A 230686-nucleotide genomic window follows, 5' to 3' on the forward strand; every position below is an offset into this window, starting at 1 on the left:
ACTGCGGATCGGTGGCCGCACCGTCCTCACCGACCCGGTGCTGGCGAACTCGGTCGGACCGTTGCGCCGTACCGCGCCGGCCGTCGACCCGGCGGGGCCCGCGGGGGTCGACCTGGTCCTGATCTCCCACCTGCACGCCGACCACCTGCACCTGGCCTCGTTGCGCCGGCTGCCGCGGTCGGTCGAGGTCGTGGTGCCCACGGGGGCGGGCGACTGGCTCCGCCGCCGCGGCGTCGCCCGGGTCTCCGAGCTCGCCGTCGGGCAGACCCGCGTCGTCGACGGGCTGCGCGTCACCGGCACCCCGGCCGACCACTCCGGGCACCGGTGGGGGCCACGGTTCACCCACGGCCCGCAGGCCGACGCGATGGGCCACCTGCTGGAGGGCGACGGGCTGCGCGTCTACGTCGCGGGGGACACCGGGCTGTTCCCCGGGCTCGACGACGTCGCCGCCCAGGGTCCGATCGACCTCGCCGCGCTGCCGGTGTGGGGCTGGGGCCCGAACCTGGGGCCGGGGCACCTCGACCCGGCCGGCGCCGCCGAGGCCGTCCGGCGGCTCGCACCGGCCGTCGCGCTGCCGGTGCACTGGGGGACCCTCGCCGTGGCCGGGCTGTGCTCGGTCCCGGGGCGGACCGGGTCCCGGATGCGGGAGCTGCTCGTGCGCCCGCCGCACGACTTCGCCGACGCCGTCGCCGCGGCCGGGCTGCCCACCCGCACCCTGGTGCTCCCGCCCGGTGCCGCCGTCGGGACGCCGGCGTGAGCGCGCTGCAGCTGCTGGCCGCACCGGCGCAGGACTGGCTCGAGGCCGAGGTCAGTCCGGACGCCGGGCGGATCGCCTACCTCGTCGTCGCCGGCGGAGTGCTGCTCGGATCGGTGCTGCCGGTGGTGCCGACCGGCGCGATCGTCGGTGCCGCCGCCGCGACGGCGATGACGAGTTCCGCGCTGTCGCTGCCGGTGGTGCTGCTGCTGGCCTTCGCCGCGGCCCTGCTGGGTGACCTCGTCACCTTCGCCGTCGCGCGGCTGGCCGGTGACCCGGTCCGTGCCGCGGTCGCGGGCGGGCGGCTCGGTGGTGCGCGCACCGCGGCCCGGATCGAACGCATGCGCGGCGCGTTCGCCGAGCGCGGCTGGCTGGTCGTGCTGGTCGGACGGGTCGCCCCGGCGGGGCGGGTGCCGACCCTGATCGCGGCCGCGGTGTCGGGGATGACCTGGGCGAAGCTGGTGCCCGCCGTCGCGGCCGGTGCGGTGCTGTGGACGCTGCTCTACGGCGTGCTCGGGGTGCTGACCGGCAACCTCACCGACTCCCCGGTGGTGGCGGCGCTGCTCGCGGTCGGGCTGGTGGCCGTCGTCGCCGGGGTCACGGCGCTGGCCGGACGGGTGCGGTCCCGGCTGCGGGCCCGCCACCGGGTCGGCTGAGACCGGACGGCCCACCGGCGCACAGGGAACCGGCCGGGCGCGAGGGGAGGGGGGTGTCGCGCCCGGCCGGAGTGGGTGCCCGGGGCGTGGCGTCGCCCCGGGGAGATCGCATCAGTTGCCGTCGCCGAAGGGGTTGATGCCGAACGGCAGCTCGCCGGAGGAGCCGTCCTGCGGCACGGTCCGCGCCCCGTTCTGGGCGGTCGCGGCGGCGGTGTCCTTCACGCTGCCCAGGGTCACCGGCACCTCGCGGGCACCGGAGCCGCTGCCGACGGTCAGCGTGACCTGCTGGCCGGGGGCGAAGTTGCCGACCCGGGCGATCAGGTCCGCGAAGCTCGACACCGGGTACTCGTTGACCTTGGTGACCACGTCGCCCGCCTTGATCCCCGCGGTCGCCGCGGGCGAGTTCGGCTCCACCGCCGCGATCTGTGCGCCCGCGGTCTCGCTCGGGGCGCTGCGGGAGGCCGACACCGCGCCCTGCACACCGAGCTGCGGCTTGGTCGCGACGCCGGAGTCCATCAGTTCCTGGGCGACCCGCTTGGCCGTGTCGACCGGGATCGCGAAGCCCAGTCCGATCGAGCCGGAGCTCTGGCCGGCGGTGGCGATCGCGGAGTTGATGCCGACGACCTGCCCGGCCAGGTTGACCAGCGGGCCGCCGGAGTTGCCCTCGTTGATCGGGGCGTCGGTCTGCAGGCCGTTGTAGACGACCAGGGGCTGGCCGTCGCCGCCCGCGGTGACGGTCCGGTTCAGCGCGGAGACGATGCCCGCGGTGACGGTGCCGGACAGGCCCTGCGGGGAGCCGTTCGCGACGACCTGCTCGCCGACCTGCACGCTCGAGGACTCCCCGAGGGTGGCGGGCTTGAGGTCCCGGGCGCCCTGCAGCTTGATGACGGCGAGGTCGTAGCTGGGGGAGGTGCCGACGACGGTCGCGGTGTACTGCCTGCCGTCGGAGGTGGACACGGTGATCCGGCCGCCGTCGGCGGCGTTCGCCACCACGTGGTTGTTGGTGAGGATCTGGCCGTCGGAGGTCAGGATGACCCCGGAGCCCTCCGCGAGACCCTGCGCGGTGCGGACCTGGATGTCCACCGTGCTCGGGGTGATCGCGGCCGCGGCGCCGGCGATCGAGCCGTCGGCGGGGGTGGCCGGGGTGCCGGGTGCGGAGGCGCTGGTCAGCGTGGCCTGCGAGGAGGGGCCGTCGAGCACGAGGTAGGCACCGCCGACCCCGGCCGCGCCGCCGACCAGGGCGGCCGTCAGCGCGACGGCGGCCAGGCCGGCGCCGAACCGGCGCGGCGGCTTCGGTGCCGGCCCCTGCTGGGGGAACGGCGGGTAGACCGAGGTGGGCGGGCTCCCCGCGCCGTACGCCGGGATCGTGGGGTTGCTCGTCGTCGCCCACGGCGGCGGGGTCTGGGGCCCCTGGCTGCCGCCCTGCTGCCGGTGGTCGGTGTCGGTCACGGTGGTCGCCTCCTGTGCGCGGGTGCCGTCGTCGCCGGTCGGGTGGGCGGGGGCCGCCCCCTCGTGACGCGGTGCGGGCCGGACGGGGTCGGTGGCGCCGCCTGCGGTGGAGGTCCGTCCGTCGGACGGCTCGCCCGTTCCCGGCCCGTTCTCGGTCATGGTGCAACTGTGCGCCGCGACCCTGAGACGACCCTGTGACCGTGCTGGGAATCGCTCGGGCATCGGGTGAGAGTGCCCGTCGCGGCCCCGTCGGTCGGTCGGGACGCCCTGGTCAGGAGAGGGCGCCGTCCCACGGTGAGGACCCGGCCCCGGCGCGGCGAGCGCGGCCCCGCCGAGGACCCCCACCCACAGCACGGGGCGGAACCTGGACGGTCTAGGCGACCAGCTCCACGATCGTCGCGTTGGCGGTTCCGCCGCCCTCGCACATGGTCTGCAGCCCGTAGCGGATCCCGCGGTCGCGCATGTGGTGCACCAGGCGGGTGAGCAGCACGGTGCCCGAGGCGCCCAGCGGGTGCCCGACGGCGATCGCCCCGCCGAGCGGGTTGAGCACGGCGTCGTCGGCGCCCAGTTCGGCCTGCCAGGCCAGCGGGACCGGCGCGAACGCCTCGTTGACCTCGCACGCGCCGATGTCACCGATCGACAGCCCGGAGCGCTTCAGCACCTTCTGCGTCGCCGGGATGGGGCCGGTCAGCATCCGCAGCGGGTCGGCGCCGGACACGGCCCCGGAGTGGTAGCGGACGATCGGGGTCAGGCCGAGCTCGCGGGCCTTCTCCGGGGTGGTGACCAGCACCGCCGACGCGCCGTCGGAGATCTGCGAGCTGTTCCCGGCGTGGATCACCCCGTCCGCGGAGAACGACGGCTTCAGCGCGGCCAGGGTGTCGGTGGTGGTCCCGCGGCGCAGGCCCTCGTCGGCGGCGAACCCGGGCGCCCCGGGTACCTCGACGAGCTGGTCGTCGAACGCGCCGGCGTCGATCGCGGCGGCGGCGAGCTCGTGGGACCGGGCGGCGTAGGTGTCGAGCCGGGTCCGCGACAGCGTCCAGTCCCGGGCGATCCGCTCGGCGCCGACACCCTGGTTGAAGTCGCCGTTCGGGAACTCCCCGGACTCCAGGTCGGCGCGGTAGCGCTCGCGCACCAGCGGTCCGTAAGGACGCCCCAGGTCGCGGCCCGCGCCCAGCGGGACCCGGGTCATGGATTCCACCCCACCGGCGACGACGACGTCGTACTGCCCGGCCAGCACCATCCCGGCCGCGAAGTCGAACGAGGACTGGCTCGACCCGCACGCCCGGTTCACCGTCACCCCGGGCACCGACTCCGGCCAGCCCGCGGCGAGCAGGGCGTAGCGGCCGATCTGCGCGGCCTGGTCGCCGACCTGGTTCACGCAGCCCCACACGACGTCGTCGACGACGGCGGGGTCGATCCCGGTCCGCTCGACCAGGGCGGTCAGCACGGCGGCGGACAGGTCGACCGGGTGGACCTCGGCCAGCGAACCCTTCCGCTTCCCGATCGGTGTGCGGACGGCGGCACAGACGACGGCCTCGGGCATGACGGGTCCTCCTCGGTCACCGGTGACACGACTCGTTCGCGACGCTAAGCCATCGCAGGGGGTCGGCGCTGAGAGGGCGGTCACACCATCGGATGCGCATCAGGTGTCGAGCCGCTCTGGATCGATGAGGTACCGTCTCCTCGTACGCGAAGGGGAGTAGCTCCCAACGCTGCGCTCGACATACTGGTCCGCCTCGTCCTGCGACGGCCGACCCGGGCGCAGCGGCCTGACCACCACCAGGCGAGCGAGACCTTCGATCCGGATACACCGGATCGAGGGCACCCATCCTCGGTCCGGTCGAGATCGAGGGATGGACATGGATGGATTCCTGATCGCGTTCGCGGTCAGCTTCGGCGTCATCTTCGTGGCCGAGCTGGGCGACAAGTCGCAGCTCATGGCCCTCACGTTCGCGACGCGCTTCAACGCGATCCCGGTCCTGATCGGGATCACGATCGCCACCTCGGTGACCCACCTCGTGTCGGTCGCCGTCGGCTACGGCCTGGGTGCGTCGATCCCGACCGGCTGGATCGCGCTGGTCGCCGCGGTCGCCTTCCTGGCGTTCGGCGCCTGGACGCTGCGCGGTGACAGCCTCTCCGAGGACGAGGAGGCCAAGGCCAGGCGGGCCGGCGGGTCCGCCGTCGTCGCCGCGTCGGTCGCGTTCTTCCTCGCCGAGCTCGGTGACAAGACGATGCTCGCGACGATCACCCTGGCCGCCCAGCACGGCACCCTCGCCGGGTCGATCGGCATCTGGGCCGGATCCACGGCCGGCATGGTCGCCGCGGACGCGCTGGCCATCGTCGTCGGGCGCCAGCTCGGCAAGCGGCTCCCGGAGCGGGCCATCTCGATCGGCGCCGCGGTGATGTTCTTCGTCTTCGGCGCCTGGCTGCTGTACGAGGCCGTCCCGCAGGTGTGGGGCGAGAACGCCTGGGCCCGCGTGTTCGACGTCGCCGGGCACCACGGGCTCGGGTGGGCCGCGCTGGTGTTGGGGGCGCTCGCCGTGGGCGTCGGGCTGTGGTTCCGCGGTCGCGCGCACCGTGCCCGCGGGGAGCGCAGGCTCGACGTCGCCCGGAACCCGGGCAGCCCGGCCTGGTGGGCCCGCACGCTGTTCGTGCTGGCCGCGGTCCTCGGCTTCGGGGCGCCGCTGCTGGTGGCCCTCGACGTGCTGCAGCCGATCTCGGTGCTGGCCCGGCCGGCGGTCGCCGTCGTCGGGGCGGGGCTGCTGCTGCTCGGGTTCGCCGTCGTCGCGGTCGCGATGCTGCAGCTCGGCACGGTGTGGCGCCGCTCGGCCGCCGAGGCCGGTGCGGCCGCGGCCGGGGACCCGGACGCCGCACGACGCCCGGTGCTCGCCACCGGCGGGATCTACCGCCGTGTCCGCAACCCCGCGCTGACCGGCCTGATCGTCGGGTGCGCCGGGATGCTGTTCATGGCCCCGACCCTGCTCGGAGTGCTCGCCGGGGTGCTGATCCTGGTCGCGGTGCAGATCCAGGCCCGCGCGGTCTACGAGCCCGGCCTGGGCAGTGCACTCGGCCCCGAGTACGCCGAGTACCGCGCCCGGACCGGGCGGTTCCTCCCGCGGGTCCGCACCGACCGCACCCCCGCGGGAGAGGGCGATCGCACGACCGTCGGCTGAGCGCCCCGCCGACGGCCCCGCCGACTCCACGGCCCCGCCGACTCCACGGCCCCGCTGACTCTCAGACACCGATGACTCCGCGGCACCGCCGCGCGACGACACCGCCCGCCCCAGTGCGACCGGGGCGGGCGGTGTCGTGTCCGGGGGATCCCGGGATCAGGTGTACCAGGTCGGCTCGGGCAGCTCGTCGCGCAGCACCCACGCCCCGACCTCGCGCCGCTTGTAGGCGACCGGGTCGTGCAGGGTGTGGGTGCGCACGTCGCGCCAGAAGCGGTCGAAGCCGAGCTCGGTCCGGGTCGCCCGCGCGCCGAGTCCCTCGAAGATCCCGCCGGTGATCTCCAGCGCGACCTCGGTGGCCCGCGCCTTCACCGCGGCGACGCGCACCTCGTGCTAGCCGCGCTGCTCGGCGGTCACGGCGTCGGCGTCGTCGTGCAGCCGCTGCTGCTCGGCCGCGACGGCGTCGGCCAGCGCCTCCACCGCCCAGAGCTTGGCCGTGTAGTCGCCGTAGAGGTCGAGCTGGTAGGGCTCGTCGACGGCCCGCTCGTGGCCGCCGTAGAGCCACGGCCGAGTCCGGGTGCGGGTGTACTCCGCGCCCGCCTCCAGGGCCCCGCGCGCGATCCCCAGGTAGAACGCGACGAACACCAGCTGGATCACCGGCACGTTGAAGGTGTTGTAGACGCGCGGGGCGAACACCTTGTCGGTGAACCCGGCGGCCGACGCCCACGGCACCCGCACACCCGAGACCGTGACGCTTCCCGACTCCGACAGGCGCAGGCCGATGTTGTCCCAGTCGTCGCCGTAGACGATGCCCTCCTGGGCGCTCGGCACGATGGCGAACACGTGGGTGTCGGTGTTCTCGATGACGCCCTCCAGCACGGTCACGTCGGAGACCCGGCTGCCGGTGGAGAAGCTCTTGCGGCCGTCGTAGACGAGCTCGTCGCCCTCGTCGCGGATGGTCAGGTCCTCGTCGCGGGGGTTGACCGCGCCGCCGAAGAACCAGCGTTCGCGGGTCGCCTGCTCCTCGACCGCCGCGATCTGCTCGGGCGTGCCGACCAGGCGCGCGGCCCAGAACCACAGCAGGTGGTAGCCGAGCAGCTGCCCGATCGAGCCGTCGCCGGCCGCGACCTCGCGGATCACCCGGTAGGCGACGGTCCAGTCCTGGCCCCCGCCCCCGTGCTCGACCGGGCCGAGCAGGGTGACCAGGCCGGAGGCCTTCAGCAGGGCGACCTCGGCGTGCGGGGTGGCGCCGGCGCGCTCGCGGGCGGCGGCGTCGCGGGCCAGGACGGCGCGGACCTCGCCGGCGCGGGCGATCCAGCCCGCGGCGTCGGTGGGTACGGGGTCCCAGGACTCGGTCACGGTCTCGGGACGGATCTCGGTGGTGGTCATGGGTGACTCCTCGTCGTGCAGGGAGCCGGGCACCTCGACGGCACGCCACGGGCGCCCGGGTGCGGGCGCGCCACGACGGTGCGCGGGGGAGGGGGCCCGGCTGCGGGAACGGTGCCGGGCGATCACCGGCGGGACGGACGCCCGCCGGCCGTCACACGCGGAGAGGTGCGACGGGGACGCCGGTCAGCGACAGAGCGAGGAGGTCACACGCGAGAGGTCGACGTGGCGTCGACGGGTGAGCTCGGTGTTCGGCACGGTCCCAGTGTTCGGGTAGGTCACCGCGGAAGTCAACGAGACGTTCCCGGAAATGGGACGCGGCGCGGGATGTCCGGTCAGGACGGTCCCCGGGGACGCGCACGGGCCCGGCGACGACGGTCGCCGGGCCCGTGCGGGCAGGTGTCGGTCGGACGCCGCCGGTCAGACGGCGGTCAGCTGCGGCTCGCGGGCGGCGAGCTCGGCCTCCTTCTCCCGGATGATCGGGAGCACCTTCGCGCCGAAGTACTCGACCTCCTCCTGGAAGTGCAGGAAGCCGAGCAGCAGCAGGTTCGCGCCGCGCCGCTTGTACTCGATCGCGCGGTCGGCGATCTGCTCCGGGGTGCCGATGAGCTGGGTCCGGAAACCGTCGTTGTACTGGACGAGGTCCTCGAAGGAGGAGTCGGCCCACATGCCGCGCTTGTCGCCGGTGGAGTTGCCGGCCTGCTGGACGGCGTCGCGGAAACCCTCGACGGCCGGCCGGTTCGCCTTCTCGATGATCTCGCGCAGGGTGTCCCGGGCCTCCTTCTCGTCGTCGCGGGCGATCATGAAGCCGTTGAGGCCGAACCGGACCGGCTGCAGACGCTCGGCGGTCTTCGCGTGGCCGAGGACCTCCTCGACCTGCTCGGAGAAGCCGTCGTAGTCCTTGCCGTTGGAGAAGTACCAGTCCGACACGGTGCCGCCGTTGTAGCGGGCCGCGGTGGAGTTGCCACCCTGGAAGATCTCCGGGTGCGGACGGCCCGGGACATCGAGCGGGCGCGGCTTGAGGTCGAAGTCGCGGATCCGGTAGAAGTCGCCGGCGAACTCGGCGCCACCGTCGGAGGTCCAGATCTCGCGCAGCACCCGGATGAACTCGTTGCTGCGGCGGTAGCGCTCGTCGTGCTCGAGCCACGGCTGGCCCATCGCGGTGAACTCGGCCTTCAGCCAGCCGGAGACGACGTTGACCGCGAGCCGGCCGTTCGTCAGGTGGTCGGCGGTGGCGACCCACTTGGCCAGCACCGAGGGCTCCCACAGGCCGGGGTGGACGGCGGCGATCACCGTGAGCCGCTCGGTGGCCAGCCCCAGCGCGAGGGAGAACGCGGTGGCCTCGTGCTGGTGGTCGGCGCCGTAGCTGGCCATGTAGCGGATCTGGGACAGCGCGTACTCGAAGCCGTTGTTCTCGGCGGTCTGCGCCAGCTTCTTGTTGTACTCGAAGCCCCAGTCGGTGCGCTGTTCGATGGTGCTGGTGACCAGCCCACCGGAGACGTTCGGGACCCAGTACGCGAACTTCAGCGGCTCCTGGATCCGGGTGTTGGGCGTGGTGTCGAGAGCATCGGACACGGGAGACTCCTCGGGGGTGTGCCGGGCACGGCAGACGGGCGCACGACGGCGCCGGAAAGAGAGGAAAGAGGGAGGAAACGGACCTGCGGTGACGCGATCAGCGACAGGCCTGGCTCACGACGACGAGGTTGTCGACGTGACGGCGTCGGGTCAGCAGGAAGCCGGTCACGGTCCCACCGAACCCGCAGAGCCGGTGGGTGTCAACCGGATGCCGGGGAGATCACCGCGGGGCCCCCACCGAGATCCGCGAGGACGTCGTCCGCGGGACCCACGCCGGCCACCACGGGCCGCCCTAACCGACGTGCACCACGGGGCGCCGGGCCACGTCGGGCTCGGCCTTCCGCAGGATCTCCCGGGTGATCGGCGCGACCTCGCCGACCCCGGTGAACAGGTACCGGCCGAAGTGGCGCACCGGGTTGCCCTCGGTCCAGTCGAAGTAGGCGTGCGGGGCGGTGCCGGTGACGTCGCGCAGGTGCAGCAGCAGCGCGGCGATCGCGTTCGGGACCGAGGGCGCCGACGTCGTCAGCACCCGGTAGGGGCCGCGCCGCTCGCCGCGCACGGTGATGCCCGACTCGAACTCCGACGGGTCGGTGACGGTGACCTCGACCAGCACCACCCGGTCGGGGTCGGGGATGTGGTGGTCCTCGGTCTCCTCGGCGAGCTTCTCCCGGTACTCCTCGTCGCGGGCGACGCTGTCCCGCTCACCGGGGCGAGGCTCGTGCGCGACCAGGCGCAGCGGCCGGCCGGAGCCGGAGCACTCGTCGAGGAACCCGCGGGCGGTGTCGTCGAGGGTGACGTCGGTGACGCGCAGCTCGAACGCGCGCAGGGTGCGCGACAGCAGCGACACCACCAGGATCCCGGCGATGAAGCAGGCGGCGATCTTCACCCCCTCCGGCCGTTCGACGACGTTCGCCACCGTCGTGTAGACGAACACGAGCGCGATCAGCACGAACGCGACGACGGCCGGGCGGCTCCCGGTGCGCCGCACCGACAAGGCGACGGCGACCGCCGCGGAGGTCATCAGCACCAGCACGCCCGTGGCGTAGGCCCCGCCCTGGGCGTCGACGTCGGCGTCGAACAGCACGGTCACCCCGAACGCGACGACCAGCACCACCAGGACCAGCGGCCGCGCGGCCCTGGCCCAGGACGGCGCCATGCCGTAGCGGGGCAGGAACCGGGGCACCAGGTTGAGCAGGCCCGCCATGGCCGAGGCCCCGGCGAACCACAGGATCGCGATCGTGGACAGGTCGTAGACGGTGCCGACGACGTTCCCCAGGTCGCGGTGGGCGAGGAACGCCAGCGCCCGGCCGTTCGCCTGCCCGCCGGGGGCGAAGTCCGCCTCGGGGATCAGCAGCACGGTCACGACGCTGGAGGTCACCAGGAAGGTGCTCATGATCAGCGCGGCGACGGTGAGCAGCCGCCGGGTGCCCGCGATCCGGCCCTCCGGGCGGTCCTCGGTGTCACCGTCGCGGCCCCGGACCAGCGGCATCACCGACACCCCGGTCTCGAACCCGGACAGGCCCAGCGCGAGCTTGGGGAACACGATCAGCGCGATCCCCACCATCAGCAGCGGGTCCGGGTAGCGGGACACGAGCAGCGCCGACCAGTCCGCGACGACGTGCGGCGCCGTGACGATCCGGACCAGCCCGTCGACCACGACGACGGCGTTGAGCACCAGGTAGACCGCGACCAGCGCGACCGCGATCCGGATGGCCTCGGAGAACCCGGCGAGGAACACCCCGCCGAGCAGCGCGAGCAGCAGCAGCGTGATCAGCACGTTCTGCCCCTGCAGCGCGGCGGGGGCCAGCGGGTTCTGCACCAGGTGCGCGGTGGCGTCGGCCGCGGACAGCGTCATCGTGATGAGGAAGTCGGTGGCCGCGAACCCGAGCAGGACCAGGACGAACACCTTGCCGCGCCACCCGGGCAGCAGCCGCTCCAGCATCGCGATGGAGCCCTCGCCGTGCGGGCTCTCCCGGGCGACGCGGCGGTAGACCGGCAGTGCGCCGAGCAGCGTCACCGCGACCAGGACCAGGGTGGCGACGGGGGAGAGCACGCCGGCGGCGAGCGCCGCGATCCCCGGTTGGTAGCCCAGCGTCGAGAAGTAGTCGACGCCGGTCAGGCACATGACTTTCCACCAGGGATGGCGCGGGTGCTCCGGCTCGGGCCGGGTGTGCGGCCCGTGCCGTTCGGGCCGGTGCGCGTCCTGCAGGAGCCAGGAGCCCACCCGGTCGCGGACCCGTCGCGGGGTCTTGGTGATCGCCACCGGCCCAGGATTGCGCCCCGACACGGTCGTCGCCAGCCATGACGTGATCCGCTGCGCGCGCGGTGATCCGTCGTGCGCGTGCGTCCGGATGCGCGCGGCGAACGGATCACCGCGCGCACCGTGGGCAGCGCTGTCGTGCCGACGACGCCCCGCGGCCGGTGCGGCCGCGGGACGTCGTCGGGGTCGCCGTCCGGGTCAGACCGTCTCGGACTCCCGGTCGCCGCGCTGGGCGCGGACCGCCCGGAGCACGACCGGGGCGACCAGCAGGATCGCGATCAGCGAGTACACCACCACCGCCAGCGGGGTGGAGACCAGCGTCGTGACGTCGCCATCGGCGATCTGCAGGGCGCGGCGCAGCTGCAGCTCCGCATCCGGGCCGAGGATGACCCCGATGATCGCCGGCAGCACCGGCAGCCCGAACCGGCGCATCAGGAACCCGATCCCGCCGATCGCGAGCAGCACCAGCAGGTCGACCGGCTGGCCGGACACGGCGTAGGCGCCGACGCAGGCGAAGAACAGGATCCCCGCGTACAGGTACGGCCGCGGGATCCGCAGCAGCTTCGCCCAGGCCGGGGCCAGCGGCAGGTTCAGCACCAGCAGCATGACCAGGCCGATGAACAGACTCGCGATGAGCGTCCAGACCAGGTCCGGCTCCTTCTGGAACAGCAGCGGGCCGGGCTGGATGCCGAACTGCTGGAACGCGGCGAGCATGACGGCGGCGATCGCCGTCGTCGGCAGGCCGAGGGTCAGCATCGTCGCCAGCGTCCCCGCCGACGACGCGCTGGCCGCCGACTCCGGCCCGGCGACGCCCTCGATGGCACCCTTCCCGAACTGCTCCGGGTGCTTCGACAGCTTCCGCTCCGTCACGTACGCCATGAACGTCGACATCTCGGCGCCGCCGGCCGGGATCGAGCCGAAGCCGAACCCGATGAACGGTCCGCGCAGCCACGGCTTCCAGGTGCGCCGCAGGTCCTCGCGGCCCAGCCACGGACGGCCGACCGGGATGACCTCCTGCGGGCGTCGTCGCAGGTGGGCGGCCACCCACAGCGCCTCGCCGATCGCGAACAACCCGACCGCGACGATGATGACGTCGATGCCGTCGGCCAGCTGCGGCACCCCGAAGGTGAGCCGCGGCTGCCCGGAGATCGGGTCGAGCCCGACCAGGCCGATCGTGAGGCCCAGCGCGAGCGCGGCGAACCCGCGGACCCGCGAGGCGCCCAGCACGCCGCTCACGGCGACGAAGGCCAGCACCATGATCGCGAAGTAGTCCGGGGCGCCGATGTCGACGGCCACCGAGGCGATCAGCGGGGCGACCAGGACCAGCCCGGTCACGCCGACGATGCCGCCGATGAAGTGCCCGATCGCGGCGGTGGCGAGCGCCTGGGCGCCGCGCCCGGACTTCGCCATCGGGTTGCCCTCGATGGCCGCCATCACCGACGCGGACTCGCCGGGGGTGTTGAGCAGGATCGACGTCGTCGAACCGCCGAACATGGCCCCGAAGTAGATGCCGGCGAACATGATGAACGCACCGGTCGGGTCGAAGGCGTAGGTCACCGGCAGCAGCAGCGCCACCGCCATCGCCGGGCCGATGCCCGGCAGCACGCCGATCGCGGTGCCGAGCAGCACCCCGAACGCGGCGAACAACAGGTTCTGCGGGGTCAGCGCGTGCGCGAACCCGTTCATGAGCAGGTCGAACGTGCCCATCAGCACTGCACCTCGGTCATCCCAGAACCCCCATCAGCGGGCCGCCGGGCAGGTCGACGCCGAGCACGGCGTCGAACAGCACCCAGGTCAGCAGTGAGACCCCGGCGGCGATGCCGAGGTCGCGGAGCACCGCGCGCGAGCCGAGCGCGTAGGTGGCGCCCGCGAACAGGACGGTCCCGGCGATCGGCCACCCGGCGAGCGGGATCAGCGCCGCCGTCGCGACGATCACCCCGGCCAGCATCCCGACCGTGCGCAGGTCCATCGGCACCTCGAGGTCGACGTCCTCGCCGCCCTCGGCCTCGCCGCGGCCGCCGCGCAGGACGTCGACGGTCAGCAGCGCGGCCAGCACCAGCAGCGCCGCGCCGAGCACGAACGCGACGGTGCGCGGCCCGAGCGGGTCGGACGCGGTGCCGCCGCCGCCCTCGGCGAGGGTGTCGCCGAGCACCAGCAGGCCGGTGAGGGCCAGCAGGACCGACACACCCAGCTCGGAGTGCTCCTTCCACCAGGAGCGGGCGGTCCCGGTGTTCCCGGTGTCCCCGATGGTCGTCACGTCAGCCCCAACCCGGTCAGCACCCGCTCGACGCGGGCGTCCTCGTCGGCCAGGAACCGGCCGAACTCCGGCCCCGGCAGGTAGGCGTCCTGCCAGCCGTTGCGTGCCAGCACCTCGCGCCACTCCGGCGTCGTGTGCAGCTCGGCGTAGGCGCGCTCCAGCTCCGCGACGCCCTCGGGGTCCAGCCCCGGCGGCGCCACGACGCCGCGCCAGTTGGTGAACTCGACGTCGATGCCGGACTCGCGCAGTGTCGGCGCATCGAGGCCGGGCACGCGTTCGCCCGCGGTCACCGCGAGCACCCGCAGGTCGCCCGAGGCGATCTGGTCGGCGAACTCGCCGAGCCCGGACACCCCGAACGCGACCTTGCCGCCGAGGACCGCGGCGAGCAGCTCGCCGCCGCCGTCGTAGGAGATGTAGTTGACCGCACGCGGGTCCACCCCGGCTCCCTCGGCCATCAGCATCGGGGCCAGGTGGTCCGGGCCGCCGGGGGAGGAACCGCCGCCCACCGGGGTCTTCCCGGGCGCCGCCCGCCAGGCGGCCAGCAGGTCGCCCACGTTCCGCAACGGCGAGTCACCGGGGACGACGACGATCTCGGTCTCCTCGGTCAGCCGCGCGATCGGCGTGGTCTGCTCCAGCGTGGCCGGCGAGTCGTTGGAGTACACGCTGCCGACCACACCCAGGCCCATGCTCATCACGAGCCGGTCGTCGCCGGCTTCGTTGACGGTCCGGCCGAGCCCGACCGTGCCGCCCGCACCGGGCAGGTTGAAGACCTCGACCGACCCGGTCAGCCCGGCGTCCTCCATGGCCTTGGCCGCGCTGCGGGCGGTGACGTCGTAGCCGCCGCCGGGGGCGTTGGGGACGAGCATCCGCAGTCCGCGGAGCTGGGTGCCGTCGCCACCGCCGCCGATCGCACCGACCGCGGGCGGGACGAGCAGCAGGGCGGCCAGGACGGCCAGGACCGTGCCGACGAGAGGTCCGACCCGGGGCCGCGGCACGGGCGGCGCGGGGTCGTCCGGCGTGGGCCGGTGGTGCGAGGGCGGTTCCTGCGACTGCGGAGGGGCCGTCGACTGGGGCATGTGCGTCCGATCTCACCGTTGCGAAGCGAACGCGCTGAAGTGTGCGGGGTCACCCGACCGGTGTCTCCGTAACGGCTACAACGGTCCTTGTGGTCGTTTCGGTCATCGCGGACACGGCGCCGCGTGCGGGCCCGAGCGGTCAGCGCGACCGCAGGCCCAGCCCGCCCAGGACGTGCTCCACCCGTTCGTTCTCGGTGGCGGTGAACCGGGCGAAGTCCGCGCCCGGGAGCCAGGCGTCGTGCCAGCCGTTCGCGGCCAGCACCTGCCGCCACTGCGGGGTGGCACGCATCGCGGCGACGGCGTCGGCCAGCGCGGCGCGGTCGGCTTCGGACAGCCCGGGCGGCGCGACCAGCCCGCGCCAGTTGCTGAACTCGACGTCCACCCCGGACTCGCGCAGTGTCGGCACGTCGAGGCCGGGCACGCGTTCGCCGGCGGTCACCGCGAGCACCCGCAGGTCACCGGTCCCGATCTGGTCGGCGAACTCGCCCACCCCGGACACCGCGAAGGCCACCTCGCCGCGCAGCACCGCCGCGAGCAGCGGACCGCCGCCGTCGTAGGACGCGTAGTGGACCCGGGCGGGCGCGATGCCGGCGCCCTCGGCCAGCAGCATCGTCGCGAGGTGGTCCGGCCCGCCGACGGTCGAGCCGCCGCCGACGGTGAGCCCGCCGGGAGCGGCGTGCCAGGCGTCGAGCAGGGCGCGGACGTCCCGGTAGGGCGAGTCCGCGGGCACGACCACGATCTCCGACTCCTCGGTCAGCCGCGCGATCGGAGTCGTGTCGGCGAGCGAGAGCGGGGTGTCGCGCGAGGCGGTCGCCCCGACCACCCCGAGCCCCATGCTCATCAGCAGCCTGCCGTTGCCGGCCTCGCCCTCGACCCGGCCGAGCCCGGCGATCCCGCCGGCACCGGACAGGTTGAACACCTCGACCGGACCGGTGATCCCGTTGTCGGACAACACCTTCGCCGCGCTGCGGGCGGTGACGTCGTAGCCGCCGCCCGGCGGGTTGGGCACGAGGATGCGCAGGTCGGACAGCGGCCGGGGCCCGCCGGTCAGCACGATCGGGACGACGACCGCGGCGAGGGCCAGCACGAGCACCGCGACCAGCGCGGCGAACGGGCCCCGGCGGGCGCGGCGGGCGGGCGGCGGCCCGCCGGGGCGCGCCACCGTCCCCACCATGCCCGCCCCCGTCGCCGTGTCGCTGCCGTGCCGTTGCAGCGCCGCTGTCGTGCCGCTGTCGTGCCGCTGCCTGCCGCCGCCGTCGGAGTCTGCGCGCCCGCGGCCGGGCCGGTCCACCGAGGGTGAGCCGCGCGACGCGTCGTCGTCCGCGGGCTCGGTCCCACGGTCCGCAGTCCCGCGGGCCGCGATCCATGGACCGTGCCCACGGATCGCAGTCCCACGGATCGCAGTCCCACGGATCGCGGTCCCACCGGTCGCGCGGTCGCCGCCGCGGGCACGCGCCCTACGCTGGGCGCATGCGACGGAGCGCCGGGGGGACCGGAGGGCCACTGGCCCGCCAGTTCCTCGTCTGGCAGCTGGTGGTCGTGGTCGTGCTGCTCGGCGCGGTCGCGGCGCTGGCCGCGGTGCAGTCGTCGGAGTCGTTCCGCGAGACCGAGGGGCGCCGGATGCTGTCGGTCGCCGAGGACGTCGCGTCCGTGCCGACCGTCCGCGAGGCGTTGCAGACCCGCCGCTACGACCTGCTGCCGTCGTTCGCCCGCAGCGCGGAGAACCTGTCCGGGGCCGACGAGATCGAGATCGTCGACGCCGGGCTGGTCGTGCGCACCTCACCCGACCCGTCCCGGGTCCGGCAGCGTTTCGATCCCGGCGCCAGCACCGCGCCGCGGGGCCGCGCCTGGGTCGGCAACTCCGACGGGCGCACCGTCGTCGCCCAGGTGCCGGTGATCGACGACCGGGGCGCCGTCGCCGGGCTGGTGTCGGCGGGGATCCGCGCGCCGTCGCTCTGGGAGTCCCTCGCCGGGGCCCGCGCCGAGACCGGCGCGCTGCTCGGACTGGCCCTGGGCCTCGGCGTCCTCGGGTCGCTGCTGCTCGCCCGCCGCGTCCGCCGCCAGACCCTCGGCCTGGAGCCGGACGAGATCGTCGAGCTGGTGCAGCGCCGGGAGGCGATGCTGCTCGGGATCAAGGAGGGCGTGGTCGGGCTGGACACCGCGAACCGGATCACCCTGCTCAACCCGGTCGCCCGCGAGCTGCTGCAGCTGCCCGGTGCCCGGGAGGGCGACGCCGTCGCCGACCTGGGGCTGGACGACCGGCTCCGCGAGGTCCTCACCGGCGCCGCCGACGGCGAGGACCAGCTCGTCCTGCTCGACACCCGGGCCCTGGTGCTCAACCGCCGCCCGGTCCGCGTCGACGGCCGCGACGTGGGCGCCGTGGTGACCCTGCGGGACCGCACCGAGCTCACCACCCTGCAGCACCGTCTCGACGCCTCGCACACCGTCACCGACACCCTGCGCGCGCAGGCCCACGAGTTCTCCAACCGGCTGCACACCATCGCCGGGCTCACCGAGCTCGGCGAGCACGACGAGGTGCGCCGGTTCGTCGCCGGGATCGTCGCCGCCTCGGAGGGCTGGCGACGCGAGGTCACCGCCAGCGTCGGCGACCCGGCGACGGCCGCGCTGCTCGTCGCGAAGAACAGCCAGGCCGCCGAGCGCGGCGTCGAGCTGGCCCTGGACCCGGAGTCCCGGCTCGACCCGACCGATCCCGACCACGACCCGGACCTGTCCGCCGACCTCGTGACCGTGCTCGGCAACCTGATCGACAACGCGATCGACGCGACCGCCGGGCACGAGGGCCCGCGCCGGATCGAGATCGGGCTCGCCGGCGGCGGCGACACCGACGGCGACGAGGTCTGGATCGAGGTCCGCGACTCCGGTCCCGGGATCGCCTCGGAGCTCGCCGAGGAGGTGTTCCGGGCCGGCTACTCCACCAAGGCCGCCGAGATCGGCGGCCGCGGGCTCGGCCTGGCCCTGGCCCGGCAGGCGTGCCTGCGCCGGGGTGGCACCATCGCGGTGCGGCCGGCGCCGGCCGGCAGGGCCGGTGCGGTCTTCGAGGCGGTGCTGCCGGTGGCGCCGACGGGGGTGCGGGTGTGAGGGTCCTGGTCGTCGACGACGACTTCATGGTCGCGAAGGTCCACTCCGGCTACGTGGAGCGGATCGAGGGCTGCACCGTGGTCGGCGTCGCGCACAACGGCGCCGACGCCCTCGACGCCGCCGCCCGGCTCCGCCCGGAGCTGGTGCTGCTCGACGTCTACCTCCCCGACATGTCCGGTCTGGAGGTGCTGACGCGGCTGCGCACCGGGGCCGCCGACGACCCGTTCGTGCTGGTCGTCACCGCCGCCGACGACTCCGACACGGTCGCCGCTGCGCTGCACGGCGGGGCGCTGCACTACCTGGTCAAGCCGTTCGACTCCGCCGCGCTCGCCGCCCAGGTGCACCGCGCGACGCGGATCCGGCGCGACCTGGACCGGGTCCGCGACCAGTCCGACATCGACCGGATCTTCGGCGGCACCGGTGCCGCCCCCGCCCGCACCCCCGGCGGCCCGGAACGCATGCCGAAGGGCCTCACCACCCCGACCGCCGAGCTCGTCGCGGGCACCCTGCGCGACCACTCGGGGACCGACGCGGAGGCCGACCTGTCGGCGACCGAGTGCGCCGAGGCCACCCGGCTGTCCCGGGTCAGCGCCCGCCGCTACCTGGAGCACTTCGTGTCGACCGGGCAGGTCACCGTACGGCTGCGCTACGGCGGCACCGGCCGCCCGGAGCGCCGCTACCGCTGGGTCGGCTGACCGGCCCCCGGCGGCGCCTGCTCCGCCTGCTGTGCTGCCGGGACGGCGTCCGCATCCGGTGTCGCCGGGTCGGCGTCCGCCTCCGGTGTCGCCGGGTCGGCGTCCGCCTCCTCGGCCTCGGCGGCGTGCTCCAGCAGCACCGCCGCGATCGGCTCGCACAGCAGGTCCGGCAGCGCGTGCCCCATCCCGTCGACGGTGACGAGCTGCGCCGCCGCCCCGATCCGCGCCGCCAGGTGGTCGGCGTGCGGCGGCGGGTGCACCGGGTCCTCCGGCGCCTCGACGACGAGAGTCGGCACCGTGACCGAGCCCAGCTCGCCGCCGCGGTCCAGCCCGTCGAGGTCGGCCTGGGCATGTGCGGTGCACGGCTCGACCCGCCCGGTGTGGTCCATGATCCGCCGCTCACGTGCGGCGAACTCGGCGCCGTCGAACGGCAGCACCCCGCCGGAGACCCGCCGCCAGTACTCGACCCGCCAGGCCAGCTCCCCGGCCTCGTCGCGCGGGTCGCCCAGCTCCTGCCACATCCGCCGGACGTCGCGGGTCGGGCCGGGCAGGTCGGCGTCGCCGGTGTCGAGCGCCGCGGAGCACGGCAGCGCCGCGGAACACAGCAGCGCCGCGCTGACCATGCGGTGCGGCGCGTCGAGCGCCAGCAGCTGGACCAGCGTCCCGCCCAGCCCCATCCCGACCAGGTGCGCCCGGCCGATCCCACAGCCGTCGAGCACCGCGAGCGCGTCGGTCGCGAGGTCGGTGACGGCGTAGGGCCGGTCCTCGAACGCGTGGGTGGAACGCCCGGTGTCACGGTGGTCGTAGCGGACCACCCGGTGCCGCTCGCGCAGGGCCTCGACCAGCGCGTCCGGCCAGCCGTACCCGGCCGAGCCCGCCCCGTTCACCAGCAGCACCGGCGCCGCCGGCGTCGGCCGGTGCGCGGGCAGGTCCTGCACCCAGAGGGTCACACCCGGCTCGGCCTCGACCGTACGCACGGTGCCCTGCGGCTCGACACCGGGCCGCTCCACACCGGGGCTGTTCACACCGGGCAGGCTGCCAGACCGGCACGGACGCCCCGCCGGGGCCCGGCCCGGAACGCGCGACGGCCCGGTCCGCACAGGGCGGGCCGGGCCGTCGCGAGGCGCTGGGGGAAGGTCAGCCGACCTTCTCGATCAGCGCGGCGCGCTGACGGTCGCCGAGGCCGGCGGCACGACGCGACACGTCGATGCCGGCCTCCTCCATCACCTTGGAGACCTTCGCCGGGCCCCAGCCCGGGACGCTCTTCAGCAGATCGGCGACCTTGGTCTTGCCGACGATCTGGTCGGTCTTCGCGCGACCCAGCACAGCGGGGATGGTCTCCTCGCCGCTGGCGATCTTGTCGCGGAGCTCCTTGCGGGCGGTACGGGCCGCAGCCGCCTTCTTGAGCGCCTCGGCGCGCTGCTCCGGGGTCAGGGTGGGCAGAGCCATCGCTGACAACTCCTCTCGGTTCACGCACCCCGCTCACCGGGGTGGACTGCTATCTCCGATCGCGGTACAGACTGGCAGAGACATCGCCACGACCTGCGGGAACCCCCTCTTCAGGGCGTGTCGGGCCTGGTCACGGCCTTCCGTGGCGCTGTTCACCGCACCCGGGCGACCGCCCGTCGCACATTCGACGAGTGGGGCTGTTGCCGCAGGTCAGCGCGATGATGCAGCGGAAGCGGTGACGACGGGCTCACCCGTCGAGCACGGAGCGCAGTCCCGCGAGATCCCAGAGGGTCCGGACCTCGTCGATCCGGCCCTGCCGGACCCGCACCAGCTGCACCGCCAGCACCTCCGCCGCGCGCCCGGTGGGGGCGAGCCCGGGCAGCAGCCACGGCAGCTCCCGGTCGTGGGTGAAGCCGACGCGGACCTCGTCGACGACCCGGCGGACGTCGACGGTGCGGGACAACCGGGTCCGGGTCAGCCCGGACGGCCGGGCACCGGCGACGGCGGCCAGGTGCGCGGCGACCGCGTCCCGGCCGTGGCCCCCGGCGCGGGTGGGCAGCTCGGTCCAGCGCACGTCGGCAGCCAGCGCGGCCGTCGCCGGGCCGGGGTCCCCGTCGTCGTAGAGCGCGCCGGCCGCGGTGTCCCAGAGCCGCGCGATGTCACGCATCAGGACCTGCATCGCCGGGGTCACCCGAGCACGGTGCCACGTCGCGACCCACCCCCGCACGCGACGACGCCCGGAGGCGCGTGCCCCCGGGCGTCGGTCGTGGTGCGTGGGCCCGTTCAGGCCGTGGCGGCCGGGCGCTCGTCGGGCGCCGGTGGCGAGCCGGGCGAGACCCGCGGGTCCAGCTCGGCGCGCTCGTCGGTCTCGGCGCCCAGCGGCTTCTCGGGGTCGACCGCCTTGTCGTAGGAGGCGGTGACGCTGATCAGCCGGTGCCCGCGGTAGCGGGCGTAACGCAGCGACCGCAGCCAGTTGTAGAGCGTGCCGAAGCGGTTGCCCCAGCCGATCAGGAACATCACGTGCACGTAGCACCAGATGAAGTACCCGATCCAGCCGGTGAGCTTGATGCCGCGCACGTCGGCGACGGCCTCGCGCGCGCCGATCGTGGCCATCGAGCCCTTGTCGAAGTAGCGGAACGGGGCCGGGGTGGTGTCGTCGCCCTTGGCCCGCGCCTTGATCAGCTTGCCGACGTAGGTGCCCTGCTGCATCGCGACCTGCGCGACACCGGGCAGCCGGTCGATGGTGGAGACCATGTCGCCGATGGCGAACACGTCGCTGCGGCCCGGCAGGCTGCAGTCCGGGTCGACCGCCAGGCGCCCGGCCCGGTCGACCTCGCCGCCGGAGGCCTTCGCGAGCAGCTCGGCCAGCGGGGACGCCTGCACACCGGCGGCCCACACCTTGGTGCGGGCGACGATGCGCTCCTCGCCGTTCGGGCCCTTGACCGTGATGGAGTCGGCGTCCATGTCGGTCGCCATGGTGTTCAGGCGGACCTCGATGCCCTTCTTCTCCAGGGTCTTGCGGGTGTAGTCCTGCAGCTTCTTCGCGAACGGCGGGAGCACCGCCGGCGCCGCGTCGAGCAGGATGATCCGCGCGGAACGGGTGTCGATCGACCGGTACTCGCGGGGCAGCACGTACTGCGCCAGCTCGGCCAGCTGACCGGCCAGCTCGACACCGGTGGGGCCGGCGCCGACGACCACGAAGGTCATCCACGCCTGCTTCTCCTCCTCGGTCGTCGCGACCTCGGCGAGCTCGTAGGCACCCAGGATGCGCGAGCGCAGCAGCCGGGCGTCCTCGATCGACTTCATGCCGGGGGCGTGCTCGGCCCACTCCGGGTGCCCGAAGTAGGCGTGCGTGGCGCCCGCGGCGACGACGAGGGTGTCGTAGGGCAGCGTGATCCGTTGTCCGTCCGGCGCGGCCGCGTGCACGACCTTGGCCTCGAGGTCGATGTCGCCGACCTCGGCGAGCAGGGTGCGCACGTTGCGCTGCTTCTTCAGCACCCGGCGCAGCGCCGGGGCGGTCAGGCCGGGGGACAGGATGCCCGTCGCCACCTGGTAGAGCAGCGGCTGGAACAGGTGGTGGTTCGTGCGGTCGACGATGGTCACGTCGACATCGGCGCCCTTGAGCGCCTTGGCGGCCTGCACACCGCCGAACCCTCCGCCGACGATCACGACCTTGTGCCGGCCCTGCCGCTCGTCGTGCTCTGCCGTGCTCACCTGAGTCCGCCCCTTGTCGGTCGGTCCTGGCGCGGCGTCACCGCGCACCTGCTCGATGGCCGGTGTCGGTCCCCGCCTCCGGACCCTGAGTCCTGGTGTCGGCGGTGGACGGCGGCCGTCCTGGCCGGTCTCCGACCGTACGAACCCTCGGCCGCCGGGGCAATTCGGATCGCTCCGGAAACGCCTTTCAGAGTCCGAACTCACACGGTGGGGGAACGGAAGCCGGATGCGGGCTCGCCGACCGTGCGACGATGGAGCCCATGTGCGGGATCGTGGCTGCGTTCGGTGGACCCACGGCATGGCCGGGCGGTGAGCCCGCCGACCCCGAGAAGTACGAGCGGATGCTCGCCAGGGTGGCGCACCGCGGACCCGACGACACCGGCGTGCAGGTCGTCGGGAACACCTGGCTGGGCCACCAGCGCCTGTCGATCATGGACGTCAGCGGCGGGCACCAGCCGATGTCCGACGCCGCGCGTACTGCCTGGATCGTCGGGAACGGCGAGATCTACAACCACGAGCGCATCGCCAAGGCGTTCCCGGACGGCACGGTGCGCACCAAGTCCGACACCGAGGCCGCGCTGCACGCGGTGATGTGGGACGGCCAGGCCGCGGTCGCCTCGCTCAACGGCATGTTCGCCGTCGCCATGGGGCGCACCGACGGTCCCGGGCTCGTCGCCCGGGACCCGTTCGGGGTCAAGCCGCTGTACTGGGTGCCGCCGGCAGAGTTCCGTGACGGCGGCGGTGCCGCCGGGATTGTCCCGTACACCGCGCCGGACCCGTCGGAGACGGTGCTGTTCGCCAGCGAGCTCCGTGCGTTCGACCCCGAGGACCGCCCGTACGTGCGCTCGTTCCCGCCCGGCTGCCTGTGGAGCCCGTCGTCGGGGCTGGTGCGGTTCGCCGACGCCGTGCCGGTCGAGGTCCGCCCGGCCCGCCGCGCGATCCGCCCCGGCTGGGACGACGCCGACCTGTCCCGGGTGCGCGAGGCCGTGGTGTCCGCGGTGCGCCGCCGGATGATGTCCGACGTCGGCGTCGGGGTGTTCCTGTCCGGTGGCCTCGACTCGGCGCTGGTCGCGGCCATCGCCGCGCAGGAGGCACGGGCTCGTGGCGAGCAGCTGCCCACCTTCGCCGTCGGGACCGCGGAGTCCGGCGACCTGATCGCGGCCCGCAAGGTCGCCGCGCACATCGGTTCGGACCACCACGAGGTCCTGGTGACGCCCGAGGACATCGCCGAGGCCCTCGACCACGCCGTCGAGGTCATCGAGCACTACGACCCGGCCCTGGTCCGCAGCGCCGTGCCCAACCTGATCCTCGCCCGCGAGGCGGCGAAGAAGGTCAAGGTCGTGCTGACCGGGGAGGGCGCCGACGAGCTGTTCGCCGGCTACTCCTACGTCCACGGTCCCGAGTACGCCGACCCGGACACCCTGCAGGCCGAGCTGGTCCGCTCGCTGGAGCAGCTGCACCACCTGAACCTGCAGCGCTGCGACCGGACCACCATGTACTTCGGGCTGGAGGCCCGCGAGCCGTTCCTCGACTCCGGCCTGGTCCGCGCCGCGCTGGCGCTGCCGCCGGAGTGGAAGCAGCGCCCCGGCGGCCGGCCGGAGAAGGCGATCCTGCGCGAGGCGTTCGAGGGCTGGCTGCCCGAGGACCTGCTGTGGCGCGGCAAGGAGCAGTTCGGCGACGGCTCCGGCGCCGGCACCGTGCTGGCCGAGCTGGCCGCCCGCAAGGCCGCCGCCGCGGCGGCCGCCGGGCTGACCGACGAGGTGCCCGAGCACCCGTCCGACTCCTGGCCGCTGCGCAGCGAGGAGGAGGTCCTCTACCACGGGATCTGGCGGTCCCACTTCGACGGGATCCGGCCGGACCACGTGCTCGGGGCCTTCGCGACGGCCTGAGCCCCGCTCACACCCGCGCGGCCGGTCCGACGGTGTCGGGATCCTCGGCGCGGCTCGCGCGGTCGGCCCGGGCGGCGTCGGCCAGCTCCTTCACCCCCGGGACGTCGTCGCCGTCCCAGCTGTCGGGGTCCCACAGCCCGGCGGCGGCGAGCGCCCGGCCGCAGTGCACGTAGGCGTCGTGCACGTCGACCAGCAGTGCGAGCGGCGGCGGCCGGTGCGCGGCCGGGCCCTGGCCCTCGGCGTCGGCCGGGCCCCACAGCGCCAGCACCGCGGGGTCGCGGGTCACCCGGGCGCGGCCGTGCACCCGCAGCACGTGCGTGGCGCGCGGCACGCAGAAGGTGAGTCCGATGCCGTCGTGCGCGAGCAGGTTGCGCATGCTGTCGACGCGCCGGTTGCCCGGCCGCTCCGGGACCGCGAGGCGCCGGCCGCCGTCGAGCACCCGGACCGAGCCGGGTGCGTCGCCGCGCGGGGTCACCGTGACCGTGCCGTCCGGCGCGGTGGTGCCCAGGAACACCAGCGGGGAGGCGGCGACGAACCGGGCGGCGACCTCGTCGACCCGGTCGGTGGACTTGCCCGCGACCATCGGGTGCGGCGCGGCGACCACCTCGCGCAGCTCGTCCTCGGTCCGCACCGCGTCCGGTTCGGGGGCCGGGGCGGCCGGCGTGGGAACCGGGTGGTGCCGTCCGACGGGCACGATCATCGGGGTGCCCGCGACCGGGTCGGGCACCACCCGCGACTCCATCCCGAAGACCCGGCGCACCAGGTCGGCGGTCATCGTCGTCGCGGGCGGGCCCTGCGCGACGATCGCACCGTCGGCCATCGCGATCAGGTGGTCGGCGTAGCGGCAGGCCAGGTTCAGGTCGTGCAGGACGACGACGACCGTGCTGCCCCGCTCCCGGTTCCGGTCGACGAGCAGGTCCAGCACCTCCACCGCGTGCGGCAGGTCCAGGAACGTCGTCGGCTCGTCGAGCAGCAGGGCCCCGGTGTCCTGGGCCAGCACCATCGCGATCCACACACGCTGGCGCTGACCGCCGGACAGCTCGTCGACCGGGCGGTCGGCCAGCTCCAGCACCCCGGTCGCGCGCATCGCCTCGGCGACGGCGGCGTCGTCGGCGTCGCCGCGGCCGCCGAACCAGCCCTGGTGCGGGGACCGGCCGCGTTCCACCAGGTCGGCGACGGTGATGCCGTCCGGGGCGGTCGGGGACTGCGGGAGCAGCCCGAGCCTGCGGGCCAGCTCGCGGCCGGACAGCGACCGGACGTCGGTGCCGTCGAGGCGCACGGTCCCGGCGGCCGGGGCGACGATCCGGCCCAGCCCGCGCAGCAGGGTGGACTTGCCGCAGGCGTTCGGGCCGACGATCACGGTGATCCGGCCGGGCGGGACGTGCACGGTCAGGCCGTCGACGACGACGCGCTCGTCGTAGCGCAGGACCAGGCCGTCGGCGTCCAGTGCGGGCCCGGCGGGCACGGTGGCGGGGGTGGTCACGGGGTTCCTCCGGTCCGGGAGCGGGCGAGCAGCCACAGCAGGTAGGGGGCGCCGATCGCACCGGTGACGACACCCGCGGGCAGGGCGACCTCGGCGATCAGCGTGCGGGCGACGACGTCGGCGAACAGCACCAGCGCGGCCCCGACACCGGCGGCGTGCGGCAGCGACGCCCGCCCGGGGCCGGCGAGCCGGGCGGCGAGCGGCCCGCTGACGAGCGCGACGAACGACACCGGCCCGGCCGCGGCGACCGCGGCCGCCACGAGCAGGACGGCCACCGCCAGCAGCGCGCCCCGGGCCCGGCCGACGGGCAGCCCGAGCGCGGTCGCGGTGTCGTCACCGAGCTCCAGGCGGGGCAGCGCACGGGCCAGCAGCAGCGCCGCGGGTACGAGCACCGCGCAGGCCGTCGCCAGCGGGACCGCGGTCGACCAGCCGGTCTCGGTGACGCTGCCGGTCAGCCAGACCAGTGTCTGCTGCGCCGTGGTCAGCGACGCGGTGATCATCAGGTAGGAGACGACGGCCATCGCGGCCGACCCGATCCCGACCCCGACCAGCACGAAGCGGGTACCGCCGAGGCCGTCGCGGCGGGCCAGGACGGCGACGAGCAGCGCCGCCGCGACGGCGCCCAGCACCGCACCGGCCGAGGTCCCGGTGGCGGACAGACCGAGCACGATCGAGGCGGTCACCGCACCGACGGCGGCGCCGGCACCCACACCGATCACGTCCGGGCTGGCCAGGGTGTTGCGCAGCACCCGCTGGAACAGCGCCCCGGCCAGGCCGAGGGCCGCGCCGACCAGGAGCGCGGTCAACGCGCGCGGCATCCGCAGCCGCAGCACCACCAGCTCGGTGCGCGGCGTGCCGAGCCCGGTCAGCGCGGCCAGCACGTCGCCGGGCCCGAGGCCCTGTGCACCCACCGAGAGGGAGGTGACGAACGCGGCGAGCACGGCGACGGTGACGGCGAGCCCGGCCGTCGTACGACGGCGCCGGGCCCGGGCCCGGATCCGGCGCAGCACCGCGGTGGGATCCCCGACGGGGACGGTCCCGGTGCTCATCGCAGGAACCTCCGCCGCCGGACCAGCGCGACGAACAGCGGGGCGCCGACGACGGCCGTCACCACCCCGGCCTGGACCTCGCCCGGCGGGGCGACGACCCGGCCGAGCACGTCCGCGGCCAGCAGCAGGACGGGTCCGGCGAGCGCCGCCAGCGGCAGCACCACCCGGTGGTCGGTCCCGGCGAGGCGGCGCACCAGGTGCGGCACGGCGAGCCCGAGGAAGGCGATCGGCCCCGCGGCTGCGGTCGCGGCCCCGGCCAGCACGACCAGGGCCACCCCGCACACGGCGCGGTCGGTCCCGACCGGGCGGCCGAAGGACCGGGCGACGTCGTCGCCGAGCGCCAGCGCGTTCAGCCGCGGACCGCAGGTCAGGGCCAGTGCGAGCCCGGCGACGACGAACGGGGCCGCCTGCGCTGCGATCCCGAGGTCCCGGCCGGCGACCGAGCCGACCTGCCAGAACCGGTAGTCGTCGAAGGCCTGGGGGTCGGTGAGCAGGAACAGGATGGTGATCGACTGCAGGCCCGCGGCGAGCGCGGCGCCCGCCAGGGCGAGTGTCGCGGGGGAGACGCTGCCGCGGCGGCCGATGCCGGCCACCCCGGCGACGACGACGGCCGCCACCGCCGCCCCGGCGAAGCCGAACCAGACGTAGCCGCTGAGGGTGTCGACGCCGAGCAGCGCGATCCCGAGCACGACGGCCAGGGCGGCGCCGGTGTTGAGCCCGAGGATGCCGGGCTCGGCGATCGGGTTGCGCGTCATGCCCTGGGCGAGCACTCCGGCCACACCGAGCGCGGCCCCGGCCAGGACCGCCAGCACCGTGCGCGGCAGCCGCACCTCGGTGACCACGAGCGCGTCCGGGGAGGTCCGGTCGACGGCCCCGGTCAACACGTCCAGCACGAACCCCGGCGCGAGCGGCCGGGCACCGACCAGCAGGCCGAGCGCGGCCACGGCCAGCAGGGCGACGGTCAGGCCGGCCACGGCGGGCCACCGCCGCCGCTGGACCGTCGCCGGCGCATCCGGAGGGGACGGGACGGTGGGCGTGGCCGTCGGGGCGGTCACCGCGCCTTCGCCGCTGCGTCCGCGAGCTGGCCCACGGTGCGGTCGAGGGCGTAGCGCCAGCCGTCGACCGAGGCGCTGGAGAAGGCCTGGGACACGTCGCGGTCCGACAGCAGCACACCGCGCCCCGCGGCGACCGACGGCACGGCCTTCCACAGCGGGTCGTTCGCGATGGCCGAGGTGTCCTTCGAGATCGCCTGCATGACGGTGACGTCGGCGTCGAGGAGGTTCATCCGCTCCCGCGAGATCGGGACCGAGAAGCCGTCGGTGCGCTGCGACTCGATCTGCGGGGCGTTGACCATGCCCAGCTCCTTCAGGAACGCCAGGCGCCCGGAGTCGCCGGTGTAGGCGGCGTACTCGCCGAGGGTGTTGCGGGCCCCGGACACGACGGTGGCGCCCTGCAGCTGCGGGTGCTGCGCGCGGGCGTCGGCGAAGCGCTGCTCCAGGTCGGCCTGCGCGCGCGCCGCCTCCTGCGGCTTGCCGACCGCGGCCCCGACCATGCGGAGCTGGTCGCGCCAGGTCGTCTTGTAGTTCTCGCCGCCGGCCGGGATGCCGATCACCGGCACGCCCAGCTGGGTCAGCCGGTCGTGGCGCTCCCGGTCGCCGGAGGAGCGGGTGTCGAGGATCAGGTCCGGGTCCAGGGCCGCGACGGCCTCCAGGTCGACCTCGAGCGTGCCGAGGATCTGCGGCGGGGTGGTGTAGCGGGCCTGCACCCACGGTCCGAGGCCGTCACCGCCGACGGCCAGCCAGTCCGCGGCCCCGACCGGCTCGACGCCCAGGTCCAGCGCGGTCTCGGCGTCGCTCCACCCGAGGGCGACGACCCGGCGGGGCTGCTCGGGGACGGTGACGTCGCCGAACGCGGTGGGGACCGTCACCGGGAACGCACCGTCCCCGGACGGGGTGGTCCCCGACGGTGTGGTCCCGGGCTCTGGTGAGCCGCATCCGGCCAGCAGCATCAGCACGATGAGCAGGCCGGAGAGCAGGGGGAGCGTTCGTCGCACGGAAGGGCCGCCTTTCCACTTCACAGGTGACCCTCACTTCATCATCTCGGTACGGCGGACGGAAGAGCGGACCGCAGCCGTGTGTGCCACAGATGCCGCCGGGCGGCCGCAGCGGGGCTCCGACGGCCTCGACCGTGACGGCTCGGCTGCGGCGGGCTCAGTTCTGGTCGGGGCGGAGACCGTCGACCTGCTCGGAGCCGGTCGCGGACGGCTCCTGCGAGTTCCCGGGCTCGGCCCCGGCGGGGACGTCGGCCGCGCCGGTCGCTGCGCAGGACTCCTCGACCGACTGCGGCCGGGCCGCGGCCGGGTCGGGGGTCGGCGACGCGCTCGACGAGGACGACCGGGACGACCGGGACGACTCCGAGCTCGTCGACGGCTGCGTCGTCGGGGCGGCGAGTGACGGTGCGGTCCCGGGCGCCGGCTCCGGGGGCGGGTCGGCGATGGCGTTGCGGACGACCTCGCGCATGTAGGGGACGTCCGGGTCGGCGGTGACGAAGTAGCCCGTCGAGGAGTTCGGGTCCGGCAGCGACGGGTCGAACGCGACGCTCTCCAGCCGGAACCCCTCGTCGGCCAGGACGGCCAGCGCGGGCAGCACCTGCTGGGGCATGTCGGTGGCCACGTTGTCCCGGGTCACCGCGGCGATGCTCTGGAACCGGGAGATCAGCTCGGTCGCGGTCGTCTGCGAGATGACGGCCTGGATCAGGCAGCGCTGGCGGCCCATTCGCTGGTAGTCGGTGCCGTCACGGCGGGAACGGGCGAACCACAGCGCGTCCTCGCCGCCCAGGGTCTGCACCCCGGGGCTGATGTAGCGGTCCGGGGTGACGTGCCGGCCGAACGCGGTGACGCCACCGACCGGGATCGGCTCGGGCCCGACGTTCACGGTGACCCCGCCGACGGCGTCGATCATGGAGGAGAACCCGGCCATGTTGACCTCGAGGTAGTAGTCCAGCGGCAGGCCGGTCATGTACGCGATCGAGGACTGGAGCAGGTTGATACCGGGCGAGGAGGTCGGTCCCGACGGGGCGATCTCCGGGTGCTGCTCGGCGTAGGCGTAGATGGCGTTGAGCAGGTAGTCGCCCGACAACGGCTGCGACGGGTCGTGGAAGCCGTTCGGGAACTTCTCCGCGGCCGGGCTGCCCGGCGGGAACTCGGCCCGCTGGATGTTGCGGGGCAGGCTGAACAGCGTCGTCCGGCCGGAGCGGGTGTCGATGCTGGCGACCATCATGGTGTCGGTACGGGTGCCGGTCCGGTCGTCGCCGGCGTCGCTGCCCAGCAGCAGCACGTTGAGCCGGGGCTTGCCCAGCGCCTCGGCCGCCGAGGTCCCGCCGCCCTGGAACAGCGAGTTCAGCAGCCCGCGCTGGGAGTTGACCAGCTCGACGCCGTAGCCGAACGGGACGGCGACGGCGAGGCACAGCAGGGCCGCTGTCCCGGTGCCGACGATCTTCTGGCCGAGCGGCATCCCGCGCGGCCGGGCCAGCGCGTAGGTCCGCGCGACCTGGGCGATCCAGGCGATGCCGGCGACCACCAGCGCGCCCGCGATGACGGTCAGCGTGGTCGTCGACAACAGGTTCTGCAGCAGCGTCGACCGCCGGGCCAGCAGCGCCACCGCCGCCAGCCCGACGACGATCGCGACCAGCGTGCCGAGGATCAGCCCGCCGGTACGACGACGGCGCAGCGCGAGATGGCCGCTGCCGGGCACCACGGTGGACGCCGCGGTGAGGCCGAGTGCGGCGGCGAGGGTGCGCCGCGCGGGGTCGGGCGCGGCCGGCGGGCCGGCGGGCGGGGCCAGCGCGGTCTCGCCGTCGCCGTAGTCGTCGTCGCCGTGGCCGTCGACGCTGCCGTCGTCGCGGCCGTCCCGGGCGGGCCGGTTCCAGGATGCCGCGGCGCCGGCCGCTGCGGAGCCTGCCGTGCCTGCTGTGCCTGCCGCGGCACCGGCGGCCAGGCCGGGGCGCGGCGGCCGCGGCGGGGCGGGACGTGCGGCGTCGCGCGCGGGTTCCGGTGTGGCGCCACCCGGACCGGCCGGGCGTGCGTCGGCAGGTCGCCCCTGCGGGCCGTCCGGCCGGCCGCCTTCGGGCCTGCCGCTGTCGGGCCGGCCGGGGACGGCGTCCGGGCGGACCGCGCCGGAGGACCGCGCACCGGATCCGGCGGGGGCACCGGGGGCACCGGGGGCACCGCCGGGCCGGCCGCCGGAACGCGGGTCGGGGCCGCCGGGGCCACCGGGACGGGCGTCACCGGGGTGCCGGGGCCCACCCGGCGGCACCGGCCCGGGTCCGGACCGCCCCGGGCCGCTCGGGGCCGAGGGTGCGCCGGGGCGCGACGGTGCGTCCGGGCGCGAACCACCGGACACGGCGCCACCGGACACGGCGCCACCGGGACGGTCGCCGGGCCGGCGCGGGACGATCGGCAGCTCGCCGCTCAGCCGGGCCGCGCGGTCGCGCTCCTGCGGCGGGGCGTCGGGCTCGGACGCGCGGTGCCGCCGGTGCTCGGCGGCGGTGTCCGGCCGGCCGGGGACCTTCACGGTCTCTCCGATGCCGCGGCGGGTCGCGCGGATGGACCGGATGTCGGTGGGCCTGCTGTCGCTGTGCCCACCACGGCCCGGGGCCTCCGACCGCGTCGACCGGGACGTCCAGGCGGCGGCCCGCCGGGCGGCGGCCCGGGCCTCGCGCTCGCGCCGGGGGAGCCAGGACTCGTCCTCGGCGGGACGCCCGGCTCCGTCCGGCCGGCCGGGACGCCCGCGGTCGGGACGCGCCGCGGGACCGGTTCCCGGGCGCTGGTCACCGGCGGGCGGACGCGGCGCACCGGTGGCGGGCGGCCCGGGACGTCGCGGGCCGCCCGACGGCTCCTGGGGCGGCCTGCCGGATCGGGGTGGTCTGCGGTCGCCGGGCCTACCGGACTGCGGGGCCGGGGCCCCGGCAGACCCGGGTGGGGGAGCGGCGCCGCCACGGGGGTGCGGCGGCGGGGTGTCGCGACGGTCGTGCGGCGGGACCTCGGCGCGGTCCCGGGGCGGCGGGCCGCCGTGCCGTGCCTCGTCCCGCAGGTGCGGACGGTCGTCGCGGCGGGCGTGATCGGGAGGGCCGGGTCGTCGTGGCCGGTCCGGACCGGTCGGGCGGGAGCCCTCCGGCGGTCGTTCGTCCACCCGGAGCACCCCCTTCACTGGTCGGCACGGGCAGGACGGCCGTGCCGCGCGGAGGAGCGGCACGTGCCTGCGCACCCGGCGGCGACGACGGCGCTCGGGTTCCGGTGAGAGTACTTGCCGTGATCACGATCTCGATGGGCGGCCACCCACCCGGGAGGGGCTTCCGGACAGGGGGGACACACCCGTCACTGGTAGGACACGAAGACCGGCGACTCGGGCCGGACGGCATAGGTCTCACGCGGGGTGAAGGTCGGCCGGTCCTCGTCGATGAAGTTCTTCCAGCCCCACCACAGACCCTGCGGGCGGGGCGCGGCGTGCAGCGCGTTCCAGGTCTCGGTCTTCTCCTGGCGGGTGCCGTAACCGTCGGCGTGCAGCACGGTCGCGAGCTCGCGGTGGGAGGTGACCACGGTCTGCCGGTCGGAGATCATGGAGACCCGGAACTGGTGGATCAGGAACACCTTCTGCGGCAGCCCCTTCTCGCGCACCAGCGCGGCCAGCCACTCCGAGGTCCGGTTGATCTCCGCTGCGGTCACGGACCCGATCTGCGCGCCGTGACGCTGGCCCGGCTCCAGCCGCCACTCGGGGTCGAGCGCGAGCCCGACGTGCGGCTGCGCGAGCAGCTCGGCGTAACGCTTCGCCTGGGTCGTGAAGTCGGTGGTGCCGGGCTGCAGGTCCAGCACCACGTAGACGCCGGCCTTCCCGGCCTGCTCGACCCACGGCCGCAGCTCGTCGACGCTCATCTCCGCGGAGTAGTCGCCGTCCGGGCCGGGGACGCGGTCGGCGACCGTCGTGATGATCTCGAACGCCGGCACGACGGGCTCGCGTACGAGCGGCTGGAAGTCGGCGGCGAGGTCCTTCGCGCGGGCGATCGAGCGCGGCAGGTCCTGCTCGCCGAGGACGCCCATCGACGGGGTGCCCGGGTGGCCGTAGAGCGCGGCCATCCGGCGGCCCGGGAAGACCTCGGTGCCGCCGCCGGGCAGCTCCGGCACCGCGGGCGCGGCGGAGGTCGGCGCCGGCTGCGCGGGGGCCGGCGGGGGCGGCGCGGCCGGGGCCGGGGCAGCGGCGGAGGAACAGCCCGCGACCACCGCGCAGGCCGTCAGCAGCGCCAGGAGCAGCACCGGCGGACGTGCGCGCCACCCGGGGCGACGACGGTTCGTGACGGACAGGACGTGCGAGGACTCACCCGAGATGGACACCGGTCACCAGGCTAGGCGACAGGATCACGCACGGCAGTCCGAACGGTCACCGGGCGTGTCGGTGATGCGACGGGCCGTGGCCCGCCGCGGTCATCCGCCCCGGGTCAGCGCGGGACGACGGGCCCGTCCGGGCCGTCCTCGGGCCCGCGCTGCGGCCGCGGCGGCCGGCCCCGCAGGATCCGCTTGAGGCCCGCGGTGTGCCGGCGGCTGACGGGCAGCTCGACCGCGCTGGGCCCGTTGCCGAGGCGGACGACGTACCCCGACCCGGACATGCGCAGCTCGGTGATCAGCGGCAGCGACACCAGGTAGGCACGGTGGATCCGGACGAACCCGGCCTCGCCCCAGCGCTCCTCCAGCACCGAGACCGGGATGCGGACCAGGTGGCTGCCCTCGTTGGTGTGCAGCCGGGCGTAGTCGCCCTGGGCCTCGACGAACCGGATCGAGGAGCGGGGGACCAGCTTCGTGGTGCCGGCCAGCTCCACCGGCACGACCTCGTCGTCGGTGGTCGCGGCCGGGGCGCCCCGGCGGGCGACCGGTGGCGCGGCCGCGCCACCCGGATCGGCGCCGTGGCGGGCGGGCGCCGCGGGCGGGCCGTTCTCGGCCCGCCGGGCCGCGCGCAGTGCCAGGGTGCGGTCCAGCGAGCCGGACAGCCGCTCGGTGCGCAGGGGCTTGAGCAGGTAGTCGACGGCACCGACCTCGTAGGCGTCGACGGCCCGGTCGTCGTGGGCGGTCACGAACACCACCGGCGGCGGGTCGGCCATCGCGTTCAGCACCCGGGCGAGCTCCAGGCCGTCGAGGCCGGGCATCCGGATGTCGAGGAACACGACGTCGACGGTCGGGGTGGTCGCGTCGGCCTGCGAGCCGTGCAGGATGCGCAGCGCCTCCGTGGCGTTCGGCGCGGTCAGCGCGGTCTCGACCCGCTGGTCCTCGCCGAGCAGGTGCGCCAGCTCGAGCAGGGCCGGTTCCTCGTCGTCGACGGCGAGGACGGTGAGCCGGGTCCCCGCCGGGGCGGCGGGGGACGGCTGCGGCGGCTCCGGGGCGCGGAGCTGACCCGGGACCCCGATGGGCCGGTGGTTGCTCGCGGCGCCGTACCCGGGCTGCAGCACATGGCCGACCGGGCCGGGCGTCGCGCCCGAAGCGTGCCCACCCCGCGCGTGGCTGTACACGGCTCCTCCTTGCCGCGGGCACACCGCCCGCTGACCGGTGACTGCGGGCACACCGTAGCGAGACCGCGGAGCGTCACCGACGGCCGGTCCCGCCTCGCGCCCCACACGATCCGGGGTGGGCCGTCGGAGGGGGCGTGACAGCGGAGCGTCACGAGTCGTGGCTGCCGGTCGTGTCAGCGGCGCCGTCCGGCCGGGGGGAGCGGACCGGGTCGGCGTCGTGGCTGGTCGGGCGGAGGGTCGTACCCTCGCCGATCGGACGGGCCGTGGGTGGGTGTCATTGTGGCACTCGGTGCCGAAACGCTACCGTGCGTGAGAACCGCCACGTGGGACCGTTTCGTATCCGGTCGGCGTGTCGGACCGGCCGTGACCGACGACGGCCGGGCGCACACCTCCGACTGCGAAGGGGCAGCCATGGCGAGCACGAAGGACTGGTTCGAGACGGTCGCGGAGGCGCAGCGACGGGCGCGCAGGCGCCTGCCGAAGTCGGTCTACTACGCGCTGGTCGCCGGCGCGGAGCAGGGGATCACGCTGGCGGACAACGTCGCCGCCTTCGACGAGCTCGGCTTTCGCCCGCACATCGCGGGGCTCCCGCCGCAGCGGGACCAGAAGACGACCGTGATGGGCCAGGAGATCGACCTCCCGGTCCTGATCTCGCCGACCGGCGTCCAGGCCGTCGACCCGGAGGGCGAGGTCGCCGTCGCGCGGGCCGCGCACAGCTCCAACATCCAGAACCCGCTGAACCCCGAGCAGACCGTGTCGACGGCCATGGGGCTGTCGTCGTTCGCGTCCCGCTCGGTCGAGGACGTCTGCGCCGTCCACGACAAGGTCTTCTTCCAGGTCTACTGGGCCGGGTCCAAGGAGGACATCCTCGAGCGCGCCCTGCGTGCGAGGCGGGCGGGCGCCAAGGGCCTCATCGTGACCCTCGACTGGACCTTCGCCACCCGCCGTGACTGGGGCAGCCCGCCCATCCCGGAGAAGGTCGACGTCAAGGCCGCGCTGCAGTTCGCGCCCGAGATGATCACCAAGCCGCGTTACCTGCTGGACTGGGCGAAGTCCGGGAGGATCCCGGACCTGAAGGCCCCGAACATGGCGCCCCCCGGCGGCGGTGAGGCCCCCACCTTCTTCGGCGCCTACGGCGTCTGGTGGACCACCCCGTTGCCGACCTGGGACGACATCGCCTGGCTCCGCGAGAAGTGGGGCGGCCCGTTCATGGTCAAGGGCATCATGCACCCCGACGACGCCCGCCGCGCCGTCGACGCGGGCGCCACCGCGATCTCGGTGTCCAACCACGGCGGCAACAACCTCGACGGCACCCCGGCCGCGATCCGGGCGCTGCCCGCGATCGTCGACGCCGTCGGGGACCAGGTCGAGGTCGTGATGGACGGCGGCATCCGCCGCGGCGGCGACGTCGTCAAGGCGCTCGCGCTCGGGGCCCGCGCGGTCCTCATCGGCCGCGCCTACCTGTGGGGCATGGCCGCGCAGGGCGAGCGCGGGGTCACCAACGTCCTGTCGGTCCTCTACAAGGGCATCGACGAGGCGCTGCTGGGCCTGGGGAAGAAGTCGATCCACGAGCTCTCCCGCGACGACCTGATCGTCCCGGAGAACTTCACCCGCGTCTCCAAGTTCTGAGCGTCCGGCTGGTGCGGGGCCCGGCGCGACCGGGCCCCGCACCACCGTCGGTTCAGAGCGGGAACGTGACCCGGGTCAGCTCCTCGGCGCGCTCCCAGAGCGCCCGCTGCATCCGCCGGTCGTGCGAGGCCGCGGTGGACCCGACCGGGCGCGGGTTGCCGCGCGTCTCGCCGATGCCGTCCGGTCCGATGTAGGCGCCGCCGGGCAGATCCGGGACGGTCGCGGCGAACAGCGTCGGCAGCGCCCCGGCCGCCGCGGACTGGGCGACCACCTTGTTGAGCACGCCCATCAGCGCGTCCTGGACGGACTCGGTGCGCGACTGCAGGTTGGTCGCCGCGTACCCGGGGTGTGCGGCCATCGAGCGCAGCCGCGACCCGGCCGCCACGAACCGGTGCTCCAGCTCGTAGGCGAACATCAGGCAGGCGAGCTTCGACTGGCCGTAGGCGGTCCAGCGCTCGTAGCGGCGACGCTCGAAGTTCAGGTCGTCGATGCCGATCCGGCCCATCCGGTGGACCACGCTGGACAGCGTCACGACGCGGTCGGTGATCCGGTCGGCCAGCAGACCGGTCAGCGCGAAGTGGCCGAGGAAGTTGACACCGAGCTGGGTCTCGAAGCCGTCCGCGGTGCGGGAGAACGGCACCGCCATCAGCCCGGCGTTGTTGACGAGCACGTCGGCGGTGCCCTCGAACCCGGCGGCGAACTCGCGGACCGAGGTGAGGTCGCCCAGGTCGAGCCGGCGCACCGAGACCGCACCACCCAGCTCGGAGGCGATCTCCTCGCCGCGCGTGGTGTTCCGCACGGCCAGCACGACGCGTGCACCGGCCTGCACCAGGGCCCGGGTGGTCTCCAGCCCGAGGCCGCTGGTGGCGCCGGTGACGATCACGGTCCTGCCCTGCTGGGGCGGGATGTCCGCCGTCGTCCAGGGGGCGGGTGAGGTCCGGAACACGGGGGGACTCCTTCACGGGGGACGGGTCCCCAGGTCTACCCGGTCGGCCCGGGTCCCGCCCGCCCACACCCCGGACGGGTCAGCCCGCCACTTCGGCGGCCCGCCGATCGCGCCGGGCCGAGACCAGGGCGTCGACGAGCAGGAACACGATCAGCGAGACCCCCAGCACCGGCAGGACCAGCCCGGCCGCCACCGCGGCGAACCCGACCAGCGCCACCGCGGCGGGGGAAGGCCGCTCCCGCGACCCGGGCGGTCCGGCGAGGCCACGCGAACCGTCAGGCCGGGTCGGTCTGCGCAGCCACCACATCCGGTAGCCCCACACGACCAGCACGACCACGGCGCAGGCGAGCGCGGCGAGCGCCACCAGGTTGACCGTGCCGAACAGCAGGCCCATGTGCGCGTCGATGCCCCAGCGGGCGAGCTTCGCCGCGACCGGCCAGTCCGCGAAGGCGAGCCGGTCGGTGACCGTCCCGGTCGCCGGGTCCACGGCCACGGAGTCCTGCTGCGACGGCCAGCTGCGCACCGTCTGCTGGACCTTCCAGGCCTCCCCGGGGTCGCCCGGGGTGAGCTCCACCGGCCCGGCGAGGCCGTCGGCGCGGGCGGCGTCGAGGACCCGCTGGGCGACGGCGGGGACCGCCTGCGGGGCGACCGCGCCCGTCGCGGAGCCCGCCACGGGCGCGGTCGCGTCGCCACCGGCGGCGGGCAGCGTGCTGCTGACCGACGGCGTCGTCCAGTCCAGGGCGGTGCGCAGCGCGCTCACGTTGGCCCCCGCGAACTGCGACCAGGTCAGGCCGGTCGCGGCGAGGAACAGGAACCCGACCGAGGCCCAGACGCCCACCGCGCCGTGCCAGGACCGCAGCCGCGACCGCGACGAGCCGCCGGTCCGCGGCAGCAGCCGCTCACGGCGTCGTCGTACCCGGCGGGTCACCTGCACAACGAGGCCGGACAGCGTGAGCACGGCCAGCCAGGACGCCGCGAGCTCGGTGTAGACCTGCCCGGGCGGGCCCAGCAGCAGCGAGCGGTGCAGGTTGTCGATCACCCCGCGGGCCGGGAGCCACTCGGCGTAGGTGTCGAGGGTGGCCCGCACCTGCGCGGTGTACGGGTCGACGAACACGGTACGGCTGTAGCTCTCGGGCAGGTCGGCGTCGAACGACACCCGGGTCGTCGCACCGGGCTCGCGCGCGGGCCGGATCTCGGTGACGGGCAGGCCCGGCTGGGTCGCGACGGCCGCCTCGACCTGCCGGGACAGCGGGAGCTCCGGGCCGCTGACCGGGGCGGTCAGCGCGTCGGCGTAGAGCCAGCGCTCGATCGGCGGCGACAGCGTGTAGAGCAGCCCGGTCAGGGCCGCGACGAGCAGGAACGGGCCGACGAACAGCCCGGCGTAGAAGTGGATCCGGGTGACGAGGCCCTTCAGGCCCCGGAACAGCGGCGGGCGCCCGGGCGGCGGGACGGGAGTCCCGGGCCGGGTGTCGAGGCCGGCGCTCACCAGCCCGCCACCATCGCCGCGAGCATGACGACCATGCCGAGGCTCATCGCCGCGTGGCAGGCGGCGTCGGAGCGCGCGCCCAGCCGGCGCGCCGGTGCCGTCGGGGCCTCGACCCGCTCGGCGACCGCGGTGGTCGTGCCCCCCGTGCCCGCTGTGCCCGTCGCCTCTGCCGTCCCACCGACCTCGGCCGGCGCCGTCCGCGCGGCACCGACCGCCGTGCCCCCGGCGGGGTCGGCGCAGTCGCAGGCGGCGGGGTCGGTCGCGTCGCCGGTCGCGCGGGCGTCGTCGGGGGTCAGCGGGTCCCCGGCGACGCGGTCGTGGCTCAGCGCGCGGGCACCCCAGTACCCGGCGGCGGCCAGCAGCACGGCGCACAGCGCCACGGTCACCGAGACCGCCCATCCGGCCGGGCCCGCCGCGTGGGCGGTCCCGGACATGTCCATGGCGTCGCCGCCGCCGTGGTGGGCGTGGGCACCGCCGCCGCCCGCGGCTTCCGCCGGCGAGGCCATGATCAGCGGCATCGCGGCCAGCATCCAGACCATCGCCGCGGCCATCAGCGCGTGCGCCGCGCCCGCGAGCCGTCCCGAGGGGCCGCAGGGAATCCCGCGGGAGGCGGTGACCAGGAAGAACACGCCCAGGACACCGAACAGGACGATCTGGGTCCACAGGCCGGCGCTGCCGTACCAGGTCCAGGTCATGACGACCATCGCCGCGCTCATCAGCAGGTGGGCGAGCTCCGCGGTGCGGTGCGCGGCGGAGCGGCGCTCCGAGACCGCGGTGGCCCAGCGGGCCAGGGCGTAGAACCCGGTCGCGGCGAACAACGCCGTCAGGGCCCAGGCCAGCGGCAACGACGAGATCACAGGTCCTCCTCGGGGGCGGGGGAGGTGCGGGGGCGCACGACGGGAGTGGTCGTCGGCGCGGCCCGTCCGGTTCCCGCCGGTACCCCTCCGGCGGGTGCGACGCCGGTCACCCCCGTCGTGGGGGGACGGCACGCGGCGGCGGTCCGGGTGGAGCGGTCGGGCAGAGCGGGCCGGGGTGGAGTGGGCCGGGGCGCGGCGCGGGCTCAGGTGCGGGCGGCGCGCCGGACACCGGAGGCGGGCGCCCCGGCGGTCCCGGTGCCGTCCTCGCCGAGGGCGCGCAGCAGGTCCTCGCGGGCCCGGGCGACCCGGGACCGGATCGTGCCGACCGGGCAGCCGCAGACCTGCGCGGCCTCGGCGTAGCCCAGGTCCAGGACCTGCGTCAGGACGAACGCCTCGCGACGCTCGTCGGGCAGCGCGTCGATCAGCGTCCGCAGCAGGACGGCCTCCTGCGCGCCCGTGCGGGGCACCGCGCGCTCCAGCACGTCCTGGGTGTCCTCGCCGAGGTCGCGCACCCGGGGCCGCCGGACCGCGGTGCGCACCGCGTCGACGGCGACCCGGCGGGCGACCGACAGCAGCCAGGTGCGGGCGGTGGAGCGGCCCGCGAACGAGGGCAGCGACCGCAGCGCCCGCAGGAACGTCTCCTGCGCGAGGTCCTCGGCGTCGTCGCGGCCGGCGAGGTGGACGAGGAAGCGGTGGACGTCGACCTGGGTCGCCCGCACGAACTCCGCGAGCGCGGCGGTGTCACCGGCCCCCGCGGCCAACGCCCACGCCGTCACGGTGGCGTCGTCGTGGCGTTCGGGCACGCTGGTCACGGTAGCCGTCGCCCGTTCGGGGACGAAGCCCGACCCGGTCACCGTCCGCTCCATGGGAACACGGTGCGTGACCGGGCCAATGCTGTCCGGACGCGACCGCCGCGGGGTGTCCGACATGTGGATCAGTGGTTCCGCGGCGTCGCCGGAGGTGGCCCGCCGGGGAGGAGGATCCCGCCGGCAGGGCGCGGGCGGCTTAGCCCGCGGTGCGGGAGGCGAGCAGTCGGAACGCCGGCGTCGGCAGCTCGGGAGCGAGGTCGACCACGCAGGTCCGGGCCAGGATCTCCAGCGTGCGCGGGCAGGCGCCGGGGCCGTGGTCGATCTCGGTGCCGTTCGCCGCGTACGGGTCGAACCCGGGGTGCAGCGGGTTGCGGGCCTGCAGCGAGCGCCAGTTCGTGTAGACGTGCCGCCCGGTGTCGATCAGCCGGTGCACGCCGCGGCGGGCACCGAACTCCGCGGCCGCCTCGGGGGTCGCGAAGGCCAGCGCCAGCCCGGCGGCGTTCGCCGGGTCGTGGTGCGGCACCGGCTGCAGGTCACGCCCGATCCGGTCCGACAGCGCCGAGAGCATGATGTCGCGGTGCCGCCTGCGCCGGGCGATCTGCGCACGCAGCCCGGCCAGCTGCGGCCGCAGCACCGCCGCGGACAGCTCGGGCATCCGCAGGTTGACCCCGACGATCAGGTCCGCGTCGGCCCCGGCGAACCCGGCGCGCTCGTAGCTGCCGACGTCGTGGTACATCGACGCCCGCTCGAACAGCTTCGGGTCCCGGGTGACCAGGGCGCCGCCCTCGCCGGAGCGGATGTTCTTGTGCTGGTTGAAGCTGAAGGCCCCGGCGTGGCCGATCGACCCGGCCGGGCGCCCCCGGTAGGTGACGCCGATGGCCTGGCAGGCGTCCTCGATCACGACGAGGTCGTGGGCGGCCGCGACGTCCATGATCGCGTCCATGTCGGCGACGTGGTTGAGCATGTGCACCGGCAGCACCGCCCGGCTGCGCGGGGTGATCCGGTCCTTGAGGTCGGCCGGGTCCATGGTGAGCGAGGCGTCGACCTCGACCAGGACCGGCACGGCGCCGACGGCGAGCGCCGCGGCGGCCGTCGACACCCAGGTGTAGGCGGGGACGAGCACCTCGTCGCCGGGGCCGATCCTGGCGCCGACCAGCGCCGCGACCAGGGCGCTGGTGCCGCTGTTGACGGCCAGTGCGTGCGGGGTCCCGAGGAACCCGGCGAGCTCGGACTCGAACCGTGCGACCTCCGAGCGGTCGCCGCCGGTGAAGCGGCCCAGCTCCCCGCGCCCGAGGACCCGGACCGTCGCGGCTATCCCCCGTGCGGTCGTCGCCATGGCGGCGAGTCCCATACCGTGCTCCTCCGGATACGAACCGTGTGAACCGGGCAACACGGTACCGGGCGGGGTCGGCACGACCGGGGGACGGGAGGGTAGGGGCAGCCACAGCGTCCTCACAGCGGAGCCGGGGCACCATCAACGGCAGTACCGCACCACGTTCGGAAGGAACCGCCCTCCATGCTCATCGACACCCGGCGCGCGCTCCCCGGCTCCATCTTCGAGGCCGAGGTCTGCGTGATCGGCAGCGGTCCGGCCGGGGCCGCGGCCGCGACCGAGCTGGCCGACCGCGGCCTGCGCGTCGTCGTCCTGGAGGGTGGCGGCCCGGGCCTGAGCCGTACGGCCCGCGACACCTACCGGGGGATCAGCGGGCGGGGCAAGCACGACCCGGTCGACGCCGTCCGGCAGAAGCGCCTCGGCGGCACCTCGCTGGTCTGGGGCGGCCGCTGCGCCCCGCTCGACGACATCGACTTCGCCGACCGCGAGTGGATGCCGGGCGCCGCGTGGCCGATCCCGCACGACGAGCTGCGCGCCTGGTACCCGGTCGCCCAGCGGCACCTCGACGCCGGTGCCTGCGAGTACTCGGCCGCCGAGTCGGGCTTCCCGGCGCCCCCGCCCGGGCTCCGCAGCGACACCCTGCGCTGGGACGACCTGTGGCGCTGGAGCCCGCCGACGTCGTTCGCGCCGACGGTGGAGAACATGGCGAAGGCCGGCCGGATCCGGCTGTTCCTGCACGCGACCGTGGCCCGCCTGGAGCGCGACCCGGTGTCGGGCACCGCGACCGAGGCCGTCGTCGTCCCGCGGCCGGGGTGCGACATCCGGATCCGGGCGCAGCACTTCGTCGTCGCGGCGGGTGGTCTGGAGTCGGTCCGGATCCTGCTCGCCTCCGACGGCTACGGCGGCACCGGGACCGGGGCCGGGATCGGCGACGAGTACGGCCAGGTCGGGCGGCACTACATGACCCACCCGGTGGGCGAGGTCGGACGGCTGCAGCTGACCACGGCCGGGCGCGCGTTGGGCCTGGGCTACCTGCCCACCGACGACGGCGTCTACGCCCGCCGGATGCTCTCGCTGTCCCCGCAGGCCCAGGCCGACCACCGGTTGGGCAACCTGAAGGCGGCGCTGTGGTTCGCCGACCCGAAGGACGCCGAGCACGGCGACGCGCTGCTGTCGACGTTCGCCCTGACCTACTGGGGCCTGGGCAAGCTCCGTGCCGGGTTCAAGGCCGCCGGGACACACGCCCAGTACAGCCACACCACCGACATCGGCCACCACATGCGCAACGTCGCCGCCGACCCGCTGCGGGTGGCGCGGTTCGCCCGCGGCTGGGCGCGGCCGCGGATCACCGGGGAACGGCGGCTGCCGTCGTTCATGCCGCTGGACTCCGCGCACTGCCGGCTGCGGTTCGACGCCGAGCAGACCCCCGACCCGGCGAACCGGGTCACGCTCGACCGCGAGCGCGACGCGCTGGGCCAGCACCGGCTGCGGGTCGACTACCGGGTCTCCGCCGGCGACCGGGAGGCGATCGCGACCTCGCTGTCGCTGATCGGCAAGGAGCTGGAGCGGACCGGGATCGCCCACGTCGACCTGTCCGACGTGGAGCGCGTGCACGACATGGACATGACCGACGGCACCCATCAGATGGGCCTGCTGCGCATGTCGGACTCGCCGCGCAGCGGGGTCGTGGACCCGGCGTGCCGGGTGCACGGCACGCCGAACGTGCACATCGCCTCCAGTGCGGTGTTCCCGTCGGCCGGGGCGGTCGGGCCGACGCTCGCGCTGGTCGCGCTGGCCTGCCGGACCGCAGAGCTGATCGCGGTCGACGTCCGGGGCTGAGCCCCGCGGTCGGCGTGACCGGGTGGTCGCCGCGGGAACCTCGCGTCGCCGCTAGGCGGGCGGAGCTGCGACCGGAGACGCGGGGCGACCCCGCAACAGGGCGGCGGCGAGTGCCGCGCCGACCGCGAGGAGCCCTGCCCCGATCGTCATGGCGACGGTGAACCCCGGCCCGAACGACGCCGGGTCGGCCGGGGCGTCCCCGCGGATCCCCGCGATGGCGGGCACGGCCGCCACCGCGAGCAGGCCGGCCGCCCGCGCGATCGCGTTGTTGACCCCCGACGCGACGCCGGCGTGCCGGTCCGCCGCCGCGTCGAGCACCGCGGTGGTCAGCGGCGCGACGGCCGCGGACAGCCCCAGCCCGACCAGCGCCGTCGCCGGGAGCACGTCGGTGAACCAGCCCGCTCCCGGCCCGATCCGTGACGCCAGCAGCATCCCGGCCGCGGCCAGTAGCAGCCCGCCGGTGACCAGCGGTGCCGGGCCGGTGCGCGTCGCGAGCCGCCCGGCGCGGGCCGACAGCAGCAGCATGAGCACGGTGACCGGCAGCGTCGCGGTCCCGGCCAGCAACGGGGAGAACCCGGCCACGATCTGCAGCTGCACGGCGAGCAGCACGAACAGCAGGCCCAGCGCCGCGTAGACGGCCACCGTCACCACGTTCGCGCCGGTGAACCGGCGCCCGTCCCCGGCGTCGCCGGTGCCGGTGAACAGCTCCGGCGGGACCAGCGGGGACCGGCTGCGCCGCTCGACCAGCGCGAACGCCACCAGCGCCGCCACCCCGGCGACGCCCGCGCCCCACACCTGCAGCCCGGGCGACGCACCGGAGCCGGCCGCCGTCCCGGCCCAGGTCAGCAACGCCAGCCCGGCGACGGCGAGCACGCTGCCCGGGACGTCGAGCCGGTGCGCGGCGTCGGGGTCACGCGACTCGGGCACGTGCCGCACCGCCACCGCGACGACGACCGCAGCGAGCGGCAGGTTGATCAGGAACACCGCCCGCCAGGACCACTCCACGAGCGTCCCGCCGACGAACGGGCCCAGCGCCCCCGCGACCCCGCCGAGCCCGGACCAGGCCCCGATCGCCGCCGCCCGGTCCGCACCGTGGAACGACGCCGAGATCAGCGCCAGGCTGCCCGGGGTCAGCAGCGCACCGCCGACCCCCTGCAACGCCCGGGCCGCGGCGAGCACCTCGACGCTCGGCGCCAGCCCGCACAGCAGTGAGGCCAGCGCGAACCACACCGCCCCGGTCACGAAGATCCGCCGCCTGCCGAACCGGTCACCCAGTGAGCCGCCGAGCAGGATCAGCCCGGCCAGGGTCAGGGTGTAGCCGTTGACCGTCCACTGCAGCCCCGCGAAACCGGCGCCGAGGTCCTCGGCGATGCGGGGCAGCGCGATCGTGACGACGGTGTTGTCGAGCATCGCCATGCCCGAGCCGAGCACGCAGGCCGTGATGACCCAGCGGCCGGCCGCGGTGCCGGTGCGCAGTCCGGTGTCCATGGTCGGCCGAACACCGCGGCGCCCGGGTCTCTTCCGCGGCCACGCCGATCGCCGAGGCCCCCGGCCGGGTCAGCCGGTCACGACTCCCGCCCGCCGCCCGGCCTCGGTGAGCCGCTCGGCCAGCAGCGCCGCGGCGGCCTCGTCCACCCGCCCCACCGACAGCCGCAGCATCTGCCGGTCGTCGGGCAGGAACGCGGTGCCCGGGATCGTCAGGGTGTCGTGGTCGAGCAGCAGTGTCCGGACGACGTCGAGGGTCGGGCGGTCCGGGAACGGGTGGCGCACCCAGGCGAAGAAGCCGCCGAGCGCGGCGATCTCGAACCCGCCCGGCCGGTCGGCGAGCGCGGACCCGACCCACTCCCGTCGCCGGGCGATCTCCGCGACCCGGTCGGCCCGCCACGCCCCGGCCCGGGTGAGCCCGGCCACCGCGGCCTCCTGTCCGGCCCGCGGTGCGCAGATGGCGACGCAGTCGAGCAGCTTGAGCACCTGGCGTCGCAGCTCGGGACCCGCGATCACCGACCCGACCCGGTACGCCGGGATGGCCAGGTCCTTGGAGTAGGAGTGCAGGCTGACCACGGTCGAGCGCCACGACGGGTCGGCGAACAGCGGGTGCGCGGGGGCGTGCGCGTCGGGCCGGAACGAGCGGTAGGTCTCGTCGACGACCAGCGCGAGATCGTGGCGGCGCGCCAGCTCGGCGAACGCGACGATCTCCTCCGGCGGCACCGTCACCCCGCTCGGGTTGCCGGGGCTGACCAGCACGATCGCCCGGGTCCGCGGGGTGATCAGGGCTGCGGCGTCGGCGGCCCGGGGAACCAGGTCCGCGTCCGGCTCCAGGTACACCGGGGTGACGCCACGCATGCGCAGCCACATGTCGTGGTTGAAGTAGTAGGGCAGCGGCGAGATCACCTCGTCGCCCGGCCCGGCGAGGGCGTCGGCGACCACGGCGAAAGCCTGGTTGCAGCCCGCCGTCACGACGACGTCGTCCGGCGTCACGTCCCCGGCGTAGTCGCGCGCCAGCTCCTCGGCGACCGCGCGGCGCAGCGGGGCGATGCCGGGCACCGGCGCGTAGCCGGACAGGGCAGGGTCCCGGGCCACCTCCACCACCCGTTCGACGACCTCCGGTGCCGGCGGGTACGGCGGCGCGGCCTGCGACAGGTCCAGCAGCGGGTGCGTCGCGTTCCGGGCCGGGTCCCGCTCACCGGCGAGCGCCAGCGCCGCGCCGATGGGGGAGTCGCTGCCGGCCGCCGTCGTGGGGTCGAGTCGCACCGTCGGGTGCCGCCTTCCGGGTCGTCGTCGGATCCTGTGGGAACCGATCGTCGCCGACGCCGTACCGGGCGGTCCAGTGGCCCTCCCGCGACCGTGATCCGAGCCCTCAGCCACCACCGAGAACGTCGGCGGCGCCGTCGGCACGCACGTCGCTCGCGGCATCGAGCACCCCGGCCCGCAGGCGTGCGACCTGCACGTGTCCCGCGTCGTCGTGCAGCTCGGGCACGGTGTCCACGTCGAGTGACAGCGCACGGGCCGCGGCGGACAGCCCTTCGGCGTCGGGGACGCCCGGCTCCAGGACGAGTGACGGCCGCTCCCGGCCGAGGTCGCGTGATCCGATCACCCAGCGCGGGCGTGCCAGGACCCCGGCCGGATCGGAGGTGCCGAGCACGTCCTCGGCGGTCTGGGCCAGGATCCACGCCTGCGCTCGGCCGCCCTGACAGCCGAGCGCGACGACGTCGTCGCCGCGCTCGGCGAGCACCGGGCACAGGGTGTGCGGGGGGCGGTGTCCGGGCCGGACCGCTCCGGGGTGCGCCGGGTCGAGGGCGAACGCCGATCCGCGGTTGTGCAGGACGACACCGGTCTCCGGTTCCAGGATGCCGGCGCCGAAGCTCTGGTAGACGCTCTGGATCAACGAGACCGCGGTACCCGTGTCGTCCACGGCCGTGATGGCGACGGTGTCCCCGGCCGGTCGGGGGCCGGGGGCGACCGGCGTCCCGGCCGGTTCCCGTTCCAGCAGCAGGCTGGCGACGTCGATCGGTCCGCCCCGTGGGTCACCGAGCAGCGTGTCGCGCGCCAGCTCCGCCCGGCGGGCGGTGGTGAGTCGGTCCCCGTCCGACCGGAGCATCGCGAGCAACGACGCCCCCTGGCTCGGCGGCGGTGCCACCGACCAGGTCGCGCCGAGCGCGTCGCGGCACAGGGCCGGGCCGTCCTCGGCGGCGTGGGCGGCCATGTCGTCGGTGGTAAGCGGGCAGCCGAGCTTGCGCAGGCCCGCGACCAGGCGGGCACCCACCGCGCCGGTGTAGAACGTGCGCCACCCGGCGCCGACGGCGGTCAGGGTGGCGGCGAGTGCCGGCTGCGTGATCGTCGTGCCGAGCCCCCGTGGCCGGCCGGCGTCGTCGAGCAGCAGCGCGGACAGGCCGGGATCGGCCTCGACGACGGCGCTGCGGCGGGAGATCGCCCTGGCGAGTCCCGCGCTCACGCCCACGCCGCGACGGGCGAGCTCGACCGCCGGTGCGACCAGCTCGGCGAGGTCGAGGCGAGCGCCGAGCCGGTGCACCGCGGCCCAGCCCGCGACGCAGCCCGGCACGGTCACCGACAGCGGGCCACCGGGTGGCATCCGTGGGCCGGCGGCCCGCAGCCCGCCGACGTCGAGCCCGGCCGGCGCCGCACCGACGGAGAGCACCGCGCGTGGGGCTCCGCCCGCCGGCCGCACCACCGCGACGAGATCCCCTCCGACGGAGCACTGGTGCGGATAGGCGACCGTCAGCGCTGCCGCGGCCGCGATCACCGCGTCGAGCGCGCCACCGCCGCGGCCGGTGACGGCCCGCGCCGCGTCGACCCCGGCGACGTGCGGTGCCGCGATCGCGACCCGGGTCGTCACACCCGATCCCGCTCGATCAGGATGGCGCGGGTGAACGAGCCGTCCGCGCCCGCGAGCTTCGCCGGGAGGCAGACCAGCTCGTAGCGGCCGGGCTCGACCGCGTCGAGATCGGCGTTCTCGAGGATCAGCACGCCGTTGCCGAGCAGTTCGTGGTGGACGTCCCAGCTGTCGGTCCGCGAGTGGCCCTCGATGGTCAGGTAGTCGATCGCGATCAGCTCGACGCCGTGCGCGACGAGCCACGTCGCGGCGTCCGGTGCCAGCCCGATCCAGCTGGGCGCCCGTTCGGTCTCCTTGAGGATGCCGGCCGAGTTGGACGTCTTGAGCAGGATCCGCCTCTCGCCCGCCACGCCGGCGGCCTCCAGGTCCGCGGCGGTGACGTCGGCGGTCAGACCGGTCATGTCGACCACCACGGCCTGCCCGACCAGCGAGTCGAGCGAGACCTGGTCGATCGGTGTCGCCCCGTCGACGAAGTGCGCCGGCGCGTCGACGTGGGTGCCGGTGTGGGCCCCGATCCGCCAGCGGGTCACGTTCGAGGCGTCACCGGCCGCGAGTGACTCGACGACCTCGACCTCGGGCTTGCGGCCCCAGTGCAGCATCTCGGGGTGGATGGGCAGGGTGATGTCGTAGATCTTCATGACGGTCTCTCCTCCGGGACGATCAGGGACGGTGCGACGGGTCCGGCCACGGCTCGCGCACGGCGGCCGACACCGCGGCCGCGGTGGTGCGCACGCAGCGGTCGAACTCGGCGCTGCCCTGCGCGGCGTTCGCCTCGGCCACGTCGCGGCCCCAGACGCCGGTGTCGCTGACCTGGTCCATCCGGTAGTCCCAGAACGAGTCGACGTCGCGGTGGGACACCGCGCGCTCCATCCGGACCAGGTCCGGGAACAGGTGCAGCATCACCGAGGTCTCGAAGAAGTTGGCGTGCATCAGGCCGCGGCCGTACGTGACGTGTCCGTCGACCTCGGGGCCGGGGTACATCGTCACGTAGCCCAGCGCCCGGACCCGGGCGTCACCGTGTCGGACCCGCAGCTTCTCGGCGGACACGTCGAGCGAACCGTTGTTCCAGATGTGGCCGTTGAGCAGCACGAACTGGCGGACCCCGGCGCGGTACAGCGAGTCGACCAGGTCCTCGACCAGGGCGATCATCGTCTCGGGGCGCACCGAGACGGTCCCGCCGAACCCGCCGTGCGAGCCGGACACCCCGTAGGTGAGGGTCGGCACGACCGGGACGCCGGTCAGCGCCGAGACCCCGTGCGCGACGGCCTCGCAGATCATCGAGTCGACGGCCAGCGGCAGGTGCGGCCCGTGCTGCTCGGTGGCTCCCACCGGGATGATCACCGAGTCGGCCCCGGTGACCGCCTGCTCGGCCTCGGGCCACGTCATGCGGTCCCAGAGCACCGGGGATCCGGTGCCACCGAGCTCGGCGGCGAGTCCGGCGACCTCGGGCCCCAGGGGTGGTGCAGTGATCACGGGAACGGTCCTCTCCTCGCCGGCGCTCACCAACGCCGGTCCGACTTCTCGGGCAACAGGTCCAGCGCTCGGCGGACGACGACGGCGTCGTCGTCCGGGCGGGTCAGCCACACCCGCGCGTCCGGTGCGTAATCGCTGATGAGCTCCCGGCACACCCCGCACGGGGCGATGATCCGGAACCGGTCCGCCGGCTTGACCTGCACCGACACCACGGCCTCGACGGTCGCGAGGGACACCCCGGCGGCCCGGGCGGCACCCAGCGCCACGCCCTCGGCGCAGACCGAGCTGCGCCGGCAGGAGCCCTCGACGTGCACTCCGGTGTGGACCGTGCCGTCACCGGCGCGCAGCGCGGAGGCGACCTCGTGCCGGCCGGGCACGACGACCCGGCCGAGCTGGGCCTGGGCCGTGTCGAGCAGCGCGGCATCGGCGGCGGTCATCTCGGCGGGCGGCGTGACCCGCAGCAGTGCGGCGGACGCGGCGGCGCTCATCGGCCGAGTCCGAGCAGGCGGGCGTAGTTCCCGCCCTCGACCAGGGCCCGGTCGTCGTCGTCGGGGATCGCCTTGGCGATCTTCATCCGCTCCAGGTCGAAGTCGGAGCCGGGCCACTCGCTGCCCATGAGGATCTTCTCCGGGCCCAGCCGGGAGTAGGCCCGCCTGACGTCGGAGACCAGGGTCGCCGAGGTCTCCAGGTACACGTGCGCACGCCGCTCCGCGACGATGATCGCCTCGGGGACGTTCCACACCGCCCCCATGTGCGCGATGATCGTCGGGACCCCGGGGTGGTCCTTGGCGATCTCCTCGATCGCCAGGGGCGCGCAGAACGCGTCGTCCAGGGCGTTGATCAGGATCGGCAGGCCGAGCCGCGCGCAGAGGTCGAACACCGGGTCGAGCAGCCCGTGGTCGGCGACGTGGTAGCCGTGCATGCTCGGATGCAGCTTCAGCCCCCGCAGCCCGGCCGCGGCGATCCGCTCGATCTCCTCCAGCGCGTCGTCGTCCTGCGGGCGGACCTGTCCGAACCCGATCAGCCGGTCCGGGTGCTTGCCGACCAGCTCGACGAGGAAGTCGTTCTCGATCCGCTGGGCGAGCGAGCAGACCATCGCCATGTCGACGCCGGCGGCGTCCATCCGGTCCAGGATCCGCTGCGGGTCGAACGGGGTGTACGGCGGCGGCGCCTGGCCGGGACGGGCGCCGGTCAGGTAGTCGGAGCGGCCCCGGACGTCCTGGGTGGTGTTGTAGGCGTCGATGATCACGGGTGGACGGGCCTCCTGGGGGCGGAGCCGGCCGGTGCGGCCGGGCCGGGGACGGGTGGGGTGAGGTCGAGCAGTGGCAGGTGGCAGCGGACCGAGCGGCCCTCGCCGATCGGCCGCAGGGCGGGTTCCTCGTCGGCGCAGCGCCGGACGGCGTGCCGGCAGCGGGTCCGGAAGCGGCACCCCGACGGCGGGGCGGCGGGGTCGGGCAGCTCGCCGGACAGCACGATCCGCTCCCGGGTCCGTTCCAGCACCGGTACCGCGGAGAGCAGCGCCTCGCCGTAGGGGTGCGCGGGTGCGGAGAAGAACGCCCCCCGCGGGGCCACCTCGATGATCTGCCCGAGGTACATGAGCGCGATCCGGTCGGCGATGTGGCGGACCACGCCCAGGTCGTGCGAGATGAACAGCAGGGTGAGGCCCTCGTCACGGGTCAGCCCGGTCAGCAGGTTGATCACCTGGGCCTGGATGGAGACGTCGAGCGCCGAGACCGGCTCGTCGGCCACGACGAATCGCGGCGACGGCGCGAGCGCCCTGGCGATGCCGATCCGCTGCCGCTGCCCACCGGAGAACTCGTGCGGGCGCCTGCTCCCGGCGGCCCGTCCCAGCCCGACCCGCTCCAGCAGCTCGCCGACGCGCTCGTGGGCCGCACCCCGGGACATGCCGCGGGCCCGCAGCAGCGGTTCGGCGACGATGTCGGCGACCGTGCGTCGCGGGTTCAACGAACCGAACGGGTCCTGGAACACCATCTGCATGTCCCCGCGCAGCGGCCGCATCCGGGTGCTGGTCAGGTCGGTGATGTCGCGCCCCCGGTAGTGGATGCGACCGCCCGAGGGATCGACCGCACGCAGCAGCGCCCGGCCCAGCGTCGACTTGCCGCAGCCGGACTCGCCGACCAGGCCCAGCGTCTCGCCCTCGAGGATGTCGAGATCCACCCCGGCGACGGCGCGCACCGGGCGGCCCCCGCCGTCGCGGTAGGAGACCTGCAGGTTCTCGGTACGCACGAGTGGCACGCTCACCGGGCACCCCCGTTCCCGGCGGTCGCCGGCTCGCGTACGCAGGCGTCGAGGTGTCCCGAGCCGGGCTCTCGGGGCCGTAGCGGCGGGCGGGTTCCGCACTCCTCGACGGCGTCCGCGCAGCGCGGTCGGAACGCGCACCCCTCCGGCCGGTCGACCCCGGTCAGCGGGGCGCCGGGGATCGCGAACAGGGACTCGGCCGGCGGGCCGTCGATCCGCGGGACCGATCGGAGCAGCCCGACGGTGTAGGGATGGCGGGGCCGGCGCAGCACCTCGTCGCGGGTGCCGTGCTCGACGACCCGGCCCGCGTACATCACCGCGACCCGGTCGGCGACCTCCGCGACCACGCCGAGATCGTGGGTGATCAGCACGATCGACGAGTCGTGCTCGGCGCGCAGCCGCCGCAGCAGCTCCAGGACCTGGGCCTGGATGGTGACGTCGAGCGCGGTGGTCGGCTCGTCGGCGATCAGCACGGCGGGCTCGTTGGCGAGCCCGGTCGCGATCATCACCCGCTGACGCATCCCGCCGGAGAGCTGGTGCGGGTAGGACCGGGCGGTGCGTGCGGGGTTGGCGATGCCGACGTCGTCGAGCAGCTCCTCGGCGCGCTCCCAGGCCGCTGCGCGGCGCAGCGGCTGGTGCAGCCGCAGCATCTCCGAGACCTGTGCGCCCGCCCGGTGCAGCGGGTTGAGCGCGGCCAGCGAGTCCTGGAAGACGACGGCGACGTCGCGGCCACGGACCTCGCGCAACTCGGCCTCGCTCGCCTCGACCAGGTTGCGGCCCCCGAACTCGACCTGCCCGCTCACGTGCGTGCGCGGGCCGCGGTTGAGCCCGACCAGGCTCATCGTCAACGCGGACTTGCCGGAGCCGGACTCCCCGACCAGGGCCAGGATCTCGCCGCGGCGCAGGTCGAGGTCGACACCGTCGACGGCGGGCAGTCGGCCGTCCGGGGTGTCGAAGCCGACGCGCAGGTCACGGATCCGCATGACGGTCTCCGGCGGCCCGGTCACGGTCCGCTCCGGACGCCGGTCAGCTCCGCGACGGCCGTCCCGATCACCGTGCACACCTCGTCGGCGTGCACCAGCGGGGAGAAGTGGCTGCCCGGGACCGAGCTGGTGGTGGCGCCGGCCCGCGCGGCCATGTCCCGCTGGGCGGCCGGGAGCAGGGTCGCATCGCCGTCGGCGACCTGGTACCAGCTCGGCAACACGCGCCAGGCCGGCTCACCGGTGGGCTCCTCGAAGATCTTCCTGTCGGCGACCCGGTTCTCCGCGATGCGGCCGGCGCGCAGCTCCGGGCCGAGGTCCCAGCCGATCTCGGCCCAGTAGGCCGCGCTGCGTTCGGAGCGCCACTCGCCGTCCGGCCCGCGCCGCATGTGCGCCGAGACCGGCGCGGGGTCGTAACGCTCCACGATCTGCTGCACGGTCTCGCCGGCGTCCGGGGCGAACGCGGCGATGTAGACGAGCCCGGCCACCCGCGGGTCCCGGCCGACGTTCGTGATCACCGCCCCGCCGTAGGAGTGGCCGACGAGCAGCACCGGTGCCTGCAGCGCGTCGAGGGCGGTGGTGGTGTGGGCGACGTCGTCGGTCAACGACGTCATCGGGTTGGTGACCGTCGTGACGTCGTGGCCGCGGCGCCGCAGCTCTGGCAGCACGGCGTCCCAGGTCGCCGGCGTACCGCCGGCGCCGTGCACGAGCAGGATCCGCACGGGTGACTCATCCCTTCCGCAGACGTGGGTCGAGAACCAGGTAGAAGAGATCGACGGCGAGGTTGACCAGCGTGTAGAGCAGGGCGATGGCCAGCGCGGCGCCCTGCACCACGGGGTAGTCGCGCTGCAGCACCCCGGCGACGACCATGCCGCCGACACCGGGATAGGCGAAGACCGTCTCGGTGATGACCGCGCCGCCCAGCAGCGAGCCGAACTGCAGCCCGAGCACGGTGACGATGGGCAGCGCCGAGTTGCGCAGTACGTGCCGGAGCAGGATCGCGTTCTCGGTCATGCCCTTCATCCGGGCGGTGCGCACGAAGTCCTCGCCGCGCACCTCCAGGACCGACGCCCGGACGATGCGGGTGATGAAGCCGGCCATCGAGAGGGCGAGCGTGGTGGCCGGCAGGATCAGATGGGCGATCCAGGGCAGGACGAGATCCGGGCGGTTCTGGAGGATCGCGTCGAGCAGCACGATGTTGGTCGTCGGCTCGTAGCCCAGCGAGTTCGGCAGCCGGCCCAGGACCGGGAGCCAGCCCAGCCACACCCCGAACACCACGACGGACAGCACACCGAGGGCGAACCAGGGCAACGAGAAGCTGACCGTGCCGACCGCCCGGATCAGGGTGTCGATCCAGGTCCCGCGGTACACCGCGGCGACCAGGCCGGTGACCCCGCCGATCAGGACGGCGATGCCCATCGCCGCGACGGTGAGTTCGAGCGTGGCCGGGAGCGCGGCGCCGAGCAGGCCGAGCACGTCGTTCCCGCCGAAGAACGAGCTGCCCAGGTCGAGCCGGACCAGGTCGCCGAGGTAGGTCAGGTACTGGGCCAGGAGCGGCCGGTCCAGCCCGAGCGACTCGGCGATCCGTTGCTGGTTCTGCGCGATCTGCTCCGAGGACAGCCCGTCGCCGGCGCCGCCGAGCGCGGTGGCCGCCGAGCCGGGGATGAGCCGCATCGCCAGGAAGACCAGGGTGGCCAGGACGAGCAGCACCACCGGTACGGCGAGCAGCCTGCGCACGATCAGCCGGGTCAGCCCGGAGCCTCCCGGCCGGACGGCGGGGCGCGCCCGTCGGGTCGTCGTCGTGGTCGGGGCGCTCACGGTGTCCCCTTCCGGTCGAGCGCGTCGCGGACGTCGTCGCCGACGAAGTTGCAGGCGACCACGAACACCAGGGTGGCCAGCGCCGGCAGCACGACCAGCGACGGCGCGGTGTAGAGGAACTCCTGACCGGACTGGACCATGTAGCCCCAGTCCGGGGTGGGGGGCTGGATGCCGAGCCCGAGATAGGACATGCCGGCCGCGAACCCGGCGGCCACCGACAGCGTGGTGAGCACCTGGACCAGCAGCGGTCCGACGGTTCCGGGAAGCACCTCGGTGAGTGCGATCCGCAGCCCGCCCGTCCCGGCCATCCGGGAGGCGAGCACGTGGTCGCGCGCAGACTCGCGCGCCGCGAGCGCCCGCATCAGCCGGGCGATCCCGGGGGCCAGCGCGATGCCGACGCCGACGACCAGGCTGGACGTGCCGGGCCCCGCCGCGGCGACCAGCAGGATGATCAGCAGGACGGACGGGAACGCCAGCGCGACGTCGGTCAGCCGCATCAGCAGCTGCTCGGCCCGGCCCCCGAGGTAGCCGGCGGCGAGCCCGATCGCGACACCGACGACGGTCGCCAGCGCGGTCGCGGCGAGGGCCACCATGAGCAGCGGCTGCGCACCGTGCACCAGCCGTACCAGCTGATCGCGGCCGAGGTCGTCGGTCCCGAGCAGGTGCCCCGGCGACCCCATCGGCAGCAACGCCGACGGCGACTGGCGCAGCGGGTCACCGGTCACCAGCAGCGGACCGGCCACCGCGAGCAGCACGTAGGCCAGGACCAGTGCCCAGGACACGACTGCGACCGGTGTGCGGGCGAACCGGCGCCGTGCCCCGCGCCGCACGGTGCCCGTGCCGCCGACGGCCGGCGCGGTCATGCGCCGCTCACGCTCGCGTCATCGAGGAAGCAGCGGTGGGTGCTGAGGGCGTTGACGTTCACACCGCTCACGCTCGCGCCGGTGACCACCAGGTTCGTGGAGTGCACCAGCATCGAGAGCACCATGAAGTCCTCCGCCCAGCGGCGCTGGATCGCCGAGTAGGCGGCGGTGCGTTCCGGCCCGATCGGCATGTTCCGGGCGGCGACGGTGTCCTCGGTGAATCGCGCGGTGCCGGGCAGGGTGTCGAAACCGGTGGCGCTCGATCCGTACACGCCCCGCGGGACGGCCATGTTCCCGACCGTGTTGTCCGGGTCGGGGACATAGGAGTTGCGCTCCCACACGATGATCTCGTGGTACGGGTCGTCGGTGTCCATGACGCGGCTGAAGAACGCGGCCGGGTCGACGGAGTCGGAGACCACCCTCAGGCCGATGTCGGTGAGGTTCTGGGCGATCACCTGGGCGGCCCGCGGGTGCCAGGTGTCGCTGGCCGCCATCAGCCGCACCTCGCGGCCGACCGCACCGGCCGCCTCGATCAGCCGGCGGGCCTCGGCGACGTCGGTCCGGCTCAGGTCCGCCAGCGACGGGTCGTGGCCCGGCATCGACGGCGGTACCGCATACCCCGCCGGCAGGGTGCCCACTCCGAAGAAGGCCTGGTCCAGGATGGCCTGCCGGTCGATCGCGAGGTTGATCGCCCGACGCACCCCGAGCTCGGCCAGTGCCGGTCGGCGGACGTCCATCAGCAGCATCGCGTCGTAGCAGTAGGGCGTGTCGTGCACGGTCACCGCGTCGTTCGCCCGCAGCTGCCCGACCGCGGAGTACGGGGTGAACTGGGTGACCGAGACGGCTCCGCTGATCAGCGAGCCGATCATCGTGGATGAGTCCTGGACCTGCTGCATGACCACCCGGTCGACCGGCGGCCGCCCGCCGGTGAAGCCGTCGAAGGCCTCGAGGGTGACCGACTGCCCGGCGGTCGCGGCGGTGAGGCGGAACGGGCCCGTACCGACCAGGTTCTTGCCGATGTCGGCGCCGTGCCGGTCGAGAGCCGCCTTCGAGATCACGCGCGCCCCGATGTCGGACAGCCGGGCGAGCAGCGTGCCGTCCGGGCCATGCAGGACGATGCGTACGGTCCGCTCGTCCGGGGCGTCGAGGGAGACGAGGTTGCGGCCCAGGCTCTGGAACGGGCGGGAGGCACCGTCGGGCAGGGTCGGGTCGTCCGCGTTCAGCTGACGGTTCAGGCTGGCCAGCACGTCGGCGGAGGTGAAGGTCGTCCCGTCGTGGAAGGTCACCCCCTGCCGCAGCGCGAACTCGTAGGTCAGCCCGTCCTCGGAGACGGTCCAGCTCTCGGCCAGCTCCGGTCGTGGCTCGGGATCGGTGAAGTCGCAGAAGGTCAGTCCGCGGCAGACCGAGTCGACGACCATCCAATCGCCGAGGGTGGTGTAGAACGCCGGGTCGAACACCCCGCTGGTCGCGTCGGTGCCCACGGTGAGCGTGCCTCCCGCCGTGCCCCCGCCGCCCCCTCCCGGGGAGGCCACGCCACAGGCGTTCAGCAGGCTCGTCAGGCCGACGCCGAGACCGAGCGCGCCCGCACCGCGGAAGAGGCTGCGGCGCGACAGCTGCCGCCGATCGGTCGGGGTGGTGGGCGGCATCGCGATCTCCTCGGAGGACGTGTCGGTGGCGTGGATCCAAAACACTACGAGTGGTATCCCGGCTGAAGTCTAGGTCGGGACCTGTTTCCGTTCCTTTACGTCGTCATGAACGGGTGGGCGGAGGGCATGGCGTGCACCACGTGCGGTGCAGCGCGCGCATGCGGTGTCACGGAACGTGGAGCGCACCTGCTGTGACCGTGGCCAGGACGCGTCCCCCGGGCAGCGGGCCGGCGGGCCCCAGCGGGTCGACGTCGGTCACGGCGAGATCGGCCGGTCCGCCCACCCGTAGCCGGCCGAGCCCGTCGAGGCCGGCGACCGCCGCGGCCCGGGTGGTGAACAGGGCCAGCGCCTCCTCGGCGGTGATGGCCTCGCCGGGGCCGACCGGGTGCTCGGATCCGCGGATCCTCCGGGTGCGCGCCTGCCACATGCCGTGCAGCGCCGACAGCGGTGGCCCGGGCCCGTCCGAGCCGCCTCCGACGAGCACCCCGGCGTCGATCCAGGAACGGAGCGGGTTCGACCGGGCGGCCACCGCCTCGCCGAGCCGGTCCACGACGGACGCCCCGGCGTTCCACCAGAGAGCAGGGTGGGCCGAGAGGGCCACCCCCAGCGATGCGGTGCGCCGCATCGCCCGTGCGCTCGGTTCGAGGTAGGCGTGGATGAGGTGGAAGCCCAGACCGGCCACCGGTGTCCGCCGGTCGACCTCCTCCAGCGCGTCCAGCACGAGGTCGACGGCGGCGTCGCCGACGGCGTGGATCCCGACCCCCCGCCCGGCCGCCGCGGCGCTCCGGCAGTGTGTCCGCAGCGCCTCGACGCTCAGCGTCCGGTTGCCGGTGTAGCCGTCGGTGCCCGGCCACGGGGTCGACCGCCAGGCCGTGCCGAGGGATCCGCCGCCGTCGAGGAACAGCTTGGTGGGGCCCACCCGCAGCCGGCCGGGATCGGCGCCGGCGACTCCGGACCGTCGTACGGCGGCCTGCAGCGCGGCGTCGTCGAGGTGGTCGTCGCCCAGCGGCATCACCACCACCCGCGTGGCGAGGCGCCCGGAACGTGCCGCGGCGGCGTAGGCGGCGAGCTCGCCGGGGCCGACGGCCGGGTCCATCACGCCGGTGAACCCGTGCCCGCGCAGCAGACGGGTGCCGGTCTCGATCCACCCCGCGCGACGCGCGTCGTCCGGCTCGCCGATCGCGGCGCGTGCGAGATCGGCGGCCGGATGCTCGACGAGCAGGCCGGTCGGCCGGCCGTCGCGGGTGTGCTCGATCCGCCCGCCCGGCGGGTCGGGGGTGGTGGCATCGATCCCGGCAGCCTGCAGACCCGCGGTGTTGACGATCGCGTCGTGCCCCTTGCGGTCGAGGAGGACCGGACGGTGCGGCACGGCGGCGTCGAGGTCGGTGGCGGTGGGCAGCTGGCCCTCGGCCAGGTCCCCGGGGTCGAAACCGGCCTCGGCCTCGATCCAGCCCGTACCGGGGTGGCGGGCGTCGTGCGCGAGAAGGCGGTGCCCGATCTCGGCGATGCTCGTCGCATCGTCGAGGCCGACCCGCTCCTGCGCCCGTCCGGCCCACAGCACGTGCACATGACTGTCGACGAACCCGGGCAGGACGAACCCGCCGGCGTCGTGCTCGACGACGCGACCCCGGCCCAGCTCGCGCCGTACCTCGTCGACCGACCCGAGCGCGACGATCCGGTCGCCCCGGATCCCCACCGCGCCGGCCCGTGGGCGGGCCGGGTCCATGGTGCGGACGTCACCGACGACCAGCAGTGCACCCACGTCGTTCACCGGGCTGGTCACAGCAGGTCGAAGTACTCGCGCTGCTCCCAGGCCGACACGTCGGCCAGGTAGCGCTCGAATTCCGCCCGCTTGAGGTGGACGTACCAGTCGACGACGACGTCACCGAGCTCGCGCCGGAACAGGGCACTGGCGTCGAGCGCGTCGACCGCGGCACCCAGGGTGCGCGGCAGCCGCGGCGCCTCGTCGCGGTAGGGCGAGTCCGACGGCTCCCCGGGCGAGAGCCCGCGGTCGATCCCGTCGAGACCGCACACCAGCTGGGAGAGGATGTAGAGGTAGGGGTTCGCGCCGGGTTCCCCCGAACGGTTCTCCAACCGGGCGGCCGGGTCGCCGGCCGAACCGACCACCCGCACCATCGCCCCCTTGTTGTCGGCCCCCCACAGCACGCGGTCCGGGGCCAGCGAGTGCGGCTGGTAGCGCTTGTACCCGTTGACGGTGGGTGTGCCGAAGACCGCCGCGGCGACCGCATGCTCCAGCAGGCCGGCGAGGTAGGACCTGCCGAGCGGTGAGAGGACCGAGTCGGTCCCCGCCCCGGGGAACACCGGGGCGCCGGTGTCGAGATCGCACAGCGACTGGTGCAGGTGCCAGCCGGTGGAGGCGGTCTCGGACCCCTGCGGCCGGGACATGAACGTGGCGTGCAGGCCCATTCGTGCACACAGCTGCTTGATCGCCGTGCGGGCCAGCACGACCTGGTCGGCGACCACCGCCGCCTCGCCCGCCTCCAGGGTGATCTCGAACTGGCTGGGCCCGAACTCGAGCTCGATCGAGCGCAGCGGCAGGTCCAGCCGGGTCAGTGTCCGGTGGATCCCGGTGACCAGTTCGTCGCAGCGGTCCAGGCCACCGATGTCGAGCAGCTGGGAGCCGGGGGTGAGCGGCCGGACCACGGGCGCGGTGCCCGGCGCGCCGGGCCGGCCGACCTGCGCGGGGTCCATCGCCGGGTCCGCACGGGCGAACACGTGGAACTCCAGCTCCGGGCCGACGGTCAGGCTCATGCCGCGCCCGGCCAGCGCGCCCAGCTGCCGACGCAGCAGACCCCGCGTGCAGAACGGGACCACCCCGCCGTCGGGGTAGTGCAGATCGGCGAGCAGCAGCCCGGTCCGGTTCTCCCACGGCAGCACCCGGAAGGTGGCCGGGTCGGGGACGAGCACCACGTCACCGGCGCCGGAGAAGCCGCGGTGGCCGTCCAGCCGCAGCCCGTCGAACACCGCGAACGTCGAGCGCCCGGACGGGTCCTTCAGCAGCAGCGACGACGGCGCGGTCAGTCCGGAGCGCAGGACGCCCGGCAGTGCGGTACTGGTGATCGACTTGCCGCGCAGCACCCCGTGCTGGTCGACGAAGCAGACCCGGACCAGCTCGATGCCGAGCTCGTCGACCACCCGGCGCAGCTGCGCCGCGGCGGCGTACTGCTGCTCGGACCACAGTCCGTGCCGTTCGACGAAGCCGCCGCGGTCGGCGTCGAACATCGGGCGGGCGGAGTGCCCGCCGCCGCCCTCGGCCACCGGCCGCTCGTCGACGCTACGCATCGGCGGTCGCCCCCGCTCCGGCCGCCGTGTCGTCGGACAGTGCGGGGGAACCGAGCGGTGTCGCCCACGGGGACTCGGCACGGCGGCGGGCGTCGTGGGCGGCCCACTGCCCCTGCCACCCCGTGGTCGGGCCGACCATGTCGACGGCGACCGGACCCACCAGCCGCGCGGCGCCGTCGGCGTCCAGGGGCTGGGCCGGCAGCGGGGAACCCGCCTCGAAGGCCTCCAGCGACTTCAGCAGCAGCCGCCGGTTCGCGGTGACCGCCCGGTCGGAGACCCCGAGCCGCTCGACGGTCCGATCCTGGACCCGGCCCATGCTCTCGACCGCCCACTGGTCGTGGACGTTGATGTCCAGACCCATCCCGGTGTAGGTCAGCTCGCTCTGTTCGGTCGCGTCGAAGCCCCAGTCGTTGCCGCGGTTCTGGATCGGCCGGTAGTCGGGGAGGGTCACCTCGGCCAGCCGCTGCGCGAGCAGGGTCTCGGCGTCGGTCCGCTCGGCGAAGTCGTAGAGGACCATGTACCAGTAGTGGTTCTCGTCGTCGATCGGCACGTGCCACTGCGCGAAGACCTTGTCGTTGCCGAACGGCACCACGAACGCGTTCGGGAACATCAGGTTCGTGATCCGGACGTGTGTGCGCTCCCCGTCGAGCTCACGGATCGCGAACACCCGCAGCCCGTGCTCGGCCCGCTCGACCTCGATGTCCGGGCGGACGTGGTCACCGACCAGCTTGGACAGCTTCTGCCCGGTTCCTGCGACTTCCTCGCTGAACTGCCGGCCGTAGACCTCACGCGGGTCTTCACCCACGAAGCGGTGCAGGAACGAGACGTGGCTCGGATCGATCCCGCCCTCGACGCCTTGGAGCCAGTTGCACTCCCAGAGCCCCTTGAAGGCGAAGGTGTAGGCCTGTGGCGCGGTGAAGCAGTCGAACGCCGGGAACGGCGGCGGATCGCCCGCGCCGAGGTAGGCGAAGACGATGCCGTTGCGCTCCTCGCAGGGGTAGCTGCGGATCCGGATCTTGTCGGCGAAGGTGCTCGACGGCGGCTCGGCCGGCTGCTCCCGGCAGCGGCCGTCCGGCCCGTAGAGCCAGCCGTGGTAGAGGCAGCGCAGGCCGCCGTCCTCGAGCCGGCCGTAGGACAGGTCGACGCCGCGGTGCGCGCAGAACCGGCTGATCAGGCCCCAGCCGCCGTCGTCGCGCCGGAACAGCACGAGGTCCTCGCTCATCAGCCGGACGGCCTTGACCGGCCGGTCCTCCGGCATCTCGGAGACCAGCGCGGCGGGCTGCCAGTAGGAACGCATCAGCCGGCCGAGCGGGGCGTCCGGGCCGGTACGGGTCAGCTTCTCGTTGTCCTCGCGCTTCAGCACGACGGGCCTCTCTCGCGTCGGGATCGGTTCACGGGTCGAGTTCCGGCCGCGGATCGCGCGCCGGGCCGCCCGCGCAGGGCGGCCATCAGTGGCAGCACCCGTCGCCGGACCGGGCGGGGGCCGGGGCCGGCAGGTCGAGCGAGGGGTTGCGGTCGAAGAACCCGTCGGGCTCCATCCGCATCCCGATCCGGTGCACGGCCATGACCGGCCACTCCTCGGGACGCGGGTCGTGGTGCACGCCGACGACCGGCCAGAGCACCAGCTCGGCGTCGTCGAGCCGACGGTCGGCCCGCTGCCACACGTGCACGCCGTCCTCGCCCAGCGGGCCCTGGTTCGGGTACTCACCGGCGATGAAGCGCTCGTCGGGGGCATAGGCACTGGCCCAGAGCGCCCGGGACACGAACGGCGCCTTGCGTTCCACGACGCTGCCGGGCCGGGCGAACAGCCGGGTCGTGTTCGGGAGCACCAGCCGGTAGCCGGTGGGGTCGCCGAAGCGGTTCGTCCGTTCGGTGCTCTCGACCAGCCAGTGCACCGCGCGGGACGGGTCGGCGCTCCGGGCGCCGGCCGCCTCGCTGGTGATCGGCGTGCGGACCATCCGGCAGGCGTTGCCGTACGGGTCGAGCTCCGGGTCGGGCTCGACCTCGGCGTGGATCTCGCTGAGCCGGTTCCGGGGCCCGTCGACCGCGGTGTCCAGACGCAGCCCGAAGTAGTGCTGGTGGTTCGACGCCTGCACGTCGGCGCCGACCCGGCGACCGTGCCGGGCGGCCCCGTCCGGTCCGAGCCCGGTGACCGACATGATGCCGGTCAGCTTGATCTCCAGGTCGATCGTGCCGTCCTGGTGGAAGGACCAGTAGAAGCCGTAGTCGTAGTTGGCGACGGTGGCGAAGGAGGAGACGACCATCTTCCGGCTCCGGCGCACCTCGGCGTGGCCGGTGCGGGTGTTGACGTGCTTCCAGAGGATCGAGGCGTCCTCCTCGTGCAGACACACCGCGTTCCGGACGGTCCGCGGCTCGCCGTGCCCGCCCAGCACGGCGGCGTCGAGGTAGCGGATCTCGCCGAGGCAGTCGCAGCCCAGCGCCAGCGACGCCGTGAGCGGGCCCGCGCCGTACTCGCCCCAGTCGAAGAAGTTCTTCCGGTACGCCGTCGGGTCCGGGTCGAGGTAGGGCACGTACATCTCGTTGACCGCGGCCCGGCGCAGCACCGTGCGCTCGCGGTCGCCGTCGAGGTAGCGCACGTCGTGCAGCACCATGCCCTCGCGGTGGGTGAAGCCCACCCGGAACGACCAGTTCTGCCAGCGCACCAGGTGCCCGTCGACGGTGAAGCCCGGCCCGTCGGGCTGGACGATCTCCAGCGGGGCGACGACACGGTCCGGGCCCCAGTCACCGGATCGGTAGTTCCCGGCCTCGGCGGTGGGCGGGCCGGAGTCGTGGTCCTCGATCCGCAGGACCTCGAAGGTCTCCATGTCGACGATCGGGACCAGGCCGGGGACCGGGCGCGCGTAGCCGTTGTCCTCGGGGTGCTCGCGGTGCCAGACCGCCCCCCAGGACAGCCGCCGCCCGGCGAACTCCGGGGGCTCGAAGCCGGTGATCGACTCCGGGTCGACCCAGACCAGCGACGGGTCGGTGATCCCGCGGCGGGCCAGTGCCGCGCGCATCCCGGGATCGTCCCGGCAGGCCTGGGCCATCATCCGGGCCTCCTCGCTGGAGATCCCGGGCCGGCGGGCGTCCACCGGGGTCCAGGTCTGCAACGACGCCGGCCGGTCGACCCCCGACGTCCAGCCGGTGACCTCCCACGCGGCGTGCGCGTCGGGGTTCATGACGATCGACCGGACCGGCCGACCGACGCCCGCCGGCAGGTCCCGGGCACGGTGCTCGTCGACCGACACCCCCCAGAACCGGGGGTGCTCGCCGATCCGCGGGTCGGCCTTCACCAGGTCGACGATCTCGGCGATCTCCGACTCGGCGAGGGGCTCGGTCCAGTGCCGTTGGGCCGGGGACGGTGGGGTCTGCCGGCCGAACCGCGGGCCGCTCCCGGCTCCCGGTGTCCGTTCCGGTCCGGACGCGGCCACGCCCTCGATCACGCTCATCGGGTCGGTCCTCCTCCACCGGGTGCCCGGACGAGTCCGGAGCGACCACGGGTCGACGGTTGGTATCCATGACGGATTAAAGTGGATCCGAAAGTGACGGCTGTGGCTCGACGACGACGGCGGACGGCCGCCCGCGGAACTGATCCACGACCCACGGGTTGGGATCCATCCCGGGTGAGCACGCACCCGTCGGCTATCGTTTCGGGTCCACCGGCGCGGTATCGCCGCCACGCGACGGCGCTGAGGACGGGGGGACGGGCATGGTCCGGCGTACACCGGAGACCGACGGGACCGAGGGTGGGGCCGCGCAGGGAGCGCCGGGTGCCACGCTGGTCGACGACCTCGCCGCCCGCATCCGGGACATGATCATGGGTGGGGACATCCCGATCGGCGGCCAGCTGCGTCAGGCCGAGCTCGCCACCCTGTTCGGCGTCAGCCGCACCCCGATCCGTGAGGCGATCCGCCAGCTGCAGAACGGCGGGCTGATCGCGGTGCACCCGCACCGCGGCGCGGTCGTGCGGGTACCCGCGCCGTGGGAGGTCCGGGAGGCCTACGAGGTGCGCGCCGAGCTCGAGGCGCTCGCCGCCCGCCGCGCGGTCGCCCGGATCACCCGCGAGCAGCTCGACGAGCTGGAGAGCGACAACCGGGAGATGTACGAGCAGTCCGCCGCCCAGGGCGAGGGCCGCACACCGGTGCACCGGGCGGCCAACGACGCCTTCCACACCCTGATCTCCGAGGTCGCGGGCAACGCCCGGCTCACCCGCTCCATCGAGGACATCAACGGCGCGTTCCCGCGCAACGTGTCCTCGCAGCTGATCGTCAACGACAGCCGGCACCGCGACGAGAACTTCGCCGAGCACGAGCGGATCATCGCCGCGCTCCGCGCCGGAGACGCCGACGCCGCGGCCGCCGAGATGCGGGCGCACGTCATCGCGGCCGGTGACGCGCTGGCCCGCTGGTACGAGCAGCGCTCCGCCACGGTGTTCGTCGGCTGAGACGGATCCGCCGCCCGTCGCGGTCATGCTGCGGTCAGTCGTCGGGTGACGCCGACGAAGTCGAGGTCGGGACGGTCGATCCCCTCGCACAGGTCGGCGGCCGCCTCGCCCACGGCGGGCCCGAACTTGAACCCGTGGCCCGAGCAGGCCGCGGCGACCACCACCTGCGGCGTCGCCGGCAGCCTCCCGATGACGAAGCGGCGGTCCGTCGTCATCGTGTAGAGGCAGGCCCTCGCCTCGGCGACGTCGGTGGACGGGTGGGCGGGCACCTCCGGTACGTGCCGGGACATCAGGGTGCACAGCGCGGCGACCTCGTCCGCGGCCGCCGGCTCGACGGGACGCTCGGGGTCCCAGATCCGTTCGGTGTCGGTGCCGGCCTTGTAGCCGCTGCCCGCCACGTCGGGCAGCCCGAACATCAGCCCCTGTGGCCGGTGCACCGAGAACGCGGGGAGCGACGGGGGAGCGGCGGCGGGGTGCCCCGGACGCAGTGTGACGGTGAGGATCCGCCAGGTGCTGAACAGTCCGCCGAGCTCGGGTACCAGATCGGGGACCCAGCCCGCGGTGGCGACGACCAGGCGTCGGGCCCGGACGCTGCGTCGTCCGGTGTGGACGACGACGCCCGCGTCCGGCCCGGAGCCGACGGGCGTCCAGCCCAGCACGGGCTCGTCGAAGATCAGTTCGGCGCCGTCCGTGCGGGCGGCCGCGCGGGCCGCGCGCAGCGCGGCCCCGGCCTCCAGCACACCGGCGTCCGGGTCGGAGACGGCGTGCCAGCCGTCCGGCAACGACAGCCCCGGGGCGAGCTCGCGCAGCCGGTCGGGGTCCGAGACGGTCTCGCAACCGGGGCCCTGCAGCTGTCCGGGCTCGGGGTGGGCGTAGAGCCCGCCGGTGCGGTGCAGCAGCGTCTCGCCGGTGCGCCGCTCCCAGCGCCGCCAGCCGACGTAGGCCCGCTCGACCAGCGGGTTCCACACCGGGTTCGGGTAGGCGCGGCGGATCATCCGGGTCCGCCCGTGCGAGGAGCCGCGCAGGTGGCCCTCGCCGAACCGGTCGAAGCCGATCACCCGCCGGCCGCGCGCGGCGAGCTCGTACGCCGCGGCGGTGCCGTGCACGCCCAGCCCGGCGACGACGACGTCGGCGTCGAGCACGGTGCGGGTCACCGGTGCCCCGCCGTGATCGTGTCCACGACGGACAGCAGGGCGTCGAGGTCGTCGGTGTTGTTGTAGACGTGCACCGAGGCGCGCACGACCGCGGGAACCTCGCGTGCGCCGAGATCCCACTGACCGTGGCTCGCCGGGACGGTCACGACCCGGACCCGCGCCGCGGCGAGCCGGTGCTTGACCTCGGCGGGCTCGACGCCGTCGACGGTGAAGGTCACCATCCCGGAGGTGCTCGCGGCCGGGTCGCGCACGGTCACCCCGGGCCGCGACCGCAGCTGCTCGCGCAGGTCCGCGCCGAGTGCGACCAGATGTGCGGTGGTGACGTCGAGACCCCGCTCGACCGTCTCACGGACCGCGACCCCCAGGCCGAGCCGGCAGGCGACCGAGTGCTCCCAGGTCTCGAAGCGGCGTGTGGTGCCGGCCAGGGTCCACTCGCGCTCCGCGGTCCACGCGGCACCCCGCACGTCCGGGGCGCCCGGTTCGAGGGTGGGCAGCACGGCGGGGTGCACCCAGGCGAAGGCCGTACCCCGCGGGGCCCGCAGGAACTTCCGCCCGGTCGTGACCAGTACGTCGCAGCCGATCTCGCCGACGTCGACGGGCAGGTGGCCGACCGACTGGGTGGCGTCGACGACGAGGCGTGCCCCGTGCCGGCGGGTCAGCGCGCCGAGCGCGGCGACCGGCTCCACCAGCCCGGACGACGTCGGCAGGTGAGCGACGAACACGATCGCCGGTCCACCACCGTGCAGGCTCAGCGCGAGGGCGTCGAGGTCGACGGCACCGGTCGCGGGATCGACGGGGAGGATCTCGAGCCCGGTCCCGGTGCGCCGGGCGTGGGCCATGAGGTGCAGGGCGTGGCTCACGTAGGCCGAGCGGCTCACGAGCAGCCGCGGTGTCCCGCTGCTCACGAGCGCGTCGACCAGCACCCGCAGGCCGGTGGTCGCCGTGTCGAACAACGCGATCTCCGCCGCGCGGGCACCGACGAGCTCGGCGACGTCGTCGTAGACGGCTTCGACCGCCTCACCCACCGCGGCTGCGGCCTCGTAACCACCGTCGCGCTCCTCGCGGCGGAGGTGCTCGACCACGGTGTCGACGACAGCTGCGGTCGGCAGGGCCGCGCCGGCTGCGTTCAGGTGGTGCGACTCGGTGACACCGGGGGTGCGGGCCCGTTCCGCGGCGACGTCGATCCCCGGCGCGGGTGCCGTCCCGAGGGCCGGCCGGGGGGCCGGGCCGGCGATCGACTCGGGGCTCACAGCGCCACCACGACGGCCCGGGACTCGACGAAGCCCTGCAGCGCCTCGTCACCGAGGTCCCGGCCGAGGCCGCTGTCCTTGACCCCGCCGAACGACAGGGCCGGGTCGAACACGTTGTAGGTGTTGACCCATACGGTCCCGACCTCGAGACGCGCGGCGATGCGGTGGGCGCGACCGAGGTCCCGGGTCCAGACACCGGCGGCGAGCCCGTAGGTCGAGTCGTTCGCGAGGACGAGTGCCTCGTCCTCGTGGTCGAAGGCGAGGACGCCGAGGACCGGGCCGAAGATCTCCTCCCGGGCGATCACCATGTCGTTCGTGACGCCGGTGAACAGGGTCGGTTCGACGTAGTAGCCGGGCCCGTCCGGACAACCCCCGCCCACGACGAGCTCGGCCCCTTCCGCCCGGCCCTTCTCGATGTAGCCGAGCACCTGGCTGCGCTGCTCGTGCGAGACCAGCGGTCCGACCGAGATCCCGCCGGCGAGCCCGTCGCCCATCGGGACCCGCCCGACGGCGGCCCGCAGTCGTTCGGTGAGCTCGGGCAGGATCGAGCGCTGCACGAGCAGTCGGCTGCCGGCGGTGCACATCTGGCCGGAGTGCCCGAAGGACGCACGCATCGCGGTGGTGACGACGGCGTCGAGGTCGGCGTCGTCGAAGACGATGTTGGCGCTCTTGCCGCCCAGCTCCAGCGTCGAGTGCGCGAGCCGGCCTGCCGCGGCGACACCGACCTCCCGGCCGACGGCGGTGCTGCCGGTGAACGACACCGTCGCGACGCCGGGGTGGGCGGTCAGCGCCGCGCCGACGCGGCCGTCGCCGGTCAGCACGTTCACCACTCCGGGGGGCACGCCCGCCTCGGTCAGCAACTCGGCCAGGCGCAGCATCGTCAGCGGTGTCTGCTCGGCGGGCTTGACCACCACCGGGCAGCCTGCGGCCAGGGCCGGGGCGAGCTTGAACGCGGCGGTCATGATCGGGAAGTTCCACGGCAGGATCAGCGCGGCCACCCCGACCGGCTGCAGCGTCGTGTAGACGTGGTGGGCCCCGCCGTCGATCGGGACGGTGCTGCCGGTCAACCGGCTCGGGGCGCCGGCGAAGTGCCGGAACGTGCGCGCCGCCTGGCCGGTGTCGGCCCGTGAGCGTTCGATCGGCTTGCCGTTGTCGCGGGTCTCGAGGATCGCGAGGTCCTCGAGGTCCTGCTCGATCAGGTCGGCCACCCGGTTCAGTACGGCCGCCCGCTCCAGCGGGGCGAGTCCGGACCACCGGCGGTCCCGCAGCGCGGTACCCGCGGCGGCGACGGCGGCGTCCACGTCGGCGTCGTCGGCCTGCACGGCGTGGGTCAGGACCTCCTCGGTGGCGGGGTCGACGACCGGGAACGAGGCCCGATCGCCGGCCGGGATCCGGGCCCCGTCGATGTACAGCCCGGCCGACGGCGCGAGCGAGGGCAACGAAGAACGCACGGACTCTCCTGACCTGACGTAGATTGGATCCAACATTAGGATTCTTTGGATCCGATGTGCAAGAGATTCCACACACACCGTGCGCGTGGTCGAACGACGCCGGCACGAGACGTGCCGACGGGCCGCACGGGCCGTGCGATCCGGCGGTGGTGGTGGCCGAACGGCCGACGCGGCGCAGGTTGCCGGTGGTGCCGCGTGGGGCTCGACCGGACCAGGGGTGCCGACCTGCTCTGGCTCGCCCTCGCCCGAGTGGTCGCCCCGTCGATCCGGGCGGCCGCTGCGGATGCGGCCGGGGTCACGCGCGCGGGTCCGGAGAGCACGGGACCGCCCGAAGGCCCGTGACCGGATTCGGAGGATCTGTGTCCGAGCCGGCGTCGCAGGACCGTGGAGTCGTTTCGTGGCCAGTGGATCGTGCTGATATCGCGTTGCCGCCGAAGTGGTCGCCTGCTAGCGTCCTCGTCGGCATTCAATGGTGGGCACGATGTCCTGTGTGAGGATGTGATCGGTCAAGAAGTACGAATGAAGAGGACCGGGGTCCTCCGGCAGAGCCGGACGACAAGGACCCGCGGTTGAGGAGAGCGAAGCCACGCTCGGTCAGGTCTCTGTCTCGCTGTATTCGCGCGAGAACGCAGAGGTCGAGACCCCACTCCGGCGCCACCGCGCGCTGTCTTTTCGTCTACTTCTGACCATGCCGTTGACCTGGTGTTCGTGCTGAGGGCCGAGCGCCGGTCGACCATCTCGTAGGGATGTCGTCGTGTCCACGCCTCGTTCCGGTTCGCTGACGGCGGATCTGTCCTCCACTCGGGTGCGCACCATCATGGTGGCGCTGATGGCCGCCGTCTTCCTGTCATTGCTCGATGCTCAGGTCGTCGCCACCGCGCTGGTACGCATCGTCGGCGACCTGGGTTCCCTGAACCAGTTCGGATGGGTCACCGCGGGTTATCTCATCGGTGGTACGGTCGCATTACCGATCTGCGGCAAGTGGGGTGACCTGTTCGGCCGCAAGCAGGTGCTGGTCGTTTCCGTCGTCGTCTTCCTCGTCGGTTCGACCGGTTCCGGTCTCGCGCAGACCATGGGGCAGCTGGTCGCGTTCCGCGTCGTCCAGGGCGTCGGCAGCGGCGGTCTGTTCGTCTGCGTGCTCGCGATCATCGGCGAGATGTTCTCGCCGCGAGCGGGCGCGAGGTACTACGGCTGGATCTCCGTCACCGTCGGGGTCGCCTCTCTGGCCGGGCCGACCGTCGGTGGTGTCGTCACGGACCTGTTCGGCTGGCGCTGGACGTTCCTGATGAACCTGCCGATCGGGCTGGCGGTGATCGCGATCGTCTCGGCGACGCTGCACCTGCCTCCGCGATCCGCGCCCGGTCGAGTGCGGATCGACCACCTGGGCGCGGTGCTGCTGACCTCGGCCATCGTCGCGCTCAACCTCCTGGCGAACCAGGCCGGCAGGTCGGACCCGCGGAGCCCGGGCGTGGTCATCGGTCTCTGCATGGCCTCGGTGCTGCTCGTCGTCGCGTTCGTGCTGTCGCAGCGGCGCGCGGCCGATCCGGTCATCCCACTCTCGCTCTTCCGGAACCGGACGATCAGCGTGGTCTCGGTGGTCGACGTCATCGCCGGGTTCGTCGGCCTCGGCAGCATCAACTACCTCGTGCTCTGGCTGCAGTCGGTCGACCGGCTGGGTGCGGGCGAGTCGGGCGTGATCCTCGCGGCGATGATGCTGGCCGTCGTCGTGAGCCAGTACGGGAGCGCCCGGCTCATCGGGCGCACGGGCTCGTTCCGCTGGTACCCGCCGGCGAGCATGGCTCTCTTCGCCCTGACGGCGCTGCTCTTCGTCACCGCCGGTCCGGCGACGCCGCTCCCGCTGACGATCCTGTACCTGCTGATGTTCGGCGTCGCGGCCGGGCTCAACCAGCAGGCGCTCACCGTCGCCGCGCGCAGCGGCGGGGGAACCCACGACATGGGCGCGGTCCACGGCGTCACGACCATGCTGCGGCAGATGGGCAGGTCCCTGGGGGCCTCCGTGTTCGCCGCGATGGTCCCGGTCGTCGTCGTCGGGTTCGTGGTCTCGCTGTTCTTCCCGAGCACCCGACTGCCCGAGGACGCGACGGCCGACGGTGCGGCCCCCGACGGTGCGGCCCCCGAAGGTGCGGCCCCCGACGGTGCGGCCCCCGGCACGCCCTGACCCCCACCTCCCCCTGTTCCACCCCTCCACGAAGGAGACACCCATGTACCTGATCACCGGTGCCACCGGCACCGTCGGCTCCGAGCTCGTCCCGCAGCTCGTGGCCGCCGGCGAACCCGTCCGCGCGCTGACCCGGTTCCCCGAGAAGGCCGACCTCCCCGAGGGGGTCGAGGTCGTCGGAGGTGACCTCGAACGCCCCGAGAGCCTGGACGGCGTGTTCACCGGCGTGGACACCGTGTTCGTCGTCCCGCCCGGCTACGGGCACGAAGGCCCTGTGCACGAGACGAACCTCGTCGCGGCGGCCCGAGCGGCCGGCGTCGGCAAGCTCGTGAAGCTCTCGACCAGCGGGGTCGAGTTCGGCGCCACCGACCCCCTGAGCCTCGGCCACAGCAGCGGTGAGGACGTGGTGCGGGAGTCGGGCATGCGGTGGACCATCCTGCGACCCGGCACGTTCATGTCGTTCGTGGGTCAGTACGCCCGGTCCGTCGCGTCGGACGGCGTCGTCCACACCACCCAGGGGGATCCGACGTCCGCCATGGTCCACCCGCGTGACATCGCCTCGGTGGCGTACCGGGCGCTCCTCACCGACGACCACCTCGGCGCGGCTCTGCCGATCACGGGCGGTGAGGCCATCTCGCCGGCCCGCATGGTGGAGGTCGTCGCCGAGGTCGTCGGCCGGCCCGTCGCGCACGTCGAGCGAACCCCGGCCGAGGCCCGGGCCGAGTACGCCGAGCGCGGCTGGGGCGGGCCGCGGCTCGAGGCGCTCCTCGAGCTGAAGCGCCAGTCGGTCGAGTGGGACCGGACGGTGTTCGACACGGTCGAGCGCGTCACGGGCCGGGCGCCGCTCACCCTCCACGACTGGGTCACCGAGAACATCGCGCTCTTCCGCTGACGGGCGACGCGGCGTCGAGCCGGGTGTTCGTGGTTTCCACGAACTCGTGGCCCGGAAAATCGTGGTCGAGTGCATTACCCGGTCGGCCGTCGAGGGAGACGCTGGGTGCATGTCGCAGCATGTGGAGGTCGGGATCGGAGCCGGACCGACTCGACGGCGGTCACTCGGCTTCTTCGCGGTGTGCCTGGGCAACTTCGTGATCATGCTGGACACCAACATCGTCAACCTGGCGGTCCCGCACATCCAGGAGTCGCTCGGCGGCTCGTTCAGCGGGCTGCTGTGGGTCGTCAACGGCTACACGCTGGCGGTGGCCGCGCTGATCCTGTGCGGTGGCGCGATCGGAGACCGGCTCGGCAACGACCGTGCCTACCGGTTCGGTGTGCTCGGCTTCGCGGTCACCTCGCTGCTGTGCGGCCTGGCGCCGGGCCTGGAGCTGCTGATCGGCTTCCGGCTGCTGCAGGGGGTCGCGGCGGCACTGCTGCTGCCGGCCCTGCTCGGGCTGATCCCGCACCTGTTCGCCGACCCGGCCGCCCGGTCGCGCGCCGTCGCGATCTGGGGCAGCACCGGCGCGGCCGCGCTCGCCGCGGGCCCGTTGATCTCCGGACTGTTCATCGACACACTCGGCTGGCGGGCCATCTTCGTGGTGAACGTGCCGATCTGCGTCGGGATCTACCTGCTGGCCCGCCGCACGATCACCGACATCCCGCGCGGGCCGCGCCGTCCGATCGACGGGTGGGGGCAGGTGCTGGCGATCGCGGCGCTGGGCGCCCTGGCGTTCGCCCTGATGGAGGGCCCGTCGTACGGCTGGACGTCGCCGTTGATCCTGGCCGCCGGGGCGATCGTCGTGCTGGCGGTGCCCGCGTTCGTCGTCGTCCAGGCCCGCAGCGCCCATCCGCTCGTCCCGCCGCGGCTGTTCAGCGATCGCCGGTTCACCGTCGCCGCCGTCAACGGGCTGGTGTTCCAGTTCGTCTTCTTCGGCACCCTGTTCCTGCTCGCGATCTACCTGCAGACCGTGCACCGGACGAGTGCGCTGGTCGCCGGCCTGCAGCTGCTCCCGATCACCATCGCGACGGCGCTCGCCCCGCCGTTGCTCACCAGCCGGCTGATGATCGAGCGCGGGCTGAGCGTGCCGGTCTACCTGGCCGCGCTGGTCGGGGTGCCCGGCTTCCTGCTCATGTTGCTGTGCGATGCCACCTCGCCGTACTGGGTGCTCGGCGCCGCGATGGCCCTGCAGGGCCTGTGGAGCGGGCTGGCACTCCCACCGACGGCCTCGCTCGCGGTGGTCAGCCCCCCACCGGGCCTGACCGGCACGGGCAGCGGCGTGTTCAACGCCAGCCGCCAGCTCGGCGGAGTGCTGGGCGTCGCGGTGCTGGGCGGCATCATGAGCTCCGCCGATTCAGTGGTGACCGGCATGCACATCGGCATGGTCATCTGCGCGGTCGGCGTCGGCGTCATCGCGTTGCTCGTCCGGTACGCGACCGTTCCCGCATCCGCAGGGTGATCCACGAGTTCAGCAGGCCGCGCACCTCGCGCGGATCCCAGCCGGTCAGCTGTGTCCAGCGGTCCAGGCGGTACTTCACCGAGTTCGGGTGCAGGTTCAGCGACTTCGCGGCCGACGTGATCGAGAACCCGCACTCCGCGTACCCGAGGACGGCGTCGGCGAGATGAGGGTGATCGGCGGCGACGTCGCTGCCGACCTGCAGCAGCGGTGCGAGCCGTGGCCCGTGCGGCAGCAACGTCGCGGGCAGCCACTCCTCGCCGAACAGCACCGCCTCGCCGGCGCCCGCCACGGCCAGCGCCCGCTCGGCATCGACGATGCTGGCCTCGGCCCCGGCCAGGCCCGGCCGGGGCAGACCGATGCCGACGGCCTCCCCGGGGAGCGCCTCGTGCACCGTCGCGGTCACCAGGTCGGCCGCGGCGGCCTGGCACAGCACGACGCCGTGCGTTCCGCGGGTGGCGGAGTGGATCGTGCCCGGCAGCCGCCGCAGCCGTTGGCGCAGCTGGTCGAGCCCGTCCTCGGGCCGGCTCGGCAGCAGGAAGCAGACGGCCTGGAACGACCCGTCCGGGTCGAACGTCAGCGCACGGGCGAGGTGCACGGCCTCACCCGACGGGTCCTCGCCGGCGCGCAGGATCTCCAGGAACCGGTGCGTCATGGTGATCTGCACGGCGTGCTGGGAACGCAGGGTCTCGGCGTGCGCATCGGCCGAGGCACTGCTGATCAGCCGGATCCACGTCCACCACAGGTCCACGACGCGCACCAGGTGCGCCGCGAGCGGTGGCTCCCGCTCGTCGGCCCTGGCCAGCAGCACGTTCCACATCTCGCGGTAGCCGACGTGGTACGCGCCGATCATCTCCTCGACCCGCACCCCCTGCCGGGCCCGTTGCCGCCCCAGCTCCCGGGCTGCCTCGGTCTGCGCCGCCGTGGGCGGGCACCGGGCGGCGAGCCCGTCGAGCAGGCCGCGGAACTGCTCACCGACGTGCTTCTCGTGGTCGGCGCGCGGGACGTGCTCGTAGTCGGGCGACGCCGCCCGGATGTGCGTGACGATCTCCGGGACGATGACGGGCACGTCGCGGCGCACCTCGGCACACAGCCCGCGGACCTCGGGCCAGTCCTCGTCGAGCGCGCTACCCACCTCACGACCGTTCCAGCTGGGCCCACGCCAGCGCCAGCCGATCGACGAACTCGGCGGCCACGTGCGACGGTTGGGTGAACGGGACGCGGATGTGGGTGTCGTCGCGACCGGTGGCGTCCAGCGCGGGGCCGGGCAGCACCTCCACGCCGTGGCGCAGGGCGAGCTGGGCGTAGGCGGTGGCGTTCGGCCGCGGCAGCGTCACCCACAGCGCGATCCCGCCGTCGGGGCGGCGCCAGCGCCAGCTCGGCAAGCGATCGCGCAGCAGTTCCTCCAGCACGTCGAGCCGGTGCGACAGCTCGGCCGAGCGGGTCGCCATCGGCCAGCCGTGACGGCGCAGCAGCCGGGCGGCGATGGCGTGGTCGAGCAGCGGGCCGCCCAGGTCGATGAGGCTCTTGCGGTAGGTCAGGGAGTCGATGATGTCGGCGGACGCCCGCAGCCAGCCGACCCGCAGTCCTCGCCAGACGGCGTTGTCGAGCGACCCGACGGTGAGGACCTCGGCCTGCGGAGCGCCGTACGCGGCGATCGGCAGTGGTGGCGTGTCGCCGTGGGCCAACCCGATGTAGGAGTGGTCCTCGATCACCGGGACGCGGTGGCGCGCGGTGATGCGGGCCAGCGCCTGCCGGCGGGCCTGCGACATGAGGATGCCGGTGGGGTTCTGGTAGGTCGGCATCACGTAGACGAACGCGGGCGGCCGCTCGGCGAGCGTGCGGTCCAGCTCGACGGCGTCGATGCCCTCGTCGTCGAGCGGCACCCCGACCAGCTGCGCACCGGCGTTGGTGAAGATGTCGAGGTAGCCGGGCCAGCTCGGGTTCTCCACGACGACGCTCACCCCCGGCCGCACGTACAGCTGGGTGGCCAGCAGCACCGCGGGGTGCGCGCCGTTGGTCACCAGGATCTGGTCGGTGCTGGTGGGCAGCCCGGCACGGGTGTAGGAGTCGGCGACCGCCTCCCGCAGGGTGAGCAGGCCGCGCGGCTGGTAGCCCGTGCCCGACAGCAGCTCCTTGAGGTCGGACTCGACCGTCTTGCGGACCGCCTGGCCGATCCCCGCGCTGTCGTCCCAGTCGGGGATGGCGAGTGAGATGACGTCCTTCTGCCCGGTGATGAGCCGGCGCACGATCGAGGTGGTGCGGCCCTCCGGCACGGCCGCGGTGAACTCGCGCCGGGGCCGCGCCTCGAGGCTCACCCGGGTGCCGCTGCCGCGCCTGCTCACGAGCAGGCCCTCGCCGCGCAGCCGGTCGTAGGCCGCGACGACGGTCGTGCGGCTCACGGCCAGCTGGTCGGCGAGCTGACGCTCCGACGGGAGCCGCCGCCCGGGCAGCAGCGCGCCGGACTCGATCGCGTCGCGGACCGCCGCCGCGATGCGCAGGTGGAGCGGCCCGCTGCCGGCCGACCAGTCTCCGAGCACGCCGAGGATATCGGTCGGAAAACGGTCCATTTCCGATGTCATTGGCCATATCCAAAGGTGCGCGCCGCAGGAAGACTCGCCGATGGTAGTCGACGGGGGCGGCGCCGGCGAGTGATCGCTGCGCCACATGTTACAGCTGACACAAGGTTGTGTTAATTCGTTAGGCAGACTCCTTGACGGAACGAGGCTCCTATGTCTGATGCGATGACGATATCGGCGAGGCTGGACCGAATGCCGATCACCCGGCTGCACGTCATGGCAGTGGTGTGCGTCGGCCTCGGACTGTTCTTCGACACCTACGAGGTCTTCCTCGCCGGCACGCTCTCCGGCGTGCTCAAGCAGCATTTCGAGCTCGGCGCGGACCCGTTGAAGGCGGTGTTGGCGAGCGCGTTCGTCGGCCAGTTCATCGGAGCTATCTTCCTCGGCCGAGTGGCCGACCGGATCGGTCGGCGGCGGGCGTTCCTGCTGAATCTCGGGATCTATTCGTTCTTCTCGCTCGTGGGTGGCCTCGCTCCGAACGTCGAGGTGCTCGTGGTGTCGCGATTCCTCGCCGGAGTGGGCCTGGGTGCCGAGCTGGCACTGGCCGATGCCTACCTGGCCGATCTGCTGCCGGCCAGGCTGCGCGGCCGGTTCACCGCGCTCGCCTACACCGTGGGTTTCCTCGGCGTGCCGACGGCCGGGTTCCTGGCCAGCATTCTCGTGCCATTGAGCCCATTCGGCGTCGACGGCTGGCGGTGGATGTTCATCCTCGGTGCGCTCGGTGCGTTGATCGTCTGGGTGCTGCGGCGGATGCTGCCGGAGTCACCCCGCTGGCTGGAGGCCGTCGGTCGCCACGACGAGGCGGACGCGCTGATGACGAAGTGGGAGGACGCTGCCCGCGCGAGCGGAAAGGTGTTGCCGGAACCCGAGCGGAAACCGGAGAGTCCGACCGTTGCCGAGAAGATGCCGCTGTCGGCCATCTTCGCCCCTCGCTTTCGGCGCACCACCACCATGGCCTGGGTGCTCAACTTCTGCTCGGCGTTCGGCTACTACGGATTCGGCACCATCGCCCCACTGGTGCTGGCCGCGAAGGGCTATTCGATCGTCGCCTCCCTGGCCTATCTCGGGTTCATCTTCATTGGTTACCCGCTCGGCTCGGCGCTGTCCCTACCGATCGTGGAACGCGTGGAACGCAAGGTGCTGATCGCGGTGACCGCGGGTGGCATGGCGGTGGCCGGGCTGCTCTTCGGGTACGCCCAGTCGCCCGCCACGATCATCCTGTGGGGATTCATCTTCACGCTGGTGAGCAACATCTACTCGAATGCCTACCACGTCTATCACGGCGAAATCTATCCGACGGCCCTCCGGGCGACCGGTGCCGGCGTCGCGTACTCGATCAGCCGGCTGACCACGGCCGCACTGCCTTACGTCCTGCTCCCCGCGTTGGTCATCGGGCCGGAGTTCGTGTTCGGCGTGGTCGCCGCCGCGCTCGCCGTCCTGATCGTGAACGTGCTGGTGCTCGGCCCGCGGACCACCGGCAGGTCGCTGGAGTCGGTCACACCCGCGGTCGAGGGGCCCGGCCCGCTCACGGAGGTCGACCTGCCGAAGGGCCCCGCTCGATGAGCGCGCCGATGAGTGCCGAGGACGAGGCCGTCTCCATCTGCCGCGACCTGATGCGGTTCGACACGTCCAACTACGGCGACGACCGCGGGCCCGGTGAGCGGCTCGCCGCCGAGTACGCGGCGGGGCTGCTGACCGAGGTGGGTCTCGACGTCGAGCTGATCGAGCCGCGCCCGGGCCGCACGACGGTGATGGCGCGCTGGCCCGGGGCCGATCCCGAGCGGCCCGGCCTGCTGGTGCACGCCCACACCGACGTCGTGCCGGCCGAGCCCGCGCTCTGGCGCCACCACCCGTTCGGCGGGGAGATCGCCGACGGCTGCCTGTGGGGCCGTGGGGCGGTCGACATGAAGTACTTCGCGGCGCAGATGCTGGCGGTGGTCCGGGCGCGGATGCGGGCGGGTCGCCCGCCGGCGCGCGACGTCGTGCTCGCGTTCGTCGCCGACGAGGAGAACGGAGGTCGGCTCGGCGCGCGATGGCTGGTGGACAACAGACCGGAGCTGTTCGAGGGGTGCACCGAGGCGATCGGTGAGGTCGGCGGCTTCTCGGCGACGTTGCCGAACGGCCGCCGGCTCTACCTGGTGGAGACCGCGGAGAAGGGGGTCATCTGGTTCCGGGTGACCACGAAGGGGATCGCCGGGCACGGCTCCATGCTCAACTCCTCCAACGCGATCGCGCAGCTCGGTGAGATCATGCACCGGGTCGGCGAGCACCGGTTCCCGGTCCAGCTCACACCGACGACCCGGCAGTTCATCGACGCGCTGTCCGCCGAGCTGGACGAGCAGTTCCACCCGGACGACCCGGACGCGCTGCTCAAGGCGATCTCCCCGCTCGAACGGATCGTGGGCGCGTCGCTGCAGAACATCGCGTCGCCGACGTTGATCAGCGCCGGCAACAAGACCAACGTGATCCCGAGCCTGGCCAGCGCCGAGCTGGACTGCCGGTTCCTGCCGGGGCACGAGGACGAGTTCATCGCGTCCTTCGTCGCGCTGGTCGGGCCGAACGCGACGTGCGAGATCTTCTATCGGGACGTCGCGGTCGAGACGGACTTCCCGACCCCGCTCACGCACGCGATGGCGGCCAGCGTGGCCCGCCACGACCCGGGCGCCGGTGTGATCCCGTACCTGCTGCCCGCGGGTACGGACGCGAAGCACTTCAGCCGGCTCGGCATCGCCTGCTACGGCTTCGCCCCACTCAAGCTGCCGGCCGACTTCGATTTCCCGGCCGCCTTCCACGGTGTCGACGAGCGTGTTCCGGTGGATGCCCTGCGTTTCGGCGTACCCGTGCTCGACGACTTCTTCGACCGGTGCTGAGTCCCGCCCGAGAGCGGTCCAACAGTAACCGACGCGTAACGTTGACCGCCATCCAGGAAACGTGAGAACCGTATTCTGGACAGTATCTTCGAGTGGATCCGAAAGGGGCTTCGGTGAATCAGTTGCGCCTGGCCCTCGTCGACGGCAACACGTTGTTGCGGGAGTGTCTGGCCGAGCTCTGCGACATCGAGCCCGATCTGCGGGTGATCGGTCAGGCCGACGGCGGCCCTGCCGCGGTGGCGCTCGTGCGGCGCGACCGGCCCGATGTCGTGCTGCTCGACGCGGAGACCGCGGATGGGCCCGTCGACGTGCTTCACTCCCTGGTCACAGCGCCGTCGGCGCCGCGTGTGGTCGTGCTCGGCGTCCACGGGCACACACGTGCCGTGCGCAGGCTGATGGCGGCCGGCGCCCACGGATACGTCTCGAAGCGGTCGACGCGGGCAGAGTTGCTCGCCGTCGTCCGCACGGTCGGCGCACGCAGCGACCAGGTGCTCCTCGCGCTGCCGGCAATCGCCGTCCACCGGTTCGGTGAAACACCTCGCGGACCGCTGTCGCCCCGCGAGGTGGAGGTGCTCGACCTGGTCGCGCAGGGGCTCAGCAATGCCCAGGTCGGCGCCCGGCTGTCCATTTGCGCCGGCACGGTGAAAAGGCACCTCACAAACATCTACGCCAAGTTCGGGGTGCATTCACGGACGAATGCCATCAACCGGGCGGCGGCCCTGCAGATCCTCTGAACGGCCCACTGTCCGACATGGGGAGACGACGAATGACCACGAATTCAGTCCGAGAAATCGCCGCCGATCTCGCGGCCGACGCCGCGCTCTTGGAGATCGCCGAGAACGTCGGCATCTCCACGCTGCTCGACGGGGAGGCCCCGTTCTCCCTGGCCGAGGTCACCGCGCTCGCCTCGGTCCCCGAGGCCGGGGCACGGTCCTTCCTCGGGGCGCTGGTCGCCGCCGGCCTGCTCGATCCCGCGGGCGAGGACAGCTTCACCCCGTGCGCCGACATGGCCGACCGGCGCTACGCCGCGGGCTACCTGTCCTGGTCGCTCACCGCGAATCGGCCCTACCTCGACCACGCGGCGGAGTTCCTGCGCGAACCCGACGCTGTGGCCGGCAGGTACAGCCGGGACGGGCGCAGCGTGGCGATCTCGTCGCGCTGGATCGGCTCGGCCGGCTTCTATCCCGGCCAGGTCGCGGAGATCCTCAGCCGCAAGCCGCAGCGCATCGTCGATCTCGGGTCCGGCGCGGGCGGGCTCCTGATCCAGCTGCTGACGGCGCTGCCGACCAGCACCGGCCTGGCCCTGGACATGAGCGCGGGCGCCTGCGAAGCGGCCGAGCAGGCCGCGGAGCTGGCCGGGGTGAGCGACCGGCTCACGATGGTCAACCGGCCCATCGAGTCGCTGCTGGAGCACCCGGAGCCGGTGCAGGGCGCCGACGTCGTCCACGCCGGGTTCGTCATGCACGACACCGCGGCGCAGCCGGAGGTGCTCGAGGGGATCCTGCGCACCTGCCGCGAGGGCCTCGCCGAGGGTGGGAGCGTCATCGTCACCGACTGCGTCCCGTACGCCCAGGATCCGCGGGAACGCGCCTTCAGCGCGCTGTTCACCTACCTGCACGCCGCATCCATGGAGGTGAACCTCCCGACCGAGACCGAGTGGCGCGCGGCGTTCACCCGTGCCGGGTTCGGCGACGTGACGCTCACCCCGCTGCCGATGCCGGGCAGCCGCCTGATCATCGCGAGCCGATGATCGCGCCCGACGCGCGCAGCCGCGCCGAGATCCTGTACGAGGCCCGCGCGACGCAACAGCCGGTCGCCCCGTTCACCGACAACGACCCGACCCTGGGCGCGGCCGAGGGCTACGCCGTCCAGCGGGAGCTGACGGCGTTGCTGCTGGCCGACGGCGACAGCGTCGTCGGCTACAAGGCGGGGCTCACCTCGGCTCCGATGCAGGAGATGTTCGGGGTCGACACCCCCGACTTCGCCCCGGTGTTCGGCTCCACCCTCCACGCGGACGGCGCCGTCCTCGACCGCGGCAGGTTCATCGCGCCCAAGGTGGAGGCGGAGATCGTGTTCCGGCTGGCGTCGCCGCTGACCGGGCCCGGCGTCGGCGTCGAGCAGGCGCGCGGCGCGATCGGTGAGGTCGCGGCCGGGCTGGAGATCGTCGACTCCCGGATCGTGGACTGGCGCATCCGCCTGGCCGACACGATCGCCGATCTCGCCTCCAACGGGGCGGCCGTGCTGGGCTCCTGGGCGGAGGCCACGTCCGGCACCGACTACCGACGACTCGGTGTCACGTTCCGCCGCAACGGCGAGGTGGTGGCGAGCGGGAACGGCGCCGCCGCACTCGGCGACCCGGTCGCGGTCGTCGCGTGGCTCGCCAACGTGTTCGGCGAGCACGGGATCACCCTCGAAGCCGGGCACCTGGTCATGACCGGCGCGCTGCACGCCGCGGTCCCGCTGGAGCACGGCGACACCTGCACCGCCGAGTTCGACCAGCTCGGCGCGATCACCGTCCACGCGGGACGGGCCGTCCCACCGGATGAGAAGAGGGGGATTCCCCGATGAAGCGAACAGGCGGGCTCTCCACAGCAGTGCTCGGCGCCGGGCTCATCGGTGTCGACCTGGCCGACAAGATCATGCACTCGGATGTGCTGGACCTGGCCCTGGTCGTGGGCCGCGACGGAGCCAACGCCGGCCTCCGCCAGGCCGCCCGGCTCGGCATGCCGATCGCGGACCGCGGCATCTCCTCGATCATCGAGGTGGACGAGCCCTTCGACGTCGTCTTCGACGCCACCAACGCCGTCGCGCACACCGAGCACGCCGAACGGCTCGCGCCCTTCGACACGATGCTGGTCGACCTGACCCCGAGCCGGGCCGGGCGGATGGTCGTCCCGACCGTGAACGGGGCGAGCGCGGCGGGCCTGCGCGACATCAGCATGGTCACCTGCGGCGGGCAGGCCGCGATCCCGGTGCTGCACGCGATCACCGCGGAACACCGCGTCGACTACGTCGAAGTGGTCACCACGGCCGCGACGCTCAGCGTCGGTCACGGCACGCGCATCAACCTCGACGAGTACGTCGACACCACCCAGGACGCCGTCCGCACCTTCACCGGCGTCGGCGACGTGAAGGCGATCCTCAACATCAGCCCGGCCCGGCCCCCGGCGACCTTCCGGGTGGCCATGTCCATGCTGGGCTCGGGCTTCCGCGAGGACTCGGTCCGAGACCTCGCCGAGGGCGTGGCCAAGGAACTGCGCGGGTTCGTCGGCGGGTTCGTCGTGTCGGCGTGCTCGGTGCAGGACGAGCGGGCGTTCGTCGCCGTCGAGGTCACGGCCTCCGGCGAACGGCTCCCGCGCTACGCGGGCAATCTCGACATCATCAACTCCGCCGCGCTCAGCATCGCCGAGCGATGTGCGGACGACCGGCGGTCGATCGCCGAGGCGGAGGCGTCATGAGTGCGGCACCGGCACGAACGATCCAGATCCACGACCCGACGTTGCGCGACGGCCACCACGCGGTTCGCCACCAGCTCGACGCGCAGCAGCTCCGGGGGTATGCCGAGGCGGCGAACGCAGCCGGGGTGCCCGTCGTCGAGGTCGGGCACGGCAACGGCCTGGGCGCGTCGTCGCTGCAGGTCGGACGGGCCCTGCTGAGCGACGACGAGATGCTCGCGACCGTCCGGGAGGCGCTCACCACCAGCAAGATGGCGGTGTTCATGCTGCCGGGCTGGGGCACCGTGCGCGATCTCGACGACGCCGTCGCGCACGGTGTCGATCTCGTGCGCATCGGCACCCACTGCACCGAGGGCGATCTCGCCGAACGCCACCTCGAGCACCTGCGCGAGCGCGGCGTGGAGGCACACGCCGTGCTCCTGATGAGCCACATGGCCACCCCGGAGGGCCTCGCCGAGGAGTGCGCCCGGCTGGTCGGGTTCGGCGCCACCGGAGTCGGGATCATGGACTCGTCGGGGCACTACCTGCCCGGCGACGTCACGGAGCGGATCACGGCCATGTGCGCCGCGGTCGACGTTCCGGTGATGTTCCACGGGCACAACAACCTCGGCATGGCCGTGGCGAACTCGGTGGCCGCGGCCGAGGCCGGCGCGTCGATCCTGGACGCGTGCGCCCGCGGTTTCGGCGCCGGCGCCGGCAACACCCAGCTCGAGGTGCTCGTGCCCGTCCTGGACCGGATCGGGTTCGACACCGGCATCGATCTCTACAAGCTCCTCGACGCCGCCGACCTCGCCGAACGCGAACTCATGACCGCGCCGCCGGCCGTCGACTCGGTCGCGATCGTGAGCGGGCTCGCCGGAGTGTTCTCCGGGTTCAAGACCCGCGTGATCGAGGTGTCGGCCCGTGAGGGCGTCGATCCGCGCGATGTGTTCTTCGCCCTGGGCCGGCTCCAGGCGGTCGCCGGTCAGGAGGACCTGATCGTCGACGTCGCCCAGACGATGGCCCGTGCCGCCGCAGAGAAAGTGAGTGCGTGATGATCTCGACCTACTCGGTCCTCACCGAGATCCTGGTGGACGAGTTCCAGCTCTGTGCCGAGGACCTGAGCGCGGATGCGCGGTGCGGCGAGGTGGGGCTGGACTCCTTGACCGCCGCCGAGCTCGCAGGACTGCTGCGCAGCCGCCTGGGCGTCGAGGTCCAGGACTACGAGCTGCTGGAGCTGCCCACGCTCGGCGACGTCGCCGCGCTGGTGGAGACGCGCCTGCCGGCCGACCAGCGGCAGGGCTGAGGCCGTGCAGACGGTCAACACGCTGGCCCGCCGGGTGATCGTCTCGCCGGGGATGTGCAGCGGCGGCTCGCTCGTGTTCGGCGAGGTGGGGGACTGGACGTGGGAGGCCGTGGCCGCGGCGTGCCGCACCAACGTGCATGCCGCCCGTACCGCGACCGGCGACCCGGCCTACCTGTCGTTCTACTACTACCGGGTCCGCGGCGGGAAGGTCGTCCACCCGCACGGGCTCGCGTTCGGCGACGAGCTCGACCTGACCTCGCGGGTGTTCCAGTTCGGCAGCCAGTCGACGTTGACGCTGCACGTGCTGGCGCCCGCGGGCCTCGACCGGGCCGACGTGCCGCTGGAACCGGAGGAGTTCTACGAGAACCCGCACCCGGACTGCATGTACGTGGAGAACTGGAACCGCTGGATCGCGCGCACCCGGCCGGGGACCAACGCCGATCTGGCCACCACGGCGCCGCCCGACTTCGAGTTCGCCGACCTGCCGCGCATCCCGAACCGGTTCTCCCCGCGCGGCGTCGTCGGACGGGCGCGGGAGGCGGGCACGTTCTGCACCGACCCACCACCGGGCTTCGTCGCCGGTCCCACCACCAGCCACACCTACCCGCTCGACACGGTGCGCGACGTCAACGGCGCCGGGCTGGTCTACTTCGCGTCCTACTTCGCCATCTTCGACACCGCCCTGCTGCGCCTGTGGCGCGAGCTCGGCCGCGACGACGCGCGGTTCCTGGAGCGCCGCGTGGTCGACCAGAAGATGGGCTACTTCGGCAACGCCGACCTGGGTGCGGTGTTCACCGTGAACGTCCGCCGATGGACCAGCGAGACACGGCCGGAGGTCGAGATCGCCGACCTGAGCCTGCACGACTCGACGACGGGCAAGCTGCTTGCGGCCACGTCGATCGAGGCGGAGGTGGCGGCCGGCTGAAAGGGTCCACTTCGGCTGCGGGTGGCCATTTCCGAACCTGGTCGACGCGGCCAGAGTTGCTCCATGAACCTGTTCGACACGATGGCAGCGATGGAACACGAGCAGGTGGTCTTCTGCTCGGACCCGAACAGTGGCCTCCGTTCCATCATCGCGGTGCACAATACGGCCCTGGGACCCGGCATCGGCGGAGTGCGGATGTGGCCGTATCCCGACGAGCAGACGGCGCTCGACGACGTCCTGCGTCTTTCCCAGGGAATGACGTACAAGGCGGCGATCGCCGGTGTGAACTTCGGCGGCGCGAAGAGCGTCATCATCGGTGATCCGGCACGGCACAAGACCGAGGCGCTCCTGCGCGCGCACGGGCGTTTCGTGCAGAGCCTCGCCGGCCGCTACATCCCCGGCGTCGACGTCGGCACCAGCCAAGCGGACATGGACGTGCTCGCCGTCGAGGCCAAGCGCGTCTTCTCCGGCACTCAGGACCCGTCGCCGCTGACGGCGCTGGGGGTGCTGGAGTCGATCCGCGCCGCCGTCGAGTTCGTCGACGGGTCCCCGGTGCTGGAGGGACGCCGCATCGCCGTGCAGGGCGCGGGCCACGTCGGCGAGCCGCTGATCAGGCACCTCACTCAGGAGGGCGCGAAGCTCGTCATCTCCGACGTCGACCGCACGAAGGTCGAACGACTGGCCGTCGATCTGCCCGTCGAGGTCGTCGATCCGGACGAGATCCTGGGCGTCGACTGCGACGTGTTCGCCCCCTGCGCGCTCGGTGCGGTCGTCGACGACGCCTCGATCCCGGCACTACGCTGCCGCATCGTCGCAGGTGGGGCCAACAACGTGCTCGCCGAGCCGCGGCACGCGGTGGCCCTGGCCGATGCCGGCATCCTGTACGTGCCCGACTACGTGGCCAACGCCGGTGGCCTGCTGCTCTACGTGGGCAACTGGCTGGGGAACGACCCCGAGCAGACCCGTGCGACGGTGCTGCGGATCGGTCGTACCACCGGCGAGATCCTGGCCGCGGCCCGCGCCGACGGCATCGACACGGCGACGGCGGCCGAGCAGCTCGCGAAGCGGCGCATCGAGGCGCTGCGCCACGTCGGCCCGCCGCTGGTCTCCCAGGCCTGACGGGGCGGTGCTGTCAGACCGCAGGCACGAAGAAGTGGCTGCGGCGCACCTTGATCGCACCGTCCTCGAACAGGTAGATGTCGGCGAACCCGAGGGTGACGGGTTCGCCGTCGTTGCGCACGGCCTCGATCCGGCCCCACGCGGCCGCTCGTTCCTCCTCGACGATCGCGCCGTCGAGGGTGTGGCGCCCCTTCGCGATGACCCGTTCTTCGCGGTAGAAACGCATGATGCGATCGCGGCCGACGAACGGATCGTATCCGGGCCGCTCGTAGACCATCTCGGGATGGAAGAACTCCGACAGCTCGTCCCAATTCCGGGTGTCGATGGCCGCGAACATTCCAGCGACCCGGTCACCGTGTGCGCCCATGGCTGAAATGTAAATGTGCGGCGACCGCAGTAGAAGCCCCGATCGGCACACGTCGCTACCCCGAAAGTCACATGCCGCGGACGACGGGAGGGCAATGGTCGTGGCCGCTGCCCCGGTCGGCCGCGTGGTGAGGGGGAGTGGCACGCGCAGTGAGGTGCCGTGACGCGATGCGACCGCAACGGCTGCCGGGGCCAGCAGCGGCGTGACGGGCCCGGCGCCCACTGGATCCGGCGGCACCTGGCGGCCCGGCCCCCGCAATGGGGTCGGAGTGCCGTCCACCACCGGTGCGCCAGGTGTGGCGCGAAAGCCGTGAAACTGTGTCCGAGGGGGGACTTGAACCCCCACCCCCTTATACGGGGACTAGCACCTCAAGCTAGCGCGTCTGCCATTCCGCCACTCGGACGTCGCGATCTCTCGATCGCGTCGTGGGGGAAGCATAGCCGAGGCCGGCGACCGGGTTGCGGCGGGGTCGGTACGGGCACCCGGTGGTAGAACGACGCCCATGACCGCTCCAGCGAACGACCACCCGACCAGCGCCGAGGACGAGGTCGTGCAGCTGTGTTCCGAGCTGATCCGGATCGACACGACCAACACCGGCGACCCCGAGACCCTGGCCGGTGAGGCCGAGGCCGCCGACTACGTGGCGGACAAGCTGCGCGAGGTCGGCTACGACGTCGAGCTCGTCGAGTCCGGCATGTCGAAGCGGATGAACGTGATCGCCCGGCTGGAGGGCTCCGACCGCACCCGCGGCGCGCTGCTGATGCACGGCCACCTCGACGTCGTCCCCGCGGACGCCAGCGAGTGGTCGGTGCACCCGTTCTCCGGCGCGGTCCAGGACGGCTACGTCTGGGGCCGCGGCGCCGTCGACATGAAGGACATGGACGCGATGATGCTGGCGGTCGCCCGCCGCTTCAAGCGTGAGGGCGTCGTCCCGCCGCGGGACATCGTGTGGGCCTTCGTCGCCGACGAGGAGGCCGGCGGGAAGTGGGGCGCGCAGTGGCTGGTGGAGAACCGGCCGGAGCTGTTCGAAGGCTGCACCGAGGCCGTCGGTGAGGTCGGCGGGTTCTCCCTGACCCTCGGTGAGGACCAGCGGGCGTACCTGATCGAGGCCGCGGAGAAGGGCATCGCCTGGATGCGGCTGCGGGCCAAGGGCAAGCCCGGCCACGGCTCGTTCCTGCACGACGACAACGCCGTCACCATCCTCGCCGAGGCCGTCGCCCGGCTGGGGAACCACACGTTCCCACTCACGATCACCGACACGGTGCGGGCGTTCCTGGACCGGATGACCGAGCTGACCGGCGTCGAGTACCCGGAGGACGACCTCGAGGGCGCCCTGGCCAAGCTCGGGCCGATCTCGCGGATCATCGGCGCGACCGTCCGGGACACCGCGAACCCGACGATGCTCAGCGCCGGGTACAAGGCCAACGTCATCCCGTCGACGGCGGAGGCGGTCGTCGACTGCCGGGTGCTGCCGGGCCGCGAGGAGGCGTTCCTGCGCGAGGTCGACGAGCTGCTCGGCCCGGACGTCGAGCGCGAGTGGGTCACCGACCTGCCCGCCGTCGAGACGCCCTTCGAGGGCGCGCTGCCCGACGCGATGCAGGCCGCGCTGCGCACCGAGGACCCGACCGCCGAGATCGTCCCCTACATGCTGTCCGGGGGAACCGACGCGAAGGCGTTCTCGACGCTGGGCATGAAGTGCTACGGCTTCGCGCCGCTGCGGCTGCCCCCGGAGCTGGACTTCGCGTCGCTGTTCCACGGCATCGACGAGCGGGTGCCGGTGGACGCGCTGACGTTCGGCACCCGGGTGCTCGACCGCTTCCTGCGGACCGTCTGACCTCCGCCCGGCGCCGTGACGTACCCGGCCCGCGGGTGGCAGGGTGGCGGCATGGATCTCTCGGGCAAGGTCGCCCTGGTCACCGGGGGCGCGTCGGGCATCGGCGCGGCCGCGGTGGACCGGCTGGTGGCGGCGGGTGCGCAGGTGGTCGTCGTCGACCGGGACGCCGATGGCGCCGCGGCCGTCGCGGAGAAGGCGGGCGGGCTGGCGTTCCCGGCCGACGTCACCGACCCGACGGCGCTGCCCGCCGCGGTGGCCGCGGCGGAGGAGCGGTTCGGGCGGCTCGACGTCGTGCTGCTCAACGCCGGCGTCACCGCGGGCCAGTCCGGCGTCACCGATCTCGACCTGGACGGCTACCGGCGCATCCTCGGGGTGAACCTCGACCACGTGGTGTTCGGGCTCACCGCGGCCGTCCCGGCACTGCGGCGCGCCGGGGGCGGGCACGTGGTGGCGACCGCGTCGCTGGCCGGGCTGATCGGCCTGCCCGGCGACGCGCTCTACACCGCGACCAAGCACGCCGTCGTCGGCTACGTCCGGGCGGCGGGCCCGGCGCTGGCGGGGGAGGGCATCCGGGTCACCGCGGTGTGTCCCGGGTTCGCCGACACCCCGCTGATCGGCAACGTCCGCGCCCAGTTCGGCGACTTCCCGCTGCTGAGGGCCGACGACGTCGCCGCGGCGATCGAGCAGATGATCGAGCGCGGTGAGCCGGGGGAGTGCTGGTACGTCCAGCCCGGTCGCGAGCCCGCGCCCTACGGGTTCCGCGGGGTGCCCAGCCCGCGCGGGGCCGGCACACCGCCGGAGGTCGGCTGGCAGGACGCCTGATCCTTACGGCGGGCGAACGCCGGGCCGTCAGAAGGTGGGCTCGGGCAGCAGGCCCTGCTGGGCGCCCAGCCGTCGTCGCAGCACGATCTTGCGCACGCCGCCGGGGTAGAGACGCAGCCGGGACAGCTCCCAGCCGGAGAACTCGGCCTGGATCGCCAGCCGGACCGACGCCGTGAGCCGGGAGACGTCCCCCTCGATGCGCACCGGGCGGTACTCGTACCGGTCGTCGGTCCAGCCGTCGCCGTCCCGAGTCCCGGCCACCCGATTCCCGGCGGCGGAGTCCTCCGACCCGTTCCCAGCGCCCTCGGTCATGCGTGCCTCCCGGTCGTGCCGTGCTCGTCGGTGCCCACCGGGTGAACGGTGGGTGTCGCGTCGGGCATTCCCACTGTAAGGGGCACCAGGGCCGGCGGGGAGGCTCAGACGGGATCGCTCACGTCGTCCAGCGCGGTGCGGATCTCGGCGGGCAGCACCAGGTCCTCGGCCGCGAGCGAGGCCCGCAGCTGGGCCGCGTCCCGCGCCCCGACGACGGCCGAGGCCACCCCCGGACGGTCCCGCACCCAGGTCAGCGCCACCGACAGCGGCGAGGTCCCGAGCCCGTCGGCGGCGGTGAGGACCGACTGCACGATCCGCGCCGAGTGCTCGGTGCGGCGCGCCTCCACGTACGACGCCAGCAGCGCACTCGCGCCCCGCGAGTCCGCCGGTGTGCCGTCGGTGTACTTGCCCGTCAGCACGCCCCGGCCGAGCGGGGCCCAGGCCAGCAGCCCGAGGCCGTGGTGCCGGGCGGCGGGCAGGAGCTCGGCCTCCGGCTCCCGGGCGAGCAGCGAGTACTCCACCTGCGCCGACACCGGGCGGCAGACGGCCGGGTCGGGCCCGGCCGTGGCGCTGCCCGCGACCGTGGCCAGCTGCCAGCCCGCCGGGGCGACCAGCCCGGCGTAGCGGACCCGTCCGGAGTAGACGGCGACCTGCACGGCGGACAGCGTCTCGTCCAGCGGCACCCGGGGATCCCAGCCGGGGAACTGCCACAGGTCCAGGTGCTCGGTGCCCAGCCGGCGCAGCGTGCGGTCCAGTGAGCGCAGCAGCGCGGTCCGCGAGGCCCGCTCACCGGTGTCGGGGGTCGCCGTGCCGCGCCCGGCGAGGACGATGTCGTCGCGACGCACGGTGCCCCGCAGCAGCCCGCCGAGGACCTGCTGGGCGGCGCCGCCGCCGTAGTCCTCGGCGGTCTCGACGAATGTCCCGCCGGCGTCGACGAACGCCCGCAGCTGGTCCGCCGCGTCGGCGGGGCAGGTGTCCTCTCCCCAGGTCATCGTGCCCAGGCCGACCCGCGACACCTCGAGGCCGCTGCTGCCCACCGGTCTGCGTTGCACGGTCGCCGAGCCTAGGCGCGCGGGCCCGCCGGACCGGTGAGGGCGCGCAGAGTGACGCCCGTCTCGGCGAGTACGGTGACGGCCCGTGATCACCCAGGAGTCGAGCCACCAGGGCCGGACGACCCCCGACCGGGACACCACCGCCCGTGGCCGCGACGGGAGCCGGTCGTGAGCTGGATCGAGGTCGTCGTCCTCGGGATCGTCCAGGGGCTCACCGAGTTCCTCCCGGTGTCCTCCTCGGCCCACCTGCGGATCGTCTCGGCGGTCGGATTCGGCCGGGACCCGGGCGCGGCGTTCACCGCCGTCACCCAGATCGGCACCGAGGCGGCGGTGATCGTCTACTTCGCCAAGGACATCTGGCACCTGTTCATCACCTGGGTGCGCGGGTTCGGCAACGCGGAGGTCCGCGCCACCGACGACTACCGGCTGGCCTGGCTGGTCATCATCGGCTCGGTCCCGATCGCGGTGCTGGGGGTGCTGTTCAAGGACCAGATCGAGGGCGTCGCCCGGAACCTGTGGCTGGTCGCGGTCATGCTGATCGTGTTCGGTGCCCTGCTCGGGCTGGCCGAGCGCTTCGGCTCGCAGGTCAAGCCGATGGAGAAGATCACCTGGCGGGACGGTGTCCTGCTCGGTCTCGCCCAGGCCATGGCGCTGATCCCGGGTGTCTCGCGGTCCGGCGGCACGATCACCGCCGGCCTGTTCCTGGGCCTGACCCGGCCCGCGATCGCGCGGTACTCGTTCCTGCTGGCGATCCCGTCGGTGTTCGGGGCCGGCCTGTTCACCCTGCCCGACGTGTTCGCCGGCGACGGCCCGTCCGGACCGCAGATGCTGGTGGCGGTGGTGGTCGCGTTCGTCGTCGGCTACGCGGTGATCGCCTGGCTGCTCCGGTTCGTGCAGAACAACACCGTCTACGTGTTCGTCGCCTACCGGATCGCGCTCGGTGTCGCCCTGCTCGCCGCCCTGTCGCTCGGCGCGGTCAGCGCGTACTGACCGGCGCCGCGCCGCGTAGCCTCGGTCGGCGTGACGACCTTGATCCTCCTGCGGCACGGCCGGTCCACCGCGAACACCGCGGGCGTGCTGGCCGGGCGCACCCCGGGCGTGGAGCTCGACGACCGCGGATGGGAGCAGGCCGCGGCCGTCGTCGACCGCCTCGCGGCCCTCCCGATCGCCTCGGTCGTGACCTCCCCGATGGAGCGGTGCCGCCAGACCGTCGCGCCGCTCGCGGCGGCCCGCGGGCTGGAACCGGTCGTCGAGGACGACCTGGCCGAGGTCGACTACGGCACGTGGACCGGGCAGAAGATCACCGACCTGCTGAAGGAGGATCTCTGGAAGGTCGTCCAGGCGCACCCGTCGGCCGCGACCTTCCCCGGCGGCGAGTCCCTGGCCGGGATGCAGGCCCGCTCGGTCGCAGCGATCCGCCGGCACGTCGCCCGGGTCCGCGCCGAGCACGGGGAGGACGCGATCCTGCTGGCCTGCAGCCACGGCGACGTGATCAAGGCCGTCCTCGCCGACGCGCTGGCCACCCACCTCGACAACTTCCAGCGGATCGTCGTCGACACCTGCTCGGTGAGTGTCGTCACCTACACCGAGCTGCGGCCGTTCGTCGCGCGGATGAACGAGCAGTCCGGCGACGTCGCGAGCCTGATCCCCAAGCCGAAGCCGAAGCCCGCCGACGGCGAGGAGCAGCCGGTGAGCGCCTCCGACGCCGTGGTCGGGGGATCCACCAACGCCTGAGGCGGAGTGATCCACCTCGCATCGCCGCGATGACGGCACCCGCGGGTGACCGCGGGGATGCCCCCGGAGCCGGATACGCCTACCCTGGGAAGGGTCATGGCACGCGTCATCCACGTCTTCCGCCGACCCGACCGCTTCGTGGCCGGGACCGTCGGCGAGCCCGGCGATCGCGCCTTCTACCTGCAGGCGATCGAGAGCAGCCGCACGATCAGCGTCCTGCTGGAGAAACAGCAGGTCTCGGTGCTGGCCGAACGCATCACGGCGCTGCTCGGCGAGGTGTCCAAGCGCTTCGGCGAGGACAACCTCCTCGGCGCGACGGTGGCCACCGGCTCGTGGGACAACGACCCGCTCGCGGTCCCGCTGGAGGAGGAGTTCCGGGTCGGGACCATGGGTCTGGGCTGGGACGCGGACTCGAGCTCGATCGTCGTCGAGCTGCTCGCGGTGACCGAGGAGGAGATCGACGAGTCGGTCGTCCTCGACGACACCGAGGAGGGCCCGGACGCGCTGCGCGTGTTCCTGTCCCCGACCGCGGCGAAGTCCTTCGCCGAGCGCGCCGAGAAGGTCGTCGACGCCGGCCGAGCGCCGTGCCCGCTGTGCGCCGAGCCGCTCGACCCGGAGGGCCACGTCTGCGTGCGCCTCAACGGCTACCACGACCGCAACCCCGTGGCCGGGACGGAGTGACGCTCGACCTGCGCGATCCGGCCGTCCCGGAGATCCTCCTGCGCGGCCGCATGGAGATCACCGGCCGGATGGTCGACGCCTCCAACGCCACCCTGTTCGGCACCGTCTCGCTCGACGGGGTCGACCTGCGCTGCGTGTACAAGCCGGTGCGCGGCGAGCGTCCGCTGTGGGACTTCCCCGACGGCACGCTCGCCGGTCGCGAGGTCGGCGCGTACCTCGTCTCGCAGGTCTCCGGGCTCGACGTCGTGCCGCCGACGGTGCTGCGCGAGCAGGCCCCGTTCGGTACCGGCATGGTGCAGGCCTGGGTCTGCTCCGGCGACGAGAGCGCTCTGTCCGAGCCCCCCGGCGACGGCACGGACGGCGACACGGACGACGGCACGGACGGCGAGCAGGCCGGCGACATCACCGAGGAGACCATCCAGCTCGCCACCGAGTCGCTGGTCGAGCTGTGCGAACCGCACGAGATCCCGAGCGGCTGGCTGCCCGTGCTCCGTGCCCGTGACGGCGCCGGGGACCCGGTCGTGCTCGTCCACGCCGACCACCCGCAGCTGCGGGCGATGGCGCTGTTCGACGTCGTCGTCAACAACGCCGACCGCAAGGGCGGGCACGTGATCCTCGCCGGTGACGGCGGGGTCTACGGCGTGGACCACGGCCTCACCCTGCACAGCGAGCCGAAGCTGCGCACCGTCCTGTGGGGCTGGGTCGGCGACGAGCTCGGCGAGGAGCACCTGGCCGCCCTCAAGGAGCTGCGCGCCCGGCTGGCGGACTCGTTCGCCGACGTCCTCGGCGAGCACGTCACCCGCCGCGAGGTCGCGGCGCTGCGCTCCCGGATCGACCACCTGCTCGCCGAACCGTGCTTCCCCGGGCCGGACGGCTACGGCCCGGCCATCCCCTGGCCCGCCTTCTAGCCCGCCACCTCCAGGATGCCGAGGCGCTGCGTCGCGCGGGTCATCGCGACGTAGAGGTCCGCCGGGTCGGCCGCCCGGATCCGCTCCGGGTCGACGATCACCACGGCGTCGAACTCCAGGCCCTTCGACGCCGCCGGGGTGAGCACCGGCACGTCCCGCGCACCGAGGTCGGTCCCGGCCGGGGCGATCACCGCGACCGTGCCGCGCCCGGCACGGGCCCGCTCGTCGGCGACGGCGGCGTGCACCGCGTCGGCCAGCCCGGCGGCGGTGACGGTGCGGGTCCACGGCGGCTCGCCGGTGCTGCGCACCGACTCCGGCGGGCGACGGTCCGGGGCGTAGGTCGCCAGCACCTCCGCGGCGGCGTCCATGATCTCCGACGGCGTCCGGTAGTTCACCGTCAGCGTGCGGTGCGTCCAGCGCCCGGCCAGGTGCGGGGCGAGCACGTCGTCCCAGGCCCGGGCGCCGGCCGGGGCACTGCGCTGGGCGAGGTCGCCGACCGCGGTGATCGACCGCGACGGGCAGCGGCGCAGCAGCACGTGCCAGTCCATCGGGGACAGCTCCTGCGCCTCGTCGACGACGAGGTGCCCGTAGCGCCAGTCCCGGTCGCCCGCCGCGCGCTCGGCCACCGTCATCGGCACCCCGGCGACGTGCCGGCTCGCCAGCATGTCCGCGGTCACGAAGTCGGTGGGCCGCAGCTCGTCGGGGTCCTCCCCGGCGAGGGTCCGGTCCGCGGAGTCCAGCACGGTCAGGACCTCGGCGGCGTAGGCGGCGTCCGGCCCGGGGGCTGTGGCGGGGGAGTCCTCGGGTACCGGGCCGAGCAGCTCGGCGAGCTCGTCGAGCAGCGGGGCGTCGGCCACCGTCCACGGTGTCCCCGGCGGGCGGCGCAGCGCGGACAGGTCCCGTCCGTCGCCCGCGGTGGCCAGCCGGTCCGGGTCGGCGTAGAGCTCGGCCAGCGCCCGCTGCGGGGTCAGCACCGGCCACAGTGACTCGACGGCGGCGTGGAACCGCGGGTCGGTCCGCACGCCGTCGCGCAGCTCGGCGCGCATCTCGGCCGACACCTCGGCCGCCCCGGCGGGCTCGATCTCCGGGATGTTCAGCCCCGCCAGCAGCTCCGCGAGCTCCGGCGGGTCCTCCAGCCCGACCTCCAGCCGCTCCAGACCCTGGTCGACGAGCAGCCGCCCCAGGGTGTCGCGGAAGGTCGTGCGGGCCTCGTTGTGCGGACGGCCGGTGGCGCGGGCGCGGCGGCGCGCCTCGGCGGCCAGGGCCGTGTCGATCTCGACGGTGACGTCGTCCATCTCGATCGTGATCGGCCGCCCGGGCAGCTCCTGGCGGTCGTCGACGGCCCGGCGCAGCACGTCGATCATCGCCAGGTCGCCCTTGAGCCGGGCCGTCTCCGGCGGGTCGGTCGCCTCCGCGACGACGCCGTGCGCGAGGCGTCCCGGGGTGGTGAACACGACCGCGGACTCGCCGAGTGCGGGGAGCACGCCGCCGACGTAGTGCACGAACCCCGCACTCGGCCCGACGACGAGCACGCCGCTGCGGGCGAGCCGGTCGCGGTGGGTGTAGAGCAGGTACGCGATCCGGTGGAGCGCGACGGCCGTCTTGCCCGTCCCGGGGCCGCCCTCGATCACGACGGTGCCCGACAGCGGCAGCCGGATGATCTCGTCCTGTTCGGACTGGATCGTGGTGACGATGTCGCGCATCCGGTCCCCGCGCGGCGCGGTGAGCGCGGCGAGCAGTGCCGGGTCCGACGCCGACGCGGGGTCGGCGTCGACCGGGACCGCACCGGTGAGCAGGTCGTCGTGGTACGCGGTGACCCGCTCGTGCGGTGCGGTGCCCGCGACCTCGTAGTGCCGGCGCCGGGTCACCCCCAGGGGCGAGACCGGGGTGGCGCAGTAGAACGGCCGCGCGGCGGGTGCCCGCCAGTCGACCAGGGCGCTCTCGCCGTCGGCGGGGTCGGTCAGCCCGATCCGGCCGACCCGGATCGGGTCGGCGCCGTCGGCGTGGTCGAGCCGCCCGAAGCACAGGCCGGAGCGGGCGGCGGTGAGCGCACGCACCCGCTCCTGCCAGCGGTGCACCGAGACGTCGCGTTCCCAACGGGCGCTGAGCTCCTCGCCGGCCCGGGTGGCCTGGGCGCCGCGGGAGCGTTCGGTGGCCGCGGTGAGCTCGTCGTCGAGCAGGGCGTGCAGCCGGCGGAGCCGGTCGGTCTCGGCGGCGAGTTCGGCCTCGTACGGGGAGCGCGGACTTGACGGGCGGGGGGCTGGTGTGTCCTTGCCCCTCGTGTTATGATGAACGTGCACGGATGTGTTCTCGGATTCGAAGCGCACCCCATAGGTTAGCGCGTCTCCGCCCTCCTGTGCACCTTTCTCGCGCGATGGTCGTGTACCAGCGCTGCGGTTGCCGTCAGCGCCGCCCCGGCGGGCGCGGTCGGGGGAGCCCGACCCCATCGGCGGGGCGGGTTACGGTCACGGCCATGACGCTGCCCGAGCCCCGGCGGATCACCGTCCCCGGCACGACGCTGCCCGAGATCACGCTGTCCGTGCACGACACCGGCGGCGTCGGCAGCCCCGTCCTGCTGCTGCACGGCTGGCCGGACCGGGCCGCCCTGTGGGCCCACCAGGCCGCGGCGCTCGCCGGGGCCGGGTACCGCGTCGTCGTCCCGGACCTGCGCGGCTTCGGCGACTCCGACCGGCCCGCCGAGGTCGAGCACTACCCGATGCGGGCACTGGTCGCCGACGTCCTCGGCGTCGCCGACGCGCTCGGGATCGACCGGTTCGCCCTCGCCGGGCACGACTGGGGCGCCTCGCTCGGCTGGGCCGTCACCCTCGCCTCGCCGCGGGTGACCCGCTACGCCGCGTTCTCCGTCGGGCATCCCGCCGCGTTCGCCACCGCGGGGTTCCGGCAGAAGGCGATGTCCTGGTACATGCTCTGGTTCCAGTTCCCCGGCGTCGCCGAGCAGGTGATGCCGGCCGAGGACTGGCAGTTCCTGCGCGGCTGGCTGCACGCGACGCTGCCCGACGGGCACCCGATGGCCGCGCGGCACGTCGCCGACCTGTCCCGGCCGGGTGCGCTCACCGCGTCGCTGAACTGGTACCGTGCCAACGTCGACCCGGCGAGGTTCGTGCCCACCACGATGCCGGAGCCCCCGCGGATCACGGTGCCGACGATGGGGGTGTGGAGCGACGGCGATCTCGCGCTCACCGAGGGGCAGATGCGGGGGTCCTCGGCCTACGTCGACGACTTCCGCTTCGAGCGGGTCGAGGGCTGCGGGCACTGGATCCCGGAGGAGGCGCCGGAGGCCGCGAGCGCGCTGCTCCTGGACTTCCTCGCCGGCGGCCGGGAAGGGTGACCGAGGGGACAGCCGTCCCTCGCTGCGCGGCCGGGGGTCGCGGGCCAGGATGGGTCGGGTACAGCGGCGTCGCAACGACACGGAGGAAGCACTGATGGCGGAGAAGAGCCGGATCGGGGTCACCGGGCTGGCGGTGATGGGAGCCAACCTCGCCCGCAACATGGCCCGCCGCGGCTTCCCGGTGGCGGTGCACAACCGCACCACCTCGAAGATGACCGAGTTCATGAAGGACTACGGCGACGAGGGCGCCTTCACCGGTGCCGAGTCGCTGAAGGAGTTCGTCGACGCGCTGGAGACCCCCCGCAAGATCGTCGTCATGGTGAAGGCCGGCAAGCCGGTCGACGCCGTCATCGACGAGCTCGCCCCGCTGCTCGACCAGGGCGACATCATCATCGACGCCGGCAACTCGCACTTCCCCGACACCGACCGCCGCGCCGCGTACTGCGCCGAGCGCGGGCTGCGCTTCATGGGCATCGGTGTGTCCGGCGGCGAGGAGGGCGCCCTCAACGGGCCGAGCATCATGCCCGGCGGCCCGCAGGAGGCCTACTCCGAGGTCGAGGAGATCCTCACCGCGATCGCCGCGAACGTCGACGGCACCCCGTGCTGCACCCACGTCGGCCCCGGCGGCGCCGGGCACTACGTCAAGATGGTGCACAACGGCATCGAGTACGCCGACATCCAGCTCATCGCCGAGGCCTACGACCTGCTCACGCACGTCGCCGGGCTGTCCGCGCCGGAGATCGGGAAGATCTTCGAGGAGTGGAACACCGGTGATCTCGAGTCGTTCCTGATCGAGATCACCGGCATCGTGCTCGCCAAGACCGACGAGAAGACCGGGAAGCCGCTCGTCGACGTCATCGTCGACCAGGCCGAGCAGAAGGGCACCGGTCGCTGGACGGCCATCGACGCCCTCGACCTCGGCGTGCCGCTGACCGGCATCACCGAGGCGGTGTTCGCGCGGACGCTGTCCAACCTGCGCGACGAGCGCAAGGAGGCGTCGACCACGCTCGGCGGCCCGACCCCGGGCTCGGGCGCGAACCGCGAGGAGCTCGTCGAGGACATCCGCCAGGCGCTCTACGCGTCCAAGGTCGTCGCCTACGCCCAGGGCTTCGCGCAGATGCGTGCCGCCTCCCGGGCCAACGACTGGGACCTCGACCTCGGTGCGATGGCCCGGATCTGGCGCGGCGGCTGCATCATCCGGGCCCAGTTCCTGAACCGGATCACCGAGGCCTACGAGTCGCACCCGGACCTGGACAACCTGCTGATGGTCCCGTACTTCACCGAGGCCGTGGCGAACGCGCAGGACGCGTGGCGGCGGGTCGTGGTGACCGCGACCGAGCAGGGCGTGGCGATCCCCGCGTTCTCCTCCAGCCTGTCCTACTACGACGGCTACCGGCGCGAGCGCGGTCCGGCCAACCTGATCCAGGGGCTGCGCGACTACTTCGGTGCCCACACCTACGCGCGCACCGACGCCGACAGCACGTTCCACACCCGCTGGAGCCAGGACGGCAGCGAGGTTGCCACGGGCTGACCCCGCGGTCCCCGCCCGGGCTCAGCTCCGGGCGGGGACCGGGACCGCCACGTCGGCCTCGTCGTCGACGTGGTGGTACTTCCCGCCGCGCAGCGCGCTCGCCACCGCGGCGACCAGGCAGGCGACGGCGGCGAACCCGAGGGCGAGGGTCAGCCCGTCGGCGAACGGGCCGGAGATCAGCTGCGGGAAGAACTGCCGTCCGGTCAGGTACGCCGACTGCGTGGGCGTCAGCGCCCCGAGGACCTGCGGACCGAGCAGCGTCGCGATCGGGTTGTAGCCCAGCAACGCCGCGAACAGGATCCCGACCGGCGGCAGCGCCGCGACCCGGTCCGCCGCGAGCTCCGGCACGCCCTGGGCCATGAGCCCGTCGTGCAGGGACGCGGGCAGCGTCGTCGACAGGCCCGCGATCAGCAGGGAGAAGAACACCCCGATAGACAGCACCGTCGCCGCGTTCTGGAACGTCGAGGTCATCCCGGCCCCGGCGCCGCGCTGGTGTGCCGGCAGCGAGTTCATGATCGCCGCCCGGTTCGGGGAGCTGAACAGGCCCATCGCCAGGCCGTTGAGCGCCAGCAGCACCGCGAACGCGCGGTAGTCGAAGTCCACCGGCAGCGCCAGCAGCGCGAGGAACGTCGCTGCCGCGCCCACCATCCCGACGGTGGCGAAGGCACGGGCGCCGTAGCGGTCGGACAGGACGCCCGACACCGGTCCGGCGACGAGGAACCCGATCGTCAGCGGGACCATGTAGATGCCCGCCCACAGCGGCGTCGTCTCGAACGGGAAGCCGTGCTCGGGCAGCCAGATGCCCTGGAGCCAGATGATCAGGATGAACTGCAGCCCACCGCGGCCGAGCGCGGCCAGCAGACTCGCGACGTTGCCCGCGGTGAACGCGCGGATCGAGAACAGCGAGACGTGGAACATCGGCTCGGCCACGCGACGCTCGATCCAGGCGAACAGCGCCAGCACCGCGATCCCGCCGCCGATCAGGCCGAGGACGAGCGGGCTGGTCCAGCCCATGACGTCGCCGCCGTAGGGCTGGATGCCGTAGGTGATGCCCATCAGGACGGCGACGAGCCCGACCGCGAACGTCAGGTTGCCCCACCAGTCGATCCGCGCCGCGCGACGGGCGCCGGTGTCACGGAGCCGGGCGTAGGCCCAGACCGTGCCGAACACCCCGACCGGCACCGACACCAGGAACACCAGGTGCCAGTTCACCGGGGCGAGCACCCCGCCGACGACGAGCCCGAGGAACGAGCCGGCGATGGCCGCGACCGAGTTGATCCCGAGCGCGAGCCCGCGCTGGTGGACCGGGAAGGCGTCGGTGAGGATCGCGGTCGAGTTGGCGAGCAGCAGCGCACCGCCGACGCCCTGCAGCACCCGCATCGTGATCAGCCAGACCGCGCCGGCGTCGCCGTGGAGCCAGGTGGCGGCCAGCAGCACCGAGAACACCGTGAAGACGGCGAAGCCCAGGTTGTACATGCGGGTACGGCCGTACATGTCGCCGAGCCGGCCGAAGCTGACCACCAGCACCGCCGTGACGACCAGATACCCCATGATCAGCCACAGCAGGTAGTCGATGTTGTCCGGCGCCAGCGGATCGATCCCGATGCCGCGGAAGATGTCCGGCAGTGCGATCAGCAGGATCGACATGTTGATCGTCACGATCAGCACGCCCATCGTGGTGTTCGACAGCGCCACCCACTTGTACCGGTCGACCGGCCCCGTGTTGTTGAGCATCGCTAATCAAAGTACTCTCCGGCGCGGGTTCGCGCTACGGTCTCGCCCGGCTCGTCCGGTCCGTCCCGATCCTCCCTCGGGTAAAGGAACTCCCAGGTCGGGCGGGGTCTACAGTCCCCGCATGGCTAACGTCCGGTCCGACGGTCCGACGGCCACGACGCCCGCGGCCCGCCGTACCGAGCAGCTGTTCCGCGTCGCCCTGGTCGTGAAGGGCATCGACGGGGCCGCGGAGCTGCTGGGCGCCGTCGCGCTGGTGCTGGTATCGGGTGACTGGCTGCACCGGGTCGTCGCGCAGATCCTCGCCCGCGACCTGATCGGCCCGCCCGACGGCACCCTGGCCCGGCACCTGACCGAGGGCGTCGACCGCTTCGCCGGTGGGGACCGCACCTTCGTCGTCGTCTACCTCGGGTTGCACGGGGTGCTCAAGCTCGGCCTGGTCGCGGCGCTGCTGACCCGCTGGCGCCCCGCCTACCCGCCCGCGGTGGCGATCCTGGCGGTGTTCGTCGTCTACGAGCTGGTCCACGCCTGGCACACGCACTCCATCGTGCTGCCGTTCCTCGCCGCGCTCGACATCGCGATCATCGTGATGGTCGTCCGGGAGTACCGGCTGCTCGGCCGGGAGGCCGACGGGTCAGGCGCCGGTCGCGACGGGTAGCCGCGCCAGGACGTCGCGGGCCGCCGCGCGACCCGCCCGGTCCGCGCCGATCGTGCTCGCCGAGGGGCCGTAGCCGACCAGGTGCAGCCGGGGGTCGGCGACGACGCCGGTGTCGAGCGGCTCGCCCATGACGATCCCGCCGCCCGGCCCGCGCAGCCGCAGCGGCGCGAGGTGACCCAGCGCGGGTCGCCAGCCGGTCGCCCACACCAGCACGTCCGCGGGCTCGCGAGCGCCGTCGGGCCACTCCACGCCGTCCGGCACGACCCGGGCGAACATCGGCCTGCGGACCAGTACACCGCTCGCGATCCCGGCCCGCACCTCCGGCGTGCGCGGCAGCCCGGTAACCCCGACGACACTGCGCGGGGGCAGCCCGGCCCGGACCCGCTCCTCGACCCGGGCGACCGCGGCGCGACCCTGCTCGGGCCCGAACGGCGTGTCGATCCACTCGGGCTCCCGGCGGGTGACCCAGGTCGTCGCGGCCGCGTACGGGGCGATCTCCAGCAGCAGCTGCACCGCGGTGATCCCGCCGCCGACCACGACGACCCGCTTCCCGGTCATCGTCTCCGGGCCCGGGTAGGTGCGGGCGTGCAGGCTCGTGCCGCGGAACGTCGCCAGGCCCGGGTAGGCGGGGACGAACGGGCGGGTCCAGGTGCCGGTGGCGTTGACCAGGTGGTCGGTGACCCAGGTGCCACGGTCGGTCTCGACGGTCAGCGGCCCGGCGGTGTCGTTGGTCGGCGGCCCGCCGGTGCTGATGGCCGGCGGCCCGCCGGTGTCGGACACCCGGTGGACGTGCACCGGGCGCACGACCCGCAGGTCGAGCTCGCGTTCGATGCGCGCGAAGTAGGCCGGCACGGCGTCCCGCGCGGGCAGGTCGGGGTCGGCGCCGGGGTCGTCGAAGCCGGAGCGGATCCCGGCGACGTCGTGGACGCCGTTCACCGTGCGCATCCGCAGCGTCGGCCAGCGGTGCCGCCACGCGCCGCCGGGGCCGTCCTCGCCGTCGAGCACGACGAACCCGGGGCCCGGTTCCAGCCCGCCGCGCCGCAGCCCGGCCGCCGTCGACAGGCCCGCCTGGCCCGCGCCGATCACCACGACCCCGGTCCGCTCCACGCCCGCGTCAACGCCCCGGACGCACGCGGTCATCCCGCGGTGATCGCCGGTGGTGGAGTGTCACGCCCGCCTCGCGGATGCTGGCCTCCACCACCGGTCGTCACGGCTGCGCGGCGGCGCGGACCACGTCGGCGACGTCGGCGTTGGCGCCGCAGACCACCAGGGCGAGCCGGGCGTCCGGGTGCCGTTCGACGATCCGGCGGGCGGCCGGGACCAGACAGCCCGCGGCCGGCTCGGCCCAGATCCCGGCGTGCTCGGCGAGGGCGAGGGTGCCACGGACGGCCTCGGCGTCGTCGACGACGAGGACCTCGTGCACCAGCGCGCGGGCGTGGTCGTAGGTCAGCTGCGACACCGACGGCGCCGAGAGCGTGGTGATCGCGGAGGTGATCGTCACCGGGGTCGGGCCGCCGGCGGCCAGCGCCGTCGACATCGACTCCGCGCCGACGGTCTCCACCCCCCAGACCCGGGCGCGGGGCAGCAACGCGCGGACCGCGACCGCGATCCCGGAGACCAGCGCCCCACCGCCGACGGAGACGAGCACGTCGGTCGGCGGCTGCCCCAGGGCGACCGCGTCGTGGGCCAGCTCCAGCCCCACGGTGCCCTGAGCGGCGACGATCACCGGGTCGTCGAACGGGTGCACCAGCGTCCGTCCGGCCCGCTGCAGCTCCCCGGCCAGCGCGAACGCGGCCGCGATGTCCGGGGTGAGCCGCACGTCGGCCCCGGCCGCGCGGGCCGCGGTCACCGAGCGGGCCGGCGCGTTCTCCGGCATCACGACGACGGCGTCGACCCCGGCCGCACCCGCGACCTCGGCGACGGCGAGCCCGTGGTTCCCGCCGGAGACGGCGACGATCCCGGCGGCGCGTTCGTCGCCGGTCAGCGACGCGAGCTTGGCCAGCACCCCGCGCGGCTTGAACGACCCGGCCCGCTGCAGGTGCTCCAGCTTGAGCAGCACCGGGGCGCCGAGGGCCGCGGACAGCCCGGGGGAAGGGACGGTCGGGGTGCGCACCACGCCCCCGGCGATCCGCTCCGCCGCCGTCTCGATGTCTGCGATGCTCACCTGGTCCGCCACCGCCGCAACGTAACCCCGGCCCCTCGGCCCGGTCAGGTGCGGGGGCGGAAGCGGTCGGCGAGCTGCGGGTCGTCCTGCCACCACAGCCGGGACGGGGCGGGCTCCGCGGCGGGGTCGGACCCGGTGGCCTCGGCGGCGCGGGTCCGTGCGGCGCCGAGCTCGGCGGCGCGGGCCTCGGCCGCGTCGAGCTCGGCGTCGGTCGCGCGGGCCCGGCGTGCGTCCTCCCGGGAGAACAGCCACAGCACGACCCCGAGGAACGGCAGCCCGACCACGTCGCCGCCGATCCACAGCACCCCGGCGCCGAGCACCTGGTCGATGTGCGGGTCCGGCCCCCAGCCGCGGTGCAGCCCCAGGTAGTACGCCGCCGCGAGGGTCGGGCCCAGCCACAGCACGATCCCGAGCACGGCGTCGCCGACCATCTCGGCGATCGTGAGCACCAGGGTCACCGGGTACGGCGTCGACGCGGGCGTCGGGTCGATCCGCAGCCGGGTCCAGAAGTAGACGAACCCGCACACCACGAGACCCGCTCCGACGGCACCGGACACGACGCCGTCGCGCAGGGTCGCGACGTAGAGCGGGGTGAGATACAGGACCATCAGGGGCGCGACGAGCAGTACGGTCGCCGCGAACGGGCCGGTCAGCAGCCGCGCGGCCCGGGAGCGCAGCACCCGGCGCCAGGCCGGCCGCCGATCCCGGGGCACGCTCGCCGCCAGCAGCGTCAGCGGCGCGCCGAGCGCGAGCAGCATCGGTACCACCATGAGCAGCAGCAGGTTCTGCACGGCGCGCACCCAGAACAGCGTGTCGTCGTACACCCCGACGAACGACGACCCGGCCAGCACGGTGACGACCAGCCCGGCGCCGAACGCGACGGCACGGCTCCGGGACCACCCCGGGCGGGACCGGGCGGCGACCCCGTAGCCCACCGCCGCCGCGGCGGTCGTCCCGAGCAGCAGGGGCGCGAACCGCCACGTCGTGAACAGCCGGAGCGCCGTCAGCGGCGGCAGCAGCGCCGCGGCCGTCACCGTGGGATCGCGGGGGAGCGGGTCACGGCGCCATCCTGCGCCGACCCGGCTGCCGGCGGAAGGGACGGTGGGCGGGTCGGCACGCATGCGTCGAACCCGCCCGGGATCCGTTCGGCGACGTTCGCCCGGGTCGTCCCGGCCGCCGCCGCGCCGGTGCCCACGGGCCGTCGTGCCCGGGGCTCAGCCCATCGTCCGGGCGCCGTCGATCGCCTCGCGGATGATGTCGGCGTGGCCCGCGTGCTGGCTGATCTCGGCGAGCACGTGGATCGCGACCCGGCGCACCGACCAGGAGGTGTTCGGCTCGAACCAGGGGGCGACCGGCAGGGCGTGTGCGCTGTCCAGGTCCGCGGTGCGCAGGACCTCCTCGGTGCGTGCGGCGACCTGCTCGACCCGGGCCCGCAGGTGCTCCAGGGTCTCGTGGTCGGCCAGGACGAACCGGGTGTCCACCCACTGTTCGCCGGAGGCGGACCAGTCGCCGCCGTTGGCGTCGGCCTCGGCGTCGACGGCGTCCCAGTCGACGGAGTCGTTGTAGACGTCGACCTCGCCGAACGCGGCGGCGCCCTCGACGGCGAAGCGGAACCACTGCTCCTCGGTGTCCGCGACGTGCTTGAGCAGCGAGGCGATCGTCAGCGCGCTGACCGTGCTGCGGGTGCGCGCCTGCTGCTCGGTCAGGCCGTCGGCGGTCTGCAGCAGGAAGCCGCGGTGGCGCTCCAGGGTGCTGATCAGCTCGGCACGTTCGCCGGTCAGGGCCTGCTTCTCGTCGGTGGCGTTCATCCGGGGCCGCCTCTCCGGTCCGCGGACCGGGCGATCCCGGTCCGACGGGAACGACGATAGGACCGATCGCGGACAGGTCCGGTCCTCGACGAGGGGCCGTCCGTGGCGATCAGTCCGCCAGGTCGCGCAGCGCGGTCTCCCAGCGTTCGCGGCGGGCGTCGTCGTCGAGGTCCCACCAGGGGGTGCCGCGCTCGCCGAGTCCGTGCTTGGCGGCGGACACCCGCGTCCTGGCGGCGGCGACGCGGTCGTCGTCGCCCGTCCGCCGCCCCGCTCCGATCTCGGCGCGGGCCTTCCCGAGGTGCTGCTGCAGCGCGGACCGGACGTCGTCGGGGATCGCCGGGTCGGTCGCGCGCCACCGGCGGCCCCGGACGACGACGTAGCGCCCGTCCGGGGTCCGCTCGGGTCCGCTCACGCGAGGACGGCGGTGCTCAGCCGACGACCGGGACCACGTCCGGCGCGCCGAGGCGGGCGGCGTCGGCGGTGGCGTCGTCGGGCATCTTCTGGCTCTCCCGCTCGGCCTCGACCCGCTTGACGTAGTGGTCGACCTCGCGGGCGATCTGCTCGTCGTTCCAGCCCAGGACCGGGGCGACCAGCTTCGCGGTCTCCTCCGCGGCACCCACGCCCCGGTCGAACGTCTCGATCGAGATCCGGGTGCGGCGGGCCAGGATGTCCTCCAGGTGCCGCGCGCCCTCGTGCGAGGCACCGTAGACGACCTCGGCGCGCAGGTAGTCCTCCGCGCCGGTGAGCGGCTCGGCGAGGGTCGGGTCGGCGATGAGGAGGTCGAGAACCTCGTCGATCAGCGAGCCGTACCGGCCGAGCAGGTGCTCGATCCGCACCGGGTGCAGACCGCTGCGCGCGGCCAGCTGGTGGGTGGAGTTGCGCAGCGCGGTGAAGCCCTCGGCGCCGAGCAGCGGGATCTTCTCGGTGCAGGAGGCGGGCACCTTCGCGTCGAGCGAGTGCACGGCGGCAGCGACCGCGTCGCGCGCCATCACGCGGTAGGTCGTGTACTTGCCCCCGGCCACGACGACCAGCCCGGGTACCGGGGTGGCGACGGCGTGCTCGCGGGACAGCTTCGAGGTCGCCTCGGACTCGCCGTGCAGCAGCGGGCGCAGACCGGCGTAGACGCCCTCGACGTCCTCGTGGGTCAGCGGCTGCTCCAGCACCTCGTTGACGTGCGCGAGCAGGTACTCGATGTCGGCCGCGCTCGCCGCCGGGTGCGCCTTGTCCAGGTCCCAGTCGGTGTCGGTGGTGCCGATGATCCAGTGCCGGCCCCACGGGATGACGAACAGCACCGACTTCTCGGTGCGCAGGATCAGCCCGGCGTCACCACGGATCCGGTCCCGCGGGACGACCAGGTGGATGCCCTTGGATGCGCGCACCTTGAACTGGCCGCGCTCGCCGGCGAGGCCCTGGGTGTCGTCGGTCCACACCCCGGTGGCGTTGATGACCTCCTTGGCGCGGACGTCGAACCGGTCGCCGGACTCCAGGTCCTGCACGGTCGCGCCGATCACGCGGCCGGAGTCCTTCAGCAGCCCGACGACGCGGGCCCGGGTCGCCACGTGCGCACCGTAGGCGGCCGCGGTGCGGGCGATCTCCATGGTGTGGCGGGCGTCGTCGACCTGGGCGTCGTAGTACTCCAGGGCCCCGACCAGTGCGTCCTTGCGCAGCGACGGCACGACCTTGCGGGCGCCGCGACGGGTCAGGTGCCGGTGGTGCGGCAGGCCGCGGGCCCGACCCGACAGCAGCCCGAGCGAGTCGTAGAGCGCGACGCCGGCGCCGGCGTAGAAGCGCTCCCACACGTGGTGCTTGAGCGGGTAGACGAACGGCACCGGACGCACGAGGTGCGGCGCGAGGGTCTGGATCAGCAGGCCCCGTTCCTGCAGGGCCTCGGCCACCAGGCGGAAGTCGAGCATCTCCAGGTAGCGCAGGCCGCCGTGGATGAGCTTGGAGGAACGGCTCGACGTGCCGGACGCGAAGTCGCGGGCCTCGACCAGTCCGGTCGTCAGACCGCGGGTGGCCGCGTCGAGGGCTGCGCCGGTGCCGACGACGCCACCGCCGACGACGAGCACGTCCAACTCGCGGTCGCCCATCGCCTGCAGCGCCGTGGTACGGGCCTCCGGGGAGAGCGCCACCGATTTCATGATCAGACCTTCCTGAGTGGTTCCTGCTCGCGGGTGTCCCGCCGGGGAGTACCCGGTGAACACCCGTCCGATCGCGGGTGTGCCCGGTGTCGCCCCCACGTGTGGTGAGGGCGACACCGGACGGGGGTCCTACTCGACGTCGACCCAGTCCAGGGTCCGCTCGACGGCCTTCTTCCAGCGGCCGTAGCCCTCGTCGCGCTGCTCCTGCGACCAGGTGGGCTCCCAGCGCCGGGCCTCGTTCCAGTTCTCCCGCAGCTCGTCGGTGTTCTTCCAGAACCCGACGGCCAGCCCGGCCGCATACGCCGCACCGAGCGCGGTGGTCTCGGCGACGACCGGCCGCGAGACCGGCACGCCCAGCACGTCGGCCTGGATCTGCATGCACAGCTCGTTCTGGGTGACGCCGCCGTCGACCTTGAGCGTCTCCAGGGTCACCCCGGAGTCCTTGGTCATGGCGTCGCTGACGTCGCGGGACTGGTAGCAGATCGCCTCCAGCGTGGCCCGGGCCAGGTGCGCGTTGGTGTTGAACCGGGACAGGCCGACGATCGCGCCGCGGGCGTCGGAACGCCAGTACGGCGCGAACAGGCCGGAGAACGCGGGCACGAAGTACACGCCCCCGTTGTCGGAGACCTGGCGGGCCAGCGACTCCGACTGCGAGGCCCCGGAGATGATGCCGAGCTGGTCGCGCAGCCACTGCACGGCCGAGCCGGTGACCGCGATGGATCCCTCCAGCGCGTAGACCGGGCGCTCGCCCTCGAACTGGTAGCACATCGTGGTGAGCAGGCCGGACTCCGAGCGGACCAGCTCGGTGCCGGTGTTGAGCAGCATGAAGTTGCCGGTGCCGTAGGTGTTCTTGGCCTCGCCGGGGGCGAAGCAGACCTGGCCGACGGTCGCCGCCTGCTGGTCGCCGAGGTCACCGGTGATGGGGACCTCGCCGCCGAGCGGACCGTTCGCGAGGGTCTTGCCGAACGCGGTCGCCGACGACGACGGCTTGATCTCCGGCAGCATCTGCCGCGGGATGCCGAAGAAGCCGAGCAGCTCGTCGTCCCAGTCGAGGGTCTCGAGGTCCATCAGCATGGTCCGGCTGGCGTTGGTCACGTCGGTGACGTGCAGTCCGCCGTTCGCGCCACCGGTGAGGTTCCAGATGACCCAGGTGTCGGTGTTGCCGAAGACCGCGTCGCCGTTCTCCGCGGCCTCGCGGACGCCGTCGACGTTCTCCAGGATCCACTGGATCTTGCCGCCGGAGAAGTAGGTGGCGGGCGGGAGGCCTGCCTTGCGACGGATGACGTCGCCGCGGCCGTCGCGGTCGAGCGCGGTCGCGATCCGGTCGGTGCGGGTGTCCTGCCAGACGATCGCGTTGTAGTACGGGCGCCCGGTGCGCCGGTTCCACACGACGGTGGTCTCGCGCTGGTTGGTGACGCCCAGCGCGACCAGGTCGGACGCGGTCAGCCCGGTCTTGGTGAGCGCCTGCTGGAGACAGGTGTTGGTGCGCTCGATGATCTCGATCGGGTCGTGCTCGACCCAGCCGGCCTGCGGCAGGATCTGCTCGTGCTCCAGCTGGTGGCGTCCCACCTCGTTGCCGCCGTGATCGAAGATCATGAAACGGCTGGAGGTGGTGCCCTGGTCGACGGCGCCGACGAACTCGGCCATGAGTTCTCCTGTGTGTCTCGAGCGGGTGGATCGGGGATGGGAGCGGTGGGTGCGCTCAGCGCATGTCGCCGACCTCCTGCGGAGCGTCCTCGACGGGGATGTACCGGTCGATCAGCAGCTTGAACAGGCCGCCGCCGACGAGAGCACCGATCACCGGCGCGACGATCGGCAGCCACCAGTAGGGCGTGCCGTCGCTCGTCACCCAGGCGGTGTCGTAGCCGGTGATCCAGGAGGCCAGCCGCGGCCCGAAGTCGCGGGCCGGGTTGATGGCGTAGCCGGCGTTCGCACCCCAGGCCATGCCGATGCCCACCACCAGGATGCCGATCATGAACGGGGCCATGTTGGCCAGCGGGCCCTTGTTGCGCGGGTGGACCAGCGCGAAGATCACGAACACCAGGATCGCGGTGCCGACGACCTGGTCGAAGAACGCCGTCGTGATCGTCGTCGGGGTGCCCGGCGAGGTCGAGAAGATGCCCTGGGTCTCGGTCAGGTTCGGGTCGACCGAGCGGATGAAGTCCGCGTAGACGAACCGGACGATCAGCGCCGCGACGAACGCGCCGAGGGTCTGGGCCAGGACGAACGGGGCGACCTTGCGCCACGGGAAGCCCTCGTACACGGCGAAGGCCAGCGTGACGGCCGGGTTGAGGTGTGCACCGGAGATCCGGCCGGCGACGTAGACGCCGAGCATGACGCCGAATCCCCAGGCCCAGGCGATCGAGTCGTGCCCGCCGTTGCTGCCGTCGGGCGTGGTCACGACCTGTGCGACGACGCCGACGCCGAACAGGATCAGGATCATCGTCCCGGCGAACTCGGCACTCAGCTCGCCGAGCAGCGACGGCGCCTTCTCGGCGGTCGCCGGGGTCGCCCGTGTGGTCTCCCGTGTGGTCGTTGCCGCGGGTGCGGGATCGCCCGCGCTGGTCTCGGAGCTCGTCATCGAACCCCCTCCTGGTGAGTCCCCCTCGCGGGACCGGGCGGCCCCGCCATGTGCTGCGCGACGCTAGGAGCGTGCGCGCCGGCGGGCAACGCGATCCGTTCGACGATGCCGAACGTTGCGGGTCGATCGGCCCATGATCGAGTCCGCCGGGCCCCCGGACGGCCTACGATCGCTGCGTGGCACGGGCGATCCAGTCGGTGGAGCGGGCGGCGGCGCTGCTGCGGCTGCTCGGCGGCGCGGGGCGTCCGCTGGCGCTGGCCGAGCTGGCGGCGGCGCTGGACCTGCCGCGCCCGACGGCGCACGGGCTGCTCCGCACCCTGCGGGAGGAGGGCCTGGTGGCGCAGGAGTCGTCGGGCCGCTACCTGCTGGGCGAGGGGCTGGGGCGGCTGGGCACCCCGTGGGACCGGCACGACCTGCGCGCGCGGGCGATGAACTGGGCCGACGCGCTGGCGGCTGGCACCGGCTGCGCGGTCTACCTGGGCGTGCCGTCCGCCGACGGCGCCGGGGTCGACGTGGTGCACCACGTGTTCCGGCCCGACGACACGCCGCAGCGGTTGCGGACCAACACCACCCAGCCGTTGCACGCGACGGCGTGGGGGCGGTGCTTGCTGGCGTTCGCGCCGGCATCGGTGCGGGCGGTCGAGCCGCTGGCGGCCTGGACCCGGGCGACCGTGACCGACCCGGCGGCGCTGGCCCGCGAGATGACCGCGACGCGGCGGCGCGGCTGGGCGGCCGACGCCGGCGGCTGGGAGCCGGGCGTCGGCGGGCTCGCGGTGCCGGTGCGCAGCGGGGGCGGGCTGACCGTCGCGGCGCTGGGGGTCGGCGCCCCGGTCGAGGAGCTGTTCGCCGCCGACGGCCGCGCCCGGCCGGAGGTCGTCGTCGAGCTGGTCGCCGCGGCCGCCGAGATCGCCGACGGGCTGGAGGGGCTGACGTGAGCGGCCTGTCGGCGGGGGAGCGGGTGGTGGCCGCGATCGACCAGGGGACGACGTCGACGCGCTGCCTGCTGTTCACCCGCTCGGGCCGGATGGTCGCGGTCGCCCAGCGCGAGCACCGGCAGCACTTCCCGAGCCCGGGCCGCGCCGAGCACGACGCGTCGGAGATCTGGCGGGCGGTGACCCGGGTGGTGCCCGCGGCGCTGCGCCGGGCCGGGCTGGGCCCGGAGAACGTCGTCGCGCTCGGTATCGCCAACCAGCGCGAGACGACGGTGATCTGGAACCGGCGCACCGGGGTCCCGCTGGCGCGGGCGATCACCTGGCAGGACACCCGGACCACCGACATCGTCGCCGGGCTCGCCGCCGACACCGACGCCGCCCGCTGGGCCCGGATCAGCGGGCTCGGCCCGGCGACGTACTTCGCCGGACCGCGGCTGCAGTGGCTGCTCGACCATGTGCCGGGCGCGCGCGAGGGCGCGGAACGCGGTGAGGTCCTGTTCGGGACGATGGAGTCCTGGCTGATCTGGAACCTCACCGGCGGCCCCGACGGCGGCGTGCACGTCACCGACGTCACCAACGCCAGCCGCACGATGCTGATGGACCTGCGCACGCTGGAGTGGTCCGACGCGCTGTGCTCGGCGCTGCGGGTGCCGCGGGGCATGCTGCCGACCATCGTCCCGAACGCCCGCGTCTACGGCCGGTGCGCGGGCCTGCTGGACGGGGTGCCGGTGGCCGGTGCGCTCGGCGACCAGCAGGCGGCGCTGGTGGGCCAGACCTGCTTCGCGCCCGGCGAGGCGAAGTGCACCTACGGGACGGGCGCGTTCCTGCTGAAGAACACCGGCTCGCGGATCCCGGGTTCGGAGGCGGGGCTGATCCCGACCGTCGGGTACCTGTTCGGTGGCCACCCGGTCTACGCGCTCGAGGGCTCCATCGCGATGACCGGCTCGCTGGTGCAGTGGTTCCGCGACGCGCTGGGCATGATCTCCACGGCGGCCCGGATCGAGACGCTCGCACTGACCGTCCCGGACAACGGCGGCTGCTACGTCGTCCCCGCCTTCTCCGGTCTCTACGCCCCGCACTGGTACCCCGACGCCCGTGGCGTGATCGTCGGCCTGACCTCCTACATCCACCGCGGACACCTCGCCCGCGCGGTGCTGGAGGCGACCGCGTGGCAGACCCGCGAGGTGCTCGACGCGATGAACGCCGACTCCGGCCTGCCCGTCACCCGCCTGAAGGTCGACGGCGGCATGACCGCAAACCACCTGCTCATGCAGTGCGTCGCCGACGTCCTGGACCTCACGGTGGAACGTCCCCTGGGCTCGGAGGCTGTGTCGCTCGGCGCGGCCTACGCCGCCGGCCTGGCCGTCGGCTACTGGCCGGACCCGGAGGTGCTGCGCCGCAACTGGCATCGGGCGGCCGCCTGGGAGCCGACGATGGACCCCGGCCTGCGCCGCCGCGAGCACGACAACTGGCGCCGCGCGGTGCAGCGGAGCACGGGGTGGGCGCGGTCGGACTGAGCCGCGACGGGCCGCACCCCCGGTGCCGTGTCCCCCGTGCCGCGCGCCTCAGTGCTCCGCGGCCCGCTGCTGATGCCGCCGTCGTCGGACCTGGTCCCGGTGCTCACGGTCGCGCATCTCCTGGGTCCGGCGCACGGCGACGTCGAGGATCCGCCCGGCCACCGGCCGGAACCAGTCGACCCACTCCGCCGGGACGCCGGTCACCATCCGCCGGGCACCGGTGTCGGTGACGTCGCCCCAGAGGATCTCGTGGGCCCGGGTGGTCACCAGGACGAGCAGCCGGCGACCGTCGTCGGGGTCCGGCTCGCGCTCGATCAGGTCGCGCTCCTCCAGCCGCGCGAGCAGCCGGGTTGTCCCCCCGGTGGCGAGTCCCACGGTCTCCGCGACCTCGGCGCCGGTCATGGCACGGCGGGCGAGCAGCAGCTCGGCGAGCACCGTGTACTCGTGCACCGTCAGCCCGAAGCGCTCGGCGACGGAGCGGATCCGGTAGAAGCCGAGCAGCTCCGCTCGGGCGAGGAGCGGTCCGAGCGCCTCCGCGGTCTCGGCTCGCGTCCGCCGGTCCTCCTCCGGCCCGGTGGTGGGGCCGGGGCTCCCCGGAGGGGTCTCCCGCCGAACTCGCTTACCGGGTAAGCGAATTCGGTCGGCCTCCTCACCGGGAGGCGGGGTCGGCGGGGGCTCCGCGCCTGGCCGTTCGGACCCGGCCCCGTGACCGCCGTGATCGCCCTGGCCGCTGTGATCGCCGTGGCCGCCGTGGCCGCCGTGGCCGAGTGTGGCGCCCGGATCCGGCGGTGCCCCGCCGTGCGACGGCCCCGGGGACCCGGTTCTCGGAATTCGCTTACCCGGTAAGCGAGTTCGCGGAACAGGGGTGTCCCTCAGATCCCGGCCGGGTCCGTCGCCTGCCGTGGAGTGGTCCGTGCCGGTGGAATGGTTCGTGGCGGTGGAATGGTCCGTGTCGCGCTGCACGGGCGAAGCGGTAGCAGCCCGGTCGGACCGCCGCGGCGGATTCCGCGTGAGCGGTTCGCGATCGTGGCGCCGCTCGGCGGGTGAACGCCTAGGTGTAGGCCCGGACGGCGTGACGTGCCCTCAGCGCCCCTGCCGCGGGGTGATGACCCAGGTCCGGTCGCCCGTGAGCTCGCGCAGCTGCGCGACCCGGGCGACGACGTTGCGCAGCTCGACGTAGAGCGGGGAGAGCAGCAGGTACCCCAGGAACCAGCCGGGCCGGCGCAGCTCCGGCGGCGCCGCCCGCCAGGCGAGCAGCGTCTGGCCCGGGCCGACGGCGAGGGTGTAGACCGTCGTCGCGAGCAGCAGCGGCACGACATCGCCGGGGCCGTGGTGGTGCAGGCCGAACGCCAGCACCGGCACCATCGCCAGGGTCACCCACGGGCACAGCTCCCGCCAGCCGAGCAGGAACAGCAGTCCGAGCCGGGCGCGCGCGGGCAGCCCGCGGGTGCGCAGCGCGGTGCGCAGGTGCCGGCGCGAGACCTGGAACCAGCCCTGTGCCCAGCGCAGCCGCTGGTGCCACCAGGCGCGCACGGTCAGCGGGGCGAGCTCGCGCGAGAGCAGGCCCGGGTCGACGACGCAGCGCCGCCCGGCCAGCAGCGCGCGGACCGATGCGTCGATGTCCTCGGTCAGCATCTGTGCCTGCATCCGGGTCGCGCGCAACGCCTCGGTCCGCCAGTACCCGTTGGAGCCGCAGAACAGGCCGAACCCGAACAGCCCGGCCCGCCCGGGGTGGCTCACGCCGTAGATGCAGGTGAACTCCACCGAGACCGTCCGGGCGACCCAGGACGCCGTGCCGTTGCGGACGCTGCAGTGCCCCTGCACGACGTCGGCACCGTGCGACAGCGCCCGCCAGGCCCGGCGCAGCGCGTCGGGTGCCGGGTGGTGGTCGGCGTCGAGGATGCCGGTGACCTCGCCGTCGGCGGCCCGCAGCGCCGCGTTGACGTTCTGTGCCTTCGTGGTGGAGTCCGCCACCTCGACGACGACCAGCCGCGGGTCGGCCGCGGCGAGGGTCCGCAGCTGCGCCTCCACCGGCTGCGGCCCGGGGGTGTTGTAGGCGACGACGACGGTCAGCGGACCGGGATAGTCCTGGGCCAGGGCGTGCGAGACGGTGTCGAGGATGGTCCCGGCCTCGTTCGGCAGGTACGCCGGGACGACCAGCACCGCGGGCGGCCACGGCGCGGCGGGTGCTGCCGGGGGACGGTACGGGCGCAGTGCGCGCAGGCCCTCCAGCCACACCGTCGTCGCCGTCATGACCAGTGCCGCGACGACGACCAGGTACGCCGGCCTGGTCAGGTCGGTCCCGAGCCGCCAGGCCGCGTCCAGTACCAGCAGCGGGAGACCGACCCCGGCCGCGGTCGTCGCGAGGATCTGGACCGGGGTGCGGAGCAGGTCGCGCAGCCGTCGGCGGGCCACGGGCGCCGGCCGGTGCGCCGGGCGCCGGCCGCCGTCGGACGGGACCGGCGGGACCGGCGGGGCCGGCGGAGCAGCCGGTGCGGCGGGGCCGGACGCGGGGAGCGGCGGGTCCGCGGGCCGGTCGTCGAGGGGCGGGGGCATGGCCCGGCCACGCTAGCCGGGAGACACTTTGCGTGATGATCATGTCACGCAGAGTGTGTCCGTGTGGGTGAGCCGGCACTGCTCGGCATCCTCCGATCCTCCCGACTAGCGTCGCGGTCATGAACGACACCGCCGTCGCCGCCGGGCGTCTCGCCCGAGGGCTGGAGCCACTGCACTCCCAGGTCTACTTCGCCGTCGAGGCCGAGCCGGCCTACACCGCCGCGGGGCTGGAACCGGGCCGGATGAGCTACTTCGCCCCGCGCGCCGCGCCCATGGGCGCGGTCGGACCGTCGGTGGTCACCGCGACGTTCTACAACTTCTCCCCGAGGCTGGTCGCGAAGTCGGTCCCGCGGGCCTGGGAGCTGGCGTCCCCCTCGGATCTGCTCGACGTCCGGTTCGCCGTCGCCGACGCCTCGCTGCGCCGCACCCTGGGCGACGACACCGTCGCCTCGCCGGAGATGGCCGAGGCCGCCGGGCTGGCCCGGACCGCGGCCGAGGCCGTCACCCCCGACGGGCGTCCGCTCGCCGCCGGGCACCTCGACGTGCCCTGGCCGACCGCGCCGCACCTGGTCCTCTGGCACGCGTTGTCGATCCTGCGCGAGCACCGCGGCGACGGGCACATCGCGCTGCTGGTCGAGGCCGGGCTGTCCGGGCTGGAGGCCCTGGTCACCGCGACCGCGACGGGCACCGGGTTCACCGTGGCCTTCGCCCGCGGCAGCCGCGGCTGGTCGGCCGCCGAGTGGAACGCCGCCGTCGCCGGACTCGCCGACCGCGGCCTGCTGCAGCCGGCCGACACGGCCGGGGACGACGCCGTCGAACCGGTCCTGACCGAGGAGGGCACGGCGCTGCGCAAGCGGATCGAGAACGACACCCACCACCTCGGCGCCGCGCCGTGGACGGCACTCGGCGCCGACGGGGCCGCGCGGCTCGGTGAGCTCGGCGGGGCGTTCGTCCGGACTGCTCTGGCGAACGGCGCGTTCCCCGCCGAGGGGGTCTTCGCGGCGCGTCCGAAGGGCTGATCGTCGTCCGCGCCCGGCCTCACGACGGGCGCGGTGTCCTGGCTGCCCGATATGGTGCGCTCCGCGACCGGCCACCGTGGCCGGCGCGGTGACCTGCAGGAGGACCTCCGGTGCTCGAGATCAGCGGCCTCGAATGGGCCGTCACGATCGGCGTGATCGTCGCGCTGCTCGCGTTGGACCTCGTCCTGGGCTGGCTGCGGCCGCACCGGGTGGGATTCACCGAGGCCACCGCGTGGTCGGTGTTCTACATCGCGATCGCGATCGTGTTCGGGCTGGTGTTCGCGACGATGCACGGCTGGGACTTCGGCACCCAGTACTTCACCGGCTACATCGTCGAGAAGAGCCTGTCGGTCGACAACCTGTTCGTCTTCGTCGTGATCATGACGACGTTCGCGGTCCCGGAGGAGCACCAGCACAAGGTGCTGACCTTCGGCATCGTGCTCGCCCTGATCATGCGTGCGATCTTCATCGCGGTCGGGGCGACGCTGCTCAACCTGTTCTCGTTCATGTTCCTGGTCTTCGGTCTGCTGCTCCTGTGGACCGCGGTGCAGCTCTACCGGCACAAGGACGAGGACCCCGACATCGAGGACAACATGGTCGTGAAGGGCGCGCGCAAGCTCTTCCCGGTCACCGAGGAGTACCACGGCGGGAAGCTGTTCACCCGGGACAACGGCCGCCGGGTCGCGACCCCGATGTTCATCGTGCTGGTCTCGATCGGCGGCATCGACCTGCTGTTCGCGCTGGACTCGATCCCCGCGGTGTTCGGGGTGACGCAGGAGGCGTTCATCGTCTTCACCGCCAACGCCTTCGCGCTGCTCGGTCTGCGGGCGTTGTTCTTCCTGGTCAAGGGCCTGCTGGACCGGCTGGTCTATCTGTCGGCCGGGCTCGCGGTCATCCTCGCGTTCATCGGCGTGAAGCTGATCCTGCACTGGCTGCACGTCGACATCTCACCGGCCGTGCCCGAGATCCCGACCATGGTCAGCCTCGTCGTGATCCTGGGGATCCTCGCGATCGTCACCGTCGCCAGCCTGATCAAGACCAAGGGCGACCCGACGGCGACCGCGCACGCCGGGTCGCTGCGGGCCCGCAAGGAGCGCCCCGAGCAGCACGACTGAGCCGGTCCGGCCGGCCCGGCGCTCAGCCGGGCAGGCCGGCCAGGCCGGGCCCGCCGAGCGGGGTGACCTCGATGTAGTCCGGCGGCGCGGTGAGCAGCGCCAGCACGTCGCCGAGCCCGCTCTCGCCGATGTCGCGGCTCAGCGCCGCCTCCGACGACGCGGCGTCGGACCACATCTCGGTGACCCAGACGACGTCGGGCTCGTCGGGGGTGGCGTTCACGACGTAGGCGAGGCAGCCGGGCTGGGCGGCCATGTCGTCGGCGACCCGCAACAGCGCGCCCGCCAGCTCGGTCCCCTGTCCCTCCAGGGCCACCATCCGCACGTACCGGCCGACCCGCTCGCTCGTGTCCACGGCGGCGACCGTAGACGGCCGGTCCGGGCACCCCGGGGTCGGGGCGGGCTCGCCGACCCGCATCCAGGACAGGAACCGACCGCGATCGGGGGCACACTGGTCGTCGTGATGGGGACATCGGCGCGGCTGCTGCGCCTGCTCGGGCTGCTGCAGGTGCCGCGCGACTGGACGGGGCCCGCCCTGGCCGAGCGCCTGGAGGTCGACGTGCGCACCGTCCGCCGCGACGTCGACAAGCTCCGCACCCTCGGCTACCCGGTGCACTCCACACCCGGGGTGACCGGCGGCTACCGGCTCGGCGCCGGGGCCGCGCTGCCACCCCTGCTGCTCGACGACGACGAGGCCGTCGCCGTCGCGGTCGGGCTGCGGACCGCCGCGGGCGGGTCGGTCTCGGGCATCGAGGAGACCTCGGTCCGGGCCCTGGCCAAGCTGGAGCAGGTCCTGCCGAACCGGCTGCGCCGGCGCGTCGCCGCGCTGGGCACCGCGACCTCGACACTCGCCGCGCGCGGCCCGACCGTCGACGCGGACGTGCTGTCCGCGCTGGCCGCCGCCTGCCGCGACCACGAGGTCCTCCGGTTCGACTACGTCGCGGGGGACGGGACCGAGACCCGTCGCGTCGCCGAGCCGGAAGGGCTCGTGCACACCGGGCGCCGCTGGTACCTCGTCGCCTGGGACACCGGCCGCGACGACCGCCGCACCTTCCGGGTGGACCGGATGCGCCCGAAGCTGCCGGCCGGGCCGCGCTTCACCCCGCGCCCGGAACCGGAGGGCGGGATCGCCGCGTTCGCCCAGCGCGGCATCTCCTCCGGCGCCTACCCGCACCGGGCGCGAATCGTGTTCCACGCCCCGGCGGAGCGGATCGCCGAGCACGTCACCCCGGCGTCGGGGATCGTGACCGACCTGGGCGGGGACCGCTGCGAGCTCGCGGCCGGGGCCTGGACGCTGGAGTCGCTGGCGGTGTGGCTGTGCTTCTTCGGCGTCGACTTCGAGGTGGTCGAACCGGTCGAGCTGGTCGAGCACCTCGACGCGGTCGCCGCCCGCCTCGGCCGGGCCGCGGACCACGCGCGTACGGGCGGCGCGGGCTGACCCGGTGCCCGCGCAGGAGCGGGGGGCCGGGGTGTCCCCGGAGCGGGGCGGGCGGCTCAGAGCAGCGCGCGGACCGCGCCCACGGGCGTGCCGTGGCCGAGCACGTCGGTCCGGGTCGCCCCGGTGAGCGCGGCCGACCCGGCGCCGAGGGACTCCAGCACCGCGCGGGCGACGACCGGCAGCGGCCGCGGCGACCCGTCCAGCACGGTGACGGCGAACGCCCGCCCGTCGGGCAGCGCCGCGGCCAGCACGCCCTCGGCGCCGTCCTTGGCGACCAGGCCCGGCACCGCGCCGGCGAGCCGGGTCACCGGCCGGTCCGTGCCGCCGACCCACCACGGGTGCGCGCGGACCGCGGCCCCGACCCGCCCCTCGACGGTGTCCGGGGCGGCCGTCGCGAGCGTCGCGAAGGCCCGGGCCAGCCCGGCCGGGGTGCTGCCGAACAGCGGCGCGCCGCAGCCGTCGACGGTGGTGACCCCGACCGGCACCCCGGTCAGCTCGGCGACGGTGTCCCGGACCAGCCGCTGCAGCGGGTGCGCGGGATCGCGGTAGCCGGCCGTCGGCCAGCCCGCGGCCACACAGGCGGCGAGCATCCCGGCGTGCTTGCCCGAGCAGTTCTGCAGCACCGGCGACGGCGACGTCCCCGCCGCGCGGGCGTCCGCGGCGGCCGCCGTCCCCAGCGGCAGGTCCGGGGTGTTGTCCAGGTCGGTCTCGTCGAGTCCGGCGCCGGCGAGGATGCGCCGCACACCGTCGACGTGGTCGGGCTCGCCGGAGTGCGAGGCGCAGGCCAGCGCGAGCAGCTCTCCGTCGAGGTCCAGCCCGGCCCGCAGCATCGCGACCGCCTGCACTGGCTTGAGCGCCGAGCGCGGCAGGAACACCACGTCCGGGTCGCCGTGGCCGGTCACGGTGCCGTCGGGGTGGTGCACCGCCACGGTGCCCAGGTGCACCGACTCGACGGTGCCCTGCCGCTCGACGACGGCCAGCGGGACGGCGGCGGCGACCCCGGGCGGGACGACCATGTCAGCTCGCCGAGCGAGTGTCCTGCCCGCCGAGGGAGTTGAACTGGGGGAGCGGTCGCCGGCACAGGAAGGTGCGGGCGGGCGGCGGGTTGCGCCACTCGGTCGCGGTCTCCACGACCTCGTCGAAGTGGGTGTCGAGCAGGTCGCGCAGCACCCGCACGCGGTTCGGCAGCGCCATCCAGGTGATGATCATGCTCATCACCCCGCCCGGGGTCAGCCGGCGCGCGATCGTCCCCATGACCTGCAGGCGCAGGGTCTGCGGGAACACCGCCCACGGCAGGGTCGAGACGAACGCGTCGACCTCGGTGATGCCGGCCTCGTCGAGGATCCGGTCCAGGTCGGCGACGTCGCCCTGCACGACCTCCAGCCACGGCTTGTGCCGGCGCAGGTGGGCGACCAGCTCCTCGTCGATCTCGATCGCGAGGTAGCGCGCGTGCGGGCCGAGGCGCTCGCGGATCGGCTCGGCGAGCACGCCCGGCCCCGCCCCCAGCTCGACGACGACGCCGTTCGTGCCGCGCGGCACCACCCCGGCGAGCTGGCGGCACAGCCGCCGCCCGGTCAGGAACGGGGTCGCGAGCTGGTCCATCTTCGAGAACGAGCGCTTGAAGAAGACGGCGTGGTCGGGTCGGGCCATGCGCACCATCGTGGCGGCCGCGGGCTCCGCGGTCATGTCGGGGCGACCCGGGTCACTCCGCCGCGGCCGCGGCGACCGTGTCTCCTGCCGTGTCTCCTGCCGTGTGTTCCTGCTGTGTGTTCTGCGGTGTCGGTCCTGTTAAGCGCGACGGCAGGGGCTTTCGTACACGCTGGATCCACCGTATACAGAACGCATGGCATCGGATGACGCGCTGGTCGACGCCCTGCGTCGCGCGATCGTGGAGGGCGTGTACCCGCCCGGTCACCGGCTGGTGCAGGAGGAGCTCGCAGACCGCTACGGCGTGAGCCGCATCCCGCTGCGGGAGGCGCTGCGCACCCTGGTGGGGGAGGGGCTGCTGCGCAGCGAGCCCGGCCGCGGCACCTTCGTCACCGAGCTGGACCTGGCCGAGATCGACGAGATCTACGACCTGCGCCGGATGGTCGAGCCCAGCTTCGCCCCGCACGTCGCGGAACGGGTGTCGCGGCGCGACGTCGCCCGCTTCGACGGCATGGCCGGTGAGATGGACCGGGTCACCGACACCGGTGCCGCCGCCTGGTCGCGCACCAACCTCGCGTTCCACCTGGACATGTACCGGCTCGCCGGGTTGCCGCTGCGCTACGAGCTGATCTCCCGGCTCTACCACCGCCTGGAGCCCTACTCCCGGTTCTACGTGCACGGCACCGGCGCCTACGACCGTGTGCAGGACGAGCACCGCGGGATGGTCCAGGCACTGGCCGACGGCGACGCCGACGAGCTCCGCCGTCTCGTGCTCGCCCACATCGACGGCGGCCAGGACGGCCTGCACGCGGCCTGGTCGGCCGACCGCGGCGAGCTGTCGGCGTTCTGGGCCGGACGGGACGCGCGGTGATCGCGCTGAACACCGACGTCGGGGAGGGCTTCGGCGCCTGGGTGCCGGACGACCGGCCGCTGCTCGACGTCGTCGACGCCGCCAACGTCGCCTGCGGCTTCCACGCCGGCGACCCGGACGTCATGCGCCGCACCTGCGACGACTGCGCGGCGCGCGGCGTGGCGGTCGGGGCCCACGTCTCCTACCGCGACCTCGCCGGGTTCGGCCGCCGCTTCGTCGACGTCGCCCGCGACACGCTGGTCAACGACGTCGTCTACCAGATCGGCGCGCTCTCGGTGTTCGCCGCGGCGGCCGGCACCCGGGTCGGGTACGTCAAGGCGCACGGCGCGCTCTACCACGCCACCGGCACCCACCCCGACCACGCCGACGCCCTCGTCGAGGCGGTCCGGCTCGTCGACCCGGGCCTGCCGTTGCTGTGTCTGCCCGGCACCGAGGTGTGGGATCGCGCGCTCGCGGCCGGTCTCGGCCCGCGCGCCGAGGCGTTCCTGGACCGCGGCTACACCGCGGCCGGGAGTCTCGTCCCGCGCGGACGGCCCGGTGACCTGGTCCGCGATCCCGCCGAGGCCGCCGCCCGCGCCGTCTCGGTCGCCCGCGACGGGACGGTCACCGCCGTCGACGGGACCGTCGTCAGCGTCCGCCCGCCCGGCGGCGCGGTCGCCGCGCTGTGCGTGCACGGCGACACCCCCGGCGCCGACGCACTGGCCCGCGCCGCCCGCGACGCCCTGTCCGCCGCAGGGATCGGCTGCGGTGCGGCCCCGCTCGCAGGGGCGGCCCGGTGACCGCGCCCGCCGTGCACCGCGCCGGCGACCGGTCCTGGATCGTGGACTGCCTCCCCGGGACCGTGCGCGCGGTCGCCGACGGCGCCGTGACCGACGGCTGGGACGCCTGGGTGACCGACGTCGTCCCGGCCGCGGCCACCGTGCTCGTCGTCGCGCGCCCCGGCACCCGGATGGCCGCGCTGCGCCGCCACCTGCGGACCCTTGCCGTCGGCGCCGCCGCCACCACCGTCACCGATGCGGGCGCCCCCGTCCCCCCGGCCCGGACGGTCGAGGTCGGCGTCCGCTACGACGGCGCCGACCTGCCCGCCGTCGCCGACCGGCTCGGGACCACCCCGGCCGAGGTCGCCCGGGCGCACGCCGCCGCGACCCACCAGGTCGGCTTCTTCGGCTTCGCCCCCGGTTTCGCCTACCTCGACGGGCTCCCCGACGCGCTGCGGCTGCCGCGGCTGTCCACCCCGCGGCCCCGGGTGGAGGCCGGCGTCGTCGCGATCGCCGGGAACCAGACCGTGGTCTACCCGGGCGGGACGCCCGGTGGCTGGCACCAGATCGGCACGACCACGGCGGTCCTCTGGGACGTCGACGCCACCCCGCCCAACCGGCTCGGGCTCGGCGACCGCGTCCGCTTCGTGGAGGTGCCCGCATGACCGCGCTGCTCGACCCGCCCGCCCGCGCCGCCACCGTCCCGCCCGCCGCGGGACCCGGACCCGGCCCGCGGCTGCGGGTGCTCGACGCCCGGCCGGGCGCCAGCGTGCAGGACCCGGGCCGCCCCGGGCTCGCGCATCTCGGCGTCACCGCGTCCGGGCCGGTCGACCGGGCCGCCTTCGCGACGGCGAACCGGCTGGTCGGCAACCGGCCCGGAGAGGCCGCCGTCGAGGTCACCCTGGGCGGTCTCGCGGTCGTCCTCGACGTGCCGCGCTGGGTGGCGGTCACCGGCGCCCCGGTCCCGGTCACCCTCGACGGCCGCCCGGTCGCCGACCCCCGCTGCGTGCGGGTACCGGCCGGAGCGCGGCTGCGGCTCGGCACCCCGCCGCGCGGGCTGCGCAGCTACCTCGCCGTCGGCGGCGGGATCCGACCCGCCCCCGTGCTCGGGTCCCGCGCCCGGGACTCGCTGACCGGGCTCGGCCCGCCCGCCGTCGCCCCGGGCGTCGACCTGCCGCTCGGCCCCGTGCCGGGCGAGCCGCCCGCCGTGCCGGTCGAGCTCGCCGCGCCCCGGCTGCCCGGTCCCGCGACCCGGGTCCGGTTCCACTGGGGCCCCCGCGACGGCGTCCTCGGCCCTGCCGACCGCGCCCTGCTCCGGCGCGCGCCGTGGCGCGTCTCCGGGCACTGCGACCGGGTCGGCATCCGGCTCACCGGCGCCACCCTCGCCGTCGGCGACCGGTCGCTGCCCAGCGAGGGCGTGCCGCTCGGCGCCGTCCAGGTCCCGCCGTCGGGCGAGCCCATCCTGTTCCTCGCCGATCACCCCGTGACCGGCGGCTACCCGGTGGTCGGCGTCGTCGCCGACGCCGACATCGACCTCCTCGGCCAGCTCCGGCCCGGGGACCCCCTGCGTCTGGACGCCATCCCGTCCGGGCGCGACACCGAAGGATGAGAGGTACCCCTGTGTCCGCACCGACCACGGAATCCGCCGCGATCGTCACCTCCGTGCGCCTGCCGTTCCACCTGGCGATCCCGGTGGACGACATCGAGGCGGCCCGCGAGTTCTACGGCACCCTGCTCGGCTTCCCCCGCGGCCGCTCCGCCGAGCGCTGGACCGACTGGAACGTCGCCGGCCACCAGGTCGTCACCCACCAGGTCGGCGAGCCGTCGGACACCCCGCGCGCGGGCGTCGCCGGCACCAACCCCGTCGACGGCCACGACGTGCCGGTCCCGCACTTCGGGCTCGTGCTGAGCGTCCCGGAGTTCCGCGCACTGGCCGAGCGGCTGACCGCCGCCGGCACGCGGTTCGTCATCGAGCCGTACGTGCGGTTCGAGGGGGAGCCGGGGGAGCAGTGGACGATGTTCTTCCTCGACCCCGCGGGCAACGCGCTCGAGTTCAAGGCCTTCGCCGACCCCGAGCAGCTGTTCGCCGTCTGATCCCCACACGGTCGCGGCCCGTCCCCGGACGGGCCCGCGGCCGGGGTCATCGGCGGGATGCCGCCCGCCGATGACCCGCTGTGCCACCGGTGTCGCCGTCTCGCGCGCGCCGGGTCTGCTCCACCCACCACACCGCGATCACGCCTGCCCGCAGCAGCGGGACCCCCACCGGGAGACACCCATGACCCTATCAAGCGACGCCCCCACCGGGCGGGCCGCCGAGACCCCCCCACCCCGTCGCCGAGCTCGGCCCGGTCCCGCCGCGCGGCGCTCGCCGCCGCGTCCGGGACCGCCGTCGAGTACTACGAGTTCGGCGTCTACGGCTACCTCGCCGTCGTCATCGGGCCGCTGTTCTTCCCCAGCGCCGACCCGGTCGCCTCACTGCTGTCGACGCTCGCGGTGTTCGGCAGCGCGTTCCTCATGCGCCCGCTCGGCGGCATCGTCCTCGGCCGGCTCGGCGACCGCCTGGGCCGCAAGCCGGTCCTGGTGTTCACGATCACCGGGATGGGCACCGCGACCGCCCTGGTCGGGCTGCTGCCGACCGCGGCCACCGCCGGCCTGCTCGCCCCCGCCCTGCTGGTCCTGGCCCGGCTCGCCCAGGGCTTCTTAGAGGTCGCGCGGATTGATCACAGCTGGGTCGCGGCCGGGTGTCGATGGTGAGGGGCGGGCACGGGCCTGTCGATCATGAAGTTGTTGACTCTTCGTGATCGTCTGGAGGCCGCGTGCCCGCCCTGCCATCATGGTTGACCGAGCCGTTGTGGGACCAGTTCGCCGCGCTGCTGCCGCCCCGGGTCGAGTTCGATCCCACTCATCCGTGGGGCTGTCACCGCCGCCGGATCGCGGATCGGGTCGTGTTCGACAAGCTCCTGCAGGTGCTGCGGTTCGGCTGCCCGTATCAGGGCGTCTCCGACAGCACCTGCTCGGCGACCACCATCCGCGATCGCCGTGACGAGTGGATCCGGCTCGGGGTCTTCGCCCAGCTACGCCGGATCGCCCTGGACGCCTACGACCGCATCGTCGGCCTGTTGCTTGACGACGTTGCCGTCGACGGCGCCATCACCAAGGCCCCCGGCGGCGGTGAGGTCGCCGGACCGTCACCGGTTGACCGGCGTAAACAGGGCATGAAGCGATCGGTGCTCGTCGAGGGCCATGGCATCCCACTGGGCCGGGTCCTGGCCGGGGCACACCGCCACGACTCCCCGCTACTGGGCCCCACTCTCGACCACCTCGACGCTCTCGGCCCGCTGCCCGACGACATCACCGTGCACCTCGACGCCGGCTATGACTCCGGTAAGACCCGCGACACACTCACCGAACGGGGCCTGCACAGCGAGATCGCGCGCAAGGGCGAGAAAGCACCGATCCAGGCCACCCAACGCTGGCACATCGAGCGCACCAACGCCTGGCACAACAGCTTCAACCGGCTGCAGCGCTGCTACGAACGCCGCGAAACCGTCGTCGACGCGTTCTTCGACCTCGCCGACACCATCATCACACTCCGTAGCCTGATCCGGCAGGCCTGGACCACGCACCGCTGGGACAGCCGACCACACCGCCGCCCATGATCATCCATCAATCCGCGCGACCTCTTAGCCGGCGGTGAGGTGACCGGGTCGGCCACCTACCTCGCCGAGTCCTCCCCGGCGGGCCGACGCGGCTTCTTCGGGTCCTTCACGCCGGTCGGGGTCGCCCTCGGTGGCGGCACCGCGGCGTTGGTCGCGGGGGTCACCTCGACCCTGCTGACCGCCGAGCAGCTGAGCGCGTTCGGCTGGCGGATCCCGTTCCTGCTCGCGCTGCCGCTGGTGGTGCTCACCCTGATCGCCCGGCACCGGCTGGAGGACTCCGAGGAGTTCGAGCACAGCCGCGCGGCGGGCGAGCTGCCCAAGGCCCCGGTGCAGGAGGTGCTCACCCACCACCGGCGCGCGCTGGTGACCGTGCTGCTGCTGGCCACCGGGTCGAACGCGGGCTACTGGATCGGCCTGATCTTCATGAACATCTACCTGACCTCGGAGCTGGGCTACCCGAAGTCGAGCACGTTCTGGCTGATGGCCGCGATCGGGCTGTTCGTGGCGTGCCTGATGCCGCTCGCCGGAGCGCTGTCGGACCGCTACGGCCGCAAGAAGCTCATCGTCGCCGGGTTCCTCGGCTACTCCGTGCTGATCCTCCCGACGATGGCGTTGATGGGCACCGGCGACTTCACCCTGGCCGTCCTCGGCATGTTCCTGCTGGCCCTGCCGATGCCGGTCGTGCAGGCCGTCACCTACCCGACCTACGCCGAGCAGTTCCCGACCCGGGTCCGCTACACCGGCCTGTCCCTGGCCTTCAACGGCGGGACGATCATCGGCGGCGGTCTCACCCCGTTCCTCGCGACCTGGCTGACCTCGGTCACCGGCGACCCGCTCGCACCCGGCTACCTGCTGATGGTCGCGACGGTCGTCGCACTGCTGACCCTGCTCACCGTCCGCGAGACCGCCCGCCGGGAGCTGGCCCGATGACCGCCGCGACGACGGCGCCCGCCACCCCGGCCGAGCTGCGGGCACTGGCCGCCGCCGGGGGCTGGACCGGGCCCACCGCGGGCCTGTTCGGCGGGTACCAGCAGGCCAACCTGGTGGTGGTCCCGCAGGCGACGGCGTACGACTTCCTGCTCTTCTGCGTGCGGAACCCGACGCCGTGCCCGCTGCTCGGTGTCGGCGACACCGGCGACCCGGTCGTCACCGTCGGGGACACCCGGGTCGACGTCCGCACCGACTTCCCGCGCTACCGGACCTGGCTCCACGGCGTCGAGGACGGCGAGCCGACCGACCTGCGCGACCGGTGGCGCGCGGACTCGGTGGCGTTCCTGCTCGGGTGCAGCCACACCTTCGAGGAGCCCCTGGAACGGGCCGGGGTCCCGGTGCGGCGCAACCCGCGCTCGTCCGCGCCCGCGGTGTACGTCACGACCTGCCCGACCGTGCCGGCGGGCCGGGTGCACGGACCGCTGGTGGTGAGCATGCGCGCGGTGCCCGCCGCGCTCGTCGACCGGGCCGTCGAGGTGACGGCGCGCTACCCGACCGGGCACGGCGCGCCGGTGCACGTCGGGGACCCCGCCGCGATCGGGATCGCCGACCTGGCCCGGCCGGACTTCGGGCCGGAGCCGGTGGTCGAGGAGGGTGACGTGCCGGTCTTCTGGGCCTGCGGGGTCACCCCGCAGCTGGCCCTGCCCGGCTGCGGTGCCGAGTACGTGTTCACCCACGCGGCCGGGCACATGGTCGTGCTGGACCACTCCGTCGACGCCGCCGCGGGCGCCGCTCCGCACGGATGACGCCGCCGTCCCCCGCTCAGGCCGCGCGGGCGGGGGACGACGGTGCCGCGGGGAACAGTGCCGCGACCCGGGCCGCGGACGCCTGCGCCCGCGCCGTGGTCCCCAGCACACCGAGCACCACGACCACGACGGTCAGCGGCACCACGACCGCCCACGCCGTCGCCACCCCGGCGGCGGTGCTCGCCGCGGTGGCGACCACGGTCCCGCTGATCGCGACGCCGAACGACTGCCCGGCCTGCCTGCTGGTCGAGGCCACCGCCGCGGCGACGCCGGCCCGCTCGGGCGGCATCCCGTTCACCGCCGTGTTCGTGATCGGCGGGTTGAGCAGTGCGAACCCGCAGCCGAACACCCCGTGCGCGACGAGCACGAGCCACAGCGGGGTGGCGGGGGAGAGCTGGGAGAAGGTCAGCGCGACCGCCACCATCGCCGTCCCGCCGAGGACGAGCGGCAGCCGGGCCCCGCGCGCGGCGACCATCCGCCCGGCCAGCGGCGCGACCACCGTCGTCGCGACGGCGGCCGGCAGCAGCGTCAGCCCGGCCTGCAGGGCGCTGAGCCCCCGCACGTCCTGCAGGTAGAGCGCGGACAGGAACAGCAGCGAGCCGAACGCCGCGAACGCGCAGACCGCGATCACCGTCGCCGAGGTGAACGGGGCGCTCCGGAAGAACCGCAGCTCCACCAGGGGCTCGGGGTGCCGCCGCTCCCAGACGACCAGCAGGACCAGCGCGCCGACGGCCAGCGCCGCCAGCCCGAGCACCCCCGCCGACGACCAGCCCAGCCGCGGCCCCTCGATCACCGCCGCCACCGTCGACCCGAGCAGCGCCACCACCAGGAGCTGCCCCACCGGGTCGGCCCGCCGCGGACGGGCGGCCCGCGACTCCGGGACGAGCCGCGCCGTCAGGACCCACGCCGCCAGCACCACGGGGATGTTCACCCAGAAGATCGCCCGCCAGCCGACGGTGTCCACGAGGAGCCCGCCGAGCACCGGGCCGAGGCCCAGCGAGATGCCGACCATCGCGCCCCACACCCCGATCGCGCGGGCCCGCTCCCGGACGTCGGTGAAGACGTTGGTGATGATCGACATGGCGACCGGGTTGAGCATCGCGCCGCCGAGCGCCTGCACCACCCGCGCCCCGATCAGCCAGCCGACCGTCGGAGCCAGGCTGCACAGCAGCGACCCGATGCCGAACACGACGAGCCCGGTCCGGAAGACGCGGCGGCGCCCGACCCGGTCCGCCGTCGCGCCGGCCAGCATCAGGAAGCAGGCCAGGACGACGGTGTAGGCGTCGACGGTCCACTGCAGCTCGGTGATCGAGGCGTGCAGGTCCGCGACGAGCGCGGGCAGTGCCACGTTGACGATCGTGACGTCCATCGAGACGATCAGGATGCTGGTGCAGAGCACGGTCAGGATCAGCAGCCGGTGCCGGCGTCCGGCGGGACCGGCCGGCACGACGACGTCGTTCCCCACGGCATCTCCTTGTCCGGAGCTAACGAACTGGGAGCGACGATAGCCTGCCCCGCGGTGCCGGGTGCGGCGGTCGGGCCCGATGCCTACAGGTGGGTGGAGTAGAAGCCGGCGAGCCGGTCGACCGCGGCGTCGACGTAGGTGGGCTCGTCGTACATCTCGTAGTGGCCCGCCCCGTCGACCACCATGAGGTCCACGGGGTTCGGGGCCGTCTCCCAGAGCCGCATGCCGGCCTCGGAGGAGCCGGTGGTGCCGACGCGGCCGGCCAGGACGACCTGCAGGGGTTGGGTCATGAGCGGGTCGACCAGGTGGAACGCGTCGTACCCGAGCAGCAGGGAGTCCCCCCGCGCGAGGCGACGGTTCGTCGAGTACTCGCTCCCGCCCCGTCCGGTGCGGTAGTACCGGATCGCCTGTGTCGTGTCGATGTCGTCCACTCCGAGCGCGGCGGCCTCCTCGGCGTTGTCGGGGAGCCACTTCTCGCGGGTGAGGTGTCCTGCGCGGTTCTCGGCCGAACGGGCGTCCGCCATGGCGTCGAGTGCGGCGACGGGGCCGTCGGACGCGCCGCGGCGGAACGCGGTGCCGATGTCCACGGGGACGACCACGCCCACGGCCCTGATGCGGTGGTCGGTGCGGGCGGTGTGGACGGCGTACCCGCCACCGGCGCAGATGCCGAGCACGCCGATGCGCCGGGGGTCGATCCCGGCCGTGGTGTCCAGTGCGTCGAGCGCGTAGCTGATGTCCTCGCCCCGCCGGTACGGGTCCTCGAGGTCGCGCGGCTCGCCACCACTGCGCCCCTGGTGGGCCGGGTCGAGGACGAGCGCGGCGATGCCGCGGTCGGCGAGGCGGCGGGCGTACTCGGCGCCGATCTGCTCCTTGACGCTGCTGCCCGGGGTCGACAGCACCACGGCAGGCCGGGGAGTCGACCCGTCGGTGCCGGGGGGCAGGTGGAGATCGGCGGCGAGCCGGATGGGCCCGCGCGGGATCGTGATGTGCTGCAGTGGCACGGGAGCCCCTCCGTCTAGGGTCGACAGCGGTCGAAGTTCGACATGCAGGTAGTTCGACTTCGACTCTGTTCGACATCGTACGGAATGGGAGGTGCTCGTGTCGGTCGACGCCGCGCAGCTGTGGTCGCTGAACCATCGGCTGCTGACCGTCGTGCTGGAGGAGTGCGTCGCCGACCTGGCGGAGCTGGGCCTGGAGACGAAGGAGTTCTTCGTCCTCGCCGAGGTCGCCACGTCCCCCTACCCGGCCCAGCTCGCCGCGACGCTGGTCATCCCGAAGGCGAGCGTGACGGCGTACGTGCGCACCCTGGTCGGCCTCGGTTACCTGCGCCGGGAGATCGACGACGCCGACCTGCGCCGCCACCGGCTCGTCCTGACCGCCGAGGGGGAGGCCGCCCGCGACCGGGCCCTCGCCGCGCTGGCGCGGGAGTTCGACCGCAGGCTCGCGCGGATCCCGCCGCAGGACCGGGCCGAGCTGGCGCGGATCCTGCTCGCCCTGCTCGGGCCGGTGGGGTAGACCGCCGGGCCGGGACCTCGCAGGATCTCTCGTCGTGGGCCGGCAGCCCCGTGGCCCGCTAGCCTCGACGTGCCAGGCACGATCGACCCGTCCGGGACGGAGGCCGCGATGCGGATCATCGCGCTCGAGGAGCACTTCCTGGATCTCGACGTCGCGCGGGCGAGCAGGCCCGAGGCCGAGCGGCTCAGCCCCGGCTCCACCGCGGCGTACGCCCCCGGGACGGGGTACCCCTACACCCCGGCGCCCGAGGTTCTCCTCGATCTGGGCGAGGGGCGGATCGCCGACATGGACGCTCACGGCATCTCCGTGCAGGTCCTGTCCACCCTCTCCACCCAGCAGCTGCCCGCCGACGTCGCCGTGGAGCTCGTCCGGAAGGTCAACGACCGCACGGCGGCGGCCGTCGCGGCGCACCCGGACCGCTTCGCCGCCTTCGCCGCGCTGCCGACGGCCGTGCCGGAGGCCGCCGCCGACGAGCTCGCCCGCGCCGTCGGTGAGCTCGGGTTCGTCGGATCCATGATCAACGGCCGGACCGGGGGCGGGTTCCTCGACGAGCCCCGGTTCGACCCCGTCCTGCGGCGGTCGGCGGAGCTGAGGGTGCCCATCTATCTGCACCCGGGCGTCCCGCCGGTCGAGACCTCCCGGTCGAACTACGAGGGCGGGCTCGACCCGATCGTCACGGCCCGGCTGCAGACGAGCGCCTGGGGCTGGCACGTCGAGACGGGGACCCACTTCCTCCATCTGGTCCTCGCCGGGGTGTTCGACCGGTACCCGGACCTGCAGCTCGTCCTCGGCCACTGGGGCGAGATGGTCCCCTTCTACCTCGAACGGATCGAGGAGGCCCTCCCGCAGCGGATCACCCACCTGGACCGTCCGGTCGGGGACTACTTCCGGGAGAACGTCCACATCACCCCGAGCGGGATGTTCAACCAGGCCCAGCTCCGGTTCTGCGTCGAGACGGTCGGGGTGGACCGGATCATGTTCAGCGTCGACTACCCGATGCTGGGCAACGACGGCGCCCGGGCGTTCCTCCGCGAGGCGGACCTGCCCCCGCTCGCGATGGAGAAGATCGCCCACCTCAACGCCGAACGGCTGCTGGGGCTGCCGGGATGAGCACGGCCGGGAACCGTCGGCACCATGAGCTGCAGGGGACAGGACGAGCTGTGGGGGTAGGACGATGACGTCCTACCCCCACAGAATCGGTGGTGCGCCGTCAGGGACTTGAACCCCGAACCCGCTGGTTAAGAGCCAGCTGCTCTGCCAATTGAGCTAACGGCGCGTGCTATTCGGTTGTGATCGTGCGTGCGCCGTCAGGGACTCGAACCCCGAACCCGCTGGTTAAGAGCCAGCTGCTCTGCCAATTGAGCTAACGGCGCATGTGTACTTGTCCGTCGCACGGCTCTGCTGCTGCAGAATCGGCGACCGGGTGAGTGACGGGACTTGAACCCGCGGCCCCCTGGACCACAACCAGGTGCTCTACCAACTGAGCTACACCCACCATCGCGATCTCCCGGACTCCCGGAAGCGCTGGAGAAACTATAGACCGGGGTCCGCGGGAGCCCTCAGCCGGGGGTCGTACCGGTCTGCGGGGGTGCCGCGACGTGCGCGACCGCGGCCGCCGCGGCCTGCGCCTGCTCGGTCGTCGGACCGGGCGGGGCCACGAACAGCGCCTGCCGGTAGTAGGCCAGCTCGCGGATCGACTCGCGGATGTCGGCGAGCGCGCGGTGCGCGAGGCCCTTCTCCGGCTTGGCGTAGAACACCCGGGGGAACCAGCGCCGCGCCAGCTCCTTCACCGAGCTGACGTCGATCATCCGGTAGTGCAGGTACCCGTCGAGCTCGGTCATGTCCCGGGCGATGAAGCCCCGGTCGGTGGCGATCGAGTTGCCGGCCAGCGGCGCGGACCGGGCGTCCGGGACGTGGGTGCGGACGTAGTCGAGCACCATCTTCTCGGCCTGCTCGACCGTGACCGTCGCGCGCCGGACCTCCTCGGTCAGCCCGGACCGGGCGTGCATGTCGCGCACGACGTCGGGCATCGCGTCGAGCTTCGCGTCGTCGCAGGCGATGACGACGTCCACGCCCTCGCCGAGAATGTTCAGGTCGCCGTCGGTGACCAGGGCTGCGATCTCGATGAGGGCGTCGGACCCCAGATCGAGCCCGGTCATCTCGCAGTCGATCCACACCAGCCGATCGGTCATCGTCACAGCCTAGGTGACATCGGTGCGACGGGCGCGAGCCTCGCCCACCACCGTCGGGGGTGTGCCCTAGGCTCGCGCCGTGGCTGACGACACACCCGCTCGCACCATCGCCGCCGGATACGCCACCGACGGACCCGCGCTGGAGCTCGGCACCGTCCTCGTCGACGGCGTGTGCGACCCGCAGGCCAGGGTCCGGATCCCGCTCGCGACGCTGAACCGGCACGGCCTGGTGGCCGGGGCGACCGGCACCGGCAAGACGAAGACGCTGCAGGCGCTGGCCGGGCAGCTCTCCGACGCCGGGGTCCCGGTCCTGCTCGCCGACGTCAAGGGCGACCTGTCCGGCATGGCCCGGCCGGGTGAGCCGAACGACAAGGTCACCGCTCGCGCGACCGACACGGGCGACGACTGGGTCCCGACCGCGTACCCGGTGCAGTTCCTGTCCCTGGGCGACGGCGGCGTCGCCGTCCCGGTGCGGGCGACGCTGACCCAGTTCGGCCCGATCCTGCTGGCGAAGGTGCTCGGCCTCAACGCCACCCAGGAGTCCACCCTCGGCCTGATCTTCCACTGGGCCGACCAGCGCGGGCTGCCGCTGCTCGACACCAAGGACCTGCGCGCGGTCATCACGCACCTCACCTCCGACGAGGGCAAGGCCGACCTCAAGGGCATCGGCGGGGTCTCCCCGGCGACGGCCGGGGTCATCCTGCGGGCGCTGGTCAACCTGGAGGCCCAGGGCGGCGAGGAGTTCTTCGGCGAGCCCGAGTTCGAACCCGCGGACCTGATGCGTCAGGTCGACGGGAAGGGTGTCGTCACCCTGCTGGAGCTGGCCGAACGCGCCGCGAACCCGGTGCTGTTCTCCACGTTCCTGATGTGGCTGCTCGCCGAGCTGTACGAGGAGCTGCCCGAGGCGGGCGACCTGGACCGGCCCAAGCTGGCGTTCTTCTTCGATGAGGCGCACCTGCTGTTCACCGACGCCTCGAAGGCGTTCCTCGACCGCATCGAGCAGACCGTCAAGCTCATCCGGTCCAAGGGCGTCGGGGTGTTCTTCTGCACCCAGCTGCCCACCGACGTGCCGAACGAGGTGCTGTCCCAGCTGGGCGCGCGGATCCAGCACGCGCTGCGGGCCTTCACCCCGGACGACCAGAAGGCGCTGTCGCGCACGGTGCGGACCTATCCGAAGTCCGAGGTCTACGACCTGGAGTCGGCGCTGACCTCGCTGGGCACCGGTGAGGCGATCGTCACGGTGCTGTCCGAGCGCGGCGCGCCGACACCGGTCGCCTGGACCCGGCTGCGGGCCCCGCGCTCGCTGATGGCCGCCCTGCCGGTCGACGACGTCCGCGCCGACGCCGCCGCCTCGCCGTTGCAGGCGAAGTACGGACAGATGGTGGACCGCGAGTCGGCCTACGAGAAGCTCACCGCGAGCATCGCGGCCGGGCCGGGTGGCGAGGCGACGCCGGTCGGGGCGCCCGCCCCTGCTCCGGAACCGGGCCAGGCCCCGCCGCCCCCGCCGCAGGACTCGTCGGGCGGCGGGATCTTCTCCAAGATCGGGGACTTCCTGCAGTCACCGACCGGTCGTCAGCTCACCACCACGGTGACCCGCGAGATCACCCGCAGTCTGTTCGGGACCCGCCGGCGTCGCTGACCCGCGGCGGGACCCGGAACGGCGCGACCGGGTCCGGGGTGACCGCGGCCATGAGCGCGACGGCGTCGGCGGGGTCCAGGTCCAGCACCTGCACCGAGCCGCCGCCCGCGGCGGTGGTCGCCTCCAGCGTCAGCACCCCGGCGCGGCGCTGGAACAGGCTCTGCCGTATCCGCCAGCCGATGACGCCGTCGCGGCGCAGCGCGGTCGTGGTGCGCAGCAGTGACCCGTGTCGGGCGACGAGGTAGTGCTCGTCGAGTCGGTGGCCCAGGGCGCGGTAGCGGTCCAGCGCGAGCGGTACGGCCACCACGACCAGCGCTGCGCTGATCACCATCGGCCCGACCACGACCGGCCACACCGCGGCGTCGAACCAGGCGAACACCCCGAGGGCGGCGGCCGGGACGAGCGCAGGGCCGACCGCGCGCACCAGGCGCCGGGTCCGGGCCCGCGGCGGGTGCGCCCGCAGGGGGCCGTCCGTGACCGGGCCGGTCGCGCGGGTGGCCGTCGCGGCGACCGTGTGGGCGTGCGCGCGGCGCACCGGCGGGCCGAGCGCGCCGCTGCCGGAGTCGGCGTCGTCGCCGGCCAGGCCGACGGCCAGTGCCCCGGCCTGAGCGCCGCCACCCAGGGCCCGCACCAGTAGCGGCTCGGACACCGTCACCCCGCGCAGCCGCTGCTCGGACACCGACAGCGAGCGCTTGGTCAGCAGGCCGCGGCGCACCCGCAGCGTGCCGTCGGGCTCGCGGCTGAGCCGGTAGTCCCACCAGCGTTCGACGAACAGCACGATGCTGCCGACGACCATGACCAGCAGCAGGGCACCGACCGCGACGAGCACCGTCGCCCAGACCGGCGCGGTCGACAGTTCCCCGGCGACGGTGTCGGCACCGGGCAGCGAGCGCGGGTCGAGACCGGTCTCGTTCAGCAGGTTCCAGCCCGCGCCGGCCAGCGCGCCGATCGCGGCCAGCGAGCTGACCGTCAGCGGGGCGTAGCGCAGCGAGGACCAGTCGATCCGGTCGAGCTCCTCGCCGGCGGGCTCCTCCTGGTCCGCCGGGCCGCCGGCGGAGCCGTTCCCGTCGGCATCCCTCCCGTCGACCCCGACGGGCGCCGTCCCGGTCCCGCCGGGGTCGCTCCCGGTGGCGGCCGTCGCCGGGCCGGCCGCCGCCGTGGCGGGCCGGGCGAGCAGTTCGCGGCGCAGCCGTTCGGCCTCGTCGGTGGTGACGGCGTCGAGGTCGAGGCCCGCGTCCGACCTGCTCTGCCCGGAGCCGACCTTCACCACCGACAGCCCGACGATCCGGTGCAACAGCGGTGCGGTCAGGTCGACGGTGCGGATCCGGTCCCGCGGCACCGAGCGGCGCTGCCGGATCAGCAGCCCGCTGTGCAGCTCGACCCGCTCGTCGGTGATCCGGTAGCGGGTCGTGCGCCACCGCACGACACCCGCCGCGACGGTGACGACGACCGCCGCCCCCGCGATCCAGACCTGGGTCGAGTTGCCGCTGCCCGCACCGAACAGGACGAGCACGACCAGCGCGGGGGCCAGGCGCAGCAGCGCGGTGGCCGGGCCGACGAGCAGCATCTGGACCGGCAGCCGTCGCCACTCGACCTCGTCGGGGGGCGTGCCGGTGCCGGTGCCCGTGGCGGGTGCGTCGGGCTCGGTCACGTCGCGTCCCCGCTGTGCCGCCCGGTCGTCTCGGTGAGCCGTCGGGCGAGCTCGGCGGCGGCGTCGGCGTCGAGCCCGGCGATGCGGACCGGGCCGCGGGCCGACGCGGTCGTGACGGTCACCGTCGCCAGGCCCAGCGCCTGCTGCAGCGGCCCGTGCTCGGTGTCGACCGTCTGCACCCGGGGGATCGGCGCGATCCGCCACTCCCGGACCAGCCAGCCGGACCGGGTGTAGACGGCGTCCTCGGTCACCTCCCAGCGGTGCAGCCGGTACCGCAGACCGGGTACGACGAGCGTCCCGACCAGCAGCCACAGCACGGTCAGCACCCCGGTCGCGATCAGCAGCCCGTGCCAGGGGACCGCGGGCAGCAGGAACCACGCGACGACCTGGCCCACGAGCAGCACGAGAGGGACCGGCACCGCCGAGAGCCGCCACCACCAGATCGCGCGGGGGTCCAGCCGGTTCGCGGGTGGGCGCAACGGGAGCGGCAGCGCGTCGGTCGGGATCCCGGGTCCGGGGTCGCCGGTGCGGGGGCCGGTGGCGGTCATGGCCCCACTCTGCCGAACGGAGCGCGCCGGGAGCATCCGCGCGCGCCGTCGGGGCAGCACACTGTGGCCGAAAGTGGGGTGCAGCCGAGTGGCACACCAGCTGCACCCGTCGACCGGTGACGGGTACCTGGTGTGCCACTCGGCGGGCGACGACGGTCAGTGGGCCTGCGCGGACAGGTCGTAGACCGTGGTGCCGTCGACGGTCGTCGCGGTGTAGTGCTGCGCGACCCAGGCGGTGATCTCCGCCCCGGTGCCGCGAGCGCCGCCGGGGCCGCCCCGCTGGCCGCCGCTGACGAAGTACCGGATGTCGCCGTTCGCGACGTACTGCCGGAACTGGTCCAGGGTGGGGGAGGGGTCGCTGCCGGAGAAGCCGCCGATCGCCATGACCGCGGTGTCCCCGCCCGCGGCGAGCATCATCGACGCCGCGCCCTGGGAGCCGATCGTCGCCGCGGCCCAGCGGGCCGGACCCGCGTCCCGCAGCAGCGCGACGAGCTGCGGGCCGGTCCGCTCGGTCCCCGGACCACCGCCGAACATCCCGCCCGGCCCACCCGCACCGGTCTGTCCCGCACCGGTCTGTCCGGTACCGGGTTGCGCGGCACCGTCCGGGAGACCCCCACCGGCGTCGGCCGGGGCCCCGGTGGCCCCGGGCGCGGCGGTCCCGGCACCGTCGGCCCGGTCGCGATCGCCCCGCCCGTCGCGGAACCCGCCCGGGCCCCGGTCGGCCCCGGCGACCTCCGGCCCCGCGGTCGGGATGGAGCCCTCGTGCGGGGTCGCCACGGTCTGGACGGCGTAGGCCGCCGGCGCGGCCACACCGCTCAGGACCGCGACGCCGACCGCCACGGCGAGCCACCGCCGTCCCCGCGCGGGGGCCAGCAGCGCCGCACCGGACACGACGCCCGCCACCAGCACCACCCAGCGCAGCCAGGGCAGGAACTGCGGCGACCAGCCGAGCAGCACGAATGTCCAGACCGCGGTCCCGACGGTGGCGACGGCGAGCACCCCGCGGACCCACCGGAGGTCACGGTGTCCGAGCAGCTCGCGACCGCCGACCGCGATCAGCGCCGCGATCCCCGGCGCCAGCGCCACCGTGTAGTACGGGTGGACGATCCCCTCCATGAACGACAGCACCAGCACCGTCACCAGCGTCCAGCCGCCCCACACGAGCAGCGAGCCGCGGACGGCGTCGATGCGCGGTGCGCGGCCACGCAGCACCAGCGCCGCGACGAGCAGCAGCAGCGCCGCCGGGAGCAGCCAGGAGACCTGGGTGCCGAACGACGTCCCGAACATCCGCAGGAACCCGGCCTGACCGCCGAAGACCGCGCCGCCGGGGCCACCCGGGGGCATGCCGCCACCGCCGGGGGCACCACCCGGGAACGCACCGCCCGGGAACGCGCCGCCGGGGAACGCACCGGCCGCGGCGTCGCGCGCGGTGTCACCGCCCCGGCCACCCTCGCCGCCGACGATCCGGCCCAGCCCGTTGTAGCCGAAGGCCAGGCCGAGCGGGGTGTTGTCCCCGGACCCGCCGATGTACGGGCGGGCGTCGACCGGCCACAGCGCGACGGCGAGCAGCCACCAGCCGGCGCCGACGACGATCCCGGCACCCCCGACGAGCAGCTGCCACACCCGTCGCCACGGACGGCCGGGCGCGGCCCACAGCCAGGCCAGGGCCAGACCGGGCAGCACCAGGAACGCCTGCAGCGACTTGGCGAGGAACGCGAACCCCAGCACCAGCCCGACCGCGGCGATCCACCGGGTCCGGCCGTCCTCCAGACCCCGGACCAGCAGGTACGCCGCCAGGACGAGCAGCAGCGTGAGCATCGCGTCGGGGTTGTCGAAACGGAACATCAGCGCCGCGACGGGCGTGAGCGCCAGCAGCGCCCCGGCCAGCAGCCCGGCGCCGTGCCCGGACACCCGGCGGACCGCGGCGTACAGCAGCCCGACCGCGGCGACGCCCATCAGCGCCTGCGGCACCAGCAGGCTCCAGGACGAGAACCCGAAGATCCGTGCGGAGATCTCCATCGGCCACAGCGATGCGGGCGGCTTGTCGACGGTGATCGCGTTCTCCGGGTCGAGGGACCCGAAGAAGAACGCCGTCCAGTCGTTCGCCCCGGCCTGCACCGCGGCGGCGTAGAAGGAGTTGGCCCAGCCCGAGGCGGCCAGGTTCCACAGGTAGAGCGCGCCCGTCGCGACGAGCAGCGCGACGACCGAGACGGGTCGTGTCCAGCGGCGTGGACCGTCGGACGGGGGCGGAGGAGCGTCGGACCGGGTGGGGAACCGGTCGAGGGTGCTGGTCACGCGGCGGTCGCCTTCTCGAGCTGGGAGGGAGTGGACCGGGTGCGGAACACCCAGGACCGGAACAGGACGAAGCGCAGCACCGTCGCGACCAGGTTGGCCGCGACGATCACCGCGGCCTCGACGGCCAGGTGCGCGCCGGGGGCGAGGGCGCCGAGCACAGCGAGGGCGCCGGTGGTCAGGACGAGGCCGAGCGCGAACACGATGAGACCCTGGAACTGGTGGGTGACCGCGCGGTCCCGACCACGGACGCCGAAGGTGAACCGCCGGTTCAGCGCGGTGTTGGCGACCGCGCAGACCAGCAGCGCGACGACGTTCGCCGCGATCGGTCCGAGCGTCCCGCGCAGCGCGAGGAACAGCAGCAGGTTCGCCACCGTCGACGCGACGCCGATCGCGGCGAAGCGGGCCAGCTGGAACGGCATCGCCCGCGGCACCCCGGGGACCTCCGGCGGGGCCAGCGGCGCCCGCCCGAGCTGCGCGCGGACCTCGGCCAGCGGTAGCGCACCCGTCGCCAGTGCCCGGCCGACCCGCCACACGCCCTTCAGGTCCGCGACGGCCGTCGCCACGATGTCCACACTGGAGTTCGGGTCGTCGACCCAGTCGACGGGCACCTCGTGGATGCGCAGCCCGGACCGTTCGGCCAGCACCAGCAGCTCGGTGTCGAAGAACCAGGCGGTGTCCTCGACCAGCGGCAGCAGCCGCCGGGCCACGTCGGAGCGGATCGCCTTGAACCCGCACTGGGCGTCGGAGAAGCGGGCCGAGAGCGCGCCGCGCAGGATCAGGTTGTAGCTGCGCGAGATGAACTCCCGCTTCGGTCCGCGCACCACCCGTGACCCGCGACCCAGCCGGGTCCCGATCGCCAGGTCGGAGTGCCCGGACACGAGCGGGGCGACCAGCGGGAGCAGCGCGCCGAGGTCGGTGGAGAGGTCGACGTCGCAGTAGGCGAGCACGTCGGCGTCGGAACCGGACCAGACGTGGCGCAGCGCGCGGCCGCGGCCCTTCTGGTCCAGGCGCACCGTGGTGACCTCGGCGATCTCGGCGGCGAGGCGCTGCGCGATCTGCGGGGTGGCGTCGGTGCTGGCGTTGTCGGCGACGGTGATCCGGAACGTGTAGGGGAACCCGGAGGAGAGGAACTCGTGCAGGCGCCGCACCGAGGACTCCAGGTCGCGCTCCTCGTTGAAGACGGGGACGACGATGTCGAGCACGGTCCGGTCGCGGTCGGACGGACGCGCTCCGGGGCGTCCCGGGTGGGTGCCGGTTGCGGGGCCGGTGACGACTGTGGTCATGGGGTCGACGATCGGGTCCCGGGCTGTCGTGGTTGTGTGATCGACCTGTGCGTCGGCTGTGAGCCGGGCGTCCTGTCGTCGGGTCACGACGCGCCCAGGTCGTAGAGGGTGACGCCGTCGACCGTGCGGGCCGGGAACGTCGCCGCGACCCACTCGGCGATGAGGCGCGCGTCGTCGCTGCCGCCGGAGGCGGTGGAGATCATCCCGGTGCCCGCGGAGCCGATGAACCAGTGGATCCGGTGCTGCGCCACCATCTGCTGGAACTGCGCGAGCGTCGGGTAGAGGTCGGTGCCGTTGAACCCGCCGACGGCGAGCACCGGTGCCCCCGACGCGAGCTGGTAGCCCGCCGCCTGCATTGAGCTCACCGTGGCCGCGGCCCAGGTGAAATCGCCCGCGCCCGCCGAGATCAACCCCGTGACCTGCGACGACGGCGTGGGCGCGCCGAGGATGCCCCCGGGGCCGCCGCCGCGCCCGCCGGCACCGCCCGGACCCCGGGTGGGTCCGCCACCGGCCCACCGGGCGCCCGGCCCACCCGGCCCGCCCGGCCCGCCCGCCGTCGCGGCACCCGGTGCGCCCGCGGACGCACCGGACCCGGCCCCGGCCCCGGTCGCGCTGGCGCCCGCGGCCGCTCCGCTCTGCCCGGCCGCGCCCGCAGCCGCTCCGCCCGGTCCGGTCGCGCCCGGTGTCCCGGCGGCCCCACCGGTGATGGCTCCGGCCGCGCCGGACGCGCCGCCCGGGACGCCGGAGCCGGCCCACGGCCCGCGCATCGTGCCGTGACCACCCCGGCCCCCGCCCGGGCCGGACGCGTAGCCCGCCGGGCCGGAGCTCGGGATCGCCCCGGTGTGCGGCGTCGCCGCCGTCGCCAGCGCCCAGGCGGTCGTCCCGCCGGCGCCGGCCAGCAGCGCCGCGGTGAGCACCCCGGCCGCGAGCACCCGCGGCATCCGGTGCACCCCGAGCAGCGCGAACGCCGCGCCGAGCCCGACGACGAGCACCGCGGGGCGCAGCCACCAGAGCCATTCCGCGGGCAGCAGCTCGAACGCCCACACCGCCGTCGCCGCGACCGCAGCGGCCAGCCACCACCGGGCGGCCGCGGACGCACGGTCGTGCCACAGCGTCGCCCCGCCGATCCCGACCAGCGCGGCGACCGCCGGGGCGAGCGCGACGGTGTAGTAGCTGTGCACGATCCCGGCCATCAGGCTGAAGGTCAGCCCGGTGACCAGCAGCCAGCCGCCCCACAGCACGGTCGCGGCGCGCAGCGGGTCGGTGCGCGGTGCCCGCCGGGTCCGCCACAGCAGCACCCCGAGCAGCACCAGCGCCGCGGGCAGCAGCCAGGACGCCTCCCGGCCCATCTCCGAGCCGAACAGCCGCAGCAGCCCGGTCTCGCCCCAGCCACCGGCGCGTCCGCCCGCGCCTCCGCCGACGGAGCCGACCTCGTCGCCGGTGAGCCGCCCGACTCCGTTGTAGCCGAGGACCAGCTCCAGCACGCTGTTGCCCTGGGAGCCGCCGATCCAGGGCCGGTCCGCGGCGGGCCACAGCTCCACGACCAGTACCCACCAGCCCGCCGAGACCAGCAGCGCGGCCCCGGCGGCGAGCAGCGCCCGGATCCGCGGCCACCAGGCGAGCGGGGCGGCGAGCAGCCACACCGCGGTGAACGCCGGCAGCACCAGGAAGGCCTGCAGCATCTTGGTGAGGAAGCCGTAGCCGACCAGCAGGCCGACGAGCACCAGCCACCGGGTGCGACCCTGCTCGACCGCCCGGGTGAGGGCGTAGGCGGCGCCGGTCAGGACGAGCACGAGCATCGCGTCGGGGTTGTCGAAGCGGAACATCAGCACCGCCACCGGGGTGAGCGCGAGCGCGGCCCCGGCGAGCAGACCGGCCCCCGGCCCGGCGATCCGCCGGACCGTGGCGTGCAGCAACGCGACCGCGCCGACGCCCATCAGCGCCTGGGGCACCAGCACGCTCCAGCTCGACAGCCCGAACAGCCGCACCGCCAGCCCGATCGGCCACAGCGCCCCCGGCGCCTTGTCCACGGTGATGCCGCCGGCCGCGTCGGAGGCGCCGAAGAACCACGCCGACCAGCTCTGCCCACCGGCCTGCGCGGCCGCGGCGTAGAACGCGTTGGCCCAGCCCGAGGCCGACAGCCCCCACAGGTACAGCGCGGCCGTCGCGGCGAGCAGCACCGCGAGCGGCAGGTGCCGCCACCGGCGGGTCGGCGGGGGAGACGGGGTGGGGGCGGGCCGGGGCCGGGACAGGGTGCTCGTCACCCGGGCGACGCTGCTCCGCCGCGCTGTGCGGAGCCGGTGATCGACCTGTGAACCTCCTGTGCCGGTCCACCCCCGGTCCGTCGATCAGTACATGAGCGCGGTTCGTCCGCGCTGCGACAGCCCTCACGTACTGATCGACGTCGGGACGCCGGCATCCCAGCGGCGGTTGCGGCGGGCCGGTGCCGCGCGGGGTGGGCGGGCCCGGGGGAGGATCGACGGCGTGCCGATCTCCGCCCCGCTCCCGGCGTCGGTCCCGGCGGGCCCGCGGCTGGTGCTCCCCGGCTGGACCCCGGAGGTCGCCGCGGCCGTCGTCGCCGGGGTCCGGCGCGCCGACTGGGCGCCGGACTTCCCCGCCGAGGGCGACCGGATCGTCGCCCGGCTGCTCGCCCGCGACCCGGGCGGGCCGGGCTGGGGCGAGCTCGGCCACCGGCTGCTCGTCGAACGCGACGGCGGCACGGTCGTCGGCGGTGCGGGGCTGTTCCCCGCCCCCGACGACGGCCCGGCCGCCGTCGAGCTCGGCTACGGCGTGGTGCCGTCGCGGCGCGGCCGCGGCTACGCCGTCGAGGCCGCCGGCCTGTTGCTCGCCCTGGCCCGCTCGGCCGGGGCGTCGCCGCTGGTCGCGGGCGTCGAGCCCGGCAACCGGGCGTCGGAGCGGGTGCTGGAGCGGATCGGGATGCGTCCCACCGGGACCCGCGACGGCGTCGCCCGGTTCCGGCTCGACGTAGGGTCGGGGACGTGATCCGGCTGGTCGCGCTCGACATCGACGGCACCATCGTCCACGGGCGCAGGCCCCCGAGCCCCGCGGTCCTCGACGCGATCGCGCTCGCCGGGACCCGGGCCGAGGTGATGCTGTGCACCGGCCGGACCGTCGTCGGCGTGGCCGGTGCGCTGGACGCGATCGGGCTGCGCGACGGCGTCACCCTGACCTCCAACGGCGCGGTCGAGATGGAGACCGCGACCCGCCGGGTGCTGACGATGGAGCGGCTCGCCCCCGAGGCCGTGACCGCCGCCATCGACACGATGACCGAGCTGTTCCCGGGGGCGGTGTTCGCCTGCGAGCACGTCGGCGTCGGGCAGCGGGTCAGCGCCCCGTTCCCCGACGGCGTGCTCGCCGGCACCGTCACCGAGGTCGGCCGCGCCGCTCTGCTCGACGAGCCGACACCCAAGCTGGTCATGTACTGGCCGGGGCACGACCCGGCGGAGACCGCGGCCCGCGCCTCCCGGCTCCGGGTACCCGGCACCGAGCCGACGCTCGACCACGAGCTGCCGTGGGTGACGCTGGTGCCGGCCGGGGTGTCCAAGGCGTCCGGGCTCGCGCGGGTCGCGGCCCGGCTCGGTGTCGACCGCTGCGAGGTCCTCGCCGTCGGTGACGGCGACAACGACCGCGCGATGCTGCGCTGGGCGGGCCGCGGGATCGCGATGGGGCAGGCCCCGCCGGACGTGCACGCCGACGCCGACGAGTCCACCGACACCGTCGAGCAGGACGGCCTGGCCCGCGCCCTGGAGCGTGTGTTCGGCTAGTGCTCGACGGGGGTGCCGGCGACCAGCGGTGTCGCCGCCTCCAGGGCCGCCCCGCAGGACGGCGGCCGCGGCGGCAGCGTCGTGTCGGTCGTGACCGGCACCGTCCAGCTCCGGCCGTCGCGGGAGCGCACGGTGACCAGGTGCCCGTCCGGGCGCTCGCCGTCACCACCCACGCTCGGACCGGCGGCGTCGACCAGCAGCGCCGTGGCGTCCCCGATCCCGGTGTGCTCGCGCACGGCGAGCTCGGCGAGTTGGCCGACCGGGTCCAGCCCGGTGTGCCCGCGACAGCACCACGGGTCCACGCCGCCGCCGGCCGCGGCCTTCAGCGCGGCCAGCGCGCCGCCGGTGTCGAGGCGGCCGTAGGCGTAGCCGGTGGGCAGCACCAGCGCGGTCGGCGCGAACCGGTGCCCGCCGAGATGGGTGCACTCCCACACGTCGGCGCCCTCGGCGGCCAGGTCCCCGGCGAGCGCGCGGCCACGGACGGCGCAGCAGACGTCACGCCTGCCGTGCGCGCACACCAGCATCACCGGGTCGAGCACCGGTGTGCCCGCGCCCGGGTCGAGGTCGATGCCGGCGAGGTCGTCGGTGCTGCGCACGGTGCGCGACCACGCCCGTGAGCCGCCCGGGGTGAGGTCGGCGACGTAGACGGTGCGGGCACCGTCGGCGTCGCAGCGGCCCTCGCGGCCGGGGCGGCGGATCAGCAGCAGGATGACGTCGTCGGCGCGGAGCCGGTCGAACAGCGCGGACACGGCCGGGTCCGGGTGGTCGGCGACCTTCCGCGGCCAGGCGCCGATGTGCTCGACGGCGACGAGGCGACGCACGTGCGGCGCGGTGCCGGTCATCGGCTCGCCGAGCGCCTCGCTCAGCCCGGAACAGCCCGCGACGGGCGCCCCGGCGGGACCGCCGGGTGCGCCACGTGTCGCGGTGACCGTCATCGGGCCATCTTAGGGAAGGTTTGCCTGAGTTCAACCCGGACCGCCCGGACGGGTCACTCCCGGCCGGGCAGCTCGGCGCGCAGCACCTTCCCGGTCTGGTTGCGCGGCAGCTCGTCGAGGAAGTGCACGTCCCGCGGTGCGGCGAACTTCTCCAGGTCGGACTTCACCCGGCTGCGGATCGCGTCCGCGGTGACGTCGGCACCCGGCTCCAGCACCACCCAGGCGGCGAACCGCTGGCCGTACTCGTCGTCGTCCACCCCGAGGACGCAGGCCTCGCGCACCCCGTCCATCCCGGAGATGAGCTCCTCCACCGGGCCGGGGTGCAGGTTCTCCCCGCCCGAGACGATCATGTCGTCGGCCCGACCGGTGAGGAACAGCCGTCCGGGCTCGTCGAGGTGCCCGACGTCGCCGGTCCCCAGCAGCCCGTCGTGCTCCTCCAGGCCCTCCTCGCCGCCGGTGTAGCCCTCGAACGGCAGGTCGTTGCCGACGAACACCCGCCCGTCGACGCCTGCCGGGGCGGGCTGGTCGTCCTCGTCGAGGATGACCAGGGTGGTCCCGGCCGGGGCGCGGCCCGCCGTGCCGGGGGCGTCGCGCAGGTCCTCCGGTCCGGCGATCGAGACCCAGGAGACCTCGGTGGATCCGTAGAGGTTGTAGAGGCAGTCGCCGAAGCGGTCCATGAACCGGTTGGCCTGCCCGCCGGGCAGCGCCGACCCGGAGACGGCCACGATCCGCGGGCCCGCCGGGTCGTCCCGGCCGTCGCCCCAGCCCTCGGCGCCGGACTCCAGGACGCGCTGGAGCATCACCGGCACCGCGAACACCGTGGTGCACCGGCGCTCGCGCACCGCGGCGAGGAACCCCTCCGGGGTGAACTTGCGGCGCAGCACGACGGTCGCGCCGTGCAGCGAGGCGAGCAGCAGCCCGGCGTTGCCCCAGGTGTGGAACAGCGGAGCGGCGATGTGCGTCGGCTCGCCCGCGCGCAGCGGGATCGCCGAGAGGATCGACGCCGCCGGGGCGAGGGTCGACGGGTGCGGCCGCTTGGCGCCCTTCGGCGTCCCGGTGGTGCCGGAGGTCAGCACGATCTGCTTGGACGGCTCCGGCTTGAACGGCAGCTCGCCCGGTCCGCCCCGCTCCACCATCGCGTCGAGGTCGTCGAGCACCCGGTCGCCGGCCGGACGCGGCCCGTCGGGGGTGGAGGTGAGCACGACGCGCGGTCCGGGCGGGACGATGTCGAGGAAGTCCGGGTCGGCGACGAGCGTGTGCAGCTTCTGCTGCTCCTGCACCCCGCGCAGCTGCTCGGCGGAGAGCCCGGTGTTGACCAGTACGACGTCGGCGCCGACCTTGCCCGCCGCCACCATCGCCTCGATCGGTGCGCGGGCGTTGCGGCACAGCACCCCGACCGGGGCGCCCGGTCCGGCGCCCGAGTCGAGCAGGGCCAGCGCGAGGCGGTCGGTGCGTTCCTCCAGCTCGGCGTAGGTGGTGACCCCGTCGTCGTCGACGACGGCGAGCCGGTACGGGTGGCGGGCCGCCCCGACGGCGAACGCCGCGGTGATGCTGTTGCCGTAGCGCACCAGTGCCCGGCCCATCCCGTACAGCTTCCCGGGGCCGAGCGGGCGGACGACTCCCGAGCGGGTCAGGGCCACGGCGGCGCGGGCGGTGCCGCTGCCCAGCTCGTAGGCGGTGCGGGCGGTGCCGGAGAGGTTCTGGAGCAGCGGGGAGCCAGCCATGCGGCGCAGTCTGGCAGGGCGACCCGCCGGGCCGTCGGGTCCGGTGGGGGGATCTGTGTCAGAGGTCACTGAGTATGTCCGTCATGTTTCGTAGGGTGAAGACGATGTGTCCTTCGGTGGCCCACAGGTCGCCGAACTCCACCACACACCGTCGGGGATCCTGATGCGCCTGTACCTGCCCACGCACACGTCCGCTTCCGGCCGCACGCTGGTCCGTGCGGGACGTCCGACCAAGTCGATGCCCGGGTTCGGCGGCATCGCCGGCGTCTGCCGCTGCGGTGCGGCCCGCCCCGCCGACTCGCGCAGCCTGCCGTGGCGCGACTGTCCGTCGTGTACGCCGCAGCGGGCCCGGGTCGGGCGCTGAGCGCACCGGCCTCGTAGGTTCCCGGGGCGACGGGCACGGTGCCCGTCGACCGCGGAGGCCCCCATGAGCACGACCACCCCCGAGATGCGGCTGCGCGCCCTGGAGCGGGAGGACCTGCCGTTCGTCCACGGGCTGTCGAACGACTCCGGGATCATGTCGTACTGGTTCGAGGAGCCCTTCGAGTCGCTCGTCGAGCTGCAGGAGATCTTCGCCCGGCACGTGCACGACAACCGCGAGCGGCGGTTCATCATCGACTGCGCGGGTGAGCGGGCCGGTCTGGTCGAGCTGGTGGAGATCGACTACATCCACCGCAACGCCGAGTTCCAGATCATCGTCGCCCCCGCCTTCCAGGGCCGGGGACTCGCCGCCCGCGCCACCGCCGGGGCCCTCGACTACGCCTTCGGCGTGCTGAACCTGCACAAGGTCTACCTGGTCGTCGACATCGAGAACACCCGCGCCGTGCGTGCCTACGAGCGCACCGGCTTCGTCGTCGAGGGGGAGCTGCGCGAGGAGTACTTCGCCAGCGGTCGCTACCACGACGCCTACCGGATGGCGGTGCTGCAGCGCGACCATCTCGGCCGCACCGTCGACGGACCGCAGTGAGTAGACGGGCCGCACCGAGCTGACCGGACCGGCCGGCAGGGAGGGGGACCCGTCGGCCGGCCCGGCGTGCACCGGCCGCGGGCATGCGACCGGAGTCGGGCGCGTCGACCTTGATGACGACGACACCCGAGAACACTACTATCTCGACACGTATTCGTGTCAACGTTCGCCATGGTGCTCCTGTGACCAGCGGGAATCGGGTGCTGGCCGGTGTCGGACCGATGTCGCGGTGCGGATCGGCCGACCGATGACATCGTTGATCGTCGGCGAGTGCCCGCGACCGTCGTCGCGGTGGGTAACGGGGTGGTTGCGGTCCGCTCGTCGTCACCGTGCGCGCCCGGCCGTCGCGAGTAGGATCTGCCCCGATGTCCGGAACCCCGACGGCCGGGGACGAGTTCCCGATCGACACACTCGCCGCACGTGCCGGTATGACCGTCCGCAACGTGCGCGCCCACCTGTCCCGCGGCCTGCTGCAGCCGGGGGAGATGCGCGGGCGCACCGCCTGGTACGGCCCGGTCCACCTGGCCCGGCTGGAGCTGATCGCGGGTCTGCAGCGGCGCGGGTTCTCCCTCGCCGCGATCGGCGTGCTGATCAACCAGACCCCTTCCAGCAGCGCGGAGGAGGCGCTGCGCCTCTACCGCGGCATGCTCGCGCCGTGGCAGCCGGAGGAGGCGGTCGAGCTCGCCGAGGAGGACCTGGCCGAGTGGGCCGGCGCCTGGACGTCCCCGGAGTTCGTCGAGCGGCTGGCCGCGTCCGGGCTGATCGAGCGCACCGGCCCGGGTCGGCTGCGTGTGCTCAACCCGTCGATGGTCCGGTCCGGGGCGCACGCCGTCGCGCTCGGGCTGGCACCGGAGGCGGTGCAGCAGGTCGGCGAGGAGCTGCTGTCCCGCACCCGGGAGATCGCCGAGATCTTCGTCGAGCTGTTCCGCGAGCAGGTCTGGGCGGCGCACGTCGCGGCCGGGCTGCCCCGGCACGGCGTCGCGGACCTGCGCACGGCGGTCGAGGCCCTGCAGCCGGTCGCCACCCAGTCCCTGCTCGGTGCCTTCCGCCAGACGATGCAGCAGGCGATGGACGACTTCATCCGCCGGCTGTCCATCGACCTCGCCCCGGCCGACCTGCGCGCCGACCCCGAAGCCGACTCCGAGGCAGCCCAACCGTCAGCGGACCGGTAGCTCGACGGTGAACACCGTCCGGCCGGGGGCGCTGTCGACCCCGACCGTCCCGTCGTGGGCGGCGACGACCGCCGCCACGATCGCCAGGCCCAGCCCGGTGCTGGGGGTGTCGTTCCCGGCGCGGGTGCGCCCCTCCGCGCCGCGGGCGAACCGCTCGAACACCCGGGGCAGCACGTCCGGGGCGATGCCGGGGCCGTCGTCGGCGACCTGCAGCCGGACCCGGCCGGGGACGGGGTGGCCGAGGGTGACGGTGACCGTCGTGCCGGGCGGGGTGTGGGTGCGGGCGTTCGCGAACAGGTTGGTGACCACCTGGGCGAGGCGGTGGGCGTCGCCGGTGACGGTGACCGGCTCGTCGGGCAGCTGCGGGAACCAGCGGTGGTCGCGGCCCGCCACGTGGGCGTCCCCGACGGCGTCGAGGACCAGCCGCGTGAGGTCCACCTCGGCGCGCTCCAGCGGCCGGCCCGCGTCGAGCCGGGCGAGCAGCAGCAGGTCCTCGACCAGCGTGGACATGCGTTCGGCCTGCGAGCTGATCCGGGCCAGCGCGTGGGTGGTCCGCTCCGGGACCGGCTCGCGCTCGCGGCGCGACAGCTCGGCGTAGCCGCGGATCGCCGTCAGCGGGGTGCGCAGCTCGTGGCTGGCGTCGGCGACGAAACGGCGCAGCCGCGTCTCGGACTCCTGGCGGGCGGCGAGTGCGCCCTCGACGTTGTCGAGCATGTGGTTGAGCGCGGTGCTGACCTGCCCGACCTCGGTGCGCGGGTCGGGGTCGGGGACGCGTGCGGCGAGGTGCACCTCGCCCCGGTCCAGCGGCAGGTTCCCGACCTGTGCGGCGACGCCGGCGACGCGTTCGAGCGGGCGCAGCGCGCGCCGCACCAGCACGGCCGCCGCGCTGCCCGTGAGCACCACGGCCCCGCCCAGCACGACGAGCTCGATGACGACGAGCCTGCTCACGGTGGCACCGGCGTTGTCCGGCTGCGCGATCAGGTAGGTCGTCGTCCCCTCGGTCCAGCCGATCGCCCGGTAGTCGCCCAGCGACAGCGTCACGTCGCGGGCGGTGGTGTCGGCGGGCACCGAGCGCAGCGCGGCCAGGTCGGCCTCGGGGACGGCGGTGGTGGTCCCGCCCCGCTGGGCCAGGCGGGCGCTCACGACGCGGCCGTCGTCCAGCACCGCCCCGATCGCGTTCGTGCCGGGGCCCGGGCCGAGGAACATCCCCCGGGCGGGCCCCCGCCCTGGCCGCCCGGCGTGGGGGTGCCGTCGTCGTGGGTGAGCCGGCCGGGGGCGCGCCCGGTCTGCTGGGCGACGAAGCCCTCCAGGGAGAAGGACAGCTCGCGGTCCTGCCGGGTGGACAGGTAGCGGTCGAGCGAGAGGGTCGTCGCGACGCCGATCGCCACGCACGCCACCGTGAACAGCAGCAGCACCGTGCCGACGAGCCGGGCCCGCAGCGAGCGGACCTGACCGGAGACGCGGGTGACGACCATCGGGTCAGTCCGCGGCGGGTCGCAGCACGTAGCCCGCGCCGCGCACCGTGTGGATCATCGGCCGGCGACCGGCGTCGATCTTCTTGCGCAGGTAGGAGACGTAGAGCTCGACCACGTTGGACTGGCCGCCGAAGTCGTAGTTCCACACCCGGTCGAGGATCTGGGCCTTCGACAGCACCCGGCGGGGGTTGCGCATGAGGTAGCGCAGCAGCTCGAACTCCGTCGCGGTCAGTTCCACCGGCTCGCCGGCGCGGGACACCTCGTGCGCGTCCTCGTCGAGCACCAGGTCGCCCACCACCAGCTCCGAGGAGCGCTGGGCGGCGGCCATCCCCGCGCGGCGCAGCAGCCCGCGCAGCCGTGCGACCAGCTCCTCCAGCGAGAACGGCTTGGTGACGTAGTCGTCGCCACCCGCGGTGAGGCCGGCGACCCGGTCCTCGACGGCGTCGCGCGCGGTCAGGAACAGCACCGGCACCTCGGGGGTGTCGGCGCGGACCCGGCGCAGCACCTCGAAGCCGTCGACGTCGGGCAGCATCACGTCGAGCACGATCGCGTCCGGGCGGAAGTCGCGGGCGTGACGCACCGCGGACATCCCGTCGGCGGCGGCGCGGACCTCCCAGCCCTCGTAGCGCAGGGCCATCGAGAGCAGGTCCGACAACGTGGGCTCGTCGTCCACGACGAGCACCCGGATCGGGCCGCCGTCGGCGCGGCGCAGCGGGTCGGCGTCCCGGTCCATCACCTCGGTCATGCTAGGAGCACACCGCACGGACCTGTGCGGCGGCTGTGTGTCCGCTGTCGGTTCACCGCGCGCGCCAGTACCCCGTGGCGTAGACGGCGCGCCGGTCGAACCCCCGTTCGTCGAGCAGGTGCGCGCGCAGCTCCTTCACCGCGGCGGACTCCCCGGACAGCCACGCCTGGCCGCGGCCGTCGGGCAGCTCGGCGGCCCGCACCGCCGCGACCAGCGGCTCACCCGCCGGGGCGGCGCCGCGGTGCACCCAGGTGACGGCGACGTCGCCGGGCAGGGTCTGCTCCTCGCCGGCGTCGGCGACCTCGGCGACGACCCGGACCGGCACCCCGGGGGCGGCCTCGGCGAGGGTCTCGCACACGGTCGCGATGGCGGGCAGGGCTGACTCGTCGCCGATCACGAGGTGGTGCGCGGCGGCCGGGTCCGGCTCCCAGCGCCCGCCGGGCTCGGACACCCCGACCCAGTCCCCGGGGGCGGCCGACACGGCCCAGGCGGCGGCCGGCCCGTGCCCGGCGTGGACGACGAAGTCGACGTCGAGCTCACCGTGGCCGCCGGCGTCGGGGGCGAAGCGGCGCACCGTGTAGGTGCGGATCGCGGGGCGGGCCTCACCGGCTGGCCAGACCGGGCCGCCGGTCGAGGCGCGCGGCACGGCGGGCCGTTCCTGGCCCTCGACCGGGAAGAACATCTTGATCCGGCGGTCCGGGCCGTGCCCGGGGAACCCGGCCAGCTCCTCGCCGGTCAGGGTCACCCGGACCATGCGGGGGGTGACCCGCTCGGTGCGGGCCACCTGCAGCAGGCGTGGTGCGGTCGTGCTCATGGCCGGGAATTGTCCCGGACGCGCGCTCAGGTCCGGTCGCCGAGGCCCGCCAGGCCGGTCCAGACCAGGTCCATCAGGTACTCGGTGGCCTGGTCCGCGGTGACCGCCTCGTCCTGGCCGCGCCAGACGGCGAGCCGCTCGCAGGCCCCGACGATCACCTGCGCCCAGCCGGTCAGCCGGGTCGGCTCGGTGCCGGGGACCTGCGCGGCGAGCAGAGCGGCGATGAAGTCGGTCTGCTGGGCGCGGATCTCCTCCAGCGCGGTGTCGGTGACCCCGGCCTCGGAGCAGAACAGCTGCCAGGCCGGCGCCCGCCGGTCCAGGTAGTGGAAGAAGGCCAGCGTCCCGCCCCGCAGCATCGCCTCCGGCGAGTCCGCGGCCCCCGCCGCCTGCGCGACGACGTCGAGCAGCTCGGCCCGGGCCCGCGCGATCGCGGCCAGCAGCAGGCCCTCCTTGGACCCGAAGTGGGTGTAGAGCACCGGCTTGGTGACACCCACCCGCTCAGCGACCTGCTCCATCGAGACCTCGGCGTAGCCCCGCTCGCCGAAGACGGCGACGGCCGCGTCGACGATCTGACGCTCGCGCTCCGCCCTGGGCACGCGGCGGCGGGGGCCGGGTACGGTCTGCGCGGTCACGCCGGAGACTTTACCCTCAGTAAGTTACTGACGGTAGGAAGTGAGCGGGAATGGACGTCTACTCCCTGCCGATGACCACCCGGTTCCGCGGCATCACCGTGCGCGAGGGCCTGCTGCTGTCCGGCCCGGCCGGCTGGGGCGAGTTCTGCCCCTTCCCCGAGTACGACGACCGCGAGGCCGTCGCGTGGCTGGCCGCGGCTCGCGAGGCGGCCGGGACGGGCTGGCCGGAACCGGTGCGCGACCGGGTGCCGGTCAACTGCACCGTGCCCGCCGTCGGGCCCGAGCAGGCCCAGCGGATCGTGCGCGCCTCCGGCTGCACCACCGCGAAGGTCAAGGTCGCCGACCCGGGTGCTCCGCTGTCCGAGGACCTCGAGCGCGTCGCCGCCGTCCGCGACGCGCTCGGCCCCGCCGGGCTGGTCCGGGTGGACGCCAACGCCGCCTGGGACGTCGCGACGGCCGTCGCCGCGATCGGCGAGCTCGACCGGGCCGCCGGGGGCCTGGAGTACGTCGAGCAGCCCTGCTGGGAGGTCGACGACCTCGCCGCCGTCCGCCGGGCGGTGGACGTGCCGATCGCCGCGGACGAGTCGATCCGCCGCGCCGAGGACCCGATGCGGGTGGTGCGGGCCGGAGCGGCCGACGTCGTCGTGCTGAAGGTGTCGCCGCTGGGCGGGGTGCGCCGGGCCCTGCGGATCGCCGAGGAGGTCGGGCTGCCGGTCGTGGTGTCCTCGGCGGTGGAGTCGAGCGTCGGTCTCGCCGCCGGGCTCGCGCTGGCCGGGGCGCTGCCGGAGCTGCACCACGCCTGCGGGCTCGGGACGGTCTCGCTGCTGGCCGCCGACGTCGTCGCCGAGCCGTACGTCCCCGAGCGGGGGTTCCTGCCCGTGCCGCGGGTCGCGCCCGAGCCGGTGCACCGGGCCGGGGTCGCGGCCGATGCCGACCGCGCCGCCTGGTGGCGCGACCGGCACGACCGCGTCGCCGCGCTGCTCGACGCCGCGGCCGGGGCCGACCGGGTCAGTACTGGTTGACCCGGCTGTCGCGGCGCATGGCCGCGTCGATCACCCGCGCCGGGCCGGGCATCCGGTACTGGCCCTTCACCAGCTTCCCGGCGCTGGGCACCGCGCCCCGGTCCGGCCAGGTCGCGGTGTCCCACAGCGACGAGCGCAGGAACGCCTTCGCGCAGTGCAGGAACAGCTCGTCGACCTCGACGACGATCGCCACCTCGGGCGTCGAGCCCTTCACGGTGAGCCGCTCGGCGAAGTCCGGCCGGTACACGATCCGGGCCCGTCCGTTGATCCGCACGGTGTCGTTGGACCCCGGCACGACGACGATCATCCCGACCCGCGGGTCGTGCAGGATGTTGCGCATCGAGTCGAGCCTGCGGTTCCCCTTGCGGTCGGCGAAGGCGACCGTGTGCTCGTCGAGCACCAGCAGGCAGCCCGCCGGGTCGCCCCGGGGCGAGACGTCGACGCCGTCCGGCCCGGTCGTCGCCAGCAGGAAGAACGGCGACGCCGCCAGGAACTCCGCGGTCACCGGGTCGATGCGCTCACGCGCCTTGTCCCGGATGAACGCGGGCACCTCGCCGATGATCTCGCGGAGTCTGGCCTCGTCGGTCACGTGTTCCATCGCATCCCCTTCGCTCTTAGGTCACCCTAACCGTGAACATGCTTCACTGGCGACCCCCGCCTAGGGTCCCGGGGATGGGCGTGATCGTGATCGGGGCCGGCATCGCCGGGGTGACCTGCGCCGCGGAGCTGGCGGCCCGCGGTGTCGACGTGACGGTGTACGAGCGGTCCCGCGAGGTCGGAGGACGGCTGGCGGTGCACCGCCACGGGGGCCGCCCCGCCGACATCGGTGCCGCCTACTTCACCGTCTCCGACGACCGGTTCGACGCCCGCGTCCGACGCTGGCGCGACGACGGCCTGGTCCGCGGGTGGACCGACACCCTCGCGGTGTTCGACGGCGCCACCCGGGGCCCGGACAGCCCCGGCCCGCTGCGGTTCGCGGCACCGGCCGGGCTGCGGTCGCTGGTCACCGACACCGCCCGCGGCCTGGACGTCCGTACCGGTCGGACCGTCGAGCGGGTCCTCCCCGGCCCGGACGGCCCGACCGTCGACGGCGAGCGCGCCGACGCCGTCGTCCTGGCGATGCCCGACCCGCAGGCGGCCCGGCTGCTCGACCCGGACACCCCCGCGGGCGCCGCCGTCGCCGGGCGGGTGTGGAACCCGGTGCTCGCCCTGACCGCCGGGTTCGCCGGCCGGGACTGGCCGCGGCTGCCCGCGGCGTTCGTCAACGACCACCCCGTCCTGTCCCTCGTCGCCGACGACGGCGACCGCCGCGGCGACGACGCGCCGGTGCTCGTCGCGCACTCCACCGGTGACCTCGCGCGCGCCCACGACGCCGATCCCGCCGGCGCGGTGCCCGCGATGACCGCCGCGGTCCGTGAGCTGCTGGACATCACCGCCGCGCCGGAGTGGACGCACGTGCACCGCTGGCGCTTCGCCGCCCCCGCCGCGCAGCGCGAGCAGACCTTCCACCTCGGCGACGACGGCGTCGCCCTGGCCGGGGACGGCTGGGGCCGGTCCCGGGTGCAGACGGCTTGGCTGTCCGGGTTGGAGCTGGCGGAGGAGCTCACGGGGCGCCTGGGCCGCTGAACCCGCACGCACCGCCCCAGGCCCGCCACGCCCCGTCGCCGAGATGCGGCTCAGGGCTGTCGCGGCGGGCAGCCCTGAGCCGCATCTCGACGAACTTCGACGAGCCCCGACAGGTCCCGGGGAGGGTGGGTAGTGGCGGGCCCTGGCCGCGTGGGCGTCGGCGACCTACCGTCGGGTCATGCCCGACCGCGTCACCGCCGCCGCCCCCGTCGTCGTCGCGCCGGAGGGGCGGCCCTTCGGCGGGTCCACCGCGCCCGTGGAGCTGGACGCCTCCGGCCCGGACGCCGCGGGGCGCGCGGTGCTCGCCGAGCTGGCGGCCGCGCTCGACGCCGACCGGGTCCTGACCGACCCCGACGTCGTGCGTCCCTACGTGCACGACGAGGCCGAGTGGGCCGAGTACGGCACGCCGCTGTGCGTGGTGCGGGCGCGGACCACCGCCGACGTCGCCGCGACCGTGCGGGCCTGCGCCGCGCACCGGGTGCCGGTCGTCGCGCGGGGCGCGGGCACCGGGCTGTCCGGCGGGGCGAACGCCGTCGACGGCTGCGTGCTGGTCAGCCTGGAACGGATGACCGCGATCCGGGAGATCTCGGCGGGGGAGCGGCTCGCCGTCGTCGAACCGGGGGTGGTCAACGACGACCTGCGCGCCGCCTGCGCGGAGCAGGGCCTCTGGTACCCGCCGGACCCGGCGTCGGCGCCCTGGTCGACGATCGGCGGCAACGTCGCGACCAACGCGGGCGGGCTGTGCTGCGTCAAGTACGGCGTCACCCGCGACTACGTGCTCGCCCTGGAGGTCGTCACCGCCACCGGTGAGGTCGTGCGGGTCGGGCGGCGCACCGCGAAGGGCGTCGTCGGCTACGACCTGGCCGGGCTGATGGTCGGCTCGGAGGGGACGCTCGGGATCATCACCGAGATCACCGTGAAGCTGCGCCCGGCCCGCCCGGCCGCGCCGCGCACCGTCGTCGGGTTCTTCGACTCCCTCGCCGACTGCGGGGCCGCGGTCGCCGCCGTCACCGAGCAGGGGCTGCAGCCCGCGGTGTTCGAGCTGGTCGACCGGGAGTGCCTGGCCGCGGTCAACGCCTGGCGCAACGCCGGGCTGCCCGAGGGGGCCGCCGCGCTGCTGCTCGCCCAGACCGACCTGCCCGAGCCCGCCGCGACCGCCGAGGCCGACGCGATCCTCGCGGCCTTCGAGCAGCACGGCGCGACCGAGGCGATGGCCGCGACCGACGCGACCGAGTCCGAGGCGCTGTTCGCCGCCCGCCGGATGGCCTACCCGGCGCTGGAGCAGCTCGGGATGGGCATGCTGACCGAGGACGTCTGCGTCCCCCGCCCCCGGATGGCGGAGATGCTCGCCCGGATCGAGGACATCGGCCGCCGCCACGCGGTCCGGATCGCGACCGTCGCGCACGCCGGCGACGGGAACCTGCACCCGCTGATGCTCACCCCGCACGACGACCCGGACGCCCGGGAGCGCACCCGCGCCGCGTTCGACGAGATCATCGACGCGGCCGTCGAACTGGGTGGGACGGTCACCGGGGAGCACGGCGTCGGCCTGCTCAAGCGCGACGGCATGGAACGCGAGCTGGGCCCCGGGGTGCTGGCCCTGCAGCGCTCGGTGAAGGCCGCGCTCGACCCGGACGGCATCCTGAACCCGGGCAAGGCGGTCTGAACCGCGGGTGTCGCCCGGATGGCCGCGCGTGGTCGCCGGGAGAGCGGGAACACTCTTCGATGAGCACCACCGACCCGGCCCTCGTCCCCTCCGCCCTCGCGCTGACCTACCGCGGTCCGTCGCACACCGGTGCGCCGCGCCTGACCGGCGTCGCCGGGGTCGCCGAGGTCGTGCCGGTGGTCGAGGCCGAGGTCCGAGAGGTGGAACGGGTCGACACCGCGGACCTGCGGCTGGTCGCCGCGGGCATCGAGCTCGTCGTCGAACACACCGTGCCCGACCGCGCGTCGGCGGTGCCGCCGTCCACGACCTGGGTGCTGCGCCTGCCCGACGCCGACGAGCCGCTGCGCGTGCCGCTGCCCGCGAGCGAGGTCGAGGGAGTTACCGGTGAGCGCGCCGTCCCGGACGGTGTCGACGCCCTGGTCCGCGGGGTCCGCGGCGACGCACCACTCGTCCCGGTCGGTCGGGTGCACGTGACCCGCCGGGTCGACCGGCTGCGCGACGCGACCGGGACGGACCTCGCCACGCTGGCCCGCGAGCAGGTCGACATCGCGCTGCTCGGGGAGGTCGCGACCGTCGAGAGCTGGACCGAGGCCGTCGTGGAGCCGGGGGCGGCCGACACCGCCGGGCTCCGGCAGCTGGACGAGGCACTGCGCGACACCGGACTCGTGCGTGCACCGCGCGGCGCGCACGCCCGGCTCGCCGCGCTGCTCGCCGCCGCCGCGCCCGCCGACCCGCCGCGCCGCACCGGCCGGAAGGGCAGCGCCGGGGCACTGCTCCTGCGCTACCTCGGCGACCAGGTCGACACCCTGGCCGCCCGCGAGGCCGACCTGCGTGCCGACCGGCCCGACGCCGTCCACCAGATGCGCATCGCCGCCCGCCGGCTCCGCAGCGCGCTGCGCACCTTCGGCGGGCTCCTGGAGGGGCCGCGGGTCGGGCACCTCGTCGGCGAGCTGCGCTGGCTCGGCCGGGCCCTGGCCGGAGAGCGCGACGCCGAGGTGCAGGAGGAACGCCTGACCGCCCGGCTGGCCGCGCTGGAGCCCGAGCTGCTGCTGGGACCGGTGCAGGCCGCGGTCACCCGGCACTTCGCCCGTACCCGCGCCGAGACCGGGGCCGCCGTGCTGGAGGTCGTCGACGGCGAGCGCTACGCCGCACTGCAGGGTGCCCTGCGCCGGTTGCTCGCCGACCCGCCGTTGTCGCGCCGGGCCCGCAGGCCCGCCGCGACGGTCGTCCCGGCGATGGTGGGGCGCACGGCCCGCAAGCTGGAGCGGCGGATGGAGCGGGCGCTGGCCGACCTCGACGCCGGCCACGTCGCCCCCGAGTCGCTGCACGACGCCCGCAAGACCGGCAAGCAGCTCCGCTACGCCACCGAGGTCGCCCGGCCCAGCGTCGGGAAGGAGGCGCGGGCGTTCGCGAAGCGGCTCAAGAAGGTCTCCGACGTGCTCGGCGAGCACCAGGACGCCGTCGTCTCCCGCGAGACCCTGCGGACCCTCGGGGCCCGCGCCGGCGCGGAGCACGGCAACGGGTTCACCTTCGGTGTGCTGCACGGCCGGGACACCGCGACCATGCTCGACCTCGAGCGCAGGCTGCCCACGGTGTGGGAGACGGCGTGGACGCGGCGCGCCCGCCGGTGGATGCGCCGCTAGCCTGCGCGGCGTGAGAGACGCCGTCGCCGACCTGCGCCGGATCGCGTTCCTGCTCGAACGCGCGCAGGAGTCGACCTACCGGGTCCGCGCGTTCCGCACCGCGGCCGCCGCCCTGCGCGGCCGCAGCGCCGAGGAGCTGGCCCGGCTGCACGCCGCGGGCGGCCTGACCGACCTCAAGGGCGTCGGCGAGGTGACCGCGCGCTGCGTGGGGGAGTCGGTCGCCGGGGAGGAGCCGGTCTACCTGCGACGGCTGGAGGACGCCGTCGCCCGCGCCGACGCCACCGGGATCCCCCTGGCGGAGGCGGCGCTGCGGCTGCGCGAGTCCCTGCGCGGGGACTGCCACAGCCACACCGACGCCTCCGACGGCGGCTCCCCGCTCGCCGAGATGGCCGAGACCGCGATCGGGCTGGGCCACGACTACCTCGTGATCACCGACCACTCGCCGCGCCTGACCGTCGCCAACGGGCTGTCGGCGGACCGGCTGCGCCGCCAGGTCGAGCAGATCGCGGAGCTCGACGAGCGGATCGCCGCGTCCGGGTCGGACTTCCGGGTGCTCACCGGCATCGAGGTGGACATCCTCGACGACGGCGCCCTCGACCAGTCCGAGGACCTGCTCGCCTCGCTCGACGTGGTGGTGGCCAGCGTGCACTCGAAGCTGCGGATGCCCCGCGACGAGATGACCGAGCGGATGCTCACCGCCGTCGCGAACCCGCACGTCGACGTGCTCGGGCACTGCACCGGGCGGATGGTCACCGGCCGCCGGAAGCGCCCGGAGTCGGAGTTCGACGCGCCCGCGGTGTTCGCCGCCTGCGCCGCGAACGGGGTCGCGGTCGAGATCAACTCCCGGCCGGAACGCCTGGACCCGCCGAAGCGGCTGCTGCGCCTGGCCGTCGAGGCGGGGTGCGAGTTCACGATCGACACCGACGCGCACGCCCCCGGGCAGCTCGACTGGCTCGACCACGGCTGCGCCCGCGCCGTCGCCTGCGGGGTGGACCCGGAGCGGATCCGCAACACCCGCGACCGGGCCGGCCTGCTGCGCCGCTGAGCCCGTCCCCTCAGCGCAGCTCGAAGTCGGCGACGTCGAAGCCGGGGGAGACGACGCAGCTGACCAGGACCGGCCCCGGCCCGACCGGCTCCGCCCGCTGCCACACCCCGGCCGGGACCTCCTGCTGCGGGCTTCCCGGCCCGAGCCGCAACCGGGCCGCGGGGACGGGGTCCGGCCCGTCGCCACCGAGGACCAGGTCGGCCTCCGGGCCCGAGTGCCGGCACCACAGCTCGGTGGACCGGACGCGGTGCCAGCGGCCGGGGGCGTCGAACAGGTAGAGGATCGCCGTCGCCGAGGGGCGCGGACCGTACGGGGTTTCGACGACGACCGGCGAGGTCCAGGTCCGCCGGTACCAGCCGCCCTCCGGGTGCGGGGCGAGGTCCAGCGCGACGGCGAGGTCGGGACGTGTCACGCCGCCACTGTGGCAGGCGGACGCACGGTCCGTCCCCGGGTCCCCACCTCGTGGTGCCCCGGGGGCATCGGCCCCTGGGGCGCGTCGCACCCCTGGTGCGGTCGCCGCACCCGTCGCGGCGGGTGCGGGAGTCCCCGCCGGGGTGCGACACCTCCGTCCGCGGGGCGCCCCGCGCGGCGACGGGTGCCACACCCGCCGTCGCACACCGGCCGGTCACCCGACGTCACCGGTGCCCGCAGGAGGATCACCTTCCGTGCACGGGCGACCGCATCACACCCGTGCGCGCGCTCCCCGGACGGGTGGTTCGACTGGTGCTCCTCACCCACCGCACGTGAGATGGGACCGCAGGTGACCGAGTGACAGGAGTGATCCACGGTGCGGACCAGGACCAGGACGACGGTGGCGATGCTGGCCGCGACGCTCGCACTCTCGGCGGTCACCACGGCCGGGGCGTCGTCGGCGTCGGCGGCACCCGCCGGTCCGGCGGGCGTCGTGACCCGGACCGTCGCCGACCCCGCGGCACCCCCGGCGTCGTCGCACTGCACCGAGACCGCGGCACAGAAGCTCGGCTGGGGCGCCCCCACCCGCGAGTCCGACTTCGACGGCACCACGGTCCCTCCGGACTGGCATCCCTACGGTCCCGAGCCCGGCCACAACAAGAAGGGCACCCGCACCCCGGAGGCGGTCACCGTCGCCGACGGGGCGATGAGCATCTCCGCCGACGCCGACGGCAACACCGGCGCCGTCAGCTGGCACCCCGGCCAGCGCTACGGCCGGTGGGAGGCCTGCGTGAAGTCGGACGAGGGACAGGGCGGGATCAACGCGCTGCTGCTGCTCTGGCCGGTCGCCGAGGACTTCCCGGTGGGCGGCGAGATCGACTGGATGGAGATCATGGACGACTCCCGCCAGAAGACCAGCTTCTTCCTGCACTACGGACCCGACAACGACCAGGACTACGGGTCGGTCAAGCACGACTCGACGCAGTGGTCGGCCTACGCGCTGGAGTGGACCCCGGAGAAGATCACCGGGTACGTGAACGGGAAGGAGTGGTACTCCAACACCGACACCGACCAGTTCCCGCCCCGCGCGATGAACATGACCATGCAGCTCGACTACTTCGGCAACGCCGGCGGCCCGACCGCCATGCACATGGACTGGGCCCGGCAGTGGGCGCTGCCGCAGAGCAGCGCGGCCACGCTGAGTCTGCCGCCCGGCTCGGCCGCGACCGGGCAGCCCCGCGACTTCCCGGGCCGGAAGCCGCGCGAGCTGTCCGGGTCCGAACAGCAGGCGCAGACCGCGATGCTCGCCCGCGAGCAGCGCTGAGGCCGGACCGCGGAGCCGGACCGCGGGGTCGGAGTGCGGCGTCGGATCGTGGCGTCGGACCGCGGTGTCAGATGGCGGCGTCGAGCTCCGCCCGGGTGGGCGGGTTCGCGCCGTGCCGCGAACAGGTGATCGCCGACGTCGCGACGGCCTCGGTCAGCACGGCCTCCAGCGTCGGCCGGTCGATGCGGTAGAGGTCGTCGCGGGCGGTCGCGCCGAGCAGCCCGCGTCGGTGCAGTCCGGCGAGCAGCGCGGCGGAGAAGCTGTCCCCGGCCCCCACCGTGTCGACGACCTCGACGGTGCGGCCGGGCAGCACCAGGTGCAGCCCCGACGACGTCCCGGCCAGCACCCCGTCCGCCCCGAGGGTGACCACGACGACCGCCGGGCCCAGCTCGAGCCACTCGCCGACGACGTCGCCGGGCTTGCGGCCCGGGTGCAGCCAGGCCAGGTCCTCCTCGCTGACCTTCACCACGTCGGCCACGCCCAGCAGCTCGTGCACACCGGGCAGGACCTCCTCCGGTGAGCCCATCAGCATCGGCCGGAAGTTCGGGTCGTAGCTGACCGTCGCGGTGTCCACGGCGGAGGCGAGCAGCTCGCGCAGCGCATCGTGGCCGGGCGCGGTGGTCAGCGCCAGCGATCCCGAGTGGACGGCGACGACGGGGCCGGTCGGGCCGTCGTCGAGGGCGCCGGCGAGCTCGTCGTCGGTCCACTGCCAGTCCGCGGTGCCCGCGATCCGGAAGTCGTAGGACGCCTGCCCGTCGGCGGCCAGCTCCACGATCGCCAGCGACGACGGCTCGGCCGCCTCGACCGAGTGCGACAGGTCGACCCCGTTGTCGGCGAGGTGGGCGCGCAGCTTGCGGCCCAGCAGGTCGTCGGCGAGGCGGGCCAGCATCCGGGCCGGCACGTCGAGGCGGGACAGTCCGACCGCGACGTTCGCCGGGCTGCCACCGGGCGCGAACTGCCAGTACTGCTCGGCGGAGGTGCGATCCGCCTGCGTCGGCGCGGGGACGATGTCGACGAGTGCTTCTCCGGCGACGGCGATCACTCCGCGTCGCGGGCGTCCGGCGGCTGTGTCGGGCATGGCGGCACTGTAGTGGTCCGATCGGGGGCTCCGGTGGGGTCCGTGACGGGTCACGCCCGCGTCACGGTGCGTCGACACGCTCGTGGTAGGCATGACGGATGCCCCGGAAGATCCCGGTCGTGGTGCTGGCCGGATTCCTCGGAGCCGGCAAGACGACGCTGCTGAACCACCTCCTCGCCGCGGGCGGGGACGCGCGGATCGGCGTGGTCGTCAACGACTTCGGGTCGGTCGGCATCGATGCGATGCGCGTGGCCGGACAGGCCGGCGACGTCGTCGGGCTCGGCAACGGCTGCCTGTGCTGCGAGGTCGGCGAGGGTGGCGTCTCCTCGGTGCTGGAGACGCTGACCCGCCGCCGCGACGAGATCGACGTCGTCGTCATCGAGGCCAGCGGCATCGCCGAGCCCGGGACCCTGGTCCAGCTCGTGCTCGACGCACTCGGCCAGCACCTGAGCTTCGGCGGGCTCGTCGTGGTCGTCGACGCCGCGGAGTTCGAGACCTCGCGGCGCCGTCACCCCCAGCTCGACAAGCACGTCGCGATGGCCGACCTCGTCGTCCTGAACAAGATCGACAGGGTGGGGCCTGGGCCGCTCTGGCGGGTCCGCAGGCTGTGCCGCGAGGCGAACCCGCGGGCGCCGATCGTCCCGGTCCGCGACGGTGCGGTGGACCCGGCGCTGCTGTTCGACATCGAGATCGTGCCGGGACGGCAGCTGATGCTCGGCGAGCGCGTCGACGAGCCGCACGCCCAGCACCTGCACGCCGGCTACCAGAGCCTGACGTTCCTCAGCGACGAACCGCTCGACGCCGCCCGCCTGCAGGACCTGCTCGACGCCAGGCCGTCCGGGCTGTACCGGATCAAGGGCTCGGTGCGCTTCGCCGCCGCCCCGGCCCGGGAACGCTGGGACCTCCACACCGTCGGCCGGTACGTGCGGTTCCACCGGACCCGGTGGGACGTCGACGAGCCCCGGCGCACCACCCTGGTCCTGATCGGCACCGGTCTCGACTCCGACGCGCTGCAGCGGTCACTGCGGGCCTGCGTCGCGACCGACGCCGACCGCCGCGACGCCGACGCCCTGCTCCCGGTCGCCCGCTACGCGGTCTGACGGCCCCGGGGGAGTGCTCAGACCGAGGTGAGGTCCGGGCCCGTCGCCGGCTCGGCCAGCTGGGTCAGGGCCTCGGCGGCCCAGGCCTCCCCACCGGCGACGGCGGTCCACAGCAAAACACCGAGGCTGCGGGACGGGTCGATCCGGCCCGCCTGCCACGACGGCGTCGCCGCGAGCCGCTCGGCACGCGCGCAGAGCTGCCAGGAAGCGGCGTCGGACTCGGTGATGTCGCGGGCGAAGCGGGTGTGCCCGGTGCGGGCACGGTAGGCCCGGACCGGGTCGGTGACCGCGTGGATGATCGACAGCACCCCGATCACCAGCCCGAGCGCGAGGGGCAGACAGACGAGGAACGCGAGCGCTGACCGGGACCAGCTGTTCTCGCCCACGGTGAGGGCCACCACGACGGCCGCGACGACGGCGGTGCCGGTCAGCGCGCCGGCCGGGAGCCGGGTGTAGACGAGGTCGCCCGCGTCGTCGACGACGTAGTCGGTGCCGGCGATCAGGGCCGGGTCGTACACGCGGTACCCGGTACGTGTGCGGACGAGGGTGGGCAGGCGGTCGGCGGGAGCGCCGGCGACGAAGTCGTTCATGGTCGTGCTCGATCTGTGAGAATGCTGCTGCTCGCGGCCCACCTGATGGCCGTCTCGCCCGGTCAGTCGCCCACGATGCCGGTCCGTGTTACGGATTCACAACGTTCCTCGGCGCGTTCCGTCTGTGATGTTCGCCTCCGCCACTTGCGAGCAACCTGCGAGGCTCACTCGGGTGGCCAGGCGTCGCCCCACGCCGTGTCACGGGCGTGCCGGAACAGCTCCCGACGACTGCGCGGGACGGGGGTGTCCCGCAGCGTCCCGTCCGACTCGCAGACACGCAGCGTCACCAGACCCTTGCGGGTCTGCGGGTGCCGGACCACGCGGCCCGGGGCCCGGCCGACGCTCCCGTCGTCGTCGTCGCCGCCGTCACGCACGCCGACGACGTAGGAGAACTTCTCGTCCTCGTGCCCCAGCGAGCCGGCCTTCAGCACCCGGTGCCGCGAGCTGCGTCCGACGCGGACGGCGAAGTGGCACCAGTCGTCGCCGGTCACCGGGCAGGCCCCGTCGTGCGGGCAGGGCGCGGCGACGGTGAGGCCCGCGGCGAGCAGGCGGGCGCGGGCGTCGAGGATGCGCGCGTGCCCGGCCGGCGTCCCCGGTTCGACGAGCACGACGACCCGCGCGGCCCGGGCGGCGGCGTCGACGACGGCGTCGCGCACCGGTGCCGGCAGCTCACCGAGCAGGTAGCAGGCGGTCAGCAGGTCGGTCTCCGGCAGCACCGGGGCGGTGCCGAGCACCGCGGCCTCCCAGCGGGCCGCCCGCAGCAGCGGCGACGGCGCACCGGAGGCGAGCCTGCGGCCCAGCGCCCGGGCCGGCGTGGCGGCCTCCAGCACCGTGGCCCGCTCCAGCGACGGCCACACCTGTGCCGCCGCCCACACCGCGGCGCCGGTCCCGCCGCCGAGGTCGAGCAGCGACGCCGGCTCGGGCGCCCGCGCGGCCGCCCGCTCCAGCACGTCGAGGACCGCCGCGTACGTGGCGGGCATCCGGTACGCGGCGTAGGCGGCCGCGTCGTCGTCGGTGCGCAGGATCGGCGCGGTGGGCACCGTGCCGCTGCGGTAGTCGCGGATCAGCCGCTCGACCACCGGCGCGAGCCGGGCGGCGGGGACGCGGTCGAGTGCGTCGTCGAGGGCGGCGGCCAGCGCGTCGGACAGGTCGTGGGACAGCGCGGAGGACGGCTCGGGGACCACCTGCCCATTCCACCAGTCCCGGGTTCAGCCCCGGGCGCCGACCAGCAGCGGGTCGGCCAGCGCGTCGAGCAGCGGGGCCTGCAGCCGGGCCCACGGCGACAGCCCCGAGTCCGGGTCGTCGGCGGCGGCGCGGAAGCGCGACCAGCTCCACCAGGCCAGGTCCTCGACCTCGTCGGGGCGCGGCTCGGGCTCACCGGTGATCCGGGCGACGAACACCGGGCAGAGCTCGTTCTCCTCGATCCCGTCCTGCGACGCGCGGTAGCTGAAGTCCGGCAGCACCATCCGCAGCTCGGTCGCGCGGACGCCCAGCTCGTCGGCCAGCCTGCGGTGCACCGCGTCGGCCATGTCCTCACCGGGTGCGGGATGGCCGCAGCAGGTGTTGGTCCAGACCAGGGGGAAGGCGGTCTTGGTGCGGGCGCGCCGGGTCACCAGCAGCCGGCCGGCGTCGTCGACGCCGTAGCAGGAGAACGCCAGGTGCCGCGGGGTGCTCGCACCGTGCACGGTGGCCTTGTCCGCGACGCCGACCGGGTTGCCGTCGTCGTCCAGCAGCACAACCTGTTCCATGCCGTCCTGTCTACCGGAGCCCGGCCGCGGCGGCTCCTGGGACGGGACCGGCTCACACGCCCGAGCGGGCGGCTGCCCGGCGCCGGACCACGGCGCCGAGCGCGGCAGCCGGCAGGTGCGCGGCGACGACCGCGAGCGCGGCGGGGGACACCGTGCCCCGCGCCAGCCCCAGCCCCACCGCGCAGTCGAACACCCGCTGGTGCCGTGCGGCGGCGCCGATCGCGGCGTCGAGGAACGCGGGGCGGGCCGCCAGCCGGGCGAGCGCACCGACGTGGCGGTGGTGCCGGGCGAAGGTCTGCTCCATGGCGGCGCGGTGGGCGGCGCCCGCGTCGTCACCGCGCAGCGCGCTGCGCCCGGCGAGGATCCCGGAGGCGACGGCGTCGAAGATCCCCTCGCCGGTCAGCGGGTTCACCTTCGCCGCGGCGTCACCGGCCAGCAGCACCCGTCCGTCGGGCTGGAACCGGGGCGCGGTCGACAGCGGGAGGTGGTGCGCGCGCAGCGTGGCCGGGTCGGGTTCCTGGCCGGGCAGCAGAGCGGCCAGCCGCTCCAGCAGCGACGCCCGGTTCCCGGCGCCGCGCTCGTCGAACACGCCGTAGCCGACGTTGGCGCCGCCGCCCGCGATCGGGAACGACCAGGCGTAGGCCGGGACGGCGCCGCCGGCGTACTCGATCGACAGCGTGCCCGGCTCGGCGGCCACCGGGGCGTACCCGCGGATCGCCACCGCCGTCGACCACGGCGGCACGGCCGGCGCGCCGAGTGCGCGGCGGACCACCGAGTTCGCCCCGTCGGCGCCGATCACGACCCGGGCGGCGACGTCGTCGACCAGCACCCGGTCCCCGCGGGGGACGACGGTGCGGACCCGGTGGCGGCGCAGCTGCGCCCCGGCGGCGACGGCCGCGTCGACCAGCGCCGCGTCCAGCTCCCGGCGCGGGACCACCCGGTTCGGCCGGCGCGCGGTGCGGTGCACGACCCGGCCCGCCGGGGTGCGCAGGCGCAGCCGCGGCGCCGCGACGCCGAGCGTGCGCACCCCGGTGGCGCCCAGCTCGTCGAGCAGGTCGAACACCTCGGCCGCGACGCCGTCTCCGCAGGTCTTGTCGCGGGGGAAGGCCGCTGCGTCGAGCAGGAGCACCGACGCCGACGGCCGCAGCCGCAACACGTTGAGCGCCGCGGCGCAGCCGGCGGGACCCGCCCCGACCACGACGACGTCGTAGGTGGACATGGCGCCATTGTCCCCCCGGCGCCGGGCAGAAACGGTTCGCCGTCGCCCGCCCGGCCGTGGTCCACTCCCACACCGCCACCCCGTCGCCCGGCCGCGACGGGTACCGGCGCCGTGCCGTCGGTGCCGTGGGTGGCGCGTCCGTCCCGTCCACGAGGAGCACGTTGTGACCACCGAGCCGGCCCCCGACCGCGACACCGAGCGGCTGCCCGCCGGAGCCCTGCTGATCATCGGGCTGCTCGTCGGCTCGGCGTTCGTGATGATCCTGAACGAGACGATCATGAGCGTGGCGCTGCCCGCCCTGATCGCCGACCTGCGCGTCACCCCGGCAACCGCGCAGTGGCTGACCAGCGGGTTCCTGCTGACGATGGCGGTGGTCATCCCGATCACGGGGTACCTGCTGGGGCGGTTCCCGCCGCGGTCGGTCTACCTCGCCTCGATGGGTCTGTTCAGCGTCGGGACCCTGCTGTGCGCGGTCGCGCCCGCGTTCGGGTTCCTGCTGGCCGGGCGGGTCGTGCAGGCCACCGGCACCGCGGTGATGGTCCCGCTGCTCATGACGACGATCCTGCGCCTGGTCCCGGCGAGCCGCCGCGGGCAGACGATGGGCACGATCTCGATCGTCATCGCGGTGGCGCCCGCGGTCGGCCCGACGCTGTCCGGGGTGATCCTCTCCGCGCTGGGCTGGCGCTGGATGTTCTGGATCGTGCTGCCGATCGCCCTGGTCGCACTGGTCGCGGGTGCGCTGCGGCTGCGGGTCGAGGCGGAGACGACGCGGGCCCCACTCGACGTCGCCTCGGTCCTGATCTCGGCCGTCGCGTTCGCCGGGATCGTCTACGGGCTGTCCGCGATCGGCGAGTCCGCCGCCGGGGGCGCGCACACCGCGGTGCCGCCGTGGGTGCCGCTGGTGCTCGGCGCGGTGGCGCTCGCGGTGTTCGTGCACCGCCAGGTCCGGCTGCAGCGCGGCACCGGTACGGCCCCGCTGCTGGACCTGCGCCCGTTCACGGTCCGCCGGTACACGTTGTCGCTGGTGCTCGTCGCGACCGGGTTCATGTCGCTGTTCGGCGCGATCATCCTGCTGCCGCTCTACATCCAGGACGTGCTGGGTGACAGCGCGTTCGTCGCGGGCCTGGTGGTGCTGCCGGGCGGGCTGGTGATGGGGCTGCTGGGCCCGTTCGTCGGCCGCGCCTACGACCGGTTCGGCGCCCGTCCGCTGGTGCTGCCCGGCGCGGTGCTGCTCGCGGTCGTGATGTGGGGGTTCACTACCCTCGCCGCGACGACGCCGCTCTGGCTGGTCGTGGTGCTGCACGTGGGCCTGTCCGCGGCGCTGGCGCTGATGTTCACGCCACTGATGACCGACTCGCTGGGATCGCTGCCGGGCGAGCTGTACTCGCACGGCAGCGCCATCCTCACCACGCTCCAGCAGGTCGCGGGCGCGGCGGGGACGGCGCTGTTCATCACCGTGATGACGCTGGCCTCGGCCGGCGCCGGTGTCGACGCGGCCGGGGTGCACGCGGCGTTCCTGGTCGCGGCGGTCGTGTCCCTGGTGACGGTGGTCGTCGCGGTCGTCGCGTCCCGGCTGCCCGCCCCGGCGTCGGACCCGCAGGACGCCCGGGTCTGAGGCGGCCGGGCCGCCGCGCCGCTGAACACCCGGGCCGTGACCGCGGGCGGACACCGGCGCGGGCCGGCGGTCAGCGGGTGGCGGCGCCCTCGGTGGTCCCCGCGGGTGCGGGGACGTCCGGGCCCGTCAGACCGTCGCGGGCGGTCTCGCGCAGCGCGAGCACCGACCCGACCGAGACCAGCGCGAGCAGCCCGATCACCGCCGACAGCACCCCGGTGCCGAAGCCGGCGGCCTGCAGCGACGCGAACAGCACCGGCGACAGCCCCGCGCCCATCCCGGAGATCTGGTAGCCCAGCGATGCCCCGGTGTAGCGCGAGCCGGTGGAGAACATCTCCGAGTACAGGGCCGCGGAGGGCCCGAACCAGGCCGCGTGCGTGACGCCCTGACCGACCACCACGGCCAGGGTGAGCAGCACCGCCGAGCCGGTGTCGATCATGGGGAAGATCGCGACGCACCACAGCCCGGTCGCGACCGCCCCACCCAGGACGACCGGTCGGCGTCCGACCCGGTCCGACAGTGCGGAGAACCCGATGATGCCGACGATCGCGACCACCGAGGACAGGGTGAGCGCGTTGAGCACGGTCTGACGCTCGAACCCGGCGCGCACGGCGTAGGCGATGAGGAAGGTGGTCAGCGTCCCCTGCGCGACGAAGGCCCCGAACCCCACGCCGACGGCGAGCAGCAGGTTGCGCGGACGGGACAGCACCTCCAGCAGCGGCGCCCGGCGAGGCGTCGTCGGCCGGTTTGCGGCGGACGCGGCGAACACCGGGGTCTCGGTGACCGACAGCCGCACGAACAGCCCGATGCCCAGCAGCACCACGCTCAGCAGGAACGGGATCCGCCAGCCCCAGGTGAGGAACGCGTCCCCGGTCAGCGACGCCGACAGCGCCAGCACCAGCGTCGAGAGCACCATGCCGCTCGGCGCACCGGCGTTGGTGAAGCTGGCCCACAGCCCCCGCCGCGACGACGCGTGCTCGGCCGACATCAGGACCGCGCCGCCCCACTCCCCGCCGACCGCGACGCCCTGCACGACCCGCAGCACGATCAGCAGCACCGGGGCCAGCGCGCCGACCTGCGCGTACGTGGGCAGCACCCCGATCAGGGTGCTCGCCACACCCATCAGCACCATGCTGATGACCAGCATCTTCTTGCGCCCGACGCGGTCGCCGAAGTGGCCGAACACGATCCCGCCGAGCGGGCGGGCCAGGTAGCCGGTGGCGAGCGTCCCGAACGCGGCGACGGTGCCGACGAGCGGGTCGAGGTCGGAGAAGAAGACCCGGTTGAACACCACGGCCGAGGCCGTCGCGTACAGCAGGAAGTCGTAGTACTCGATCAGGCTGCCGAGGTAGCTCGACAGGACCGCGCGTCGGCGCTGGGTCGGGGAGAACCGGGGGTGCGTCATCGCAGCTCCGTGCCTTCCGTGAGATGGAAAGCAGCTTTATAGCAAGGAACTTGTGATCGACGCCATGGTCGTTAGGATCGCGCACGTGACGGATGCGGCGTCGGTACCGACGGGAACGCGCGGGCAGCGGCTGACCTACCTGGTCAAGCGTCTGCAGATGGCCGAGCGCGCTCGGATGGAGGAGGCGCTGCGCCCGCTGGGCGTGACGCTGGCCCAGTACACCGCGCTCAGCGTGCTGGAGCGCCGCGGCGGGCTGTCCTCGGCGCAGCTCGCCCGGCGGCACTTCGTGACCCCGCAGGCGATGCAGCAGCTCGTCGCCGGGATGGAGCGCGACGGGCTCGTCGAACGCCGCGCGGCGCCGGACAACCGCCGGGTCCTGCAGGTCTGGCTCACCGCCCACGGGGACGAGGTGCTGGCCGACTGCCACTCCGCGGCCGGGGTCGTCGAGCGCCGGATGCTCGGCGCGCTGGAGCCCGACCAGGCCGAGGTGTTCGCCGACGCCCTCGAACGGTGTCTGGTCGCCCTGGTCGATCGCGACCCGATCCCGCCGGACGGCGACGCTTGACCTCATGGCAAGGACCTTGCTATCAACTTGATTGATATCAAGGAGCGAGGGAGCCCCATGAGCCCGATCACCGGTCCCGGCCTCGGGCTGGGCACCTGGCCCGCCCGCCGGGCGCGGATCAGCCCGCGCGCCCCGGCCCTGTCCGACGGGCACCGGGCGGTCGACCACGCCGAGCTGGCCGAGCGCGTCGCCCGGATCGCGGGCGGCCTGGCGGAGCGGGGGGTCGGTCGGGGGGACCGGGTCGCCTGGCTCGGGGTGAACGCCGTCGCCACCCTGGAGACCTGCTTCGCCGCCTGGCGGCTCGGCGCGATCGCGGTCCCGCTGAACTTCCGCCTGGCCCCCGCCGAGATCGGCTACATGCTCGACGACTGCGGCGCGACGCTGCTCGTGCACGGCCCCGACCCCGACGACCCCGGCACCGACGACCTCGTCGCCGCGACCGCCCCACGGATCCCGGTCGTCCGCGGCGTCGAGGACCTGGCCCGCGGGCCCGCCCGCGACGACGCCGGTGCCGGTCTCGACGACCCGGCCGTGCTGCTCTACACCTCCGGCACCACCGGCCGTCCGAAGGCGGCGGTGCTGACCCACGGCAACCTGACCTGGAACACGGTCAACCAGCTCGCCCACGTCGACGTCTGCTCCGACGAGCGCACGCTGTGCATCTCGCCGCTGTTCCACTGCGTCGGGCTCTCCCAGGTCACGCTGCCCACGCTGTTCAAGGGCGGCAGCGTCGAGCTCGTCGCCCGGTTCGACCCGGTGGCGGTCCTCGACCGGATCGCCAGGGCACGGATCACCAGCTTCGCCGCCGTCCCGACGATGCTGCAGATGCTGTGCGAGTCCCCGGCGTGGGAGCGGACCGACCTGTCGTCGCTGCGCACGGTGGTCTACGGCGGCTCCCCGGTGCAGGAGCGGGTCGCGCGGGCCTGGCTGGAGCGCGGCGTCGCGCTGCAGCAGGGCTACGGGATGACCGAGGCCTCGCCCGGGGTGCACATGGCGACCCGCGAGGGGACGGCCGCGCACCCACCGACCTCGGTCGGGGTGCCGCACTTCTTCACCGACGTCGCCGTCGAGCGCGACGGCGAGCTCGTCCCCCTCGACGAGGAGCCCGGCGAGCTGCTGGTCCGCGGGCCGCACGTCAGCCCGGGCTACTGGAACCGTCCGGCCGAGACCGCGGCGTCGCGGCGGGGGGAGTGGTTCCGCACCGGTGACGTGCTCCGGGCCGGCGACGACGGCTGGGCGTTCGCCGTCGACCGGGTCAAGGACATGATCATCTCCGGCGGCGAGAACGTGTACCCGGCCGAGGTCGAGGCCGTCGCCGTCACCCACCCCGACATCGCCGACTGCGCCGTCGTCGGGGTCCCCGACCAGCGCTGGGGCGAGGTCGGTGCCGCCTACGTGCAGCTGCGCCCCGGCGCCGACCTCGACGCCGACGCCGTGCGCGCACTGCTCGCCGGGCACCTGGCCCGGTACAAGGTCCCGAAGTACGTGCGGTTCGTCGAGGAGCTGCCCCGCAACGCGTCCGGCAAGGTCCGGCGCGTCGACCTGCGTGCGGCCGCGGCCGCCGGGGAAGAGGTGTCGTGATGGGACTCCCGGAGTCGCTGACGGTGGAGCGGCACGACGAGGTCGCCGTGCTGCGCCTGTCCCGGCCGCGCAAGCGCAACGCCCTCGACGACGCGACCGTGCTCGGCATCGAGGACTTCTTCGCCCGCCCGCCCGAGGGGGTGCGCGCCGTCGTCCTCGACGCCGAGGGCGACCACTTCTGCGCCGGGCTGGACCTGTCCGAGCTCGGCGACCGCGACGTCGTCGCGGCGATGGAGCACTCCCGGATGTGGCACCGCGCGTTCGCCCGGCTCGCCGAGGGACGGCTGCCGGTGGTCTCGGTGCTCAAGGGCGCCGTCGTCGGCGGCGGGCTGGAGCTGGCCTCGGCCACCCACCTGCGGGTCGCCGAGGACTCCACGTTCTACGCACTGCCCGAGGGCCAGCACGGGCTGTTCGTCGGCGGCGGCGGGTCGGTGCGGGTGCCGCGGCTCATCGGTGTGCACCGGATGACCGACATGATGCTGACCGGCCGTGTCCTCGATGCCGACGAGGGGCACGCGCTGGGCCTGTCGCACTACCGCGCCGGGCCGGGGGAGGGGCTGGCGCGCGCCTGCGAGCTGGCCCGCACCGTGGCCGGGAACTCGGCGATCACCAACGTCGCGGTGCTCCAGGCGCTGCCGCGGATCGCCGAGGCCTCCCCGGACCACGGCTTCATGATGGAGTCGCTGGTCGCTGCGGTCGCCTCCTCGAGTGCCGAGGCCCAGGAGCGGATGCGGGCCTTCCTCGACGGCCGCGGTGGGAAGGTGCGCCGGTGAGCGAGCTGCTGCGCCCCGTCGCCGACGACGTCCGGGAGACCACGCAGATCGGCCGCTTCGTCACCGCGGTCGAGCGCGAGCACGGCCTGGCCCTGCCCGACTACGCCGCGCTGCACCGCTGGTCGGTGGCCGAGCCCGAGGCGTTCTGGTCGGCGGTCGCGACCCACCTCGGGGTGCGGTTCGACACCCCGCCCCGGGCGGTGCTCGGGCGCCGGGAGATGCCGGGTGCCGAGTGGTTCCCGGGCGCGACCCTGAACTACGCCGCGCACGCCCTGGACGGGCCCGACGACCGCACCGCCGTCGTCGCGTACTCCCAGACCCGCGACCGGGTCGAGCTGACCTGGGCGCAGCTGCGCGAGCAGGTCGCCCGCGCCCGGGCCGGGCTGCGCAGGCTCGGTGTCGGCCGCGGCGACCGGGTCGCCGCCTACCTGCCGAACCTGCCCGAGACGGTCGTCGCGTTCCTCGCGACGGCCTCGCTCGGCGCGGTCTGGACCAGCTGCGCACCCGAGTTCGGCGCGCGCAGCGTCCTCGACCGGTTCGGCCAGGTCGACCCGGTCGTGCTGCTCACCGTCGGCGGCTACGGCTGGGCCGGACGCGACGTCGACCGCCGCGACGAGGTCGCCGCCCTGCGCGCCGGGCTGCCCGGGGTGCGCCACGTCGTCGCCGTGCCCTACGGGCCGCACACCGTGCCCGACGCCATGACCTGGGACGCACTGCTGGCCGCCGACCCGGAGCCGGGCGCGGACCCGGTCCCGTTCGACCACCCGCTGTGCGTGCTGTTCTCCTCCGGCACCACCGGGCTGCCCAAGGCGATCGTGCACGGCCACGGCGGCATCCTCCTGGAGCACCTCAAGAACCACGCCCTGAGCTGGGACCTCGGTCCCGGCGACCGGATCCTCTGGTACTCCACGACCGCCTGGATGATGTGGAACGCGCTGGTCTCCGGGCTGCTGCGGCAGGCGTCGATCGTGCTGATCGACGGCAACCCCGCCCACCCCGACCTCGGCTGGCAGTGGCGCCTGGCCGCCGAGACCGGCGCGACGCTGCTGGGCGCGAGCCCCGGGTTCCTCATGGCCTCGCGCGCCGCGGGGTTGCGCCCGGCCGTCGAGCACGACCTGTCCGCGGTCCGCCAGATCGGCGCCGCCGGGAGCCCGCTGCCGCCGGAGGGCTACCGCTGGGTGACCGAGCAGTTCGGGCCGGACGTGCTGCTCAACGTGGGCAGCGGCGGGACCGACGTCTGCTCCGGCATCGTGCAGGGGAGCCCGTTCCAGCCGGTGCGCTCCGGCGAGATCTCCGGGCCCTGCCTCGGGGTCGACGCCGCCGCGTTCGACGACGCGGGCCGCCCGGTCGTCGGCGAGCTCGGCGAGCTGGTCATCCGGGCCCCCATGCCGTCGATGCCGGTCGGCTTCTGGGGCGACGACGACGGCAGCCGCTACCGCGACACCTACTTCGCCACCTGGCCCGGGGTGTGGCGGCACGGCGACTGGGTCCGCTTCTCCGCCGACGGCTCCGCGGTCGTCCCCGGCCGCTCCGACGCCACCCTCAACCGGGGCGGCGTCCGGTTGGGGACGGCCGAGTTCTACCGCGTCGTGGAGGAGCTGCCCGAGGTCGAGGACTCGCTCGTCGTGCACCTGGAGGACCCCGCCGGCGGCAACGGCGAGTTGCTGCTGTTCGTGCAGCCCGCCGCCGACACCTCCCTCGACGACGCCCTGGTCGCCCGCATCCGCACCGCGCTGCGCAGCGAGCTCACCCCGCGCCACGTCCCGGACCGGGTCGAGGCGGTGCCGGTCGTGCCGCGCAACCGCACTGGCAAGAAGCTGGAGGTCCCCGTGAAGCGGATCCTGCTCGGCGCGGCCGTCGACGACGTCGCCTCCCGCGACGTGCTCGCCGACCCCACCGCGCTCGACGCGTTCGTCCACCTCGCCTCCGGGACACCGGCGTGAGCGCGCCCGGGAACCCCGCCGGGACCGTCGACGGCACCGGCACCGGCACCGGCACCGGCACCGGCGACGACACCGGCGAGGGCACCGGCGGGGCGGCCGGGATCGGCACCGTCGCCGTCGTGGGGACGGGCGTGATCGGCGTCGGCTGGACGGCGCTGTTCCTGTCCCGCGGCCTGCACGTGCGTGCCTTCGACCCCGCCCCGGGTGCCGAGGACCGGCTGCGCGCCGACCTCGCCGCGCTCGGCCCGTTCCCCGGCCACGACGGCCCGCTCCCGGTCGGCAACCTGACGTTCGCCGACAGCGCCGGTGCCGCCGCCGGGCCGGCCGGGTTCGTGCAGGAGAACGGCCCCGAACGTGAGGACCTCAAGCACACCCTGTTCGGCGAGCTCGACGAGGCCGCCGCACCCGGTGTCGTGCTCGCCTCCAGCTCCTCGGGCCTGCTGCCGACGACGATCGCCCGCGGCGCGGCCCGGCACCCCGAGCGGGTGCTCGTCGGGCACCCGTTCCACCCGCCCCAGGTCATCCCGCTGGTCGAGGTCGTGCCTGGCGAGCGGACCGCGGAGGCCGCCGTGGACATCGCCACGGCCTTCTACACCGCGCTGGGCAAGCGACCGGTCCGGCTGCGGGCCGAGGTGCCCGGCCACCTGGCCAACCGGCTGCAGGCCGCGCTGTGGCAGGAGGCGTACTCGCTGGTCGAGCGGGGTGTCGCCACCGTCGCCGACGTCGACGCCGCCATCTCCCACGGGCCCGGCCTGCGCTGGGCGGTGCTCGGCCCGTTCGCCAACCAGCACCTGTCCGGCGGCCCCGGCGGGCTCGCGCACATCCTGGAGCACCTCGGTCCGCCCACCGAGCGGTGGTGGCGCGACCTCGGACAGGTCACGCTCACCCCCGAGCTGGCCACGACCCTGGTCGACGGCGTCCACGCCGAGCTGGGCGACCTCGACGGCCCCGCGCTCGCCGCCCGCCGCGACGCCGTCCTCGCCGCGCTGCTCGAGGTCAAGTCCCGTACCGAGCTCCCCTGACGGAGGTTCCCCGCATGCCCATCGACCCCGCCGGCGTCGTCGCGATCGACGTGCACGTCCACGTCGAGCAGGACGGCCACGGCTGCCTGGCGCTGGACCAGGAGCTGCTCGACGCGTCGGCCGCGTACTTCAGGGCCGACCAGGACCGCACCCCGACGATCGACACGATCGCCGAGCACTACCGGGCACGCCGGATCGCCGCGGTCGTGTTCACCGTCGACGCGCCGTCGGGCACCGGGCACCCGCCGCTGTCCAGCGAGGAGATCGCCGCCGCGGCCGCCGCGCACGCCGACGTCCTGATCCCGTTCGGCTCGGTGGACCCGCACACCGGCAAGGCCGCCGTCGCCCGCGCCCGCTGCCTGGTCACCGAGCACGGGGTCCGCGGCTTCAAATTCCACCCCAGCCTGCAGGCGTTCGAGCCGAACGACATGCGCTTCTACCCGCTCTACGACGCCATCGCCGAGCTCGGCGTTCCCGCGCTGTTCCACACCGGACAGACCGGGATCGGCGCCGGGCTGCCGGGCGGGCGCGGGATCAAGCTGCGCTACTCGAACCCGATGCTGCTCGACGACGTCGCCGCCGACCACCCCGACCTCACCGTGGTGCTCGCCCACCCGTCGGTGCCCTGGCAGGACGAGGCGATCTCGATCGCCACCCACAAGTCCAACGTGTACATCGACCTGTCGGGATGGTCGCCGAAGTACTTCCCGCCGCAGCTGGTGCGCGCGGCGAACACGATGCTGCGCCGCAAGGTGCTGTTCGGCTCGGACTACCCGGTCATCACCCCGGACCGGTGGCTCGCAGACTTCGAGACCCTCGAGATGAAGCCCGAGGTCCGGCCGATGATCCTCAAGGACAACGCCGTGCGGGTGCTCGGCCTGGGGTGATCGGCCCCGGTGAGGGGTCCGGTGCCGTATCCGGCACCGGACCCCTCACCCGTCGCGACCACCGCCTCGGACCGCGGCAGGACGCCGGATCCGGCTCGCCACAGTCCCCACCGGACGACCAGGTGTCCGGACTTCTTCCCGTAAAGATCATCAACAGCGACGTCGTCGCAGGTCAGCGGCGTGGAGCGATCCGGTTCCCGACGTCGTTGACACGATCGGGTGATCTGTTCTGCCGCGTTCCGATGCTCTGGAGTGGGTCGTCCCGGTCCGTCCGGAGTAGTCCAGGTCACCCCCCGCGCCCGTTTCGGGGGCGCTGCGGGCCCGATCTCACGATGTGGACCGATCCGGTGTGGGGTTACTCCGAACGGGTCTGTTTACTGGTCCGCATGCACCTCGTCTCCCGGTTCGCGGTTCGGCGTCACGTCGACCTGCGCCGCCAGGCGAGCGCGCTCTGTTCCGGCGCCTGACCGCGCCCGGCTCCCGGGGCGCGCCCGCGCTCCGCCGCTCGCCGTCCCCGCCACGGGGACCGCGGCCGCGGTAGCCACGGGACCGCCCCAGTACCCCGCTTTCCCGGTCGACCACCGCGCCCCCGCGCGGACCCTCCCGCCCCGCCGTCCGGCGGCCCGGGAGGTCGGAGTCCGACGCCCACCGCACGTCCGCGCCTGCCCGCGCCCCGCGACACCATCCATACCGGACGGTGCCGCGGTCCGCCGCTCGACGGACGTCCACATCGGCCCCGAACCGCTCCCCGTCACGAAAGAAGGAGACACGTCGTGCCTCAGCACCGCGCACGGTCCGCCTCCCGGATCCGGCTGATCGCCGGTGGCGCCGCACTCGCCGGCACCGCCCTGATCGGCCTCTCCGGCGCGGCCCAGGCGGCCACCCCGGACCTGGTCCCCGACCTCGGTCCGATCCTCAGCGCCCCCAATGACGACCAGCCCGACCCGGCGCCGACGGCACCCCCGGTCGAGTCGTCCTACGAGGCGTTCGACTCCGACCAGCCGATCCAGCAGCTGCGCGACTTCGCCCCCGCGGGCGTCCCCGTCGCCGGGCTGGTCGACGTCGTGTCGAAGGCGCCGAAGCAGATCACCCCGACGTTCCTGAGCGGCGGGGCCGGCGAATGAGCCTGCTCCCGCAGTCCCGCTGGGCGCGGCGGGGGCTGATCGCCCTCGCGAGCGCCGCCGTCGTCGCCGGGGTCGTCGCGATCCCCGCGTCGGCCCAGGGAACGATCGACAAGGTCAAGTCCGAGGTCACCGGCGCCGACGGCAAGAACTACTGGGTCGAGAACAACCTCACGCCGGAGGCCCGTCAGCAGTCCGCCGACGGGCCCAAGAAGGAGTACGCCCTGGTCTGGGCCGGCGACGAGAACATCGCCGACACCGCCGTGGCGGACGTGCGCAACCTGCCCGGGTCGCTGCTCGACCCGGTCGACAAGGTCCGTGACGCCCTGCCGGGTCCGGACTTCCTGGCCGTCGTCGACGTCACCAAGGGCACCCCGGACTACGGCAAGGTCGTCAACACCGCGACCGTCGGCCCGCTCGTGGAGAACGAGCCGCACCACATGCAGTACTCGTGGCGCAAGGGCGACAAGATCTACGCGGGCGGCCTGTTCACCGCGGCGACCTACGTCTTCGACGTCGCCGCGCTGCCGGAGATCAAGCTCTCGGGCATCTCGCTGCCGTCGCAGACGCTGTGCGGGTCGGTCCCGGACGCCTACTGGGTCCTCAAGGACGGCACCGCGTACGGCACCTACATGGGCGGCCCCGTCGCCCCGGGTCCGTGCCGCTACACCAACGGCGAGGTCCGCACCGGCAACGGCTTCGCGGGCGCCCCGGGCTCGGTCATCCGGTTCGACCAGGAGGGCCGCAACCTCGTCGAGGCCCCGGCCGCGACGGAGACGCCCGAGGACCCGACCCAGTGCCTCAACATGCCGGCCCTGGGCAACCCCACCTGCGCGAACCCGCACGGGATCCAGGTCCGCGAGGACCTGAACACCATGATCACCAGTGACTACGCCGAGCCGCGGACGATCATCCTCGACCCGGTGAAGAACCCGTCGCCGTACCTGCGGCGGCCCACGGTGCGCACCTGGGACATCTCCGACCTGAACAAGCCGAAGGTCAAGTCGGTGCAGTACCTGCCGACCGGCCCGCGCAGCAACGGTGTCGACCCGCTGCGCAACGAGAACCGCGCCGTCATGGAGACCACGGTCACCAACCGGCCGGAGCACAAGGGCGCCTTCGCCCAGACGATGCAGGGCGGCGCGATCTTCTACACGCCCGACATCACCGCCGACAACCCGGAGTGGAAGGAGGTCTTCGACCTGGGGACCGCCGCGCCGCACCTGGGCGTCGGGGGCGAGAACGGTGGCCCGAGCGCGAACGGTGGCTGGATCCAGACCAGCGCCGACGACAAGACGCTCTACCACGCCACGATCGGCCGCAAGGCCGGCACGCTGGGCCCGGACGACAAGGGCACCGCTGGCGGCGTCATCGCGCTCGACATCGAGAAGCTGCTGGCCTCGGGACCGAACCCGAGCTGCTCGATCGACACGATCGAGGAGACCACCGCCGGTGGCGCCGAGGCCGACTGCCCGACCATCAAGGGCACCGTCGGCATCAACTCCGACCAGACCGGCGCCGGCCCGCACTGGGGCGCGCTGGACAACCTGGAGCTCGGTGACGACGGCTACTACCACCACACCGACCAGCCCAAGCGCCTCGCGACCGCGAACTACTTCGTGGCCCGCACCGGGCTGGACGGCGACCACCGCCTCTGCATGACCGACATCGCCCCGGACGGCTCGCTGTCCCTGGACGAGTCGTTCAAGGACGAGGACACCGGTGAGACCTGCGTCAACTTCAACCGCGAGAACTGGCCGCACGGTGCGTTCGGCAATGCCAAGCCGCACTCGATGCTGTTCGTCGCCGCGGACGAGGACATCAAGGACTGATGACGTCCGTGTCGTTCTCGACGTCGTTCGCGACACTCGTGCCGGCCGGCGGGCTCCTGCCCGCCGGCCCGGCCGGGGACGCCCCCGCCCTGCTCCGTGCAGTGGCGGGGGCCGCCCCGGCGGTCCTCGCCGCAGGACCCTCCGACGGTGTGCCGTTCGTGGACACGGCCCTGCGCCTGGTCCTGCTCACCGCGCTCGCCGTGGTGGCCGGGTCCGGCCTGGTGCGTGTCCTCGCCGACGCCCCCGGACGCGCCGAGCGGGTCGTCGCGGGAGTCGCGGCGCTCGTCGCCGTCTCCGCCGCGGTTGCCGCGGTGACCCGGTCCGGCGCCGGGATCTCCGGCTGGACCCTGCTGCTCCTGCTGGCGACGGTGGCGGTGCCCGCGCTGCTCGCCGGCCCGCGGCCGGTGCTCGCCGTCGCCCCCGCGCTGGTGGTGACCGGTCTGCTGGCGATCCAGCTGGCCGGGACCCCGTCGGCGCCGTGGTTCGTCCTCGACGCCGGGTACGCGGTCGCGGGTGCCCTGGCCGCCGGTGCCGCGCTGCACCTGGCCACCGCGACCGACCCGGCGCCGCGGGCCGCCCGGGTGCGGATCGTCGGCATCGGGGCGGGGACGGTCGGGGTGGTGCTCGCCGCGGTCCGGGTCGCCCTCGCCGGACCGTTCTCGCTCACCGACCTGCACGGCACCGGCTACGGCCGGGCGGTGCTGGTCACCGTGCTGGCCCCGGCCGCGGTCGTGGCCCTGCTCGCCGTGCAGGCGTGGGTGACCCGCCGTGCGACGGCCGGGACCCGCTCCGACGCGGTGCGGGCCGCCGAGCTGCGCGACCGTCTCCGCACCCCGGTCGTGCTGGCCGCCCTCGCCGCGGTCGGTGCGGCGACGCTGCCGGCCGCACTGCCCGCCCCGGCCCCGGGGGCCACCCCCGGCCAGGCGCTGCTGCGCTCGGTCGACCTCGGCGCGGGCCCGCTGACCCTGGCGGTGTCCCCGATGCGCCCCGGACCCAACCTGGTGCAGCTCACCGGCGGCGGGGTCGAGGTGACCGGCCCGGACGCACGGATGCCAGCCGGGCACGGTGGTGACCCGGGCGCCCCCGCCGGGTACGCGGTGCGGGTGGGGGACCGGGTCGTCCCGTTCACCGCCCGTACCGAGGTCCGCGGCGGCTGGGCCCTCGTCGACCTGCCCGCGGGGGCCTCGTCGATCACCCTCACCGCGGGTGGCCTGACCCGCTCGGTGCCGGTCGACGTCGGCACCGAGCGCACCGCCCCGGCCGGCGCGACCGGGCCCGACGCCCCGGAGTGCCTGTCGGCCACGGTCGGGCGGATCGTCGCCGGTGGCGACGCCACCGTCGGGAACTGCCCGTCCGAGGCGCTCGACCCCGCCGACGCCGGTGCCCTGCGTGGCATCGTGCGTGCGCTCGGGGGCCAGGGCGCGCCGGGCCTCGCGATCGCCGGCGACGCGTCGCCGCGCTCGCGGGCCGCCGCCGACGTCGTGCGGGCCGAGGCCGCGGCCGCCGGACTGCCCGTCCGCCCGTCCGCGGGCCCCCAGGACGCGCTGCTGGTCGTGTCGGGCTGGCAGCTCGCCGCCACCACGGTGCGCGACACCGCCCGCGCGGCGCTCACCACACCCACCGCGCTCGGCGGGACCTACCTGGCACCCTGGCTGCTGACCGGCGGCGTGCTCGGCCAGAGCCCGGGCACCCTGCTCCCGCTGGACTTCGGTCCGCAGGAGCCGGCCCCGCAGCGCTACGTGCGGCTGCTGGCCGCCGTCGCCCCGGGCTCGGCGCCGTCGCTGTCCGGGCTGCGCGCCTGGGCCGCCACGTCCGGCGAGACCTACGCCGACCCGGTGCCGTCGCTGTACGCCGCCGCACCGGTCGACGTGCCCATGACCGCCGACACCGACGGCGGCCACCACGGGTCGCCCAACGAGGCGGCGTGGTTCCCGGGCGGCGCGGTCGTCCGGATCGGCTCCGCACTCGACACCGGTCCCGGCACCCCCGCCGGCCCGACCCCCTGACCGCCACCCACGAGGAGACTCCCGTGTCGATCACGAAGGATCCGCCCGGCCGGTCGCCGGGCTCCCTGGTCCGTGCCCTGCGCGAGCTGCCCGCCTCCGGGCGCACCGCCTACGGCCCGCAGGACCGCGAGGCCGCCCCGCCGCAGTGGCCGGTGGTCGCGGTCGGCCTGGTCCTGGCGGTGCTGTTCCTCGTCGGGGTGGGCGCCGTCGCCCCAGCGACGATGGTGGGCACCGCCGCGCTCGGCCTGGCCCTGGGCTTCACGCTGTTCCACTCCCGGTTCGGCTTCACCTCCGGCTGGCGGCAGCTCGTCGCCGTCGGGCAGGGCGCCGCGATCCGCGCGCACATGCTCATGCTGGCGACGGCGTCGGTGCTGTTCGCGGTGATCCTCTCGTCCGGGTTCGCGCTCGCCGGGGACCCGCGGGGCTTCACCAACCCGATCGGCATCGGGCTCGTCGTCGGCGCCTTCCTGTTCGGCGTCGGCATGCAGGTCGGCGGGTCGTGCGCGTCGGGGACGCTGTTCGCCGTCGGCAGCGGGCAGTCCGCGATCGTGCTGACGTTGTTCGGGTTCATCGTCGGGTCGATGTTCGCGGTGTTCACCCACACCTTCTGGACGCAGACCGTCCCGCAGGGTCCGAGCATCAACCTGGCCCAGCTGCTCGGCTACCCGGGTGCGGTCGCGGTGACGCTGCTGGTCACGGCGGGGATCACCGTGGTGACCTGGGTCGTCGCCCGGCGCCGCACCCCGCCCCCGGTCGAGCGGCCGCCGTCGGCCCGCGGTGCGGCACGCGTGCTGCGCGGCTCGTGGCCGATGTGGGTCGGCGCGCTCGTGCTCGCGGTGCTCAACGCGGCCGTCCTGTTCGTCTCCGCCGCCCCGTGGGGTGTGACCTCGGCGTTCGCGCTGTGGGGCTCGAAGGTCCTGCAGGCGGTCGGGTTCGACATGGCGGGGCTGGCCTACTGGCAGGTCCCGGCGAACGCCCGGTCGCTGGCCGCGCCGGTGCTCGCCGACCGCATCTCCAACCTCGACGTCGGCATCATGATCGGCGCGCTGGTGGCCTCCGCGGTGGGCGGCGCGTTCGTGCTGCACAAGCGCATCCCCTGGAAGCTCGGCCTCGGCGCCGTCCTCGGCGGCATCGCGATGGGCTACGGCGCGCGCCTCGCGGGCGGCTGCAACATCGGTGCCTACTTCTCCGGCATCGCCTCGTTCAGCCTGCACGGCTGGATCTGGGCCGTCGTCGCACTCGGCGGCACCTGGGTCGGGCTGCGGCTTCGGCCGCTGTTCGGCCTGACCAACCCCAAGCCGGTCGACTCGCTCTGCTGAGCAGGCCGGACGCTCCCCCCACCAGAGAGGTTCACACCATGACCGCACGCACCACCGCCCGCGCACTGGCCGCCGTCGCCGGCGCCGGGGCGCTGGCCACCCTGGCCGGCGGGCTCGCGCACGCCGACGAGGGCCACCAGCGCCACGGCCACGGAGACGCCCACTACGACGGCACCGTCTGGCACTACGACGGCGAGGCGACCCCGAGCGACTCGGCCGAGCTGAACCCGTCCGCCGGTGACCGGCCGGGTGGGAACACCCCCGTGTACCTGCTCAAGGACGTCCCGGCGGCGCCGCTGCCGAAGGACCTGCTGACCCCGGTCGACCTGACCGCGCCCGTGTTCGGGGCGCTCGACGGCCTGAGCTGACCGGTCCGCCCCGGACGGTCGTGCACAGGGCCGCCCGGGGTGCAACCGGCTCGCACGGGGCAGGCGGGCCGGGATCGCCCCGTCCGGGATCTCCCGGGCGGGGCGATCACGCGTGCGGAGCCTCCTGCAGGACGGCCTGCACGTCGAGGTCGATCCGCAGCGTCCGCCCGACGGCGAGCACGCCGGCCAGCACCGACTGGTTCCAGTCGATCGCGAACTCGTCGCGGGAGATCTCGGTGGTGGCGGTGAACGCCGCCCGGGTGCCGCCCCACAGGTCGGGGCCGGTGCCGCCGTAGGTCATGTGCAGGTCGACCGGCGCCTTGACGCCCTTGAGCGAGAGCATCCCGTGCACCGTCCAGCGGGTGGCGTCGACCCGGGTCAGGCCGTCGCCCTCGTAGCCGATGGCCGGGTGGGTCTCGACGTCGAGGAAGTCCGCGGTCCGCAGGTGGGAGTCGCGGTCGGGGTCGTCGGAGTCCACCGATCCCGCGTCGATCGACACACTGACCGAGCTGGCCTCGAACGGGTCGGCCACCCGCAGGTCGCCGGAGAACCGGCGCAGCCTGCCGTGGATGCGGCTCATACCCAGGTGCAGCGCGGTGGCCCGGATGCTGGAGTGCTGCGGGTCGATCCGCCACAGCCCCGGGGTGGGCAGCACCGCGCCGCCGGCCCTGGCGTGCTCGACGCGGCCCAGGTCGACGCCGTCCCCGGCGAGGGAGACCGCCCGCGCGGAGGGCTCGTACCCCGCCGCGGCGACGACGACCGTGTGCGGCCCCGGCGCCAGCTCCGCCACCGCGAACCCGCCGTCGGCCCGGCTGGCCGCCCGGCCCCGCTGCACGCCGGTGGCGTCCATGACGGTGACCGTCGCGCCGGTCACCGGCCAGCCGTCGGGGGTGCTCAGCCGTCCGTAGAGCTCAGCCATGTCCGTGCTCCGTCCGCGTCGGGCCGCCGATCCGGTCGTCGTCGGTCGGGTCCGGGGCGCCGAAGCGCACCTCGACCGGCGTGGTCGCCCCCCGTGCCACCTGCACCGCGACGACGACCGGCGCCCAGCCGCTCGCGGTCAGCTCGTGCCGTCCGGGCGGGAGCCCGTGCAGCTCGTAGCTGCCGTCCCGGCCGGTGGTGGTCTCGGCGACGGTGCGGCCGTCGCTGTCGCCGATCACGATCCGAGCCCCGGGCACCGGGCGGCCGTCGCCGCTGCGGGCGACGCCGGCGATCCCGGCCAGGGCGGGGAAGCGCAGCTCCACCGGCGGCGCGGCCGGGTCGGCGTCGACGGTGCGGGCCAGCGGCCCGTGCCCGGGTGCGGTCGCGGTGAGGGTGTGCGGGCCGGTGCCGGGGGTCTCGACCAGGAACCGGCCGGCCGGGTCGGTCGGCGTGTGCGCGACGACCTCGCCCGCGGTGTCGATCAGTGTGACGGCGGCGGCACCGACCGGGTGGCCCGTCGCGTCGGTCAGGGTGCCCCGCACCGTGCCGCCGCCGGCGACGGTCACGTCGTGCCGGGCGGGGGACGCGCCGACGGCGACCAGCCCGGCGTCGGGCCCGGCGCCGTCGGTGCGGGTCACCACCAGGTACGTCCCGCCGGTGCCCAGGGGCACGGCGTAGGTGCCGTCGTCGCCGCTGGCGGTCCGCCCGTGCTGGCGGCCGTCGAGGTCGGTGACGGTGACGGTCGCGCCCGGCACGGGGGTGCCGGACCGCCCCCGCACGGTGCCGACGACCGCAGGTCCGTCCCGTTCCGGTGTCACGTCGCGACCTCCCAGTTAGTTGCGCATCGCAACGATAACCCTCCCGGGTGGGCGGTGCGTCACCCGCACCGGTGTCGTCGGCCGGTGATCGGGCCGCCGTGCGCTCGGGGGGCTTGCGTCACGTGTAACCGGTGGTAACGTTACCGGTGGTTACAGCATTGACGTCGTTGTCTGCGAGGAGTCGACATGACCGCCACCGTTCCGGAGCACGGGCTCGAGGCCGGGAACGACCGGCACGCGGAGGATCGGCACGACACCGCCGAGCGCCTCCTGCGGTCCTCCGAGGAGCTCTCGTTCGACCCGGCCACCCAGGTCGACTGGGACACGCCGCTGGACCGCGACTACCACGGCATGAGCCCGGAGTGGAGCAGCCTCTACGGCACCGCCTACTGGGCCGAGCTGACCGAGGAGCAGCGCAAGGAGCTGACCCGCCAGGAATCGGCGTCGGTCGCCTCGACCGGCATCTGGTTCGAGATGATCCTGCAGCAGCTGATCCTGCGGGACTTCTACGCGAAGGACCCGACCGACCCGGCGTTCCAGTGGGCGCTGACCGAGATCGCCGACGAGTGCCGCCACTCGATCATGTTCGCCCGCGGTTCGGCCAAGCTCGGCGCCCCGGCCTACATCCCGAAGAAGCGTGTCGTCGCGATGGGCCGGCTCTGCGCGGCCGTCTACTCCGGTGAGGCCGCCTACGCCTCCATCCTCGTCGCCGAGGAGGTCCTCGACGTGATGCAGCGGGACTGGATGCGCGACGAGCGCGTCGTCCCGTTCGTCCGGACGATCAACAACATCCACGTGGTCGAGGAGTCGCGGCACATGAAGTTCGCCCGCGAGGAGACGCGTGACCGTCTCCGCGGGGCGGGCCCGCTGCGCCGCCAGGTCCAGGCCCTGTTCGTGGCCCTGGCCGCCTACGAGATCGTCACCGCCATGTGGAACGAGGACCTGTACGAGAACGCGGGCCTCGACCGGAAGCGCGCGCTGCGCGAGGCGCGGAACAACGAGCACCACAAGGCACTGCTGCGGTCCTCCTGCGCCGGGCTCATGGAGTTCCTGTCCTCCTGCGGCCTGCTCACCAAGCCGGCGCTGGCCCTCTACCGTCGCGCCAACCTGATCTGATCCGGAGCCGGCCGTGCCCTTCGCGATCACCCAGACCTGCTGCACCGACGCGTCGTGCGTCGCCGCCTGCCCGGTCAACTGCATCCACCCCACGCCGGACGAGGCCGACTTCGCCACGACCGACATGCTCTACATCGACCCGCGGGCGTGCATCGACTGCGGGGCCTGCGCCGACGCCTGCCCGGTGGACGCGATCTTCCCGGTGGAGCGGCTGAGCGCATCGCTCGCCGGGTACGCCGAGGTCAACGCGGACTACTTCGAGGGCAAGCCGGTCGCCGGGAAGCTGGAGGGCGACTCCCCGCTGTTCCACGAGTGGTACCCGCTGAAGTTCACGCGGTCGCTGCCCGCGGACATGGCCCCGCTCGACGTCGCCGTCGTCGGGACCGGGCCCGCGGGGATGTACGCCGCACAGGACCTGCTGCTGCACACCTCGTCGACGGTCACGCTCTACGACCGGCTCGACGTCGCGGGCGGGCTGGTGCGGTTCGGGGTCGCGCCCGACCACCCGTCGACGAAGGGGATCGGGGAGTCCTTCGCCCGGTTCCACTCCCACCCGCGGGTGCGGATGCGGCTGGGCACCGAGGTCGGCCGGGACGTCTCGGCCGACGAGCTGGCCGCCCGGCACGACGCGGTGGTCTGGGCCGTGGGCGCGCCCGCGCCGCGCGACCTGGGCCTGCCGGGGGAGGGGTTGCCCGGCAGCATCGCCGCCGACACCGTCGTGGGCTGGTACAACGGCCACCCCGACGTGCCGCGCGACGCCGTCGACACCTCCGTGGAGCGTGTCGTCGTGGTCGGCACCGGCAACGTCGCGATCGACGTCGCCCGGGTCCTCACCGCGTCGGCCGCCGATCTGGAGGGCACGCCGATCGACCCGGCCGCGCTCGCCGCGCTGCGCACCGGTGCGATCACCGAGGTCGTGCTGCTCGCCCGCCGTGGCCCCGAGGCCGTCGCCGCGACCGCACCGGAGCTGCGCGAGCTGCTCGGCCGCAGCGGCGTCGAGGTCGTGGTCGACGAGCACGACCCGCGCATCGCCGAGTCCCTCGATGGCCCCGCCGCGTCCCCGTCGCACGCGCTGCTGCGCGGCGCCCGCCGGGAGAAGATCGACTGGTCGGTGCCGGCCGAGCGCCCACGGGTGGTGTTCCGGTTCCACTCGGCGCCCGAGCGGATCGACGGCACCGTCCGGGCCCAGGGGGTGCACACCGCGGACGGGACCGACATCCCGGCCGGTCTGGTCGTGCGCGCCGTGGGGCACCGCGGCCGTCCCGTCGCCGGCCTGCCCTTCGACGACGACCGTGGCCTCGTCCCGCACGACGCCGGCCGCGTCGAGGGCCGTCCCGGCCACTACGTCGTCGGCTGGATCAAGCGGGGCCCGTCCGGAGGGATCGGCACCAACCGCACCTGCGCGGCCGAGACGATCGGTTCCCTGCTCGACGATGCCGTTGCCGGCCTGCTCCCGTCGCGCCGCCCGACCTCGCGCCTGGGCGCCATCACCCGGCGGCTCCGCCGGAGCTGACCGCCCGCCCTGCGCGTCGATCAGTACCTCAGTGCTGTCCCGCGGTCGGACGACGACGCTCAGGTACTGATCGACGTGCAGGCGGCTCGGGCACGGGCGGGCACGGGCAGCTGTTCCGGGTCAGCGGCTCAGGTCCAGCAGGGACAGCGCGCCGCGCAGCACGTCGTCGATCCGCGCGACCGGGACGCTGCGGCGCCACTCGTCGAGCGTGCCGCGCACCAGGATCCTTCCGGGGGCGAGGTCCAGCCCGTGCAGCCGCAGCGCGCCGGGCAGCCCGGGGAGTTCGGCCCGGCCCGAGCGGATCGCCGCCAGCGGGCTGCGGTCGACCATTGCCCGCACCGAGCGACGGGTGTCCGCCGAGCGGGGTGGACCCATCCACCGCCCGGCGACGGTCAGGCCGGTGACCTTCCAGGACAGGGTGTGCCCGTCCACCGACACCGCGAGGTCGGCGGCCCCGAGCCCGGGACGGCGCCGCAGCCGGGCCCGGGCGACGCCGTCGTCGTCGACACCCACCTCGACCTGCGGGAGGTGCTCCCGCAGCCGCCCGGCGACCCAGGCCGGGTCGAGCTCGGCCTCGATCTCCACCGGGCCGGTCACCAGCTCCGGCGCGAGGCCGGGACGCAGCCGCACGTCCGCGGCGGTCACGGTGAGCCCGCGCAGCGTGAGACCGGGCCGGACGACGTCGCGTGCGGCAAGGGTGACCGTGGCGAACCGCCCGGTCGTCAGCGCCCGGGCACCGAGCCCCGACGACGCGACGGCCGTCGGCACCAGCCGCACCTGGGCCCCGCGGGAGCGCAGCGTGGTCGGGCGTCCGACGTAGCGCAGCCGCGCGGCCTCCAGCAGCGCACGCAGGAGCAACGCCGATCCGGGCGCGGTCCCCGCGTCGAGCAGGGCCGTCGCCGCGGAGGGGCCGGCGGGCGTCTCGACTGCCATGACGCTGCTGGCTCCCTCGAACGGTGGACACGGTCGGTTCGAGCGTCGCAGGCCGGGCGCTCCTCCGCGCGGCCGCGTCGGGGATGTGCGACGACCCGCACGCCGTCGTCGGCCGGTGGCACGACGGCGGTCGGTCGGCACCGGCGCACGGCACGGCCCGCCGTCGACGGTCGCCCGGTCGCGTGCCGCGGTCGACACCGGCCGGGGGCGGGCACCCCGTCTCCCGGGTGTTGTCCCGCAAGGCATCCGGTCCGGGAACAGCCCCATCGGGGCGTTTAGGACAACCCGGGAGAGTGATGGACCTGCTCCGGTCTGGACACGGGCCCGGGTGGTGGCGGCACCGTCTGTCATGGCAGTGATGCGCTCTGCGGTCCCGGAGACCGACGTGATCGCCGGCCGCTACATCCTCGCGACCCATGTCGGCATCGGGTCGACCGCGACCGTCTACCGGGCCTGGGACCCGCACGAGGACCGGGCGGTCGCGGTCAAGCTGTTCCTCGACCGCTGCGAGGACGGCAGCCTCGACCGGCTGTGCCGCGAGCTGCGGACCATGGCGCACCTGGACCACCGGAGCCTGGTGCCGCTGCTGGGCGGGGGCGTCGACCGCGGCCGCCCGTTCATGGTGTCCGAGCTCGTCGTCGGCGGGACGCTCGCGGCTCGGCTGGCCCATGGTCCGTTGCCGGTCGAGCAGGTCGCCGGGATCGGTGCCGACATCGCGTCCGGCCTCGCGCACCTGCATGCCCGTGGGGTGGTGCACCGCGACGTCAAGCCCGCCAACATCCTGCTCTGCGCCGAGACCGGCCGGGCACGTCTCACCGACTTCGGCGTCGCCCGCGTGCTGGGCTGCTCGGCGCTGACCCGGACCGACGCCGTCCTGGGCACCGCGGCCTACCTCGCGCCCGAGCAGGTCGCCGGTGAGACGGTCGGCTCCGCCGCGGACGTGTACGCCCTGGGCCTGGTCCTGCTCGAAGCGCTCAGCGGGGAGCGGGAGTACCTGGGGACCACGGTGGAGTCCGCCGTCGCCCGGCTGCACCGGCCTCCGCGGGTCCCCGGGGAGCTGCCGCCCCGGCTGCGCCGGGCGTTGTCCGCCGCGACCTGCCGGCACCCGGACGAGCGGTCGGCCGCCGACGACCTCGCCCTGCTCCTCCGGCACCACCGGCGACCGATGGATCTCCGGCGAGCCGGCGGCCCCGGACCGTCGTAGCCTGCGCGGGTGCCGGACATCACCACCTTGATCCTCGACGACCACGCCTGGTTCCGCCGACAGTTCGCAGCCCTGGACGAGCTCCAGGCGCGCGACGCCGACCCCCGTGAGCTCGCCCGCCTCTGGGAGCCGCTCGCCGCGCGCCTCGACGTGCACGCCCTGGCCGAGGAGAAGATCTTCTACCCGCAGCTGCTCGCCCACGGGGAGGACCCGGAGGACGAGACGCTCGACGCCATCGGGGACCACAACGAGATCCGTGACGGTGTGGCGCAGGCCGAACGCAGCCCCGTCGGCAGCGGCCACTGGTGGGAGGGGGTCTGGGCGGCCCGCCGTGCGAACGACGAGCACATGGGCGAGGAGGAGAACGAGGGCCTCGCCAACTTCCGCCTGAACGCCACCACCGGCCTGCGCGACGCCCTCGGCCAGCAGTTCGCGGAGTTCCTCGACGCCCACCCCACCACCGCGGGCCTCGACAACTCCGACAAGGACCCCGAGAACTACGTCGAGGCGATCCAGGCCGAGATCGACCCGTCCGACCCGACCCGCGACGGGCTCGGCATCGGCAGCCTGAAGGGAAAGTAGACATGGCCGTGCACGACCACCTCATGCGGGAGAAGGCGCCGATCCCCACGACGGCCTGGAAGGCCGTCGACGACGAGGCCCGCGAGCGCCTGACGCCGCTGCTGGCCGGGCGTCGCCTCGCGGACTGGACCGGGACCGCGGGCTGGCAGACGTCCTCGGTCGACCTCGGCCGCTCGCAGCGGCTCGACGGGCCGCCGCCCGGTGTCGCCGGCGACGGCGTCACCGCCCGCCTGCGCCGGGTGCAGCCGTTCGCCGAGTTCCGGGTCCCGTTCACGGTCTCCCGCGACGAGATCGACGACCTGCAGCGCGGTGCGAAGGACCCGGAGTTCGACGACCTCGCCCGCGCCGCCCGCGCGGCCGCCGCGATCGAGAACCGCGCGATCTTCCACGGCTGGCCCGAGGCCGGCTTCGAGGGCATCGCGGGCGTCTCGCCGTACGACACGGTGGCCCTGGGCGACGACCCCGAGACCTACCCGGGGGCCGTGGCCCGTGCGGTGGACCAGCTGCGCCGCAACGGCATCGAGGGCCCCTACGCGATGGCGATCGCGCCCGAGGGCTACACCCGCATCGTGGAGACCGCCGAGCACGGCGGCTACCCGCTGTTCGAGCACCTGAGCCGGATCCTCGGCGGGCAGATCCTGCGTGCACACGGTCTCGACGGTGCCGTCGTCGTCAGCCAGCGCGGCGGGGACTTCCTGCTCGACGTCGGCCAGGACCTGGCGATCGGCTACTCCGACCACGACGCCCGCGAGGTGCACCTCTACCTGGAGGAGAGCTTCACCTTCCGCGCCGTCGAGCCGGACGCTAGCGTGCGCCTGCGCTGACCTGCCGCTCGTGCGCGAGACCGTGCCCCGTCGTCGTCCGGCGGGGCACGGTCGTGTGTCGGGGGCGGGCCCGCACCTCCGTGGCTCCGCGGATCCGCGCCCCATCGCCGCGCACAACCCGGACGGATTCCTTTCTCCGGCAGGTGCATGGGCGGTGGCTCCGGTCGCTCGCACGATGGGTGTGTCCCTGCGGTCGGTCCGGCAGCGCACGGATCCCGCGGCCCCCTCCCGAGTCGGAGATCCTGATGTCCCCAGCTACCGACCGACCGCCGCCCGCGTGGACGTGGGACGACGAGATCGCGACCGCACTACGACTGCGCTTCCTGCAGTGGACCCGGTGCAACTCGTCGGGACTGGTCGACCAGCTCGAGCAGTACCTGCACCCGGCGTTCCTCTACGTCAGCGTCTTCGGCCGCCGCTACGACCGTGACGGCTACCTGACGCTCGTCCGGAGCCTCGAACCAGGAGCGACCTACATCGTCCACCGCGCCGCGGCCCGGGTGAACGGCCCGATCGCCCAGCTCGACGGCGACTACTTCACCCTCTCCGTGACCAACGACGGCGAGGACCTCTCCGCGCACACCCGGTTCACCGCAACCTGGGTTCACGGGAGCGACGGCTGGCGGTGCCTGACGCAACAGGGAACCAGCTACGAACCCGATGAGTACACGCGGGACGAGGTCGCCGCACTTCTCCGCGACCGGCAGGGCCGGTGAGCGGTCCCGCCGAGTGACGTGCCCGCGTCTGGAGGCGATGTACGCCGACGACGAGCACACCCGTGCCGGGAGCAACCGACTCGGTGTGTAGGTGAGTGCCCCCGGCAGGATTCGAACCTGCGACCTAGAGATTAGAAGGCTCTTGCTCTATCCAGCTGAGCTACGAGGGCCGGCCGCCCCGGACCTCGTCCGGTGCGCCCCCACCGTAGCGAGGAGGGCAAGCGATCACAGCTGCGGCTCCGCCGTCACGAACCACCCGATCCGGCCCGTGCGCAGGGCGTAGCGCCATCCGACCGGTTGAAGCACACGCCGAACGGGCCTCGCCTGCGACGCTGACGGACCGTGACGTCCATACTGTCCCCATGGTGCTGGGACTGCGATCCGCGCTCGGGTCGGATGTGGGCCGTCGCCGGACGTCGAACCAGGACTCCGGAGCGACGACCGGCCGACTGCTGATCGTGGCCGACGGGATGGGCGGTCATGCCCACGGCGAGATCGCGAGTGCGACGACGGTGTCGGTGTTCACCGAGCTGGAGTCTCGACTCCCGCAGGACCTCACCGACATCGACCTCGCGGCCGAGATGATCGAAGCGCTCAACGACGCCACGGACCGGTTGGCCCGCCGCGCCGCGGACGAGCCGGAGATGCGGGGGATGGGCACGACCGTCGTCTCGCTGCTCCTCACCGGTGACCAGCTCGCGCTCGCCCACATCGGGGACTCCCGGATCTACCTGCTGCGGGACGGCGAGCTGAGCCGGCTCACCCACGACCACACGATGGTCCAGCAGCTCGTCGACCAGGGGCAGATCACCATCGAGGAGGCGGCGCACCACCCGCGCCGCTCCGTCCTGATGCGCGCGCTGAGCACCGACCACGCGCCGGAACCGGACCTCGACCGTGTCGACATCCTCGTCGGGGACCGCTATCTCCTCTGCTCCGACGGTGTGACCGCCGTGCTCGACGACGACGTCCTGCACCGCGAGCTCGCCTCCGGCGCCGAGCCGGAGCAGGTCGTCGACGAGCTCATCAGGCTCGCCAACGAGGGCGGCGGGCCCGACAACATCACCGCGATCGTCGCCGACGTCGTGGAGGTCGACGACGCCGGCGGCCCGGGTCAGGATCTGCGGATCGCCGGGGCCGTCGCCGAGATCGCCACCGCGGACTGATCCTCAGCGCCGGGCCACCACCCGCCGCAACCGGACCGTCCGCAGCGCCGTGCGGTGCGCCGCGAGGTCCGCACGCGCCCGGTCCGGGAGATCGGGCGGGTAGACGCCGGCCGCGCACAGTTCGTCGGCGCCGACCGACGCTGCGTCCCCGTCGAGGGTGAAGTCGAGACGGTCGTCGGCGAGTACGGCGAAGTCCGCGGCGGCCGCCAGCCACTCCGGGTGCTCGACGGCCGCCCTGTGCCGCCACGCACCACGGACCGCCTTCCGCAACGCGGACCCGTGCCAGCCGAACGACCGCGGCGCCGGCACCAGGACCGAGATGAGCCCGTGCGGTGCGAGGACCCGCCGCAGCTCCGCGAACAGACCGTCGATGTCCCGCAGGTGGGGGAGCAGCATCGGGACGGCGACCCGGTCCACCGACCGGGTCCGGAGGGGAAGCGCCACGGGCGACGCCGTGATCCGGAGGGGCTCACTGTCGCCCGCCTCCACCACGAGCTGCCCGGCGACGACGGTCGCCCGGACCCGGCCCGTCGCACCCGGGGTGCGGCACCAGGCCGCGGCGGTGAGCTCCGCGCCGGCACGCAGCCGGTGCAGGACAGGAGGGAGGACGTCTCCGTCGGAGTGCACGCGCCGAGTCTCGCGTGGCGATGCACCGGGCCTACGAGACACCACGACGAACGGCCACCCGCGGTCGACGATCGTGATCAACTCCCTGAGCCCGTCGCCTCCGGCGACGACCTTCCGCCCACCGACCGCTCGTCGCGGCCGGACACCGCGACGGGCGGTCGAAAAAAATCTTGAAAACAGTTGGCGTGCAGGCAGGCGTGGGACGAACGACGGGTGGAGCTCCGGTTCGAACCCCCACCGTGAGCTTCCACTTGCGCGATCGGCGCTGGTCAACCAGTATCCGAGGTGAGCTCGTCAGGGCGACCGTTCGTCGCTCGGCAGGGTCGGGCTCGACCGCGGTGTCGTGCGGCCCGGAGACGGGTTTGCGCAGGTCATCGGGTGTTTCCGACTCCGGTTTGACGTGCCCGAATCGCATGGCGTAACTTTCTTCCTGTCAGCGAGTGAGCCGGACAGAACGGGCCCTGAGTGGTTCGGTCAACAGGCCCCGCGGACAAGCTGACCCCCTGGTGGTTCGCCGAGTTTCTCGGTGTGGTTGTCTTGGTGGGTCGAGGCGATCCGTCTTCAGGATCCCGCTTCCTTGTGTGGGGGTTGGGTGATTGCGGTGCGGGTGTCTTTTGAGAACTCAACAGTGTGTCGAGCTATATTGAATCGGTTTGGCGTTTTGTGCCAGATTGTTTGTTTGGTTGCAGCATTCGATCCCGTCGGGTGTTGTGGCCAGTGTTTGTTTGTCAGGGTTTTGTTGGAGAGTTTGATCCTGGCTCAGGACGAACGCTGGCGGCGTGCTTAACACATGCAAGTCGAGCGGTAAGGCCCTTTCGGGGGTACACGAGCGGCGAACGGGTGAGTAACACGTGGGTGACCTGCCCTCCACTCTGGGATAAGCCTGGGAAACTGGGTCTAATACCGGATAGGACCACTGGCTGCATGGTTGGTGGTGGAAAGTTTTTTTCGGTGGGGGATGGGCCCGCGGCCTATCAGCTTGTTGGTGGGGTGATGGCCTACCAAGGCGGTGACGGGTAGCCGGCCTGAGAGGGCGACCGGCCACACTGGGACTGAGACACGGCCCAGACTCCTACGGGAGGCAGCAGTGGGGAATATTGCGCAATGGGCGGAAGCCTGACGCAGCGACGCCGCGTGGGGGATGACGGCCTTCGGGTTGTAAACCTCTTTCGCCAGGGACGAAGAGTGATTGACGGTACCTGGAGAAGAAGCACCGGCCAACTACGTGCCAGCAGCCGCGGTAACACGTAGGGTGCGAGCGTTGTCCGGAATTATTGGGCGTAAAGAGCTCGTAGGCGGTGTGTCGCGTCGGCCGTGAAAACTTGGGGCTTAACTCTGAGCGTGCGGTCGATACGGGCATCACTTGAGTTCGGCAGGGGAGACTGGAATTCCTGGTGTAGCGGTGAAATGCGCAGATATCAGGAGGAACACCGGTGGCGAAGGCGGGTCTCTGGGCCGATACTGACGCTGAGGAGCGAAAGCGTGGGGAGCGAACAGGATTAGATACCCTGGTAGTCCACGCCGTAAACGTTGGGCGCTAGGTGTGGGGACCATTCCACGGTTTCTGTGCCGCAGCTAACGCATTAAGCGCCCCGCCTGGGGAGTACGGCCGCAAGGCTAAAACTCAAAGGAATTGACGGGGGCCCGCACAAGCGGCGGAGCATGTGGATTAATTCGATGCAACGCGAAGAACCTTACCTGGGTTTGACATGCACCAGACATCCCTAGAGATAGGGCTTCCCTTGTGGTTGGTGTGCAGGTGGTGCATGGCTGTCGTCAGCTCGTGTCGTGAGATGTTGGGTTAAGTCCCGCAACGAGCGCAACCCTTGTTCCATGTTGCCAGCACGTTATGGTGGGGACTCATGGGAGACTGCCGGGGTCAACTCGGAGGAAGGTGGGGATGACGTCAAGTCATCATGCCCCTTATGTCCAGGGCTTCACACATGCTACAATGGCTCATACAGAGGGCTGCGAGACCGTGAGGTGGAGCGAATCCCTTAAAGTGAGTCTCAGTTCGGATCGGGGTCTGCAACTCGACCCCGTGAAGTTGGAGTCGCTAGTAATCGCAGATCAGCAACGCTGCGGTGAATACGTTCCCGGGCCTTGTACACACCGCCCGTCACGTCACGAAAGTTGGTAACACCCGAAGCTGGCGGCCCAACCCTTGTGGAGGGAGCTGTCGAAGGTGGGACTGGCGATTGGGACGAAGTCGTAACAAGGTAGCCGTACCGGAAGGTGCGGCTGGATCACCTCCTTTCTAAGGAGTCCCATCATGTGATGGGGCATCACATGGCTCTGCAGGGTTTTGCTCTGTGGGTTTCTGTGGTTCCTTCATTGAATCGCATCATCAGCTCCGTCTGTGGGTTGGGTGCGTTGGGTGGAACGCAGTTCGTTGGACCGGTTTGGCTTGGCACACTGTTGGGTCCTGAGGAGACACCTGGTGAACGGGTTGTTTTCTTTGGCCGCTCTGGTCGGGGGCTTCCTAACGCCTGCTTGTGGTGGGTGGTGGTTGTTCTTGGTTGGGTGTGGTTGTGGGTTGAGTGTTGCATAGTGGATGCGAGCATCTTGTTGTGGTCAAGTTGTTAAGAGCACATGGTGGATGCCTGGGCATCAGGAGCCGATGAAGGACGTGGGAGGCCGCGATAGGCCTCGGGGAGCTGTCAACCGAGCTGTGATCCGAGGGTGTCCGAATGGGGAAACCCAGCGCCCGTCATGGGGCGTTACCCGTACCTGAATTCATAGGGTGCGTGGAGGGAACGTGGGGAAGTGAAACATCTCAGTACCCACAGGAAGAGAAAACAATAGTGATTCCGTGAGTAGTGGCGAGCGAAAGCGGATGAGGCTAAACCGTGTCCGTGTCAAGCCGGCAGGCGTTGCGGGTGCGGGGTTGTGAGGCGTGTCGTTCATCTTCTGCCGAGGGTGGGACAGCATGAACCGGTGTTAGCGGAACGATTCTGGGATGGTCGGCCGTAGTGGGTGATAGCCCCGTACGCGAAAATGTTTGGTTCTGTTGTGGGCATTGTTCTCGAGTAGCAGCGAGCCCGTGAAATTCGCTGTGAATCTGGCGGGACCACCCGTCAAGCCTAAATACTACCTGGTGACCGATAGCGGACAAGTACCGTGAGGGAAAGGTGAAAAGTACCCCGGGAGGGGAGTGAAATAGTACCTGAAACCGTGTGCTTACAAGCCGTCAGAGCCTTGCGGGGTGATGGCGTGCCTTTTGAAGAATGAGCCTGCGAGTTATGCTTCGTGGCGAGGTTAACCTGTGTGGGGTAGCCGTAGCGAAAGCGAGTCCGAATAGGGCGGTTGAGTCGCGGGGTGTAGACCCGAAGCGGAGTGATCTACCCATGGCCAGGGTGAAGCGTCGGTAAGACGTCGTGGAGGCCCGAACCCACCAGGGTTGAAAACCTGGGGGATGAGCTGTGGGTAGGGGTGAAAGGCCAATCAAACTTCGTGATAGCTGGTTCTCCCCGAAATGCATTTAGGTGCAGCGTCGTGTGTTTCTCGCCGGAGGTAGAGCACTGGATGGCCTAGGGGGCCGACAAGCTTACCGAAGTCAGCCAAACTCCGAATGCCGGTGAGTGAGAGCGCGGCAGTGAGACTGCGGGGGATAAGCTTCGTGGTCGAGAGGGAAACAGCCCAGATCACCGGCTAAGGCCCCTAAGCGTGCGCTAAGTGGGAAAGGATGTGGGATCGCCCGGACAACCAGGAGGTTGGCTTAGAAGCAGCCACCCTTGAAAGAGTGCGTAATAGCTCACTGGTCAAGTGGTCCTGCGCCGACAATGTAGCGGGGCTCAAGCGCACCGCCGAAGCCGTGGCAATGACATCTTTGTGGTGTTGTTGGGTAGGGGAGCGTCCTGCGTCTGGTGAAGCCCGGGAGTGATTTACGGGTGGAGGGTGTGGGAGTGAGAATGCAGGCATGAGTAGCGAATGCAGAGTGAGAATCTCTGCCGCCGGATGACCAAGGGTTCCTGGGCCAGGTTGTTCCGCCCAGGGTGAGCCGGGACCTAAGGCGAGGCCGTCAGGCGTAGTCGATGGACAACGGGTTGATATTCCCGTGCTCGTGATAGTGCGTCCATGCCGAGGCTGGTGATGCTAACCATCCGAACCCACCTTCGCTCCTTCGGGAGTGTTGTTTGTGGGGGAGCGTGGGATCCGATCTGGTAGTAGGCAAGTGATGGGGTGACGCAGGAGGGTAGCTCCGCCACGCGGTGGTTGTCGTGGTGTAAGCCTGTAGCCTGATCTCCTAGGTAAATCCGGGGGGTCGTGAAGGGTGAGAGGTGATGCGTAGCCGATTGAGGCGAAGAGGGTGATCCCATGCTGTCGAGAAAAGCCTCTAGCGAGTGCTGTTGCGGCCCGTACCCCAAACCGACACAGGTGGTCAGGTAGAGAATACCGAGGCGATCGAGCGAACTGTGGTTAAGGAATTCGGCAAAATACCTCCGTAACTTCGGGAGAAGGAGGGCCGGTTGTCTTGATGCCCCGTGCGGGCTAGGGATGGCCGGTCGCAGAGACCAGGCCCAAGCGACTGTTTACTAAAAACACAGGTCCGTGCGAAGTCGCAAGACGATGTATACGGACTGACGCCTGCCCGGTGCTGGAACGTTAAGAGGACCTGTTAGTCCCCTTGTGGGGCGAAGCGGAGAATTTAAGCGCCAGTAAACGGCGGTGGTAACTATAACCATCCTAAGGTAGCGAAATTCCTTGTCGGGTAAGTTCCGACCTGCACGAATGGCGTAACGACTTGGGCGCTGTCTCGACCACAGACTCGGCGAAATTGCACTACGAGTAAAGATGCTCGTTACGCGCGGCAGGACGGAAAGACCCCGGGACCTTTACTATAGCTTGGTATTGGTGCTCGGTTCGGCTTGTGTAGGATAGGTGGGAGACTGTGAAGCTATCACGCCAGTGGTGGTGGAGTCGTTGTTGAAATACCACTCTGGTCGAATTGGGTGTCTTAACCTCGGGCCATGATCTGGTTCAGGGACAGTGCCTGGTGGGTAGTTTAACTGGGGCGGTTGCCTCCCAAAGAGTAACGGAGGCGCCCAAAGGTTCCCTCAGCCTGGTTGGCAATCAGGTGTTGAGTGTAAGTGCACAAGGGAGCTTGACTGTGAGACTGACGGGTCGAGCAGGGACGAAAGTCGGGACTAGTGATCCGGCACCACCTTGTGGAAGGGGTGTCGCTCAACGGATAAAAGGTACCCCGGGGATAACAGGCTGATCTTGCCCAAGAGTCCATATCGACGGCATGGTTTGGCACCTCGATGTCGGCTCGTCGCATCCTGGGGCTGGAGTAGGTCCCAAGGGTTGGGCTGTTCGCCCATTAAAGCGGTACGCGAGCTGGGTTTAGAACGTCGTGAGACAGTTCGGTCCCTATCCGCCGCGCGCGTTGGAGACTTGAGGAAGGCTGTCCCTAGTACGAGAGGACCGGGACGGACGAACCTCTGGTGTGCCAGTTGTCCCGCCAGGGGCACGGCTGGTTGGCTATGTTCGGGAGGGATAACCGCTGAAGGCATCTAAGCGGGAAGCCTGTTCCAAGATGAGGTCTCCCACCACCTTTGAGTGGGTAAGGCTCCCAGGAGATGACTGGGTTGATAGGCCGGAGATGGAAGCCCTGTGAGGGGTGGAGTTGACCGGTACTAATAGGCCGAGGGCTTGCCACAACGAGTTGTTCGCATCCACTGTGTGACCCTGAGCCCACAACCCTGTGCGGGTTGTGTGTTCGTAGGTCCCCCCATGTTTGTGTGGGGGTTTGTTGAATAGTGTTGTCGGTGGTCATTGCGGTAGGGGAACGCCCGGTCCCATTCCGAACCCGGTAGCTAAGCCTTCCAGCGCCGATGGTACTGCACTCGCCAGGGTGTGGGAGAGTAGGTCGCCGCCGACATTCAACATGATCAGGAAACGCCCCGGACTTCATTGTCCGGGGCGTTTCCTGTTTTCTGGGTTCTGTTCCGGTCGGCTCTCCGTAGGCTGCCAGGGCACGACAGCGCTGCCCACAGTGCGCCCGGCGGGGTGCGGGGCGTTGTGTGCCTGTGCTCTGGGCCCGCTTTCGGTTGTGGAGTCGGTCCCGTCCCGTCCCGTCCCGTCCCGTCCCGTCCCGTCCCGTCCCGTTCTGTCCCGTTCTGTCCCGTTCTGTTCTGCGCCGGCTGTGAGCCGGGCGGGGCACGGGGCACAGGTTTCTGTGACCTCGCATCTGCTGCAGGGTCTGCGAGGTCGTAGGACGGTGTGCGAGGTCGAACGCACCCGCGGCGATGGATGAGGCGCGGTAAGGCAGGGCGATGCGGGGTGAGAGTGGGCGGGGACTCGGCCCGGGGCCGGGGCCACGGCGACCCCCGGTCCACCGATGACGCTGCTCCACCGATGACGCTGCTCCACCGATGACGCTGCTCGGCACCCGACTCTGCACCATCGATAAGACGTGACCCTGCACCACCGGCTAGCCCGCGACTCTCCACCACCGGCGAGAGAGCACGCCAGGGCCAATAAGGCACACACAGGCGGAGTCTCGCTTGTGAGGCACCCAGTCGGCCGAGAACAACCGCCGGCAGCAACACCAGCCACCCCCGGCGGCAACACCAGCCACCAAAGCCCTCAGAGATCGGCACCCACGGCGTCGTCGACACACGAGGAGCCGTCGGCCAGGCCCGCACGCTTTCCAGGCCAAGTGTGGTCGCGGCACGGTGGTCCGGAGATCAGCGTGGGCGCAGTAGGTCCTGCCGCGCTGCCGGCCATGTCCGTGAACCGGTGATCGATCCCTGGTGGTCGCATGCTCCACCGCGGGGCCACCACCGGGGCCGGTCGTAGCGCATCTCCGTGACGTGCCCCGTCAGCGCTCTACTGACGATCGCACCGGGAACCCCGCTGACCCCCCGGCATCTCAGTTCTGTGCGGACAGTGGCCCTCGTCCGGCGTGACCGGATCATGAGGGTGGTGGACGCGCGACGGTGCCCGCTCCGCTGGGCAGAGGGTCCTGCGTGCATCCAGGCCCATCGGAGATCCGCGACGTGAGGATTCCGTGCGGCTGTCGTCGTCGCTGCTCACGGGAGTGTCGGCCACCACGCTGGACACGTCGGGGTAGGCGAGAGGCCAGGGCAGGCACAGCGGCCCGACAATCTCCGTGGCTCCGTCCAGATGGGATGGCCACTCATCCCCAATGGGCGCAGTTGTCCACAGACAGCGAAGCGACCCCGTCGACGGGGCGTGGGCGGGTGAAGCTCATGGGGACAACGCACCCGAGAGCTCCGGAGGATCCGATGAGCGACAACACCGCCACCATCGTCGGCAACCTGACCCGCACCCCCGTCCTGCGCTACACCGCGAACAACATCCCGGTCACGGACCTGATGGTCGCGGTGAACCACCGACGCAAGGACCCGATGACCGAGCAGTGGCGCGACGTCACCTGCACCTACTACACGGTGACGTGCTGGCGGACCCTGGCAGAGCACGCGGTACGGACCTTCGAGAAGGGGCACCGCGTCATTGTCATCGGCCGGATGTACGTCGAGGAGTGGACGGGCCGGGAGGGCGACGTGCGGCAGAGCATCCGGATCGAGCCGTCGAGCGTCGGGCTCGACATCCGCTTCTCCCCGGCGGCCGTCGCGCCGCGTCCGTCGGTGCACTCAGGTCCGTCGGTTCCGTCGGTCCGCGACGCCGACGATGCCGTCTCCCGGTGGGGAGTCCCGCCGACCGAGGCGCCGGACCACGACGGGTACGACGACGAGCCGGACGAGGCAGAGAGTGCGGAGGTCGAGGAGCTCGCGCGGCTGACGACCGCACCGGCCTCGAGCGGCTGAGCCGGCCCGATCTACCATCGCATCGTGGCGGATCTGATTTACACGATGCGGAACGTGCGTAAGGCGCACGGCGACAAGGTCATCCTGGAGAACGCGTCGATCAGCTTCCTGCCGGGGGCGAAGATCGGTGTCGTGGGCCCCAACGGGGCCGGGAAGTCGACCGTCCTCAAGATCATGGCAGGGCTGGAGAACCCGAACAACGGCGACGCGTTCCTCAAGCCCGGCGCGACGGTCGGCATCCTCCAGCAGGAGCCCCCGCTCAACGAGGAGAAGACCGTCCTCGGGAACGTCGAGGAGGGCCTCGGCGACGTGAAGGTCAAGCTCGACCGGTACAACGCGATCGCCGAGGAGATGGCGACCAACTACACCGACGAGCTGATGGAGGAGATGGGCCAGCTCCAGGAGGAGCTCGACCACGCCGACGCGTGGGAGATCGACTCCCAGCTCGAGCAGGCGATGGACGCGCTGCGTTGCCCGCCCGGGGACGCCCAGGTCACCCACCTCTCCGGTGGTGAGCGCCGGCGCGTCGCGCTGTGCAAGCTGCTGCTGTCCCAGCCCGACCTTCTCCTGCTCGACGAGCCCACCAACCACCTCGACGCCGAGAGTGTCCTGTGGCTCGAGCAGTTCCTCGCGAGCTACCCGGGCGCCGTCCTCGCGGTCACCCACGACCGGTACTTCCTGGACAACGTCGCGGGCTGGATCCTCGAGCTCGACCGGGGACGCACTTTCCCCTACGAGGGCAACTACTCCACCTACCTGGAGAAGAAGGCCGAGCGTCTCGCCGTCCAGGGCAAGAAGGACGCGAAGCTCCAGAAGCGGCTGAAGGAGGAGCTGGCCTGGGTCCGCTCCAACCCGAAGGCGCGTCAGGCGAAGAGCCGCTCGCGGCTCGACCGCTACGAGGAGATGGCGACCGAGGCCGAGCGGCACAAGAAGCTCGACTTCGAGGAGATCCAGATCCCGCCGGGCCCGCGTCTGGGCAGCCAGGTCGTCGAGGCCTCCCACCTCGACAAGGGCTTCGACGGCCGCCAGCTGATCAAGGACCTCTCCTTCACGCTGCCGCGCAACGGCATCGTCGGTGTGATCGGTCCGAACGGTGTCGGCAAGACGACGCTGTTCAAGACGATCGTCGGGCTGGAGCACCCGGACTCCGGCGAGGTCAAGATCGGCGACACGGTCAAGCTGTCCTACGTCGACCAGAACCGCGGCGGCATCGACCCGAAGAAGACCGTCTTCGAGGTCGTCTCCGACGGACTCGACTACATCCAGGTCGGCAACACCGAGATGCCGTCGCGCGCCTACGTCGCTGCGTTCGGGTTCAAGGGCCCGGACCAGCAGAAGCCGGCCGGGGTCCTGTCCGGCGGTGAGCGCAACCGGCTCAACCTGGCGCTGACGCTCAAGCAGGGCGGCAACCTGATCCTGCTCGACGAGCCGACGAACGACCTGGACGTCGAGACCCTCGGTTCGCTGGAGAACGCGCTCGAGCAGTTCCCCGGCTGCGCCGTGGTCATCTCCCACGACCGCTGGTTCCTCGACCGGACCTGCACGCACATCCTGGCGTGGGAGGGCACCGACGAGAACCCGGCCGCGTGGTTCTGGTTCGAGGGCAACTTCGAGGCCTACGAGAAGAACAAGGTGGAGCGGCTCGGCGCGGAGGCGGCGCGACCGCACCGGGTCACCCACCGTAAGCTCACCCGCGACTGATCACCGCCCGGTCCGGACCTCGCCATCCGGTCGGTCCGGTCCCCGGAGACGGGTGACCGGCTCGCCGGGAGGTCCGGACGGTGGTGTCACTCACGGGAAGCGATGTGACGTTCGACCTGGGAGGTCGGGCCGCCGGCGCGACGACGGCCGAGCTGCGCACAGCGGCGGCCCTGCGCTGGCAGCGGCCGCTGCTCACCGCGGAGCTGGCCGAGCAGGCGTGCGGGCGAGCCGTCGCAGACGGTGACGATCTGCGCTGGCTCCAGGCTGCGGGCTGGCTGCTCGACGGTCACGCCGCCAGCGGGGACGCCCGTGACGTCGCCACCGCCGTCGTCGCCGGGGTGACCGGTCACGTCACCGCGGGTGACACCACGGTCCCGGTCCCGGTCCCGCTCCGCGCGCCCGGTACCGAGGTGCTCACCCGCCCCGAGGGCGCTCGTCTGCGGGTGGAACTGGCGGGGGTCGCCCAGGCCGACGGTGAGCTCGAGGCGGCTCGGGCACTCGTCGTCGGACTGCCGGACGACGCACCGGGCGAGGACCCGGGGCTGCTACGCCTCGACCGGCTCGCGGTCGAGGTGCGCTGCGCACTGGCCGGGGCCTCCGCCGCCGAACTCGAGCGGCTGCGCAGCGACGTCGACTCCTGCGGGTCCGGCTTCGGTGGTGAGCCCGCGGCGTACGCGGACCTCGTCGTCGGATCGGTCCACCGGGCGCGGCGCGAACACGACGCCGCCGTCGACCGCGCGCTGCGCGGCCTGGCCCAGCTCGGCTGGACGCCGGAACGGCCCGGGGCCCGCCCCCTGTCGACCCACCTCGCCGCGGCGCTGCTCAGCCAATGGATCACTGCACTGCTCGACTCCGGACACGTCCCGGCCGATGCGGTCGCCGCGGCCGCCGCACAGCGCGATGCCGCGGCCGCCGGCCGTCAGGGCGTCCTGCTGCGGCTCACGCTCGCCCGGGTGCAGGCGGGCCGTGCGGACCACGCCGCCCGCGCCCTGGTGGAGGCCGCTGACGGCGCCGAACAGGCGGGCGTCCCCGCGCTGGTCGCGGCCTGCCGTACCGCCCAGTCCGAGCTGCACGAGGGCTCGGGCCGGTACCGCGATGCCCTCGAGGCGATGCGGGCCGCGATGGAGGCCGACCAGATCGATCGCGACCGCGGCACGCGCTTCCGCGCCGCGATGGCGGCGTTGCTGCCGCTCGCGGACGTCCTCACCACCGCCGAGCGGCCCACCCCGTTCCCGCGCACGGGCGGAGTGCCAGCCGCATCCGCGGAGCGTCCGGCTGCCACCGGAGGCACCGTCGCCGGGGCCCCGAGCGGTGGGCCCGGTGCCGGGGCCCGGGAGGACGCCGGTCGCGGTGCGTCGGAGAGCGGTCTCGCCGGGACCGGCTCCGGCAGGGCCGTGTCGCCGTCCGGAAGGGACGAGCGGGCCGGGGACGACCGGTCCACCGGGACGCCGGTCGGGGACCAACCGGTCGGTGCGTGGGTCGGGACCGACCGACCCGCCGGAACCGGACCCACCGAGTCCGACCGCGGCCGTCCTGCCGGCGACCGGCCCGGGGAGGACCGCTCCACCGGCACGCCGAGCAGGGACGACCGTTCGGGCGGGGCCAGGGACGGCCGGCCGGCCCGGCCCGGGAACGACGACGCCGCGGGACCCGGGGATGCGAACGGCCGTCCGGCGAACGACCTGCCCGGACGCTTCCCGCTGCGCTGGGCGCCCTCGGCGAGCCTGCTCCTGGGCCCCGGCACGGCGAACGATGCCGGACCTGCCGATCCGTCACGCGACGACCGCACCGTGGACCGGTCCGCCGGCGCGAACCGGAACGGTCGCGGTACCGGCGACGCCGGCGTCGCACCAGGTACGTCGTCGGCGACCGGTGCGCCGGACACGACGATCCCGGACACGACGATCCCCGGGGACACGACGGGTCTCGCGGACACGACGGGCCCCGCGGAGACGGCTGCCGCGCCGGACACCACGGACCCCGCGGAGACGGTCGGCCCGCCGAACACCACCGGGCGCCCGGGGACAGCCCGTCCGGACACGACGAGCACCACGGAGGCGACCGGACCCGACCCTGCGGGCCCTGCGGAGGCAGCCGGGGCAGCCGACCGTGGGGTCGACGGCACCACGAGCAGCGGCCGCGAACGACCCACGGGCATCGACCCCGCCGACCCGCTGGGTATCTCCGGTCTCCTCACGGACGAGCCGGCGTCGACGGCACCTCGGGATCCCTCGTGGACCGGTCCGTCGTGGACCCCCGACGCGGCAGGTGGCTCACCGCTCGCCGATGCCCTCCTGGCCGAGTGGCGTACCCCCGAGCCGCCTCCCGCCGCGCCCCGCAACGGGTCCCACGTCCCGGCCGAGTCCGGACGACGGAACGGAACACGACGCAACGGGGCCCACCGGTCCGGCGAGGACCACGGCGCGGATCGCGCGGACGACCCAGGCCGCGCCGGCGACCACCGGAACGGATCTCCCGTTCCGGAGCCGACCGTCGTCGCCGATCGGGCGGCGCCCGAGCCGCCCCCCGCCGACACCGGCACGCGCACCGATCAGGGGAGCGGGCGCGCTGGGGGCCGTGCTCCGGAGACGGGTCGGGCTGCGACCCCGGCCGCCCCTGCGACCCCGACCGGGCCACCGGGTCCGGCGGAGCGGTCGATCGTCCTCGACCTGGTCGACGGCGATCTCGAGACGATCACCGGCACGGCGGCGGTGGGGGCCCTGCACGACGTGGTCGTCCGGACCCGCCGGCTGGTCCCGCCGTCGGGGACCACGCGTCGCGACGACGACACGGTGCGGGTCATCCTGCCCGACGTCGACCACGTCACCGTCCTGCTCTGGGCACGGTCGCTCGCGACGCACCTCGGCGCCCGCGTGCGCCGGGGCGGGCTGCCGGCGGGGGCGTCCCTGCGGATGCAGGCCGTCGGCCCGCACGGTGTCGAGGGCGAGGAGATCGTCACCGAGCTGACCGGGCCGGACACACCGGCGCCCCTCCCCGAGGCCTCCTCGGTACGCGACCGGGCCGACGGACACTCCGGCACGACACGGAACGCCGAGGCGGACCGGTCGGACGGCGGTGGGTCGTCGGCCCCGGAGCCGGTCGCCGGGCCGGCACTGGCCACACCGCTGGACCTGACCGGCGGAGGCGCGGGCCGGGGTGGGCGTCGACGGGCCGGTGGTGACGCGGCGAGGTCGTTGAGCGCTGTCGGTCTCACCGTCCGGCCCGGGAGCGGCGGGCGGCGGCGCTCCGACGGACCCGTCGGGAGCCCGACGCCCCCCGACCGGACCGCCCGGGACCTGGCCGGCCCCGGCCCCGGTGGCCGGGACCGCGCCTCCGGGAGCACCGCGGAGCCGCGCCCCTCTGCCGGGGACGACGCCGTCCGGGCCCCGTCCGACCGCGGTGCGGCGGGCACGGACTCCACCGACCCGGAGAGCACCACGACGTCGCAGGTGTGGGGCGGTTCCGCTCCGGTGGACCGCACGTCGGCACCGGACCCGCTGGACACCCGGTTCGCGCTGCCCCCGGAACCGGACCGGCGCCTCGCCGAGGCCGTGCGGGCCCACCTCGACCTCCCCGGGACGGACGGCGCCGCCTCCCGGCACGACGGCCCGGCCCGGGAACGTTCCGGACTGCCGGTGCGGTGGTCCGGGGTCGACGACGGGGCGGGAGAGTCCGCGCTGCCCCGTCGTCGTGAGCGGGATGTCACTCCGCCGACCGACGACGGACACGACGGGACCGCAGGACTGTTCGACGGGAACGGGACCACCTCCGTCCGGGGCGGTGGCCACCGGAACGACAGCGCTGCGCACGGTGCGTCCGGGAAGCCCGACGGGAGCGGCGCGGGGACCTGGACACTGCGTACCGCGGCCGGACCGACCGTCGTGCGGGGTACGCCGGCCGTCGTCGCTCCGGGGACCGACGACGGCGCCGCCACGAGCGGACCGTCCGCCACGAGCGGACCGACCCCCGTGAACGGCCCGGGCACCGCGAACGGATCCACCACCGCGAACCGTCCGGCGACCGAGCCGCAGCACGGCGAGGCGGGCACCCCCGCGACCTCGGACGACGCGCCATCCGCGAGAGCCGAACACACGGGTGCGACGGAGCCGGGGACGACCGAGCGTCCGGGGACGACGGAGTATCCGGGGACGACGGAGCACTCGGGGACGACCGAGCGGCCGGAAACGACAGAACGCCCGGAGACGACGTCGTCATCGACGGACGAGACGCCGGGCGCCTCGGCGACACCTGCCCCGTCCGAGCCCGCCGCGATCCCCGAGGACATGGGCCTCGCCGATCTCCTCGCCGGGGCTCTCGCGGCCTACCGCGAGATCTGACCGGACGCGGGGAACCGTTCGCCCGGTCGTCGCGAGCGCGGCCGTCGGCGGTCCGCCGGTGGCGTCGGTACCGCGGGATAGGGTGACTGCCGTCAGCACACGCACGGGGCCGGAGTGGATCGTGAGCAGCGGTACGACGGGGCAGACCGGGAACACCACGAGCACCGACGGGCCGGGCGGTGATCCCCGCCCCGGGAGCGGTGCCGCCGCGGACCTCGTCCGTCTCTACGCCCGGCACACGCCCGAGACCGACACGGCCGGCGGCACGGAGCTGCCCGGCCCGGCGACCGTCGTCGACACCCACCTCGGGCTCGGCGCGCACCGCGAACCCGGCCGGGCCGCCGTCCGGGTGACCACCGGCGGGGGCGACGCCGTGACGGTCGACATCGTCACCGACGACATGCCCTACATCGTCGAGTCGGTGCTCGCCGGGATCGGCCGGGCCGGAGGCACCGCGCGGCGCGTCGTGCACCCGATCCTGGTCGTGCACCGCGCCGACGACGGCACGCTGACCGGCGTCGACACCGACGCCGACCCGACCGACCCCACCGAGGGGGCCTCGGTCGAGTCGTGGATGCACGTCGACGTCGTGTCCTCCGGGGATCTCGACCCGGACGCACTGCACGCCGAGCTGGAGCGCACCCTCGCCGCGGTCCGGCAGGTCGTCGACGACACCGCCGCGATGACCCTGCGCGCCCGTGCACTCGCCGACGACCTCTCGGGTGCCGGTGCCGCCACGGCCGTCGAGGCCGACGAGGACGACGTGCACCCGGCCGAGGTCGCCGACCTGCTGCGTTGGCTCGTCGACGACCACTTCGTGTTCGTCGGCTACCGCCACTACTCGCGGCGCACCGACGGCGAGGGCGGCCCGGAAGGGCAGCTGCGGCCCGACACCGACACCGGCCTGGGTGTGCTGCGCCCCGGCGACGCCGGCGCGAACGTCTTCCTCCCCGAGGAGACCGGCGCCGCCGACCCCGCGGGCCTGCTGCTGTTCACCCGCGCCAGCGAGCGCAGCCGGGTCCTGCGCGCGGTGCACCCGTACTACGTGGGCGTCCGCACCCGGGACGCCGACGGGACCGTCACCGGCGAGCACCGCTTCCTCGGGATGCTGACCGTGCCGGCCCGGCACGAGTCCGTCCTGGACATCCCCGTCGTCGCCCGGCGCATCCGCGGCGCGATCCGGCGCGCGGGCTTCCCGGCCGACTCCTACTCCGGGCAGCAGATGCTCGAGGTGTTCTCCCAGCTGCCCCGCGCGGAGCTGTTCACCTCGTCGCAGGAACGCCTGCACGACACCGCGGTCGGTGTGCTGGAGGCGGGCGCCCGCCGCGCGGTGCGCCTGTTCGTGCACCCCGACCCGTACCGACGCTTCCTGTCCTGCCTGGTCTACCTGCCGCGCGACCGCTACACGACCGCGACCCGGCTCAAGATCACCGACATCCTGCGCACCCGGCTCGGCGGCACCGACGTCAGCTACACCGCCCAGGTCGGCGACGCCGAGCTGGCGCTGCTGCACCTGACGATCACCACCGACCCCGGCGCCGAAGCGCCCACGGTGGACCTGGCCGAGCTGCAGGACCACGTCGCCGAGGCGACCCGGACCTGGGACGACCTGCTCGTCGCCGCGCTCGGCGACGCCGGGCCCGCTGCCCGCCCGATGCTCGCCGGCGTCCCCGAGTCCTACAAGGCCACGGTGACCCCGCTGCGGGCCGTCGAGGACCTGCGCCGGCTGATGACGCTGGGGGAGAAGGGCGAGGACGCCTTCGACCTGCGTCTCTACCGCAGCGTCGAGGGCGACATCCGGTTCGCGCTCTACGTCGGCGACGACCCGGTCACCCTCACCGGAGTGCTGCCGCTGCTGCAGCAGCTCGACGTCGAGGTCGTCGACGAACGGCCCTACGAGTTCCGCCGCCCCGACGGCCGTCGCTGCTGGCTCTACGACTTCGGGCTCCGGCCCCCGCAGCCCGCCGGTGCGCCCGCGGTCCCGACGGTCACCGTCGAGGACGCCGGTCGGCGCTTCGAGGAGGCGTTCGCCGCCGCCTGGCGGGGCGACGCCGAGTCCGACCGGTTCTCCGCGCTCGTCCTGCGGGCCGGTCTGCACTGGCGCGAGGCCGCCGTCCTGCGGGCCTACAGCCGCTACACCCGCCAGCTCGGCGGGCTGTTCACGCTCCAGTACACGGCCGGGGTCCTGGTCGCGCACCCGCAGGTCGCCCAGGGGCTGATCACCCTGTTCCGGGCCCGGTTCGACCCGGCCACCGCCGACCCCGACGAGCGCCAGGCCGCCCACCAGCGGGCCCTGGAGAACGTCACCACCCTGATCGACGAGGTGTCCGGTCTCGACGCCGACCGCATCCTGCGGGGCCTGCTCGCCGTCATCGAGGCGACGCTGCGGACCAACTGGTTCCGGGGTCGCCCGTTCTTCTCCTTCAAGCTGGACCCGGCCGCCGTGCCGGACATGCCGCTGCCGCGTCCGCGGTTCGAGATCTTCGTGTACTCGCCCGCGGTGGAGGGCGTGCACCTGCGGTTCGGCCCGGTCGCCCGGGGCGGCCTGCGCTTCTCCGACCGCCAGCAGGACTACCGCACCGAGGTGCTGGGCCTGGTCAAGGCCCAGGCGGTGAAGAACGCCGTCATCGTCCCGGTCGGGGCGAAGGGCGGGTTCGTCGTGCGCCGGCCCGCACCGGCACCCGAGCACGTCCGGGACTGCTACCGGACCTTCATCTCCGGGCTGCTCGACGTCACCGACAACCTGCTGACCCGCGCCGACGGCTCCACCGAGACGCTGCCGCCCACCGACGTCGTCCGCCACGACGGCGACGACTCCTACCTCGTCGTCGCCGCGGACAAGGGCACCGCCACGTTCTCCGACCTGGCCAACTCCGTCGCCGAGTCCTACGGCTTCTGGCTGGGCGACGCGTTCGCCTCCGGCGGCTCGGTCGGCTACGACCACAAGGCCATGGGCATCACCGCCCGCGGGGCGTGGGAGTCGGTCAAGCGGCACTTCCGCGAGCTGGGCGTCGACACCCAGCGCGAGGAGTTCACCGTCGTCGGTATCGGTGACATGTCCGGCGACGTGTTCGGCAACGGGATGCTGCTGTCCCCCCACATCCGGCTCGTCGCCGCGTTCGACCACCGGCACGTCTTCGTCGACCCGACGCCGGACGCCGCGACCTCCTACGCCGAGCGCCGCAGGCTCTTCGAGCTGCCCCGCAGCTCCTGGGCCGACTACGACACCTCCCTGATCAGCGCCGGCGGCGGGGTGTGGCCGCGGACCGCGAAGTCGGTGCCGGTCGGGCCGGCGATGCGCGCCGCGCTCGGGCTGGCCGACACGGTCACCGCGATGTCCCCGCCCGAGCTGATCCACGCGATCCTGCTCGCCCCCGCCGACCTGCTGTGGAACGGCGGGATCGGCACCTACGTCAAGGCGTCCGGCGAGACCGACGCCGAGGTGGGGGACAAGGCCAACGACGCCATCCGGGTGGACGGCCGCGCCCTGCGGGTGCGGGTCGTCGGCGAGGGCGGCAACCTCGGGCTCACCCAGCGCGGGCGGATCGAGTTCGCCCGCCACGGCGGCCCGGACGGTCTCGGCGGGCGGATCAACACCGACGCCATCGACAACTCCGCGGGCGTCGACTGCTCCGACCACGAGGTCAACATCAAGATCCTGCTGGACCGCCCGGTCGCTGACGGCACCCTGGACCGCGACGCCCGCAACGAGCTGCTCGCGTCGATGACCGACGAGGTGGCCGAGCTCGTGCTCGCCGACAACGTCGCGCAGAACGAGGTGCTCGGGGTCGCCAGGGCACACGCGCCCGGCATGGTCGCCGTGCACGCCCGGATGGTCACCGACCTCGCCGAGCGCACCGGGCTCGACCGCACTCTCGAGGTGCTGCCCGACGAGGCGGGGTTCGCCCGGCTCGCCGCCGCCGGCCTCGGCCTCACCGGTCCCGAGCTGTCGACGCTGCTTGCCCACACCAAGCTGGACCTGACCCACCGGCTGCTGCAGACCGACCTGCCCGCGTTCGCGCCCACGCTGCCCGCCTACTTCCCGCACCCGCTGCGGGAGCGCTTCGCCCACGCCGTGCGCAACCACCCGCTGCGCCGGGAGATCATCGGCACCTCGCTGGTCAACGAGATGGTCGACGGGGCCGGGATCAGCTACGCGTTCCGCCTCGGCGAGGAGATCTCCGCCGGGCCGGACGACGTCGTGCGTGCCTGGACCGTCGCCACCCGGGTGTTCGAGCTGCCCGCGCTGTGGGACGCGGTCCGCCGGGCCGACGTCCCGGTCGCCGTCGCCGACGGTGTCGTCCTGCAGTCGCGACGGCTGCTGGACCGCGTGTCGCGCTGGTTCCTGACCAACCGACCGCAGCCGCTGGCCGTCGGCGCCGAGATCAACCGGTTCGCCGGGCCGATCGCCGAGCTGCGGGCCCAGCTGCCCGAGCTGTTGCAGGGCCGCGAGCTCGACGCCGTGCAGGCCCGCGCCGCGGAGCTGCGTGACTGCGGAGTCCCCGCGGAGATGGTGGACCCGGCGGCGCTGTCGCTCTACACCTACGGGCTGCTCGACGTGGTCGAGCTCGTCGAGCTGTCCGACCGGGAGGCCGAGCCGCGGCCCGGCGCCGAGGTCGCCCGGCTCTACTACGCGCTGTCCGAGCACCTCGGGGTCGACCAGGCGCTGACCGCGGTGTCCCGGCTCGACCGCGGTGACCGCTGGCACGCGCTGGCCCGGCTCGCGCTGCGCGACGACCTCTACGGTTCCCTGCGCTCGATCACCCTCGACGCGCTGCGCGAGACCCCGCCCGGCACCGACGTCGACGAGGCCATCGCCGCGTGGGAGCAGGCCAACGCCTCGAAGCTGTCGCGCGCGCGCAGCGCGCTGGAGGAGATCGGGGCGTCGGCGTCGCTGGACCTCGCGACGCTGTCGGTGATCTCGCGTCAGCTGCGCGGGCTGGCCCGGTAGGGGCGCTCGTGACCGCATTCGTCGCCGAGGTCCCGCTGCGCTGGACCGACCAGGACGCCTACCGGCACGTCAACCACGCCCGGATCGTCACGCTCATCGAGGAGGCCCGCGTCGCGCTGGCGTTCACCGCCGCCGGGCGGGAGGGGCTCGCCGGGTTCTCCTCCGGGCTGCTCGTCGCCGGGCTGCACGTGGACTACAAGCGGCAGCTGCCGTGGCGGCCCGAGCCGCTGCGCTGCGCGATCACCGTGCGGGAGCTGCGGGCGGCGTCGTTCGTCCTCGACTACGCCCTGCACGACGGGCCCGGCGCGGACGACCCGGTCGCGGTCACCGCGTGGACCCGGATGGCGCTCTACGACCTCGGGGCGAACCGGGTCCGCCGGCTCACCGCCGACGAGCGGGACTTCCTGAAGCGTCACCTGGGAGACGTGTCGTGACCCTGCGGCTTGCGGACGCGACCGAGCGGGACGATCTCGGCGCGTTCACCGCCCGCGTCGTCCGGCTCGACCAGACCGCCGCCGTCCGGCTCACCGCGGGTGTCGGCCGGGTCACCGCGTGGGCCCGCACGCCGTTCGACGTGCTCGTGACCCGCTCCGTGGCGGGCGAGCTCGACCCGGCGGTGCCGGTCACCGCGCAGGCGTCGACGCTGCTGACGGCGCTGGCCGTCGACCGCTCCGCCGCGGTCGACCCCGGCCCGCCAGCGCCGTGGCTCGACGAGCTCCCGCCCGACGACGGCTGGTCCCGGGTCGACGACGTCCCTGCCGCGGAACTCGACGAGCTCGCCGACCGGGGGCTGGCACTGGCCCGGGAGCACGCGGGCCCGATGGGCCCGCCGGCGTCGCTGCTGGACCAGACGGTGCTGACGGTGTCCCCACCGGACCAGGGCCGCCCGGTCACGGTGCCGATGCGGGTGCTGTTCGCGATGTCCGGGATGGGGTTCCTCGGCTCGGCACCGCAGGAGACCGACGGCCCCCGGGTACGGGTCTCCGCCTCCGGGTCGTGGATCCGGCTCGACGCCCGGTACGGGGCGGTGGTGAAGCGGCGCGTGGTGTCGCTGCCGCTGTCGGTGGCGCCCTGAACCGTTCCCGCCGCGGGGACCGGCTCAGGTCAGGTTCAGGACGCTGACCGCGCCGTCACCGGTGACCCAGCCGGTCCGGCCGTCGGGGGCGACGGCGACCCCGGTCGGGTTCGGGGCGACGTCGGTGGTGCCGGTGACCTGCCAGGTCCCGGTGTCGACGGTGACGAGACCCTGCCGGGTCGCGACGTAGAGGTGACGGCCGTCGGGGGCGAAGGCCATGCCGGTGGCGCCGCCGTCGACCTGCACGGTCGCGATCTCGCGCCCGTCGGCGGGGTCCAGGACCATCACGGTCCCGGACTCCGGCCCGCCGACCGCGACCATGGTCCGCGGGACCGATGCGGGGCTGACGGCCAGGGACTCGGCACCGCCGCGCACCGGGAAGCTGCCGAGGACGGTGAGACTGTCCGGGTCGAGCACGGTGAGCTGGTCGGCGCCGCGGGTGGCGAGGTAGACGCGGTCGCCCGCGGCGTTCGTGGCACCGGCGTACGGGTCGCGCGACACCGGCACCGTGCGGGTCACGGTGCCCGCGTTCGGGTCGAGCTCCTGCACGGTGCCGTCCGTGCGCGACGGCACGTAGAGGAACCGGCCGTCGGGGGAGACCGAGGCCGCACCGGGATCCCCGCCGACGGCCGCCGTGCCGACGACGGTCCGCCCCGGCACGTCGACGACGGCGACCTGCCCGCCACCCGGCCCACCGGTGCTGACGTAGGCACGGGTGCCGTCCGGGGACGTCACCAGCCCCTGCGGCGCCGCCGGCAGCCCGACCTCGCCGGTGACGGCGTCGGTCGCGGTGTCGACGACCGCGAGCCGGTTCGCGTCGCGGACCGCGACGAGCGCCGTCGCGCCGTCCGGGGCGGCCGCGACGGCGACCGGGGCGCCGGGGACCTGCACGGTCGCCCGCACCGTCGGCTGCGCCAGGCTGGTCCCTGCCGCGGCCACCTCCGGCCGCGGCCCCGTCCCCGGGCCGGCCGAGACGGCCGGCCGGGTCGCGTTCGCACCCGGGGTGGACGTGCTGGGCGACAGCATCGCCCACAGGGTCAGCGCGCCGAGGAGCACGATCGCCAGCGCGATCGCGAGCCCGGCCGCGGACGGGCTGCGACGGCCGTTGCGCGGCTTCGCCGACATGATCGCCTCGTGGCGCGGCGTGACCGGCTTGTCCCCGGTCGCCGCGGCGTGGGCGGCGGCCTCCGCGGCCGCGGGCTGGACCGCGGTGCTCTCACCGGTGTCCTCGACCGTGCCGTCCCGGCCGGACGCAGCGCGGGCGGCGGCCACCGAGACGGCCCCGACCGAGGCCGCGGCGGCGGCGTTGCGACGGGTCGTCGCGGCGTCCGGCTGGTCCGGGTCCGACGGACCGGCCGTGCCGTCCGCCGGTGCCGGAGCGTCCGGGTGCCCGGTGGCCGGGGCGAGGCCCCGCAGCGTCGGCGGCTCGTCGTCGGTGCCGACGGCCCGCAGGACCACGGTGGTCTCGGTGTCGGACGCGGAGCCGGACGCAGTGTCGGACGCGGGGTCCGGTCGCGCTGCGGTCCGACCGTCCGGTCCTGCTGGGCCGGGGCGGTCGGGGGCGGGCGCCCAGGAACGGGCACCGGGGTCGCGCGGGGCGGGCCGGGGGCCACCGCCCGCGGGGAACGTGCCGGTGCCGGGGGCGCCGGGCCCGTGCGGCGGGGGGACGGCGGTACCGGGTCCGCCAGGGCGGCCACCGGCCCCCGGGCCGCCGGGCCGGTCGGTCGGATACGGCCCCGGGCCCTGCCCGCCCGGTCGGCCGACGGGGTACGTGCCCGTGCCCTGCCCACCGGCGCGGTCGGTCGGGGACATGCCGGCGCCCTGTCGCTCCGGCCGGCCTGCCGGGTACGTGCCGGTGCCCGGCCCGCCGGGCCGACCGTCGGGGTACCCGTGCTGTCCCTGCCCGCCGGGCCGACCGTCCGGGTACCCGTTGGTGCCCTCTCCGCCGGGCCGCTCGTCCGGACCCGCGCCGAGGCCGGGGAACGCCCCGGTCCGGGGCGGTCCGGAGAACGCGGCGGCTGCCGGGCCCGGGACGTCGCCCCGGGCAACGGAGTCGTCCCGGACGGAGTCGTCTCGGAGGGAGTCGTCTCGGAGGGAGTCGTCTCGGAGGGAGTCGTCTCGGAGGGAGTCGGCGCGGTCGACGTCGTCGGGGGAGTCGTCGGGGGAGGGGCGGTCCGCGTCGGGGGTGGCGGCCGCGCCGTCGGTGCGGGAGTCCTGTGGGTCGTCGGCGCGGCTCGGGAGCCGGCCGAAGCCGCTGCCCGGGTCGCCGCCGACGGTGGCGAACAGGTCGTTGCCCGACAGACCGGCCATCGCCGGACCGGACGGGACACCACCCATCGCCGGACGGGGCGCCTGACGCCGCTCCGGGCCCGCGGGGGCGGGGGGCCGGTGGCCGGGCATGGTCGGACGGCTCCCGGACGGTGGGGTCGAGGGCCGCGCGGGCGGCTGCTCGGCCCGGCCGTCGGTGGAGCCCGTGTTCGGGTAGTGCCCGATCAGCGCGCCGGGGGGCAGGATGTCGGTCTCCGGGCCGTCGGCGCTGCTGCGCGCCGGGCGTGGCGGCCACCGCTTCGCGGTGTGCTGTTCCGCGGTGTCCCGGCCCTCGTCGTCGGACCCGGTGGCGCCGGAGCCCGTGCTGTCTCCGGCCGAGGGCGACGGCGTCGGGTCCTGGTTCGGGGTGGGGCCCGCGGCGGGGCGGGCGTCGTCGCCGAGCGGCCGCGGGGTGGGCGCGATCGGGGGGACGACGGTCGGTGCGGGCTCGGTGACCGGCACACCGTCCGGCCCGGGGCCGGCGTCGGTGCGACGGCCGCCCTCCGCCGGGGTGGCGACGGGGTCCGGCCGGTCCCCACCCGTCCCGGTGACGGGGCTCCCCGCCTCCGGCGCGGGACCCGACGGGGCGTCCTCCGCCCGGGAGGAGTCCGACGGACCGGGCCGGGGATCCGGCTGAGCAGCGTCCACCGGAGCGGGCCGGGGCGGCGTCGGAGCGCCGTCCGGCGCGGGCGTCGTCGGCCCGTCCGGTGAGTCCGGCGCGAACGACGGCGGCGGCGCGAAGCGGTCCGCCGGGGTGTGCAGGGGGTCGAGACCGTCGTCGCCGGGTTCGTCGGGCAGCGGCCCGACGCCCAACGGGTCGTCGCCGAGGTCGCCGAGGTCGGCGTAGTCACCCGGATCCGACGGCGGTTCGGGGGCGGCGGGCCGCGGACCCGGGGTCGGACGTGCCGAGGGCGCGGGACCGCCGTCCCGGGACACCAGTTCGGTGAAGCCCGTCGGGGTCGGCTCGCGCCGGGCGCCGTCGTCCTCGGACGTGGCCTCCTGCTCCGGTTCCTCCCCGGAACCCGACCGCATGACCAGATCGACCAGGGAGCCGGGGACCACCGGCACGCGGCCGGTCCGGATCGCCTCGCCGAGCCCGTCGGGGTTCGGATCGGGGCCCGACGGGCCGTCGGCACGCCGGGGGGAGCGGTCGTCGGGGCCCGGGTGACCGGGCGCCGACGTCATGCGTTCTGCGGCGGTCGGGTGCACATAACGATTCGATTATCGCGAGCGTCGTCCCGGGCCCGGACCCCGGGTCGCCCCCCGCCCCGTCCGGGTCGTCCCGCCTGCGGCGTCTGTCCTGGTCCGGGGCTGGTCACGGCCCGTTCCGAGATCACCGAACGGGAGGACCCCGATCGAGGTGAGCGAGATCGGGGGGATGCGACCGACGGTGGTGCTGTCGGCGTCCTCCTCGGCCGGGCGGCGACCGGGGCCGAGGAGCAGGGAGCCGGTGACGGGCGCGTCCTCGTCGTCGGTGTCGTCGTCGGTGCCGTGGTCCGTGCCGTGGTCGGTGCCCGACCCGGAGAGGGGGTCGGCGGGGTCGATCGGTGACCGGGAGCCCAGCTCCGACACCGACGCGATCGGGTCCCCGTCCGAGGACGACGCCGCGGACGAAGCCGGGGAGGACGACGAGACCGACGACGGCCCCGGGAACGACGACGAGAGCGACGACGTGAGCAGGGCCGGCGGGGAGAGCGGTGCCGGGCCGAACAGGGCGTCGTCGAGGGCGGCCGAGACCGGCTCACGGTCCAGCTCCTCGGCGAGGGTGCGCTGCACGCGGGTCAGCTCGTCACGGACGTCGTCGCGCAGCGCGGCGAGCCGCTCGACCTCGCGCACGACCGCCGACCGCCGCTCCCCGGCGCCCTGCTCGGCGTCCCGCAGCAGCGCGGCGGCCTCGGCGCGCGCGGCGGAGAGCGTCTGCTCGGCGTCGGAACGGGCGTCGGCGAGGATGCGCTCGGCCTCGGTGCGGACGTCGGACAACCGGTCGGACACGGTGCGCTCCCGCTCGGCGAGATCGCGCTCGCGGCGGTCGGCGTCGCGCTCGCGGTCGTCGAGGGTGCTGCTGCGGGAGGTGAACTCGCGGTCCAGGGTGGCGGCGCGGCCGAGCAGTGCCTCCTCGGTGCGGGAACGACGGTCCTCGGCCTCGCGGCGGGCGCGTTCCACGATCTCCGCGGCCTCGTCGGCCGCGCGCCCGCGTAGCTCGGCTGCCTCCTGCTCGGCGGCCTGCAGGACGCGCTCGACGCGCCGGCCGAACCCGGCCTCCTCGGCGCGGCGGTCCTCGCCGGCCCGGGCGGCGGAGTCGTTCTCCAGCTGCTCCTGCAGTCGCCGGATCTGCGCACGGGCCGCGGACAGCGACTGCTCGGCGGCGTCCGCGCGGCGGATCTCGTCGTGGATGCGGTGGTCGAGCTCGGCCAGCCGGCTGTCGACCTCGCCACGGTCGTAGCCGCGCAGCACGACGGTGAACCACGAGCCGTCCTCGCCGTCGTGGCGGTCGGGGTGGGCCCCGGCGTCACCGCCGGGGTGCGCGTGCCGCGACGACCCGTTGGACGACCCGTTGACCGGCTCGTGCCGATGCGGACCGGACGGTGCGGGAGAGACGCTCACGATGAACCCCCAAGACGGGTGACTACGAGCCGCCCGACGTGCCGCGGCGGCGATCCGTCCAACGAGCCCGGACGCGTTCGGTCACGTTCGGCGGTGTGTCAGCCCGGAAAGCGTCCGAACATCACTCGAATGGCCGTCGGACGAACGGGCAGATGATCACGCTGTGTGGTAATGCCCCTACCGAGGTCAGAACTCGGAGTTCTGCATGCTCGCCGCGGCGTACTGCAGGTAGTTCCACAGCTGGTCACGGTGCTCCGGGGAGAGGTTCTCCTCGTCGACGGCGATCCGCATGCAGCGCAGCCAGGCGTCGCGCTCGATCGGGCCGATCCTGAACGGCACGTGCCGCATCCGGAGCCGGGGGTGGCCGCGCTGGTCGGAGTAGGTGCGCGGGCCGCCCCAGTACTGCTCCAGGAACAGCCGCAGGCGCTCCTCGGCCGGGCCGAGGTCCTCCTCCGGGTACAGCGGCCGCAACACCTCGTCCCGGGCGACCTCCTCGTAGAACCGGTGGACGATCCGGTGGAAGACCGGCGCGCCGCCCACCTCGGCGTAGAAGTTCTGCGGTGCACTCACGCCGACCAGTCTCCCAGGATCTGTCAGTTCTGCTTCTGGGCCGGGCCGTCGAGGGCCGCGCCGGGGAACACCATCGGCCGGGGGATGCCGTGGTCGTCGAAGGCGTCGGTGATCGCGCCGTTGAGCGCGCGCTGCACCGCCCACTGCCGGCCCGGGCTGACCCGCACGGTGATCCGCAGCGTGACGCCCTCCGGGCCGATCTTGTCGACGCCGAGCACCTCGGGGACCTCCAGCACGTCCCCGGCGATGTCGTCCTGGGCGGCGCGCTCGGTGGCGGTCCTCCCGGCCAGCTCGGTGGCCTCCTCGACGTCGGCGTGGTGCGCGATCGGCAGGTCGACCACCGCGACCGCGTAGCCCTGGCTCATGTTGCCCACACGCAGGATCTCGCCGTTGCGGACGTACCAGACGGTGCCCTTGATGTCGCGGATCGTGGTGATCCGCAGGCCGACCGCCTCGACGGTGCCGACGGCCTCCCCGACGTCCACGACGTCACCGACGCCGTACTGGTCCTCCAGCAGCATGAACATGCCGGACAGGAAGTCGCGCACCAGGTTCTGCGCACCGAAACCGATGGCGAGCCCGATCACCCCGGCGCCGGCCAGCAGCGGGCCCAGCGGGTAGCCGAGCTCGTTCATGACCATCATCACCGCGACGAGCAGCACCACCGCCGAGACGATCGACCGCAGCACCGAGCCGATCGTGCGTGCCCGCTGCGCCCGTCGCTGGGTGCCGGGGTCCGCCGGGGCGGCGGCCCCACGGCCGCCCGGCCGCAACCGGCGGGCCCGGCCGACCAACACGGTGAACCGGCCGTTGGTGGCGCCGTCGACCATCCGCCCGATCGCCCGGTGCGCCAGCCAGCGGAACAGCACCGCGACCACGACGATCACGGTGATCGCGACGGTCTTGCTGACCAGGGTGTCCGCGTGCTGGGCCAGGAAGTCGTTGCTGGTCCAGCGGTAGAGCGTGGCGCACCACGAACCCGCGTCCTGGACACAGTCGGGCATCAGCGACACGTCCTGCAGAGGGATGTCGGGCAGCACGTCGGGGGTCACGAGTCCTCCTCGGGGGCGGTGAGGGCTGCGTCGGAGCCCTCGAGGCTACGTCACCCTCCGGTGTGACGGCGGTCGCGCACGTGGTCCGGAACCGGCCGGTGTCCCTGCAGGTCAGGGGCGGTTTCCGGAGGCCCTGCGACGGTTCGCAGCGGCACCACGCCGGCCCAGGCGAGACCGGCGGCCACGTCGGCGCCGTCGTCCGACGGCGGCCCGGAGCGGCTCTTCACGCTCGCCTCGGCCAGGTCGAGGGCGAACACCGCGGTGGCGGCCAGCTCCCGGCGGTCCGGGCGGCGGGCGTGGTCCCAGGCGCCCGGGGCGAGGTGCTCGACGATCACCCGCAGTGCGTGCAGACGCTCGTCCTCACCGGTGACGCGGCGGGCGTCGCCGTGGACGACGGCGCTGCGGTAGTTCATCGAGAAGTGCATCAGTGCGCGGGCGTGCACGATGCCGTCGAGGTGGGTCACGGTCACGCAGCAGGACAGCGTGTCCCCGGTCAGGTAGCGGGCCCCGGACGAGCCGTGCAGGAACAGCGTGTCGCCGTCGCGGCCGTAGGCGGTCGGGAGGACGACGGGTGCGCCGTCGCGGACGAAGCCGAGGTGGGCGACGAGGCCGTCGTCGAGGACCGCGTGCAGGTCGGCCCGGTCGACGGCGGCCCGGTCGCGCTTGCGGCCCAGCGTGCTGCGGGTGGTGGGGGAGAGCGTCACTCCCCGAGCATGACCGGCGACAGTGGCATCCTGGAACGGCCACTTCCGTCCTTGTACGAAAGGCCACTGTGCCGGATCTCCCGATCGTCCTCGACCGCGCCGGGGCGACCCCGCTGGCGGTCCAGCTCGCCGACGCCCTGCGCGCCGCGGCGGCCGGCGGTGCACTGCGGCCCGGTGACCGGCTCCCGTCCACCCGCGGGCTCGCGACGACGCTGCGGGTGTCCCGGACGGTCACCGCAGCGGCCTACGACCAGCTGCTCGCCGAGGGCTGGGTCACCGGTCGGGTCGGCGCGGGGACGTTCGTGACCGCGGTCCCCGGGCCCGCCCCCACGGGCCCGGGAGCGACCACCGGGCCCCGGCCGCGGGCCGAGCCGTCGGTGCTGGACCCGGGGCGGCCGTGCGTCGCGGCGCTGGACCCCGCGATGTGGCGCCGTGCCTGGCGGGCCGCCGCCGACCCGCCCCCGGACGACCGCCCCCGCGCCGACGGGCTGGCCCCGTTCCACGAGGCCGTCGCCGGGCACCTGCTGCGCCACCGCGGACTCACCCCGGTCGCGGACACCGTGCTGGCCACCGCCGGGACCTCCGCCGCCGTCGCGGAGCTGGCCCGGCTGCTGCCCCCGGGGGCGACCGTCGCGGTGGAGGAACCGGGGTACCCGCGGGCGGTCAGCGCGCTGCGGGCCGCCGGGCTGCGGGTCGTCGGCGTGCCCGTGGACGACGACGGCCTGGTCGTCGACGCCGTCCCGGCCGGATGCGCGGCGGTCTACACCACCCCCGCACACCAGTTCCCGACCGCGGTGCGGCTCTCCGCCGCCCGCCGGGTCGCCCTGGTCGAGCGGGCCCGCACCGAGGACCTCCTGGTCATCGAGGACGACTACGACGGCGAGCTGCGCTACGACGTCGCCCCGCTGCCCCTGCTGGCCGCGCTCGCCCCCGGCCACGTCGTGCACCTGGGCACGGCGAGCAAGATCCTCAGCCCGACGCTCGGGGTCGGCTGGGCGGTCGCGCCACCCGCCGTCGTCGACGCCTGGCGGGACCTGCGCGCCCGGACCGGCACCCGGCCGTCGCCGGCGGGGCAGCTCGTCCTCACCGCGCTCGCCGCGCACGGCGACCTCTCCCGGCACCTGCGACGGCTGCGCCGCGAGCTCCGCGAGCGCCGGGCCCAGGTGCTGGCCACGGCCCGCGCGGCGGGCTGGGCGGTCCACGGGGACCCGGCCGGGGCGCACCTGGTGCTGCGGCCGCCCGAGGGTGAGCGGGCCGCGATCGCGGCGGCCGCCGGGCGCGGCGTCGCCGTGCGCGGGCTGGCCGACTACCACCAGGGCACGCCCCGCACGTCCGGGCTGGTCGTCGGGTACGCGGCCGGGACACGGGCCGAGCTGACCGCCGCGCTGGCGGCGCTGATGGGGTGAGCTGCCGCCCGGCGGTGTCGAGGGCCGGGCCGCCGCCCGGCTGTGTCGAGGGCCGGGCCGCGGCCCGGTTGTGAGCCCCCGCGCAGCCGCCGCCTACCCTCGGGCCCCATGAGTGCCGACCGGGTGAAGGTCGCCGTCGTCTTCGGCGGCCGCAGTTCCGAGCACGCGATCTCGTGCGTGTCCGCGGGCAGCGTGCTGACCCACCTCGACCCGGAGCGGTTCGAGGCCGTCCCGGTCGGGATCACCCCGGACGGCGCATGGGTGGCCGGCCCCTCCGACCCCGCCCGGCTGGCGATCTCCGGCCGGGAGCTCCCCGAGGTCGACGGCGCGGCCGAGTCCCTGGTGCTGCCCGGCGAGCCGGGTCGCGGCCTGGTCCGCCTCGACGCGCGCGAGGCGCTGACCTCGGTCGACGTCGTCTTTCCGATCCTGCACGGCGCGTTCGGCGAGGACGGCACCATCCAGGGGCTGCTGGAGATGGCCGGCCTGCCCTACGTCGGCGCCGGCGTGCTGGCCTCCGCGGTCGGCATGGACAAGGAGTTCGCGAAGAAGCTGCTGCGCGCCGAGGGCCTTCACGTCGCCGACGGTGTCGTGCTCCGCCCCGGCACCGACATCGGGTTCGCCGACCGCGACCGGCTCGGGCTGCCGCTGTTCGTGAAGCCGGCCCGCGCCGGGTCCTCGATGGGCGTCACCCGCGTCACCGACCCGGCCGCGCTCGACGCCGCGGTCGCCGAGGCCCGCCGGCACGACCCGAAGGTGCTCGTCGAGGCGGCCGTGCCCGGCCGGGAGATCGAGTGCGCGGTGCTGGAGTTCCCCGACGGCAGCGTCCGCGCCAGCCTGCCCGCCGAGCTGCGCTACACCGGCGAGTTCTACGACTTCGAATCCAAGTACCTCGACACCTCCGACCTGCAGATCCCCGCCAAGCTCGACGACGAGATCACCGAGTCGCTGCGCTGGAAGGCGATCACCGCGTTCCGCGCGCTCGACGTGCAGGGGCTGGCCCGGGTCGACTTCTTCGTCACCGACGACGGCGACATCACCGTCAACGAGGTCAACACGATGCCCGGTTTCACCCCGAGCTCGGCGTTCCCGAAGATGTGGGCGGTCACCGGCCTCGACTACTCCGAGCTGCTCAGCACCATGATCGACACCGCGCTGGCCCGCGGGACGGGGCTGCGGTAGCTAGCGGACCCGCACCGGCTGCGGCGGGAGCGTGTCGACGACCGCGTCGGACACCGCCTGCAGCGGCCCCGGGCCGGTCTCGGTGGGTGCGGACAGCTCCAGGTACACCCCGCGGTCGACGACGGCGTAGGTCGTGGCGAGCGCACCCTGCGGCGTGCCCAGCGGCAGCCAGCTCACCCCGTTGACCACGATCAGCGGCGAGGTCGGCCCCAGCTCGGCGGGCCGCTCGGTGCCGCAGCGCAGCACGACCGGCTCGGGCTCGGCGACCCAGGCCCGCGCGCCGGGGACCGGCGGGTCGATCTCGCGCGGCGCGAGGTCACCGGTGTCACCGGGGAGCCCGGTGGGCAGCGCCCGCAGCACCGCCTCGCACGACGGCGACGACGCCTGCGGTGCGGCCCGTGCCGGCAGTTCCAGGGGACCGGTGTCCGGCCCCGTCGTCAGGCGGGCCCAGACCGCGAGCCCCGCCACGACGACGGCGAGCAGCAGGGGCAGCGCGAGTGCCACCACGACCGGTGGTGACACGCGTGCCCCTGCCACGTCTGTCCCCGTCTCAGCTCAGCTTGACCACGGGGCAGGTGAGCGTCCGGGTGATCCCGTTGACGTTCTGCACCCGGGCCACGACCAGCCGGCCGAGCTCGTCGACGTCGTCCGCCTCGGCGCGCACGATCACGTCGTACGGGCCGGTGACGTCCTCGGCCGAGACGACGCCCGGCAGACCCCCGATCTCGGAGGCGACCGAGGCGGCCTTGCCGACCTCGGTCTGGACGAGGATGTATGCCTGCACCACGGCGTGCCCCTTTCCGGTAACTGCCGACCTGCCGGATGGTTGACGGCAGGAATGTCGGACGCAGAACCTACCGGAGGCCGCCCCCGTGTCCCCATCCGCGATCACGCCCGAGGGCGGTTCCGAGACCGGTGTCTCACTCCGGGAGGTCGGTGAGTTCGCCCTGATCGACCGGGTCACCACGGACCGTGTCCAACCGGCTACGACGGAGCTCGGTCCCGGTGACGACTCGGCCGTCGTCACCGCGGCCGACGGGCGGGTCGTCGCCTGCACCGACGTGCTCGTGGAAGGTGTGCACTTCCGGCTCGACTGGTCGAGCCCCGAGCAGGTCGGACGCAAGGCCGCGGCCGCGAACCTCGCCGACATCGCCGCGATGGGGGCGGTGCCCACGTCGCTGCTGGTGGGGCTGGCGTGCCCCTCGTCGACGCCCGCGGCGCAGCTCGAGCAGCTGGCCGACGGGCTGTGGGCCGAGGCCCGCTCGACCGGGGCCGGGCTCGTCGGGGGCGACCTGACCTCGGCGCCGGTGATCGTGGTCTCGGTGACGGCACTGGGGGACCTGCAGGGCCGCGCGCCGGTGCTGCGCTCCGGCGCGCGGCCGGGCGACCGGGTGGCGGTCTGCGGGCGGCTGGGCTGGTCCGCGGCCGGGCTGGCGGTGCTCGGGCGTGGGTTCCGGTCCCCGGCGGTGCTGGTCGACGCGCACCGGGTCCCGGAACCGCCCTACTCCGCGGGTCCGCAGGCCGCCGACGCCGGCGCCACGTCCATGATCGACGTCTCGGACGGCCTGCTGGCCGACATGGCGCACGTCGCGCGGGCCTCGGGGGTGACGCTGCGGCTGCGGTCGCGGGCGTTCACGGTGCCTGCGCGGCTGGCCGAGATCGCGTCCGCGTTGGGCCTGGATCCGCTGCGCTGGGTCCTGACCGGCGGTGAGGACCACGCGCTCGCGGCGACCTTCCCCGCCGACATGCCGTTGCCCGAGGGCTGGACCGAGGTCGGGGCCGTCGAGGCAGCGGACGCCGAGGGCCCCGCGGTCACCGTCGACGGCCGCCCCTACGACGGCGACGCCGGCTGGGCCCACTTCACCCGCTACTGACCGCGGCCACCGACCGCGGCACGCGCACACGACGGCGGCCCGGCCCCTCGGTGAGGGACCGGGCCGCCGGAAGATCGGGGCTCAGGCGCCGCGGCGCCAGAACAGCAGCGCCCGGCGCAGCCGGTTGCGCAGGCTGGGGTGACCGGGGACCGACCGCTGCGGGGCCGGGAACTGCCGGAACTCCGCGGGCGGCGGGGTCAGGTGGGCCGCCGGGAGGGTGGGCGGGTCCATCGCGACCAGGGTCTGCGGGAAGTGGCGCGCATCGGGCGACGGGGTCTTCTCGGGGTGCACGGTCGTCTCCTCCACGGCCGTTCCATCGCTCGCGGTGGCTCGATCGTTACCGACCAACTGCTGCATCTCCGGCCTCCTCACGGTCTCGGGCGGGGTACATCGCCGGGTCCCGTGCCCGCCGGGGCCGGGGTCCCTCCGCGCGTGCCGCATTCGTGACGGGCCACCGCGGGGCCCGGGAAGGGGAGCGCGGGGCGGCGGTGCCTGCCCGCCCAGGGTACCGACGTGACGTGTGCCGGAGACGTGTGCGGTGGCTCACCGGGCGGGCCGTCGGGCACCCGGGTGCTCGCTACGGTGAATGCCGAGCAGGCGGGACGAGTGGACGGAGCGGGTGTGTCGGGGCTGGTGGCGGTGGTGGCGTGGGCCGCCCTGGCGGGATGGATCGCCGCCGGCGTGCTGCTCGTGCTGGCCCACCGGCGGCTGGAACGGCTGGAGCGGGAACACACCGCCCGCAAGTGGGACATCGTCGCGCTGCGTGCGGAGCTGCGGGCGCTGCACCGGCGACCGGACGACGGCTCCCGACCTGCAAGCGGCTCCCGCACTGCCGGAGGCTCCCGCCCGGCCGGCGGCGACACCGGGTCCCCGGTCCCCGCCGGCGGGGCGCCCGGACGTACCCGGACGGCCGGCGCCACGGCATGGCGCCGGTCGCACCGGCGCCCGGAGGGCCGCACCCGGCGGGGCCCCTCCTGAACGGGGCGGCGTCAGGCGGTGACGTGCGAGGACGACAGGGTGGCCGCCACGTCGAGCGCCGATCGGCCCTCGGGGTTCAGGTCGAGCACCACGAGGTCGGTCGCGCCGGCCTCGGCGAACCGGGCGAACTCCCGCGCCAGGAGCTCCTCCGATCCGGCCACCACCGTCTCCTCCGGCCCGCGGAGCCCGCTGCGGTCCAGCAGCGCCCGGTAGCTGGGCAGCGTCCCGACGGCGGCGAAGTCCTGCGCGACCGAATCCAGCATCCGGTCCGGGTCGGTGGTCACACCCACCACCACGGAGACCACGATGCGAGCGGTGTCCGGGAGCGCGGGCCGCAGGTGGTCGCGCACGAAGTCCGGGCGGACCCAGGTCACGACGGTGCCGTCGGCCAGCTCCCCGGCGATCTCCAGCATCCGGGGACCGAGGGCCGACAGCAGCACCCGCGGCGCCGGCACCGGCCGCGGCAACGTGAGCTGTGTGTCGACGTCGAGGAACCGGCCCCGGTGGGTCACCCGCTCCCCGTGCAGCAGCGGGATCAGCACCTCCAGGTACTCCCGCGTCCGGGCGGCGGGCGCGTCGAACGGCAGCCCCAGCTCACCGGTGAGGTAGGGGGCGTGGCCCGGGCCCACCCCGAGCGTCAGCCGGCCGTCGAGGGCCGCCTGCGTGGTCAGCGCCTGGGCGGCGAGCGCGACGGGGTGCCGGGGACCGGTCAGGGTGACCGCGGTGCCGAGCTCGGCGGGCCCGGTACCCGGCTCCGCCGCGGCGAGCAGGGTCAACGGGTCCCAGCTGCCGGGCATCTGGTTGGCCCAGACCGCGTCCAGGCCCCGGCGGCCCGCGTCGAGCACGGTCTCCCGGACGGCGGCAGGGCCGTCGGGGGTGAGGTTCAGGGTTCCGATCCGCATGCTCTCCAGTGCAGCCGCGCCGGGCCCGGGGAACCAGACCGGAACAACCCGCACAGCGATCGGCGTTCGTGATCGACAGAGGTCGGGGAGGGTGTGGGATGGAACTGCGCGGTTTGCGCTACTTCGTGACGGTGGCCGAGGAGCTGCACTTCGGCCGGGCCGCCGAGCGGCTGCACATCGTGCAGCCCGCGGTGAGCCAACAGGTGGCCCGGCTCGAACGCGAGCTCGGGACCCGGCTGTTGGACCGGTCCTCGCGCCACGTCCGGCTCACCCCCGCCGGGCACCGGGTGCTGGCCGCGGCGCGGGAGGCGCTGGCGGCGGCGGAGCGGGTGCGTGCGGTCGTGGACGCGCCGGCGACCCGGATCCGCGTCGGCACCGCGCCCGGGCTCACCGGTCGTCTGGAGCTGGCGCTGCGCCGGCTGCAGGAGTGCTCCCCGGATCTCGAGGTCCAGCTGTTCGACCTGCCGGTGCCCGAGCGGCTGTCGGCGGTGGCCGACGGCCTCCTGGACCTCGCGGTGGCCCGGGGGGAGCCCTCGGGATCCGGCCTGGTGGTGCGCCCGGCGTGGAGCGAGCAGCTGCACGCGGTCGTGTCCGACCGGCACCCGCTGGTGCGCCGGTCCTCGGTGCGGCTGTCGGCGCTGGCCGCGGCCGGGCCGTTCCGACCGCCGTGCCGGGACACCGACCCGCCCTGGCACGACGCCCTCGCCCGGATGGTCGCCCCGTCCGGGGCCCGGATGGGCCGGCCGGTCGGGGTGGGTGAGGCCGTCGTCGCGGAGATGGGGGCCGATCCCACCGGGTGGACGCTGCTACCCGCCGGGCGGGCCGCCGCGTCCGGGGCGTCGCGGGTGCGTGAGATCCCGCTCGACCCACCGGTGACGGTCACCGGGTCGGTGGTCGCGCCGTCGTCGACGACCCCGGGCTGCCTCGCCGCGGTCGTGGACGCGTTCCGCGACGCCGACCTCACCGATCTGGCGTCGGCCTGACGGGGCATCGGGTCCGGCGCCGCGTCAGCGCCGGGGGACGCCCGCCCCGCGGATGCTCGCGTCGAGCAGCTGCACCGGGTGCAGCAGCGGGACGTCGGCGACGTCGTCGCTCGGCAGGTACTTCCCGATCTGCAGCAGGCAGCCCGGGTTGGCGGTCACCACGACGTCGGGCCTCGCCTCCCGGATCTTCTCCGCCTTCCGCACGCCCAGGTCGGCGGCCGCGTCCGGCTTGACCATGTTGTAGATGCCCGCCGAGCCGCAGCACAGCGACGCCTCGGCGATGTCGACCAGCTCCAGCTCCGGGATGGTCCGCAGCACCTCGCGGGGCTGGCTGCGCACACCCTGGGCGTGCCCGAGGTGGCAGGCGTCGTGGTAGGCGACCCGGCCGGGGACCGGCGTGCGCGGGGCACGGGGGCCGCCGTCGTCGTCGCGGGAGTACAGGTCCGCGAGCACCTCGTGCACGTCGCGGCAGCGCGCCGAGAAGGCGGCGGCGCGGTCCTTCCACTCCGGGTCGTCGGCGAGCAGATGGCCGTAGTCCTTCATCGACGAGCCGCAGCCCGCGACGTTGGTGACGACCGCGTCGACGTCGAGGGTCTCGAACCGGGCGATGGTGCGCCGGGCCCGGTCCAGGGCGGACTCCTCGCGCCCGGCGTGCACCTCCAGCGCGCCGCAGCACTGCTGGTCGCGGGGGACGAGGACGTCGCAGCCCTCGGCGGAGAGCACCCGCACGGTGGCCTCGTTGACCCGGTGGAAGAACACGTCCTGCACACATCCGGTGAGTAGCGCGACCCGGGCCCGGCGGGTGCCGACGGCCGGGGTGTGCACCGGGAGCCGCGCGAACGCCTCGCGCACCGAGACCGGCGGCAGCAGCGACTCCATCGCCGCGAGCTGGCCGGGCAGCTTCTCGGCGAGCCTGCGGATCGCGGGGACCTTGCGCAGCTGCTGGTAGAGCGCGCCGGGCAGGGCGGCGGCGCGCAGCCGTCGCTTGTAGGGGAACAGGGCGAAGATCGCGTCGCGGAACAGCTTGTCCGACGCGCTGCGGGGCACGTTGCGCTCGATCTGCGGGCGCACCGACTCCAGGAGCTTGTCGTACTGCACCCCGGACGGGCAGGCGGTCACGCACGCCATGCAGCCCAGACAGTTGTCGATGTGCTCGGTGAACGGGCCGTCGAGGGTGATGTCGCCCTTCTCGGCCAGGTCCATCAGCAGGATCCGGCCGCGCGGGGAGTCCATCTCCTCGCCCCACAGCACGTAGGTGGGGCAGGTCGGCAGGCAGAAGCCGCAGTGCACGCAGTCGTCGAGCAGCTCGCGCTGGGGCGGGTGGACCGGGTCGAACGCGCTCGGCCCCTGCTGCGGGATCTTGGTCTCGGCCGCTCCGGCGGGGGTGCCTGCGGGCTCGTGGGTGCTCGTCATGCGTGCCTCACATCCAGGGGGCGAAGCGACCGGCGGCGAACCGGGCCTCGGGGTCGAGCTGGTTCTTGATCGCCTTCAGCAGCGCGAGCGCGGACGGCGCGGGGCCCCACGCCGGGGCGTCCAGCGCCTCGGGGCGGTCGCGCAGCATGCTCGTGCCGCCGACCGCGGCGACGGCGTCGTGCACCTCGGTCACGGCGGCCCCCGGCACGGTGACGGTCGCGACGCCGGTCGCGAGCCCGGCCGTGACGGCGGTGGCGGGAAGCTGCTCCACCAGCGGCGCCAGCCGGGTCGGGGCGCACCCGATCCGGACGACGGCGCCGTCGCGGGCGGGCCGGTCGGCGTCGCCGCCGGCGTGCGGGCCGTCGGTCAGCGACGCGTGCGCGTCCCACGCGTCCGGACCCACCTCCCTTGCGTCGGCGCCGAGGAGCTCGCGCAGCCGCTCCACCCGCGCCGGCAGGGTCCCGGCCCCGCCCTCCAGCCGGACCAGCAGACGTCCCGGGTCACCGGAGACCCACTCGACGGCGATCGGCTCCAGCGGGCTGGCCATCAGCTCCAGTACCCGCGACGCGGCCTCGGCCACCGGGCCGTCGACAGCCACGCAGGCGACCGCCTTCGGGACCGGGTGCAGCCGCAGGACGACCTCGACCACCGGGCCGAAGGTGCCGTGGGAGCCGTGCAGGAGCTTGGCCATGTCGTAGCCGGCGACGTTCTTGATGACGTGCCCGCCGGAGCGGACCATCGTGCCGTCCGCGAGTACCGAGGTGGTGCCGATGACCAGGTCCCGCAGACCGCCCCAGACCAGGGCGGACGGGCCGGCGTCGGCGGTGGCGAGCAGCCCGCCGACGGTGGCGCCGCGGGCGACCCGGGCGGCGTCGAACGCGAGGCGCTGGCCGTGCTCGGCCAGCTGCTCCTGCAGCGCGAGCACCGGGGTCCCGGCGTGCACCGAGACGGTCATGTCGCCGGGGTTGTGGTGGATCACCCCGGACAGCCCGGAGAGGTCGAGCGTCGCGGCGACGTCGTCGTCCGCGCGTCCTGCCCAGCCGGCGGCGGTGCCGGCGCCGGCGATCGCGAGACGGCCGGGGGTGTCCAGGACGGCGTCCCGGACCTCCTTGGCCGAGGTGGGGCGCAGCGTGGTGGGAGCGGCGCGTGTCATGTCGTCGGGCCCTTCCGGGTCGCGTGCGGGTCGGTCGGACAGGTCGGCCGGGCGGGTCACAGCCGTTCGATCAGGCCCGCCTCCTCCAGCGGGTGCGGGCGGTAGCGCCCCGGCTTCTCGCCGCACAGCCGCGGGGTCGGCAGGAGCTTGCCGGGGTTGCAGATGTGGTCGGGGTCGAAGCCGTCGCGGATGCGGCGCATGACGGCCAGGTCGTCCTCGCCGAACATCCGCGGCATCGAACAGGCCTTGTCGGTGCCGATGCCGTGCTCGCCCGACAGCGACCCGCCCATCTCGACGCACAGCTCCGCGATCCGCGCCGACAGGTGCTCGGCCTCGTCGGTCTGGCCCTCCGCGGCGGAGAACAGGACCAGCGGGTGCAGGTTGCCGTCGCCGGCGTGGAACACGTTCGCGACGCGCAGCCCGGCCTCGGAGCCCATCTCGTCGATCCGTTCGAGGATCTCGGCGAGCCGGGTCCGGGGGACCACGCCGTCCTGGACGATGTAGTCCGGCGAGATCCGGCCGACCGCGGCGAACGCCGCCTTGCGGCCGCGCCAGATGTTCGCCCGCTCCTCCGGCGATCCCGCGATGTGCAGCCGGGTGCAGCCGTGCCGGTCGCAGATCTCCTTGACCAGCGCGAACTGCTCCTCGCACTCCTCGACGGTGCCGTCGAGCTCGACGACGAGCGCGGCCGGGGTGTCGAGCGAGTAGCCGGCGCCGGTGGCGCCCTCGGCGGCCTCGATCGCCAGCGCGTCCATCATCTCGACCGCGGCGGGGACGATCCCGGCCGCCACGATGTCGGAGACCACCTGGCCCCCCGCCGACACGGACGGGAAGTCCGCCAGCAGCGTGCGCATGACCTCGGGGGTGCGCAGCAGCCGCACGGTCACCTTCGTGACGATCCCGAGGGTGCCCTCCGACCCCAGGAACACCCCGCGCAGGTCGGGCCCGGACTGCTCCATCGAGTCCGACCCCAGGGTCACGACCTCGCCGTCGGGGAGCACGACCTCCATCGACAGCACGTGGTTGGTGGTGAAGCCGTACTTCAGGCAGTGCGCGCCGCCGGAGTTCTCCGCGACGTTGCCGCCGATCGTGCACACCTGCTGGCTCGACGGGTCCGGGGCGTAGTAGAGCCCGTGGGGCGACGCGGCCGCGGTGATCTCCAGGTTGGTGACGCCGGGCTCCAGCACCGCGCGCCGGTTCTCCGGGTCGACCTCGAGCACCCGGTTGAGCCGGTTCAGCCCGATGACGACGCCCTCGGCCACCGGCAGCGCGCCGCCGGACAGGCCGGTACCGGCGCCGCGGGCGACGAACGGGATCCGGTGCCGGGCGCAGATCCGTACGCACCCGGCGACGTCGTCGGCGGTGCGGGGCAGCAGGACGAGCTCGGGGACGACCCGGCTGCCGGTCAGGCCGTCGCACTCGTAGGTCCGGGTCCGGACGGGGTCGTCGAGCACGTCCGCGGCGCCCAGGAGGGCGACGAACTCGTCGTGGATCGAGCGGGCCAGAGGCATCGCTGGACTCCCTTGCTGCGCGTGGCGGGGCTCACGGGAGGGTACGTCGACACGGTGACGCCACGCCTGTTCGACGTCACGGACAGGGTCCGCATCACTTCCGTGATGCGGAAAAGATAATCCACTGGTAGAAATACGACCAGTTCCGACATCCACACGGAGAGGGTGGTCACAGATGGCCGACACCGCCGGCCTGCAGGTCGACGAGCACCTGAGGTCCTTCGTCGAGGGCGAGCTCCTGTCCGACGTCGACCTCACGGCGGACGACTTCTGGGCGACCCTCGCGCGGCTCCAGGAACGCTTCGCTCCCAAGATCGCCGACGCACTGGCCCGTCGCGACGAGATCCAGGCACGCATCGACGAGTGGCACCGCGAGCACGGCACCGGCTCGGTCGAGGACTACGAGA

The 230686-nt window shown here is 74.0% G+C and carries 195 protein-coding genes, 5 tRNA genes, 3 rRNA genes and 1 pseudogene (2 of these 204 cut by a window edge); 94 read left to right on the top strand and 110 right to left on the bottom strand.

What is annotated here, in order from left to right; all coding sequences use genetic code 11:
- Positions 1–757, top strand: partial view of an MBL fold metallo-hydrolase gene (locus tag Ae717Ps2_RS04660; protein WP_075307876.1) — the 3' portion only. The gene continues 44 nt to the left of window position 1, outside the view; only the last 757 of its 801 coding nucleotides appear in the window; its start codon lies off the left edge, out of view; the stop codon is at positions 755–757.
- Positions 754–1410 (top strand): DedA family protein, encoded by a 657-nt coding sequence (locus Ae717Ps2_RS04665; RefSeq protein WP_233147442.1) that lies wholly within the window; start codon positions 754–756, stop codon positions 1408–1410. Before Ae717Ps2_RS04660 ends, Ae717Ps2_RS04665 begins: the two co-directional genes overlap by 4 nt.
- A gap of 111 nt (positions 1411–1521) precedes the next feature.
- Here the strand turns inward: Ae717Ps2_RS04665 and Ae717Ps2_RS04670 are convergent, their stop codons facing one another.
- Both Ae717Ps2_RS04670 and Ae717Ps2_RS04675 read right to left on the bottom strand, forming a co-directional pair.
- Entirely contained in the window at positions 1522–3018 is a 1497-nt protein-coding gene (locus tag Ae717Ps2_RS04670; protein WP_075307874.1) for a S1C family serine protease, read from the bottom strand.
- Positions 3019–3232: 214 nt separating this feature from the next.
- Entirely contained in the window at positions 3233–4402 is a 1170-nt protein-coding gene (locus tag Ae717Ps2_RS04675) for a thiolase family protein (RefSeq protein WP_075333070.1), read from the bottom strand.
- A 316-nt stretch (positions 4403–4718) separates the two neighbouring features.
- Between Ae717Ps2_RS04675 and Ae717Ps2_RS04685 the strand changes: the two genes are divergently transcribed.
- Positions 4719–6032, top strand: a complete 1314-nt coding sequence (locus tag Ae717Ps2_RS04685) for a TMEM165/GDT1 family protein (RefSeq protein WP_075312242.1) — start codon at positions 4719–4721, stop codon at positions 6030–6032.
- Between the two features lie 156 nt (positions 6033–6188).
- On the opposite strand, the pseudogene Ae717Ps2_RS04690 reads toward Ae717Ps2_RS04685, so the two are convergent.
- The 8 genes and pseudogenes from Ae717Ps2_RS04690 to Ae717Ps2_RS04720 all read right to left on the bottom strand — a co-directional run bounded on the left by Ae717Ps2_RS04690 (position 6189) and on the right by Ae717Ps2_RS04720 (position 15757).
- Positions 6189–7418: pseudogene (locus Ae717Ps2_RS04690) on the bottom strand (acyl-CoA dehydrogenase family protein).
- A 183-nt stretch (positions 7419–7601) separates the two neighbouring features.
- The gene (locus tag Ae717Ps2_RS40225; RefSeq protein ID WP_369804811.1) at positions 7602–7697 is read right to left on the bottom strand and encodes a putative leader peptide; all 96 of its coding nucleotides are present in this window, start codon (positions 7695–7697) and stop codon (positions 7602–7604) included.
- A 138-nt stretch (positions 7698–7835) separates the two neighbouring features.
- Positions 7836–8954 carry a dimethylsulfone monooxygenase SfnG gene (gene sfnG, locus Ae717Ps2_RS04695; protein ID WP_043276063.1) on the bottom strand — a complete coding sequence of 373 codons (1119 nt, stop codon included), beginning with the start codon at positions 8952–8954 and terminating at the stop codon, positions 7836–7838.
- Positions 8955–9282: 328 nt separating this feature from the next.
- Entirely contained in the window at positions 9283–11253 is a 1971-nt protein-coding gene (locus Ae717Ps2_RS04700) for an amino acid transporter (RefSeq protein WP_233147443.1), read from the bottom strand.
- A 195-nt stretch (positions 11254–11448) separates the two neighbouring features.
- The gene (locus tag Ae717Ps2_RS04705) at positions 11449–12957 is read right to left on the bottom strand and encodes a tripartite tricarboxylate transporter permease (protein WP_075312238.1); all 1509 of its coding nucleotides are present in this window, start codon (positions 12955–12957) and stop codon (positions 11449–11451) included.
- A gap of 16 nt (positions 12958–12973) precedes the next feature.
- Positions 12974–13507 carry a tripartite tricarboxylate transporter TctB family protein gene (locus Ae717Ps2_RS04710; RefSeq protein ID WP_075307868.1) on the bottom strand — a complete coding sequence of 178 codons (534 nt, stop codon included), beginning with the start codon at positions 13505–13507 and terminating at the stop codon, positions 12974–12976.
- Complete coding sequence (locus tag Ae717Ps2_RS04715) at positions 13504–14583, bottom strand: tripartite tricarboxylate transporter substrate binding protein (protein ID WP_083695641.1); 1080 nt, start codon at positions 14581–14583, stop codon at positions 13504–13506. The genes Ae717Ps2_RS04710 and Ae717Ps2_RS04715 overlap by 4 nt, the downstream gene beginning before the upstream one ends.
- Before the next feature lie 139 nt (positions 14584–14722).
- Positions 14723–15757 carry a tripartite tricarboxylate transporter substrate binding protein gene (locus Ae717Ps2_RS04720; protein ID WP_083702543.1) on the bottom strand — a complete coding sequence of 345 codons (1035 nt, stop codon included), beginning with the start codon at positions 15755–15757 and terminating at the stop codon, positions 14723–14725.
- Positions 15758–16053: 296 nt separating this feature from the next.
- On the opposite strand from Ae717Ps2_RS04720, the gene Ae717Ps2_RS04725 reads away from it, so the two are divergent.
- Both Ae717Ps2_RS04725 and Ae717Ps2_RS04730 read left to right on the top strand, forming a co-directional pair.
- Positions 16054–17682 (top strand): ATP-binding protein, encoded by a 1629-nt coding sequence (locus Ae717Ps2_RS04725; protein ID WP_075307866.1) that lies wholly within the window; start codon positions 16054–16056, stop codon positions 17680–17682.
- A complete protein-coding gene (locus Ae717Ps2_RS04730) occupies positions 17679–18377 on the top strand; it encodes a response regulator (RefSeq protein ID WP_020621798.1) in 699 nt (232 codons plus the stop codon). The genes Ae717Ps2_RS04725 and Ae717Ps2_RS04730 overlap by 4 nt, the downstream gene beginning before the upstream one ends.
- Here the strand turns inward: Ae717Ps2_RS04730 and Ae717Ps2_RS04735 are convergent.
- The 4 genes from Ae717Ps2_RS04735 to Ae717Ps2_RS04750 all read right to left on the bottom strand — a co-directional run bounded on the left by Ae717Ps2_RS04735 (position 18359) and on the right by Ae717Ps2_RS04750 (position 22040).
- Positions 18359–19402 (bottom strand): alpha/beta fold hydrolase, encoded by a 1044-nt coding sequence (locus Ae717Ps2_RS04735; protein WP_233147445.1) that lies wholly within the window; start codon positions 19400–19402, stop codon positions 18359–18361. The two genes, Ae717Ps2_RS04730 and Ae717Ps2_RS04735, sit on opposite strands and share 19 nt — an antisense overlap.
- Before the next feature lie 112 nt (positions 19403–19514).
- Positions 19515–19826, bottom strand: a complete 312-nt coding sequence (gene mihF / locus Ae717Ps2_RS04740; RefSeq protein WP_020621796.1) for an integration host factor, actinobacterial type — start codon at positions 19824–19826, stop codon at positions 19515–19517.
- Between the two features lie 247 nt (positions 19827–20073).
- Positions 20074–20517 carry a nuclear transport factor 2 family protein gene (locus Ae717Ps2_RS04745; protein WP_020621795.1) on the bottom strand — a complete coding sequence of 148 codons (444 nt, stop codon included), beginning with the start codon at positions 20515–20517 and terminating at the stop codon, positions 20074–20076.
- A 92-nt stretch (positions 20518–20609) separates the two neighbouring features.
- Positions 20610–22040 (bottom strand): NAD(P)/FAD-dependent oxidoreductase, encoded by a 1431-nt coding sequence (locus Ae717Ps2_RS04750; RefSeq protein ID WP_075333071.1) that lies wholly within the window; start codon positions 22038–22040, stop codon positions 20610–20612.
- 251 nt (positions 22041–22291) lie between these two features.
- Here Ae717Ps2_RS04750 and asnB point away from each other — a divergent pair, with 251 nt between their 5' ends.
- Positions 22292–23929 carry an asparagine synthase (glutamine-hydrolyzing) gene (asnB, locus tag Ae717Ps2_RS04755; protein WP_075307858.1) on the top strand — a complete coding sequence of 546 codons (1638 nt, stop codon included), beginning with the start codon at positions 22292–22294 and terminating at the stop codon, positions 23927–23929.
- 7 nt (positions 23930–23936) lie between these two features.
- Here the strand turns inward: asnB and Ae717Ps2_RS40230 are convergent, their stop codons facing one another.
- From Ae717Ps2_RS40230 to Ae717Ps2_RS04795, 7 genes are all read right to left on the bottom strand, one after another.
- Positions 23937–25412: an ATP-binding cassette domain-containing protein gene (locus tag Ae717Ps2_RS40230; protein WP_337819528.1), complete on the bottom strand. Its 1476-nt coding sequence runs from the start codon at positions 25410–25412 to the stop codon at positions 23937–23939.
- Positions 25409–26461, bottom strand: coding sequence for an iron chelate uptake ABC transporter family permease subunit (locus Ae717Ps2_RS04765; protein WP_075307856.1), 1053 nt, complete (start codon positions 26459–26461; stop codon positions 25409–25411). The genes Ae717Ps2_RS40230 and Ae717Ps2_RS04765 overlap by 4 nt, the downstream gene beginning before the upstream one ends.
- A complete protein-coding gene (locus tag Ae717Ps2_RS04770; protein WP_075307855.1) occupies positions 26458–27435 on the bottom strand; it encodes an iron ABC transporter permease in 978 nt (325 codons plus the stop codon). Before Ae717Ps2_RS04770 ends, Ae717Ps2_RS04765 begins: the two co-directional genes overlap by 4 nt.
- Before the next feature lie 77 nt (positions 27436–27512).
- Complete coding sequence (locus Ae717Ps2_RS04775; RefSeq protein ID WP_233147446.1) at positions 27513–28514, bottom strand: ABC transporter substrate-binding protein; 1002 nt, start codon at positions 28512–28514, stop codon at positions 27513–27515.
- Between the two features lie 157 nt (positions 28515–28671).
- Positions 28672–31650, bottom strand: a complete 2979-nt coding sequence (locus tag Ae717Ps2_RS04780; RefSeq protein ID WP_139320175.1) for an LCP family protein — start codon at positions 31648–31650, stop codon at positions 28672–28674.
- Positions 31651–31835: 185 nt separating this feature from the next.
- Positions 31836–32846: a hypothetical protein gene (locus Ae717Ps2_RS04790; protein ID WP_226359982.1), complete on the bottom strand. Its 1011-nt coding sequence runs from the start codon at positions 32844–32846 to the stop codon at positions 31836–31838.
- A 104-nt stretch (positions 32847–32950) separates the two neighbouring features.
- Positions 32951–33802, bottom strand: a complete 852-nt coding sequence (locus tag Ae717Ps2_RS04795; RefSeq protein WP_233147732.1) for a LytTR family DNA-binding domain-containing protein — start codon at positions 33800–33802, stop codon at positions 32951–32953.
- A gap of 621 nt (positions 33803–34423) precedes the next feature.
- On the opposite strand from Ae717Ps2_RS04795, the gene mftD reads away from it, so the two are divergent.
- Positions 34424–35641, top strand: a complete 1218-nt coding sequence (mftD, locus tag Ae717Ps2_RS04800) for a pre-mycofactocin synthase MftD (RefSeq protein WP_075312226.1) — start codon at positions 34424–34426, stop codon at positions 35639–35641.
- Between the two features lie 52 nt (positions 35642–35693).
- Here mftD and Ae717Ps2_RS04805 read toward each other — a convergent pair whose 3' ends face one another.
- The 5 genes from Ae717Ps2_RS04805 to Ae717Ps2_RS04825 all read right to left on the bottom strand — a co-directional run bounded on the left by Ae717Ps2_RS04805 (position 35694) and on the right by Ae717Ps2_RS04825 (position 41090).
- A complete protein-coding gene (locus tag Ae717Ps2_RS04805; RefSeq protein WP_075333073.1) occupies positions 35694–36587 on the bottom strand; it encodes an oxidoreductase in 894 nt (297 codons plus the stop codon).
- A gap of 79 nt (positions 36588–36666) precedes the next feature.
- On the bottom strand, positions 36667–38073 hold the full coding sequence (locus tag Ae717Ps2_RS04810) for a PepSY domain-containing protein (RefSeq protein WP_083695644.1): 1407 nt from the start codon (positions 38071–38073) through the stop codon (positions 36667–36669).
- Positions 38070–38930: a DUF5134 domain-containing protein gene (locus Ae717Ps2_RS04815; protein WP_075307851.1), complete on the bottom strand. Its 861-nt coding sequence runs from the start codon at positions 38928–38930 to the stop codon at positions 38070–38072. The genes Ae717Ps2_RS04810 and Ae717Ps2_RS04815 overlap by 4 nt, the downstream gene beginning before the upstream one ends.
- Positions 38931–39133: 203 nt before the next feature.
- Positions 39134–39733: a sigma-70 family RNA polymerase sigma factor gene (locus tag Ae717Ps2_RS04820; RefSeq protein WP_051050517.1), complete on the bottom strand. Its 600-nt coding sequence runs from the start codon at positions 39731–39733 to the stop codon at positions 39134–39136.
- 202 nt (positions 39734–39935) lie between these two features.
- Entirely contained in the window at positions 39936–41090 is a 1155-nt protein-coding gene (locus Ae717Ps2_RS04825; RefSeq protein WP_233147447.1) for a DegT/DnrJ/EryC1/StrS aminotransferase family protein, read from the bottom strand.
- Between the two features lie 165 nt (positions 41091–41255).
- On the opposite strand from Ae717Ps2_RS04825, the gene Ae717Ps2_RS04830 reads away from it, so the two are divergent.
- Positions 41256–42911, top strand: coding sequence for an FAD-dependent oxidoreductase (locus tag Ae717Ps2_RS04830; protein WP_020628368.1), 1656 nt, complete (start codon positions 41256–41258; stop codon positions 42909–42911).
- Between the two features lie 51 nt (positions 42912–42962).
- Here the strand turns inward: Ae717Ps2_RS04830 and Ae717Ps2_RS04835 are convergent, their stop codons facing one another.
- The 17 genes from Ae717Ps2_RS04835 to Ae717Ps2_RS04915 all read right to left on the bottom strand — a co-directional run bounded on the left by Ae717Ps2_RS04835 (position 42963) and on the right by Ae717Ps2_RS04915 (position 63053).
- The gene (locus tag Ae717Ps2_RS04835) at positions 42963–44399 is read right to left on the bottom strand and encodes an MFS transporter (protein ID WP_020628367.1); all 1437 of its coding nucleotides are present in this window, start codon (positions 44397–44399) and stop codon (positions 42963–42965) included.
- Between the two features lie 69 nt (positions 44400–44468).
- Positions 44469–45662 (bottom strand): aminotransferase, encoded by a 1194-nt coding sequence (locus Ae717Ps2_RS04840; RefSeq protein WP_075307850.1) that lies wholly within the window; start codon positions 45660–45662, stop codon positions 44469–44471.
- Between the two features lie 106 nt (positions 45663–45768).
- The gene (locus Ae717Ps2_RS04845; protein ID WP_075333074.1) at positions 45769–47265 is read right to left on the bottom strand and encodes a gamma-glutamyltransferase; all 1497 of its coding nucleotides are present in this window, start codon (positions 47263–47265) and stop codon (positions 45769–45771) included.
- Positions 47262–47900, bottom strand: a complete 639-nt coding sequence (locus tag Ae717Ps2_RS04850; protein WP_075307848.1) for a cyclase family protein — start codon at positions 47898–47900, stop codon at positions 47262–47264. Before Ae717Ps2_RS04850 ends, Ae717Ps2_RS04845 begins: the two co-directional genes overlap by 4 nt.
- 22 nt (positions 47901–47922) lie before the next feature.
- The gene (locus Ae717Ps2_RS04855; RefSeq protein ID WP_139318788.1) at positions 47923–48735 is read right to left on the bottom strand and encodes a creatininase family protein; all 813 of its coding nucleotides are present in this window, start codon (positions 48733–48735) and stop codon (positions 47923–47925) included.
- A 26-nt stretch (positions 48736–48761) separates the two neighbouring features.
- Positions 48762–49223: a hypothetical protein gene (locus tag Ae717Ps2_RS04860; protein WP_198932136.1), complete on the bottom strand. Its 462-nt coding sequence runs from the start codon at positions 49221–49223 to the stop codon at positions 48762–48764.
- Complete coding sequence (locus tag Ae717Ps2_RS04865) at positions 49220–49984, bottom strand: amidohydrolase family protein (protein WP_075307845.1); 765 nt, start codon at positions 49982–49984, stop codon at positions 49220–49222. The genes Ae717Ps2_RS04860 and Ae717Ps2_RS04865 overlap by 4 nt, the downstream gene beginning before the upstream one ends.
- Positions 49981–50982, bottom strand: a complete 1002-nt coding sequence (locus Ae717Ps2_RS04870) for an ABC transporter ATP-binding protein (protein ID WP_233147448.1) — start codon at positions 50980–50982, stop codon at positions 49981–49983. Before Ae717Ps2_RS04870 ends, Ae717Ps2_RS04865 begins: the two co-directional genes overlap by 4 nt.
- Before the next feature lie 11 nt (positions 50983–50993).
- Positions 50994–52001 carry an ABC transporter ATP-binding protein gene (locus tag Ae717Ps2_RS04875; RefSeq protein ID WP_198932137.1) on the bottom strand — a complete coding sequence of 336 codons (1008 nt, stop codon included), beginning with the start codon at positions 51999–52001 and terminating at the stop codon, positions 50994–50996.
- Positions 51998–52696 carry an alpha/beta fold hydrolase gene (locus tag Ae717Ps2_RS04880; RefSeq protein WP_075307841.1) on the bottom strand — a complete coding sequence of 233 codons (699 nt, stop codon included), beginning with the start codon at positions 52694–52696 and terminating at the stop codon, positions 51998–52000. The genes Ae717Ps2_RS04875 and Ae717Ps2_RS04880 overlap by 4 nt, the downstream gene beginning before the upstream one ends.
- A gap of 7 nt (positions 52697–52703) precedes the next feature.
- Positions 52704–53792: an ABC transporter permease gene (locus tag Ae717Ps2_RS04885; protein WP_198932138.1), complete on the bottom strand. Its 1089-nt coding sequence runs from the start codon at positions 53790–53792 to the stop codon at positions 52704–52706.
- Positions 53789–54655 carry an ABC transporter permease gene (locus tag Ae717Ps2_RS04890; protein ID WP_075307839.1) on the bottom strand — a complete coding sequence of 289 codons (867 nt, stop codon included), beginning with the start codon at positions 54653–54655 and terminating at the stop codon, positions 53789–53791. The genes Ae717Ps2_RS04885 and Ae717Ps2_RS04890 overlap by 4 nt, the downstream gene beginning before the upstream one ends.
- Positions 54652–56301 carry an ABC transporter substrate-binding protein gene (locus Ae717Ps2_RS04895; RefSeq protein WP_075334174.1) on the bottom strand — a complete coding sequence of 550 codons (1650 nt, stop codon included), beginning with the start codon at positions 56299–56301 and terminating at the stop codon, positions 54652–54654. The genes Ae717Ps2_RS04890 and Ae717Ps2_RS04895 overlap by 4 nt, the downstream gene beginning before the upstream one ends.
- Before the next feature lie 166 nt (positions 56302–56467).
- Positions 56468–58063 carry an amidohydrolase gene (locus Ae717Ps2_RS04900; RefSeq protein WP_143510310.1) on the bottom strand — a complete coding sequence of 532 codons (1596 nt, stop codon included), beginning with the start codon at positions 58061–58063 and terminating at the stop codon, positions 56468–56470.
- A 17-nt stretch (positions 58064–58080) separates the two neighbouring features.
- Positions 58081–59604, bottom strand: a complete 1524-nt coding sequence (locus Ae717Ps2_RS04905) for a glutamine synthetase family protein (RefSeq protein WP_083702264.1) — start codon at positions 59602–59604, stop codon at positions 58081–58083.
- A complete protein-coding gene (locus Ae717Ps2_RS04910) occupies positions 59597–60967 on the bottom strand; it encodes a Rieske 2Fe-2S domain-containing protein (RefSeq protein WP_075333076.1) in 1371 nt (456 codons plus the stop codon). The genes Ae717Ps2_RS04905 and Ae717Ps2_RS04910 overlap by 8 nt, the downstream gene beginning before the upstream one ends.
- Positions 60968–61052: 85 nt before the next feature.
- Positions 61053–63053: a primary-amine oxidase gene (locus Ae717Ps2_RS04915; RefSeq protein WP_083695652.1), complete on the bottom strand. Its 2001-nt coding sequence runs from the start codon at positions 63051–63053 to the stop codon at positions 61053–61055.
- Positions 63054–63313: 260 nt separating this feature from the next.
- Here Ae717Ps2_RS04915 and Ae717Ps2_RS04920 point away from each other — a divergent pair, with 260 nt between their 5' ends.
- Positions 63314–64048 carry a GntR family transcriptional regulator gene (locus Ae717Ps2_RS04920; RefSeq protein ID WP_075333077.1) on the top strand — a complete coding sequence of 245 codons (735 nt, stop codon included), beginning with the start codon at positions 63314–63316 and terminating at the stop codon, positions 64046–64048.
- Between the two features lie 23 nt (positions 64049–64071).
- On the opposite strand, the gene Ae717Ps2_RS04925 is transcribed toward Ae717Ps2_RS04920, so the two are convergent.
- Genes Ae717Ps2_RS04925 through Ae717Ps2_RS04935 form a run of 3 tightly spaced genes read right to left on the bottom strand, consistent with a single transcriptional unit; the run spans position 64072 to position 67903 of the window.
- The gene (locus tag Ae717Ps2_RS04925) at positions 64072–65202 is read right to left on the bottom strand and encodes an FAD-dependent oxidoreductase (RefSeq protein ID WP_075333078.1); all 1131 of its coding nucleotides are present in this window, start codon (positions 65200–65202) and stop codon (positions 64072–64074) included.
- Positions 65199–66452, bottom strand: coding sequence for an aminotransferase class V-fold PLP-dependent enzyme (locus Ae717Ps2_RS04930; protein ID WP_083702266.1), 1254 nt, complete (start codon positions 66450–66452; stop codon positions 65199–65201). The genes Ae717Ps2_RS04925 and Ae717Ps2_RS04930 overlap by 4 nt, the downstream gene beginning before the upstream one ends.
- The gene (locus Ae717Ps2_RS04935; protein WP_233147449.1) at positions 66449–67903 is read right to left on the bottom strand and encodes an aldehyde dehydrogenase; all 1455 of its coding nucleotides are present in this window, start codon (positions 67901–67903) and stop codon (positions 66449–66451) included. The genes Ae717Ps2_RS04930 and Ae717Ps2_RS04935 overlap by 4 nt, the downstream gene beginning before the upstream one ends.
- Before the next feature lie 805 nt (positions 67904–68708).
- On the opposite strand from Ae717Ps2_RS04935, the gene Ae717Ps2_RS04940 reads away from it, so the two are divergent.
- The 3 genes from Ae717Ps2_RS04940 to Ae717Ps2_RS04950 all read left to right on the top strand — a co-directional run bounded on the left by Ae717Ps2_RS04940 (position 68709) and on the right by Ae717Ps2_RS04950 (position 72475).
- Positions 68709–70082: an MFS transporter gene (locus Ae717Ps2_RS04940; protein ID WP_233147450.1), complete on the top strand. Its 1374-nt coding sequence runs from the start codon at positions 68709–68711 to the stop codon at positions 70080–70082.
- Positions 70083–70125: 43 nt separating this feature from the next.
- On the top strand, positions 70126–70974 hold the full coding sequence (locus Ae717Ps2_RS04945; protein WP_075312206.1) for an NAD(P)H-binding protein: 849 nt from the start codon (positions 70126–70128) through the stop codon (positions 70972–70974).
- A 109-nt stretch (positions 70975–71083) separates the two neighbouring features.
- On the top strand, positions 71084–72475 hold the full coding sequence (locus tag Ae717Ps2_RS04950) for a DHA2 family efflux MFS transporter permease subunit (RefSeq protein WP_083695661.1): 1392 nt from the start codon (positions 71084–71086) through the stop codon (positions 72473–72475).
- Here Ae717Ps2_RS04950 and Ae717Ps2_RS04955 read toward each other — a convergent pair.
- Together Ae717Ps2_RS04955 and Ae717Ps2_RS04960 are read right to left on the bottom strand one after the other, a co-directional pair.
- Entirely contained in the window at positions 72426–73607 is a 1182-nt protein-coding gene (locus tag Ae717Ps2_RS04955; protein ID WP_020628360.1) for a CdaR family transcriptional regulator, read from the bottom strand. The genes Ae717Ps2_RS04950 and Ae717Ps2_RS04955 overlap by 50 nt on opposite strands.
- Before the next feature lies 1 nt (position 73608).
- Entirely contained in the window at positions 73609–75042 is a 1434-nt protein-coding gene (locus tag Ae717Ps2_RS04960) for a PLP-dependent aminotransferase family protein (protein WP_233147451.1), read from the bottom strand.
- A 162-nt stretch (positions 75043–75204) separates the two neighbouring features.
- Between Ae717Ps2_RS04960 and Ae717Ps2_RS04965 the strand changes: the two genes are divergently transcribed.
- The 10 genes from Ae717Ps2_RS04965 to Ae717Ps2_RS05010 all read left to right on the top strand — a co-directional run bounded on the left by Ae717Ps2_RS04965 (position 75205) and on the right by Ae717Ps2_RS05010 (position 84705).
- On the top strand, positions 75205–76614 hold the full coding sequence (locus Ae717Ps2_RS04965; RefSeq protein ID WP_075306997.1) for an MFS transporter: 1410 nt from the start codon (positions 75205–75207) through the stop codon (positions 76612–76614).
- Between the two features lie 8 nt (positions 76615–76622).
- Positions 76623–77921, top strand: coding sequence for a M20/M25/M40 family metallo-hydrolase (locus Ae717Ps2_RS04970; protein ID WP_233147452.1), 1299 nt, complete (start codon positions 76623–76625; stop codon positions 77919–77921).
- A 113-nt stretch (positions 77922–78034) separates the two neighbouring features.
- Positions 78035–78655: a response regulator transcription factor gene (locus Ae717Ps2_RS04975; protein WP_020628356.1), complete on the top strand. Its 621-nt coding sequence runs from the start codon at positions 78035–78037 to the stop codon at positions 78653–78655.
- A 32-nt stretch (positions 78656–78687) separates the two neighbouring features.
- On the top strand, positions 78688–79671 hold the full coding sequence (locus Ae717Ps2_RS04980; RefSeq protein WP_139318786.1) for a methyltransferase domain-containing protein: 984 nt from the start codon (positions 78688–78690) through the stop codon (positions 79669–79671).
- Positions 79668–80489, top strand: coding sequence for a 2-keto-4-pentenoate hydratase (locus Ae717Ps2_RS04985; RefSeq protein ID WP_075333081.1), 822 nt, complete (start codon positions 79668–79670; stop codon positions 80487–80489). Before Ae717Ps2_RS04980 ends, Ae717Ps2_RS04985 begins: the two co-directional genes overlap by 4 nt.
- Positions 80486–81379, top strand: coding sequence for an acetaldehyde dehydrogenase (acetylating) (locus Ae717Ps2_RS04990; RefSeq protein ID WP_075333082.1), 894 nt, complete (start codon positions 80486–80488; stop codon positions 81377–81379). Before Ae717Ps2_RS04985 ends, Ae717Ps2_RS04990 begins: the two co-directional genes overlap by 4 nt.
- A complete protein-coding gene (gene dmpG / locus Ae717Ps2_RS04995) occupies positions 81376–82410 on the top strand; it encodes a 4-hydroxy-2-oxovalerate aldolase (RefSeq protein WP_020626708.1) in 1035 nt (344 codons plus the stop codon). The genes Ae717Ps2_RS04990 and dmpG overlap by 4 nt, the downstream gene beginning before the upstream one ends.
- On the top strand, positions 82410–82661 hold the full coding sequence (locus tag Ae717Ps2_RS05000) for an acyl carrier protein (protein ID WP_020626707.1): 252 nt from the start codon (positions 82410–82412) through the stop codon (positions 82659–82661). Before dmpG ends, Ae717Ps2_RS05000 begins: the two co-directional genes overlap by 1 nt.
- A gap of 4 nt (positions 82662–82665) precedes the next feature.
- A complete protein-coding gene (locus Ae717Ps2_RS05005; RefSeq protein WP_075307819.1) occupies positions 82666–83586 on the top strand; it encodes an LnmK family bifunctional acyltransferase/decarboxylase in 921 nt (306 codons plus the stop codon).
- Positions 83587–83649: 63 nt separating this feature from the next.
- Positions 83650–84705, top strand: coding sequence for a Glu/Leu/Phe/Val dehydrogenase dimerization domain-containing protein (locus Ae717Ps2_RS05010; RefSeq protein ID WP_075333083.1), 1056 nt, complete (start codon positions 83650–83652; stop codon positions 84703–84705).
- Positions 84706–84718: 13 nt separating this feature from the next.
- Here Ae717Ps2_RS05010 and Ae717Ps2_RS05015 read toward each other — a convergent pair whose 3' ends face one another.
- Entirely contained in the window at positions 84719–85072 is a 354-nt protein-coding gene (locus Ae717Ps2_RS05015; protein ID WP_043281071.1) for a nuclear transport factor 2 family protein, read from the bottom strand.
- Positions 85073–85390: 318 nt separating this feature from the next.
- Positions 85391–85475 (bottom strand) — tRNA-Leu (locus tag Ae717Ps2_RS05020).
- Positions 85476–85574: 99 nt separating this feature from the next.
- Between Ae717Ps2_RS05020 and Ae717Ps2_RS05025 the strand changes: the two genes are divergently transcribed.
- Both Ae717Ps2_RS05025 and Ae717Ps2_RS05030 read left to right on the top strand, forming a co-directional pair.
- A complete protein-coding gene (locus Ae717Ps2_RS05025; RefSeq protein WP_075307813.1) occupies positions 85575–86906 on the top strand; it encodes a M20/M25/M40 family metallo-hydrolase in 1332 nt (443 codons plus the stop codon).
- Positions 86907–86957: 51 nt separating this feature from the next.
- A complete protein-coding gene (locus Ae717Ps2_RS05030; RefSeq protein ID WP_075312202.1) occupies positions 86958–87728 on the top strand; it encodes an SDR family oxidoreductase in 771 nt (256 codons plus the stop codon).
- 27 nt (positions 87729–87755) lie between these two features.
- On the opposite strand, the gene Ae717Ps2_RS05035 is transcribed toward Ae717Ps2_RS05030, so the two are convergent.
- A complete protein-coding gene (locus Ae717Ps2_RS05035; RefSeq protein ID WP_062400830.1) occupies positions 87756–88040 on the bottom strand; it encodes a DUF5703 family protein in 285 nt (94 codons plus the stop codon).
- A 104-nt stretch (positions 88041–88144) separates the two neighbouring features.
- Positions 88145–89092, bottom strand: coding sequence for an aldo/keto reductase (locus tag Ae717Ps2_RS05040; protein ID WP_075307811.1), 948 nt, complete (start codon positions 89090–89092; stop codon positions 88145–88147).
- 168 nt (positions 89093–89260) lie between these two features.
- On the opposite strand from Ae717Ps2_RS05040, the gene Ae717Ps2_RS05045 reads away from it, so the two are divergent.
- From Ae717Ps2_RS05045 to Ae717Ps2_RS05060, 4 genes are all read left to right on the top strand, one after another.
- Positions 89261–90082, top strand: a complete 822-nt coding sequence (locus tag Ae717Ps2_RS05045; protein WP_060710947.1) for an undecaprenyl-diphosphate phosphatase — start codon at positions 89261–89263, stop codon at positions 90080–90082.
- Between the two features lie 30 nt (positions 90083–90112).
- Positions 90113–90826 (top strand): histidine phosphatase family protein, encoded by a 714-nt coding sequence (locus tag Ae717Ps2_RS05050; protein WP_075307809.1) that lies wholly within the window; start codon positions 90113–90115, stop codon positions 90824–90826.
- A gap of 96 nt (positions 90827–90922) precedes the next feature.
- Positions 90923–91507: a DUF3090 domain-containing protein gene (locus Ae717Ps2_RS05055; protein ID WP_075307807.1), complete on the top strand. Its 585-nt coding sequence runs from the start codon at positions 90923–90925 to the stop codon at positions 91505–91507.
- Positions 91508–91557: 50 nt separating this feature from the next.
- On the top strand, positions 91558–92415 hold the full coding sequence (locus Ae717Ps2_RS05060) for an SCO1664 family protein (protein WP_170918333.1): 858 nt from the start codon (positions 91558–91560) through the stop codon (positions 92413–92415).
- On the opposite strand, the gene Ae717Ps2_RS05065 is transcribed toward Ae717Ps2_RS05060, so the two are convergent.
- Positions 92412–94715, bottom strand: coding sequence for a UvrD-helicase domain-containing protein (locus Ae717Ps2_RS05065; RefSeq protein WP_233147453.1), 2304 nt, complete (start codon positions 94713–94715; stop codon positions 92412–92414). The genes Ae717Ps2_RS05060 and Ae717Ps2_RS05065 overlap by 4 nt on opposite strands.
- 173 nt (positions 94716–94888) lie before the next feature.
- Here Ae717Ps2_RS05065 and Ae717Ps2_RS05070 point away from each other — a divergent pair, with 173 nt between their 5' ends.
- A complete protein-coding gene (locus Ae717Ps2_RS05070; protein ID WP_075333084.1) occupies positions 94889–95764 on the top strand; it encodes an alpha/beta fold hydrolase in 876 nt (291 codons plus the stop codon).
- Between the two features lie 94 nt (positions 95765–95858).
- The gene (gene gndA, locus Ae717Ps2_RS05075) at positions 95859–97295 is read left to right on the top strand and encodes an NADP-dependent phosphogluconate dehydrogenase (protein WP_083702269.1); all 1437 of its coding nucleotides are present in this window, start codon (positions 95859–95861) and stop codon (positions 97293–97295) included.
- A 21-nt stretch (positions 97296–97316) separates the two neighbouring features.
- Here gndA and Ae717Ps2_RS05080 read toward each other — a convergent pair whose 3' ends face one another.
- Positions 97317–99029 carry an MFS transporter gene (locus Ae717Ps2_RS05080; protein WP_075307801.1) on the bottom strand — a complete coding sequence of 571 codons (1713 nt, stop codon included), beginning with the start codon at positions 99027–99029 and terminating at the stop codon, positions 97317–97319.
- 121 nt (positions 99030–99150) lie between these two features.
- On the opposite strand from Ae717Ps2_RS05080, the gene Ae717Ps2_RS05085 reads away from it, so the two are divergent.
- On the top strand, positions 99151–99684 hold the full coding sequence (locus Ae717Ps2_RS05085; RefSeq protein WP_075333086.1) for a DUF2127 domain-containing protein: 534 nt from the start codon (positions 99151–99153) through the stop codon (positions 99682–99684).
- Here the strand turns inward: Ae717Ps2_RS05085 and Ae717Ps2_RS05090 are convergent.
- From Ae717Ps2_RS05090 to Ae717Ps2_RS05125, 8 genes are all read right to left on the bottom strand, one after another.
- Positions 99661–100824, bottom strand: a complete 1164-nt coding sequence (locus Ae717Ps2_RS05090) for an NAD(P)/FAD-dependent oxidoreductase (protein WP_075333087.1) — start codon at positions 100822–100824, stop codon at positions 99661–99663. The two genes, Ae717Ps2_RS05085 and Ae717Ps2_RS05090, sit on opposite strands and share 24 nt — an antisense overlap.
- 67 nt (positions 100825–100891) lie before the next feature.
- Positions 100892–101848 carry a pyridoxal-phosphate dependent enzyme gene (locus Ae717Ps2_RS05095; protein WP_075312194.1) on the bottom strand — a complete coding sequence of 319 codons (957 nt, stop codon included), beginning with the start codon at positions 101846–101848 and terminating at the stop codon, positions 100892–100894.
- A gap of 44 nt (positions 101849–101892) precedes the next feature.
- Positions 101893–102969, bottom strand: coding sequence for a cytochrome c oxidase assembly protein (locus Ae717Ps2_RS05100; RefSeq protein ID WP_083695666.1), 1077 nt, complete (start codon positions 102967–102969; stop codon positions 101893–101895).
- A gap of 93 nt (positions 102970–103062) precedes the next feature.
- Entirely contained in the window at positions 103063–103656 is a 594-nt protein-coding gene (locus Ae717Ps2_RS05105) for a DinB family protein (RefSeq protein WP_020624846.1), read from the bottom strand.
- Positions 103657–103765: 109 nt separating this feature from the next.
- Positions 103766–104068 carry a hypothetical protein gene (locus Ae717Ps2_RS05110; protein ID WP_020624847.1) on the bottom strand — a complete coding sequence of 101 codons (303 nt, stop codon included), beginning with the start codon at positions 104066–104068 and terminating at the stop codon, positions 103766–103768.
- A 16-nt stretch (positions 104069–104084) separates the two neighbouring features.
- Entirely contained in the window at positions 104085–105797 is a 1713-nt protein-coding gene (locus Ae717Ps2_RS05115; protein ID WP_075307795.1) for a glycerol-3-phosphate dehydrogenase/oxidase, read from the bottom strand.
- Positions 105798–105926: 129 nt separating this feature from the next.
- On the bottom strand, positions 105927–107444 hold the full coding sequence (gene glpK / locus Ae717Ps2_RS05120) for a glycerol kinase GlpK (protein ID WP_075307793.1): 1518 nt from the start codon (positions 107442–107444) through the stop codon (positions 105927–105929).
- A 55-nt stretch (positions 107445–107499) separates the two neighbouring features.
- Positions 107500–108378 carry an MIP/aquaporin family protein gene (locus tag Ae717Ps2_RS05125; protein ID WP_083695668.1) on the bottom strand — a complete coding sequence of 293 codons (879 nt, stop codon included), beginning with the start codon at positions 108376–108378 and terminating at the stop codon, positions 107500–107502.
- 176 nt (positions 108379–108554) lie between these two features.
- Here Ae717Ps2_RS05125 and Ae717Ps2_RS05130 point away from each other — a divergent pair, with 176 nt between their 5' ends.
- Together Ae717Ps2_RS05130 and glpK (Ae717Ps2_RS05135) are read left to right on the top strand one after the other, a co-directional pair.
- On the top strand, positions 108555–109313 hold the full coding sequence (locus tag Ae717Ps2_RS05130; protein ID WP_060710959.1) for an IclR family transcriptional regulator: 759 nt from the start codon (positions 108555–108557) through the stop codon (positions 109311–109313).
- Positions 109310–110827 carry a glycerol kinase GlpK gene (gene glpK / locus Ae717Ps2_RS05135; RefSeq protein ID WP_083695670.1) on the top strand — a complete coding sequence of 506 codons (1518 nt, stop codon included), beginning with the start codon at positions 109310–109312 and terminating at the stop codon, positions 110825–110827. The genes Ae717Ps2_RS05130 and glpK (Ae717Ps2_RS05135) overlap by 4 nt, the downstream gene beginning before the upstream one ends.
- A gap of 48 nt (positions 110828–110875) precedes the next feature.
- Here the strand turns inward: glpK (Ae717Ps2_RS05135) and Ae717Ps2_RS35020 are convergent, their stop codons facing one another.
- Both Ae717Ps2_RS35020 and Ae717Ps2_RS05145 read right to left on the bottom strand, forming a co-directional pair.
- Positions 110876–111277 carry a MarR family winged helix-turn-helix transcriptional regulator gene (locus Ae717Ps2_RS35020; RefSeq protein WP_075307791.1) on the bottom strand — a complete coding sequence of 134 codons (402 nt, stop codon included), beginning with the start codon at positions 111275–111277 and terminating at the stop codon, positions 110876–110878.
- A gap of 633 nt (positions 111278–111910) precedes the next feature.
- Positions 111911–113383: a glycosyltransferase gene (locus tag Ae717Ps2_RS05145; protein ID WP_075307789.1), complete on the bottom strand. Its 1473-nt coding sequence runs from the start codon at positions 113381–113383 to the stop codon at positions 111911–111913.
- A gap of 119 nt (positions 113384–113502) precedes the next feature.
- On the opposite strand from Ae717Ps2_RS05145, the gene Ae717Ps2_RS05150 reads away from it, so the two are divergent.
- Positions 113503–114402 (top strand): hypothetical protein, encoded by a 900-nt coding sequence (locus tag Ae717Ps2_RS05150; protein ID WP_075307787.1) that lies wholly within the window; start codon positions 113503–113505, stop codon positions 114400–114402.
- Positions 114403–114512: 110 nt separating this feature from the next.
- A complete protein-coding gene (locus tag Ae717Ps2_RS05155; RefSeq protein ID WP_075307784.1) occupies positions 114513–115517 on the top strand; it encodes a TerC family protein in 1005 nt (334 codons plus the stop codon).
- Between the two features lie 22 nt (positions 115518–115539).
- Here the strand turns inward: Ae717Ps2_RS05155 and Ae717Ps2_RS05160 are convergent, their stop codons facing one another.
- Positions 115540–115869, bottom strand: a complete 330-nt coding sequence (locus Ae717Ps2_RS05160; protein ID WP_020623433.1) for a putative quinol monooxygenase — start codon at positions 115867–115869, stop codon at positions 115540–115542.
- Positions 115870–115974: 105 nt separating this feature from the next.
- Here Ae717Ps2_RS05160 and Ae717Ps2_RS05165 point away from each other — a divergent pair, with 105 nt between their 5' ends.
- Positions 115975–116952 (top strand): YafY family protein, encoded by a 978-nt coding sequence (locus tag Ae717Ps2_RS05165; protein WP_075307782.1) that lies wholly within the window; start codon positions 115975–115977, stop codon positions 116950–116952.
- A gap of 56 nt (positions 116953–117008) precedes the next feature.
- On the opposite strand, the gene Ae717Ps2_RS05170 is transcribed toward Ae717Ps2_RS05165, so the two are convergent.
- A complete protein-coding gene (locus Ae717Ps2_RS05170) occupies positions 117009–117968 on the bottom strand; it encodes an asparaginase (RefSeq protein ID WP_075307780.1) in 960 nt (319 codons plus the stop codon).
- A gap of 1 nt (position 117969) precedes the next feature.
- Entirely contained in the window at positions 117970–118602 is a 633-nt protein-coding gene (locus Ae717Ps2_RS05175) for a class I SAM-dependent methyltransferase (protein ID WP_158071458.1), read from the bottom strand.
- Positions 118603–118795: 193 nt separating this feature from the next.
- On the opposite strand from Ae717Ps2_RS05175, the gene Ae717Ps2_RS05180 reads away from it, so the two are divergent.
- The 9 genes from Ae717Ps2_RS05180 to Ae717Ps2_RS05220 all read left to right on the top strand — a co-directional run bounded on the left by Ae717Ps2_RS05180 (position 118796) and on the right by Ae717Ps2_RS05220 (position 125623).
- Positions 118796–119470 (top strand): GntR family transcriptional regulator, encoded by a 675-nt coding sequence (locus Ae717Ps2_RS05180; RefSeq protein WP_020626001.1) that lies wholly within the window; start codon positions 118796–118798, stop codon positions 119468–119470.
- Positions 119470–120249 carry a LamB/YcsF family protein gene (locus tag Ae717Ps2_RS05185; RefSeq protein WP_075312188.1) on the top strand — a complete coding sequence of 260 codons (780 nt, stop codon included), beginning with the start codon at positions 119470–119472 and terminating at the stop codon, positions 120247–120249. The genes Ae717Ps2_RS05180 and Ae717Ps2_RS05185 overlap by 1 nt, the downstream gene beginning before the upstream one ends.
- On the top strand, positions 120246–120893 hold the full coding sequence (locus tag Ae717Ps2_RS05190) for an allophanate hydrolase subunit 1 (protein WP_158071459.1): 648 nt from the start codon (positions 120246–120248) through the stop codon (positions 120891–120893). The genes Ae717Ps2_RS05185 and Ae717Ps2_RS05190 overlap by 4 nt, the downstream gene beginning before the upstream one ends.
- Entirely contained in the window at positions 120890–121837 is a 948-nt protein-coding gene (locus Ae717Ps2_RS05195; RefSeq protein ID WP_083695674.1) for a biotin-dependent carboxyltransferase family protein, read from the top strand. The genes Ae717Ps2_RS05190 and Ae717Ps2_RS05195 overlap by 4 nt, the downstream gene beginning before the upstream one ends.
- On the top strand, positions 121834–122322 hold the full coding sequence (locus Ae717Ps2_RS05200; protein WP_083702271.1) for a VOC family protein: 489 nt from the start codon (positions 121834–121836) through the stop codon (positions 122320–122322). The genes Ae717Ps2_RS05195 and Ae717Ps2_RS05200 overlap by 4 nt, the downstream gene beginning before the upstream one ends.
- Before the next feature lie 57 nt (positions 122323–122379).
- The gene (locus Ae717Ps2_RS05205) at positions 122380–122982 is read left to right on the top strand and encodes an MFS transporter (protein ID WP_075333089.1); all 603 of its coding nucleotides are present in this window, start codon (positions 122380–122382) and stop codon (positions 122980–122982) included.
- Between the two features lie 62 nt (positions 122983–123044).
- Entirely contained in the window at positions 123045–123887 is an 843-nt protein-coding gene (locus Ae717Ps2_RS05210) for an IS5 family transposase (protein WP_075329730.1), read from the top strand.
- 39 nt (positions 123888–123926) lie between these two features.
- Entirely contained in the window at positions 123927–124817 is an 891-nt protein-coding gene (locus Ae717Ps2_RS05215) for an MFS transporter (RefSeq protein ID WP_075333090.1), read from the top strand.
- Positions 124814–125623: a D-glutamate cyclase family protein gene (locus tag Ae717Ps2_RS05220; protein ID WP_075333091.1), complete on the top strand. Its 810-nt coding sequence runs from the start codon at positions 124814–124816 to the stop codon at positions 125621–125623. The genes Ae717Ps2_RS05215 and Ae717Ps2_RS05220 overlap by 4 nt, the downstream gene beginning before the upstream one ends.
- A 16-nt stretch (positions 125624–125639) precedes the next feature.
- On the opposite strand, the gene Ae717Ps2_RS05225 is transcribed toward Ae717Ps2_RS05220, so the two are convergent.
- Positions 125640–127088, bottom strand: a complete 1449-nt coding sequence (locus Ae717Ps2_RS05225; protein WP_255407894.1) for an MFS transporter — start codon at positions 127086–127088, stop codon at positions 125640–125642.
- An 83-nt stretch (positions 127089–127171) separates the two neighbouring features.
- Positions 127172–128089 carry an alpha/beta hydrolase gene (locus Ae717Ps2_RS05230; RefSeq protein WP_075307774.1) on the bottom strand — a complete coding sequence of 306 codons (918 nt, stop codon included), beginning with the start codon at positions 128087–128089 and terminating at the stop codon, positions 127172–127174.
- A gap of 91 nt (positions 128090–128180) precedes the next feature.
- Between Ae717Ps2_RS05230 and Ae717Ps2_RS05235 the strand changes: the two genes are divergently transcribed.
- Positions 128181–128603, top strand: a complete 423-nt coding sequence (locus Ae717Ps2_RS05235) for a MarR family winged helix-turn-helix transcriptional regulator (protein ID WP_233147456.1) — start codon at positions 128181–128183, stop codon at positions 128601–128603.
- 108 nt (positions 128604–128711) lie between these two features.
- Entirely contained in the window at positions 128712–129713 is a 1002-nt protein-coding gene (locus Ae717Ps2_RS05240) for an amidohydrolase family protein (RefSeq protein ID WP_043280302.1), read from the top strand.
- A 90-nt stretch (positions 129714–129803) separates the two neighbouring features.
- Here Ae717Ps2_RS05240 and Ae717Ps2_RS05245 read toward each other — a convergent pair.
- The 4 genes from Ae717Ps2_RS05245 to orn form a co-directional block, all read right to left on the bottom strand.
- Positions 129804–129879 (bottom strand) — tRNA-Lys (locus Ae717Ps2_RS05245).
- Positions 129880–129903: 24 nt separating this feature from the next.
- Positions 129904–129976, bottom strand: a tRNA-Lys gene (locus Ae717Ps2_RS05250).
- A gap of 49 nt (positions 129977–130025) precedes the next feature.
- Positions 130026–130098: transfer RNA gene (locus tag Ae717Ps2_RS05255), tRNA-His, on the bottom strand.
- A gap of 64 nt (positions 130099–130162) precedes the next feature.
- Positions 130163–130795 carry an oligoribonuclease gene (gene orn / locus Ae717Ps2_RS05260; protein WP_043280303.1) on the bottom strand — a complete coding sequence of 211 codons (633 nt, stop codon included), beginning with the start codon at positions 130793–130795 and terminating at the stop codon, positions 130163–130165.
- 79 nt (positions 130796–130874) lie between these two features.
- Here orn and Ae717Ps2_RS05265 point away from each other — a divergent pair, with 79 nt between their 5' ends.
- Entirely contained in the window at positions 130875–132434 is a 1560-nt protein-coding gene (locus tag Ae717Ps2_RS05265) for a helicase HerA-like domain-containing protein (RefSeq protein ID WP_075307772.1), read from the top strand.
- On the opposite strand, the gene Ae717Ps2_RS05270 is transcribed toward Ae717Ps2_RS05265, so the two are convergent.
- The 5 genes from Ae717Ps2_RS05270 to Ae717Ps2_RS05290 form a co-directional block, all read right to left on the bottom strand.
- A complete protein-coding gene (locus Ae717Ps2_RS05270; protein ID WP_075333092.1) occupies positions 132397–134085 on the bottom strand; it encodes a PH domain-containing protein in 1689 nt (562 codons plus the stop codon). The genes Ae717Ps2_RS05265 and Ae717Ps2_RS05270 overlap by 38 nt on opposite strands.
- Positions 134082–134633, bottom strand: coding sequence for a PH domain-containing protein (locus Ae717Ps2_RS05275; RefSeq protein WP_075333093.1), 552 nt, complete (start codon positions 134631–134633; stop codon positions 134082–134084). The genes Ae717Ps2_RS05270 and Ae717Ps2_RS05275 overlap by 4 nt, the downstream gene beginning before the upstream one ends.
- A 156-nt stretch (positions 134634–134789) precedes the next feature.
- The gene (locus Ae717Ps2_RS39830) at positions 134790–136928 is read right to left on the bottom strand and encodes a glycosyltransferase family 39 protein (protein WP_075307766.1); all 2139 of its coding nucleotides are present in this window, start codon (positions 136926–136928) and stop codon (positions 134790–134792) included.
- Positions 136925–138211: a bifunctional glycosyltransferase family 2/GtrA family protein gene (locus tag Ae717Ps2_RS05285; RefSeq protein ID WP_075329753.1), complete on the bottom strand. Its 1287-nt coding sequence runs from the start codon at positions 138209–138211 to the stop codon at positions 136925–136927. Before Ae717Ps2_RS05285 ends, Ae717Ps2_RS39830 begins: the two co-directional genes overlap by 4 nt.
- Before the next feature lie 83 nt (positions 138212–138294).
- Positions 138295–140475 (bottom strand): glycosyltransferase family 39 protein, encoded by a 2181-nt coding sequence (locus Ae717Ps2_RS05290; RefSeq protein ID WP_075333094.1) that lies wholly within the window; start codon positions 140473–140475, stop codon positions 138295–138297.
- Positions 140476–140695: 220 nt separating this feature from the next.
- On the opposite strand from Ae717Ps2_RS05290, the gene Ae717Ps2_RS05295 reads away from it, so the two are divergent.
- Together Ae717Ps2_RS05295 and Ae717Ps2_RS05300 are read left to right on the top strand one after the other, a co-directional pair.
- Positions 140696–141214 carry a GNAT family N-acetyltransferase gene (locus Ae717Ps2_RS05295; RefSeq protein WP_198932139.1) on the top strand — a complete coding sequence of 173 codons (519 nt, stop codon included), beginning with the start codon at positions 140696–140698 and terminating at the stop codon, positions 141212–141214.
- Entirely contained in the window at positions 141211–141996 is a 786-nt protein-coding gene (locus Ae717Ps2_RS05300; protein ID WP_075307760.1) for an HAD family hydrolase, read from the top strand. The genes Ae717Ps2_RS05295 and Ae717Ps2_RS05300 overlap by 4 nt, the downstream gene beginning before the upstream one ends.
- Here the strand turns inward: Ae717Ps2_RS05300 and Ae717Ps2_RS05305 are convergent.
- Positions 141993–142931: a sucrase ferredoxin gene (locus tag Ae717Ps2_RS05305; protein ID WP_075307758.1), complete on the bottom strand. Its 939-nt coding sequence runs from the start codon at positions 142929–142931 to the stop codon at positions 141993–141995. The two genes, Ae717Ps2_RS05300 and Ae717Ps2_RS05305, sit on opposite strands and share 4 nt — an antisense overlap.
- A gap of 53 nt (positions 142932–142984) precedes the next feature.
- A complete protein-coding gene (locus tag Ae717Ps2_RS05310; protein WP_075333095.1) occupies positions 142985–144655 on the bottom strand; it encodes an AMP-binding protein in 1671 nt (556 codons plus the stop codon).
- Between the two features lie 163 nt (positions 144656–144818).
- Here Ae717Ps2_RS05310 and Ae717Ps2_RS05315 point away from each other — a divergent pair, with 163 nt between their 5' ends.
- From Ae717Ps2_RS05315 to Ae717Ps2_RS35025, 3 genes are all read left to right on the top strand, one after another.
- Positions 144819–145019: a hypothetical protein gene (locus tag Ae717Ps2_RS05315; protein WP_143510313.1), complete on the top strand. Its 201-nt coding sequence runs from the start codon at positions 144819–144821 to the stop codon at positions 145017–145019.
- Positions 145020–145082: 63 nt separating this feature from the next.
- Entirely contained in the window at positions 145083–145622 is a 540-nt protein-coding gene (gene speG, locus Ae717Ps2_RS05320; protein ID WP_020626815.1) for a spermidine N1-acetyltransferase, read from the top strand.
- Positions 145623–145987: 365 nt separating this feature from the next.
- Positions 145988–146794, top strand: coding sequence for a MerR family transcriptional regulator (locus Ae717Ps2_RS35025; RefSeq protein WP_083695676.1), 807 nt, complete (start codon positions 145988–145990; stop codon positions 146792–146794).
- Here the strand turns inward: Ae717Ps2_RS35025 and Ae717Ps2_RS05335 are convergent.
- The 5 genes from Ae717Ps2_RS05335 to Ae717Ps2_RS05350 are packed head-to-tail and all read right to left on the bottom strand — an operon-like array spanning position 146780 to position 150460.
- Complete coding sequence (locus tag Ae717Ps2_RS05335; RefSeq protein WP_233147457.1) at positions 146780–147937, bottom strand: cell wall metabolism sensor histidine kinase WalK; 1158 nt, start codon at positions 147935–147937, stop codon at positions 146780–146782. The genes Ae717Ps2_RS35025 and Ae717Ps2_RS05335 overlap by 15 nt on opposite strands.
- Entirely contained in the window at positions 147934–148269 is a 336-nt protein-coding gene (locus Ae717Ps2_RS38095) for a hypothetical protein (RefSeq protein ID WP_198932141.1), read from the bottom strand. Before Ae717Ps2_RS38095 ends, Ae717Ps2_RS05335 begins: the two co-directional genes overlap by 4 nt.
- A 4-nt stretch (positions 148270–148273) precedes the next feature.
- Positions 148274–149014 carry a response regulator transcription factor gene (locus tag Ae717Ps2_RS05340; protein ID WP_060711037.1) on the bottom strand — a complete coding sequence of 247 codons (741 nt, stop codon included), beginning with the start codon at positions 149012–149014 and terminating at the stop codon, positions 148274–148276.
- A 52-nt stretch (positions 149015–149066) separates the two neighbouring features.
- Positions 149067–149828: a siderophore-interacting protein gene (locus Ae717Ps2_RS05345; protein ID WP_075307750.1), complete on the bottom strand. Its 762-nt coding sequence runs from the start codon at positions 149826–149828 to the stop codon at positions 149067–149069.
- 26 nt (positions 149829–149854) lie between these two features.
- Positions 149855–150460, bottom strand: a complete 606-nt coding sequence (locus tag Ae717Ps2_RS05350; protein WP_020626810.1) for a TetR/AcrR family transcriptional regulator — start codon at positions 150458–150460, stop codon at positions 149855–149857.
- Positions 150461–150510: 50 nt separating this feature from the next.
- Between Ae717Ps2_RS05350 and Ae717Ps2_RS05355 the strand changes: the two genes are divergently transcribed.
- Positions 150511–151482 carry an o-succinylbenzoate synthase gene (locus Ae717Ps2_RS05355; RefSeq protein ID WP_075307748.1) on the top strand — a complete coding sequence of 324 codons (972 nt, stop codon included), beginning with the start codon at positions 150511–150513 and terminating at the stop codon, positions 151480–151482.
- Here Ae717Ps2_RS05355 and Ae717Ps2_RS05360 read toward each other — a convergent pair.
- Positions 151469–152080, bottom strand: a complete 612-nt coding sequence (locus Ae717Ps2_RS05360; protein ID WP_020627377.1) for an MSMEG_1061 family FMN-dependent PPOX-type flavoprotein — start codon at positions 152078–152080, stop codon at positions 151469–151471. The genes Ae717Ps2_RS05355 and Ae717Ps2_RS05360 overlap by 14 nt on opposite strands.
- A gap of 74 nt (positions 152081–152154) precedes the next feature.
- Here Ae717Ps2_RS05360 and Ae717Ps2_RS05365 point away from each other — a divergent pair, with 74 nt between their 5' ends.
- The 4 genes from Ae717Ps2_RS05365 to Ae717Ps2_RS05380 all read left to right on the top strand — a co-directional run bounded on the left by Ae717Ps2_RS05365 (position 152155) and on the right by Ae717Ps2_RS05380 (position 157462).
- The gene (locus Ae717Ps2_RS05365; protein ID WP_075307746.1) at positions 152155–153108 is read left to right on the top strand and encodes an NAD(P)/FAD-dependent oxidoreductase; all 954 of its coding nucleotides are present in this window, start codon (positions 152155–152157) and stop codon (positions 153106–153108) included.
- A gap of 178 nt (positions 153109–153286) precedes the next feature.
- Positions 153287–154774 (top strand): FAD-binding oxidoreductase, encoded by a 1488-nt coding sequence (locus Ae717Ps2_RS05370; RefSeq protein WP_233147458.1) that lies wholly within the window; start codon positions 153287–153289, stop codon positions 154772–154774.
- A gap of 59 nt (positions 154775–154833) precedes the next feature.
- Positions 154834–156417, top strand: a complete 1584-nt coding sequence (locus Ae717Ps2_RS05375; RefSeq protein WP_083702273.1) for a CHAD domain-containing protein — start codon at positions 154834–154836, stop codon at positions 156415–156417.
- Between the two features lie 10 nt (positions 156418–156427).
- Entirely contained in the window at positions 156428–157462 is a 1035-nt protein-coding gene (locus Ae717Ps2_RS05380; RefSeq protein WP_075307742.1) for a PHP domain-containing protein, read from the top strand.
- 10 nt (positions 157463–157472) lie between these two features.
- Here the strand turns inward: Ae717Ps2_RS05380 and Ae717Ps2_RS05385 are convergent, their stop codons facing one another.
- Positions 157473–157874, bottom strand: a complete 402-nt coding sequence (locus Ae717Ps2_RS05385; RefSeq protein ID WP_020624207.1) for a cupin domain-containing protein — start codon at positions 157872–157874, stop codon at positions 157473–157475.
- A gap of 375 nt (positions 157875–158249) precedes the next feature.
- On the opposite strand from Ae717Ps2_RS05385, the gene Ae717Ps2_RS05390 reads away from it, so the two are divergent.
- Positions 158250–159197 (top strand): glycoside hydrolase family 16 protein, encoded by a 948-nt coding sequence (locus tag Ae717Ps2_RS05390; protein WP_139318784.1) that lies wholly within the window; start codon positions 158250–158252, stop codon positions 159195–159197.
- 67 nt (positions 159198–159264) lie between these two features.
- On the opposite strand, the gene Ae717Ps2_RS05395 is transcribed toward Ae717Ps2_RS05390, so the two are convergent.
- Positions 159265–160275, bottom strand: coding sequence for a carbohydrate kinase (locus Ae717Ps2_RS05395; protein ID WP_075333096.1), 1011 nt, complete (start codon positions 160273–160275; stop codon positions 159265–159267).
- A 98-nt stretch (positions 160276–160373) separates the two neighbouring features.
- Here Ae717Ps2_RS05395 and Ae717Ps2_RS05400 point away from each other — a divergent pair, with 98 nt between their 5' ends.
- On the top strand, positions 160374–161375 hold the full coding sequence (locus Ae717Ps2_RS05400) for a GTP-binding protein (protein WP_020625845.1): 1002 nt from the start codon (positions 160374–160376) through the stop codon (positions 161373–161375).
- Between the two features lie 17 nt (positions 161376–161392).
- Here the strand turns inward: Ae717Ps2_RS05400 and Ae717Ps2_RS05405 are convergent, their stop codons facing one another.
- The 4 genes from Ae717Ps2_RS05405 to Ae717Ps2_RS05420 all read right to left on the bottom strand — a co-directional run bounded on the left by Ae717Ps2_RS05405 (position 161393) and on the right by Ae717Ps2_RS05420 (position 164932).
- Positions 161393–161965, bottom strand: coding sequence for a hypothetical protein (locus tag Ae717Ps2_RS05405; RefSeq protein WP_020625846.1), 573 nt, complete (start codon positions 161963–161965; stop codon positions 161393–161395).
- Positions 161966–162129: 164 nt separating this feature from the next.
- Positions 162130–163149 carry a small ribosomal subunit Rsm22 family protein gene (locus Ae717Ps2_RS05410; protein ID WP_075333097.1) on the bottom strand — a complete coding sequence of 340 codons (1020 nt, stop codon included), beginning with the start codon at positions 163147–163149 and terminating at the stop codon, positions 162130–162132.
- A gap of 24 nt (positions 163150–163173) precedes the next feature.
- A complete protein-coding gene (idi, locus tag Ae717Ps2_RS05415; protein ID WP_043281743.1) occupies positions 163174–163713 on the bottom strand; it encodes an isopentenyl-diphosphate Delta-isomerase in 540 nt (179 codons plus the stop codon).
- 52 nt (positions 163714–163765) lie between these two features.
- Positions 163766–164932, bottom strand: a complete 1167-nt coding sequence (locus tag Ae717Ps2_RS05420) for a geranylgeranyl reductase family protein (protein WP_075307732.1) — start codon at positions 164930–164932, stop codon at positions 163766–163768.
- 163 nt (positions 164933–165095) lie between these two features.
- On the opposite strand from Ae717Ps2_RS05420, the gene Ae717Ps2_RS05425 reads away from it, so the two are divergent.
- A complete protein-coding gene (locus tag Ae717Ps2_RS05425) occupies positions 165096–166547 on the top strand; it encodes a DHA2 family efflux MFS transporter permease subunit (protein ID WP_075307730.1) in 1452 nt (483 codons plus the stop codon).
- A 70-nt stretch (positions 166548–166617) separates the two neighbouring features.
- On the opposite strand, the gene Ae717Ps2_RS05430 is transcribed toward Ae717Ps2_RS05425, so the two are convergent.
- Positions 166618–167949: an MFS transporter gene (locus Ae717Ps2_RS05430; protein ID WP_075307728.1), complete on the bottom strand. Its 1332-nt coding sequence runs from the start codon at positions 167947–167949 to the stop codon at positions 166618–166620.
- Between the two features lie 85 nt (positions 167950–168034).
- On the opposite strand from Ae717Ps2_RS05430, the gene Ae717Ps2_RS05435 reads away from it, so the two are divergent.
- The 11 genes from Ae717Ps2_RS05435 to Ae717Ps2_RS05485 all read left to right on the top strand — a co-directional run bounded on the left by Ae717Ps2_RS05435 (position 168035) and on the right by Ae717Ps2_RS05485 (position 181366).
- A complete protein-coding gene (locus Ae717Ps2_RS05435) occupies positions 168035–168514 on the top strand; it encodes a MarR family winged helix-turn-helix transcriptional regulator (protein WP_233147459.1) in 480 nt (159 codons plus the stop codon).
- Between the two features lie 57 nt (positions 168515–168571).
- Positions 168572–170095 (top strand): long-chain fatty acid--CoA ligase, encoded by a 1524-nt coding sequence (locus tag Ae717Ps2_RS05440; RefSeq protein ID WP_075307726.1) that lies wholly within the window; start codon positions 168572–168574, stop codon positions 170093–170095.
- On the top strand, positions 170095–170868 hold the full coding sequence (locus Ae717Ps2_RS05445) for a crotonase/enoyl-CoA hydratase family protein (protein WP_020625536.1): 774 nt from the start codon (positions 170095–170097) through the stop codon (positions 170866–170868). The genes Ae717Ps2_RS05440 and Ae717Ps2_RS05445 overlap by 1 nt, the downstream gene beginning before the upstream one ends.
- Entirely contained in the window at positions 170865–172811 is a 1947-nt protein-coding gene (locus Ae717Ps2_RS05450; protein ID WP_075333098.1) for an acetoacetate--CoA ligase, read from the top strand. Before Ae717Ps2_RS05445 ends, Ae717Ps2_RS05450 begins: the two co-directional genes overlap by 4 nt.
- Positions 172808–173833 (top strand): 3-hydroxyacyl-CoA dehydrogenase NAD-binding domain-containing protein, encoded by a 1026-nt coding sequence (locus Ae717Ps2_RS05455; RefSeq protein ID WP_233147460.1) that lies wholly within the window; start codon positions 172808–172810, stop codon positions 173831–173833. The genes Ae717Ps2_RS05450 and Ae717Ps2_RS05455 overlap by 4 nt, the downstream gene beginning before the upstream one ends.
- A 14-nt stretch (positions 173834–173847) precedes the next feature.
- Complete coding sequence (gene couO, locus Ae717Ps2_RS05460; RefSeq protein WP_170917040.1) at positions 173848–174720, top strand: 4-hydroxyphenyl-beta-ketoacyl-CoA hydrolase; 873 nt, start codon at positions 173848–173850, stop codon at positions 174718–174720.
- A gap of 773 nt (positions 174721–175493) precedes the next feature.
- Positions 175494–175844: a hypothetical protein gene (locus Ae717Ps2_RS05465; protein ID WP_020625532.1), complete on the top strand. Its 351-nt coding sequence runs from the start codon at positions 175494–175496 to the stop codon at positions 175842–175844.
- Entirely contained in the window at positions 175841–177673 is a 1833-nt protein-coding gene (locus tag Ae717Ps2_RS05470; protein WP_020625531.1) for a hypothetical protein, read from the top strand. Before Ae717Ps2_RS05465 ends, Ae717Ps2_RS05470 begins: the two co-directional genes overlap by 4 nt.
- The gene (locus Ae717Ps2_RS05475) at positions 177673–179679 is read left to right on the top strand and encodes a hypothetical protein (RefSeq protein ID WP_075307720.1); all 2007 of its coding nucleotides are present in this window, start codon (positions 177673–177675) and stop codon (positions 179677–179679) included. Before Ae717Ps2_RS05470 ends, Ae717Ps2_RS05475 begins: the two co-directional genes overlap by 1 nt.
- Before the next feature lie 23 nt (positions 179680–179702).
- Positions 179703–180998, top strand: coding sequence for a YeeE/YedE family protein (locus Ae717Ps2_RS05480; RefSeq protein WP_083696293.1), 1296 nt, complete (start codon positions 179703–179705; stop codon positions 180996–180998).
- Positions 180999–181036: 38 nt separating this feature from the next.
- A complete protein-coding gene (locus Ae717Ps2_RS05485) occupies positions 181037–181366 on the top strand; it encodes a hypothetical protein (RefSeq protein WP_020627541.1) in 330 nt (109 codons plus the stop codon).
- Between the two features lie 106 nt (positions 181367–181472).
- Here Ae717Ps2_RS05485 and Ae717Ps2_RS05490 read toward each other — a convergent pair whose 3' ends face one another.
- The gene (locus tag Ae717Ps2_RS05490; protein WP_075333099.1) at positions 181473–182285 is read right to left on the bottom strand and encodes a YceI family protein; all 813 of its coding nucleotides are present in this window, start codon (positions 182283–182285) and stop codon (positions 181473–181475) included.
- Complete coding sequence (locus tag Ae717Ps2_RS05495; protein ID WP_075307718.1) at positions 182278–183102, bottom strand: collagen binding domain-containing protein; 825 nt, start codon at positions 183100–183102, stop codon at positions 182278–182280. Before Ae717Ps2_RS05495 ends, Ae717Ps2_RS05490 begins: the two co-directional genes overlap by 8 nt.
- Positions 183103–183288: 186 nt before the next feature.
- On the opposite strand from Ae717Ps2_RS05495, the gene Ae717Ps2_RS05500 reads away from it, so the two are divergent.
- Positions 183289–184218: a diiron oxygenase gene (locus tag Ae717Ps2_RS05500; RefSeq protein WP_020627538.1), complete on the top strand. Its 930-nt coding sequence runs from the start codon at positions 183289–183291 to the stop codon at positions 184216–184218.
- Positions 184219–184231: 13 nt separating this feature from the next.
- A complete protein-coding gene (locus Ae717Ps2_RS05505; protein WP_075307714.1) occupies positions 184232–185731 on the top strand; it encodes an FAD-dependent oxidoreductase in 1500 nt (499 codons plus the stop codon).
- A gap of 120 nt (positions 185732–185851) precedes the next feature.
- On the opposite strand, the gene Ae717Ps2_RS05510 is transcribed toward Ae717Ps2_RS05505, so the two are convergent.
- Complete coding sequence (locus Ae717Ps2_RS05510) at positions 185852–186664, bottom strand: hypothetical protein (protein ID WP_075307712.1); 813 nt, start codon at positions 186662–186664, stop codon at positions 185852–185854.
- A gap of 358 nt (positions 186665–187022) precedes the next feature.
- On the opposite strand from Ae717Ps2_RS05510, the gene Ae717Ps2_RS05515 reads away from it, so the two are divergent.
- The 4 genes from Ae717Ps2_RS05515 (at position 187023) to Ae717Ps2_RS05530 (ending at position 189990) form a co-directional block, all read left to right on the top strand.
- Positions 187023–187868: a serine/threonine-protein kinase gene (locus Ae717Ps2_RS05515; RefSeq protein ID WP_075333100.1), complete on the top strand. Its 846-nt coding sequence runs from the start codon at positions 187023–187025 to the stop codon at positions 187866–187868.
- A 9-nt stretch (positions 187869–187877) separates the two neighbouring features.
- Positions 187878–188450, top strand: a complete 573-nt coding sequence (locus tag Ae717Ps2_RS05520) for a hemerythrin domain-containing protein (RefSeq protein WP_075307708.1) — start codon at positions 187878–187880, stop codon at positions 188448–188450.
- Between the two features lie 2 nt (positions 188451–188452).
- On the top strand, positions 188453–189274 hold the full coding sequence (locus tag Ae717Ps2_RS05525; RefSeq protein ID WP_060711063.1) for a family 1 encapsulin nanocompartment shell protein: 822 nt from the start codon (positions 188453–188455) through the stop codon (positions 189272–189274).
- Between the two features lie 245 nt (positions 189275–189519).
- Positions 189520–189990: a nuclear transport factor 2 family protein gene (locus tag Ae717Ps2_RS05530; protein WP_075307706.1), complete on the top strand. Its 471-nt coding sequence runs from the start codon at positions 189520–189522 to the stop codon at positions 189988–189990.
- Between the two features lie 96 nt (positions 189991–190086).
- On the opposite strand, the gene Ae717Ps2_RS05535 is transcribed toward Ae717Ps2_RS05530, so the two are convergent.
- Positions 190087–190160, bottom strand: a tRNA-Arg gene (locus tag Ae717Ps2_RS05535).
- Between the two features lie 192 nt (positions 190161–190352).
- On the opposite strand from Ae717Ps2_RS05535, the gene Ae717Ps2_RS05540 reads away from it, so the two are divergent.
- Positions 190353–191156, top strand: a complete 804-nt coding sequence (locus tag Ae717Ps2_RS05540; RefSeq protein WP_075333101.1) for a PP2C family serine/threonine-protein phosphatase — start codon at positions 190353–190355, stop codon at positions 191154–191156.
- 3 nt (positions 191157–191159) lie between these two features.
- Here Ae717Ps2_RS05540 and Ae717Ps2_RS05545 read toward each other — a convergent pair whose 3' ends face one another.
- Positions 191160–191783, bottom strand: coding sequence for a methyltransferase domain-containing protein (locus Ae717Ps2_RS05545; RefSeq protein ID WP_075307702.1), 624 nt, complete (start codon positions 191781–191783; stop codon positions 191160–191162).
- 736 nt (positions 191784–192519) lie between these two features.
- Here Ae717Ps2_RS05545 and Ae717Ps2_RS05550 point away from each other — a divergent pair.
- From Ae717Ps2_RS05550 to Ae717Ps2_RS05590, 9 genes are all read left to right on the top strand, one after another.
- Positions 192520–194040, top strand: a 16S ribosomal RNA gene (locus Ae717Ps2_RS05550).
- Positions 194041–194355: 315 nt separating this feature from the next.
- Positions 194356–197446: ribosomal RNA gene (locus Ae717Ps2_RS05555) — 23S ribosomal RNA — on the top strand.
- Between the two features lie 104 nt (positions 197447–197550).
- Positions 197551–197667 (top strand): 5S ribosomal RNA (gene rrf, locus Ae717Ps2_RS05560).
- The 16S, 23S and 5S rRNA genes sit together here, the layout of an rRNA operon.
- Positions 197668–199036: 1369 nt before the next feature.
- Positions 199037–199579, top strand: coding sequence for a single-stranded DNA-binding protein (locus Ae717Ps2_RS05565; RefSeq protein ID WP_075307700.1), 543 nt, complete (start codon positions 199037–199039; stop codon positions 199577–199579).
- Positions 199580–199603: 24 nt separating this feature from the next.
- On the top strand, positions 199604–201280 hold the full coding sequence (gene ettA / locus Ae717Ps2_RS05570) for an energy-dependent translational throttle protein EttA (protein WP_075307698.1): 1677 nt from the start codon (positions 199604–199606) through the stop codon (positions 201278–201280).
- A 104-nt stretch (positions 201281–201384) separates the two neighbouring features.
- Positions 201385–205617 (top strand): hypothetical protein, encoded by a 4233-nt coding sequence (locus tag Ae717Ps2_RS05575; protein WP_075333102.1) that lies wholly within the window; start codon positions 201385–201387, stop codon positions 205615–205617.
- Positions 205618–205735: 118 nt separating this feature from the next.
- Positions 205736–210568 (top strand): NAD-glutamate dehydrogenase, encoded by a 4833-nt coding sequence (locus Ae717Ps2_RS05580; RefSeq protein WP_083702546.1) that lies wholly within the window; start codon positions 205736–205738, stop codon positions 210566–210568.
- Positions 210569–210576: 8 nt separating this feature from the next.
- Positions 210577–211002 (top strand): thioesterase family protein, encoded by a 426-nt coding sequence (locus tag Ae717Ps2_RS05585; protein ID WP_020628053.1) that lies wholly within the window; start codon positions 210577–210579, stop codon positions 211000–211002.
- Complete coding sequence (locus Ae717Ps2_RS05590) at positions 210999–211643, top strand: hypothetical protein (RefSeq protein WP_020628052.1); 645 nt, start codon at positions 210999–211001, stop codon at positions 211641–211643. Before Ae717Ps2_RS05585 ends, Ae717Ps2_RS05590 begins: the two co-directional genes overlap by 4 nt.
- 24 nt (positions 211644–211667) lie before the next feature.
- Here the strand turns inward: Ae717Ps2_RS05590 and Ae717Ps2_RS05595 are convergent, their stop codons facing one another.
- The 5 genes from Ae717Ps2_RS05595 to Ae717Ps2_RS05615 all read right to left on the bottom strand — a co-directional run bounded on the left by Ae717Ps2_RS05595 (position 211668) and on the right by Ae717Ps2_RS05615 (position 218880).
- Positions 211668–215135 carry a hypothetical protein gene (locus Ae717Ps2_RS05595; RefSeq protein WP_143510317.1) on the bottom strand — a complete coding sequence of 1156 codons (3468 nt, stop codon included), beginning with the start codon at positions 215133–215135 and terminating at the stop codon, positions 211668–211670.
- Between the two features lie 36 nt (positions 215136–215171).
- Entirely contained in the window at positions 215172–216554 is a 1383-nt protein-coding gene (locus Ae717Ps2_RS05600; RefSeq protein WP_075307690.1) for a hypothetical protein, read from the bottom strand.
- A 186-nt stretch (positions 216555–216740) separates the two neighbouring features.
- The gene (locus Ae717Ps2_RS05605; protein ID WP_020622424.1) at positions 216741–217124 is read right to left on the bottom strand and encodes a globin; all 384 of its coding nucleotides are present in this window, start codon (positions 217122–217124) and stop codon (positions 216741–216743) included.
- Between the two features lie 23 nt (positions 217125–217147).
- Positions 217148–218128: a mechanosensitive ion channel family protein gene (locus tag Ae717Ps2_RS05610; RefSeq protein WP_075312166.1), complete on the bottom strand. Its 981-nt coding sequence runs from the start codon at positions 218126–218128 to the stop codon at positions 217148–217150.
- A 98-nt stretch (positions 218129–218226) separates the two neighbouring features.
- Positions 218227–218880, bottom strand: coding sequence for a pyridoxamine 5'-phosphate oxidase family protein (locus Ae717Ps2_RS05615; RefSeq protein WP_075307688.1), 654 nt, complete (start codon positions 218878–218880; stop codon positions 218227–218229).
- A 68-nt stretch (positions 218881–218948) separates the two neighbouring features.
- On the opposite strand from Ae717Ps2_RS05615, the gene Ae717Ps2_RS05620 reads away from it, so the two are divergent.
- Together Ae717Ps2_RS05620 and Ae717Ps2_RS05625 are read left to right on the top strand one after the other, a co-directional pair.
- Complete coding sequence (locus Ae717Ps2_RS05620) at positions 218949–220286, top strand: PLP-dependent aminotransferase family protein (protein WP_075307686.1); 1338 nt, start codon at positions 218949–218951, stop codon at positions 220284–220286.
- A gap of 108 nt (positions 220287–220394) precedes the next feature.
- A complete protein-coding gene (locus Ae717Ps2_RS05625) occupies positions 220395–221465 on the top strand; it encodes a D-alanine--D-alanine ligase family protein (RefSeq protein ID WP_075307684.1) in 1071 nt (356 codons plus the stop codon).
- Here the strand turns inward: Ae717Ps2_RS05625 and Ae717Ps2_RS05630 are convergent, their stop codons facing one another.
- Both Ae717Ps2_RS05630 and Ae717Ps2_RS05635 read right to left on the bottom strand, forming a co-directional pair.
- Positions 221466–221987, bottom strand: coding sequence for a DUF3515 domain-containing protein (locus Ae717Ps2_RS05630; RefSeq protein ID WP_158071460.1), 522 nt, complete (start codon positions 221985–221987; stop codon positions 221466–221468).
- A 28-nt stretch (positions 221988–222015) separates the two neighbouring features.
- Entirely contained in the window at positions 222016–222252 is a 237-nt protein-coding gene (locus Ae717Ps2_RS05635; RefSeq protein WP_020627802.1) for an Lrp/AsnC family transcriptional regulator, read from the bottom strand.
- An 85-nt stretch (positions 222253–222337) separates the two neighbouring features.
- Here Ae717Ps2_RS05635 and Ae717Ps2_RS05640 point away from each other — a divergent pair, with 85 nt between their 5' ends.
- On the top strand, positions 222338–223339 hold the full coding sequence (locus Ae717Ps2_RS05640) for a thiamine-phosphate kinase (protein WP_083695683.1): 1002 nt from the start codon (positions 222338–222340) through the stop codon (positions 223337–223339).
- An 81-nt stretch (positions 223340–223420) separates the two neighbouring features.
- Here the strand turns inward: Ae717Ps2_RS05640 and Ae717Ps2_RS05645 are convergent, their stop codons facing one another.
- Complete coding sequence (locus tag Ae717Ps2_RS05645; RefSeq protein ID WP_020622071.1) at positions 223421–223645, bottom strand: hypothetical protein; 225 nt, start codon at positions 223643–223645, stop codon at positions 223421–223423.
- Between the two features lie 315 nt (positions 223646–223960).
- On the opposite strand from Ae717Ps2_RS05645, the gene Ae717Ps2_RS05650 reads away from it, so the two are divergent.
- On the top strand, positions 223961–224317 hold the full coding sequence (locus Ae717Ps2_RS05650) for a hypothetical protein (RefSeq protein ID WP_020622070.1): 357 nt from the start codon (positions 223961–223963) through the stop codon (positions 224315–224317).
- Between the two features lie 11 nt (positions 224318–224328).
- Here Ae717Ps2_RS05650 and Ae717Ps2_RS05655 read toward each other — a convergent pair whose 3' ends face one another.
- Complete coding sequence (locus Ae717Ps2_RS05655; RefSeq protein WP_075333105.1) at positions 224329–225219, bottom strand: LLM class flavin-dependent oxidoreductase; 891 nt, start codon at positions 225217–225219, stop codon at positions 224329–224331.
- A 98-nt stretch (positions 225220–225317) separates the two neighbouring features.
- On the opposite strand from Ae717Ps2_RS05655, the gene Ae717Ps2_RS05660 reads away from it, so the two are divergent.
- Complete coding sequence (locus Ae717Ps2_RS05660) at positions 225318–226202, top strand: LysR family transcriptional regulator (RefSeq protein WP_075307676.1); 885 nt, start codon at positions 225318–225320, stop codon at positions 226200–226202.
- A gap of 24 nt (positions 226203–226226) precedes the next feature.
- On the opposite strand, the gene Ae717Ps2_RS05665 is transcribed toward Ae717Ps2_RS05660, so the two are convergent.
- From Ae717Ps2_RS05665 to Ae717Ps2_RS05675, 3 genes are read right to left on the bottom strand one after another with little or no spacing between them, the layout of a single operon-like run.
- Positions 226227–227615 carry a (Fe-S)-binding protein gene (locus Ae717Ps2_RS05665; RefSeq protein WP_075307674.1) on the bottom strand — a complete coding sequence of 463 codons (1389 nt, stop codon included), beginning with the start codon at positions 227613–227615 and terminating at the stop codon, positions 226227–226229.
- 7 nt (positions 227616–227622) lie between these two features.
- Complete coding sequence (locus Ae717Ps2_RS05670) at positions 227623–228768, bottom strand: FAD-binding oxidoreductase (protein ID WP_075334183.1); 1146 nt, start codon at positions 228766–228768, stop codon at positions 227623–227625.
- A gap of 56 nt (positions 228769–228824) precedes the next feature.
- Positions 228825–230279 (bottom strand): FAD-binding oxidoreductase, encoded by a 1455-nt coding sequence (locus tag Ae717Ps2_RS05675; RefSeq protein WP_020622066.1) that lies wholly within the window; start codon positions 230277–230279, stop codon positions 228825–228827.
- Between the two features lie 175 nt (positions 230280–230454).
- On the opposite strand from Ae717Ps2_RS05675, the gene Ae717Ps2_RS05680 reads away from it, so the two are divergent.
- Positions 230455–230686, top strand: partial view of a malate synthase G gene (locus Ae717Ps2_RS05680; protein WP_075307672.1) — the start only. The gene runs 1919 nt beyond the window's last position; the window shows 232 of its 2151 coding nt (coding positions 1–232); the start codon lies at positions 230455–230457; its stop codon lies off the right edge, out of view.

Source organism: Pseudonocardia sp. Ae717_Ps2 (assembly GCF_001932475.1).
Taxonomy (GTDB): Bacteria; Actinomycetota; Actinomycetes; order Mycobacteriales; family Pseudonocardiaceae; genus Pseudonocardia.

What these genes read in the sequence shown, in the direction of transcription:
- Ae717Ps2_RS04685 (WP_075312242.1), top strand. Translation starts at nt 4,719, where the DNA reads ATGGATGGATTCCTGATCGCGTTCGCGGTCAGCTTCGGCGTCATCTTC.
- Ae717Ps2_RS05315 (WP_143510313.1), top strand. Translation starts at nt 144,819, where the DNA reads ATGCGCCTGTACCTGCCCACGCACACGTCCGCTTCCGGCCGCACGCTG.
- Ae717Ps2_RS05025 (WP_075307813.1), top strand. Translation starts at nt 85,575, where the DNA reads ATGACCGCTCCAGCGAACGACCACCCGACCAGCGCCGAGGACGAGGTC.
- Ae717Ps2_RS05080 (WP_075307801.1), bottom strand. Translation starts at nt 99,029, where the DNA reads ATGCTCAACAACACGGGGCCGGTCGACCGGTACAAGTGGGTGGCGCTG.
- Ae717Ps2_RS04825 (WP_233147447.1), bottom strand. Translation starts at nt 41,090, where the DNA reads ATGGGACTCGCCGCCATGGCGACGACCGCACGGGGGATAGCCGCGACG.
- Ae717Ps2_RS05355 (WP_075307748.1), top strand. Translation starts at nt 150,511, where the DNA reads ATGGACGTCTACTCCCTGCCGATGACCACCCGGTTCCGCGGCATCACC.
- Ae717Ps2_RS05655 (WP_075333105.1), bottom strand. Translation starts at nt 225,219, where the DNA reads ATGCGGATCGGAACCCTGAACCTCACCCCCGACGGCCCTGCCGCCGTC.
- Ae717Ps2_RS04720 (WP_083702543.1), bottom strand. Translation starts at nt 15,757, where the DNA reads ATGGTGGGGACGGTGGCGCGCCCCGGCGGGCCGCCGCCCGCCCGCCGC.
- Ae717Ps2_RS05440 (WP_075307726.1), top strand. Translation starts at nt 168,572, where the DNA reads ATGAGCCCGATCACCGGTCCCGGCCTCGGGCTGGGCACCTGGCCCGCC.
- Ae717Ps2_RS04965 (WP_075306997.1), top strand. Translation starts at nt 75,205, where the DNA reads ATGTCTGATGCGATGACGATATCGGCGAGGCTGGACCGAATGCCGATC.
- Ae717Ps2_RS05405 (WP_020625846.1), bottom strand. Translation starts at nt 161,965, where the DNA reads ATGAACGACTTCGTCGCCGGCGCTCCCGCCGACCGCCTGCCCACCCTC.
- Ae717Ps2_RS05345 (WP_075307750.1), bottom strand. Translation starts at nt 149,828, where the DNA reads ATGAGCACGACCGCACCACGCCTGCTGCAGGTGGCCCGCACCGAGCGG.
- Ae717Ps2_RS05565 (WP_075307700.1), top strand. Translation starts at nt 199,037, where the DNA reads ATGAGCGACAACACCGCCACCATCGTCGGCAACCTGACCCGCACCCCC.
- Ae717Ps2_RS05170 (WP_075307780.1), bottom strand. Translation starts at nt 117,968, where the DNA reads ATGGTCGTCCCGCCCGGGGTCGCCGCCGCCGTCCCGCTGGCCGTCGTC.
- Ae717Ps2_RS05035 (WP_062400830.1), bottom strand. Translation starts at nt 88,040, where the DNA reads ATGACCGAGGGCGCTGGGAACGGGTCGGAGGACTCCGCCGCCGGGAAT.
- Ae717Ps2_RS04835 (WP_020628367.1), bottom strand. Translation starts at nt 44,399, where the DNA reads ATGGACACCGGACTGCGCACCGGCACCGCGGCCGGCCGCTGGGTCATC.
- glpK (WP_075307793.1), bottom strand. Translation starts at nt 107,444, where the DNA reads ATGGCCGAGTTCGTCGGCGCCGTCGACCAGGGCACCACCTCCAGCCGT.
- Ae717Ps2_RS04715 (WP_083695641.1), bottom strand. Translation starts at nt 14,583, where the DNA reads ATGCCCCAGTCGACGGCCCCTCCGCAGTCGCAGGAACCGCCCTCGCAC.
- Ae717Ps2_RS05485 (WP_020627541.1), top strand. Translation starts at nt 181,037, where the DNA reads ATGACCGCACGCACCACCGCCCGCGCACTGGCCGCCGTCGCCGGCGCC.
- Ae717Ps2_RS05470 (WP_020625531.1), top strand. Translation starts at nt 175,841, where the DNA reads ATGAGCCTGCTCCCGCAGTCCCGCTGGGCGCGGCGGGGGCTGATCGCC.
- Ae717Ps2_RS05115 (WP_075307795.1), bottom strand. Translation starts at nt 105,797, where the DNA reads ATGAAATCGGTGGCGCTCTCCCCGGAGGCCCGTACCACGGCGCTGCAG.
- Ae717Ps2_RS04920 (WP_075333077.1), top strand. Translation starts at nt 63,314, where the DNA reads ATGGTCCGGCGTACACCGGAGACCGACGGGACCGAGGGTGGGGCCGCG.
- Ae717Ps2_RS05510 (WP_075307712.1), bottom strand. Translation starts at nt 186,664, where the DNA reads ATGGCAGTCGAGACGCCCGCCGGCCCCTCCGCGGCGACGGCCCTGCTC.
- Ae717Ps2_RS05195 (WP_083695674.1), top strand. Translation starts at nt 120,890, where the DNA reads ATGACCGCGCTGCTCGACCCGCCCGCCCGCGCCGCCACCGTCCCGCCC.
- couO (WP_170917040.1), top strand. Translation starts at nt 173,848, where the DNA reads ATGCCCATCGACCCCGCCGGCGTCGTCGCGATCGACGTGCACGTCCAC.
- dmpG (WP_020626708.1), top strand. Translation starts at nt 81,376, where the DNA reads ATGAGTGCGGCACCGGCACGAACGATCCAGATCCACGACCCGACGTTG.
- Ae717Ps2_RS04950 (WP_083695661.1), top strand. Translation starts at nt 71,084, where the DNA reads ATGTCGCAGCATGTGGAGGTCGGGATCGGAGCCGGACCGACTCGACGG.
- Ae717Ps2_RS04765 (WP_075307856.1), bottom strand. Translation starts at nt 26,461, where the DNA reads ATGAGCACCGGGACCGTCCCCGTCGGGGATCCCACCGCGGTGCTGCGC.
- gndA (WP_083702269.1), top strand. Translation starts at nt 95,859, where the DNA reads ATGGCGGAGAAGAGCCGGATCGGGGTCACCGGGCTGGCGGTGATGGGA.
- Ae717Ps2_RS05030 (WP_075312202.1), top strand. Translation starts at nt 86,958, where the DNA reads ATGGATCTCTCGGGCAAGGTCGCCCTGGTCACCGGGGGCGCGTCGGGC.
- Ae717Ps2_RS05180 (WP_020626001.1), top strand. Translation starts at nt 118,796, where the DNA reads ATGGCATCGGATGACGCGCTGGTCGACGCCCTGCGTCGCGCGATCGTG.
- Ae717Ps2_RS04990 (WP_075333082.1), top strand. Translation starts at nt 80,486, where the DNA reads ATGAAGCGAACAGGCGGGCTCTCCACAGCAGTGCTCGGCGCCGGGCTC.
- Ae717Ps2_RS04960 (WP_233147451.1), bottom strand. Translation starts at nt 75,042, where the DNA reads ATGGACCGTTTTCCGACCGATATCCTCGGCGTGCTCGGAGACTGGTCG.
- Ae717Ps2_RS38095 (WP_198932141.1), bottom strand. Translation starts at nt 148,269, where the DNA reads ATGGTCGTCACCCGCGTCTCCGGTCAGGTCCGCTCGCTGCGGGCCCGG.
- Ae717Ps2_RS05060 (WP_170918333.1), top strand. Translation starts at nt 91,558, where the DNA reads ATGGAGATCACCGGCCGGATGGTCGACGCCTCCAACGCCACCCTGTTC.
- Ae717Ps2_RS05285 (WP_075329753.1), bottom strand. Translation starts at nt 138,211, where the DNA reads ATGACCACAGTCGTCACCGGCCCCGCAACCGGCACCCACCCGGGACGC.
- Ae717Ps2_RS04945 (WP_075312206.1), top strand. Translation starts at nt 70,126, where the DNA reads ATGTACCTGATCACCGGTGCCACCGGCACCGTCGGCTCCGAGCTCGTC.
- Ae717Ps2_RS05145 (WP_075307789.1), bottom strand. Translation starts at nt 113,383, where the DNA reads ATGCCCCCGCCCCTCGACGACCGGCCCGCGGACCCGCCGCTCCCCGCG.
- Ae717Ps2_RS05275 (WP_075333093.1), bottom strand. Translation starts at nt 134,633, where the DNA reads ATGACCGCCACCGGCCCCCGCACCGGCGACCCCGGACCCGGGATCCCG.
- Ae717Ps2_RS05530 (WP_075307706.1), top strand. Translation starts at nt 189,520, where the DNA reads ATGTCCCCAGCTACCGACCGACCGCCGCCCGCGTGGACGTGGGACGAC.
- Ae717Ps2_RS05365 (WP_075307746.1), top strand. Translation starts at nt 152,155, where the DNA reads ATGGGCGTGATCGTGATCGGGGCCGGCATCGCCGGGGTGACCTGCGCC.
- Ae717Ps2_RS05125 (WP_083695668.1), bottom strand. Translation starts at nt 108,378, where the DNA reads ATGACGAGCTCCGAGACCAGCGCGGGCGATCCCGCACCCGCGGCAACG.
- idi (WP_043281743.1), bottom strand. Translation starts at nt 163,713, where the DNA reads ATGGAACAGGTTGTGCTGCTGGACGACGACGGCAACCCGGTCGGCGTC.
- Ae717Ps2_RS04670 (WP_075307874.1), bottom strand. Translation starts at nt 3,018, where the DNA reads ATGACCGAGAACGGGCCGGGAACGGGCGAGCCGTCCGACGGACGGACC.
- Ae717Ps2_RS04970 (WP_233147452.1), top strand. Translation starts at nt 76,623, where the DNA reads ATGAGTGCCGAGGACGAGGCCGTCTCCATCTGCCGCGACCTGATGCGG.
- Ae717Ps2_RS05240 (WP_043280302.1), top strand. Translation starts at nt 128,712, where the DNA reads ATGCGGATCATCGCGCTCGAGGAGCACTTCCTGGATCTCGACGTCGCG.
- Ae717Ps2_RS04985 (WP_075333081.1), top strand. Translation starts at nt 79,668, where the DNA reads ATGATCGCGCCCGACGCGCGCAGCCGCGCCGAGATCCTGTACGAGGCC.
- Ae717Ps2_RS05475 (WP_075307720.1), top strand. Translation starts at nt 177,673, where the DNA reads ATGACGTCCGTGTCGTTCTCGACGTCGTTCGCGACACTCGTGCCGGCC.
- Ae717Ps2_RS35025 (WP_083695676.1), top strand. Translation starts at nt 145,988, where the DNA reads ATGTCCGGAACCCCGACGGCCGGGGACGAGTTCCCGATCGACACACTC.
- Ae717Ps2_RS05500 (WP_020627538.1), top strand. Translation starts at nt 183,289, where the DNA reads ATGACCGCCACCGTTCCGGAGCACGGGCTCGAGGCCGGGAACGACCGG.
- Ae717Ps2_RS05395 (WP_075333096.1), bottom strand. Translation starts at nt 160,275, where the DNA reads ATGCCCGACACAGCCGCCGGACGCCCGCGACGCGGAGTGATCGCCGTC.
- Ae717Ps2_RS05375 (WP_083702273.1), top strand. Translation starts at nt 154,834, where the DNA reads ATGAGCACCACCGACCCGGCCCTCGTCCCCTCCGCCCTCGCGCTGACC.
- Ae717Ps2_RS05525 (WP_060711063.1), top strand. Translation starts at nt 188,453, where the DNA reads ATGGCCGTGCACGACCACCTCATGCGGGAGAAGGCGCCGATCCCCACG.
- Ae717Ps2_RS04895 (WP_075334174.1), bottom strand. Translation starts at nt 56,301, where the DNA reads ATGCCGCCCACCACCCCGACCGATCGGCGGCAGCTGTCGCGCCGCAGC.
- Ae717Ps2_RS04705 (WP_075312238.1), bottom strand. Translation starts at nt 12,957, where the DNA reads ATGGGCACGTTCGACCTGCTCATGAACGGGTTCGCGCACGCGCTGACC.
- Ae717Ps2_RS04850 (WP_075307848.1), bottom strand. Translation starts at nt 47,900, where the DNA reads ATGAAGATCTACGACATCACCCTGCCCATCCACCCCGAGATGCTGCAC.
- Ae717Ps2_RS04830 (WP_020628368.1), top strand. Translation starts at nt 41,256, where the DNA reads ATGCTCATCGACACCCGGCGCGCGCTCCCCGGCTCCATCTTCGAGGCC.
- Ae717Ps2_RS05090 (WP_075333087.1), bottom strand. Translation starts at nt 100,824, where the DNA reads ATGACCGCGTGCGTCCGGGGCGTTGACGCGGGCGTGGAGCGGACCGGG.
- Ae717Ps2_RS05490 (WP_075333099.1), bottom strand. Translation starts at nt 182,285, where the DNA reads ATGGCTGAGCTCTACGGACGGCTGAGCACCCCCGACGGCTGGCCGGTG.
- Ae717Ps2_RS05205 (WP_075333089.1), top strand. Translation starts at nt 122,380, where the DNA reads ATGCCGCCCGCCGATGACCCGCTGTGCCACCGGTGTCGCCGTCTCGCG.
- Ae717Ps2_RS05370 (WP_233147458.1), top strand. Translation starts at nt 153,287, where the DNA reads ATGCCCGACCGCGTCACCGCCGCCGCCCCCGTCGTCGTCGCGCCGGAG.
- Ae717Ps2_RS05105 (WP_020624846.1), bottom strand. Translation starts at nt 103,656, where the DNA reads ATGAACGCCACCGACGAGAAGCAGGCCCTGACCGGCGAACGTGCCGAG.
- Ae717Ps2_RS05360 (WP_020627377.1), bottom strand. Translation starts at nt 152,080, where the DNA reads ATGGAACACGTGACCGACGAGGCCAGACTCCGCGAGATCATCGGCGAG.
- Ae717Ps2_RS05010 (WP_075333083.1), top strand. Translation starts at nt 83,650, where the DNA reads ATGAACCTGTTCGACACGATGGCAGCGATGGAACACGAGCAGGTGGTC.
- mftD (WP_075312226.1), top strand. Translation starts at nt 34,424, where the DNA reads ATGGCGAGCACGAAGGACTGGTTCGAGACGGTCGCGGAGGCGCAGCGA.
- Ae717Ps2_RS05310 (WP_075333095.1), bottom strand. Translation starts at nt 144,655, where the DNA reads ATGGCTGGCTCCCCGCTGCTCCAGAACCTCTCCGGCACCGCCCGCACC.
- Ae717Ps2_RS04675 (WP_075333070.1), bottom strand. Translation starts at nt 4,402, where the DNA reads ATGCCCGAGGCCGTCGTCTGTGCCGCCGTCCGCACACCGATCGGGAAG.
- Ae717Ps2_RS04915 (WP_083695652.1), bottom strand. Translation starts at nt 63,053, where the DNA reads ATGAGCGTGATCGAGGGCGTGGCCGCGTCCGGACCGGAACGGACACCG.
- Ae717Ps2_RS05340 (WP_060711037.1), bottom strand. Translation starts at nt 149,014, where the DNA reads ATGACCGAGGTGATGGACCGGGACGCCGACCCGCTGCGCCGCGCCGAC.
- orn (WP_043280303.1), bottom strand. Translation starts at nt 130,795, where the DNA reads ATGACCGATCGGCTGGTGTGGATCGACTGCGAGATGACCGGGCTCGAT.
- mihF (WP_020621796.1), bottom strand. Translation starts at nt 19,826, where the DNA reads ATGGCTCTGCCCACCCTGACCCCGGAGCAGCGCGCCGAGGCGCTCAAG.
- Ae717Ps2_RS05200 (WP_083702271.1), top strand. Translation starts at nt 121,834, where the DNA reads ATGAGAGGTACCCCTGTGTCCGCACCGACCACGGAATCCGCCGCGATC.
- Ae717Ps2_RS05015 (WP_043281071.1), bottom strand. Translation starts at nt 85,072, where the DNA reads ATGGGCGCACACGGTGACCGGGTCGCTGGAATGTTCGCGGCCATCGAC.
- asnB (WP_075307858.1), top strand. Translation starts at nt 22,292, where the DNA reads ATGGAGCCCATGTGCGGGATCGTGGCTGCGTTCGGTGGACCCACGGCA.
- Ae717Ps2_RS05305 (WP_075307758.1), bottom strand. Translation starts at nt 142,931, where the DNA reads ATGACGGTCACCGCGACACGTGGCGCACCCGGCGGTCCCGCCGGGGCG.
- Ae717Ps2_RS05220 (WP_075333091.1), top strand. Translation starts at nt 124,814, where the DNA reads ATGACCGCCGCGACGACGGCGCCCGCCACCCCGGCCGAGCTGCGGGCA.
- Ae717Ps2_RS04890 (WP_075307839.1), bottom strand. Translation starts at nt 54,655, where the DNA reads ATGACCGCGCCGGCCGTCGGCGGCACGGGCACCGTGCGGCGCGGGGCA.
- Ae717Ps2_RS05595 (WP_143510317.1), bottom strand. Translation starts at nt 215,135, where the DNA reads ATGACGTCGGCGCCCGGTCACCCGGGCCCCGACGACCGCTCCCCCCGG.
- Ae717Ps2_RS05055 (WP_075307807.1), top strand. Translation starts at nt 90,923, where the DNA reads ATGGCACGCGTCATCCACGTCTTCCGCCGACCCGACCGCTTCGTGGCC.
- Ae717Ps2_RS05175 (WP_158071458.1), bottom strand. Translation starts at nt 118,602, where the DNA reads ATGGCCCGACCCGACCACGCCGTCTTCTTCAAGCGCTCGTTCTCGAAG.
- Ae717Ps2_RS05515 (WP_075333100.1), top strand. Translation starts at nt 187,023, where the DNA reads ATGCGCTCTGCGGTCCCGGAGACCGACGTGATCGCCGGCCGCTACATC.
- Ae717Ps2_RS04725 (WP_075307866.1), top strand. Translation starts at nt 16,054, where the DNA reads ATGCGACGGAGCGCCGGGGGGACCGGAGGGCCACTGGCCCGCCAGTTC.
- Ae717Ps2_RS05540 (WP_075333101.1), top strand. Translation starts at nt 190,353, where the DNA reads ATGGTGCTGGGACTGCGATCCGCGCTCGGGTCGGATGTGGGCCGTCGC.
- Ae717Ps2_RS04980 (WP_139318786.1), top strand. Translation starts at nt 78,688, where the DNA reads ATGACCACGAATTCAGTCCGAGAAATCGCCGCCGATCTCGCGGCCGAC.
- Ae717Ps2_RS05100 (WP_083695666.1), bottom strand. Translation starts at nt 102,969, where the DNA reads ATGCGTGCCGACCCGCCCACCGTCCCTTCCGCCGGCAGCCGGGTCGGC.
- Ae717Ps2_RS05670 (WP_075334183.1), bottom strand. Translation starts at nt 228,768, where the DNA reads ATGACACGCGCCGCTCCCACCACGCTGCGCCCCACCTCGGCCAAGGAG.
- Ae717Ps2_RS05445 (WP_020625536.1), top strand. Translation starts at nt 170,095, where the DNA reads ATGGGACTCCCGGAGTCGCTGACGGTGGAGCGGCACGACGAGGTCGCC.
- Ae717Ps2_RS05150 (WP_075307787.1), top strand. Translation starts at nt 113,503, where the DNA reads ATGAACGACACCGCCGTCGCCGCCGGGCGTCTCGCCCGAGGGCTGGAG.
- speG (WP_020626815.1), top strand. Translation starts at nt 145,083, where the DNA reads ATGAGCACGACCACCCCCGAGATGCGGCTGCGCGCCCTGGAGCGGGAG.
- Ae717Ps2_RS05675 (WP_020622066.1), bottom strand. Translation starts at nt 230,279, where the DNA reads ATGCCTCTGGCCCGCTCGATCCACGACGAGTTCGTCGCCCTCCTGGGC.
- Ae717Ps2_RS05000 (WP_020626707.1), top strand. Translation starts at nt 82,410, where the DNA reads ATGATCTCGACCTACTCGGTCCTCACCGAGATCCTGGTGGACGAGTTC.
- Ae717Ps2_RS05400 (WP_020625845.1), top strand. Translation starts at nt 160,374, where the DNA reads ATGCCCCGGAAGATCCCGGTCGTGGTGCTGGCCGGATTCCTCGGAGCC.
- Ae717Ps2_RS05665 (WP_075307674.1), bottom strand. Translation starts at nt 227,615, where the DNA reads ATGACGAGCACCCACGAGCCCGCAGGCACCCCCGCCGGAGCGGCCGAG.
- Ae717Ps2_RS05660 (WP_075307676.1), top strand. Translation starts at nt 225,318, where the DNA reads ATGGAACTGCGCGGTTTGCGCTACTTCGTGACGGTGGCCGAGGAGCTG.
- Ae717Ps2_RS05085 (WP_075333086.1), top strand. Translation starts at nt 99,151, where the DNA reads ATGGCTAACGTCCGGTCCGACGGTCCGACGGCCACGACGCCCGCGGCC.
- Ae717Ps2_RS05610 (WP_075312166.1), bottom strand. Translation starts at nt 218,128, where the DNA reads ATGCCCGACTGTGTCCAGGACGCGGGTTCGTGGTGCGCCACGCTCTAC.
- Ae717Ps2_RS05420 (WP_075307732.1), bottom strand. Translation starts at nt 164,932, where the DNA reads ATGTCCACCTACGACGTCGTCGTGGTCGGGGCGGGTCCCGCCGGCTGC.
- Ae717Ps2_RS04905 (WP_083702264.1), bottom strand. Translation starts at nt 59,604, where the DNA reads ATGCGTAGCGTCGACGAGCGGCCGGTGGCCGAGGGCGGCGGCGGGCAC.
- Ae717Ps2_RS05430 (WP_075307728.1), bottom strand. Translation starts at nt 167,949, where the DNA reads ATGACGCACCCCCGGTTCTCCCCGACCCAGCGCCGACGCGCGGTCCTG.
- Ae717Ps2_RS04860 (WP_198932136.1), bottom strand. Translation starts at nt 49,223, where the DNA reads ATGAGCGCCGCCGCGTCCGCCGCACTGCTGCGGGTCACGCCGCCCGCC.
- Ae717Ps2_RS05625 (WP_075307684.1), top strand. Translation starts at nt 220,395, where the DNA reads ATGAGTGCCGACCGGGTGAAGGTCGCCGTCGTCTTCGGCGGCCGCAGT.
- Ae717Ps2_RS05070 (WP_075333084.1), top strand. Translation starts at nt 94,889, where the DNA reads ATGACGCTGCCCGAGCCCCGGCGGATCACCGTCCCCGGCACGACGCTG.